Origin of the sequence: Pseudomonas sp. B21-017 (genome assembly GCF_024749245.1) — a bacterium.
Taxonomy (GTDB): Bacteria; Pseudomonadota; Gammaproteobacteria; order Pseudomonadales; family Pseudomonadaceae; genus Aquipseudomonas.
On the sequence record NZ_CP087194.1, the window covers coordinates 4841773 to 5070286 of the forward strand.

Genomic DNA, 228514 nt, shown 5'->3' on the forward strand with positions numbered 1-228514 from the left:
TCATCAGCAACGGGATGTCTTCGACGCGCTCACGCAGTGGCGCCATCTCGATCGGGAACACGTTCAGGCGATAGTAGAGGTCTTCGCGGAACGTGCCGATCTCGATCATGCTTTCGAGATTCTTGTGGGTTGCCGCGATGATCCGCACATCGACGCTTTGGGTCTTGTTGCTGCCCACGCGCTCGAACGTGCGCTCCTGCAAGACGCGCAAGAGCTTGACCTGCATCGGCAACGGCATGTCGCCGATTTCGTCGAGGAACAGCGTACCGCCGTTGGCCAGCTCGAAACGCCCGGCACGGCTGGTGATCGCCCCGGTGAAGGCACCCTTCTCGTGACCGAACAATTCGCTTTCCAGCAACTCGGCCGGAATCGCCCCGCAGTTGACCGGAACGAACGGCGCTTCACGACGCTTGGAGTGGTAGTGCAGATTGCGCGCGACCACTTCCTTGCCAGTGCCGGACTCACCGAGGATCAGCACGCTGGCGTCGGTGTCGGCGACTTGCTGCATCATCTGACGGACGTGTTGAATCGCCCGACTGGTGCCGACAAGGCTGCGGAAAAGATTCGGTTCACGGTGACGACCGCGCTCACGGGCCTGGTCATACATCTCGCGATAGACCTGGGCACGGTGCAACGAATCGAGCAGTTTGCTGTAGCTGGGCGGCATTTCGAGCGTCGAAAGCACTCGGCGACGCTGGTCTTCCGGCAAGTCAATGGAAGAATTATCGCCCATTAACAAAACTGGAAGGAACTCATCCCAGGTTGAGAGTGTCTTTAACAGGCCCAAAAGTGCACCAGGAGCATTTACCGTCCCGATTAGGACACAGATTACTTCACGACTTGATGACAGAGAGCCGACCGCCTGCTGCCAGTCATGGCTGCCACAGGGTAAATTTTCTTCGCCGAGAAAATTTAAAATCACCGCCAAATCGCGGCGGCGGACGCTATCGTCATCAATCAGCAGAATTTTGGTTTCACGCCACATGCAATAGCAACTTCCCTAGTCAACTCAATGCCCAAAATGAGGGGCAAGCTAGACGCTTGCAGACACGTTGTGCCTGTAGACGCCTGAAATCTGGAACCAGCCACTAGTTAAGTCAAAAAACCGTGCACAGTCAAATTTATGGCGCACTATGTTTGGATTAACTGAGGGTTAATTAACCAAACAGATGGTAAACCTTTGCCGCGTTCTGTGCTTGGTGGATCTGCGACATCTCGTCGACTATCGCTTGTCGCTCCCCCGTCGCCGCTTCCAGGAGCTGTTTATACACCCCCAGCAACTCCTCCAGGTTTTCGCGCAACGCGGTCTCGTCCACCGTAGCTTCACTCAAGACGTCTTCCATGCAGGAACGGCAAGCCAGGTCCAATTCACCGATGGCTTCCCAGTTACGCTCGGCCAATGCCTCGACCAGGGCGTCCCGGGTATGCTCGATTCGCTGCAATACAAGACTCATGGTGATCTCCTTAAAACTGGGGAGCAGGTGCGCCAATGGCATCCCAACCGTCTTTGACCGTACGAAGCAGGTCGGCGACTTCGTCGAGGATTTTTGGATCGGTCCTGAGGTTGGCTTCCGCCAGACGCTTCATCATGTAAGCGTAGAGACTATCCAGCTCACTGACGGACTCCGCCTGTTTCTCCAGGTCCAGCCCCTCTCGCAAACCACCGATAATGCCGATGGCCTTGCCGATAAAAACACCCTTATTGGCGACATCCTTGCGCTCCATGGCACCTTTGGCCTGAGCGATGCGATCCAGACCGCCTTCCATGAGCATTTGCACCAGACGATGAGGACTGGCCTCGGAAGTCTGGGCTTGCGCGCCAATCTTCTGGTACTGCCGAAGGGCTAACATCGGGTTCATGTTTACCTCATCCAAAACTCTGTGATTCGTATAATCAAGCTATCGACATAGCGTCAAAAATCTTTAATCCGAAACTAAAAAAGCCCGACAAGCGGAATCCGCTGCCGGGCTTTTGGCGTTTAGGCGCTATGAAGCGTTCTTCTGTGCGTTCATCGCATCGAACATCGAAGTAATATTGCTCGCCGTTGCCTTCAGCTTGCCGACAAGGGAATCCATATCGTTGTACTTCTTGGTCAACACCGCCGTCAGCGTCTCGACCCGACGATCCAGGGCTGCCTGCTGGCTGGCCAGATTCGTCTTGGCCTTGGCCAGGTTGGTCGAACGGGTGTCCAGGATCCCATCACTGCCAGTGACCGTGTAAGGCGTGATTGCATCGTTCATGCGCGTCAACAGCCCCATGGAGGCATCGCCAGTCGCCGTCGGATCGCCCAGGAACAGCTTCTGAACTTCACCACCGAGCTTCTGGGTATCCATCGCGGTCGAGAACTTGGTGCTATCGAAATCCAGCGCACCGGTTTTCTGATTGGTGGTGATACCCAATTGCGACAGAACAGTGAGTTTGTCACCCGCCCCCGTTGTGACCAACGGCGTACGAATCGATGCCAGAACGCTGCGCGCCAACGGGTCACCGGTCAGTGCTGCAGCAACGGTCGGCTTGCCATTGCTATCCAGGGAAGGCTTGGTCAGCGTATTGACATTGGTCACAACCTGGTTATAAGCATCAACGAAAGCTTGGATGGATTTTTTCAGGCCATCACTGTTCGGGCCAACCGTCACCGTCGTGGTACCACCGGCGACCAAATTCAGGGTCAAGCCGGAAATAGCCGAGTCAACCTTGTTGCTTTTGCTAGTCAGCGCGAGCCCGTCCACGGTGAAACTGGCGTCCACCGCGAAATCGCCGATGGCACCCGCCGAAGTCGCTGTCGGTGCTGCACCCATTTGCTGGCCGGCATTGATCTCCAGACCCGCGATACCGCTGAGGGTGATGTCGGAGCCCGCACCGGTCGCCGTGGACCCCATCACCAGACGTGAGCCAAACGAGTCGGTCACGATGTTGGCGCTGAAACCGTTCGCGCCCTGCTGGGTGTTGATCGCATCGCGAACCGACTGCAACGTCGCGCCGGCCGGAATGGTGACAGAACTGGATACGCCATTTTGCGTGATATTGAGCGTGCCGCTCGCAACGGCGCTGCTGGCACCGCCGGCAAAGGCCGCGGTGGCCACTTTGGACGAGGTCGCAAGGTTATTGACCTTGACCACGTAGGAACCGTTGACAGCCGTGTTGCTCGCCACAGCGGTCAATACTTTCGCGTCGGCGGACGTGGCGTTGTAACCCAGGAACTGCGGAGCTTGCGTATCTTGCAGCTTCTTGATTGCAGCCTGGAAGTTCGCCAGGACACTTTTGAGAGTACCAATACCGGAAATCTGCGCAGTATTGGTGGTCGTCTGACGATCGATCTGATTCTGCTTGGCCGCCTTGTCGGCGTTGACCAGAGCCTTGACGATATCACCGGTATTAATACCGGAGCCTAAGCCCGTGCCCGGTAGAATTGGACTTGCCATGTGGAACTCCCTTCAGTGTGTCGCCGGCCTTTTGACCACTACAACGCCCAAAAGAACATAGCAACAAAATTCGTGCCAGTTGTCAGACTTTTGCGCTGAACAACAGACTGCTTGCATCATTCAAACTGTTCGCCAGCTTAAGGACTTCTTCGTTGGGGATTTGACGAATCACCTCACCGGAGTCACTGGCAATCACTTTGACCACAACTTTGCCTGAAGGCTCGTCAATCGAGAACTCCAGGTTACGCTTGACCGACTGAACGAACTTTTCGATTTCCTGAACGGCCATCTTCAGTTTTTCCTGCTCGGTCTGGTCTTTTTTACCTTCTTCCTTGACGGCAACCACTGGCGCAGTTTCCGCTCGAGGCTTTTCCGCAGGCTTATCGGCAACAGTCGTCGCCTGCTGGGCCGCAGGATAAGACAAGTTCAGCTTGACGCTCATATCCATGTCCATCACCTCTTAAAGTAAAAAGCGAGAGAGCGCGACAAGCGCACTCCCCCGCTAAAACTCATCAGCTATTACTGAAGCAGTTTCAGTACAGCGGATGGCAGTTGGTTGGCCTGAGCCAGAACTGCGGTGGAAGCTTGTTGCAGAGTTTGTTGCTTGGTCAGCTGTGCAGTTTCAGCAGCGAAGTCGGTATCTTGTACGCGGCTCAGTGCAGCACTGGCGTTTTCGTTGATGTTTTGCAGGTTGGAGATGGTGCTGGAGAAACGGTTTTGTGCAGCACCCAGGTCAGCACGAGTGCTGTTGATTCGCGACAGAGCGGCGTCGATAGCCGAGATAGCCGACGCTACAGCAGAGTGGTTGGCTGCGTTGGAGGTACCGGAAATGGTAGTACCGGTCATGCCCAGGGCGCTGGAGTCGAAGCTCGAAGCCAGGGTCAGAGTGATCTGGTTGTCGGAGGTGGTGTTGGAACCAACCTGGAACTCCATCGCACCAGCGGTACCGTCCAGCAGCGCCTTGCCGTTCAGGTTAGTCGACTGAGCGATACGAGTCAGTTCAGCAACCGACTGTTGGTATTCTTTGTCCAGAGCGGTACGGTCAGCAGTGCCGTTGGAGTCGTTACGCGACTGAACTGCGATTTCACGCATACGCTGCAGGATGTTGGTCGATTCTTGCAGAGCGCCTTCAGCGGTCTGAGCGATCGAAACACCGTCGTTGGCGTTTTTGATAGCCATGGTCTGACCACGGATCTGCGAGGTCATACGGGTAGCGATCTGCAGGCCGGCGGCGTCGTCTTTGGCGCTGTTGATTTTCAGGCCGGAAGACAAGCGAGTCATCGAAGTCGACAGTGCGTCGGAAGCACGGTTCAGGTTCTTCTGAACACCCAGAGATGTAGTGTTGGTGTTTACTGTTAAAGCCATGACGAATTCCTCGTTGGTTGGGTACTACGGCTTCCGGCCCTGGCAACCGCCCGGTATGGCCTAGAGAACCTTCGTAATAGTTATCGTCGCGAATGCAGGTTGCTTGAGGGGATTTTTGAAATTTTTTGCCATCACACTGCCACCCCCTGTAAAACCAAGCCATAGCGACGATCCAGCCACCAAAAAATGACGCCAGAGAACTGCCACAACCCTTCCTTACGCCCCGCTTGCGTTGACCTGCCACGGCATTACGCGGAATTGACAGCCATCAGTAAATCAACCAGTTCGTATTCAAGGTAATCCGCGAGCGCCAGCCAGTCCTGTCGCTCCTGGCTATCCAGCATACCTGTCAGCAATGCCATCCACCGGGCCGCGATCTGGCTGTCTGCTCCGCCGACCCGCGACTGCACCTGCTCCGCTACCTCGACCATGACCAGCGCCGCCTCGACATCCCTTCCCAGACGAAACAACGCTGAACATTGCCGGACCTGATCAACGAGTAGCTCTTCGCTCATCGACTGAACTCCGGATGAAATGTCGTGCCGACAATCATGGCCCCAGCTCGACTGCTGTTGTAGAAGACGACGTGTGGATGCGCAGCGATATAGCGCTCCAGCTCACACAGGTAACTACGGAAATTGAGCTGGGTCTTGACCCGCTGCCCATGCCCATCCAACACCCAATGACGAGCCGCGACCAATTGCGGGCCAAGGTCGCCGTCATCCCAACCGGCATGGGTTTTGTTGTTGGGGAACGCGAAGTCCGCCCCGAACAGCGTGATCTGACTGGCACCCATTTTCACCGCCAGGTCCACCGCCGGATGAATCACGCTGCCGCCTGCAAACAACCCTGCCCGTGGGAGCTGCTTGCGCAGATCGCGAAAGACCGGGCTTGCCGAGTAGGCGACATAGCGTTTGCCTTGCCAGGCCTGCAAGACCGCAGGAGCCACCAGCGGCATGTAGACCAGCGTAATGTCTGCGCTGTCCTCGGGCGGCAGATGGCGCTGCGAGATACGCTGGTCGATCGTGACGACGACATCCGGTTTGATACCGTTCTCGATGAGCGGCCGGTAAGCGGTATCGACACAAACGAACAGCGGTCGCTGGGTCTGGCCGCGAATTGATCGCAAGGTTACGAAATGCTGTTCCAGGCTCGGCCCGGTGGCGATGACGAACATCGGCTGGCCAGCGTGTGTGGCGAACAATTGTGCGGCGTCGCTATCGACGCGGATCTGTTCGACACTTTCCAGCAAGCGCGCGGCGATTTCCGGATTGTCCGGATCAAACTCACAGTTGTTGAACGTCAGATGGGTTTCGCTGACCAAGCGGTCGCGAATCTTCGCGTTGAAGTCATCGGCCAGCACCAGCTCCGAAGGCAGGGCAAAGAACGGCAGACAAATTTCAGCCAAGTCACCGGCGTAGTGCAGCTCGACCCGCGAATCGCTGAGCCACGGCTGCTGATCGAGTAATTGCAACACCAGAGCAAACACTGCGCCGTTAAGGATATGTACATGCAGCTGAATCAGCTCCGAACGCTGCAGCAGTTCCAGTTGCAGATCACCCAGCCCCGTGCCGTAAACGTGCAACACCGGACTGTCGACCGGCAGGCTTGCGGCTTGAAGCTGCGCTTCGCGGGTACGGTCATGGCGACTGGTCAGCTGAATGCCGTTGATGCTCAGGGTCGAGCCGAGCCCTTCCACCAGATCGGCCTGCAACGGACCCGGATCTTCAGACAGCAGACGCTCAGCCACGGCCGGCCAGCGACGCTGAATGAGTTCGGCGTTGGGTTGAAAAAACTCGCTCATGGCGCCTCGCTGTGATTCGGGCAAAAAAATAGCGCTCAAGGTTACACCTTGAGCGCTTTTTTTGTGTCCGGCTTTTAGAAGATCAAGGGCGATAGATGATCGCCGAACCCCAGGACAAACCAACACCAAAACCGCTGAGTGCCACACGCTTCCACTTGGAGTCGAGCACGTGCTTTTCCAGCAGCAATGGAATGCTCGACGACACGGTGTTACCGGTCTCGACCATGTCCTTGAGGAACTTCTCGGGCTCGCCCTCGAAGCGTCGCGCCACGGCATCGACAATCGCCGCGCTGCCCTGGTGAATGCAGAAAGCATCGATATCGTCGGCCGTCAGGCCCGAGTCGCCCAGCAGCTCGTGCAAATGCGCAGGGACTTTGAGCAGCGCGAAGTTGAAGACCTGACGGCCATTCATGAAGAACACGCCATCGGTGACCTTCAGGTGCGGCGCGCCGGAACCGTCGGTGCCGAACTTGGCCTTGCCCAACTGCCATGGCGCCTCTTCGCCCATCCAGGTGGCGGTGGCGGCATCGCCGAACAACATGGTGGTGTTGCGATCTTCCGGGTCGACGATCTTCGAATACGGATCGGCGGTCACCAGCAAGCCATTCTTCAGGCCTGCGGCTTCCATGAAGCCCTTGATGGCGTAGATGCCGTAGACGTAACCGGAGCAGCCCAGGGAGATATCGAACGCGGCCACGGTCGTCGGCAGGCCCAGCTTGTCCTGAACGATGGCGGCGGTGTGCGGCAGGCCTTCTTCGTCGCCGTTCTGGGTCACGACGATCAGCACGTCGATGGCTTCACGCTTCAATTCAGGGTTGTTGGCGAACAGCGCGTTGACTGCTTCGACACACAGGTCCGAAGTTTCTTGCCCGGCGTCTTTGCGCGGCAGGAAGGCCGAACCGATCTTGCCCAGGATGAACTCTTCATCCTTCTCGAATTTTGCACCTTGTGCGTAATTGTCCACGCCGGCTACAGGAACGTAGCTCGCAATGCTCTTTATGCCAATCATTACGGCTTCCCAATAATAAACAGCCCAATACCACCGCTCGCAAGGAATCGAGGGGCGCCGACAAACAACGAATAACGTCGCCCTCAACGAGGTGACAGCGGGAAGAGTAAAAGGCCATCACTGAGCCAAAAGCAGGCCAGGCGCCCTCTTCCCTATTTATACAATACAGTGAAGATGCGCGTAATGACTCGCAGGTCACGCTAATTTGCCGAATCAGCCCCACAAGCGGTTATTCGACCAGCGACCAGTCCAGCGGCGTTCCTCGCTTGATGGCCTGGCGGGCACGGCGGCCCAGAAGGGTTTCAGCGTGTTTCGGGGCCAGCCCCAGGCCTGGACGGATGGCCCGCAGATTGGCGGCGGTAAAAGGCTCACCGGCGGTCATGTCCCGGGTGACATACAGCGACCGGCGGTACACCAGGGACTTGCGCTCGGCGTCAGTCACCCCGTAATGCACCTGGCCCATGGCCTGCCAGGCGCGCTCGGTTTCGATCACCAGGCTGGCGAGTTCGGCCGGTTCCAGGGAGAAACTGGCGTCCACCCCGCCTGCGGCACGGTCTAGGGTGAAGTGTTTTTCCACCACCGTTGCCCCCAGCGCTACGGCGGCGACAGACACCCCGACGCCCATCGAATGGTCGGACAAACCGACTTCACAGCCAAACAACTCGCGCAGATGAGGAATCGTGCGCACGTTGCTGTTGGCGGGCGTCGCCGGGTATGTGCTGGTGCACTTGAGCAACACCAGGTCCTTGCAACCGGCCTCACGGGCGGCACGCACGGTTTCGTCGAGCTCGGCGATGCTGGCCATGCCGGTGGAAATGATCAGCGGCTTGCCGGTGGCCGCAACCCGACGAATCAACGGCAGATCAGTGTTCTCGAAGCTGGCGATCTTGTAGGCCGGCACATCGAGGCTTTCGAGGAAGTCCACCGCGGTGTCATCGAACGGTGTGGAAAACGCCAGCATGCCCAGCTCTTTGGCCCGGGCGAAAATCGGCGCGTGCCATTCCCAAGGCGTGTGGGCCTTTTCGTACAGCGCATACAGCGAAGAACCGGCCCACAGGCTGTTGGGGTCCTTGATGAAGAACTCGCCTTCGGACAAGTCCAGGGTCATGGTCTCGGCGGTGTAGGTTTGCAGCTTCAAGGCATGGGCGCCGGCCTTGGCCGCGGCTTCGACGATTTTTATCGCCATGTCCAGCGACTGGTTATGGTTGCCGCTCATCTCGGCAATGATGAACGGTGGCGCATCGGCACCGATCGAGCGATTACCGATCTTGAAACTGGTCATTGTTCTGGATCCTTCAACACGCGCGTGAACGCGCAAGCACTCTGAGTAAAACCACCCTCGCGGAAAACCTTCAGCGATGGCTGATTGGCCGGCAGCACCTGAGCGGTGATGGCCTCAAGTTGTGGCCAATGCACCGTGACGAACGCTTCGCCCCGCGCCAGCAGCGCCCTGCCCCAGCCCAGGCCGAATCGGCCTTCGAACAGATAGATCGAGACTTCGGCCCGAGTACCGTCAAGGTCATAGCGCAGCATACCGACCGGGCCGTCATCCGCCTCGGCAATCAACAGCAGTCGCTGAGGGTTGTTCAGGCTCGCGGCCAACCAGACCTGATGCCGCTGCCAATCGATGGCGTGGGTGTCCAGCGACCAGCGCCGTACCGCCTCGGCATTACGTCCCTCGAACAACAATTGCGCATCGTCCGGATCGGCTCGACGCACCTGCAGTACCGCTCCCGCCAGTGCTGCCGCCACCCGCTGCGCGCCACGGCCATCGACCAACTGCCGTGAGCGTTCGGCCATACTTTGACGAAAACCTTGATTGCCTACGACAAAACCAATGGCCTGACGCAATTGTTCGACGCTGACATGCTCGCGGTTGCCCAGGAACACATGAGCCCCCGAGGTTGCCATCACCTCACCGTTGGCCTGCTGATTATTCGAGACCGCAATGCAAATCGTCGGCAGCCCCATGGCCGCCCGCTCCCAACTGGTGCCGCCACCAGCGCCGACAAACAGGTCAGCCTCGGTCATCAGCCGGTAGAAGTCGCTGACAAAACTGTGCAGGCGCCAGTTCGGACGATACGCCGCCAGCGCCTGCATCTGCTCCCAGGCCGGGTTGTCGGCACCCGCCACGAAATCGACCTCCAGCTCATGAAGGTCCGCCAGCGCCAACATTGCGTGGTGGGTCTGCATGGCCGCATCGAAGCCGCCGAAGTTCACCAACACTCGCCTGGCCCGAGGCTTGATCTCGACCGCCGGGCAGCAGAACTCATCGCGCAACATCGCAAAACGTGGACCGAGCAAGGTTTGGCAGTCGGGCGTCAGCAGCGAGGCATAAGCCTCTGGGGTGCCCGACAGATTTTGATTGAGCAGCAGATCGACGCGGTACTGCCGAGTGGCCAGGTCATCCACCGCCGCGATCCTCGGTGCCCAGCGACGGGCCGCGGTCTGCCAGTGATGATCGAGGCCATAGTGGTCGACGATTATCCAGTCGAAAGCCGGATGGCTTTCCAGGGCTTGCGCCAGCGCGGCGATGTCCGCCTGCCACGGCAGCATCGACTCGATGGCCTGCTGCGGATCTTCATCGGGGTAGCGCGCCGGCAGCGCGAAGGTCTCGAAGCCCTCGCTGGCCAGGCTGTCCAGTCGATGCCCCGGCAGCAGGCGACAGGCGAAGGCAACGTGCGTGCCCTGCTTGCGCAACACCCTGGCCAGGGTCAGGCAGCGGGCGATATGGCCGCTGCCAATGGTTGGCGACGCGTCAGCGCGGATCAGTATCCTCATTGCAACTCACCACCAGCCTTCAATGCGGCGTAAAGGTATTCGGCGCGTTTCCAGTCTTCAAGGGTGTCGATGTCCTGTACCAGGTAGCGCGGCAGAATCACCGGCAGGCTCGCTGGCGAGAACAGTGCATCACCACGCAACCAGGCCTCGCTGCGCCCCCAGTAGAACTGGCCGGCGTCTTGAAAGGCTTCGGGCAAGTCCTGGGAGCGGGTGTCACGAAACTCCGGATAGAGCGAGGTCAGGGCGCCCTGCGCGTCGAGCGTCAAGGCCCGCTGCACCGGAAAACCAAAACCGGTGACTGAAAACGCAAAAGATTTGTCCGGGTGCTGCACCAGCAATTCAAGCCCCTGACGCAGATAACGCACCTGCAACAATGGCGCCGTTGCGTAGACGCAGCAGGCATGGTCGAACGGTGGCAATTGATTCAAGGCATGCACGATCACCGACGCAGTCCCGGTGAAATCGTCAGCCAGTGCCCCTGGCCGCATGAACGGCACCTGAGCGCCATTGGCTCGTGCGACGTCGGCGATTTCCTCATCGTCGGTACTGACGATCACCTGGTCGAACAGGCGCGACTCCAACGCGGTGCGAATCGAACGGACGATCATCGGCACGCCGTCGAACGGCTTGAGGTTCTTGCGCGGGATTCGCTTGCTGCCACCACGGGCCGGAATGATCGCAACACAGCTCAAGAGTCACTACTCCTCAAGGATCAGTCGTCGCAATTGCTCGACCACATAGTCCTGTTGTTCATCGCTCAGCAGAGGAAACAGCGGCAGGCTGATGGCCTCGGCGTAATAACGTTCGGCCTGGGGGAAATCACCCTCGGCAAAACCCAGGTCGCGATAGTACGGCTGCAAGTGCACGGGAATATAGTGCAGATTCACCCCGACACCGGCCGCTCGCAAGCCTTCGAACACCTGTCGATGACTGAGGCTGATCCGCTCCGTCTGCAAGCGCACCACGTACAGATGCCACGCCGATTCGGCTTCAGGCTGCGTGCTGGGCAAGGTCAGCGGCAAGTACGCCAGCAACCGGTCGTAACGCGCCGCCAGTTCGCGTCGACGCTCGATAAAGCCATCGAGCTTGTTCAGCTGTGACAGACCGAGTGCCGCTTGCAGATCGGTGATCCGGTAATTGAAGCCCAGCTCCACTTGCTGGTAGTACCAGGGGCCGTGGCTGGGTTCGGTCATCTGCTCGGGGTCACGGGTCATGCCGTGGCTGCGCAGACGTTGCAAGCGTTCGGCCAGTTCCGGGCGATTGGTCAGCACCATGCCGCCTTCGGCACTGGTGATGATCTTCACCGGGTGGAAACTGAACACGGTCATTGCCGCGAATTCACCGCAACCCACCGGGCGCCCGGCATAGGACGCGCCGACCGCGTGGGAGGCATCCTCGATCACCGTGAAACCGTAACGCTCGGCCAGTTCGGCGATCATGCGCATATCGCAGCTCTGCCCGGAGAACGCTACCGCCACCAGCACTTTCGGCAGCTTGCCGTCGCGCTCGGCGATTTCCAACTTCGACGCCAAGGCGTAGGCATCGAGGTTCCAGGTCAGCGGGTCAATGTCGACAAAATCGACGTCGGCGCCGCAGTAGCGACCGCAGTTGGCCGAGGCCAGAAAGGTATTCGGCGTGGTCCATAACCGATCGCCCGGCCCCAGGCCCGCGGCGAGACAGGCAATGTGCAACGCCGCCGTGGCATTGCACACCGCCACCGCGAAATCGGCCTGGCACCGCTCGGCCATCGCCTGTTCGAAACGCTCGATGGTCGGCCCTTGGGTCAGCCAGTCAGACTGCAACACGGCGACCACCGCATCGATGTCGGCCTGATCGAGGCTTTGCCGACCGTAGGGAATCATGCCGACAGTTCCGCGTGCAGGTCGGCGATCTGGCCGACCGACAGGAAGTGCGGGTTGGTATCGGAACGGTACTCGAAATCTTCGCCCACCGGCCGGCCCTGCTCGCCCAGTTTGTCCACGGCAAAATCCACGTCGACGCTGGTGAAACGGATCGACGGCTGAATGGTGTAGTGATCGTCGAACTCCAGGGTCATGCGCGCGTCGTCCAACGGCACCATCAGCTCATGGAGTTTTTCCCCCGGACGAATGCCGACGTGTTTGTGCGGCAAATGTTCAGCCATGCCCTGCGCCAGGTCGACGATGCGAATCGACGGGATCTTCGGCACAAATACTTCACCACCGTGCATGCGGGCGAAGCTGTCGAGCACAAACTTCACGCCGTGATCGAGGGTGATCCAGAACCGCGTCATGCGCTCATCGGTGATCGGCAGCTCTTTGGCGCCCTCGGCGATCAGTTTGCTGAAGAACGGCACCACCGAACCCCGTGAGCCAGCGACGTTGCCATAGCGCACCACGGCAAACCGGGTTTGTTGCTCGCCGGCAATGTTGTTGGCAGCCACGAACAATTTGTCCGACAGCAGCTTGGTCGCGCCGTACAAGTTGATCGGGCTGGCAGCCTTGTCGGTGGACAGCGCGACAACTTTTTTCACGCCGTTGTCGATGGCCGCGGCAATGATGTTTTCCGCGCCGTTGACGTTGGTGCGGATGCATTCGGTGGGGTTGTATTCCGCCGCCGGCACTTGCTTCAGCGCCGCGGCGTGCACCACGTAATCGATACCGCGCATGGCCTGACGCAAACGGTCGGCGTCACGCACATCACCGATGAAGTAACGCATGCACGGCGCGTTGAACGTCTGCTGCATCTCGTACTGTTTGAGCTCATCGCGGGAAAACACCACCACCCGCTTGGGCTGGTATTGCTCCAGCAAGCGACGGATGAAGTTGCGCCCGAACGAACCAGTGCCGCCAGAGATGAAAATCGATTTACCGTTGAACATGCCTTGAGTCCTTTTACCTGTCAGCCAGGCTTATGCGAGCAACTGCGCCCAGTTCACACTGGTCGGTTCGCCGAGAGTAAAGCCCTTGCCGGTCAAGGCCAGGTTCTGGTTGTAGGCTGAGTCCTGTTCGAAGCGGGCGGGCCACTTGTCGCGCAGGGCAGCTGCCGCCTGCGGATTGTCCGGCAAAGTCCCGGGGTGCGTAATCTGCACTTGTGGTGTCCAGACCGTCAGCAAACCTGCGTCGGCAACTTTCAGGCACAGATCGACATCGGCGTAAGCCTCGTCGAAATGCTCTTGGTCCAATCCACCGACGTCATCAAACACTTGCTTGCGAATCATCAGACAAGCACCAGAGACAGCCTGATAGTTCTGTTCGACGACCAAGCGACGCATGTAGCCCTGGGCATCTTTTTTCTCGCCTGCGAAAGGTGAAGCGACCCCGTCATTGAGGCCCAGAATCAAACCGGCCCCCGTCACATTGCCATTGGCATCCACCAGTTTGGCCCCGACCACTCCTACCTCAGGACGCTGCGCCTGGTTAAGCAGTGCCTCGATCCAGTTGGCGTTAACGACCTCGGCGTCCGCCGCCAGCAGCACCAGGTATTCGCCCTGAGCCTGTTCTACAGCCAGGTTAAGTAGTGCCGAAGTGCTCAGACGCTGCTCTGCCCTGACCAGACGAACCCGGCCACGACCGTTCTGCTCCAGGCTTTCCAGCCAGGCGAGCAGTTCGGCGGACTGGCTGTGATTGTCGACGATCACGATCTCATTGTTCTGATAGCGCGTGCGTTGCAACACGCTGACCAGGCAGCGCTGCAAACACTCCAGGTTGTCCTGGCTGTGAACGATGATCGAAACCTTCGGACGATCGGCGTGACGGTAGTCGATACGGTAGCCTCCCGACGCTTCGGCACTGACCTGGGCCTGATATCCGCGGGTCGCCAGATGACGAACCAGAGTCTGGCGTTCGTGTTCAATAGGCCCCGGCAGCGGTGCCTGGGTGATCAGCAAAGGCTCTGCCAGATGCGCGAGCCCGGCCAGGCCGCCGGCTTCGATCAGGCGCAGCAACAGGTCGAACTCGAGCGCCGAAGTGAACTCACGAGCAAAACCGCCGACCTCCACCAACACCTCACGCCGGATCAGCCAATGCCGCGCAGTCAGCGCCGGCAGGCTCTGCAACAAATCGAGGTTGAAGGCGGGACGGAAGACATCGACCAGCGTGCCATTGGCCTGACGATGAATCTCGTCCACCGCCACCGCACGGCAACCCTCGGCGTTCTGCAACTCCAGGCTGGCACGCAACAGACCCGCCGCGGTGAACTCGTCGCCCGCCTCGGCCAGCAGCAACCAGTCCGAGGTCGACTGGCGAGCAATCTGGTTCAGCTTATCGACATAGTTGCTCGTGGTGACCTTGACGAAATGCAGGGTGTTTTGTTCGGTGGTGACTGCCGGCAGATCGCCGGTGGTGAAGACCACCACTTTGAAGGCCCGGAACGCGCTCTCCATCAGACTATCGAAGCTGGCCTGAAGCTTGTCCATGTCTGCGTCCAGGTCCAGCAACAAAATGCCGAACTGGGGTCCACCGTCATTGGCTGCCAGATGCTGGTTGATTTTCCTCACCGCAGTCTCATTTGGCTCCCGTGCCTGCAACCAGTTGAGCAGACGTCCCGACGGCATCGTGTCGAGCAACTGACGACTATCGTGGGTCGGCACACTGTCCAGGCGCTGCACCCAATCGGCCAACACTTGGGCATCAGCCGTTTCCCCCATGTCCACCAGTTGCTGAGCGAGCTTTTGCACGACTCGACGGTTGAAGGCGCCGAGTTCCACGGCTTGAAGCAGGCGCGTCTGGATCGTCGCCGGACTGTCATTGGAGTAAGTACGCTGCAGTGTCTGCTGCTTGAGCAATGTCCCTTCCATTTCCTCAAGTTGCAAACGGCCGGCCGGCATTGCATGGAGCAGAAACTCGCACTCCGCCAGTTGCTCGAAGAAGGCGCTGTTGTAGAACGGCATCTCGACGTATTGCTCCGGGCCGAAGACACGCTTCGGGCCGACCGTCGGATCGGTCCAGTAAGACTCGAATATCGGTTCGATGGTCAGCGCGTTGCGGGCAGTCAGGCTGTCGGCCAAAGCGGCGAAGCTTTGCAGGGCCAACTGGGCGGTCTGCTGTTGGTCGAGACCGGTGATACCCGTCGGCAGCGATGACAGGAACCCGGCAAAGCGCTCGCGCTCGGCGACAGAGCGGGCGTCCTTGAAACTCAAGGTCGTCATGATTTCGGTGTTGTGATCCGAACGCCCGTAATTGACTTCACGTACCACATAGGGTGCCGGGAGAATTCGCGCCTTGGCCCGTGCCAGCATGTAGTACACGTGGCCGATTTCCTGCCACTGGAAGATCGTGCCTTCCGGCATCGCTTCGTACCAGTCACGCAACAACGAGGTCCGATGCACGGCATAGAACGGCGGAATGTACTGCCCCATGTAATCGAGTACACGGTCCTGGCCTTGTTCGGCGTTGTAATCCTCCTGCACCTTCTTGTCGCGACGGTAGTACTGCACATAATTGGCGTGGGTCAGGTACATCAGGCAATAGCCGTGGCACAAACCGTAGTCGGGGTTGGCTTCGAGGAAGTTCACCGATTCGGTGAGAGCACCGTGCAACAGGAAATCATCGTCGGAGGCGAACACCATGTACGGCGTGGTGACCTGTTCGACACCGTATACCAGCTTGGCCTGGATGCCCCAATAGCCGAACTGCGGCAAATGCCGATAGTCGATGGTGTCTGCAACCGTCGCCGCGCCATCCAGAGCAACGGCTGACGAATCAAGGACCAGGATCCTGCAAGGCAGCGTGCTGTAGAACTGCAACGCCCTGCGCAAAAACGCCGGACGATTGTGCGTAATCAGCACCAGAGTGAACAGCTCACTCAGGGGCAACGTGTTTTCAGAACCGTAAATGCCTTGCATATCCTTCCCCGCCACAGACCTATTGCCTGATGAACACTTGAATGAAGTTGTCGTTTAACGCACCCGGCGCAGGTAGCCATCCGGCGCGACGGTGATCAGCAGTTTGCTGTGAATCGCCTGATCGATCTCGAAATCCCGGTTTTCTTCCAGGTACGCCCAAACGGCGGTTTTAGGGTTATCACCCTTGCCCCATGGACGGTCCGGAAAGGCGTCTTCCGGCATGTCTTCGACGACCGTGTCCATGACCACGCAGTAGCTGCCGACCGAGACCATCGGTGCATACAGGCGCAACTCTTCCAGCACGTGCTGATGGGTGTGATTGGAGTCCAGCACCACCAGCACTTTCTTGCCCTGAATGCGCTCGCGCACCTGATCGACGATCGCGGTGTCGATGCTCGAACCCTGAATCATCTGGATTCGTTTGCTCATCGGATGGGCTTCGATCGCGTCGCGGTTGTGCTGGCGAATATCGATGTCGACACCCAGTACTTCACCATGGCCGATCAGCTCCAGCATCGAGGCGTAAAACACCAACGACCCGCCGTGGGCGATCCCGGTTTCCACGATCACATCCGGGCGCAAGTTCCAGATGATTTCCTGCATGGCCACCATGTCCTGGGGGAACTGAATGATCGGGCGGCCCATCCAGCTGAAGTTGTAGGTGTACTTGTGTTTGGCCGTGGTGCCGACCCAGTCCAGGGACTCGGCCTGCAGCGCTTTGTCTTTCTTCAAACCTTCGATGTTGCCTTTTACTTCTTCACGAAACTGCTCATGGGGATTCATCGCAACTCTCCAAAAAAAAAGGGAAACGGCTTACTTGAATACCTTACCGTCGGGGTAAGGCACCGCGTTGGTCTTGATGATCCTGGCGGGATTGCCCGCCACGACCGAATAATCCGGAACATCTTTGGTGACAACGGCGCCGGCGCCGATGGTGACCCAGCGACCGATGCGCAGGCGCGGCAGGATGGTGGCGTTGGTACCGATAAATGTCCCGTCGCCGATTTCCACGCAACCGGCGATACACACCCCTGGTGCCATGAAAACCGAGTGGCCGATCCGTCCTTCATGCCCCACCACGCTGCCGGCACTGATACTGGTGTTGTCGCCCAGCGTTACTTCGGCCTGCATGAGCACGCCTTCCTGTAGATAACTGCCCTGCCCCATGCGAATCATGGTCAGGTCGATACCCGGGTGAACGAATTGGCCCAGGGTGGCGCCGGCCTCGACCAGTTGGCGGGTGGTCTCGTAGCGCAGCCGGGTACTGCCGGTGATCAGGTTCACGAAGCGCGCCTGAGGCCCTTTGAGTTCGCTCACCCGATCCGAGCCGCCGATCACCGGTACCCCATAAAACAGCGTGCCCTGCTTACTCGGGTCGTTATCCAGAAAGGCGAATTCGACGTTGGGGGTGCTGCGCTTCACCGCGTGAAGCATGCGCACCGCTTCGGGGTTGGCCGCGCCCAGCAAATAAATCTTCACGACAGCTGCCTTTTTGCGAGCAGGGCACGCACGACATCCACCACTCGTTGCTGATCGGCGTCGGTCATATCGTGATAACTCGGCAGGTTGAATGCGCGCTCCGGCAAGGCGAAAGCCACCGGTGTGTCGACAGAGTGTTCGCTGAACATCGGCAACGACGACAACGGCCAGAAGAACACCCTGGCATCGATATCGGCAGCCTGGAAAGCGGCGATCAACTCATCCCGGCGAATCCCGGTCTCCGCATCGAACACCACTGTCGGCATCCAGTAGCCGTTACGCGAGTGCTCAGGCTCAGGGTTCAGGGAAACACCCGGCAGTAATGTCAGGGCGCGGGCGTAATTGGCGAAAATCTCACGCTTGCGACTGATCAGCTCATCGATACGCTCGACCTGAGCGCAACCGACGGCGGCCTGCAGGTTGCTCATCTTGTATTTGAAGCCGATGAACTCCGGCCAGAACTGTTTGGTGCTGCCAGCGACCCGGCCATGGTTGGATAAGGTCAGGACGCGCTCGTACAAGGCTTTGTCCGAGGTGACGAAAATCCCGCCCTCGCCGGTGGTCATGGTCTTGGTGCCATGAAACGAGAACGCACCGAATGCGCCTAGAGAACCGGCCGCCCGACCACGCCATTGCGAGCCAATGGCCTCAGCGGCGTCTTCGATCACCGGAATATTGTGTTCCCGACCGATCGCCAGCAAGGCGTCCATATCACACAGGTTACCGTAGAGGTGCACTGCGAGAATGGCTTTGGTTCGCGGGGTAATTGCACGCCTGACCTGCTCCGGGTCCAGGCACCAGCTATCCGCCAGAACATCGACGAATACCGGCGTGGCACCCAGGTAGGTAATGGGCGCCGCCGACGCGATCCAGTTAGTGTTGCCCAGGATCACCTCATCGCCAGCACCAATGTCCAACGCCGCCATCCCCATGTGCAAGGCGCCAGTACAGCTGGAGGTCGCGATGGCGTAGGTGGCGCCAAGATGCTCGGCAAAACCATGCTCGAAACGCGTCAGATATTCGTAGCAACGTGCGCCCCAACCGTTCTGAACGGCGTCCAGGGCATACCGGGCTTCCAACTCGCCCACGCTCGGCTTGGTGTAATGAATTCTGCTCATTGAATGCTCAACTCCGGAACGGCGACAACAAACCGCGCGCCCCACACTTTGACCGAGGCGAATTGTTGGGTGATCTCAGTCAACAGGTTCCAGGGCAAAACCAGGATGTAGTCGGGTTTTTCAAGATCGATGCGGTCGGGCGAAACCACCGGGATTCGACTGCCCGGCAAGTACTTGCCCTGCTTGTGCGGGTTGGCATCGGCCACCCAGGCCAACAGGTCCGGTTTGACCCCGGCGTAGTTGAGCAAGGTGTTGCCCTTGGCTGCCGCACCATAACCGACCACGCGCTTGCCGTCGGCCTTGGCTTGCAGCAGGAAACGCAGCAGTTCGTGCTTGATGCCCTCGGCCGCTGGCGCCAGGGTCGCGTAGTACTCGGGGGTTTTCACTCCCGCTGCCAGCTCGGCCTGCAACTGCTGTTGAACGGCTGGCTGCACCTCACGGCGAACACCGTCGGCCCGCTGGACGAACACCCGCAACGAACCGCCATGGGTCGACAACTGGCTGACATCGAACACTTCCAGGCCATTGCGCTCGCACAAGGTCTGCACGGCGGTCAGGGACAGGTAGGAATAGTGCTCGTGATACAGCGTGTCGAATTGCTGCCCGGCCATCAGCGTCAGCAGTTGCGGAAATTCGAACGTCGCCACACCGGTCGGCTTGAGCAAGGTGGAGAACCCACCGAGAAAATCATTAATGTCCGGCACATGCGCCAACACGTTGTTGGCGGCCATCAGGTCGGCGGCCCAGCCTTCGCTTTTCAGCTGCGCGGCGGTGTCGCGACCGAAGAACAGTTCGCGAATCTCCAGGCCTTTTTCCCGCGCCGCTTGCGCGGTGCTGCGGGTTGGTTCAACGCCCAGGCAGGGGATGCCGCGCCCGGCAACGTACTGCAACAGGTAACCGTCGTTGGCGGCGATTTCCACCACGCGACTGTCGGCAGTCAGGCCGAAGCGTTCGACCATCTCGGCGACATAGCGCTCGGCATGGGCCAGCCAGGTGCTGGAGAACGAACTGAAATACGCATACTCGGCGTCGAACAGACTGTCGGCGCTGGTGTAATCCTCGGTCTGCACCAGCCAGCACTGCTGACACACCGCGACCTTCAATGGCACCCATTGCTCGGCTTGTTCCAGGCGATCGGCGTGCACATAGGCGTTGGATGGCGGCGAGGTGCCGAGATCGATCAGCGGCAAGGCCAGAGGAGTACCGCAACCACGGCAGTTCATAGACGCACTCCAGCGAAGTGTTCATCGAGCAAGGGATGGCTGGAATCCCTGGCCGACAGATTATTGACAGGCAACGGCCAGGCAATCGCCAGCCGTGGATCGTTCACCGACAACCCGCCCTCGTACGCAGGCGTGTAATCAGCGCTGTGCAGGTAGAGCAATTCGGCGTCATCGGTCAGCGTCTGGAAGCCGTGGGCGAACCCGGACGGGATCAGCAAGCTGCGACCGTCACCGGCCTTCAGGTGCTCGGCGTGCCAGTGCAGAAAGGTTTCGGAATCGGGGCGCAAGTCCACCGCCACATCCCAGACTTCGCCGCGCAGGCAGGTAATCAACTTGGCTTCCGGCGCATTGGAATTTTGATAATGCAGACCGCGCACACTGCCCCGCGCACGGGTGCAGGAGTGGTTGATCTGGCGGATATGAAACGGCTGGCCGAAAGCGCTCAGGCTGCCTTCGCAAAACAGCCGGGCGAAATGCCCACGATCATCTTCGAAGCGTTTGTGCTGCACGCTGAACAGACCGGCCAGCGGCAAGGCTTTCAACAGAAACTCGCTCACAACGCGCCTCGGTACAGGTTCAACTGGTTCAGGGTGACTTCACGCATGTCATCACCGTTCTGCCACGCCAGATGCCAATCGAGGGTCTGGGTCAGGCACTGCTGCAACGACCAGCGCGGTTGCCAGGCCAACCGTTGACGGGCGCGACTGCTGTCCAGGCGCAACAGGCCGGCTTCGTGCAAATCACTCGGCTCGATGCGCAATCCGCGTGCTTGCGGCCAGCGGCTGGCAAGCAACTCGACCACTTCGCCGACGCTGCACATGTCCGCTTCGCTCGGACCGAAGTTCCACGCGCCGGCAAACTGTGGGCCTTGTTCGTAGAGACCGGCAGCCAATTGCAGGTAACCTGCCAAAGGCTCAAGAGCGTGCTGCCATGGGCGCACGGCCTGCGGGTAGCGCAGGGTCACTGGCTGGTCGGCCGACCAGGCCTTGAGCACATCGGGAATCAGGCGTTCCGGCGCAAAGTCACCGCCGCCCAGCACATTGCCAGCACGGGCGGTGGCCAACGCCAAGCCATGCTCGGCGTACTTGTCGGCCGGGAAAAACGATGCGGCATAAGACTGCGCCAACAATTCGCAGCAAGCCTTGCTGCTGCTGTAAGGATCGTGACCGCCCAGGGCTTCGTCTTCGCGGTACGGCCACAGCCATTCCTTGTTGGCGTAGACCTTGTCGGTGGTCACTAACACACAGGCACGCACGCCGCCGACCTGGCGGATCGCTTCGAGCAGATTGAGCGTGCCCATGACGTTACTGGAATAGGTGCCGAGCGGATCGCGATAGCCTTCGCGCACCAGCGGTTGGGCCGCCAGGTGCAGGACGATTTGCGGCTGGGTTTCGACGATCAGTTCCAGCAAGGCGCCCAGATCACGCAGATCACCACGCTGATCGTTGATGCCCTCGTGTACCCGCGCCAGTTCGAACAGGCTCGGCTCGGTGGACGGATCGAGCGAAAACCCGCTGACCTCGGCCCCGAGGCTTTGCAGCCACAACGTCAACCAGCTGCCCTTGAAACCGGTGTGGCCGGTCAGCAGCACCCGTTTGCCACGCCAGAACTCCGGACTCAGGCCCATTGCTTCCATGGGGCCTCCCCGCTCTGCCACAGCGCTTCGAGGTGGTTCTTGTCGCGCAGGGTGTCCATCGGATGCCAAAAGCCGTCGTGCTGGAAAGCAGCAAGCTGGCCATCGCTGGCCAGGCCGGTCAAAGGTTCGGACTCCCAAACCGTCTCATCCGCGGTAATCAGCGGCAGCACCTTAGGCGACAGCACAAAGAAACCACCATTGATCCAGCCACCGTCCCCACGAGGTTTTTCAGTGAAACCGCGAACCAGATAACCTTCGCGCTCCAGGGCGCCATAACGACCGGGCGGCTGGACCGCCGTGACCGTGGCAAGCTTGCCGTGGGAAAGGTGAAAGTCCACCAGGGCGCTGATGTTCAAGTCAGACACGCCGTCGCCGTAGGTAAAGCAGAACGCTTCTTCGTTTTCCAGATAGCGGCCGGCCCGTCGCAAACGGCCACCAGTCATGGTTTCCTCACCGGTGTCGATCAGCGTGACGCGCCACGGCTCACTGTAATTCTGGTGAACGTCCATACGGTTGTTGCACATGTCGAAAGTGACGTCGGAGGTGTGCAGAAAGTAGTTGGCGAAGAAGTCCTTGATCGCATAGCCCTTGTAGCCAAGGCAGATCACGAAGTCATGAATCCCGTGGGCGGAGTACTGTTTCATGATGTGCCAAAGAATTGGCTTGCCACCGATCTCGATCATCGGCTTGGGCTTCAGGTGCGATTCTTCGCTGATGCGCGTGCCCAGGCCACCCGCCAGAATTACTGCCTTCATCGTCTCCCCTCTTGTTCTTCACAGAGCTCGGCCAAGCTATTTCAAGCTTTTGCGGGCTGTCTGGCTAAAACGTTCTGCCATGTCAGACGCTGGCGTACCGGCCGCAAGCGCTCGTTTTATGGCGATATCAGGGGGACTTGCAGGAAACGCGCCAGCTCATGAATCCAGATAGAAAGCACAAAAAAGGGACGAATCCGGATCACGCAGACCCGGTTCGTCCCCAAGTGTAAAGCGGGCACCTTCATCCCGTTGCAGGAGAGAAGGCGCCTGATTCAGGTCTCAGCCAAACATGGCAAACGCATCACTATTGGCCGGCATGTTGAAGAGCTGTCCGTCCGCCGTCTGGATTTGCTCGATGGTATCGGAGCCGGCGAACCAGTCCTTGAGCTGTACACCTTCCTGCGGAACCTGTCCTGGACTAACACTCGATCGGTGCAGGTAGAGGTCATCACCGACACGATCAACCAGCAGCTCGGCACTGCTGATGTACGACAGCACTATTTTGTCGGAGCGGCTGGTACCGTCATCCTGGATCGTCACCAATGCCGAGGTGTTGACGTTGTAGGTATCGTCATCCTCGCCACCAAAGGCCGACCCGCTGGCTTGCAGCACCAGATTGTCATCTCCAGCACCGCCAAACAGCGAGAAACCGAAGCCCGTGCCGGTCAGCAGGTCGCCACCGCCCCCACCATCGGCCATGCCATGAATCACCGTGATGACGTCGCCCCCCCGCTTCACCATAGGCCCGGCTACCCTCATCGCTGGCAGCGGTGACGATGGTGTCGTTGCCATTGCCGCCATACAAGGTGTCAGCCTGCGGCCCATTGATCACACCATCAAGGGTGAATGGCCCGATCTGGGACACCAGCCCGCCGTAGAGGTAATCGTTGCCGTCGCCACCGTAGACGACGTCATTACCCAACCCGCCTTCAAGGTAGTTGACGTTGGCATCACCGGTCAGGGTGTCATTGAAGTGGCTGCCCACTACGCGCTCGATGTTGCGCAGCACATCGCCCTGGGCATCCCCGCCCTGGTTGACGTTGGTCTGCAAGTTGATGTCCACAGCGGTGGTATTGGTGATGTACAAGACGCTGTCCTGCCCCTCGCGGCCGTCAATCACATCCGCACCTGCACCACCGATAAAGACGTCACCGAACCGCGAACCCGACAACGTGTCATCAAAGTTGCTGCCCTGGAAGAACTCAATGTTGGTGTAGGTGTCACCCGCGGCATCTCCGGCGTTGGCATTGGTGGTCAGGTCGATGGTCACCGCAGAGTCCGAAAGCTCGTAACTGACCAGGTCCTGCCCAACGGCACCGTCCAGGCCCATGGCAGTGGTACCGCCATAGAAAATGTCGTTGTAGCTCGACCCCTTGATCGCTTCGATGCCGGTGAAGGTATCGCCTGCCCCGATCCCGGAGTACACACCGGCCTTCAGGTTGATGATCATCGCCACGGTGCTGTCGCTATAGCCTGCCGTGTCATAACCGGCACCACCGATGAACTGGTCGGCGCCCGCGCCACCGTACAGCGTGTCGGCACCCGAACCGCCGGTGATGATGTTGTCGCTGGCATTGCCCCAACCGGTGTACGCACCACTGCCGGTGAAGGTCAGGCGCTCGATGTTAGCGGCCATGAAGGTGTGGCTGGGGTTGACCACCGACACGCGCATTTCATCGTTGCCGCCATCGGCCAGCTCGACGATGCTCGGCGTGGCACTGGTGTTGATGTAGTAGATATCGTCCCCGGCACCGCCTTCGAACGCTATCCCGCCCAGTGCAACGGTGAAGCTGTCGTTGAACGCCGAACCGATGACTCTTTCGATGTTGGTCAGGGTGCTGCCCTCGGCGTCGCCGCCGGTGCCCGCCAGGCCCGTACCCAGACGAATATCAACGTTCACCGCAGCGGTCGACGTCGAGTAATCGACCGTATCGGTACCGACTCCGCCGTCGAAGTCCGTGCCTCGACCGTCGCCGACAAAGGTGTCGTTGTAGTTCGAACCCTTGATCGCTTCGATGTCGGTGAAGGTATCGCCTGCCCCGATTCCGGAATGCACACCGGTCTTCAGATTGATGTTCATCGCCACGGTGCTGTCGGTATAGCCTGCCGTGTCATAACCGGCACCACCGATGAACTGGTCGGCGCCCGCGCCACCGTACAGCGTGTCGGCACCCGAACCGCCGGTGATGATGTTGTCGCTGGCATTGCCCCAACCGGTGTACGCGCCACTGCCGGTGAAGGTCAGGCGCTCGATGTTAGCGGCCATGAAGGTGTGGCTGGGGTTGACCACCGACACGCGCATTTCATCGTTGCCGCCATCGGCCAGCTCGACGATGCTCGGCGTGGCACTGGTGTTGATGTAGTAGATATCGTCCCCGGCACCGCCTTCGAACGCTATCCCGCCCAGTGCAACGGTGAAGCTGTCGTTGAACGCCGAACCGATGACTCTTTCGATGTTGGTCAGGGTGCTGCCCTCGGCGTCGCCGCCGGTGCCCGCCAGGCCCGTACCCAGACGAATATCAACGTTCACCGCAGCGGTCGACGTCGAGTAATCGACCGTATCGGTACCGACTCCGCCGTCGAAGTCCGTGCCTCGACCGTCGCCGACAAAGGTGTCGTTGTAGTTCGAACCCTTGATCGCTTCGATGTCGGTGAAGGTATCGCCTGCCCCGATTCCGGAATGCACACCGGTCTTCAGATTGATGTTCATCGCCACGGTGCTGTCGGTATAGCCTGCCGTGTCATAACCGGCACCACCGATGAACTGGTCGGCGCCCGCGCCACCGTACAGCGTGTCGGCACCCGAACCGCCGGTGATGATGTTGTCGCTGGCATTGCCCCAACCGGTGTACGCACCACTGCCGGTGAAGGTCAGGCGCTCGATGTTAGCGGCCATGAAGGTGTGGCTGGGGTTGACCACCGACACGCGCATTTCATCGTTGCCGCCATCGGCCAGCTCGACGATGCTCGGCGTGGCACTGGTGTTGATGTAGTAGATATCGTCCCCGGCACCGCCTTCGAACGCTATCCCGCCCAGTGCAACGGTGAAGCTGTCGTTGAACGCCGAACCGATGACTCTTTCGATGTTGGTCAGGGTGCTGCCCTCGGCGTCGCCGCCGGTGCCCGCCAGGCCCGTACCCAGACGAATATCAACGTTCACCGCAGCGGTCGACGTCGAGTAATCGACCGTATCGGTACCGACTCCGCCGTCGAAGTCCGTGCCTCGACCGTCGCCGACAAAGGTGTCGTTGTAGTTCGAACCCTTGATCGCTTCGATGTCGGTGAAGGTATCGCCCGCTCCGATTCCGGAATGCACACCGGTCTTCAGATTGATGTTCATCGCCACGGTGCTGTCGGTATAGCCGACAGTGTCAAAACCGGCACCACCGATGAACTGGTCGGCGCCCGCGCCACCGTACAGCGTGTCGGCACCCGAACCGCCGGTGATGATGTTGTCGCTGGCATTGCCCCAACCGGTGTACGCGCCACTGCCGGTGAAGGTCAGGCGCTCGATGTTAGCGGCCATGAAGGTGTGGCTGGGGTTGACCACCGACACGCGCATTTCATCGTTGCCGCCATCGGCCAGCTCGACGATGCTCGGCGTGGCACTGGTGTTGATGTAGTAGATATCGTCCCCGGCACCGCCTTCGAACGCTATCCCGCCCAGTGCAACGGTGAAGCTGTCGTTGAACGCCGAACCGATGACTCTTTCGATGTTGGTCAGGGTGCTGCCCTCGGCGTCGCCGCCGGTGCCCGCCAGGCCCGTACCCAGACGAATATCAACGTTCACCGCAGCGGTCGACGTCGAGTAATCGACCGTATCGGTACCGACTCCGCCGTCGAAGTCCGTGCCTCGACCGTCGCCGACAAAGGTGTCGTTGTAGTTCGAACCCTTGATCGCTTCGATGTCGGTGAAGGTATCGCCTGCCCCGATTCCGGAATGCACACCGGTCTTCAGATTGATGTTCATCGCCACGGTGCTGTCGGTATAGCCTGCCGTGTCATAACCGGCACCACCGATGAACTGGTCGGCGCCCGCGCCACCGTACAGCGTGTCGGCACCCGAACCGCCGGTGATGATGTTGTCGCTGGCATTGCCCCAACCGGTGTACGCACCACTGCCGGTGAAGGTCAGGCGCTCGATGTTAGCGGCCATGAAGGTGTGGCTGGGGTTGACCACCGACACGCGCATTTCATCGTTGCCGCCATCGGCCAGCTCGACGATGCTCGGCGTGGCACTGGTGTTGATGTAGTAGATATCGTCCCCGGCACCGCCTTCGAACGCTATCCCGCCCAGTGCAACGGTGAAGCTGTCGTTGAACGCCGAACCGATGACTCTTTCGATGTTGGTCAGGGTGCTGCCCTCGGCGTCGCCGCCGGTGCCCGCCAGGCCCGTACCCAGACGAATATCAACGTTCACCGCAGCGGCCGACGTCGAATAGTCCACGGTATCAGTACCGGTGCCGCCATCCAGCTTGTCCGCACCGGCACTCCCTTTGATCACATCATTGCCACCCAAGGCATAGATCTCATCATCCCCACTGGTACCTGTCAGCGTATCCACGCCATTTGTCCCGTTTATCACTGCCATTGCGACTTCTTCCTTGCCATATTGTTGAACCAGATACCTGCCGCCACGACGACCTGCAAACGCAGGTCGCTGACGAGTCTTTCAATAAACAAAGCTGTGGCGATTTATCGACATAAACGACACAAAGCTTGAGCCGCCGCCGCAAATTTGTAGCGCACCCGGCACAAACAAAACAGGCGGCCCAAGGCCGCCTGCAGGTGTACATCCATGCTAGATCAGTTTGGCAGCCAACCCTCGGCCCAGTAGTTGAGGTTGTTGCCCTTGAGCATGTAATCGCGCAGCACTTCCTCACGCAGCGCATCGCCCATGCGATAGCTCGCATCAGGCTCGGACAGGTGCATGCGGATTGCCTCGAGCCATTCCTCGGTGCTGTTGCTCACGACCTTGGTGCAGGGCAGATAGCCGCGATAGGCTTCTGTGTCGGTGCAAATCACCGGGTAACCGCAGGCGCCGTACTCCAGCAGACGCAAGTTGCTCTTACAGTCGTTGAAGATGTGGAACTCCAGAGGAGCCAGTGCCAGGTCGAGGTTCAGGCTGGCCAGTTTGGCGGGGTAAGCCTCAAGAGCGACGCCCGTGTGAAACTCATGCACAAATGGCCGTAGAGCCTCGGGGCACATTCCGAAAAATACCCATTCGACTTCATCGGCAAGCAGGCGCACCACATCCGCAATAATTGCCAGGTCACCATCATGACTGGTGCCACCGCCCCAGCCTACGCGGGGTTTGCGCGAAGTACGACGATGACTGGTGAGCCCCGTCCACAGATGCGGTGCAAGCATGTTCGGCACCACCCGAATATCGTGATGCATGTCACGCAATGCATCCGCCAGCGGCTGAGTCGATACCACGACCCGATCACACAATCCGACACCACGCCGCACCAGTTTGTCGACACCCACTTCGGCCTTGCGGATGTGTGCGTTCTTTTTCGGCACATCGATCACGTAATCGTCGAGCTCAAAAATCCGGAAGGCTTGCGAACAGTTTTTGATTCGCTCGACCTCATCGACAGCCCCTTGGCTGTAGCGCCCCTGCAGGATGATCACGTCGGGCGAGCACCGCTCAAGTTCAATGTCCGTCGGCGTATGGTAGGTCATATGCCCTACCACTCGCCCCGCCGCCTCCAGCTCGAGGAACGGCTGGCTGACCCGATAATGCCCCACCGCCGTGGCGTTGATCGGAATCGCCAGGATCTTGGGCAGGGGCTGACGGGTGAAGGGATCCCACCCGTCCTTGAACCCAGGCTCCAGACTGAAATTGCTGGTGCCCAGACTCAGGTTCCGGTTATACGCCGGATCCCTGGCAACCAGGGGCAACCAGTTCCGGTAGAAGTGTTTCTGCTCAGCCTGCAGCACTTTGGGTGCGGGCCCGACAGTGGAAGCCGGGATCGCCTGCACCAGCTCGGCGTATGGCGTCCATACCACCAGGTAGCCGGCCTGCCGCACACGCAGACAAAAATCAGGACCATTAAGCGCCTGGGCCAAATGTTGTTCGTCCAACCCCTGCAACTCGTCGAAAACCTGCTTGCGTACCAGGAGACAATCGACGCCGACCGCACTGAAGTTCTGTACAGTTTGCTGACGCTGCATGTAGCCAGGGGCGTTGAGCAACTCTCCGCGATTGGGGACACCAATGGCCCCCCGCAACCCCAGAACCAGTGCCGAACCCTCGATCCGGCCCTGCGGACTCAGCATCCGCCCGCCAACTACACCGACCTCAGGGCGCAGGCCGTGATTCAGCAACTCGTCCAGCCAATCGGCATTGACGATGATGTTATGGGGGCTGAGCAACAGCAGATAGTCGCCCCGCGCCTGGGCCGCGGCGAAGTTATGCACCGCTGCCTGGTTGTCGCCATAGTCACAGCGCAGCACTCGCAGTTTGTCGCTGCCCATTTGCTCCATGGCCGCCAGCCAGCTACAGGCATCTGCGGCAATGCTGGCGTTATCGGCAATCAAAATCTCGTAACGCGAATAGGCCGTTTTTTCCAACAGACTTTCAACACAGCGCTGCAAAGAACCGATCTGGTCCCTGGTGGAGATGATGATCGATACAAGAGGCTGCTGGTCATGGAGGTAGTCAACACGATTGATCAGCGCCAGACTGCCGCTACGGACGCGGTGTGGCGCCTCAATACGCTGTAGATGCGCGGCAAGTACCCGAGGATTCTGCTCGATGACCTGGGGTTGCGAGAGCCACTGAGACAGGCGCAAGGCAGACTCCACGAGCACTTCGCTCACATGGCCGATGGCGTGCGGGCCATTGCTCTCCACCAGACGCCAGACCAGATCGTGAACACCGAGCTCATCGTAGCCCGCAACAATGCCGCCAAGCTCGAGAACCCGCTGACGCTGTAAAGCGAGGACCCGGCCGATGTAAGGGTAACTACGCATCAAGTCAAGATTGAAGTCCGGCTTGAACACGGGCTCGATCGACACCTCATCGCGCAGCCCTCCCTCATCGCTATAGAGACAGCGCACGTCCGGCATTTCGACCATGCGCTCGGCCAGCAGCAACAAGGCCAGCTCGTTCAAACGATCGCCCGCCCGGACCAGATAGATCCAGTCTGCCTCATCCAGTTGCCTCAGCAGTCGATTGAACTGAGCGACCGGTTCTTCATGCAAACGTACATGACGCACACCTTCGCAGGGCGCATGCTCCGAACGGGAAATCACCACCACCTGCTCGGCGGCATAAACCTGCTGACGAATACTCTTGAGCGTATCTTCCAGCGCTACGCTATTACCTTCGCTATCAATGACAATCGGCACAATCCGCGGACGCCAGGCCCACCCCTGCAGGCGGGCAGGCAAAAGACGCTGTTGAGCGGGGTTCAATGTGCGGCAAGACAACCATTCACGATACAGGTCGACAAAACTGTCGCAGTCGTCACCCACCCGGGAAAGCACCAGGGTGTGTATGAAACTCAGGGATCGGCCCAACCCCGACTCTTCCCAGGCATAGGGCTGACCATCGACTGCATCGGCCAGAGCCATATAGCGCACCCAGCCTGGTGCAGGTGCCGGCTCGCCACTGCGCAATGCAAGCATCTGTTTGAGCCAGTCGAGCTCTGTCGCCAGCGCATTCCTGACGTGTGGCTGATTACTCAATCGCGCCGGGTGCAGGCGCTCGAGACTCAGAACCTGACTGACGACAACCAGATTGCCGCGACGCAACAAACAGGCAAACAAGGCGAAGTCCAGGCGAGCCACGAAACCTTCACCGACCTGGGTCAACGCCGGCAAATACTCCAGCGCATGACGGGTACGCAGCAGCGCCCCGCTCAAACCGCTGAGGAAGTTGACCAGGGTGCTTTCCAGAATCCCCAACAGATCCTCACCCTTGAACAGCGTGATGCCAGTAGAAAAACAGCAGTTTTCCAGCCGCTCGGACAACAGGATGTAATCGCCGTCGCAAAACTGTCGCTGGGCGATGACCAGATTCACGTCATCACGATCGATAAAACCTTCGATCTGCTGCTTGATGCACTCAGGCAACAGTTGATCGTCGTCGCACAGCAGCTTCAGATAATCGCCGCTGGCCTCTTGTGCGCAAGCCATGAGGTTACCCTGAAATCCCAAGCGTCGATCATTGCGTACATAACGTAACCGGATCGACTGCGGCACCTCACAATCCTCGACGATCCGGCGGATTTCGTCGCCGACACTGTCGTCGCAGACAATCACTTCGAGGTTGCTGTAGGTTTGATTCAGCGCGCTTTGCAACGCCGCCTGAAAGAACAGCGGATTGAAGGCGGGGATGGCGATGCTGACAAGAGGGACTGGTTTCACGGCAGGGGAACTCTCGAGCGGCGGAAGCTCACTCTAAAAAGAGTGGAGCCTCCCGGAACCGCTGAAAAAAGACGGTTTGCACTCGGCAATCTGCAACCCTCGCGATAAATCGCGAAGGCCTGGATTCAGACTTTGTTGAACAGCCCCAACTGAGCGATCTTGCTGAACGCCAATTGCGAGGCCTGCAACATGGTTTGCTGCAGGGTCAGGCGGGTCATCACTTCGGCCGGATCGGAATCGCGAATCGACGACTGGGTCTGGGTATTGGCCAGCGCCAGACTCTGGTTGATCTCAGTCTGAGTGGTCAATGACGAACCGCGCCCCCCCACGGAACTGATGCCGGCCGCCAACTGGTCGATGCCACTGGACAGATTGCCAATGCCTGAACCGATCGCCGCGTTTAATTGCTGGATGGCGATCGGGTTGTTGTTGGTCGGTGTCGCCAGTGCGGTCTTCAGTTGGCTGACGGTATCCAGAACGTTCTGTGTCTGGTGTGTGTTGACTGCAACGGAGAACTGGTCACCCGCAGCCGGTGTACCGGCCAACGTAAAGGTAACGCCGGACGCGGTTGCCGTGGCACCGGCCATGGTGCCGCTGGACACCGGTTTGCTGCTGGCGGTCAGTGGCGCGGCGTACAAATCGTAGTTCGTGGCGCTGGTGAACTTGAGGATCGCACTACCGTTCGGGAAACTGGCGTGGTAGTTGGCGCTGTTGGTGACCGCGGTACCGGTGACCAGTGCCGCCGAAGGATTCCCCGGGCTGCGAGACGTAGTGAAGCTGTCCGGCTTGGCCGCCAGGGTGAAACTGTGCCCGGTGATCACTGTACCCGGGACGTCACCCGCTTGCAGGTTGATGTTCAACTTCAGATCAACGCCACGGAAATTGACAGTCTGTGTGGCCGCACCGTTGGTGGAGCTGAACACACCATTCTGACTGGCCTCGGCGGTGACGTCGTTACCTAGGGAATCGGTAATTTTCAACTGCGTGCCGCTGACGAAATCCACGGTGTAAGGCTCACCGCTGCGGAACTTGGCGTTGTAGGTGACATCGGAGCCGACCTGACCGTTGGACAACACCACACGACCGTCATCGACCGCAGGCGCGGTGAGCGTGGTCTGAGTACGGCTGGTGTTGATCGCCTGCTGGAACACATCCCAACCGGTGCTGTTGGTGGCCATCGACTGGGTATCGCCAATCGGCAGATCCAGCGTGACCTGATCACCGTTGTAGGCGTAGCTGCCATCGGTGTTGCGGGTGAACGGCACCACATCACCCTTGGACCCGGAGAAGATGTACTTGCCGTTTTCATCCTTGGTGTTCATCAGGCTGAGCAGTTGCTCTTCAATCTGCCCCAGTTCGGAAGCGTTCGCCTGACGGTCGGCATCGGTATAGCCAGCGTTGCCTGCGCCGAGCGCCAGCTCTTTGGCGCGCTGCAGCACGTTGCCAATACTGGTCATCACCGACTCGGTCTGGCCTAGGGTGCCTTTGATGGTGGTCATGTTGGCCGAGTACTGGTCAAGCATCGAAGCCTGCTGACCCAATTGCAGCAAACGAGAAGCGCCGACCGGATCGTCGGCCGCGGTATTCACGCGAACCAGGCTGCTGGCCTCTTCGCTGCTCTTGACCACGTTGGAAAAGTTCTTCTGATAGTTGGCAGCAGAGGACTCGTAAAACTGGGCGGTAGAAATGCGCATGGGCTACGACTCCTTAAAGACTGTTGATCAGTGTGCTGAAGATTTCCTGCGCAGCCTTGATGATCTGCGAAGACGCGGTGTAGTACTGCTGATACTTGACCAGGTTGCCGGTTTCCTCATCGAGGTCGACACCGGACAACGAGTCGCGAGCGCCCTTGGCGTTGGCCAAAATCGCGGTGGTCGCAGCACTGTCGAGCTTGCCTTGCGCGGCCTTGGCACCGACGCCCGAGACCAGTTTGCCGTAGGCATCGTTCAGGGAAATACCGTTGCTGGCCGAACCGGTGTCCACGGTCTGCTTGGTCTGCAAGGCAGCCAGCGTGGTGCCGTTACGGTTATCCAGCGAACCCGGCTGGCTGAGCGATACGTTGATCGCAGTGCCGTTACCTGGCGAACCGGCCACGGTCATGTCGAACGACACAGTGCGCTGCACGATGGGCGGTCCCGGATCATTGATCGCGGCGCCGGTGCCGTCGACCAGCGGAATGGTCAGGCTCAGCGTATTGTTCTGGCCCGGCACGATGGTGCCGCTGCTGAGCGCGTTGCCTTGGGCATCGAGCATTTGGTAAGTCTGAGTCGTACCACCGGCCGCACCAAATACGATCTTGACCGGCGTCGACGTCTTCAGGCCGTTCTGGATCGTGGTGGTGGTCGCCGTGTCGTAGATATCGAACTTGGTGGTCAGGGTCGGCTGACCGCTGGCCGGAATCGTCAGTGTGCCGCTGCCGCCCGCAGCAATGGCCGCGCCCAACGGTGCCGCGATGGCCAGACGCTTGGAGTCGGTCATCTCGGTCTTGATGTTGGTCGCCGCGTTGCGGGTCGGGGTGATCTTGAACGTGTCGCCGGCGGCTGCGGTGCCACCGGAAAGTGTCATGGAGAAACCATCGATCACCGGCGGTGGCGTGGTCAGCGTGCTGAACGCGCCCATGGCGGTGCCTTCTGGCAGACGCTGCACGGTGTAGTTGGTGGCGCTGGTGAAGGTGACCTTGTAATCGTTGATGGTCAGCTTGCCGCTGTCCTCGATGCTCACATCGAAGTTGCCTGAGCCGGCGCTGTTACCGACCGTGGCAACGCTGCGCTGAGCCATTTGCGCTGCGGTGTTGATGCTATTGAACAGGTTCGAACCGAAGTCACCGTTCTTGTCGATGCCCTGGGCCTGGACGGTGTTCATCTGATCGGCGACGACCAGCGCCACACGCCCCAGTTCATTCATGGCCGGGTCCAGCACGGTGCTGCGATAACGCAGCAAGCCGCCCATCTCGCCACCGGTCATCACCGAGGTGATATCGATGGTGCTCGAACCGCGATTGAGCTGAATGGCCGAACGCGACGGATCGTCTTTGCTCGGCACCACTTCCAGCTTGCTGGCAGTGCTGCCCATGACCAGCGGTTGACCGCTGCCCAGGTAAATGTCGAGGTTGCCGTCACGCTCGATCACCTGCGCACCGGTGAAGGTGGACAACTGGCGCACGGTCTCGTTGCGCGCGTCGAGCAAGTCGTTAGGCTGGCCGCCGGCGTTGGAAACTTCCGAGATCTTCTGGTTCAACTGGGCCACGGTGGCCGCCAGTTTGTTGACCTGATCGGCCATGTCCGCCAGGTTGCCGTTGATGTCCGCGTTCTGCGCGGTCAACTGGCTGGAGATCGAGTTGAAACGGTTACTCAGGGCTTGCGCATCGCTGAGCAGCAGTTGGCGGGAAGCGTCGTCGCCCGGTTTGGCGTTGACGTTCTGTACCGAGGCGAAGAACTTGGTCAGGGCGCCGTTGAGGCCGGTGCCGCTGTCTGACAGCAACTTATCGAGCGGGCTGATCTGCCCGGCATAGGCAGCCGAGTCGCTGTTGAGCGAGGTGGTGGTTTGCAGTTGCGCATCGAGGTAGCTGTTGTACACCCGACGCACATCGGCCAGGGTCGTACCCGTGCCGATGTAGACATTGCCGAACTGATTCGAGGCCTTGCTGCCCTGCACGGTTTGCTGACGCGAGTAGCCTGCGGTGTCGGCGTTGGCAATGTTGTTACCGGTCACCATCAACGCGCTTTGGCCAGCGGATAAACCCGACATCCCGATGTTGAGCAAACTCATGATTCAAACCTTATGCCTTGTGCCTATAAAGGCGTAGTGGAAGCGCCCGCTGCAGCGTAGTTTTGGTAACTCGTCATCTGCTTGGCTATCTGCGAAATCTTGCTTGCGTAATCCGGGTCGGTTGCATACCCGGCTTTTTGCAACTCGCGTACAAACTGTTCTGGGTTATCGGCCGACTTCAGCACATCTTGATAGCGATTGTTGCTTTGCAGCAGCGTCACAAGGTCATGGAAACTGTCCTTGTAAGAGGCGTAGGAACGGAACTCAGCCGTCTCCTTGACCATCTGGCCATTTCTGAATTCGCTGGTGATCGCCCGCGCCGAATCACCCTTCCAGTTACCACTGGCCTTGATCCCGAACAGGTTGTGGCTACTGCTGCCATCCTGGGCGCGCATGACCGATTTGCCCCAACCGGTTTCCAGGGCGGCCTGAGCCACCAGGTAACGCGGATCGACACCGATACGGTCGGCGGCTTCTTTGGCCATTGGCAGCATGGTGTTGACGAATTCGTCGGCGGAGCTGAAGGCTTTCTTCGCCGGTGCCAGGGGGATTTGAGCCATGGCACGACCATAAATCTGCAGGCGCCCGCTGGAGGTCGTATCCGTTTGCGAAGCCAGCCAATCGCCGTTGTACAGCGGGCCGGAACCGGTCGCGGTGCTCGGCGGCACCTGGATTCTGTTTTGCGTTGCGGAGGCGGTCGTTGCCGTGGTCGATGCCGATGGCACCAGCCCGGCGAGCAAACGGTCGGCCAGTTTCGGTGGCAGCGCCAGACGCCGCTGATTGATCAGCGCCATGTCGTTGCGGTGTGCGCCCTCGCCCGCACCTGCCGGCGCCCTCACCGCGCGTGAAGCCCACAACGGGCGCTCGCCGTTGAGGCGCGACAGCGGCCCATTGGTGGCGACCGTACCGGCGGCAATCGGTGTTTCCACGGCGGCCTTCGCGGCGGCTTGCTTGGCGGCAGACGCTGCAGCAGCCTCACCCGGTGCCAACGGTTTGTTCTTCGACATCTGGCGCATCAGCACGTCAGCCAGGCCGATACCGCCGCCTTCGCGAGACAGGGAAACGGCCAACTGCTGGTCGTACATTTCCTGGTATTGCTTGGCTGCCGGCGTGTTGAGCGGATTATCCTTGCCCAGCGCTTCGGTGGCCGAGCGCATGGACTTGAGCATTTCGCCGAGGAACAGCGACTCGAATTCCTGCGCCACTTTGCGCATGTTCGCATCGCTGTTCTTGTCGCCGACCTTGAGCTGATTCAAACGATTCAGGTCCGAGTAGGAACCCGAATCGCTACTGCTGACCAGACCGCTTTTGCGCATATCCATGATCGCCGCCCTCAGATCACGATCAGGTCGGCTTGCAACGCGCCGGCCTGTTTCAACGCTTCGAGGATCGCCATCAAGTCACCCGGTGCTGCGCCGACCTGGTTCACCGCACGAACGATCTCGTCGAGGGTGGTGCCCGGGCCGAACTTGAACATCGGCTTGGCTTCTTGCTGAGCGTTGACCCGCGAACGCGGCACGACCGCCGTCTGCCCGTTGGACAGAGGGCCGGGCTGGCTGACGATCGGGTCTTCGGTGATGGTCACGGTCAGGCTGCCGTGGGTCACGGCGGCCGGGGAAACCTTGACGTTCTGGCCGATCACGATGGTGCCGGTGCGCGAGTTGATGATGACTTTCGCCACCGCCTGACCCGGATCGACTTCGAGGTTTTCCAGGATCGACAAATAGTCGACCCGCTGGCTTGGATCGAGTGGCGCAGTCACGCGGATCGAGCCGCCATCGATGGCCTGAGCGACGCCAGGGCCAAGCATGTCGTTGATCTTGTCGACGATGCGCTTGGCCGTGGTGAAGTCCGAACGGTTGAGGTTCAGGGTCAGGCTGTTGCCCTGATTGAAGCCGCTCGGCACTGCCCGCTCGACCGACGCACCGCCGGGGATGCGACCGGCCGACGGAACGTTGACGGTGATCTTGGAACCGTCACGACCTTCGGCATCGAAGCCGCCGACCACCAGGTTGCCCTGAGCCACGGCATAGACGTTGCCATCGATACCTTTGAGCGGCGTCAACAGCAAGGTGCCGCCGCGCAGGCTCTTGGAGTTACCGATGGACGCTACGGTGATGTCTATCTGCTGACCCGGCTTGGCGAACGCTGGCAAATCGGCGCTGATCGACACGGCCGCGACGTTCTTCAATTGCACGTTGCCGGAACCTGGCGGCACCTTGATGCCGAACTGCGAGAGCATGTTGTTGAAGGTCTGCAGGGTGAACGGGGTCTGGGTCGTCTGGTCACCGGTGCCGTTAAGCCCTACCACCAGGCCATAGCCGATCAATTGGTTGGAACGCACGCCGGAAATACTGGCGATGTCCTTCAGCCGTTCGGCTTGAGCATCGAAGGCTGCGCACAGCAAAAGAGCGCCCACCATCAGGTGTTTAAGATTCAACATAGCCACCTAGAAAGGGAACAGCGGGCTGAGGAAGAAACGGTCGAACCAGCCTGGCTGACTCGCATCGGCAAACGCACCGGTGCCCGAATAGGTGATGCGTGCATCGGCGACACGGGTCGACGACACGGTGTTATCGGTGGCGATGTCATCGGCACGAACGAGGCCGGCAATCCGTACCAATTCGTCACCGGTGTTGAGAGTCAGCCACTTCTCGCCGCGCACAGCGATGATGCCGTTGGGCAACACGTCAGCAACGGTCACAGTGATCGAGCCGGTCAAGCTGTTGCTTTGGCCAGTCTTGCTGTCGCCTTTGCTTGCGCGATCAGCCTTGTAGCCGGCGTTCAGGCTCAAGTCGTTGCCACCGATCGGGTTGTTGGTGGTCAGGCTGGAGCCAAACAACGAGGTCAGGCCGACGCTGGTGTCGCTGGTCTTGTCGATCTGCGAGTTGGCGTTCTTGCTCGCCTGGGTGCGCTCGTTCAGGGTGATGGTGATGATGTCACCGACCCGGAATGCCTTGCGGTCGCTGTACAGGTTCTGTTCGAAACCGGCCTGGTAGATCGAGCCGTTATTGGCGGCAGCCGGCAGCGGCGTGCGCGGCAACACCGGGGCGTAGTAAGGGTCATTGGGCTTTGGCGTCGGACCGACGCACCCCGCCAGCGCGGCGACCCCACTCAGTGCCAGAACAGATACGAAGCGATTCATGACCCTACCTCACGGTGTTGCAGGCGACCTCATGGCCGCCTCATAGACTTGATTACAGATTCTGCGTTACGAACGAGAGCATCTGGTCGGCGGTGGAGATCACTTTGGAGTTCATCTCGTAGGCGCGCTGAGTGGTGATCATGTTGACCATCTCTTCAACGGTGCTGACGTTGGACGTTTCCAGAGTGTTCTGCAGCGTGGTGCCAAAACCGGCCAGGCCCGGGGTGCCGACTTGCGGCGCGCCACTGGCAGCGGTTTCCAGGAACAGGTTGTTACCCACCGCTTGCAGACCGGCCGGGTTGATGAAGTCGGCGGTTTGCAGGTTGCCGATCACTTGGGAGGCGGGGTTGCCGGCAACGGTGATGGACACGGTGCCGTCACGACCAACGGTGAACGTCTGGGCGTTGTTCGGAATGACAATGGCCGGCTCCAGGGCAAAGCCGCTGGCGTTGACGATCTGACCGTTGGAATCCAGGTGGAAGGTACCGTCACGGGTGTAGGACGTGGTGCCATCGGGCTGCAGGATCTGGAAGAAACCGCGACCGTCGATGGCCATATCCAATGGCTGCTCGGTGGTTTGCAGGCTGCCGGCGGTGAAGTTTTTCTGGGTGCCGACGATGCGCACACCGGTACCCACTTGCAGACCCGACGGCAGTTCGCTGTCCTGGGTCGACTGGGCGCCTGGCTGGCGTTTGATCTGATACAGCAAGTCCTGGAACTCGGCGCGGTCACGTTTGAAACCCGTGGTCGATACGTTCGCCAGGTTGTTGGAAATGGTGGTGAGGTTGGTGTCCTGGGCGGACAGACCTGTTTTGGCAACCCATAGAGCCGGAAGCATTCGTTTCTCCTCGTGCGCCTGTTTTACGGCGCGACGTTCTGATAATTAGCTGATCTGCAAGACCCGAGCCATGGCCTGGTCATCGTCTTTGGCGGTGTTCATCATCTTGATGTGCAGCTCGAACTGCTTGGCCAGCGCCAGTACCGAAGTCATTTCTTCCACGGCATTGACGTTGCTCGACTCGAGGAACCCAGACACCAGTTTGACGCCGGCATCGGCTTGCGCCGGCTTGCCGTCCTTGGTGTGGATCGAACCGTCCAGGCCTTTGGTCATGTTCTTGAAGTCCGGGTTGACCAGTTTGATGCGGTCGACTTCAGCCATCACACGCGGGCCTTCGCCCATCGCACGGATGCTGACGGTGCCGTCTTCGCCGACTTCGATCTGCTGCTCGGGCGGCACGGCAATCGGCCCGCCATTGCCCATCACCGGCATGCCGTTGCCGGCGCGCAGCACGCCCAGCGCATCAACGTTCAGGCTGCCGGTGCGCACGTAGCTCTCACCGCCATCGGGGTTCTGCACGGCGATCCAGCCGTTGCCTTGCACCGCGACATCGAGGTCACGGCCGGTTTCCACCAGGGCGCCCGGGGAGAAGTCGGTGGCCGGACGTTCGCTCATGGCAAACGCACGCGCCGGAAAGCTGTCACCAAACACCGGCATCGAACGGGCCTGCTCCAGGTCCTTCTGAAAACCATTGGTAGAGATGTTCGCCAGGTTGTTGGCATGAGCCTTCTGCGCCAGTGCATTCTGGCTGGCGCCGGTCATTGCCACATAAAGGTACTTGTCCACACTCTTTCCTCTGCATGCCGGACGTTTGCCGCCCACCGCGGTACTGCTGAGCCACAAGCAATTTACAGACCAACTTTTTTCTGGCGGCGCCGGGCCCGGCAAACAAAGGACTTGAGGGATTTAGAGGGGATTGAGGGAATGTATCGAAGACGAAAAACCGGCGGTGTCATGCCGCCAAGAGGCAAGGATCAGCCTGGACGCTGATCGTTCCCCTGTGGCGAGGGAGCTTGCTCCCGCTGGGCTGCGCAGCAGCCCCAAAAATGACAACCGAATTATTGCAGGCAGATCGCGCAGGTAGGTTTTGCGGCCGCTTCGCGCCCGAGCGGGAGCAAGCTCCCTCGCCACAGAAGCCGCTTAGCCCGGCTCCTTGCCCACCTCATACTCGCGCAACTTATTGGCAATGGTGGTATGGGAAACCCCCAGTCGCTTGCCCAGTTGCCGACTGCTCGGATACTCGGAATACAAGCGCTCCAGCACGGCTTTCTCGAAGCGCCCGACAATCTCGTCCAGCCCACCCTCGAGGGAGAAATCGCCAAGCGGCTGACGCACGCCGTAGTCCGGCAGACGAATGTGCTCGGCTTTGACGGTGCCGCCTTCGCACAGGGAAACCGCCTGAAACAGCACGTTCTCCAACTGCCGCACGTTACCCGGCCAGTGATAGTGACTGAGTCGTTCCATCGCCGCCGGCGCCAGCTTCGGCAGTGGGCAACCGATCTGTCGGCTGGCCTGATCGAGGAAGTGCTCCACCAGCGGCGCCAGTCCGTCGAGGCATTCGCGCAGTGGCGGGATGTGCAACGAGAGCACGTTCAAGCGGTGGTACAAGTCCTGGCGAAATTCACCGCGAGCACACAGCTCGGACAAGTCCACCTGAGTCGCGCAGATCACCCGCACATCCAGATAGACCTCTTCATCGCTGCCGACACGACGGAAGCAACCGTCCTGCAGAAAGCGCAGTAATTTCACCTGCAAGCGCGGGCTCATTTCGCCGACGCCATCGAGAAACAACGTACCGCCCGCCGTCAGCTCCAGGAGCCCGAGCTTGCCTTCGGCCCGCGCCCCTTCGAAGGCGCCGGGGCCGTAGCCGAACAATTCGGTCTCGGCCATGGACTCTGGCAGGCCGGCGCAGTTGAGCGCCATCAGCGGTGATTGCCCGCGCGGGCTCGCCAGGTGACAGGCCCGCGCCAACAACTCTTTGCCGGTGCCGGTTTCGCCTTCGATCAATAGCGGCGCATCCAGCGGTGCCATGCGCCGCGCTTCGCGAACCACCGCCGCCATCACTTTCGAGCTTTGGAAAATGCTGTCGAAGCCGCGCAACTCTTGTTTGCGCACGTTATAGATGCGCTCGCCCACCCGGTCCGCCCGGTGCAGCGTCAACACCGCACCGGCCATGGCCTCGCTTTCGTCATGCTCCGATTGCAGCGGCGCGATGTCGGCGAGAAACACGTCACCCTTGACCTTCACCCGCAAGCCGTTGATCCGCGACTTGTTGGCGCGCACCAGTTCCGGCAAATCGAAGTCTTCGGCGTACCGAGACAGCGGAATCCCCGGCACCTCATCCACCCGCACCCCGAGCAATTGCGCCGCCGCACGGTTGGCCGCGACAATGGAACCGCCCATGTCGATCGACAGCACCGGAAACTCCAGGGCACCGAGCAAGGCATTGAGCTCCATGTGCCGACGCTCGCTGGGCATCAGCCCTACACGCTTGACGCCGAATACCCCACCAATCGCCTCGAACTTCGGCCGCAACGCCTGGAACTGAATGTTGATCAGATTCGGACAGTGCAGATAGATCGCATTGCCATGCTCACCACCCACCTCGCCGCGAGCGACGTTGATCCCGTACTCGACCAACAGGTTGAGAATGTCGCGCAAGATACCGATGCGGTTCTGGCAGTGGACTTTGATACGCATATGAAGGCCCGTAACAGCGGTGATCGAGGCCCGGCGCAAGGAATTTTCTGCGCGAGCACCAAGTTAGTCGTCAAGATTATGTGACACCTGTAGGCCATTTCAAACCCGTAAATATCAATACTTGCGCCACAGCAGACAATACGTAACGAAAACTTTACGAAGAGCGCGGATTTTTCCTACGCAAGACGCGGATCACCTGCTGCAACACCGAACACCTTGGGGTATTTCTAGGTCCATAGCTGTACACACAACAAGAACGATTCCCCTAGCAGGAGAGCAGCATGAAGCAGACGCAATACGTGGCTCGCGAGCCCGATGCGCAAGGTTTTATCGACTACCCCGCTGAAGAACACGCGGTGTGGAATACGCTGATCACTCGCCAACTGAAAGTGGTCGAGGGTCGTGCATGCCAGGAATACCTGGACGGTATCGAAAAACTCGGTCTGCCCCACGACCGCATTCCGCAACTCGGCGAAATCAACAAAGTCCTCGGTGAAACCACCGGCTGGCAAGTTGCCCGGGTGCCCGCGCTGATTCCCTTCCAGACCTTTTTCGAATTGCTGGCGAACAAGCAGTTTCCGGTGGCGACCTTTATTCGTACCCGCGAAGAACTGGATTACCTGCAAGAGCCGGACATTTTCCACGAGATCTTCGGCCACTGCCCGTTGCTGACCAACCCCTGGTTCGCCGAATTCACCCACACCTACGGCAAACTCGGCCTACAGGCCTCCAAGGAAGAGCGCGTGTACCTGGCGCGTCTGTACTGGATGACCATCGAGTTCGGCCTGGTCGACACGCCGCAAGGCCTGCGCATCTATGGCGGCGGCATCCTGTCCTCGCCGAAAGAAACTGTTTACGCCCTGTCGGACGCACCTGAGCATCAGGCCTTCGACCCACTGGAATGCATGCGTACGCCGTATCGCATCGACATTCTGCAGCCGCTGTACTTTGTCCTGCCGAACCTCAAGCGCCTGTTCGATCTGGCCCACGAAGACATCATGGGCATGGTCAAACAAGGCATGCAGCTTGGGTTGCACGCACCGAAATTTCCGCCAAAAGCTGCGTGACCCGCGACTTTTGGCATCAAGTGAGTCTGTTACGGATCGCCGCTTTGCTTTAGCGTGGTCCCACTGACGACCGTTTTTCAAAACACTCGATTTCAGGAACACATCATGTCCACATTGAACCAAGCCCATTGCGAAGCCTGCCGCGCCGACGCCCCTCAGGTCAGCGACGAAGAACTGCCGATCCTGATCAAGCAGATCCCTGACTGGAACATCGAAGTGCGCGACGGTGTGATGCAGTTGGAAAAAGTTTTCCTGTTCAAGAACTTCAAGCACGCGCTGGCGTTCACCAACGCCGTTGGCGAAATCTCCGAGGCCGAAGGTCACCACCCGGGCCTGCTGACCGAGTGGGGCAAAGTCACCGTGACCTGGTGGAGCCACTCCATCAAGGGCCTGCACCGCAACGACTTCATCATGGCCGCGCGCACTGACGAAGTGGCCAAAGACGCCGAGGGCCGCAAATAATGCATTTCGACGCCATCGGCCGAGTACCCGGCGACCCGATTCTCGGCCTGATGGAGGCCTATGCGCAGGACCCTAACCCGCGCAAGTTCGACCTTGGCGTGGGTGTCTACAAAGACGCCCAGGGCCTGACGCCGATCCTTGAAGCGGTGAAGCTTGCCGAGCAGCGCCTGGTGGATCGCCAGGCCACCAAGACTTACATCGGCGGCCACGGCGATGCGGCGTTCGGCAAAGTCATCAACGAGCTTGTGCTGGGTGCTGATTCGGCGCTGATCGCCGAGCAACGGGCCGGCGTCACGCAAACGCCGGGCGGCACCGGTGCGCTGCGCTTGAGCGCCGACTTCATCGCCCAATGCCTGCCGGGCCGTGGCGTGTGGCTGAGCAGCCCGACCTGGCCGATCCACGAAACGATTTTCGCAACGGCCGGGGTCAAGGTCAGTCACTACCCGTACGTGGGCAGCGATAACCGTCTCGATGTCGAAGCGATGCTCGAAGTGCTCAATCAAGCACCGAAGGGCGATGTGGTGCTGCTGCACGCCTGCTGCCACAACCCGACCGGTTTCGACCTGTCCCATGACGATTGGCGCCGGGTGCTGGACGTGGTGCGCAGTCGCGACTTGCTGCCTCTGATCGACTTCGCCTATCAGGGCTTCGGCGACGGCCTGGAGCAAGATGCCTGGTCGACCCGGCTGTTCGCCGCCGAGTTGCCGGAAGTGCTGATCACCAGTTCCTGCTCGAAAAACTTCGGCCTGTACCGCGACCGCACCGGCGCGCTGATTGTCTGCGCGCAAACCGCCGGCAAGCTGGTGGACATCCGCAGCCAACTGGCCAACATCGCCCGCAACCTGTGGTCGACACCGCCGGATCACGGCGCCGCCGTCGTCGCGACCATCCTTGGCGATCCAGAGCTGAAAAGCCGCTGGGCCGACGAAGTGGAAGCCATGCGTTTGCGCATCGCCCAGCTGCGCAGTGGCCTGGTCGAAGCGCTTGAACCCCACGGCTTGCGCGAGCGGTTTGCGCACATTGGCGTGCAACGCGGGATGTTTTCCTACACCGGTTTGTCGCCGGAGCAGGTCAAGCAACTGCGCGAACATCACAGTGTGTACATGGTCAGCTCGGGCCGGGCGAACGTGGCGGGGATCGATGCGACACGCCTGGACCTGCTGGCCGAGGCCATCGCTGACGTCTGCAAGTAACACGATGCAATGGCGAGCTCCCTGTGGCGAGGGAGCTTGCTCCCTCGCCACAGTGGGTCTTCGCCTCCTGCTGACCTGTCTAGACAATCCCATCCGTCGTAACAATTGGATATAAAGTCTATTTGTCATTTTTCCTGCTGTATCCTGCCCAGGCTTTTTTAAAAGCGCGGATCTACCAGATCTATCAACAGACTTAGCGAGGAGCGCGAAACATGCACGAGATCCCTAATCTCCCCTTCCCAAGCCTGCACGAAACTGAGCAGACAACCACGCAACAAGCCGGTGCCCAACAGCCCGAGCCGAAAGAAGCACCTGAACGCCGCCAGGCCGACAGAGAAGACTGATACCCCTGCAATGCCAGACCGTGTGGAAAGCGCTAACATGCGCTTTCCACACTGCCTGAACCGCGAGCCCGCACCATGAGCGATGATTTCACTGAAGCCCAGGCCAGCGTCCTGATCGGCACCGCCGAGAAGATGATCGAGATCTGGAATCGCCTTTCCCCCGAGAAACAAGCCGCCCTACTGGCCCGCTTCGGCAGCGAAGAAAATGCCCTGGCCGCCCTGGTCACGACGCAACTGGTCGCCCCCGCAAAATCCTGATTCATCCCGTTCGGCAATTAGTTTTACTTTTTCACGCCCTGCGACCGTCCACGCCGCTATCATAAGCAGCCTATCTATCCTGCTGCCCCGTGGACCTTTTACCCATGTCTGAAACCCAGCGCCCCCTGGCGGTCACGCTGCAAGTCGTTTCCATCGTCCTGTTCACTTTCATCGGTTACCTCAATATCGGTATTCCCCTGGCCGTATTGCCGGGCTACGTCCACAGCGACCTCGGCTTCGGCGCGGTGATCGCCGGGCTGGTGATCAGCGTGCAATACCTGGCCACCCTGCTCAGCCGGCCTTATGCCGGGCGCATCATCGATAACAAGGGCAGCAAACTGGCGGTGATGTATGGCCTCGCCGGCTGTGGTTTGAGCGGCGTGTTCATGCTGATTTCAGCCTGGACGCAAAGCCTGCCGATGCTGAGTTTGATCAGCCTGTTGATTGGCCGCCTGATACTCGGCAGCGCGGAAAGCCTCGTCGGCTCCGGGTCGATCGGCTGGGGCATCGGCCGGGTCGGCGCGGCGAACACCGCCAAGGTCATCTCCTGGAACGGCATCGCCAGTTACGGCGCGTTGGCGGTCGGCGCACCACTGGGGGTGCTGCTGGTGAGTCAATTGGGTTTGTGGAGCATGGGCGTGAGCATCATGCTGCTGGCGGTGCTGGGCGTGGCGCTGGCCTGGCCGAAAACCGCGGCGCCGATTGTCGCCGGCGAACGTTTGCCGTTCATGCATGTGCTGGGACGGGTGTTCCCTCATGGCTGCGGCCTGGCACTGGGCTCCATCGGCTTTGGCACCATCGCGACCTTCATCACCCTGTATTACGCCACTCAGCATTGGTCCAACGCGGTGCTGTCCCTGAGTTTGTTCGGCGCCAGTTTCATTGGCGCGCGACTACTGTTCGGCAACCTGATCAACCGCCTCGGCGGCTTTCGCGTGGCGATTGCCTGCCTCTCGGTGGAAACCCTCGGGCTGTTGCTGCTGTGGCTGGCGCCGGATGCCCATTGGGCACTGGCCGGTGCAGCGCTGAGCGGTTTCGGTTTTTCGCTGGTGTTCCCGGCCCTGGGCGTGGAAGCGGTCAACCTGGTGCCGGCCTCCAGCCGTGGCGCAGCAGTTGGGGCCTATTCGCTGTTTATCGATTTGTCACTGGGGATTACCGGACCGCTGGCGGGTGCGATTGCTGCAGGATTCGGGTTTGCCTCGATCTTCCTGTTCGCCGCCCTCGCCGCCTTGAGCGGATTGATGTTGAGCGTTTACTTGTACCGACAGGCGCCCAAGTATCGGGAAGAGCGTGAAGCACGCTAAAAATCGACCTTGCCCCGCCCGGCCTTGATGCTGCCGCGCTTGGTCTTTGATTCGAGCCGACGCTTTTTCGAGCCCAGCGTCGGCTTGGTCGGACGGCGTTTCTTTTCCACTTTGGTAGCGCTGAGGATCAACTCGGTCAGACGCTCCAGCGCATCGGCGCGGTTCTGCTCCTGCGTGCGGTATTGCTGGGCCTTGATGATCAACACCCCTTCGCTGGTGATGCGACTGTCGCGCAACGCCAGCAGCCGTTCCTTGTAGAACTCGGGCAGGGACGAGGCCGGAATGTCGAAGCGCAGGTGCACCGCACTGGAGACCTTGTTGACGTTCTGCCCACCGGCGCCCTGGGCGCGAATGGCCGTCAACTCGATCTCGGCATCCGGCAGATGCACGTTGTTGGAAATCACCAGCATGGAAAAAGGTCCGGTATCAGGACCGCCAGAATACCCCGGCTTTCGCATCCTCCACAAAAAACCCGGCACATTGGCCGGGTTTGTTGTTTCTGCGCGTTGCGTTATTTCACCGCGACCTGCAACGCCTGCTGGGCGCTGCGCTTGTTCTTGATGCCGTAGCAGATCCACATGAACGCGACCCACACCGGAATCGCATACACCGAGACCTGGATGCCCGGGATCAGCAACATCACGCCCAGGATGAACACCACGAACGCCAGGCAGATGTAGTTGCCGTACGGGTACCACAGGGCCTTGAACAGCGGCGTCTGCCGGGTCTTGTTCATGTGCTGGCGGAACTTGAAGTGCGAGAAGCTGATCATCGCCCAGTTGATCACCAGGGTCGCAACCACCAACGACATCAACAGTTCCAGCGCGTTTTGCGGGATCAGGTAGTTCAGCAACACCGCGATCAACGTCACAGCGGCCGACGCCAGGATCGAACGTACCGGCACGCCACGCTTGTCGATCTTCGACAAGGCTTTCGGCGCATCGCCCTGCTCGGCCATGCCCAGCAGCATGCGGCTGTTGCAGTAAGTACCGCTGTTGTACACCGACAGCGCCGCGGTCAGGACCACGAAGTTGAGGATGTGCGCGGCGGTGTTGCTGCCGAGCATCGAGAACACCTGCACGAACGGGCTGCCGCTATAGGCATCGCCGGAAGCATTCAGGGTTGTCAGCAGGCTGTCCCAAGGGGTCAGCGACAACAGGACCACCAGCGCACCGATGTAGAAAATCAGGATCCGGTAGATCACCTGGTTGATGGCTTTCGGGATCACGGTTTTCGGCTTGTCAGCTTCAGCGGCGGTGAAACCGAGCATTTCCAGGCCACCGAAGGAGAACATGATGATCGCCATGGCCATCACCAGACCGCTGACACCGTTCGGGAAGAAGCCGCCGTGGGACCACAGGTTGGTTACCGAGGCTTGCGGGCCGCCGTTACCGCTGACCAGCAAATAGCTGCCCAGGGCAATCATACCGACGATCGCCACGACCTTGATGATCGCGAACCAGAACTCGGCCTCACCGAAGACTTTGACGTTGGCCAGGTTGATCGCGTTGATCAGCACGAAGAACGCGGCGGCGGAGACCCAGGTCGGGATATCCGGCGCCCAATAGTGGATGTATTTGCCGACCGCGGTCAGCTCCGACATGCCCACCAGGATGTACAGAATCCAGCAGTTCCAGCCCGACAGGAAACCGGCAAAACCACCCCAGTATTTATGCGCGAAGTGGCTGAAGGAACCGGCCACCGGCTCTTCGACGATCATTTCGCCCAGCTGGCGCATGATCATGAAGGCGATGAAGCCGCAAATGGCGTAGCCGAGAATCATCGACGGGCCGGCGGATTTGAGCACGCCGGCCGAGCCGAGGAACAACCCGGTACCGATCGCGCCGCCGAGGGCGATCAGTTGAATATGGCGATTTTTCAGGCCGCGTTTAAGCTCGCCTGAATGCGAGTTTTGTCCACTCATGAAAAGGGTCTCACGCAAGGTTTGATGATGTTCGGTAGACGTTGCTGCAAGGTTGCGATTTCAAGCAGCGCCGATCAAACCCCAGCGCAGGCACCAGGAGTTCAGCGTTTTTACGACAGTCATGCGTCACCTGTTTGTTTTTATCTGTGACGAAATCGAACCCGACACGCTCGTGACGCGGCGGAGTGAACAAGGCGGATAGCCTTGAGGTTTGCGCTGTTGCGCAGAGGGTCACAGTTAAAACGCGGCGCATTGTACACCGCTAACCCCCTGCTGCCAGACACCGCTGGATCAGCGCGTCGGTTGCCGGGATTGCCTGTGTCCGCCTCGAAGGTCTCGGGCGGCTGCAAAAATTGAGTCAGACCTTTGCAGGTCTTCGACGGGGGCAGCGGAAAAATCGCCCCACGGAGAGAGATGGAGATGAGTCACGGCGTTCATTGCGCCTCCTTCTTGTTATGCACCTGCACGACAGGCATGGGGCGCATCTCACCTTTCAATCGAGGCCGAGACAAGCGCGCCAGAGCCCTTGAACAGCATCATCGTGGCGGCGGACGGCAGGTTTTCCTTACAGCCCTTTCCACAGCGGCATTCCATGGGGTTTGAGCACGCTTTTCGTAAGGATTTATTTACAGCGCGTAACGCATGCTTTCCAAATCAGATCCAGAGAGCCGTCGACTGTAAATTGACGATAGGAAGCTTCCTAAGGAGTTTTCCGACTTAGTTTTCTGTTTTTTATTAGGAAATTTACTTTTTTTAAAATGGAATAATTAGTTCAAATGAAAATTGTTTAATTATTTTTTTGCAATTCAAAAACCTGTGAACTAGGTTTTCAGCGACTTGCCGAGCCGCATCGACCGGCAAGTCGACGCGCTCTTCAATGAATGAAAAACGCGCCACTGTTTTTACCGAAGCTGTTCTTACCGTAAAAGTCATCTAGGAGATTCACCATGCAAGCACTGGACAAAGACTTGGACACTGAACTGCAACTCGACGATTGGTTTGAAGCACCGACCCATGAAGCCGCCGTTGAAATGATGCAAGCCGACGCGGTTGTTCCGTTCGGCACGGCGATGTGGCCTCTGTAAGACATCCCGGCGGGCATGATCCGGCCGGTCGTGCCCGCCACTTACCAGGTTTGTCAGGGAGGACTCCATGGATAAGCAGCGTGCCATCTCGCATTTCCTTTACTACCTCGAACATCACCCAGCCGTTGCCGGCATCAAACCGGCGAAGGTCTTGCTCGGCCATACCGCTGATTACGAGGCGCTGACCGGCGCCATCGTCGAACAGGCCGGCAACAGCCCAAGGTTCGCCTTCAGCGCGATGCGTCTGGACCTCGAACCCACCGAATTGCTGGCCAAGGCGATTGTCGACAGCGATCTGTACATCTTCTTCTACGACTCTTCCACCCTGCCCAACCCGCGTCCCGACGGCCCGGACTTTGTCCGCGCGCTGCAAGGCGTGATGGCGGAAAACTGGAAGAAGTCGCTGCTGTTCAAGGATTACGGCGATTACTTCTACGACACGTTCAGTGTCACCCCGCAGCGGATTGCCGGGTTGAACAGCCACTTGATCCAGCGCATGTCCCAGGCCACCACTTTAAGTTTCAAAGATGAGCATGGCTCGTGGTTCGAAACACCGTTGAGCAGTATCAAGAAGTGGACCGACATCAACGGTGTCGGCAACTTCGACCTGGCGCCCGGCGAGATTGCCACCCATAGCGAGTCGATTAATGGCCGAGTGAAGTTCATGGGGACGTTCCTCAGCACGATTCCGTTTGCCCGCAAGTACGGCGTACTCGCGTCACCACTGGAGTTGTGGATCGAGAACTCGACCATCAGCAAAATCGCCACCGATGTGCCGGGACTGGAACATGACTTCAACAAGTACCTGGACGCCAATCCGTCCAATCGACGCATCGAGGAGCTGGGGATCGGTACCAACGAAGGTGTGAAAGAGTTGTATGCGCGCAATGCCGGGTTCGAAGAGCGCCATTGCGGTTTGCACTTGGGGTTGGGCGGAGGCGCCAAGGGCAGCCATCATCTGGACCTGATCTTCTCTGGCGGCGTGTTGGCGCTGGATGATGAGCCGGTGTTTGATAGGCGGTTTGTCTTCTGAACAACACCGCCCCCTGTGGCGAGGGAGCAAGCTCCCTCGCCACAACGCCACCTGCATATTGAAAACCGGTTCTGCCAGACACAAAAAAACGCCATCCCGAGGGATGGCGTTTTTTATGCTGCGCTTACCGATTACTCAGGCTTGCGACGACCGAAGCCCGGACGCTGGCCGGAGCCGGCTGGCGCACCGCGGCGCTTGCCCGATGGCGCGTCCTTGTCGACCAGCACGATGCCTGGGCGTTTCTTCGGCGCCGGTTTGGCCGGGCGCTTGGTGTCGGCCGGGCGGTCTGCCACCGGCGTACCACGGCCGGCAGGCGCACCGCGATCGCTACGACCACCGGACGGAGCGCCACGGCCTTCGCCACGCTCAGTACGACCGTTGGCCGGACGCGGCGTGCGTGGACCGCGCTCGCCGTCCTGGCGTGGCGCTGGCTTGCGGGCCGGGCGCTCGCCTTCGATCTGCGGCTCGCGAGATGGACGCGGGCCGGCAGCTGGAGCGCCAGCGGCTGGACGCAGGGTCCGTACGCGTTCGGTCTTGCCCACCGGGCGGGACGATTTGCGCTGCATACGCTCGAGCTTGTCTTTGCTCTTGGCGTTCATTTGCGGCATCGCCACCGGCGTCAGGCCGACTTCAGCACTCAGAATGTCGACTTCCTGCTGGCTCATTTCGCGCCAGCGACCCATCGGCAGGTCGGAGTTGAGGAACACCGGACCGAAACGCACGCGCTTCAGACGGCTGACCACCAGGCCCTGGGATTCCCACAGACGACGAACTTCGCGGTTACGACCTTCCATCACCACGCAGTGGTACCAGTGGTTGAAACCTTCGCCACCTGGTGCCTGCTTGATGTCGGTGAATTTGGCCGGGCCGTCTTCGAGCACCACGCCTGCCTTCAGACGCTCGATCATCTCGTCGTCGACTTCACCACGTACACGGACGGCGTATTCACGGTCCATTTCGTAGGACGGGTGCATCAGGCGGTTGGCCAGCTCACCGTCGGTGGTGAACATCAGCAGACCTGTGGTGTTGATGTCCAGGCGACCGATGTTGATCCAGCGACCTTCTTTCGGGCGCGGCATCTTGTCGAACACGGTCGGACGGCCTTCCGGGTCGTCACGGGTGCAGATTTCACCGTCGGGTTTGTTGTACATGATCACGCGGCGTACCGACTCGGCAGCTTCTTCGCGCTTGATCACCTTGCCATCGATGGTGATGGCGTCATGCAGGTCGACGCGCAGGCCGAGGGTGGCGTCTTTGCCATTGACCTTGATGCGGCCGTGGCTGATCCAGGCTTCTACGTCACGGCGCGAGCCGACGCCGATACGGGCGAGGACTTTCTGCAGTTTTTCGCCTGCTGGGCCGATTTCCTGGTCGTCTTTCTGGTCGTTGATACTCATCTGGGCACCTCCCGGTGTGATCAAGTTCAGGCCTTGGCCTGAAGATGTGAAATCTGGTCGTTTGACGAAGGGATCGTCAAAGGGTCGCGAATCATACGCTCATGGAAGCGTTCGCGCATCAGAGACTAGCTGATCGACCGTCGGTTATTAGTTTTTCCGCCGGCCGGTGGTGGCTGCGATCTTCTGACGGAGTTCAATCCTCGAACTGGCGGCGTTCGGCCTCGATCGCTTCGGCCAGGGCCCGGGCTTCGGCTTCTTCATCGCTCAGTTCAGGTTCGGGCTTGGGTTGTTCAAGCGCGGCAACCGCGGCCAGCAGTTTCTCGCGAGCCTCGGCAACGCCAAGAATGTCATCCTCAGGTTCTGGTTCCTGCTCTTCTTCGTCAGCAACTGATGCCTCAACCTGAAGCTCTACCTCGACTTCCGGCTCCGCCTCCGGCTCCGGCTGCTCCGATACCTCTTCAGTCTCGGTCAACTCGCCATCGCGCAACAAATCGTCGAAATCGGTCTTGAGCCCCTCCTCCATCGTGTCCAGCTCCAGCAACAGCGTGTGGAAGCTGGTTTCTTCCTTGGGCTCTTCCGGCTCGGCGCTGGCATCTGCCAATTCTTGCAACCCGGCCGGCACCGGTGCGTCGTCGAACTCGAGCATCGGCTCGGGTTCCAGCTCGCGCAGCTCGGCCAGCGGCGGCAGGTCGTCGAGGTTCTTCAGGTTGAAGTGATCGAGAAACGCCTTGGTGGTGGCGAACATTGCCGGTTTGCCGGGCACATCACGGTAACCGACGATGCGGATCCACTCTCGCTCCAGCAGGGTTTTGACGATGTGGCTGTTGACCGCCACGCCGCGCACGTCTTCGATCTCGCCCCGGGTGATCGGTTGGCGATAGGCAATCAGGGCCATGGTTTCGAGCATGGCGCGCGAGTAACGCTGCGGCCGTTCTTCCCACAGGCGCCCGACCCACGGCGCGAACTTTTCGCGGATCTGCAGGCGATACCCGGAGGCGACTTCCTTCAGTTCGAAGGCTCGGCCGTCGCAGGATTTGCCCAGAATCGTCAGCGCTTTCTTGAAAACCGCTGGTTCGGGCCGCTCGCCTTCTTCGAAGAGTTCGAACAGGCGCTCAAGCGATTGCGGTTTTCCCGAGGCCAACAGAAAGGCTTCAAGCAGTGGCGCCAGCTCGCGGGGTTCAGTCAGGTTCATGATTCAACTCGTTATTCGGCTCGGGCTCGCACATGTATCGCCGCGAACGGCTCATTCTGCACCAGCTCGACCAAGGATTCCTTGACCAGTTCGAGGATCGCCATAAAGGTCACCACTACCCCCAGACGTCCTTCTTCAGCGGTGAACAGCTCGACAAAGGGCACGAAACCGCCACCCTTGAGCCGCTCCAGTACATCGCTCATGCGTTCGCGGGTAGACAGTGCCTCGCGGCTGACCTGGTGGCTTTCGAACATGTCGCCCCGGCGCAAGACCTCGGCCATGGACATCAGCAACTCTTCCAGACTCACGTCCGGCAGCAGCTTGCGCGCCCGGGCTTCCGGCGCGTCGAGCTTGGGCACCACGACATCGCGGCCGACGCGGCTCAGCCCATCGATGCCTTCGGCGGCGGCCTTGAAGCGTTCGTATTCCTGCAAGCGGCGGATCAGTTCGGCGCGAGGGTCGTCTTCCTCGTCTTCAATGGTTTCGGCTCGCGGCAGCAGCATCCGCGACTTGATCTCGGCGAGCATCGCGGCCATCACCAGGTACTCGGCGGCCAGTTCCAGGCGCACCGACTGCATCAACTCGACATAGCCCATGTACTGGCGGGTGATTTCCGCCACCGGGATGTCGAGAATATTGATGTTCTGTTTGCGGATCAGGTACAGGAGCAGGTCGAGCGGGCCTTCGAAGGCTTCCAGAAAGACCTCGAGCGCATCCGGCGGGATGTACAGGTCCAGCGGCATTTCCATGACCGCCTGGCCATAGACCATGGCGAAGGGCAGTTCTTGCTGGGCGCCGGCCTGGCTGTCGACGGGTTCTGGTTCTACTGCAGACATCTACGCCTCGGCCATGAATGGCGTAGGGTCGCCGCAACCGACACGGATGACTTCCGGCTCGCCGTCGGCGAGGTTGATCACGGTGGACGCCTTGATCCCGCCGAAACCGCCGTCGATGATCAGGTCCACCTGATGCTCCAGCAACTGGCGCATTTCGTAGGGATCGGTCAGCGGGTCAGTGTCGCCGGGCATGATCAGGGTCACACTCATCAGCGGTTCGCCGAGTTCTTCCAGCAGCGCCAACGCAATCGGATGGCTCGGCACGCGCAGGCCGATGGTGCGTTTTTTCGGGTGCAGCAACAGCCGCGGAACTTCGCGGGTGGCGTTGAGAATGAAGGTGTAAGGCCCCGGCAAGTGGGCCTTGAGCAGACGGAAAGTACCGGTGTCGATCTTGGCGAACAGCCCCAGCTGCGACAGGTCGCTGCAGATCAGCGCGAAGTTGTGCTTCTCATCCAGTTGACGCAACCGACGCACACGCTCCACGGCGGTCTTGTCACCGATCTGGCAACCAATGGCGTAGGAAGAGTCTGTGGGATAAATCACCACCCCGCCGTTGCGGATGATCTCGACAGCCTGTTTGATCAGGCGCGCTTGCGGGTTTTCCGGATGAATCTGGAAAAATTGACTCACATTCTCTACCTGTTCAGACGGCGGCAATAATTGGGTCATGTTTGAATCGACACCACAGTGGTGGCAGATCCTCCGGGAGCGGGCGGTATTCACCGATCTCGGACCAGCCTCCAGGGCCATGAAAATCACTGCCGGCACTGACCAGCAGACCAAACTCACGGGCAAGAATCGCCAGGCTGCCCACTTGCTCGGCGGGCTGATGGCCATTGACCACTTCAATCGCGTGGCCCCCGGCTTGAATATAGTCAGAAATCAGGCGGCGACGCTTGCTACGAGTGAAATCGTAGTGCCAGGGGTGCGCCAGGCTGACCCAGGCACCCGCGGCGCGCAGGGTCTCGACGGTGTCTTCGAGGGTCGGCCAGTGCAGCTTGACGTCTCCCAGCTTGCCGGCGCCCAGCCATTTGCGGAACGCTTCGGCGCGATCCTTGACGAAACCTTCGCGCACCATCCAGTCGGCGAAGTGCGGACGGGCCGGCGCGTTGCCGCTGTCGCCCAGTTCCTGCTGAATGGCGCGGGCGCCGTCAAGCGCCCCCGGCATGCCTTTCAACGCCAACTTGCGGCTTATTTCTTCGGACCGTAGCCAGCGGCCATCGTGCAATTTGGCGATGGCCTCGACCAATGGCGCGGCATTGACGTCGAAACCATAGCCCAGCACATGAATGGTCGCCCCGCCCCAGGTGCAGGACAATTCGACGCCGTTGACCAGTTGCATCCCCAGCGCCGTCGCGGCGCTACGGGCCTCGTCGAGGCCTTCAAGGGTGTCGTGATCAGTCAAGGCCAGGACTCGCACGCCTTTCTCGAACGCACGCGCAACCAGTGCCGCAGGCGCCAGGGCGCCATCGGAGGCCGTGCTATGGCAGTGCAAATCAACATTCACAGGACTATGTAACCTCAAATCAGCTGACGCTATCGCGCGTCAATATGTTTGTTATTATGCCGCCACATCCTGCTTCTGGCTGCCACTGTGAAACAATTCATCGACTTCATCCCGCTTCTGCTGTTTTTCATCGTCTTCAAAATCGACCCGCGGGTCGTCGACATTGGCGGTCATCAACTGTCTGTCGGTGGTATTTACAGCGCCACCGCGATGCTGATCATCAGCTCCCTGGTGGTCTACGGCACGCTGTACATCAAGCAGCGCAAGCTGGAGAAGAGCCAGTGGCTGACCCTCATTGCCTGCCTGGTCTTCGGCAGCCTGACCCTGGCGTTCCACAGCGAAACCTTCCTGAAATGGAAAGCCCCGGTGGTCAACTGGCTGTTCGCCCTCGCGTTCATCGGCAGCCATTTCGTCGGTGACCAACTGCTGATCAAACGCATCATGGGCCACGCGCTGACTCTACCGGAGCCAATCTGGACCCGTCTGAACATCGCCTGGATCGGTTTTTTCCTGTTTTGCGGTGCCGCCAACCTGTTCGTCGCGTTCACGTTCCAGAGCTACTGGGTAGACTTCAAGGTCTTCGGCAGCCTGGGCATGACTTTGCTATTCCTGGTCGGCCAGGGCATCTACCTGTCCCGCCACCTGCACGACGCCGACACCACAACGCCAAAAACCGAGGACTGACATGCTTTACGCAATCATTGCCACAGACGTCGCCAACTCCCTGGAAGCCCGACTGGCCGCACGGCCTGCGCACCTTGAGCGTCTGCAAGTGCTCAAGGGCGAAGGTCGTATCGTATTGGCCGGTCCACACCCGGCGGTCGACAGCAATGATCCGGGCGCAGCCGGTTTCACTGGCAGCCTGATCGTCGCCGAATTCGAGTCCCTGAGCGCCGCCAAGGCCTGGGCCGACGCCGATCCGTACGTTGCCGCAGGCGTCTACGCCAATGTTCTGGTCAAGCCGTTCAAGCAAGTCCTGCCGTAAAGTTCTCGCGTGCGGTGAATCTTATCGATTCATCGCACGTTCAATCGCTCATTATTCTCGTTTACCGGCCGACAACCTGCCCAATACTCGTATTGGAATCAGGAGTTGCGATGCGCAAAGGTCCGTTGTGTCTGATGTTGGTGACGTTGTCGATCATGGCGCCAGCCCATGGTGAAGAAAGCGCCAATGGCGGTAATTCGACGCCGCTGTCCTTGAGCGCCGGTAGCCAGATCACCGAGTTGCAGCAGCGCTTGAAAGAAAGCGAGCAGCAACGAGAAACACTGAGCAAACAATTGCAAACCACCGATGGCGAGCGCGAAAGCGCCCAGCTGAGCCGGTTGCGCCAGGAGAATCAGCGCCTGAAGCTGCAACTCAAGGAAACCCTGGCCAGCAGCCCGCTACCGCGCCTGCTGACCGATCAGCAGCAGTGGTTCGTTATTGGGGCGGCAGTAGCGCTATTGGCCCTGCTCTGCGGTATCTTCGCCAGTGGTGCCACCAGAAAACGTAGGCAATGGCTAAATTGAGTGAGTCATGAGCGAGCTGTTACTAATTGATGATGACCAGGAGCTGTGTGAGCTCCTGAGCAGTTGGCTGAGCCAGGAAGGCTTTCAGGTTCGCGCCTGCCACGATGGCCAGAGCGCCCGTCGCGCGTTGGCCGAAACGTCTCCGGCGGCCGTGGTGCTGGACGTGATGCTGCCGGACGGCAGCGGCCTGGAACTGCTAAAGCAACTGCGCAGCGACCATCCGGATTTGCCGGTGCTGATGTTGTCGGCCCGTGGCGAACCGCTGGACCGCATCCTCGGCCTGGAACTGGGCGCCGACGATTACCTGGCCAAGCCGTGCGACCCACGGGAACTGACCGCCCGCCTACGCGCGGTGTTGCGCCGCAGTCATCCGACGGCGGTCTCCAGCCAGCTCGAGCTGGGCGACCTATGCTTCAGCCCGGTGCGCGGGGTGGTCAGCATCGATGAACAGGAATTCACCCTCACCGTTTCCGAAAGCCGCCTGCTCGAAGCCCTGCTCAAGCAGCCCGGCGAACCGCTGGATAAACAGGAATTGGCGCAAATCGCCCTCGGTCGCAAACTGACCCTGTACGACCGCAGCCTGGACATGCACGTCAGCAACCTGCGCAAAAAAATCGGCCCACACCCCGACGGCCGCCCACGCATCATGGCCCTGCGCAGTCGCGGTTACTACTACAGCCTGTAAGAACCGAGAAAGAACCGAATAACAGCAACCTGTGGCGAGGGAGCTTGCTCCCGCTGGGCTGCGAAGCGGCCCCACTCTTTACCTAAAAAGAAGGGGACTGCTGTGCAGTCCAGCGGGAGCAAGCTCCCTCGCCGCAGTCTGGTGCCTGCATCTGGAATTTTGTCAGGAAGGCAGAAAACCGTCTTTACCCAAGCTTTACGCTCCGCTGACCGCCGTTGACCTTGATCTGCGTAATCTGCACACATCCGGAACGTACCGGGAACGAGACAAGGAGATACACCATGCGCAAGACTCTTATCGCTCTGATGTTTGCTGCCGCCCTGCCGACCGTTGCCATGGCCATGCCTGAAGGTACGGGCCCGATGGGTGATCACATGGACGGCTCACGCCACAGCGGTCAGATGCACGGCATGCACGGTAAAGGCCCTTACAGCCAACTGGACCTGAGCCGCGAACAGCGCGAGCAGATCCGCAAAATCATGGGCGAGCAGATGCACGAGCGTCAGCAACTGGTCGACAAGTACCTGGAAAAACTCTCGCCAGCCGACCAGAAAGCCCTGAAAGACGAGATGGAGGCCAAGCACAAGAAAGCCGAAGCCGACGTTCGCGCCCTGCTGAAACCGGATCAACAGAAGCAATTCGACGAGATCCAGAAGAAACAAGCTGAGCGTCGCGCCGAATGGGCCGAGTTCAAGGCCTGGAAAGCGCAGCAAGCGCAAAAGGCGCAATAATGCGTTAACCCCGGACCCAACGGCTAATCACCGTTGGGTCTGATGCCTCTCAGTTCGTTGTGGGAGCGAGCCTTTGTGGCGAGGGAGCTTGCTCCCGTTGGGGCGCGAAGCGGCCCCGGTATTTCAAAGTTAAACCGTATGTAACGGGTTTACGACTGCTTCGCAGCCGAACGGGGCGATGCGGCGTTCCGACAAGCCCCCTCGCCACACATTGATTTGAGCTTGTTCGAGGATTTTCTGTGCGCTCATTGTTCTGGCGTATCCTGGCCAGCTTCTGGCTGGCCATCGCTCTGGTTGCAGGGCTTTCCATTTTGCTGGGGCACATGCTCAACCAGGACGCGTGGATTCTCAGTCGCCACCCGGGCCTCAATACCCTGGCCGAACAGTGGACGCAAACTTACGAAAGCCAGGGCGAAGAAGCCGCCCAGGACATCCTGGAGCAGCGCAAGCGCCAATATCACATCGACGTTCAGGTGCTCAACGAGGCAGGAGACCCGGTGGTACGCGGCACCTTCCCTCGGCGTGCAGCCGCCTTCGAAGCACGGCAGCAAAACGATGATCGGCGCCTGCCGTGGCGACGCCTGACCGATGAATACACCAGTGCCAAGACGGGCGACACCTACCTGCTGATCTACCGCATTCCACACCCGGAACTGGACGCCTGGCACCGTGAAAGCCTGCTCTGGCCGTTGAGCGCGCTGGGTATCGCCCTGGTGGTACTGACCCTGTTCAGCCTGTTGGTGACCTTTTCCATCACCCGACCGCTGAGCCGTTTACGTGGCGCAGTGCATGAGTTGGGGCAGACGACGTATCAGCAAAACAGCCTGGCGCAACTGGCTAACCGCCGCGATGAATTCGGTGTGCTGGCCAACGACTTCAATCGCATGGGCGCGCGTCTGCAAAGCCTGATCGGCAGTCAGCGGCAATTGCTGCGCGATGTGTCCCACGAGTTGCGTTCGCCCTTGGCCCGACTGCGCATTGCGCTGGCACTGGCCGAGCGGGCCAATCCCCAGGAGCGGGAAAAACTCTGGCCGCGCCTGACCCGTGAATGTGATCGACTGGAAGCACTGATCAGCGAAATCCTGGTGTTGGCGCGGGTCGATGCCGACAACGCCAGTGCCGAAGAGGTGGATCTCAATGCACTGCTCAATACCCTGCAAAAGGATGCTCAGCTAAGTTCGCCGGAGCAGAACGTGCGCCTTGAGGCCGAGCCGCAACTGAACCTCAGAGGTTGGCCGACCATGATCGAGCGGGCCGTGGACAACCTGCTGCGCAATGCCCAACGCTTTAACCCGGTCGGGCAACCGATCGAAATGCAGGCGGCGCGTCAGGGCGACAGGATTGTGGTCAGCGTGCGCGATCATGGCCCTGGCGTAGAGGCCGAACATTTGAATCAGCTGGGTGAACCGTTCTATCGGGCACCGGGGCAGACAACGGCCGGGCATGGCTTGGGGCTGGCTATCGCACGCCGTGCGGCGGAACGCCATGGCGGCAGTCTGGTGCTGGCCAATCATCCTGGAGGCGGGTTTATTGCCAGCCTGGAATTGCCGTTGGTGCCGGGGGCTGTCGTCCAACCCTGAACTCTGCGGGAGCGGGCAAGCCCGCTCCCACATGGACCTATATCTTCAGGCCTTACCGGACCAGGCGCTGACAAACTCGGCCAGATCAACCTTCTCCGCCACACGCGGTTCTTTCTGCGGCGTACCGAGATAAAGGAACGCAATCACCTCTTCCCCTTCGGCCAAACCCAACCCCTTGGCTACATGCGGCGAATAGGCCAGCTCACCGGTGCGCCATACCGCGCCAATGCCTTGCGCGTAAGCGGCCAGCAAAATCCCGTGAGCCGCGCAGCCTGCCGCCAACAATTGTTCGGATTTCGGGTATTTGACGTGATCCTGCAAACGCGCGACCACCACAACCACCAGCGGTGCACGCAGCGGACCGTTACGGGCCTTGTCCAGCGCGGCTTCTGACACCTCGCTGTCTTGCAGTTTCGCCGCTTCGGCCAGCAACTCGCCCATTTGCTCGCGCGCCGCGCCTTCGACTGTCAGGAAGCGCCAAGGCTGCAAATGGCCGTGGTCTGGCGCACGCATCGCGGCGGCAAACAGCACTTCGCGTTGCTCGGCAGTGGGCGCCGGATCGAGCAGTCGTGGAACAGAAACACGGTTGAGCAAAGCGTCGAGAGCCTGCATCGGCCACCTCCTGAAAAAAATGTCTGCCTATTCTAGCGGTATCCGGCACAGGGCTGTCGGTTTACATGCCCTGCCCCGCAGGTAGAATGGCGCCCTCCCTACTTCAGCCCGAGCGGACTTCATGGCGTTGCCGACCTTACGGATCATTGGTTTCATCATCGGCATCTTCCTGATCACGCTGGCCATTTCCATGGCCGTGCCCATGGCTACCCTGGTGATCTTCGAGCGCACCAGCGACCTGCCGTCATTCCTCTGGGCCAGCATGATTACCTTTGTCGCCGGCCTGGCCCTGGTCATTCCAGGGCGTCCCGAACACATCCATCTGCGCCCGCGAGACATGTACCTGCTGACCGTCAGCAGCTGGCTGGTGGTGTGCATCTTCGCCGCCCTGCCGTTCCTGCTGACCCAGAACATCAGCTACACCGACTCATTCTTCGAAAGCATGTCCGGCATCACCGCCACCGGCTCGACGGTGCTCACGGGCCTGGACACCATGTCCCCCGGCATCCTGATATGGCGCTCCTTGCTGCACTGGATCGGCGGGATCGGCTTTATCGGCATGGCGGTCGCGATTCTGCCATTGCTGCGCATCGGTGGCATGCGGCTGTTTCAGACCGAGTCGTCAGACCGTTCCGAAAAGGTCATGCCCCGTTCGCACATGGTGGCGCGCTTGATCGTTGCGACCTACGTCGGCATCACCATTTTCGGCAGCCTGGCGTTTTGGTGGGCCGGGATGAGCCCGTTCGATGCGATCAACCACGCGATGTCGGCGATTTCCACCGGCGGGTTTTCCACCTCCGACCAGTCTTTGGCCAAATGGCCGGAGCCTGCGGTGCATTGGGTCGCGATCGTGATCATGATTCTCGGCGCCTTGCCGTTCACCTTGTATGTCGCCACGTTACGCGGTAACCGTCGGGCGCTGATCAAGGATGAACAGGTGCAAGGCTTGCTCGGCATGTTGCTGGTGACCTGGCTGGTGCTCGGCACCTGGTACTGGTGGACCACCCAGTTGCACTGGCTGGACGCCTTGCGGCATGTGGCGCTGAACGTCACTTCGGTGGTGACGACGACAGGTTTTGCACTGGGGGACTACAGCCTCTGGGGCAACTTCTCGCTGATGCTGTTCTTTTACCTGGGGTTTGTTGGCGGCTGCTCGGGTTCGACCGCTGGCGGGATCAAGATTTTCCGCTTCCAGGTGGCCTACATTCTGCTCAAGGCCAACCTTAACCAGTTGATTCACCCGCGCGCGGTGATCAAGCAGAAGTACAACGGCCACCGTCTCGACGAAGAAATCGTACGTTCGATCCTGACCTTTTCGTTCTTTTTCGCCATCACCATTTGCGTGATCGCTCTACTGCTGTCGCTGCTCGGCGTGGACTGGATGACCGCCCTTACCGGTGCAGCCAGCACGGTGTCCGGCGTCGGCCCGGGGTTGGGCGAAACCATTGGCCCGGCGGGTAACTTCGCCAGCCTGCCGGATGCCGCGAAGTGGATTCTCTCGTTCGGCATGCTGTTGGGTCGGCTGGAGATCATTACGGTGTTTGTTCTGTGTATCCCTGCGTTCTGGCGTCACTGACCGGCTTGAGCGCTTCCGTCAGCCGCGCCCGGTATTCGCCGGGGGTGGTGTCGAACCAGCGTCGGAAAGCGCGGAAGAAGTTGCTCGGATCGGCAAACCCCAGCAGGTAGGCAATTTCCAGCAGCGTCATGCTCGGTCGCGCCAAGTATTGCTCGGCCAGTTCACGCCGCGTGTCATCCAGCAACGTCTGAAAACTCGTGCCCTCTTCCTGCAAGCGTCGCTGCAAGGTGCGTTGCGACAGGTGCAGCGCCTGCGCTACCGCATCGCGCTTGGGTTCGCCCTGGGGCAGCAAGCGGCACAACACCTGCCGCGCATTGTGGGTCACGCGGCTCTCGGCAAACCGCGCCAGGTATTCACCGGCAAAGCGATCGTGCAGCAACGCCATGGCCTCGTTGGCGGTGGGCAACGGTGCCTCCAGGTCAGCGCGCTCGAAAATCAAGGCGTCATAGGGCGCATTGAACATCATCGGCGCGTGGAAGGCTTGCTTATACGGTTCGAGGTCGGCGGGTTGATCGCCCTGCAGCAGCACTTTGCGCGGATGCAGCGCGCTCCCGGTCAGCCACCCGCAAAACGCCAGGGCACAGGCCATCGATGCTTCAGCGCTTTGTCGGGTCGGCGGCAAGTGGTCGCCATGCACCGTCAGAATCAGCGCATAACCCTCGTCCAGTATGCGAAAACTCAGATCGGCACTTTCGGCGATGATTCGCTGATAACGCACCAGACGTTGAAAGCCTTCGGCCAGGGTTCGACTGGACATCAAGGCATAACCGGCAACGTGCAGGGACGCCGGTCGCACCACCTTGCCCATGTTCAGGCCGATCGCCGGGTTGCCGGACAACTCGACCGCGCGCTGCCAGAGCCGCGTCATGGAATCTTGCGGGAAGCGCGCATCCGGATCATCCAGTGCCGCATAGTCGAGCCCTAGCTGCTTGAACAAAACCCGGCAATCCAGGCCGTCCATTTCCAGTGCTTTGACAATCCCCATCGCCCAGCTTGCAGAAGTCGTTCGTTCGCTCATGGCGTTTACTACGTGATGGCCGCATGCCACGACCCAATGCCCAAGGATACTAAAGTGGCGCCTATTGTCACTGGCTGATGCCTATGATCACTCTAGACTTAAATAGGCTACCCGCAGCGCAACTTGTTGCCTGCACACACCACAGAGATCGCAGTCGTGGAAAACATCAAACGTTTCAACAGCTTCGCTGCGTTTTACCCGTATTACCTCAGCGAACACCGCAATAGCACTTGTCGACGACTGCACTTTGTCGGCACCACGCTGGTTATTGTCATTCTGGCGCTGACCATCGCCAAAGGCGCATGGTGGCTGTTGCTGGCCCTGCCGCTGGCCGGTTACAGCTTCGCCTGGGTCGGGCATTTCTTCTTCGAGAAGAATCGTCCTGCAACCTTTCAGCATCCTCTTTACAGCCTGCTCGGCGATTTCGTCATGTACCGCGACATGATTGCAGGTCGCGTGCCGTTCTAGGCTCCTTTGGCCACAAAAGCGTCCTGTGCAGCCAGTGCAGCGCTCTGGATCCAAGCCCTACACTCCAAACATCCCTTTCGATAAGAACAAGAGGATAGCCGATGAATGCCCGCGCACGTTTTACCCACATGCAGGACGGCACGCAGGAAGACTGGGCGATCATCGCCACAGACTTCAGCGCCCATGCCCGGCAATTGCCTACAAGGATCGTGGCGCATTTGAAGTTACTGGAAGGTGATTTCGGCGGATTCCCGGTGGATCGCCTGACCCACTCGCTGCAAACCGCCAGCCGCGCCTGGCGCGATGGCCGCGACGAAGAGTACGTGGTCTGCGCTTTGCTCCATGACATCGGCGACACACTGGGGTCCTACAACCACCCGGACATCGCCGCGGCGATTCTCAAGCCGTTCGTCAGTGCCGAGAACCTGTGGATGGTGGAGAAACACGGGATTTTCCAGGGCTATTACTTCTTCCATCACCTGGGCATGGACCGGCATTTGCGCGAGCAATTCAGCGCTCATCCGCAGTATCAGGCGACCATCGAATTTTGCGCCCGGTACGACGCGGCGGCGTTTGACCCGGCATACGACACGCTGCCGCTGAGCTTTTTCGAACCGATGATGGAGCGGTTGTTTGCGCAGCCGAAGCATTCGATCTACAAAGCGGCGATGGAGGAACAAGCGCCGGCCTGAAGATCTTTTGACTTTGCTTTTATGCCGGCTCAGCGACTTTAATTGCCTTCAATTCCGCCTCCCGCGCTTGGGCATCGGCCAACCGGTACAACTCGATCGAGCCGTCCCAATGCTCGATCAGCGCCGTGCACGACTCCACCCAATCCCCGCAATTGAGGTAGTCCACCTCGCCAACCTTGCGAATTTCGGCATGGTGAATGTGCCCACACACCACGCCATGCAACTCGCGTTTGACGCATTCGTGGGCAATGGCTTCCTCAAAATCGCTGATGAAACTGACGGCGGTCTTGACCTTGTGCTTGAGGTACGCCGACAACGACCAATAGCCGTAGCCATAACGGGCCCGCCAATGGTTGAGCCAGCGGTTGAGGGTCAGGGTAAATTCGTAGGCCGAGTCGCCGAGGAACGCCAGCCAGCGGTGATAGCGAGTAATCACGTCGAACTGATCGCCATGAATCACCAGCAGATGACGACCATCGGCGGTCACGTGCACGGCTTCGTCCACCAGCTGGATATTGCCCAGCATCAGTTTCGAATAACGGCGCAGGAATTCGTCATGGTTGCCGGTGACGTAGATCACTTCTGTGCCGCGCTTGCTCATGGTCAACAGGCGACGAATCACATTGGTGTGCGCCTGGGGCCAATACATGCCGCTGCGCAGCTTCCAGCCGTCGATGATGTCACCGACCAGGTAAATCCTGTCGGCATGGTAGCCCTTGAGAAACTGCGACAGGTGTTCGGCCTGGCAGTCCCGTGTGCCCAAATGCACGTCGGAAATCCATAAGGTCCGCACACGTTGCTTACGGCTGGGTTTGGCGAGCTCGGCGCTGGTCATGGGCAACCCTCTGGACAAGTTTTGGCAAGCTTGCGCCGGTCGGGTTAATTGCCCATGACAATCGCAAGTCAGTCCTGTGACAACGCGCGAACGCAGGGCCTCGGTGTAGACTGGCGGCTTCACTCATCAATATCGCCACGAGACCTGCGATGAGACCGATCCTCACCCTGCGCCAATACACCCATGACCTGATCGTCCACAGCCACGACCACGCGCAACTGGTATTCGGGCTGTCGGGTGCACTGGATTTCGAGGTCGAGGGGCTTGGCAGTCAGGTGGTTCAGCAGAGTTTCGTGGTGGTGCCGTCCGGGGCGCATCATGCCTGCGACAGTGCCCATGGCAGCCGTTGCCTGGTGCTGGATGTGCCGAGCGATCAGTGGGTGTCTCAGTCGCTGGGGGACCACGCCGAGGCCAGCCGCCGCTTGCTCGACAATGCCGGGCGCCTGTCGCTGGACGCCGGACAAAGCCAATTGGTGAGCTGGCTGGCCGGCAGCCCGATCAGCGATCCGCTGATCGCCCAGCAAGGCGCGGTGTTGCTGCTGGCCAGCCTCAACAACGCCAAGCCCGACACGGTCGGCGGTCGGCGTCTACCGTATGCGGCGCTCAATGCTCACATCGATCAATACGCGGCCTATCCACTGCAAGTCGCCGACCTGGCGCGCATTGCCGGCCTGTCCAGCGCTCGCTTGCACGCGCGGTTCGTGGCGGAATGCGGGCAAACGCCGATGGACTACATCCGCAGTCGCCGGCTGCACATCGCCGTGCGCTTGTTGCGCGATTCGGCGCTGCCCATTGGCGAGATCGCCTGTCGGGTCGGCTACAGCTCCCAGAGCGCATTCGCCGCAGCAGTGCTGCGTGAATTCGGCGCCTCACCCGGTAAATTGCGCCGCGAGGCTGGCGACAAATAACGCGAGTCTGGCGACAGACACCCGCAAGCACATCGTTCATTGTGTAGGAGTTGCCGAAGGCTGCTCCTACACAGGTCGACGGTGTCGTCGGCCAAATTCGATACGTTATTCAAGGATTGCAATGACTCCCCGTACTGCCCTTGGCGCTCTGCATATCGGTGCACTGATGTTCGGCTTGACCGGCGTGTTCGGCAAACTTGCCGCCGCCTCACCGGCGATCATCGTGTTCGGTCGTGCCGCGTTTGCCGTCCTCGCCCTGGCGTTTTTCGCCCGGTTCGCCAGTAATACCCGTTGGCAGACACTCGACGCCGTGGACTGGCGCCGCCTGTTGCTCAGCGGCTTGCTGCTGACCGGGCACTGGGTGAGTTTCTTCATTGCGGTGAAGGTGGCCGGGGTGGCGATCGCGACCCTGGGCTTTGCCAGTTTCCCGGCGTTTACCGTGATCCTCGAAGGGCTGATTTTCCGCGAGCGCATCCGCGCCAATGAAATCTTGCTGGTGGTGCTGGTCAGCATCGGTTTGGTACTGGTCACACCGGACTTCGATCTGGCCAGCGGAGCCACCACCGGCCTGTTGTGGGCAGTGGCCTCCGGCCTGCTGTTCTCCCTGCTGTCCCTGACCAACCGCGCCAGCTCCGGGCGAATCCCGCCGGTGCAGGCGGCGCTGTGTCAGAACGTAGTGGTTGCGATCTGCCTGCTGCCGGTGGCGATGCCGCAGTTGAGCGAAGTACGCGCCATCGACTGGCTGTGGATTGGCCTGCTCGGGGTGTTCTGCACCGGCGTCGCTCACAGCCTGTTCGTCGCCAGCCTGGCGGTGATCAAGGCCCGGACCGCGTCAGTGGTGTTTGCCCTGGAGCCGGTTTACGGCATCACCCTGGCCTGGTTGTTGTTCGATGAAAACCCGACGCTGCGCATGCTGATCGGCGGCGCGTTGATCATCGTGGCCATCGTGGTCTCCAGCCGGTTGTCCGGCGGTTCAAGCCACAAGACCGTTGCCGCGCAAGCGCCGTCTCACTGAGTGCGGTCGTTGTGGCCCAGGTCGCGGTCCGGATCGATCTGATCGCGGACCCGCTGCTTGAGCACCTTGGCCTCGGGGAAACCGCCGTCGGCCTTGCGTTCCCAGAGCTGCACATCGTCGCAGAAAATGTGGAACACCCCGCCGGTGCCGGGCACCAGGGATACTTTGCCCAGGTCGTCGCCGAAGGTGCTGAGCAGTTCCTGGGCCAGCCAGGCGGCGCGCAACAGCCACTGGCATTGCGTGCAGTAGGTGATGACGATTTCCGGTTTACGTGCGGTCATGATTGGCAAAACTCCTCTGCCTGAGGGGTTGCCATAATAACCGCAAAGGCTGCGATCTTTTGATCTTCAGCGAATACCCGCCAACAGCGTTCGGGCCGTCTCCTTCAGTGGTTCGTCGCCTTCCTTGAGCAACTCGTTCAGCAGCTCGATGGCGCTGTCCAGGTCGCCGTCGTCAATGCAGGTCTGGGCCTGTTCGAGTTTGCCGGCGCTGCTCGGCTCGACCGGTTCAAGATCCATCAACTCAGCATTCAGCGGTTCAAGCTCCAGCGGCTGGCCGGGATCGCTGAATTCGTTGAGAAAGGTCTCGTCCAGAGATTGCGAGTCAGGTTCGGCGACCCATTCAAGCTCGGGCTCATCCAGCGTCGGCTCGTCGGGTATTTCGAAGACATCGGGCAACACATGCAGATTCGAAGTGAACCCGGGCTCGTCTGCCGGTGATGGCTCATTCGATGGTTTGGCGCTGGGCGGTGAGTTGTCGAAAGGGCTGATCAGGTCCCAGTTCGCATCCATCGACAGGTCGTCGAGGTTCAGCTGAAACTCATCGCTCGGTGCCGCTGGGATTGCAGGCGTGGACGGAGCCACTGCCACCGCGGTGGCCACCGGCACGGCATCGATCAGTTTCGGATGGCGGCTGCGGATGTCCTGAAGTTGCTGTGTGTCAAACCCGGCGTCACGCAGGCTACTTTCCTGCGCGTCATACGCTTGCACGTCACCCTGCTTACCAAGAACCTCCAGCAGCTGCACGGCCAGGTCGGTGCGTTGGGGCTCCTTGACCAACGCCTCTCGCAACAATCCGGCTGCCTCGGACAATCGGCCATAGGCGAGGTAGATACTAACCCCCTCCAGCACGTCGCCTGCGACAGTCTCATCCGCCGAGCCGGCCACCGATCGCGCCTGGGTGGCTGGCCTGGCCGGTTCTGCCGTGCGGCTGAGCACCGGTTCATGACGCGACGGCTGCACGGGTAGCAGCTCGGGTAAGGCCTGAACCTGCTGTCGTTGACGGCGAATGAACACTGCGAGCGACACCAGGGCCACCAACAACAGCAACCCGATGATCAGCGGCCAATGGGATGCTTCGGACGTCTCGACAACCACCGGAACCGGCGCCGGCACCTCGGGTGCGGCAGGCGCCGCCGACGCCTGTTTGACTTCCGTCAGTTGGGTTTGCAGCTCAGACACCTGTTTTTTCTGAACGGCGATCTGCTCGTCCTGCGCCTGCAGCTTCGCATTGAGTTCATCGATGGTCTTTTGCAGCTGCTGGTTTTGCAGCACGCTGGTGGCCAGTTGTTCGGCAATAGGATCACTCGCCGGCGTAGCGGCTGATTTATCGACATCAGGCTTGGGTGCCGAACTATTCACCGCAGGTGGCGGTGCAACAGCCGGTTCAACAGACGGGAACGCGGAATCCTGAGGGCTCGGCGCGGGGTCGTCGTTGACGGGAACAATCCCAGGTGAACCCGGCGGATCGATCAGCACGGTGTACTCGCGCAGCAAACGCCCATTGGGCTGATTGAGCTGCACCAGAAAATTCAGAAAGGGTTCCTTGACCGGCTTACTGGACGTCACCCGGATCAGGTTGCGGTTGCCCCGCAGGATCGGCGTGAACTTCAGGTTATTGAGGAAGAACACCCGCTCGACACCGGCGCGGCTGAATTCTTCCGCCGTCGCCAGGCTGACCGACAGCTCGCCCTCTTCCAGACCACCGACATCCAGCAGGGCGATATCGGCGCTGAATGGCTGATTCAACGCCGAATGCTGGGTGATCTCACCCAAGCCTAGCGCGGGGGCCAATGCCGAGTAAGTGACGGCACCACCGACCAGCAGCAGCCGGGTGCAACACCGCAATACAACGTGCCAACTCTCGAGCATGAGCATCCCTTAGATAACCAGAACCAACCTGTATGCATTCGCACATCCGGTACGAACACGATATTGCCTAGTAGTTCTTTATAGTCTGCCCAACGGGGTATCTCAAAAGTCCGACGCGTGGTTGTGCCTCAAGATTTTTCCAGGTTGCCCAGGATGTGCGCGTGGACACGCATGCAGACCTTCAAATCCGCCTCATCAACGCCTTCGAACAATTCGTGGCGCAGTTGCGTGGCAATGGTTTCAATTTGTTCGATCAAGGGGCGGGCCGGGGCACAGAGGACGATTTTTTTCGCCCGACGGTCTTCCAGCACCGATTGGCGTTGCACCAGGCCCTGACTTTCCAGGCTATCGAGCAGTCGAGCCAGGGTAGGCCCTTCGACGCCGACGCTTTGCGCCAGTTCACGCTGGGTGGGAGCATCATCGAAACGCGCCAGGTGCAGCAGCACCAGCCAGCGCGCCTGGGACAGGCCCAGGCCAGCCAGTCGGCGGTCCAGTTCGGCACGCCAGCCCCGAGACATCTGGGCCAGTTGCATGCCAAAGCGGTGTTGATCGGTTAACGGCATAAAACACTCATGGTTAGACTGAAATAGAGAAAAACTAATTATTAGTCAGCTAAGCATGACCTTTGGCTATAGGCAAGGTTTGCTCTGTACTGAATCGTTACATCTGCGCGACAGGTCATTCAAATTTCGAATTCCGATTGCAGCGCGGCACGTACGCAATACAAAACGCCTTCCGGCACCCGCCCTGCGAACAACGCGGCGATCTCCGCCACCGGCGGCAACTCGCCTTCGCCGTCGAGGAAGGCGTCCTGAACTTCGCCCATCAACTCTTCAGGCAGGTCCAGCGCCTGTTCCAGTGACAGCTGCTGCTTGCCGATGGCCTCGGCGAGCATCGTGTAGACGTTCTTTTCCGAGCATTGCAGCTGCCCGGCGATCTGCAGCGGTGTCATGCCGGCCCGGGCCAGCGTGATCAACTCGTGGCGCACATCGGCCACCACTTTCGGCGCCTCGACCTGACCGCCGAGCACTTCGAGGAAAGCCTCGCCGTAACGTTCCAGTTTGCGCGCGCCGACACCGCTGACCGTGGCCATTTCCGCCAGCGAGGTCGGCTGGCTGCGGAGCATTTCCAGCAACGTCGAATCGGGGAAGATGACATACGGCGGCACGCCATGTTCTTCGGCCAGTTTGCGGCGCAAGGCACGCAGGGCTTCCCACTGTTCGCGCTCCTCGAAGCGGACCAGTTGGCTCGCCTGGCTCTTACTGCTTTTGGCGGTGGTTTGCGGCTTGAGGTCGCGGCGCAGTTCCAGGGTCACTTCGCCCTTGAGCAGCGGCCGGCAGGTATCGCTCAGGCGCAGCCCGCCGTAGCCTTCGAGGTCGATGTCCGCCAGACCGCGAGCAACAAGTTGTCGGAACAAGGAGCGCCATTCACTTTCGCCCAGCGCTTTGCCTACGCCGTATACCGACAAATGCTGATGACCGAAACTGCGGACCTTTTCGTTGTCCTTGCCCAGCAACACGTCCACCAGATGGCCGACGCCATAACGCTGACCGGTGCGGTAGATCGCCGACAGCGCCTGGCGGGCCGGCTCGGTGGCGTCCCAGGTCTGCACGCCGTCGACACAGTTGTCGCAGTGGCCGCAGGGCTCGGGCATGTCTTCGTCGAAGTACGCCAGCAGGGTCTGGCGGCGGCAGCGGGTTTCCTCACAGAGCGAGAGCATGGCGTCGAGTTTGTGCTGCTCCAGACGCTTGTGGCGTTCGTCGCCTTCGGAGTTTTGCAGCATCTGCTTGAGCATCACCACGTCTTGCAGGCCGTACGCCATCCAGGCATCCGCCGGCAGACCATCACGACCGCCGCGACCGGTTTCCTGGTAATACGCTTCAAGGGACTTCGGCAAGTCGAGGTGAGCCACAAAACGCACGTTGGGCTTGTCGATGCCCATGCCGAACGCCACGGTGGCGACCATGATCAGGCCTTCCTCGTTGAGGAAGCGTTTTTGGTGATGCGCCCGGGTTTCGTTGGCCAGACCGGCGTGGTACGGCAGCGCCGGGAAGCCTTGTTCACTGAGGAACACCGCCACTTCGTCGACCTTTTTGCGCGACAGGCAGTAGACGATACCGGCATCGCTGCGCCGCTCGGCGAGGAACGCCAGCAACTGCTTGCGCGGCTGTTCCTTGGGCACGATGCGATAAAAAATGTTGGGACGGTCGAAACTCGACAGGAAACGCTCGGCATCCTGCAAATGCAGGCGATCGACGATTTCTTCCCGGGTACGCTTGTCGGCGGTGGCGGTCAGGGCAATGCGCGGGACGTTGGGGAACAATTCCGCCAACTGGCCCAGTTGCAGGTATTCGCGACGGAAGTCGTGGCCCCATTGGGACACGCAATGCGCTTCGTCGATGGCGAACAGGGCGATTTCGAGGCTTTGCAGGAAGGCCAGCATCCGTGGCTGCACCAGGCGTTCGGGCGCCAGGTAGAGCATTTTCACCTCGCCGCGCTTGATCCGTGCAGCAAGATCACGCTGCTGCTCGGCGCTCAGGGTGGAGTTCAACGACGCCGCGGCGACGCCCAGCTCTTCGAGGGTGGCGACCTGATCGTCCATCAGCGCGATCAGCGGCGACACCACCACCGCCAGGCCTTCGCGCAGCAGCGCCGGCACCTGGAAGCACAAGGACTTGCCGCCCCCGGTAGGCATCAGCACCAGGGCGTCGCCGCCACTGGCCACGCGCTCAATGATTGCACCCTGACGGCCACGGAAACTGTCGTAGCCGAAGATGTCCTTGAGGACGCGTTGAGCCTGTTCGAGCATAAAAACTCCAAAAATCACCGAAACATCCCTGCAAGGCTGGTTCAGAACCACGAAAGCTGCACAAACAAATCGTAAGTGCGCATTGCATGACGCTGCATATTTCAGCCGTGACGCCAGCAGGGCATCACAAAACGCGCGAGTATACCCGAGCCCTCCCTTGCAAAGGGCGCCGCTGATAAGACGCACACAAGCCAACCGCGGGAGCAAATATGCCGCGCGGCTGGCCTGAGCGCTCAAGAAGGCCTAGAATTCCCGCATCGTATATTCCCCAAGGTAGCCCTTTAATGTCCTTCGCTGAGCAACTAACCCGCCTGCAAGTCTTCCTCGACGCCGACGAGCTGCATGACGAGGCGCTGGACTACGTGGCCGCCCACGGCTACCTCACTGCGCTGTCGATCTGCTCCGAAAGCGTTCCCGACCGTGAGTGGATCGACGCGCTGTTCGCCGAAGAGCCGCATTACGCCGACGACACCGAGCGTGAAGCGATCGAATCCACCCTGGTGCTGCTCAAGGCTCACATCGCCCGCCAACTGGCGTCCGACGAAGAGTTCGAGCTGCCATGCGACCTCGACCTGGGCGATGACCCGGACGATTCCGACCTGCGTGGCTGGTGCATCGGTTTCATGGAAGGCGTGTTCCTGCGCGAAGCCGCCTGGTTCGAAACTGCCGAAGACGAAGTCAGTGAAATGCTGCTGCCGATCATGGTCGGTTCGGGTCTGTTCGACGAACAGCCTGAGTTCTCCGACATCGCGGCCGACGCCAACCTGATGGACGACATGATCGTGCAAATCCCGGAAGCCCTGACCGCGCTGTACTTGCTGTGCAACGCGCCAGACGAAAAACCGGCGATCCTCAAGCCACGTCACCACTAAGGTTTTGCCTATGGACAACCCCATAGGCAACCGCCCCCTGATGTTGCGCTACGTGCTGCTGGCCATCGGCTGGCTGAGCGTAGCGCTGGGGGTGATCGGGATTTTCCTGCCGGTGCTGCCCACCACACCGTTCCTGCTGTTGGCGGCAGCCTGCTTCGCCCGCAGTTCGCCGCGTTTCTATCACTGGCTGGTTGAACATCCACGGCTTGGACCCTGGATTCGCGACTATCTGGACGGCAACGGCATTCCGCTCAAGGGCAAGGTCTACACCATCGGGTTGATGTGGACGAGCATCCTGTTCTCCTGCTACCTGGTGCCCCTGCCGTGGGCGCGCGGGTTCATGCTGACCAGTGCGGTGCTGGTGACGGTTTATATCCTCAAGCAGAAAACCCTGCATAAACCCTGATTCCTATCTATGGCTCGAGGCTTTTGTGGCGAGGGAGCTTGCTCCCGCTGGGTTGCGAAGCAGCCCCAAAACCTGCAACCCGCCTTCTCCTGACACACCTCATTGATCGGTTTGGCGACTGCTGCGCAGCCGAACGGGAGCAAGCTCCCTCGCCACAGGAAACAACCCGCCGACATCCTTTCGTCCGACGACCTACCCGACCGCCCCGTAAACACCGCCTAGACTTCAGACATCTGCACCCGAGCAGCCAGACATGCCCCGCAGTCCGCGTAGTCCAGGATGGTCAACGCTCCGACTTCGGTTCGGCGGATGGCTGCTGCTGGCGAGTTTTCTACTGGCCGGGTTGGGCAGTGCCTGGGCCGACTGGGATTTTGCGCAGGTTCTGCAAACGGCCGAAAAACGCTACGGCCCCCTTGGCGAGGCACAGGGACGGATCGAGGCCTGGAGCCAAATGCTGCAAAGCGAACGCAACCAGCCTGAGCGCGAACAACTGAACGCGGTCAATCACTTCTTCAATCAGCAACTGAGTTTTCAGGATGACACGCGCATCTGGCATCAGACCGATTACTGGGCCACGCCCGTGGAGTCCTTGATCAAAGCCGCAGGCGACTGCGAAGACTTCGCCCTGGCGAAATACTTCAGCCTGCGTCACCTCGGGATTCCCAGCGAAAAACTACGCATCACCTACGTCAAGGCCCTGACCCAGAACCAGGCGCACATGGTGTTGACCTTCTACAGCAGCCCCACGGCCGATCCGCTGGTGCTGGACAACCTGATCGACGAGATCCGCCCCGCCTCCCAACGCAAAGACTTGCTGCCGGTGTACGCCTTCAACGCCGAAGGCCTGTATTTGCCGGGAGCCAATGGTGGTAAACGCAGCAGCGACTCGAAAAAACTGTCGCGCTGGCAAGACGTATTGAAAAAGATGCAAATCGAAGGGTTCGCCGTGGGCGAAGGCTAGCCGCCACTGCAAGGAGTGTTTTCATGTCACTGCGCAAACAGTTGTTCCTCGCCATTTGCCTGTTCTTGCTGGTGGCCTTCAGCGGCAGTTTTTTTGTCAGCCTGGAAAGCTCCCGTGAACAGATGCTCAGTCAGTTGCGCTCCCACGCCCAGGACGCCGCCACGGCGCTGGGCCTGTCGTTGACCGCGCAGATCGACGACCCGGCGATGATCGAATTGATGGTCAGCTCGATTTTCGACAGTGGCTATTTCAGCAGCATCCGGGTCATCAGCATCGAGAATGAACAAGTGCTGGTGGAGCGCAGCGTACCAGCGCAAATCGAGGGTGTACCCGGCTGGTTCGTCAGTCTGGTGAACCTGCGCCCACAAGGTGGCGATGCACTGGTCACGCGTGGCTGGGACCAGGCAGCCCGGGTCGAAGTGCTGAGCAACCCGCAGTTCGCCCTGGCCAAACTCTGGGACAGCTCCCTCGGCAGCCTGATCTGGCTGCTGATTTGCGGATTACTCAGCGCCGTGTTCGGAGGCTGGCTATTACGCCGGCAATTGCGCCCGCTCGACAACATGGTCAAACAGGCTGAAGCCATCAGTAAACGCGAGTTCCGCAGCTTGCCAAAATTGCCGCGCACGCCGGAGCTCAAACGCGTGGTGCTGGCCATGAACCAGATGGTCGAAAAACTCAAAGCGCTGTTCGCCGAAGAGGCCGCGCGCAGCGAAAAACTGCGCTCCGAATCCTATCAGGACAACCTTACGGGCCTGGCCAACCGGCGCTTGCTGGATGAACAACTGGCCGACCAATTACTGGATTCCGAGCAAAGCCGCGACGGTCATTTGCTGATGCTGCGGATCAACGACCTGATCGGCCTCAATCAACGCCTGGGTGGCCAGCGCACCGATGCCCTGATCAGCGCCGTCGGCGAGTTGCTCAAGCGCCTGACGCAACCTGCAGAACGTCGTACCTGGCTCGCGGCGCGCAATCGTGGTGGCGAATTCAGCTTGCTGACGCCGGGTCTGGACAGTAGGGGGGCCGCGCGCCTGGCCTCCGAAATCAGCGCCACCCTGGAAAACCTGCGCCTGACCGGCGCCAGCGACTGCATGCCCGTGGCGCACCTGGGCATCGTCGCCTACCACCCGGGCGAACCGGCAAATGATGTGCTGCTGCGCCTCGACCAAGCGCTGACCCAGGCCCGGCAACATCCCGAGCGGCCATGGATATACCAGGCCCAGGTCGATACTGCGCCGAATCATTCTCAGCATGATTGGCGCAACTGGATCGACGATGCGCTGACCGAAGGCAAGATGCAGTTGTATTTCCAACCGGTGGTGCAATGCGCCGACACCAGTCAGGTGCTGCACCACAAAGTCCTCGCGCGCTTGCTCGACCCGCAAGGCGAGGCCGTTGCCGCCGGGCATTTCCTGCCGTGGATCGAACGCCTCGGCTGGTCGGCGCGGTTCGATCTGGCGATGCTCGAAACCACCCTCGAATACCTCGCCGCCAACCGCTGGCCGCTCGCACTGAGCCTGTCCGGCAGCACCCTGCGCGACCAGACCCAGCTGAAACTGATCTGCGACATACTCGAATCATTGCCGGAACTGGCGCCTCTGCTGACCCTGGAAATCGACGAACGCCAACTGCCGCCCCCCGAAGAACTGCAACGCCTGAGCCACAGCCTGCTCAACACCGGTTACCGCATCGGTTTGCAGCATTTCGGCGGCAGCTTCAGCCAGATCGGCAACCTGACGCAGCTGGGGTTGGCGTACTTGAAAATCGATGGCGCGTACATTCGGGGTATCGATCAGCAGAGTGACAAGCGGTTGTTTATCGATGCGATATACCGGGCGACCAACAGCATTGATCTGCCGTTGATTGCGGAAATGGTCGAGACCAAAGGGGAGCTGGAGGTGATCCGGGAGTTGGGGCTATTTGGGGTGATGGGGCGGTTGATCGGGCCACCGGAGCCGATGTGAGGGGTATGACCACTCGTCTAAAACCTGTGCGCACCTGTCAGATCTGACAGTAGGCAAACACTCACGCCGATTATCTAATCCTTCCGTATCGGTGCCGCCCAATCGGGAAGCCGGGCGCCTCTAAGGAAGGTACGCATTCATGAACAGCCCCCTGACAAACGCTGACCTCGCCTCCAATGGACAAGTCGTTGTATTCCCGCCCGATCGCGGCATCGGCGTGCTGGCCGTAGACCCGCCCTACCCGCCGGGCTACAAACCGCAGAGCGACGGTGCGTTGGGGATCAACATCAACATGGTGCACGGCGACCGAGACGGTTTGCTGGTTTACATCCTGGCCTATCTGAACATGGCCATCGGCGACTACATCAAGGTTTACATCGAAACAAAAAACGCGTCCGTCGCTGAATTTTCCGTCACCGAAGCCCACTTCGATGCCGAAGGCAACGCGAAAAACATTCCTTTCTATATTTCCGCCAAAGACATGGAAGCCAGGTTTGCGCCGCTGCTATCGGAGAACAAGCAATTCTGGTTCGACGTTGAGCGCGTGAGCGGAAACGGCCTCGAACAATCGACACCTGTGCCACTGTTTTATAAACACCCGGCGCCGGGTGAACCGGACACAGACGGCGGAAAACCCTTCAACCAGGGCCTCAAGCTGCCCGTCGCTTCGGAATCCGTCATTGATAAAACCGTGGTCAATGAAGGTATGTTCGTGACCGTTCTGGCGTATTACAACCAGAAAATCGGTGATGTGGTCGTCCTTGCCTTTGGAACGCTGCTCCTCGAGTCCACCGTCACTGCGTTGGGTGACGTGGTCTTTGAATTGACACCTGAAATGCTCGCCAAACTGCCGCTCACCTCTACGGTGATCGTACGCTGGGAGGTGTTCGATGTCGTGGAGAATTCGAGCGGCTGGTCGGACTCGCTGATCCTGGTTTTCAAGCCAGGGATAGTGCTGCTGACCGCACCGATTTTCGAACAGGCCGATCCCGACGATGTGGTTCATCACGATTGGCTCGTGGGCGGTACCCTGCGGATACTGGTCACCGGTGTGTTTGCAAAAGATGAACTGCTCGAACTGACATTTGAAGGGATCACGAATGGTGGCGACCTGGCCACCCACACCTTCAGCAGGACGCTGACTGCCGCGACCAGAACCGTGGTCTTCGAGGTTCCCAATGAGTGGGTTCGCAACCTGATCCGAGGCTCGGCGCAGGCGTTCTATCAAGTGGTCAGAACAGGCAACCCTCAACCATCGAAACACGCGGGTATCACCATCACCGGTACGTCCCTGCCATTGGGCCTGCCGATGGTCGAGCCGCTGGAGAGCAACGATACCCTGCCAGCGGATACGACCTTGGCGAAGGTGGAGTTCGCCACGTATTGGCCCATGAAAGCGGGCGCGAAGGCCGAATTATGTTGGCAAACCATTGACTCGGACGGTATTGCGATCCTGTTTATTTTCCAACTGATCGTCACCGACCCGACGCTGCCGCTCATCTTCCAGGTGCCAACCAAATACATAGCCCCTTACGCCGGTGCCCCATTGACGCTGCAATGCAAAATCACCAACCCGGGTAAAGTCGAGGTGGTTTCCGATCTGCTGGGTTTAAAGATTGGGGATGAGAAAGACATCGTCCTCGAGCTGCCGTTTCTGGTAGGAGTCCCCCAGCCGATTCACCCCTTGGACGGGGAGCGGACGATAAGGGCCGAATTCCTCGCGGCGATAAAGGAAGACCGGGCGAGACTGATACACATCAAGGCGCCAAACGACTCGCCACTGTTCTCGCTTATTCCTTTGAACCAAAACAAACGCGCCAACTGGGTGCTCGACCCTCGGTTTCTTGTTGCCAACCAGGGAAAGACGATACAACTGCGCTGGAACTTGAGGCGCAACGGGAAAAAAGCCGCTTCATCCCCGGCTGTGGAAATTGTGATCGCCCCGATCGCCCCCGAAGACAGTCGGCTTCCGACGCCCCGGATCAGCGGAGTATCCGGGATTGTGGAAGTAAAAAAACTGACGGCTGCCAATGAACTGGTAGTGGATGAGTGGCCGGGGCAACGTTCAGGACAACCTCAATACCTGATGTTTGAAGGAACCAACACCCAAGGTGAAGTGGTTCGGCATGAAGCCCTTAAAGGCGAACTGACGGGTACCGAGAGGGGCCTGAGACTGGCATTGCCGCTCGACTGGCTTCGCAATCTGAAAGATGAAACCACCTTACACATCTTCTTCCAGGTGAATGTGAACCGAGAGCCTGACAGGGAAACGGCCGTAGCATTTCCCGGGCAAGCGTATATCGTCGATTCGCTGATTGAACTACAGCCGCATATCGATGCGCTGAAAGACCCGCAGGGTCGTGATATTCCACAAGGCGACACTACGATTGCCACCACTATCACCGTACACGGGCATGCAAGCATCCAGGAGCAAGTCGAGATTCTGGTGAATGGCGTGGTGGAGGCGACGGTAACGACAGACGCTAACGGCGATTTTTCGGAGCCCGTGAAGGTTGCCAAGTATGACGCGCTGAACACAATCCGGTTACGAGCGAAGTACGGCGATAACCTGACATCACACGAACGATCTTTCACCCTGCGCCGACCGCTGCAAGTTAACCAAACCACTATGAACCTGCACGGACTCAGGATTGAGATGGGGTGGCAGAAAGTGGGGCCTGATTTCCCGGGCAATACCGAAAATCGTCCCGCATCCTATGGAGTCCCCCCGATCCGCTACACCTCCAGCAATCCGGCTCAGGTCTCGGTCGATGCAAATGGAAAGGTCACCGGTCTTCGTAACGGCGGCGCGTACATCACCGCACAGGATCGATTTAGCACCCTTACCTACTATGTGGACGTGAAGAACGTTTTTGTCGCGGCATCCGCTGGAGTGGCCATGACGTTGACCAACTCTGTCAACTGGATGATCTCTGTTCCGGGCTCCATGCCACTGTCTGATCTGTGGTCACTTATAGTGCTGGTCTATGGACCTTCACACACCTGGATTCTGGGCAATTCAGTTAACTGGATGCTCGACTCCAGAGGGTGCCCCCCGGGCTATTCGCTCATCTACCAACATGGCAATGGCAACGGTCCCGGAATAGTTCCCGGGAATGCGCCCCCGCATGTGGTCTGGAACCCGTGGTGCGCCAGACCTTATTGAGAGAGAAACGAGGAAAAGGGGACATTTGTTCATCTGCCCTGCCTCTACTCCAACACCTGAGTGAGAAATAAACAGCGATGTTTAAAAGACATCTCCAGACACTCACTCAGGCTACACATCCTTGCGCCGTTGCCTACGACTGCGCCAGAATCCGCCGGCTTGTGCGCTTTGGGGGCGGGTTCTATCGTTTCGCGGTCGCTGACGAATCAGCGATCGGGTTTCGCAGCCCGGGTCAATCAAGGCGCACTGCGCCACCGTTCCCTTTCAGTTGGCGCTTCTTTTCGTCAACTGGATTGCGTTATGGCGGCTGTGCGCGGGAGATCTTCGGGTCTGCCGGGTTCCTTGATTCCCGGTCTGCGAACCTGCGTACAGCTGCCACCTCCCTCGTTTCGCAGCGAGCAGTGACAGCTCCATTAATCAAGGAGCTTCAACATGTTCAAAATCACACCCAACCCACCCGAAACCGACGACGTTTCCCCCTACGAAACCCCGGACTCCAAAAAACTCAACGAAGCCGCCGAGCGCGCCCTCGATTACTACCTCAAACCGTCCGCCCCCAAGCCCCCACGCAAGCCGAGCACGATTTACACCGTTGCCCCGGACATCGACATCGAAGAGCTACTGGCCAATGCCTGCGAGTCCTTTGCCTCGGCCAAGGTGATCGCCAGTGACTGTGCCGGTTTTCTGGAGGGGCCGCAGCGCAATACGATATTGGGCGTCGCGCAGCTCATCATGTTTGGTGAACTGGCGGTGAGTCGGGCGCTGGACAGTCTGGAACTGAAGGCTGACCCGGCCCTGTAACCTGAGGTCAAACGCTGCCCCCTGTGGCGAGGGAGCTTGCTCCCGCTCGGCTGCGCAGCAGTCGTAAACCCTGTACATGCGGTCTACCTGATGCAATTGGGTCGAATGGTTTTGGGGCCGCTTCGCAGCCCAGCGGGAGCAAGCTCCCTCGCCACAAAAGCCCTTCAGGCTGCAAGTTTTATGGTGGTCTTTCGGGCCTCTTCGCAAGCAAACTCGTTCCCACAGTCGCTCCGGGTTGTTCGCCTGTTTTGTGTTCACTGAAGATCGAATGTGTGAGAGCGAGCCTGCTCGCGAAAACGATCTCACCGGCAAAAAAACCGCCATTCCTTCAACAGGGATGGCAGGTTTTGTCGTTTCAGCTCACGCATGCCGTTGATGATGGTCGCTGTATCGTGCCCCCCCACAACCACCCGCCCGTAAACGGTTGGTCAGGCAGCCGATGCCGATGTGACTGATATGACCGTTCGTCTTAAATCCACATATACCTGTCAGATCTGATAGTAGCCAATCTGTTTTCCCTACGGTGTGATGAGTACTCGTCCCGAGTGGACTTGAAACTTGTCGCCTCCCCCGGAGAATTTGATGGATATCCAGTCCGCCGAGCTAACGAAGCTGTTTACGCTGTTTCCCATAATCATCCCGGGCTGGGTATCCCCGATAAGACCCGCCGGCATCGCTGACGGCGGTATTCCCAAAGCCCTTTATGACGGCCAGGCCCAAGGCCTTGAATGCCTGGTTGATTACTGGGAGGAGTTGCAGCTGCGCTCCTGGATCATGGCGGTCGATGATCGCGTGGATTTGTATTGCAACGGCAATCTCGTCCCAGGAGCAGGCCAGACCGTCAAACCCGGAGAGGAACAACTGCGCCAGCGTCTTTACCTGCCGCACGGGTACCTGATCCAGGGCGTCAATCGGTTGCATTACGTGGTCACCCGTGTCAGCGGGAACAGTGAACCCTCTCGGGATCTGCTGGTGCTGTACCACCTGCGGTCTGCGGACAACCTGAATCTGGTGATCCCGGCCGACGTGCTCAAGGACGGCGTCAGCGCCGCACGGGCAGCGCAAGGGGTGGAGTTCGGGTTCACCTATGCCAATCGGCGCAACTATGACCGCATCGAATTTCTGTTGGGCGACACCCAGGACCGGTTCGACGTCCCCGACGGCACGGCGCCGATCACCCATACACTGTTCACCGACATGTTCCAGAAGGCGGGCGACAACCCGAGTACTGTGGCCGAGTTCTATGTCGTCGACCAGTTGGGCAACCGGGTCAAATCCCCGGAGAAGCGCCTGGACATACATCTCGGCCGTCTCGATCTGAACCCACCAACTTTGGTAGCCCCGGCGAAGAGCCCCATTGATGTGTTGACTCACTCAAATGGAGCAACGGTTCGAATTGAATTCCTGACAGCGGGGTTGAATGATCGAGCGCGTCTAATGATCAAGAATCCGATCGCAGGCGACAAAACGTTTCCTGCGCAGCTATTCAATCAAAACAAAAGGGCAAACTTCAGATTAACTTTCGAGCTTCTATTGGAGTGGATGGGGCGCGATGTCGAATTGTATTGGGAGTTGATTCGCGATGGGAAGCCGGTAGGGACATCGTCGCCGTTGGCACTGACGATTGAACGGATCGTCGACGGTGATGTTCGATTGGGAGCTCCCATCATCGATCAGGCTGATAGTGCACGGGCCTTGGATATCAATGAATTCGACGGTGATGCCACCATCACTAAAACTCCATGGCCGCTTCAGGGTGGAAATTATCTTATTGACATAACGGTCATCGGAACCGAAAACAATGGAACCCCCCTTGTTATTCCCGTAGTGACAGGAGGTTCCTTGACACCTGAGGAAGAGACAAATGGATTCACCAGAACACTGTCACGTGCGCAACTGTTACTGCTGCAGGATGGTTCAACCCTCCATGTAGAAGTCAAAGCCAACTTCAAGGGGCAAAAGCCCATAACGATTATCTTCCCGCGTTCTTTAATCTATACAGTCAAGAACATCCAGCCTATTTTGTCGGAAAATTTCGATAGCCACTACTCACGCTTTATATCACTTGGCCAGACCATATCACTGCCTAGCATGACCATTCGCTTTCTCGGAGGAAATGGCATTATGGGTATAAACTCAATAAACACCATTCTCACTGGCCCTTACCCTCCCGTGCATAACCAAAGCGCTGCGCAAGTTCTAGAGATGCATACAAACGCCAGTGGCACGAGCCAATACATGCAACTCGAGTTTAACTGGGGCTACTCCTCTGTCGAGTTTTACTACAGATTCGTCCAAAGCAACGGAATACTGGTTAATTTCTTAAGAAAGGACAAAACAAGACTATCTTATCAGTACCTTGCCAATAGTCCCGGCCCCCACCGTGTATTCTTCTCTACTTCAGACAATGACATTTGGTATGTAGAGATCATTACAAGCGTCTGGGATTTAATTACCTTTGATCACTTCACCATGGGTCGCAAATAAATATCAAAAACTCGCGACCACTGGTACGCACAATATAAACAGAGGACGAAAAATGAGGGACTCGGAGAAAGGGCACGCCATTATTTATCAGCCCTGCCTCTCCTAAGCCTGAATGAGAAATAAACAACGATGTTTAAAAGACATCTCCAGACACTCACTCAGGCTACACATCCTTGCGTCGTTGCCTACGACTGCGCCAGAATCCGCCGGCTTGTGCGCCTAAGGGTCGGGTTCTATTGTTTCCCGGTCGCTGACAAATCAGCGATCGGGTTTAGCGACCCGAACCTTTGTAGGCGCAACAGCGCTCCAAACTCTCTTGCAGATTGTTCATGTCTGCGATTGATGTCATGGCGGCTGTGCGCGGGAGACCTTCGGGTCTGCCGGGCGCCTACACCCGGTTCGCTAACCTGCGTGCAGCCGCCACCCTTACCTGTTTAGCGACAGGTCTTGGTGGCTCCATTTCCTGTAGGAGTTTCACCATGTTCAAAATCACACCCAACCCACCCGAAACCGACGACGTTTCCCCTTACGAAACCCCGGACTCCAAAAAACTCAACGAAGCCGCCGAGCGCCCTCGATTACTACCTCAAACCGTCCGACCCCAAGCCCCCTCGCCACATGAGGTGTATCCGGGCACAGGGCCGGTAGATAAATCCGCAACCAACAAAAAACCCGCCATCCCCTTTCACCGGGAATGGCGGGTTTTGTCGTTTCAGATCACACGGTATCCACCTTCAACGAATGGTCGTTCAACATGCCGTTGATAATGGTCGCGGTATCGTGACCGCCGGCAATCACACCATTCGCTCCGGGGGTGACGCCGTAGTGGCTGGCCAGGTTCACACCGGCCAGGTCGATGGTCTGGCTCGGCGTGGCGCCGGCCATGGCGCTGATGTCGATGCTGGTGACCAGGGTCGAGCCGCTGCCGGTGACTTTGAAGTGCAGGTAGTCATCCAGCGATGCCGCGGTGCCGTTCTCGCCTTGCAGCAGTTGCGACAGGTCGAGTTTGTCGGTGCCCGGGGTGAAGTCGGTGATGACGTCGTGGCCGCTGTTGCCTTTAAGCCACTGGAAGGTGTCGGCGCCGCTGCCGCCGGTGAGGGTGTTGTCGCCCAGGCCGCCGATCAGGAAGTCGTCGCCGCCCCCGCCGTTGAGCACATCGTTACCCAGACCGCCGTTGATGATGTTGCCGTTGTTGTCGCCCGTGAGGCTGTCGTTGAAGTTCGAGCCCGTGAGGTTTTCGATGCCGGTCAGGGTGTCGGTGCCTGCGCCAACGGTGTTTTGCGCGGTGAGCAGGCTGAGGTCGACAGTGACGCCGGCGGTGGCATGGGCGTAGCTCGCGGTGTCGTTGCCGGTGCCGCCGTCGAGCCAATCGTTGCCCGGCCCGCTGAACAGCAGATCGTTGCCGGCGCCGCCATGCATCTCGTTATTGCCTGAACCTGCGGTGAGCACGTCGTTGCCGTCACCCGCATTGATAATGTTGTTGCCGGTGCCCGCGATCAACACGTCATCGCCCGAGGTGCCGGTCAGTGTATGGCCGGCCTGATAGGTGATGTCGACTGCCGCGCTGTCGCTGCCGCCGTGGTTGTCGCTGGCGGTGTAGGTGCCGTGGAAGTCTGGCGTGGAGTCCTGGGCTCCGGCGTAGTTGACGGTCATGGTCAGTTGATAGTTTTCCGCCCCCTTCCCGCTGTTGCCAGGTCCCCCGTCGTCAATGTTGGTGATGTGGATCTGGTACGTGCCGTCCGCCGTGGCGGTGATGGTCTGGCCATCGGCGAGAGCCATGTAAGCGCCGCCATTGACCGAGTACTCCATGGTGATGTGGCCGGCCGTCAGGTTGTGATCCAGGTTGAGGGTCTCGCCCTGTTTGAGGTTGACGGTGATGCGGTCCTCATCGTTGGTATTGTTGGTGCTGACCGCCCCCAAGGCCCCGCTGACCACCAGCATGGCGGTCATGGCGGCAGCGTTGGCGACGAATGCACTGCGGGCGATAGTCACGGCCTGGACGTTATTGCCGGTGAAACTGAAGCTCGAGTTGGTGCCGGTAAAGTCCGCCCCCTTGGCCGTCCAACCCGTGTTGAAGGTAGTCGGCGATGCCGTGAGCGCATCACCGTTGGGGTCGGTGTCGTTGGCCAATAGCAGCTCGCCCGGCACCACGATACCGCCCGACAGCACGTTGGTGATGATGTGATCATCGACTGCCACCGGTGGCGAATTCGGAATCACGTTGACTGTCAGGGTCGAACTGGTGAGGTCGCCGTCGTTGTCGCTGGCGGTGAAGCCGATGTTTTCGGTGATCTGCACGGCCGTGGTTTTCTGCGAGGTGTAGGTGTACTCGCCGGTGTCGAGGTTCACCAGCAGCGTGCCGCTGTTGTTGGTGGCGATGCTCAGGGTGTTGTCGACGGTGTTGAAGGTGCCGTGGTTGGCGCCGCCGCTGAAGTTCAGCGAACCCTGATTGCTGTTGGCTTTCGGGTCGTAGGTATAGGTGGTGCCGTCGACCGTGAGGGTTTTGATGAAACCGCCATCGGCGCCAAATGTACCGCCCTCGCCCAGCAACGAACCGGTGACCGGCGCACCTTGCACGGTGCCCGAAAGTACCGAGTTGAGTTGGTTGAGGTCGGTCACCACCACAGCGTTGGTGTCGGTGTGCGTGCTGCCGTCATAGGCCACGGGATCGAGGCTGGCGTTATTGACGCCGCTGCCCAGGCCGATGGCGTAGTTCTTGATGCCATTGGCGTCGAGGAAGGCTTTGAGCGCGATCTCGTCCGCAGTGCCGATGTCGCCTTCGTTGGGTTTGCCATCGGAGAAGAAGTAGCCGACGTTCTGCGCCCCGATGAGTTTGCCCGAGGTGTCGAATGCGGTTTCCATGGTTGCCACGGCCGCGTCGTAGTTGGTGCCGCCACCTGCCGTCAGCGTAGCGATGATCGACTTGGCCGTCGCCACATCGACCCAGATCGACGTCTGGTCGGTGGCGCTGCTGCTGAAGGTGACGATCTGTACCTTCACGTCACCCAGATTGTCGTACTTGTCGAGCAGCGCGCTGATCGCCTGCTTGGCCAGGTCCAGCCGCGACAGGCCCGATACGCCGGAGGGGTCGTCCATGCTCCCGGATACATCGATCACCAGCATCAGGTTGGAGTCGATCTGCACCGCCGGCACCGAACGGTCCGAGGCGACGGCGTGAGGCACGTCATCGACGATGCTGACCACAAGGGTGCCGGTGGTGCTGTTGCCGATGGCATCGGTGGCTTGGTAGGTGAAGCTTTCGTTCAGGGTGTTCGCGCCGTCGTTGGCGTTGGGCGAAGTTTTCGGCGCCGAGGTCAAAGTGTACGTGTAGGAACCGTCGGGATTGAGCAGGATCTGCCCGTAGGTGCCGGTGGCGCTGCCGACCAGGGTGTAGGTGATCGCACCCGTGGCGCCAGAGACCGAGCCTGCCAACGTACCTGAGCCGGTTTCACCGGTGTTGCCGGGCTCGCTGCCGGTGACGCTGCCCGCCGCCAGGTCCTGGCCGTCCTTGGTCAGATCCAACGCTTTTTCGTAGACGGTCACATCGGTATCGGTGGCGGCTACGAGGCAGTTGTTGGAGACGTCAACAGTGATCGTGGCGGTGCTTTCATCGCCGTCGGCATCGCGCACGGTGTAGGTGAAGGTGTCCGTGGCGCCCGCTTCGCCGACCGAATTCGGGTTGCTGTGGTACACCGCATTGCCGCTGGCATCCAGGGTCAAGTAGCCGTAAGTGCCGTTGATTTGCGTGTTCAAGCCGCCGATGGCCGAAGTCGAGGTGTCGCTGCCGGCACGCACGCCGACCACTGCCCCACCCAAGGCCGGGCCATCAGCGCCGAGCACATCGTTGTCCAGCACATTGCCGCTGACCGTGCCGCCCTCCACCACCGAAACCGAATCGCAATGGGCCGTCGGCACGTCATCGACGATGTTGATCACGATGGTACTGGTGACGCTGTTGCCCACAGAGTCGGTGGCCTGGTAGGTGAAGCTCTCGCTCAGGGTGTTCGGTCCGTCGTTGGCGTGCGGCGTGGAGGTGGGTGCCGAGGTCAGGGTGTAGGTGTAGGAGCCGTCCGGGTTGAGCAGGATTTGCCCATAGGTGCCGGTGGCGCTGCCGACCAGGGCGTAAGTGATTGCACCCGTGGCGCCAGTGATTGAACCGACTAATGTGCCGGAGGCGGTTTCACCGGTGTTGTCAGGCTCGCTGCCGATGACAGTGCCCGCCGCCAGGTCCTGGCCGTCCTTGGTCAGATCCAACGCCTTTTCGTAAACGGTCACGTCGTTATCGGGGGCCACCACGAGGGAACAGTTGGAGATGTCGATGGTGATGGTCGTGGTGCTTTCATCGCCGTCGCCATCGCGCACGGTGTAGGTGAACACGTCCGTGGCGCCCGGTTCACCGACCGAGTTCGGATTGCTGTGGTACACGGCGTTGCCGTTGGCATCCAGGGTGAGATAGCCGTAGGTGCCGTTGATGTGCGTATTCAAACCACCGATAGCCGAAGTCGAGGTATCGCCGCCGGCGCGCACGCCAACCACCGCGCCACCCAAGGCCGGGCCGTCAGCACCGAGCACATCATTGCCCAACACATTGCCGCTGACCGTGCCGCCTTCCGCCACTGAGACGACATCGGCATGAGCGGTTGGCACGTCATCGACGATGTTGATCACGATGCTGCCGGTGACGCTGTTGCCCAGAGAATCGGTGGCCTGATAGGTGAAGCTTTCGCTCAGGGTGTTCGGCCCGTCGTTGGCGTGAGGTGTAGTCGCGGGAGGCGAGGTCAGAGTGTAAGTGTAGCTGCCGTCCGGATTGAGCAGGATTTGCCCGTAGGTTCCGTTGGCGCTGCCGACCAGGCTGTACGTGATGGTGTCGCTGGTGCCGGTGACTGAACCCACCAGCGTGCCGGAGGCGGTTTCGCCGGTGTTGCCAGGCTCGCTGCCGATGACCGTGCCCGCCGCCAGGTCCTGCCCGTCCTTGGTCAGGTCCAGCGCTTTTTCATTAACCGTCACGTCGGTGTCGGTGGCAGCTACGAGAGTGCAGTTGGCCACGTCGATGGTAATGGTGGTGGTGCTTTCATCACCGTCGGCATCGCGCACGGTGTAAGTGAACACGTCGGTCGCACCAGGGCCGTTCACGGCATTTGGATTGCTGTGATAGACCGCATCGCCGTTGGCATCCAGGGTCAGGTAGCCATAGGTGCCGTTGATTTGACTGTTCAAGCCACCGATGGCTGAAGTCGAGGTGTCGCTGCCGGCGCGCACGCCGACCACCGCGCCGCCGAGGGCCGGTCCGTCGGCGCCGCCGATGTCGTTGCCCAGCACGTTGCCCGAGACCGTCGCACCTTCGGCCACTGAGGCGTGATCCGGGTTGGCGGTGGGCAAGTCATCGACGATGTTGACGTTGATCTGGCCCAACGCCGTGCTGCCGTCGACGTCAGTGGCGACGACGTTGAGGTTCTCGGTGATGCTGTTGGTGCCGTTGGCGTTCGGGTGGGTTTCGTTATCCACCAGGGTATAGCTGTAGCTGACCACGCCGGTCGCGCTGTCGTAACCGGTGACGGTCAGCGTGCTGCCAAGCGGAGTGACGATCGACTGCGGGACGCCTGCGGCCACGCCACCGGTGACCACCGCGATGCCGCCCACCGTCAGGGTTTGCAAACCGTCGAGCGCGGTGACGGTGAAGGTGCCGCTCTGGGTCAGCGCCGGTGTGTTGGGGCTGCTGCCGTCGCTGAGGTTTTTTTCGTAGACGGTCAGTTCGCCGCCGTTGACGTTCAGGCCATCGAGCGTCACCAGGTCGTCGTTGTTATGGATGTTCAGCACCAGCGTCGCGGTGCTGGTATCGCCATCGGCATCGGTAAGGGTGTAGACGAAATTTTCGGTGCCGTTGCCACCGCCGTGCAAGGCTTTGAAATCGGCATCGTTGGTGTTCAGGGTGTAGGTGTACGTGCCGTTGGCATTGAGTACCAAGGTGCCGAACGTCCCGGTGAAGGTGCCGCCGATGATCGGCCCGCTGTCAGGGCCGATGGCAATACGGTCGGCGCCCTGGACGTCGTTGGGCAGCACGCTGCCGGTGAGGGTCAGCAGGGTTTCCGATGCCGTATTGGCGTTGCTGTCATCTACGGCATGAGGCAGGTCATCGACGATATTCACATCAAGACTGCCAGTCGCGGTGGTGCCGTTGTCGTCCACCACGGTGACCGCAAACTGCTCGGAGAGACTGTTGGCGCCGTTGGCATTCGGATGCATTTCGTTGTCGACGAGGGTGTAGCTGTAGCTGACCACGCCGGTCGCATTGTCGTACCCGGTGATGGTCAGCGTGTTGCCGAGTGGCGTGACAATGGCATGCGGGAAGCCTGTGATCAGGTCACCGGAAACCACCACGATGCCGCCCACCGTCAGGGTTTGCACACCGTCCAGCGCAGTAATGGTGAATGTGCCGCTCTGGGTCAGCGCCGATGCATCAGGGTTGCTGCCGTCGCTGAGGTTTTTCTCGTTGACGGTCAGCTCGCCACCTTCGGCATTCAGGCCATTGAGCGTCACCAGGTCGTCGTTGTTATGGATGTTCAGCACCAGCGTCGCGGTGCTGGTATCGCCATCGGAATCGGTAAGGGTGTAGACGAAATTTTCGGTGCCGTTGCCACCGCCGTGCAGGGCTTTGAAATCGGCGTCGCTGGTGTTCAGGGTGTAGGTGTACGTGCCGTTGGCGTTCAACACCAGGGTACCGAACGTCCCGGTGAAAGTACCGCCGATGATCGGCCCGCTGTCGGGGCCGGTGGCAATGCGGTCGGCGCCCTGGACGTCGTTGGGCAGCACGCTGCCGGTCAGGGTCAGCAGGGTTTCCGACGCGGTATGGGCGTTGCTGTCGTCGATGGCCTTGGGCACATCGTCGGTGATATTGACGTCCAGCGAACCGGTGGCGGTATCGCCGTTGCTGTCGTTCGCAACCACAGTGAATTGTTCACTGAGATTGTTGGTGCCATCACCGGCGGAATGGGTTTCGTTGCCGACCAGGGTGTAGCTGTAACTGACCACGCCGGTGGCCGGGTTGTAGCCGGTGATCGTCAGGGTGTTGCCCAGTTGAGTGGTGATCGACTGCGGAAAACCGATGGGCACCCCGCCACTGATCACGCTGATCCCGCCGATGCTCAGGCTGCTCAGCCCGTCGGGCGCAGACACGGTGAACGTGCTGTGCTGAGTCAGCGCCCCCGGGTTGCTGGCCGACCCGTCCGCCAGGTTGGCTTCATTAAGGGTCAGTTCACCGCCCGCCACCGACAGGCCGGTGAGGGTGACCGGGTGATTCGGCACGTTCGCGGCAAACGGCGTAACGATGCCTTTATCGCCGTTGTCCGGCGCAGCGTCCCGGCGTTCCAGGGGGAATTCGGGAATACCGTTGAAGCCGGCGGTGGGGAAACCAATCGTGGGATCGACCCGCCCGCCCACTTCCTCCAACAGCACAAAACTGTGGCCACCACCCAGCGCACCACCGGGCGCGCCCGTTGCGCCCGGTCCGGCGGCGGTGGCCTCAGCGGTCTGGGTCGGGTCGGCACCGGCGGCAATGGCTTTTTGCAGTTGCTCGACATCGGTCAGTTGCGCCTGGCTCGGCGTTACCGCATCAGTGGTCTCCACATGCGGCACCTGGTGCGCCAGTAACTGGGCATTCATTTGCAGGCTGCTGTCACGCCCCAGCGTCAGCTCCTGGCCATTTTGCATATGCACCGCCACCGCCCCTTCAGCCCCGGTGACCAGCTGCTCGCCGGCAAACAGCCGATCGCCCTCGATCAGTGCCCGTCGAGTGCCATCACCCGCCACTGCATACACCTGACCGATGACCTTACTGACGATACCGATGAGCGTTGCCATGTGCATTCCTCCGCTGCCAACTGCTGTCGGCATCCTGTTTGCGCGAAGAAACGTGCTCATGGTTCAAGCAGGTTGCCCGAGACCCGCGTGCCGGAAAGCGTTTACCTGAAGTAAACCGCTGCCTCCCGACACTCTCGCCAGGCGTGTCGCTCGCGAGGGGGGTGTCTTGGGATCGGGATAAAACCCTCTGCAATCAATGGCATCGGGACCCACTTCCAAAACGACCGGCCTGCAAACGCATGCGTAACGGTTCTGAATCACTCGAGTGACAAAAAAATGTCGCCTCTAAACCGTCTCGCTCTCCTCCCCTCCAGCACTTCTTCGCCCTGTGTCGAAAAGTGAATGGAACTTTCCAAAACCCTGTTGATGTTCCAGAAAGCCAATAAAACAAAGGCTTTCGCATTGAACAATGTGCTGGATTTTTCAGGCCGCATAAGTTTTTTTTGGCATAGCCCTTATGAAAAATTTTTCTTAGCTACGCTTCAGGATGTTCTTAGCTCTGTTGTTACAGGCATGAAACGGTTTCATCTAAAAATATCGTCAAAAAAATGGCGACCGCTAAGCACCATCAGGAATCAGGGAGATGCACCCATGCGCGTTTTAACCCCCCTTTGCAGTGCGATTCTGCTGGCCATGGCCTGCGCTTCTCAGGCTCAGGCGATGTCATTGACCGAGGCGATCCAGAGCACCATTGCGACCCACCCGGAACTGGCGTCTCGGGTCGATGCCCGGCTCTCGGCCGACGAGCAGATTAAAGTCGCTAAAGGGGGCTTTTATCCATCGGTGGATTTGAACGCCGCCTATGGGCGCGGCTACAGCGATAACACCACCACCCGGTCGCGGGGCAATCACAACACCGAAATCCTCACCTACACCCAGTCGGAACTGCGCCTGCGGCAAATGCTGTTTGATGGTTTCAACACCGCCAACGAGGTCGCGCGCACCAAGGGCGTGTCCAACTCGCGGGCCTATTACGCTCAAGGCACCGCCCAGGACCTGGCCCTGCGCACCATCGAGGTGTACCTCGAAGTGCTCAAGCGCCGCGAACTGGTGACCCTGGCCAAGAACAATCTGCAAGCGCACATGCGGGTCAACGATCAGATCGGCCTGCGTACCCAGCGTGGGATCGGCAGCAACGCCGACGCCGACCAGTCCACCGCTCGCCGGGCACTGGCGCAAAACAACCTCGACACCGCCGAAGTCGATCTGGCCGATGCCGAAGCGAATTTCTACAGCGTCGTGGGGCGCATGCCCGATGAACTCGAAGCGCCGCCGTCGACCCGTGGCGAACTGCCCGCCACCCTGCCCGAAGCCCAGCAGAGCATGGTGGAAAACAACCCGTACCTGAAATCCGCCCAGGCTGACGTGCAATCGGCCGAGAGCCAGTACGAAGTCGCCAAGTCGCCGTTCTACCCACGCTTCGACGCCGAAGCGGCAGTGGGCGCCAACAACAATGTGCAGGGCGATCAAGGCCACGACAACGAATGGCGAGTGGGCGTGGTGATGAACTACAACCTGTTCCGTGGCGGCAGCGACAAGGCCCGGCTGGCCTCCGATGCGCATCAGATCAACCAGGCGATGGACATCCGCAACAACGCATTGCGCCAGCTCAACGAGAACATCCACCTGGCCTGGAACGCCATGCAGAACGCCAAGAAACAAACCCCGACCGCCCGTGAATACGCCGAAACCACCACCCGTGTACGGGCGGCGTATCAGGATCAGTTCGGTCTCGGCCAACGGACTCTGCTCGACTTGCTCGACAGTGAAAACGAGCTCTACAACGCCAACCGCCGCTACACCGAAGTGCGCTACACCGAGGAGTTCTCGATGTACCGCGTGCTGGCGAACATGGGCCAGTTGTTGAGCAAGCAACGGGTGGTGCTGCCCGCCGATGCGATCGCCGCCACCGAAGTGAAAAACGAAGCGCGCTTGCCTGAACTCAGATGAAGTAACGCCGTGTAGGAGCGATCAATGTGACCAGCATGGAAACCGGCAACACGGGTGTCGATCCGCGTCTTAGTTTCGATGATCCGCTTCTGGACGGCCTGTTGATTCTCTGCAAACTCCACGGCGCGACGGTCAGTCGTGCCAGCCTGAGTGCCGGGCTGCCAATGGCACACCAACGCTTGAGCCTGGACCTGCTGCCGCGCGCAGCGGCCCGGGCCAGTTTGCAGGCGCGGGTGCTGCGCCGTGAACTGGCGGATATTTCTGCGCTCAACCTGCCGGTGATGCTGATCCTCAACCATGGCCGCTGCGCGGTCTTGCGCCGTTGGGGCGACAATGGTCAGGCGCTGATTCTGCCCAGCGAAGCCGACGGCGGAGAACAGTGGGTCAGTACGGACGAGCTGGCCGCCAACTACAGCGGCCAGGCCTTGTTCGCCCGGCCACGGCATGAACTCGAAGACTTGCGCGCGCCGCTGGTGCCGCGGGTCGAGGCGTGGTTTCGCGACACGCTGAAGCTGTCGAAATGGCTGTACAGCGATGCGATTCTGGCAAGTTTCCTGATCAACCTGCTGGGCCTGATGGTGCCGCTGTTCGTGATGCAGACCTACGACCGGGTGGTGCCGAACCAGGCCACTTCAACCTTGTGGGTGCTGTCGATCGGCCTGCTGATCGGCACCGGTTTTGAGTTGGTGCTGCGGGTGGTTCGTGCGCACTTGCTGGACACTGCCGGGAAGAAAACCGACGTGATTCTTTCAGCGACCCTGTTCGAACGCATCACCGGCATGGCGATGAAAGCGCGACCCGCGACCATCGGTGGTTTCGCCCAGAGCATTCATGACTTCCAGGGCCTGCGGGAGTTTCTCACCGCCGTCACGCTGACCAGCCTGATCGACATGCCCTTCGCTGTGCTGATGCTGGTAGTCATCGGCCTGCTCGGCGGCTGGCTGGTGGTGATTCCACTGCTGGCCTTCCCCATCACGATCCTCTTCGCCATGGTGATTCAGGCGCGCCTGCGCGACACCGTGCAGAAGAGTCTGAGCCTCGGTGCCGAACGCCAGGCTCTGCTGATCGAAACCCTCGGTGGCCTGGAAACCCTCAAGGCCTGCAGCGCTGAAAGCGAGCGCCAGCACAAATGGGAAAGCACCCACGGCGCCCTCACCCGCCTCGACAGCCATGCGCGCAACCTCTCCGCGCTGGCCACCAACGGCACGCTGTTCATTCAGCAGTTTTCCGGCATGGCGACCATCGTCGCCGGGGTCTATAGCATCATCGCCGGCAACCTCAGCGTCGGTGCGCTGGTGGCAAGCTACATGCTCGGCAGCCGCGTGCTCGCGCCGCTGGGGCAGATCGCCGGGTTGATTACCCGTTACCAGCAAGCGCAACTGACCATGAAAAGCACCGATTCGCTGATGTCGTTGCCGCAAGAGCGCGACGCCAGGCAGCGGCCACTGGAGCGCACGCAACTGCAAGGCGCCCTGGACGTCTGCGGCGTAACGTTCCACTACAACGGCCAGAACGCGCCGGCCCTGGCCAACGTCAGCTTCAGCATGAAACCGGGCGAGCGGATCGGCATCATCGGCCGTAGCGGCTCGGGCAAAAGCACCTTGGCGCGGCTGGTGATGGGTTTCTACGCGCCGGAAGAAGGCCAGTTGCTGCTCGATGGCCTGGACCTGCGGCAACTGGACGTCGCCGACCTGCGTCAACAGATCGGCTACGTCGCCCACGACCTGCCCTTGTTGGCCGGCAGCCTGCGCGACAACCTGACCCTCGGCGCCCGTTATGTCAGCGATGCCCGGATGCTTGAAGTCGCTGAGCTGACCGGCGTGACTGAACTGGCGCGTCAGCATCCACAAGGGTTTGATCGGCCAGTGGGCGAGCGCGGTCAATTGCTGTCGGGTGGGCAACGGCAAGCGGTGTTGCTGGCGCGGGCCTTGTTGCTCGATCCGCCAATCATGCTGCTCGACGAACCGACCAGCGCCATGGACAACAGCAGCGAAGACCTTCTGCGGCAGAAACTCCACGGCTGGGTCCAGGGCAAAACAGTGCTGTTGGTCACCCACCGCAGTTCGATGCTCAGCCTGGTGGATCGGCTGGTGGTGCTGGACAACGGGCGGATCGTCGCCGACGGCCCGAAAGAAGCGGTGATCGATGCATTGCGCAAGGGCCGTGTCGGCTCTGCGACGGTTTAGGAGCGCCCCATGGCCCGTTCATCATCCGACACAGCGCAAGACCGAAGCTACTTCGGCAGTTTCAGCAAAAGTGCCGAGAGCGAGTTCATGCCGGAAACCGCCGGCGCCTCGTTGCAGGATTCACCGCGCTGGTCGCGGATCACCGTGTGGCTGGCGGCGGCGCTGCTGATCAGCGCGCTGGTCTGGGCCAAATTCGCCGTGTTGCAGGAAGTCACCATGGGCGAAGGCAAGGCGATTCCGTCGAGCAAGATACAGGTGATCCAGAACCTGGAAGGCGGCATCGTCACCGAGATTTTCGTTCGCGAAGGGCAAATGGTGAACAAGGGCGACACCTTGCTGCGCCTGGATGACACGCGATTCCTGTCGAATAAGGGCGAAAGCGAAGCGGACCGCTATGCCTTGATCGCGCAGGTCGAACGATTGTCTGCCGAAGCGGAAAGCCGGCCGTTCAAGCTGTCCCCGGAAGTCATCGCCAAGGCGCCGCAAGTGGCCGAGGACGAACGCTCGCTGTATGAACAACGCCAGCGCCGACTGGCCAGCGAACAACGCACGCTGACTGAACAACTTCGGCAAAAAACCCAGGAGCTGGCGGAGTTCCGTTCCAAACAGGGGCAGTTCAGTTCCAGCCTGGCGCTGCTGCAACAAGAGATGAACATGTCGGCGCCGCTGGTGGGCACCGGGGCGGTGTCGCCGGTGGAAATCCTGCGGCTCAAACGCAGCGCGGTGGAAATCCGCGGCTCGTTGAACGCCACGACCCTGGCAATTCCCCGGGCGGAATCGGCGATCAACGAGATCAAAAGCAAGATCGACGAGTCCGAACAATCCTTCCGCTCGGACGCGGCGAAGGAGCTGAATGAAAAACGCACCGACCTGTCGAAAATCACCGCCACGAGCATTGCCATCGACGACCGTGTAACGCGCACCACCGTGGTGTCACCGGTTCACGGCATCATCAAAGTGCTGAAGGTTAATACCATCGGCGGCGTGGTCCAGCCGGGCAGCGACATGGTGGAAATCGTGCCCGTGGAGGACAACCTGCTGATCGAAGCCAAGGTCCGCCCTCAAGACGTGGCGTTCCTGCACCCGGGCCAAAAAGCCATGGTCAAGTTCAGCGCTTATGACTACACGATTTATGGTGGGTTGAGTGCCAGGCTTGAGTTGATCGGGGCGGACACCATCACCGATGACAAGGGCAACAGTTTCTATCTGATTCAGGTCAGGACCGACAAAAATCACTTGGGCGGGGATGTGAAACCGCTGCTGATCATTCCGGGGATGGTGGCGACGGTGGACATTATTACCGGTGAGAAAAGCGTGCTGGATTACCTGCTTAAACCGGTGTTGAAGGCACGGACCGAGGCGATGCGCGAACGCTAAGTCTCACGCTGTCCCTGTGGCGAGGGGGCTTGCCCCCGTTGGGTCGCGAAGCGGCCCCAAAACCATTCAACCCGGTTGTAACAGGTAAACCACGTTAGTCGGTTTTACGACTGCTTCGCAGCCGAACGGGGGCAAGCCCCCTCGCCACAGGGAATCATTGGCCGTGATTCTTCTGATAGGTCTCCTCCCCCATCGCCGCAATCTGCCCCTCGATCAACGCCTCGAACGGTTTTAATAACAGCTCGAAACTGCTCGGTGATTCGAGGGTCTGCAACGCCTGCACAATCGCCTCCACCGTCGACAACGCCCCAGGCCCAGGTGCCTTGCGCAAGCGATAACGCGACACCCCGCCCTCGGCCAGGGTCACTCTGGGCAACGCCGCCAGCAATGGATTGAGGTGCAGCATCTTGCGCGCCTTGCGCCACGTGCCGTCCGGAACCACCAGCAGCAGCGGCTTATCACTCGCGGTGTACGCCTGCATCGGCTGAGCATCTTCACCGGGAAACAACAGCCGCGCCTGATAACCCGGCTGATTCAACAACGCCGGCAAATCCTCGAACACCTCGCCCACGATCAACTCGGCATTCTTCAGTCCCAACGCAGCCAATCGTGCAGTGTTCAATGCATGGTTCACTTCACTCGGATGCTGCAACAGCAACACCCGCGTGCGGCTATCCAGGCTTGGGATCAGTGGGCACAGACAATGGGTTTGCGGACGCAGGCAGCGCGGGCACTGGATTCTGGACATTTTCTTAAGCCTGATTGAGCTGTGCTTTGAGCAAATCACGGAAGGTCTGGATCAGCGGCTCGCGGCTACGGCCACGGCGCACGATCATCGAGAATGGTGCCTGATAACCGAACGTCGCCGGCAGCAGCACGCGCAAATCCCCCTTGTCGGCCCAGGCCTGGGCGTAGTGCTCCGGCAGGTAACCGATGTAGGCGCCGGACAGCACCAGAATCAATTGGGCCTCCATACTTTCCACGGTCGCCGCGCTGTGCTTGAAACCATGACGCGCCAGTTCGGCCTGGCTCCAATAGCCTCGACCGACCATGCGTTGCTGGGTGATGACCTGCTCGGGGATGCGCCGCTCGTTGAACAGCGGATGACGACTGCTGCAATACAACCAGTGCTGCTCGCGGTAGAGCGGCATGTAGACCAGACCGCTCATGCGCGTGGAAAAGGCACCGATGGCCAGGTCGAGGCGGTTGTCCTGCACGCCGAGTTGCAGTTCGTAAGGGCTCATGACCGAGAGATGCAAATGCACCGCCGGGTGTTCCTGGCTGTAGGCACCGATGGCTTCGGCGAATGGCAAGGCCTTGTCGCTGACGGTGGAATCGATCACCCCCAGGTTCAACGTGCCGCGCAATTCGCCTTTGAGGGCGGCGGCGTATTGTTCGAAACCTTCGAGTTCGGCCAACAGACGCAGGGTTTCCTGATGAAACAGCTCGCCCTTGCTGGTCAGGCTGAAACCGCCGCGACCGCGATGGCACAGCACCAGGCCGAGGGCCGCTTCGAGCTGGCTCATATAAGTGCTGATGGCCGACGTCGAGAGATTGAGCTCGTGCTGGGCGTTGGCGAACCCCTGATGGCGGACCACGCTGACGAAGATGCGCAATAGTTTCAGGTCGGGTAAAGCGTTGGCCATGGGGGGCTCCATTGCAAGGTAGTGCATGTTGCTTTTGTGGCGAGGGAGCTTTTGTGGCGAGGGGGCTTGCCCCCGTTGGGTTGCGCAGCAGCCCCAAAACCATTCACCCCGGTGCAATCAGACAGACCGAGTTGGCAGGTTTACGACTGCTGCGCAGCCGAACGGGGGCAAGCCCCCTCGCCACAGTGATCTCCCTCGCCACAAGGGTTCGGTGCATGGTGGGGAGTCTATCTTCCCGCCCGCCATTAGTTTAGAAAAATCTGAACTAAGTATTTGCCTGTAGCGATTCTTCCCGGCCACTGCATTTCGCAGAATCGGCCCACAGCGGAACCCGTCTCTCCCCGAGCGGCTTACCTGCATAAATAAAACAACGACGATGAGGCCTTACCCGTGGACAAGATTCTTCACCAACCACTGGGCGGCAATGAAATGCCGCGTTTCGGCGGCATCGCCACCATGCTGCGACTCCCCCATTTGCCATCCGCTGCCGGCCTGGACGCTGCCTTTATCGGCATCCCGCTGGACATCGGCACATCCCTGCGCCCCGGCACCCGCTTCGGGCCGCGTGAAATCCGCGCTGAATCGGTGATGATCCGTCCGTACAACATGGCCACCGGCGCTGCGCCGTTCGACTCGCTGTCGGTTGCCGACATCGGTGACGTGGCGATCAACACCTTCAACCTGCTGGACGCCGTGCGGATCATCGAAGAGGCCTACGACAATATCCTCGAACACGATGTGATCCCCCTGACGCTGGGCGGCGACCACACCATCACCCTGCCAATCCTGCGTGCCATCCATAAAAAGCACGGCAAGGTCGGCCTGGTGCACATCGACGCTCACGCCGACGTGAACGATCACATGTTCGGCGAGAAAATCGCCCACGGCACCACCTTCCGTCGCGCAGTAGAAGAAGGCCTTCTGGATTGCGACCGCGTAGTGCAAATTGGCCTGCGGGCTCAGGGCTACACCGCTGATGACTTCAACTGGAGCCGCAATCAAGGCTTCCGTGTGGTTCAGGCCGAAGAGTGCTGGCACAAATCCCTGGCGCCGCTGATGGCTGAAGTTCGCGAGAAAGTCGGCGACGGTCCGGTGTACCTGAGTTTCGATATCGACGGCATCGATCCGGCTTGGGCACCTGGCACCGGCACCCCGGAAATCGGCGGTCTGACGACCATTCAGGCGATTGAAATCGTGCGCGGCTGCCAAGGCCTCGACCTGGTCGGCTGCGATTTGGTAGAAGTCTCGCCTGCGTACGACACCACCGGCAACACCTCGCTGCTGGGCGCCAACCTGTTGTACGAAATGCTCTGCGTACTGCCAGGCGTGGTCCATCGCTGAGGATCGGTCATGAACGAACGTGATCAGGTACTCAATGCCGCCGCCGAACTGGTGTCGGCCTTTGCCCGAAACGATCGCGAAGCCTACTTCGGCGCATTCAGCATCGACGCCAGCTTCGTGTTCTACACCCTCGAGCAGCCCCTGCTGTCGCGCGATGCCTACCAGGCGTTGTGGGACAGCTGGCGTGCCGAGGACGGCTTCGAGGTGCTGTCGTGCACCTCGAGCAACGCCTTCGTCAGCCTGCAGGGTGACGTGGCGATTTTCATCCATGACGTAGCCACCGAGCTGCGCATGCAAGGGGAGCAACACTTCAGCCAGGAACGCGAGACGATTGTTTTCAAGAAACAGGCGTCTGGCCAAGAACAACAAGGCCTATGGCTGGCCTGCCACGAACATTTGTCCGCAATGCCGGAAGGGCTGCCAACCCCTTAGCCAAACAGGTGACGCTCACGCACGATGAGCGCGCCTTTATGATCGGAGCAGATCATGAATAACAACAACAAAGACCAAAGCCTTACGCACATTGAAACCTACGGGGTCGAGCAGATCCCGGACAACGAACGCACCGCAGGCCCGACGGACTTGTTCCGGATGATCTTCGGCGGTTCCAACACCTTCGCCACCGCCGTGCTCGGCAGTTTCCCGGTACTGTTCGGCCTGTCTTTTCAGGCGGGCGTCTGGGCGATTGTGCTGGGCGTGTTGCTGGGCTCGCTGATCCTCGCGCCGATGGGCCTGTTCGGCCCACTCAATGGCACCAACAACGCCGTGTCGTCCGGTGCGCACTTCGGCGTGCACGGGCGGATCGTCGGTTCGTTCCTGTCGCTGTTGACCGCTATCGCCTTCTTCTCGCTCTCGGTATGGAGTTCGGGTGATGCGTTGATCGGTGGTGCGAAACGCCTGATCGGCCTGCCGGAAACCGACCTGACCCTGGGCCTGGCCTACGGTCTGTTCGCGATCCTGGTGCTGACAGTGTGCATCTACGGCTTCCGCTTCCTGCTGTGGGTCAACAAGATCGCCGTGTGGAGCGCCAGCCTGCTGTTCCTGCTGGGCGTCTTCGCCTTCGCCGGTCCTTTCGATGTGAACTACGCCGGCAGCGTCAGCCTCGGTCAACCGGGTTTCTGGGCGGCTTTCATCGGCGCTGCGCTGGTGGCGATGAGTAACCCGATTTCCTTTGGGGCGTTCCTCGGTGACTGGTCGCGCTACATCCCGCGTGACACCTCCAAGCGCCGGATCATGGCTGCCGTGGTGATCTCGCAGATCGCGACCTTCATCCCGTTCCTGTTCGGCCTCGCCACCGCCACCATCGTGGCGATCAAGGCACCGGACTACATCGCGGCCAACAACTACGTCGGCGGCCTGCTGGCGGTATCGCCGAGCTGGTTCTTCCTGCCGGTGTGCCTGATTGCGGTGATCGGCGGCATGTCCACCGGCACCACGTCGCTGTATGGCACCGGGCTGGACATGTCCAGCGTCTTTCCACGGGTCCTGTCGCGGGTTAAAGCGACGCTGCTGATCGGTGTGATGTCGATTGCCTTCATCTTCATCGGGCGCTTTGCGGCGAACCTGGTGCAGAGCGTGTCGACCTTCGCCGTGCTGATCATCACCTGCACCACTCCATGGATGGTGATCATGATCATCGGCCTGCTGGTACGTCGCGGCTTCTACTGCCCGGATGACCTGCAAGTGTTCACCCGTGGCGAAAAAGGTGGCCGCTACTGGTTCACCCATGGCTGGAACTGGCGTGGCCTGGGCGCCTGGATCCCGAGTGCCGCGGTCGGTTTGTGCTTCGTGAACCTGCCGGGGCAGTTTGTCGGGCCGCTCGGAGATCTGGCTGGCGGGATCGACATCAGCCTGCCGGTAACCCTCGGCCTGGCCTCGCTGGTGTACCTGACGCTGCTGAGCCTGTTCCCGGAATCGGCTGCGGTGTTCGGCCCCAACGATGCACGCAGCAAGGGCACGGATTCGCTCGGTAAACCGGCGATGCGACAAGCCGCCTGATTCAACTCGCAGAAATTGTGTCGAGGAGCTTTTGTGGCGAGGGGGCTTGCCCCCGTTCGACTGCGCAGCAGTCGCAATACAAACAACCGGTTCTGACTGAAGAACCGCGCTATCAGGTTTTGGGGCCGCTTCGCGACCCAACGGGGGCAAGCCCCCTCGCCACAATTAAGTGTTCCATCGCATCACTGCTATTCAGCCTCACCATAAAAAAGACAATCGGAGACACGCCATCATGGCTTTGGATTTATTCGTCGTACTCATCTACGCCGCCGCGATGCTGATGCTCGGCTATTACGGCATGCGCAAGGCCAAGACCAACGAAGACTTTTTGGTCGCCGGTCGCAACCTCGGCCCGAGCATGTACATGGGCACCATGGCCGCCACCGTTCTGGGCGGCGCGTCCACCGTCGGCACCGTGCGCCTGGGCTACGTCCATGGCATCTCCGGTTTCTGGCTGTGCGCGGCACTCGGCTGCGGGATCGTGGCGCTGAACCTGTTCCTCGCCAAACCGCTGCTGAAACTGAAAATCTATACCGTTACCCAAGTGCTGGAAAAACGCTACAACCCGATGGCCCGCTCCGCGAGCGCGGTGATCATGCTGGCGTATGCGCTGATGATCGGCGTAGTTTCGATCCTGGCAATCGGCACCGTGCTGCAAGTGCTGTTCGGCCTGCCGTTCTGGGTCTCGGTATTGCTCGGCGGTGGCGTGGTTGTGATCTACTCTGCGATCGGCGGCATGTGGTCCCTGACCTTGACCGACATCGTCCAGTTCGTGATCAAGACCGTCGGCCTGATGTTCATCCTGTTGCCGATCTGCCTGTACCGCGTTGGCGGCTGGGATGAATTGGTGTTGAAACTGCCGGCCACTGCCTTCAGCTTCACCACGATTGGCTGGGACACCATCATCACCTACTTCATGATCTACTTCTTCGGGATCCTGATCGGCCAAGACATCTGGCAGCGTGTGTTCACCGTCAAGAGCGCCAAAGTGGCTCAGGTCGCCGGTACCTTCGCAGGCTTCTACTGCATCCTTTACGGCCTGGCCTGCGCCCTGATCGGCATGGCCGCTCACGTGCTGATCCCGGACCTGGACAACGTCAACAACGCTTTCGCCGCCATCGTCAAACTGTCCCTGCCGGACGGTATCCGTGGTCTGGTGATCGCCGCGGCCCTGGCGGCCATGATGTCCACCGCCAGCGCCGGCCTGCTCGCCGCTGCCACCACACTGACCGAAGACCTGCTGCCGAAACTGCGTGGAGGCAAACAGTCGAGCCTGGGCATGAACCGCCTGTTCACCCTGTTGACCGGCATCGTCGTACTCGGCATCGCTCTGGTCGTACATGACGTGATCAGCGCGCTGACCCTGGCTTACAACCTGTTGGTGGGCGGCATGCTGATCCCGCTGATCGGCGCGATCTTCTGGAAACGCGCAACCACCGCCGGCGCCATCGCCAGCATGGGCCTGGGCTTTGCCACTGCGCTGTTGTTCATGATCAAGGACGGTATGGACGCCAATACTCCGATCTACTACAGCCTCGGCGTGGGCCTGGTGAGTTTCGTGGTGGTCAGCCTTCTGTCCCGTCGCCCGGTCGTAGTGGCGAGCGCTGCCTAAGATTTCTATAACGACCTGATGCTTTCTTCGGCGGGTGTGGCGTCGGTTGCCACACCCGTTTTTTTTCGCCTGAAGGAATTTGCCCATGAAGATCGTCAGCCGCGATCAGTGGTTCAAGATCGAACGCATTTCGGTAGCCTTCCGGAGAGTATCTGCGCTCATGATTGACGAGTGGCAGCGCCGACACGCCTGAAGCCTGCTGTACTCAGCGTCAGGGACCTCATAACGTTCTCGAAGAAGGACCTCATGACAAGAGCCGCCGTTCGTGCCGCCGTGCATCGTCGCATCCGCCGCCTGCTGGAAAACCAGGATGACTTCGACGACAACACCAACCTGATGCAGTTGGGCTTGGACAAAGAGGATATTGAAGAGCTGATCTTCCGCCTGGAGGATCAGTTGGGGTTGACGGCGTTTACCGCCGAAGAAGACCGGATTCTCAAGACTGCCAGGACGGCGAATGACTTGACCCGGTTTTTGATTGAGATTGGGCGGTATTGAAACGGATTGCTAAATACATCCGATGGGCCGAACGAACCTCTGTGGCGAGGGAGCTTGCTCCCGCTCGATTGCGCAGCGATCGCAAGCTGCACTCGCGCTCAAGCTGACCCACCTGAGTGGCGATGAATGGGGCCGCTGCGCGCCCCAGCGGGAGCAAGCTCCCTCGCCACAGGTGATTTGCCAGACTTACCGACGGCGCTGCTGGCGGCGACGTTGTTCGTCATCAGTGCGAATTGGCACCGGTTGCAGAGGCGGTTCAATCAAACCGAGTGCGACACCCAGGTCATGCAGCCAGTTTTGGATTTTCTCTTTCATGATGCCCCCCTTCAGGGTCGTGCCGAGCGGCCGAAGTTCTGTAGCCCCTTCGCACTGATAATAGTCCGAAGTCCTACGCAATGCTCGCTCAAGATCGCAATGATCTGTTACTGAATTGATCCAAATCCTTGGACGTTAGTTCAAGAAATTGACTGGGCCTGGACCATGGTCGACGGATACACCGCCTGCTGCTGCTCGATCCATGCATTCAGGTTGGCCCCGACCATGCCTTTGCGCCACATCAGCCAGGTGGTCGCGCTGGCAAACGGCTCGGCCAACGGGTGCACCGCCACGCTTTCACGCCCCGGCAGACTGGCGAGCATCGACTCCGACATCAGCGCCACGCCAGAGCCGGCAATCACGCAGGCCAGCATTCCCGGATAAGACTCGATCTCCATGGCTCGGCCCATGGCCGCATGGTGATGGGCAAACCAGGCTTCCAGGCGCATCCGGTAGGAGCAGCCCTGGCGAAACGTGAACACCGAACGCCCTTCGACATCCAGCGCACTGCGCACCGGCGGATGATCGGCCTCGCTGATCAACACCAGCCGTTCGTCGCACAACGGCACGCCGTCGAGCCCGGCCAGTTCCAGCGGGCCGTCCACCAGCGCCGCATCGAGGCGCCCGGTGAGCAACCCTTCGAGCAGTTCACCGCTGGGGCCCGACTGCACTTGCAGGTTCACCGCCGGGTAGCGGCGGTGATAACGCGCCAACAGCTCTGGCAAGTGAATCGCGGCGGTGCTGTACATGGTGCCCAGTACGAAATCCCCGGCCGGTTGCCCGCCCTGCACCGCCGCGTGAGCTTCGTCATGCAAGGCGAACAGCTTGGTGGTGTAGTCCAGCAGGACTTTTCCCGCAGGTGATAACTGCAAACGCTGACGCTCGCGTACGAACAGTTCGACACCCAGTTGCTCTTCGAGCTGTTTAAGCCGGGTCGACAGGTTGGAGGGCACGCGATGCAGGCGTTCGGCGGCTCGCGTAATGGAGCCCTCTTCCGCCACCGCTTGGAAGATCCGCAATTGGCTGAATTCCACGCCATTCTCCAAATCAGAACAAGTTTCTCACTATTATTCATTTTTAAAGAAAGTCAATCAGTCCTAGCCTGACGGTCATTGATCCTCGAAACGGAACTCAGACCATGTCCCCGCTGATTCGCTTAACCGCCAGCTTTGTCGCCCTGATGATGGCCATGGGCATCGGGCGTTTCGCCCTCACCCCACAACTGCCGCACTTGCTCAGCGAAGGTCAGATCGACCTGACTGCCGCTGGTCTGATTGCTGCCGCCAACTACCTTGGTTACTTCGCCGGCGCGGTGGATGCGATGTTCGCCCGTCGCCCCGATCAGGTTCGCAGGCGCCTGCTCGGCGGTTTGTGGTTGTGTGTATTGCTGACCCTGGCCTCGTTCTGGGCCAACGGGTTCTGGGCGCATCTGGCGCTGCGTTTCGGCACGGGCGTGGCCAGTGCCTGGGTGCTGGTGATGATTACCGCGTTGAGCCAACCGCTGGCAGCGGCGGCCGGTCGTCCGCGACTCGGCGCCTTGGTGTTTGCCGGACCGGGTCTGGGGATTTTTCTGACAGGGTTGTTGGCCTTGGGCTCGAACCTGCTGGGGCAAACGTCCGCGACATTGTGGTTGGTGTATGCCGCTGTCGGGCTGGTGATGCTGCTGGCGATTCTGCCGTTCCTGCCGCAGCCGGCCGCCACTTCAACGGAGACACCGCTTGCCACCAAGTCGGCCGCCCAAGGCGTCGGACGCTTACCGGTAATCTATGGGTTGTACGGTCTGGGCTACATCATCCCGGCCACTTTCCTCTCACAAATGGCCAGCGCGCAGTTCCATGGGCAATGGCAAGCCGATCTGTTCTGGCCGTGCTTTGGTCTGGCGGCGGCGGTCGGGGTCGTGTTGGTGAGCCTGCGTCGGCACAACCCGAACGCAACTCGTCATTGGCTGATGGCGACGCTATGGCTACAGGCCGCCGGGGTGTTTGCTTGCCTGTTGGGCAGCGGTGCCGGACTGGCGCTGGGGGTGATCCTGTGTGGCGGGCCATTCCTGGCCTGCATGCAACTGGTGATGCAGCGCTCCCGGGAACTGGCGCCCCACGCCACCCAGCGCAATGCCGGGCTGCTGACCGCGTGCTTCGCCGTGGGTCAGCTCAGCGGGCCGTTGCTAGCCGCGTTGAGCAGCCATTTCAGCGGTGGCTTGCAACCCGCGCTGGTGATCGCCGGCGGCGGTTTTATCATTGCCGCAGGCTTGTTGCTGCGCCCGATCAGGGTTGCCCAAGTGCTTTGCGCAAACGACGGCGCACCCACTGCTCTGCGCTCACAAAAGTGATCCCGAGCAAAACCAGTACCGCGCCGATCACAAAGTTCAGGCTCAGCTCTTCACCCAGCAGCACCACGCCGAACGTGACGCCGAACAGCGGCGTCATGAACGAAAACACCGCGAGGTTCGCCGCCAGGTAACGGCGCAGTAGCCAGAACCACGTCAGATAACTGAAGAACGACACCACCAATCCCTGAAACAGCACGCTGGCCACCGCCACCGTGGTCAGGCTGACATGGGTGACCTGACCACTGAGGATCGCGATCAGCAGCAGGCCGACGAAGCCGACGATCAGTTGATAAAACAGCGTCAGGGTCACCGGCGCTTCCGACAGACGCGAGGCGCGCACCACTACAGTGGTCGCGCCCCACGACGCGCCGGCCAGCACACCCAGGGCATCGCCCATCAACATGCGGTGGTCAAGATTGTCCCAGGACACACCACCGGCAAACGCAATGGCAATGCCAATGAACGCCAGAAAAATCCCCAGCCACTGCACCGGTCTTAAACGCTCACTCGGCAGCAACCAATGCACGCCCAACGCGGTAAAGATCGGCGCGGTGTAGAGAAATACCGACATATGCGCCGCCGTGGTCAGTTGCAGACCTTCGGCAATGAAGAAGAACTCCAGGCCAAACAACGCGCCGGCCAGCAAGCCGCCGCGCCAGGTAGTCCCGACCTGATCCCAACCGCCCTTCCAGCAGATCAATAATCCTACAAGCAACGCGGAAATACCCGACCGCCCCGCCGCCTGCATGACCGGCGCGATGTCGGGCGCCGCCCATTTGATCATCACCTGTTGCACACCCCAGATCAGGCACAGCCCGACCATCACTTGCAGGGCAAACCCGTCGGCGCTACGCCGGGTGGCGCTCACCGGAACACCTCGACAACACAATCCATGGCAGTGACTCGACAGTAAAAGCAAAGCCCCGGCCTTCCTGCTGAACAGAGGGTGCCGGGGCGAAAAATTATGCTGTCGATTATTAACCAGATGGACAGAAAAAGGTGTCTGCAAAAGACCTTTAAATCGCCACGTACGTCATCCAGCGATGACCAGCGCCGCCGATTGCTGTGCCTGCTTGCGCCTGGCCAGTGCGAAGTACAGGACGCCTCCGAGGAAGCAACCAGTGAACCAGGCGAAATTGGCCATCGGCTGCAACACCGGGATGAAAGTGATCGCAACGCCCATCAGGGTGGCAGGAATCAACGCCTTGACCGCCGTCCAGTTGATCCCGCCGCTGTAGTAATAACGCCCGCTCGGGCCGTCATTGAACAGCGCATCGACGTCGATCTGCTGCTTTTTGATCAGGTAGTAATCCACCAGCAGAATCCCGAACAGCGGGCCGATGAACGCCGCCAGCACGTCGAGGGTGTAGTGAATCACTTCGGGGTTGTTGAATAGGTTCCACGGGGTGATGAAGATCGACGCCATGGCGGCGATCATGCCACCCGCACGCCAACTGATTTTGCTTGGGGCGACGTTGGCGAAGTCGAATGCCGGGGACACGAAGTTGGCGACGATGTTGATGCCGATGGTCGCGGTGACGAAGGCAAAGGCGCCGAGCAGCACCGCCACGCTGTTGTCGATGCGCGCCACGGTGGCGATCGGGTCGTGAAGCATTTCACCGAACACTGGCAAGGTGCCGGAAACGATCACCACGGTCACCAGCGAGAACGCCAGAAAGTTTACCGGCAGCCCCCAGAAATTGCCGCGACGCACGTCATTCATGCTGCGGCAGTAGCGACTAAAATCGCCGAAGTTCAGGGTCGGACCGGAAAAGTACGACACCACCAACGCCGTTGCCACGATCACCTGGCCGAAGGCTTCCCAGCCAGACAGGGATTTCTCCGCCAGGGTGAAGCTGATGTTGCTCCAGCCGGCCTGCCAGACGATCCAGCCGGCGAGCAGGAACATCACGCCGTACACCACGGGGCCGGCCCAGTCGATGAAGCGGCGGATCGACTCCATGCCGGTCCAGAACACCAGCGCCTGGACGAACCACAGGCTGAGGAAACCGAACCAGCCGAGATAGGACAAACCGGCAAAGTGCGGTTCGGCGTAGGTCGCCATCGAAGGAAAAAACCGCAGCACGACGATGATGAGTGCACTGGACGCCAGGTACGTTTGAATCCCGTACCAGGCCACCGCAATCAGGCCGCGAATAACCGCAGGAATATTCGCCCCGAACACCCCGAACGCCAGTCGGCAGATCACCGGGTAAGGCACTGCGGCTTGCTGACTCGGCTTGGCCACCAGGTTGGCGATCAACTGCACGATGCAAATCCCGCCGAGCAAGGCAATCAACACCTGCCAACTGGCCAGCCCAAGCGCAAACAGGCTGGCGGCGAACACATAGCCGCCGACGCTGTGCACGTCGCTCATCCAGAAGGCAAAGATGTTGTACCAATTCCATGTCTGCGGCAGTGGCCCCAGGTCCTGGTTATACAGGCGCGGGCTGTAGCCATTGGGCAATTGTTCGGTCATCGCGGGGCTCCTCGAAAGTACAGGCGCGGCCCCCGAGATTGATGCGGCGACCACACTGCGTACGGGAGCCGGCATGGTTTGTATACGAGTTACTACGCAGAATGCGTGCCATACGATCTAAAGGTGTGACAAATCTGGCTTTCGACCCTGTTCAGAGCACAGCCTTCAAGACGTAGAGGGGGTTATAACGCCCACGAACAGGGCGTCCACGCCTACAAACGGTGCAGGGTGTTATGTATACAAAGAGATGGGTGACTGCTGCGCAGAAGGCTACCGTAGGCTGGATCCTTTTTTGATCACAACCTGCGGTAGCGCCTACCGGGGCCGGTGCAGGTCAGCTGAGTTCGATACGATCAGCGTGAATGACGATCTGGCCGTTCTTGTACAACGCACCGATGGCCTTTTTGAAGTTGCCCTTGCTGACGCCGAACATACTGCTGATCAGTGTCGGGTCGCTCTTGTCGCTGACTGGCAGGGTGCCGTTGTTGTCGCGCAACTTGGCGAGAATCTTCGAGTTCAGACTGGTGGCAGCGGCTTCGCCCACCGGCTGCAGGCTCAAGCTGATCTTGCCGTCGGCACGGACTTCTTTGATAAAGCCCTTCTCTTCTTTACCGGCGCGCATGAACTTGAAGATTTCGTTCTTGTGGATCAAGCCCCAGTGCTTGTTGTTGATGATTGCCTTGAAGCCCATATCGGTCGCTTCGGCTACCAGCAAATCAACTTCCTGGCCCGGGGTGTAGTTGGCCGGGGTCTTGTCCAGATAACGGTCCAGACGTGCCGTCGCGGTGATGCGCCGGGTGTGTTTGTCGAGGTAGACGTGCACCACGACATACTCGCCGGCAGTCATCTGGCGCTTTTCTTCGGAATACGGCAGCAGCAGATCCTTCGGCAACCCCCAATCCAGGAACACGCCGATGCTGTTGACTTCAACGACTTTCAAACTGGCGAATTCACCGACCTGAACTTTCGGCTTTTCGGTGGTGGCGATAAGTTTGTCATCGCTGTCCAGATAAATAAAAACGTTGAGCCAATCTTCATCTTCGCTGGGAATATCTTTGGGAATATAACGATTAGGCAGAAGGATTTCGCCATCCGCGCCACCGTCCAGATATAAACCGAAGTTAGTGTGTTTAACCACTTGCAAACTGTTGTAACGCCCGACTAAAGCCATGTCCAATACCCTCATTGCGTGGGCGGCATTCTACCCGGTTTTGCGGGCTGCGTTCGGCGGGCCGGCTCGGTGGCGCGAGAAAATCCGCGCAAGGCCCTAATTTCCCTGGGTTTGGCGGGCGTGTTTGGCCGCTCGTCAGGCCGCTCGTCAGGCCGTTCGGGTGGTCTGGACGGTGGCCAGCCGATCCGAAAAGCACTATTTTTCCACTGAGGTTTTTAGTTAAAACAGCAGCTTAGGGGACTATTCCAAATAATAACTTGCGATTATTCGGGCACCTGCCGTGTGTATTTCGGGAGGATATTTACCAAGCAATTGTCAAGTATTTCCTGTACGATGCCTGGCCAAGTTAATTTCTACAGGTTAATGGCCGCCATGCGTGTAAAAGCATCCAACAGCAAAGCAAAGCCAGCTCCAGCCGTTGAAACCAGTGAATCGATCAACAATCAGATCGCTGCGTTCCTCAAGTCCGGTGGCGAGATCCAGCAAATTGCCAAAGGCGTCAGCGGCCAGACGTTCGGCCCGTCCAAGCAGATCACGCTGGGCAAAAAGTAATTCCCCCGCTTTAACTGGTCCCTAAGCGCTTTGAGCTTCGAAGCGCTTGGACTGGAACCCTCCAGCAACACCCCATAAAACAAATCAATATTTCAACAATCGACGAACGGCCCTCGATGCCGAACATTCGCCGGTATGCTTGCACGTGTCTGGATCAAGCGTTTCAGCAGGCTTTCACCACCTGCTCCTCGCAGCTCATGGAGTGACGCATGCTCAAGCCCTCTCTTTTCCTGCTCGCCAGCCTGTTGTGGTGTTCCGTTGCCCATGCGCAAGTCTTCCAGCGCGAATTGGGCGATTTCGATCTCAAACTCGCCACCACCCCCAGCCGCAGCATGGCCCAAGGGCTGGTCAAACCCTCGACGACCGGCTCGTTCCACGGTGGCCTCGACCTGAGCCACGACAGCGGCTTCTACGTGGGCCAATGGTCCCCCAGCATGGGGCTTAGTCCTTCGAGCAACCTTGAAGTCGACTCCTACATGGGCTTTAAACAGCCCTTCGATCACTCCCTCGGCTACGAAGTGGGCATGATCCATTACAGCTATCCCAAAGTGGATACCCTCGACAGCCAGGAGTTGTTCGGCGGCCTGACCCTGCTGGGCAGCCGCTTCGGCGCTGCCTTCAGCAACGACCCGGACAAACAGAACAGCACCCTGTTCGCCGACCTAAGTGGCAATCAGCCGTTCGGCATCGGGGTCAGCCTGAAATACACCACTCACCAGCTCAATACGCCGGTGTCCGTTGACGGTGGATATGTAGGCAGTTTTACCGACTGGTCGGTGAAATTGTCCCGGCCGTTCATGGGTATCGACCTGGACTTGATCTACAGTGACTCAAGCCTGAGCGGCAGCGATTGCTCCGCCTATTCCGGCCACAATAGCGAGTGTGACGGCCTGGTCACCCTCAAGGCCGCACGCGCCTTCTATTAATCGGCTGAACTGCCGGGCTCGTCCTGCGTTCACATTAAAGAACCCAATAAAAAACCAGGTCTTCGCAAGGGCTTGCCATGTCGCATTGGTTGAAACAGATCACCGTCATCCTCACGCTCAGCCTCACCGTCGCCGCATGCACCCGCGTGGGCCTGGCTTACCGCAACCTCGATGTGATCATTCCCTGGACGCTCAGCGACTACCTGGACATGAACCACCAGCAAAAAGACTGGTTGAACGAGCGGCTCAAAGAACACCTGCGCTGGCACTGCACCACGCAACTACCCGGCTACCTCGACTGGCTGAATCGTTTACAGACCATGATCGAGACCAACCAGATCACCGACGCCGCGCTGCAAGCCCGTACCCAGGAAGCCAAACAAGCCATCGCCGAAACCGCCCGGGAAATCACCCCATCGGCCATCGAACTGTTGCAAGGGCTGGATGACAAGCAAGTCGCGGAAATGAACGACGCTTTCGCCAAGGACCAACGCAAACGCCAGGAGGACTACCTCAAGCCACCGCTCGAGCAACAGATCAAAGAGCGAAGCAAGCGCATGGAAAAACGCCTGAATGCCTGGCTCGGACCGCTCAGCCCAACCCAACAGCAACGGGTGATGGCCTGGTCGAACGCCCTGGGGGATCAGAACACACAATGGATTGCCAACCGCGTTCATTGGCAACAGCAATTCAGCGCGGCGGTCGCGCAACGTCAGAGTCCGCAATTCCCACAGCAAATCGAGACACTTCTGGTTGATCGCGAGAGTTTATGGACCCCCGCTTACCGTGTGGCCTATGCCAACACCGAAGCCCAGGCTCGGGCATTGCTGGTGGACTTGATGGCCGAGAGCACGCCGTTTCAGCGTCAACGGTTGCTGCATAAGATTGAAGACATGCGCAAGGACTTCACTGATTTGAAATGCCTGAAAGCGGCGCAACGAGGATAGGTTCTAAAGCTGCAAGCTTCACGCAATCTGAGCCTTCGACGCCACTTCATCAAACGTCAATTCATCCAGCGCATCTTCCTGCTCATCCAGCACCTGGCGCGGATGCTCATTTCCCGGGATGCTGCTGTCGATCAGGCTCAACAAACTCGAGCCCCGGGGTGTCAATATGTAATTCTCGCCATTGCCACCCTGATCCTCCGGCCGAGGCTCGATATACCCCCGCAACAGCAGTATTTTTTCGTACTCACCGGCCATCGTTTTCAGGCGATCCAGATTCTCGAACGGCTCGCCCGCGGAGGCTTTCGCCGCCGCATACTGCTCGGCATAAGGCCGTGGGGTGAAACTGCGGCCAGCACTGTTCTGCACTTCGTGCAGTAAATGCTCGATCAAATCCCAGTTATAAGTCGTCATCCTGATCAACCTCCAGTGCCCACGAGTGAAATGGCCTTCATAGGTTGTGACCGACAGGGAGTGCAGCCGTTCAGCCGAGTTCTTTCCCCCAACCGACCGGCGGCCTGTCGATTTGAGCGCAGGCCAAACGACTAGGCTGTGTAAGACGGTTTACCCCTCTGCGCGGATCGACTTTCGCCACAGCAAGCAGGAGAAATCAGCATGAACATACAGAATCATCCGGTCGTGTCCCGGGAAGAATGGGTCGCGGCCCGCAAACAACACTTGGCCCACGAAAAAGCCTTCACCAAAGAACGAGACAAACTCAGCGCCGAACGCCGCGCCCTGCCCTGGGTAAAAATCGACAAACCCTACCGCTTTCAGGGCACCAACGGCGAACTGAGCCTGACCGACCTGTTCGGCGGCCGCAGCCAGTTGATCGTCTACCACTTCATGTTCGCCGCTGGCTGGGACGAAGGCTGCCCAGGCTGCTCGTTCCTCTCCGACCACATCGACGGCGCCAACCAACACCTGGCCCACCACGACGTCGCCGTGGTCGCGGTTTCCCACGCACCGTTCGCCGAATTCCAACCGTTCAAACAGCGCATGGGCTGGAAATTCGATTGGGTCTCATCTGAAGGCTGCGACTTCAACTACGACTTCGGCGTCTGCGCCCGGGCCGAAGACGTCGCCGCCGGAAAAGCTACCTACAACTACGAAAAAACTGACGGCGTTGAGGAAGAACTCCCAGGGCTGAGCGTGTTTTATCGCAACAAAGCGGGGGAGATTTTCCATACCTATTCGACTTATGCACGAGGCCTGGATCTGCTGGTCGGTGCCTACAACTACCTCGACCTAACGCCCAAGGGCCGTAATGAAGAGGAAATCATGGAATGGGTGAGGCATCACGATCGGTATGAAGACAAGGTGTCAGCTAGTTGCTGCCATGGTGGGTAGACCGCAACCTTGTGGGAGCGAGCCTGCTCGCGATGACTGACTAACATTCAACATGGACGACTGATACACCGCTATCGCGAGTAAGATCCCACAGGAGGTAAGTGGCGTTGTGTAAATTGCATTCAGACGTCCGACTTCAACAAAACGGGCGACCTATGAGTCGCCCGTTTTTAATGTCTGCCCAACGTTTGGAATACACAACTCAAAGGACGAATAAAGGCTTTTGCCATACTCCACCCCAAACAAATACATCCACCTCCTTCATATCCCGACCCAAGCTAATCATATTTAAATTCAACCGCCAGCTTACTGACAGCAACATCCAATGTAATTACGCAGCCACTCCAGATCGGACACCCACCCGTTATTCCGTTCTGAATATAGATTTTTCGAAGTTCAACAAGACAGTCAAACAATTCCGAATCCACTTGAGCGCTGACGGGGCTAAACCAGTCCTGTTTACCATCCTCATCCACATAATCAAATAGAAACTGGCAATGATCGTTCTCTGGAGATAGCTCCGCCTCGACTATGACCTTCATAGCGGTCGCGGGGGATGTGTCCAGCAAAATATGTCCGAGCTGCAGATAAATATCGTCTTCGCTCATTATTCACACCACCACTTTACATTGAAGGCACGCTCGCCACGGGAATGCGTTCCTGAGCCTGAGTTATATCGTAAACATGCTGCTCACAGCGGCTATCAACAAACTGGAACTCCACCAAATAGACCTTGCTTCTTTCTGGTGTGAAAGTGGTTTTGAGCGGACCGCAACTATAGATATTCCCAACACCCGCGCTATTCGAATAACCCGATACTTGGAATGGCTGATCGGCATCGGCCTGCGCTTCCAGCTGCGGGAAGCGTTTAAGCGTGGCGCTGTTGGCCGCTTCGTTGAGTTTGGCGATCCAGCCGAAGACCTTGCCCTGGCCTGAATCCACCACGGTTCCAAGCACCTCCATACGCTGGTCAGGATCCGCTGCGCGACGGATCGAGAACTCTACTGGGGAAGTGTTGCCTGATGCTTTCATGATGACCTTGGCGTGTTGCGCATCGACTGTCACCTTGTTCTGACGCAGCTGGACGCCGTCCTTCAACAGGCTAGGGGAAGAGTCACGGACGTTGGAATGGCAGCCTGGTAATGCCAGAATCAGGGTCAGTGTTAGTAGTGTGGTTCTTTTCACGTCTGAATGTCCTTGAAAGCGTATGTTTGGCTGCGCCGCACAAAGTATTTTCGCCAAAGTTTTCCAACCTGGTATAACTGCCTTCCAAAAAACGGACACCCATTAGCCTTGACTCGAGACCGGCTAATGGGCGTCCCTTTTCTGGTCGTATCGAGCCGCGAGCCATAAAACGAAGACCTCAAGCCTACCCCTTGCTGACCAAATCACGTCGGTCAGCAAGGGCAGATGTCAGGAAAAATGAGCACGCTAAATATGTTAAGTAAGTGCCATTCAAATCCGCCCCCTTATCCTTTTCCAAGCAAACACCCTCCATCTTGCTCTACACCACCACTTCAAAAGCCACTAAATTTTAACCAACAAAAACTCTAGTAAAGTTCCCAAATCATCTATTTCTTTTATAATTCGCTTACTCGCCTCCAGTGACTTACCAACAAACCCATCCTCATTTATCGATGCAGAAAAATCCACAATACAATCCATATCTGGAACTCTCTTATCGCCTTTAATTCTAAACCCCTCTATGCCGAGAACTGCAATATCGTTACCCTCACAATACTCAATTAGCCTAATCGCATCTGAAATATCAAATAAAGGGACCCCCTCCCACATCAATGTAGGGCTAACAGGCAGAGCTCCCGCGAAAATCTCGTTCATAACTAATCCCAAGGTGCAACCCAATTAGGGTCTTTTTTATTAGAAACCTGAACAATCGCTCCCGTACGATCGTTCCTCACGACATAAGAACCGTCTTTGGCAAGGAGAAACGGGGACAGACCACGTTTTCCATCTAAAAAATCGAATGCTTTTTCGGTCTGCCCGGGCATCACCGCCGAGCTCGTCGCCCAATCATAGCTTCAATTTCGGCTGCAAATCGCGAACCACCAAGTACACAGTCGCCATTGGTGGCAGCCCGAATCTGCTCAACCAATCCTGTCTCCAACTCGCTTCTAAAAAGCTCGCGATAGACTTCAGCAGTCGATACATCTGTGTCCCCAAGCGATAGGTACTGAGCATGCGGAGTAATGAGATGCGAAAATTCTGATTGGGCGTTAGCACGATAACTCGACCAACGATATTCCGCAGGATGCGTCACCATTTTGGCTCTGACAGGATTCATCTCAATGTAGCGATAACAGGCCAATACATAACTATCACTTTGAACAAGGCACGAACGGAAGCGTCCCTCCCATAAAGTCCCACTACGTCCATATGTACGATTTATGTATTGCACATATCGCTGCCCTATCCCCTTCATAAGCAAACTTGCACTGCCGTATTCATGAGGGCTAATCAACAAATGGACATGATTAGTCATAAGACACCACGCGTGAACTCCACACGCATATTTGTAGGCCTGCTCAGCAAGCAGTTCTAAATAAAAAAGGTAATCATCCTCTGAGAAAAAACAAACTGATCTATTATTTCCTCGTTGAATCAGATGCAAGGGGATACCTGGTATCAAGACACGTGCTCTGCGTGGCATATGGTGAGTCCATTCACAATTAATGATGCCGAAAGCTTAGTCAATCCTACGAAAAACAATCTCCCTATCTATTCCACACTATTTCAGATCGTTAAAGTGCGACACAGAGAAACGGTCTGTCCCCGTTTATCCTCTGATGAAACACCCGTGCAGATGCTCGTGCCGGGCTCAAAGAAAACCCTCCGCTCTTATGTTTGGGCATACGCCACTAGCCAATTCTCGGATTTGGCGACGTTTACGATTTCAGCCCTAACCGCGCCGGCGAGCACGCTCGCAACTTCCTGCAAGACTGGAAGGGCAAGCTGGTGTGTGATGATTTTGGTGGCTACAAAGCCAGTTTCGAACTCGGCGTGACCGAGATCGGTTGCATGGCCCATGCGCGGCGCAAGTTCTTCGAACTGCACACGACCAACAAGAGCATGCTCGTTGATGCAAGAACGCCCTCTTCGACTAATGCGATGGCCTCCAGCAATCGGTCACAATTCTGCGGAATCTGCGCGATTGCACCTAGGACGCTGCAGACGTACAGGGTATAGCGCTGCGCATCGTCCTGCTCAGAAAACACCTCGGCCATAGCATGAAAACTTGTCGTGCATTGAGGTAGGTTCCCCCGGCGACGTGATAAAACTTAAGTTCCATGGGCATCCTTAAAATTTGGGCCCCCCTCAGGTTCCGTCCCCTGTTTGCGTTGCTCGTTTTTCTTATGGCAGTTTAAATGTAACTACTGACTCTTCCGACTCGGGCAATCCCAGAAAATACCTCCACTGCTCTAGAACAATTCGCCACTCCTCTAGGGTAAATTTGCCCTCGGGCTGTCCATTCCAATCGTCGTTGACGCGGATGTCGACTTGCACACCTGAAGCGTCCATTGTCAGTGCAACATCGTTCCCGCCAGTTTCGACAGACTGTTCCGAACCGTTTTCGATAGATGCAATATAACCAAGTAATCGATCGCAATCTTGTGGAATCTGGGCAATAGCGTCTAGCACAGAGCATATATAGAGCTCATAGCGCGGGGCATTTTCTCCCGAAGAAACCGTCGCACCCCGGCAAAACAAATGCCCTAAAACAGCGTCATACCCCGCGTAAATATGGCAAAATTTCAGTTCCATTTCTCTCTCCTGCTTTAAGGTTTGTAGAGTGGGTAAACGGTTGCTCTTGGGGACGTGTACCCGGTTACTTTAACACCGGAAGGCGTCCAGGAAGTCCAGCGGCTCCCATTTACTACTTTCCTAGGACTATTCCAAGCGCCATCAATTTCATCTATCAATTGTGCTTTAGTCCAAGAGGCAGGGAACATCGTATTTATCGAATTGTTAGTCGTTTTGGTCAGCCACTGACCTGGGTTTTTTGGGTCCGGCACCTGAACAGTGGCCCGATAGACACCAGATGGCCATTCGGGACGGATTTATTTAAGCCACTTTCTAACCCTTTCGCTCATCCGTGGGCACTCTCACTCAAAAGCCTGATTGGCAATCTCGGCCTTCAGAAACACGCGGGCACGTTCAGCTACTTCCGTCCACTGAGAGAAACTCAGTAGTTTTTTCTGTCCAGGATAAAAAATGAATTCGATGGCCTGCGCTCGCGAGATGCCAATTTCCATGAACGGATCATTTTCTCCCTTGAGGTAAACGCATAGATAAGGGAAGTCGCTATTAATATCTCCTACCTTTTCGAACTCAAGCTGTTTTTTCACGTCTGGTTTCTCGATGAAGGGAACTGCTGCTCGGCCTTGCAAACATACCCTGTGGCCCTCGGAAGCTGAACTTTTCACACCCTTCGCCCCTCAACCGGAAAACCCGCCTTAACCGGAATCTGAGGCTCAATCTATGAAAACCCTGCTGAAACTCACCCTCGCCGCCACCCTCACCTGTACCCTACCCGTATGGGCGTGCCCTCCCGAGGAAGCCACCGCCAAGCGTGAACAACTGGCCAAGGAAGTCGCCAAGATCACTGAGCAGAACCCGGCCAAGGCCAAGGAGATCAATGACGAGTTGCAGAAGATGGACCTGGAGACGGCCAGCAAGGATTTGCCGGACAAGTGCCAGGTGATCGATCAGCGTTTGAAGGAGTTGGAATCGGCGAAGAACAAAGCCGGGGGTTAGATGGCAAGATCTTTTGACGTAAAAAAACCCGGACACTGTCCGGGTTTTTATTGGATCGCTACGACGCTTTATTCAGCCGCCGGCGCTTCCGGCTTACGGCGTTTCAATGGCGCCATGCCGTCCTTGCTGACCAGCGACAGGGCGTCGGTCTTCGGGCGGTTGGCGATTTTGCGCTTGGTCGGGGCCTTGGCGCCGGTTTTCTTCTTGTCGCCCTTGGCGTCGACCTTTTTCTTCTTCACGCCAACGGCTTTGCCCGAGGCCTTGACCTTTTTCGGTCCGCCGTAGGTGCCTTTGACTTCCTTGATGGTGCGGCGCTCGAAGCTCTGCTTGAGGTAGCGTTCGATGCTCGACATCAGGTTCCAGTCGCCGTGGCAGATCAGCGAGATGGCCAGGCCATCGTTGCCGGCGCGGCCGGTGCGACCGATGCGGTGAACGTATTCGTCGCCGCTGCGCGGCATGTCGAAGTTGATCACCAGGTCCAGGCCGTCCACGTCCAGGCCACGGGCAGCGACGTCGGTGGCGACGAGGATTTTCACCCCGCCCTGCTTCAGGCGGTCGATGGCCAGTTTGCGGTCTTTCTGGTCCTTCTCGCCGTGCAGGACGAACGCTTTGTATTCCTGCGCCACCAGGCGGCCGTAGATACGGTCGGCCATGGCCCGGGTGTTGGTGAACACGATGGCCTTCTGGTAGGTCTCGTTGGCCAGCAGCCAGTTGACGATCTGTTCTTTGTGCTGGTTGTGGTCAGCGGTGATGATTTGCTGACGGGTGGTTTCGTTCAACTGGCTGACTGCGTTGAGCTGCAAGTGCTCAGGGTTGTTCAGGACCTTGGCGATCATCTCGCGCAGGCCCGAACCGCCGGTGGTGGCGGAGAACAGCATGGTCTGCTGGCGGTTGGTGCACTCATCCACCAGACGCTGCACATCTTCGGCAAAACCCATGTCGAGCATGCGGTCGGCTTCGTCGAGCACCAGCACTTCGACTTCCTTGAGGTCGAGGTTGCCGGCGTTCAGTTGCTCGATCATCCGGCCCGGCGTACCGATCAGGATGTCCGGCACCTTGCGCAGCATGGCGGCCTGGACCTTGAAGTCTTCACCGCCGGTGATCAAACCGGACTTGATGAAAGTGAACTGAGCGAAGCGCTCGACTTCCTTGATGGTCTGCTGGGCCAGCTCGCGGGTCGGCAGCAGGATCAGGGTCTTGATGCTGACGCGGACTTTGGCCGGGCCGATCAAGCGGTTGAGGATCGGCAAAACGAAGGCTGCGGTTTTGCCGCTGCCGGTTTGCGCTGTCACCCGCAGATCACGCCCTTGGAGCGCCAGCGGAATAGCCGCTGCTTGCACAGGCGTTGGCTCGACAAATTTAAGCTCGGCCACGGCTTTGAGCAGACGTTCGTGCAGGGCGAATTGGGAAAACACGGGTGCTACCTCGAAGAAATACAAAAAAACAGCTGCATAGGGTAACGGTTTCGAGCGCTAAGGCCGAGTTTCTTTATACAAACGGCTGCAAACAGTGGCTTTTTTGTTGCCTGATTTGTCTCAAAACGTCATCCGCAACCTCTTAAATGCTCTAATCGCCCCGTCGCGCCCTACAGAAGAAGCGTTTTCAACCATGGATATCAAACAGCTCTGGCTCAACGCCCAAGACCTCTGGGGTGCCCTTGATCAGCACCCGCTCCTGCATTCCACACTCGCGCTGATGTTGCTGCTGGTGGTGGCGCTGGTGCTCGGACGAGTGGCGCGTTACCTCATTCTTCATGCGACCAAAATGCTCGGCCGCCAGCCGGCGTTGCACTGGGTCAACGATTTTCGCCACAACAAAGTGTTTCATCGCCTGGCGCAAATGACGCCATCGCTGGTCATCCAGTTCGGCCTGCACCTGGTGCCGGAGTTGGGCAAGACCAGCATGAACTTCCTCGGCAACGTGGCGCTGGCGTTCACCATCCTGTTCCTGGTGCTGTCCATCAGCGCGTTGCTCAATGCCCTGCTGGACATCTATGCCCGCACCGAACACGCCCGCACCCGCTCGATCAAAGGCTATGTGCAACTGGCGAAAATGGTGTTGTTCGTGTTTGGCGCGATCATCATCGTCGCCACGTTGATCGACCGTTCGCCACTGTTGCTGCTGTCGGGTCTGGGCGCCATGTCGGCGGTGATTCTGTTGGTCTACAAGGACACCCTGTTGTCATTCGTCGCCAGCGTACAACTGACCAGCAACGACATGCTGCGGGTCGGCGACTGGATCGAGATGCCGCAAGTCGGTGCCGACGGTGACGTGGTGGACATCACTTTGCACACGGTCAAGGTGCAGAATTTCGACAAGACGATTGTGTCGATCCCGACCTGGCGCCTGATGTCCGAGTCGTTCAAGAACTGGCGCGGCATGCAGCAGTCCGGCGGGCGCCGGATCAAGCGCAGCCTGTTCATCGACGCCAGCGGCGTACGGTTCATTCGCGATGATGAAGAGCAGAAACTGTCCCAGGTGCATTTGCTGACCGACTACATGAGCCGCAAGACAGCCGAGCTCAAGGCCTGGAACGAAGCCCAGGGCAACGTCGCGGCGATGGCGGCCAACCGTCGGCGGATGACCAACATCGGCACCTTCCGCGCCTATGCGCTGGCGTATCTGAAAAGTCACCCGGAGGTTCAGCAGAACATGACCTGCATGGTTCGTCAGATGCAGACGACGGCGCAGGGGATTCCGCTGGAAATCTATTGTTTCACCCGCACCACGGCATGGGCGGATTACGAGCGGATTCAGGGGGATATTTTCGATTATCTGCTGGCGGTACTGCCGGAGTTCGGATTGAGTCTTTATCAGCAGCCGAGTGGCGGGGATTTAAGGGCCGGATTGCTTCCGGCCATGTTAGGCGCGAGCCACATTCCGGAGCCGGAAAAACACATCATGTAAACACCGCCCCTGAGCGAGCGGTGCGGCGATCCGACTGGCCCGCGAAGGCGGAGTGTCAGTCAACATAGTTATCGACTGATACTCCGCCTTCGCGGGCAAGCCATGCGCCTACAAGGGTAACGGTGTTATTTGACCTGACGCTGCGGCGCCTTGTGCACCATGGTGTAGGCGTAATCCACGCCCATGCCATACGCGCCGCTGTGCTCCAGCACCAGTTCCATCACCGCCTCGTAAGTGTCTTTGTGTGCCCAGTCACGCTGGTATTCCAGCAGCACTTGTTGCCAGGTGACCGGCACCGCGCCTGCCTGAATCATCCGCTGCACCGACATGTCGTGAGCTTCTTTGGTGGTGCCGCCAGACGCGTCGGTCACGATGTACACCTCGTAGCCTTCAGCCAGGGCTTCCAGCGCCGGGAAGGTCAGGCAGACTTCAGTCCAGAGCGCGGCAATGATCAGCTTCTTGCGGCCGGTGGCTTTCACCGCGTCAACCAGCGCCTTGTCTTCCCAGGAGTTCATCGAGGTGCGCTCGATCGGCTTCTGCTCTGGGTGAACAGCCAGCAACTCCGGCCAGATGAAGCCGCTGAAGCTTTCGGTTTCAACTGAGGTGTAGATCGTCGGCACGTTGAAAATCTTCGCGGCCTTCGCCAGACCCACGGTGTTGTTCTTCAGGGTCTGACGGTCGATCGACTGCACGCCGAACGCCATTTGCGGCTGGTGGTCGATCAGGATCAGGGCGGAGTTGGTTGGGTTGAGCAATTCACGGTTAGACATGGCGCGTTCCTTTTGATGTCGATTTGTTTAATGAGTATTGGGTGAGTCACTTGCCTCAAGCTGTTTGCTTGCTGGCTTGGAAGTAACTTTACGGGCTAGATAAAAAAGGGACAATTCCCTAAAATCGAGAATAATTGATTCTAAAAAAGGGACAATCGTGGATCGGATCGAATGCATGCGCGCCTTTGTCGTGACGGTTGGCGAGAACGGCTTCGCAGCTGCCGCTCGCGCGATGGACGTGCCGCGATCAAAGGTGAGTAAACAGATTCAGGCGTTGGAGGAAGCAATCGGCGTGCAATTACTGCAGCGCACTACGCGCAGCCTGCACTTGACCGAGGCTGGCGCCGAGTATTTCGAGGCGGCGCGGGAGGTGTTGTCCGCGCTGGACGAGGCCGAGCAGCGCGCTCGAGACGGCATCGGCGAGCTACGTGGGGTGTTGCGGGTGAATGCGCCGATGTCGTTCGGCCTGCATCGCCTTGGACGGTTGATTCCGCTGTTCCATGAGCAGCATCCGAACATCGAGCTTCAACTGGTGCTCAGCGATCAACAGGTCGATCCAGTGCGTGGCGGCTTCGATGTGACGATTCGCATCGCCAGCATGCCAGACTCGACCATGATCGCCCGGCAACTGGCACCGGCACCGCGGATCATGGTGGCCTCCCCCGCCTATCTGGCGCGTGCAGGCATACCGCGGACCCCGCAAGACTTGCGCGCGCATCAATGCCTGAATTACGGGTATCTGCAAAGCGGCGTGAGCCTGCAGTTGTGCAATGGCAAGGAGACGCAACGGGTCAACGTTTCCGGCCCGTTGCACGCCAACAACGGCGACTTGCTCGCTCAGGCCGCCGAAGCCGGGATGGGCATCGCCCTGCTGCCTGATTTCATTGTGGAAGACGCGTTGGCGGCAGGCCGCCTGGTGCCGGTGCTGTGCGAGTGGCAGGCACCAGCGATTACCATCAACGCGGTTTACCCTTCCTCGCGTCGCGTACCACAAAAGACCCGGGCGTTTATTGAGTTTCTGGTGGCGCAGTTGGCGCCGAATTAACCCGGTTAGTGTGCAATGACGGGTTGGCGTACACCCAACCGGCTGATCCACACCGCCGCCAGAATGACCGATCCACCCAACAACAACCGCCCCAACTCTTCATGCTGATTCCAGATCAGCAAATTGATCAGCAACCCCACCGGCACATGCAGATTATTCATCACCGCCAGCGTCCCGCCATTCACCAGGCACGCGCCCTTGTTCCACCAGTACAAGCCCAGCGCGGTCGAGACCAGTCCGAGGAACAGCAGCACGCCCCATTGCAGCGGCGCTTCGGGCAGGAAGTTCTGTTTGCCGAACAGCAGAAATGCCGGCAACGCCACCGCCAATGCGCCCAGATAGAAGTAGCCGAATCGCCGGTAATGCGGCAGATCGCTCGGATGGCGGGCCACCAGATGTTTATAGAGCACCTGCCCGGCGGCGTAGGTGAAGTTGGCCAGTTGCAGCAACAAAAAGCCCATGAAGAAGTCCGGATTGATCCGGTCGTAGCGAATCACTGCCGCACCCGCCACGGCCACCAATGCCGCGATCAAGGCCCACGGATTGAAGCGCCGGTTCAGCGCGTCTTCGATCAGGGTCACGTGCAGCGGCGTGAGGATGGTGAACAGCAGCACTTCCGGCACCGTCAGCACGCGGAAGCTCAAATACAAACAGACATAGGTCACACCGAACTGCAGCGCGCCGATCAACAACATCCCGCGCATGAATGCAGGCTCGACCGAACGCCAGCGTGTCAGCGGAATGAACACCAGCCCCGCCAGCAGCACTCGCACCAGCACCGCGAAGTAGCTGTCGACATGACCGGCCAGGTACTCGCCGATCAAACTGAAGGAAAACGCCTGGATCAGCGTGACAAAAAGTAGATAGCCCATGCTCGCCTCGTTTTGAATGGCGGCGACGATAGCGGTTTTTGCCCGTTATCGCGAACGCTCAGCCAACAACAAGCCCGGTCCCACAGAATCATCAGCGCCCACTAAATCCCAGGCAAAAAAAAGCCCGATCTCGCTAAAGCGTTCAATCGGGCTAGAGCACTCAGGAGCAATAAGTGCAAAGGGAGGTTCGATGCGCGTGCAGGCTTGAAGGGTTGCGCCAGGTCACTAGACCATCCAGTGATTATCTGGCGATTAACGGCTTAGGCGACCTGGGCCAGTTTGGCGTTGGCCTGGTTCAGGCCTTTCTCCTGGAAGTCGCCGCCCAGGTTCATGCCTTCGGCGTGAATGAACGTGACGTCGTGGATGCCGATGAAGCCCATGACCTGACGCAGGTAAGGTTCCTGATGATCCGCGGTGCTGCCGGCGTAGATCCCGCCGCGAGCGGTCAGCACGTAGGCGCGCTTGCCGCTGAGCAAACCTTGCGGACCGGTCTCGGTGTATTTGAAAGTCACGCCGGCACGCAGCACGTGGTCAAGCCAGGCTTTCAGGGTGCTCGGAATCGCGAAGTTGTACATGGGCGCTGCCATCACCAGCACGTCGGCGGCCAGCAGTTCGTCGGTCAATTGGTTGGAGCGTTCCAGCGAGGCCTGTTCGATCTCGTTGCGTTGATCGACAGGTTTCATCCAGCCGCCCAGCAGGTTGATGTCCAGGTGCGGCACCGGGTTGACGGCCAGGTCACGGACGGTGATCTGGTCGGCCGGGTGTGCGGCTTTCCACTGACTGATGAAGGTCTGGGTCAGCTGGCGGGAAACCGAGTCTTGCTGACGGGCGCTGCTTTCGATGATCAGAACGCGGGACATGGGATGTAGCCTCCATCTGAGAATGCTGTAGGTCGATGGAGTGAAGGTTAAACAGAGTCATATCGATGAAAAAGCGCAAATAACTGCTATAAAGCATCGATAAATTCGTTTATAAGCGAAGCATGCCCAGGCGACATGCTCCGCTTGAGGTCATTTCGGGGTGCAAGTCAGGTCGATACGCAGCTTGATGATGGTGCGGGTGAACTTGGCCGTGGCGTTTTTGTGTTTGCCGGCGGGTACGTCGATCTTGCGGGTGCGTGGCGCTTCCGGGCCGTTATTGAAAACCACTTTGCAAGTGACGTCGGTGTCGCCGTAGTTGTTGACCTGAATGGAGCCGATGTCGGCGTCCGTGTCGTAGGCGTTGTAGTCGACCTTCAAACCGTTGAGCTGTTTATTGACATCGATCGGATAGGCAAACGCAGTCAGAGGCAACATCGCCAACACCGCACACCCCGCCACCACACAACAGATTTTTTTCATTCGGCAGTCTCCAGTAAGAACTGCCAGCTTAGGACAAGAGGAGCTCAACATGAAAGCGCCCCGCGTGACCCTTGATCAATGGCGAACGTTGCAGGCCGTGGTCGATCACGGCGGTTTCGCCCAGGCCGCCGAAGTGCTGCACCGTTCGCAATCGTCGGTCAGCTACACCGTAGCGCGCATGCAGGACCAACTCGGCGTACCGCTGTTGCGCATCGATGGCCGCAAAGCGGTGCTCACCGAGGCCGGCGGCGTGCTGCTGCGCCGCTCCCGGCAACTGGTGAAACAGGCCAGCCAACTTGAAGACCTGGCCCACCACATGGAACAAGGCTGGGAAGCGGAAGTACGGCTGGTGGTCGACGCCGCGTACCCGAGCGCCCGCCTCGTCCGCGCCTTGACCGCGTTCATGCCGCAAAGTCGCGGTTGCCGGGTGCGGCTGCGTGAAGAAGTGTTATCGGGGGTGGAAGAAGTATTGCTCGAAGGCGTTGCCGATCTGGCCATTACCAGTTTCAGTATTCCCGGCTACCTGGGCGCGGAGCTGAGCGATGTCGAATTCATCGCGGTCGCCCACCCCGAACATGCCCTGCATCGTCTGAATCGCGAGCTGAGCTTCCAGGACCTGGAAAGCCAGATGCAAGTGGTGATCCGCGACTCCGGCCGTCAGCAACCGCGAGATGTCGGCTGGCTCGGTGCCGAACAGCGCTGGACCGTCGGCAGCCTGGCCACTGCCGCGACCTTCGTCAGCAGCGGTCTGGGCTTCGCCTGGCTACCCCGGCACATGATCGAGCGCGAACTCAAGGAAGGCACGCTCAAAGTGCTACCGTTGGATCAGGGCGGAAGCCGCAACCCGAGTTTCTATCTGTATTCGAACAAGGACAAACCCTTGGGCCCGGCCACGCAGATTCTCATCGAACTGCTGCGCACCTTTGACACCGCGCCGCTGGATGCGCCCTTCGCCGCGCCCGAACAAGCCTGACACGGAGTGTACCCATGGCCTATTTCGAACATGAAGGTTGCAACCTGCACTATGAGGAATATGGCCACGGCACTCCGTTGCTGCTGGTTCACGGGTTGGGCTCCAGCACCCAGGACTGGGAAATGCAGATCCCGGCGCTCGCCGCCCACCATCGGGTGATCGTGCCGGATGTGCGCGGCCACGGGCGCTCCGACAAACCCCGCGAGCGCTACAGCATCGCCGGGTTCAGCGCCGACCTGATCGCGCTGATCGAACACTTGAACCTTGGCCCTGCACATCTTGTGGGGCTTTCGATGGGTGGCATGATCGCTTTTCAACTGGCGGTGGACCAGCCGCAACTGCTCAAGAGCCTGTGCATCGTCAACAGCGCGCCCGAGGTCAAACGGCGCAGCCGCAACGATTATTGGCAGTGGTTCAAACGCTGGAGCCTGATGCGCGTACTGAGCATGGGCACCATCGGCAAGGCTCTGGGCGCCAAACTGTTTCCCAAGCCGGAACAAGCTTCGTTACGACAAAAAATAGCGGCGCGCTGGGCAAAAAACGACAAACATGCTTATCTCGCCAGCTTCGATGCCATCGTTGGCTGGGGGGTTCAGGAACGACTTTCCAGGGTTTCCTGTCCAACCCTCGTCGTCAGCGCCGACCGTGACTACACCCCGGTCGCGCTGAAAGAAACCTATGTAAAACTGCTGCCCGATGCGCGGCTGGTGGTGATCGCCGATTCGCGCCACGCCACCCCGCTGGATCAACCCGAACGCTTCAACCAAACGCTGCTCGAGTTTCTCACCGCAGTCGACACCACCACTCAGGATCACTGACCCATGCTGAAAAAAATCGCCCTCGTCGCCGGCTCCGTTCTGTTTGCCGCCAACCTGATGGCCGCTACGCCGGCCAAGGCACCCCACGTGCTGCTGGAGACCACCAACGGCCAGATCGAAATCGAACTGGACCCGGTCAAGGCGCCGATCAGTACCAAGAACTTCCTTGAGTACGTCGACAGTGGCTTCTACAACAACACGATTTTTCACCGTGTGATTCCAGGTTTCATGGCTCAGGGCGGTGGTTTCACTGCACAGATGCAACAGAAGGAAACCAAGGCACCGATCAAAAACGAAGCCAGCAACGGCCTGCATAACGTGCGTGGCACGCTGTCGATGGCGCGTACTTCAAACCCGGATTCGGCCACCAGCCAGTTCTTCATCAACGTGGCCGACAACGCCTTCCTCGATCCGGGTCGCGACGCCGGTTACGCCGTCTTCGCCAAAGTGGTCAAGGGCATGGACGTGGTGGACATCATCGTCAACTCTCAGACCACCACCAAACAAGGCATGCAGAACGTGCCTGTCGACCCGGTGCTGATCAAGTCGGCCAAGCGCATCGACTGAGTACACCGGCAGTCTTGAGCGGTGGCCGGTCGATATCCGGCGCCGCTCATATCGTTTAAAGGAGAGCCCGTACACGGGCGGAGAACCGATGCTTTATCGCCGTTTCGAAAAACTGATCGACATTTTCCGCGACGCCCCGACGGCGGCTCCACCGAGTCGGGTTCTCTCCTTCTATACCTACTACCTCAAGCAGGTCTGGCCAATCTTCGCCGTTTTGTTGGTCGTCGGCCTGTTCGGCGCGCTGATCGAAGTGGCGCTGTTCAGCTACCTGAGTCGCATCATCGACCTGACCCAGAGCACATCCAACGTCGACTTCTTCAAGGTCCACGGCGTGGAATTGGCCTGGATGGCGGCGGTGGCGCTGATCCTGCGCCCCTTGTTCCTCGCCCTGCATGACATGCTGGTGCACCAGACCTTGAGTCCGGGCATGACCAGCCTGATCCGCTGGCAGAACCACAGTTACGTGCTCAAACAGAGCCTGAATTTCTTCCAGAACGACTTCGCCGGGCGCATCGCCCAACGCATCATGCAAACCGGCAACTCCCTGCGCGATTCTGCCGTGCAAGCGGTGGATGCGCTGTGGCACGTGCTGATCTATGCGATCAGCTCGCTGGTGCTGTTCGCCGAAGCCGACTGGCGACTGATGATCCCGCTGCTGATCTGGATCGCCGCCTACATCGGCGCGCTCTACTACTTCGTGCCGCGGGTGAAAGAGCGTTCGGTGGTGTCCTCCGATGCGCGCTCCAAACTCATGGGGCGGATCGTCGACGGCTACACCAACATCACTACCCTCAAGCTGTTCGCCCACACCAACTTCGAACAGCAGTACGCCCGCGAAGCCATTGCGGAACAGACCGAAAAAGCCCAACTGGCCGGCCGTGTGGTCACCAGCATGGACGTGGTCATCACCAGCATGAACGGCCTCTTGATCGTCGGCACCACCGGGCTGGCCCTGTGGCTGTGGACGCAGTCACTGATCAGCGTGGGCGCGATTGCCTTGGCCACCGGGCTGGTGATCCGCATCGTCAACATGTCCGGCTGGATCATGTGGGTGGTCAACGGCATTTTCGAAAACATCGGCATGGTCCAGGACGGTTTGCAGACCATCGCCCAACCGGTCAGCGTCACCGACCGCGAACAGGCAAAACCCTTGGCAGTGGCCCGTGGCGAGGTGCGTTTCGAACACGTCGATTTCCACTACGGCAAGAAGAGCGGGATCATCGGCGGCCTCAACCTGACCATTAAGCCCGGCGAAAAAATCGGCCTGATCGGCCCCTCCGGCGCCGGCAAATCGACGTTGGTCAACCTGCTGCTGCGCCTGTATGACGTGCAGGGCGGGCGGATCCTCATCGACGGCCAGAACATCGCCGAAGTCGGGCAGGAAAGCCTGCGCGAACGCATCGGCATGATCACCCAGGACACCTCACTGCTGCACCGCTCGATCCGCGACAATCTGCTGTATGGCAAACCCGACGCCACCGACGCCGAACTCTGGGAAGCGGTGCGCAAGGCCCGTGCCGACGAGTTCATCCCGCTGCTGTCGGACTCCGAAGGCCGCACCGGTTTCGATGCCCATGTCGGTGAGCGCGGGGTGAAACTCTCCGGTGGCCAGCGTCAGCGGATTGCCATCGCCCGGGTGCTGCTCAAGGACGCGCCGATCCTGATCATGGACGAAGCGACCTCGGCACTGGACTCGGAAGTCGAAGCAGCAATCCAGGAAAGCCTCGAAACCCTGATGCAGGGCAAAACCGTGATCGCCATCGCTCACCGTCTCTCGACCATTGCCCGGATGGACCGGTTGGTGGTGCTGGAAAACGGCAAGATCGCCGAAACCGGCAGCCACGCCGAACTGCTGGCCCATGGCGGTTTGTATGCACGGTTATGGCAACACCAGACCGGCGGGTTTGTCGGGATCGATTGAGCCGCGATCTTGGCGCCATCAGCCACACAGAAGAACACCAGAAACCGCCAGAGCCCGCTAACCACGGGCTCTGGCGGTTTTTTATGGTCACTGGAATTCCGTAAAAATCCTGCTGTACTCAGCCAAGGTACTGGAGGTTCCGTAGTCCATCTGCTGGATGCACAACGACAGTGTTATCTCGATAGGGAAACTCGCTATGTCTTTGTTCAAACGTTCGGCTACAGAATTGGTAGGTACGTTCTGGCTGGTATTGGGAGGGTGCGGCAGTGCGGTCCTGGCGGCAGCGTTTCCAAACGTGGGGATCGGTTTACTGGGGGTGTCCCTGGCATTCGGTTTGACGGTACTGACGATGGCCTTCGCCATCGGCCACATCTCGGGTTGTCATCTCAACCCTGCGGTTTCAGTCGGACTGGTCGTCGGCGGACGCTTCCCTGCCAAAGAACTGCCCGCCTACATCATCGCCCAGGTGATTGGCGGGATCATCGCAGCGGCCTTGCTGTACTTCATCGCCAGTGGCAAACCCGGCTTCGAACTGGCCAGCGGCCTGGCGTCCAATGGCTATGGCGAACACTCGCCAGGCGGCTACTCGATGGCGGCGGGGTTTGTCAGTGAACTGGTGATGACCGCCATGTTCATCCTGATCATTCTCGGCGCCACCGATAAACGCGCCCCGGCCGGGCTGGCGCCCATCGCCATCGGCCTGGCGCTGACCCTGATCCATCTGATCTCGATTCCGGTCACCAACACCTCGGTCAACCCGGCCCGCAGTACCGGACCGGCGCTTATTGTCGGGGGCTGGGCGATTCAACAACTGTGGCTGTTCTGGCTGGCGCCGATTCTGGGGGCGGTCATCGGTGGTGTGATGTATCGCTGGCTGGGCAAAGAAGACAGTTAATCTGCGCGACTGAGCCTGCAATCAACGGCGAAGATCAACCTTGTCGGTAAGGCAAGGCGGTCTTCGCCTCTTCTGCATACCCCAGCACCCCGACGCGTTCGCGCTCGAGGAAGTCTTTCACCGCCGACTTCAAGCCCGGATGGCGCAGGTAATGCCAGGAATGGGTGATCACCGGTTCAAAGCCGCGAATCAGTTTGTGTTCGCCCTGAGCGCCGGCGTCGAAACGCTGAAAGCCGTTGGCAATGGCGTAATCCATACCCTGATAGAAACAGGTCTCGAAGTGCAGGCGATCAAACTCCGCCAGGCAACCCCAGTAACGGCCATAAAAGCTGTCGCCGCCGACCAGGCTGAAGGCCATGGCCACCGGCCGTGAACCTTGTTTGGCCAGCACCACGCGAATCGACTCCGGCATGCGCTCGGCCAGCAGACTGAAAAATTCCCGCGTCAGGTAAGGCGTCTGCCGACGCACCGCGTAGGTATTGGCGTAGCAGGCGTACACAAAGTCCCACTGCGCCTGGGTCAGCTGCCGGCCTTCCAGCCATTCGAAGTCGATGCCCTGCCCTGCCACCTGCTCACGCTCCTTGCGCATTTGCTTGCGCTTACGCGAACTGAGGGCGTCGAGGAAGTCCTGAAAATCCCGGTAATCACGATTCTGCCAGTGGTACTGACAGCCAATGCGCTGCAACCAGCCTGGCTGTTCGGCCAATGCAGCGTCGGTGAACGGATCGGTGAAATTGATGTGGGCACTGGAAAGTTTTTCTATCTCCAGATAACCCGGCAGGCTCTGCAAGAGTTCGAAACCGTCCTCGATCGTCGCCGCCAGCAATCGCGGCCCGCTGACCGGACTGAACGGCACCGCCGTCAACAGTTTGGGGTAGTAGTCGATGCCCGCACGCTCACAGGCATCGGCCCAGGCATGGTCGAACACGTATTCGCCGTAGGAGTGCCATTTGCGGTAACTGGGCAGCGCGGCGATCAGGCGCTCGCCTTCGACATGCAGCAGATGCTCGGGCTGCCAGCCGGAATGCGGGCCCAGGCTGCCGCTGTCTTCCAGTGAACCGAGGAACGCGTGGCGCAGAAACGGCTGATTCTCCGGCACCAGGGCATCCCAGGTACGGGCTGCGATTTGCGACAGTGTATGCAGACGTTGCAGCGGCATTTTCCTCTCCACATCTTGGCGTGACAGCTCCGCGAGTATCGCCGATCGCAGGGCGATCCACACGCGTCAATCCGATACAAGGCTCTGAATCGGGCATTTCGGAAACGTTTGTATCGTCATCGACCTGCCATCACTTCGCCACTGACCTGTCATAAACCATCGCGATACTGGCGCCTGTTTTTAGAGCGTCGGGTTCTACCCGGCCACTGTTTTCCGACCTTCAACTGTCGGTTGTGTCCAGGATGGTTCAGCCATCCCTCTCATCTTCGGAGATTGCTATGCGTCTTGCTTCCACGAAAACTGCGGCGGCCTTGTGTGGTGGCCTGCTGCTGGCCATGAGTGTTCCAGCCAGTGCCGCAGTCGACGCCAAACTGCTCGACATGCTCAAGGCTAACGGTTCTATTTCCCAGGCGCAGTACGTTGAACTGCAAGCCGAACTGGCCAAGGATCAGAAGGCCCAGCAAATCGCGCAGCAGGCGCAGCAAGAGACCAACGAACAAATAGCGGTCGCCGCGAAGAAAGCCAACGAGTTGAGCGCCTTCGACCAGAAGCTGGCCTGGGCCGCCAAGACCCAGTTCAAGGGCGACGTTCGCGTACGCCAGGAAACGGTCAAGATCGACGGCGAACCCAACAACGGTGGCCGTGACAAGGATCGTCAACGCATCCGCGCCCGTCTGGGTGCCTACAGCGAAATCAACCCGCAAGTGGACACCGGCATCCGCATTGCCACCGGCGGCGGTGACGATGCTCGCTCGACCAACCAGGACATGGACAACTACTTCGACAAGAAGCAGATCTGGCTGGATCTGGGCTACATCGACTACCACCCGGACGCCATCAAAAACCTGCATGTGATCGGCGGCAAGATGCTGCAACCGTGGGTCAGCATGGGTGATGTGATCTGGGACAGTGATATCAATCCGGAAGGTCTGGCAGTGACCTACAAATACCCGCTGGGCAGCAGTGCCGAACTGTTCGGTAGCCTGGGCAACTACAACCTCAAGGACAACGTCGACGGCGAAGGCGTGCAATTTCGTCACGACCTGCGTCTGACCGCCGGCCAGTTGGGCAGCCGTTTCGCCATCACCGACAACCTGAAACTGACCGTCGGTGGCAGCGTCTATGCCTACCAGAACGACGAAGACAGCCGTTGCACCGGCACCTCCACACCGTGCGCCCTGGCCGTCAACGGCAACTCGGCCAACAACGAGTTCCGCCTGTACGAAGGCTTCAGCCAGATCGATATCGGCGGCCTGCCGATGCCGCTGTCGTTCTACGGCCAATACGTGAAGAACAACGATGCCGTGACCGATCAGGACACTGCCTGGCTAGTCGGTGCCAAATCGAAAGTCTTCGGTTTCAACCTCGACTACAACTACCGCGACGTGCAGCGTAACGCCGTGGTCGGCGCCTTCACCGACTCGGACTTCGCCAACGGCACCACCGGTTCTCGCGGTCACAAGTTCAAAGTCGGTTACGACATCGACAAGAACTTCGCCCTCGGTGCCACTTACTTCCTGACTAAAGCCGACTTCTCCAGCCGTACCCAGCGTGATGCCAACACCAACACGCTGCAACTGGACGCGGAAGCGAAGTTCTAAGCTGCGAAGCCACACACTTCAAACGATGCGGTTTACATACGGTCGTGTCGTTTGAAGAGGTTCAACAGTCTGGCGCGGGGCAACGATCCCCATCATCCGTTCGTTTCACCCGCGCCGGCCTGTGCTTTCCTTCAGGAACGATCTTTACGCCGCTGCGCCGCCAGCCGCTCGGCCAGCGCCTCCACATCCTCGACCGGCTTCTGCGGCATCACCCGCAAGGTCGCCTGCATCAACCGCATCTGCCGAATGAATCGCCGACAATTGGGGCAAAACATCAAGTGATGCCGCATCATCAGACGCTCGCGAAAACTCAACTGGCCATCGAGATAATCACTGGAGCGCGCCACTTGTTCCTTACAGGTCAGCATTCGCCGGTTTCCTCAAAATGTTCTACGGTCGCAAAGACCTTCAACCGTGCCCGATGCAGCAGCACACGAACATTGGAGAGCGAGATTTCCAGAAGATTACAGATCTCCTCCAACTCCAGCCCCTGTCGCTCGCGCAACAGTAAAACACTGCTTTGCAGTTCCGACAGGCTGAGCAGCGTGTGCTCCAGGCATTCGCGCAGTTCGTTTTCAGTCAACAGCGCCTCTGGCGTGTCCTGATGCCAGGCAAACGGCGCCACCAGCCAATGACCATCGCTCGATGAAAAACGATCATCATCGATCGTGCCATGGGGCGACGGCAGGTCATCGAGCAACACTTCCCGGCGGTTTTGCTTGTAGCGGCTCTTGGCCGAGTTGGCGGTGATAGTCAGCAGCCAGGTCTTGAGGCTCGAACGTCCCTCGAATCCGCTCAGGTTACGCACAACCGATAGCCAGGCATCCTGAACAATTTCGTCGGCATGCCGGTTGCCCACAATAGCGTAGGCCACCGCACGCATGGCGCTCTGATAAGTGCTGACCAACTCTTTGAAAGCCTTTTGTTCACCTGCCAGCAAGCGCTCAAGCAGTTGCGCGTCGTCAGCCGCCATTAACAACCCCCTTGTTCTGACCTCGAAAATGAAAACAGCAGGACTTCGCCTGTAGGCATCGTCCTGCTGGAATTTCCGAAAATTACAGCCTTCCGACTATTTCGAATGTAGGAAAAGTCATCACAAGCCAGAGGAAAGAACAACAACCCCTTCGATCAACGTTTGCGCAATATCACGCTGCCAATCGAATAACCGGCGCCGAACGAACTGAGCACAGCCAGCGAACCGCTGACCAGATCGTCCTGATTCTTGTGGAACGAAATCACCGAACCGGCGGAGCTGGTGTTGGCGTAGGTGTCGAGAATCACCGGGGCTTCTGCTTCAGTGGCTTCGCGGCCCAGCAGCTTCTTGACGATCAGGTGGTTCATGCTGAGGTTGGCCTGGTGCAGCCAGAAACGCTTCACGTCACTGACGTTGAGCTGGTTTTCTTCCAGGTGCGTGGCGATCAGCTCGGCGACCATCGGGCAGACATCGCGGAACACCTTGCGGCCTTCCTGGACGAACAGTTTGTCGGGGGCACCGATGCCCTCTTCCGCGGCGCGGTTGAGGAAGCCGAAGTTGTTGCGGATGTTGTTGGAGAACTTGGTCAGCAGTTTGGTGCTGACCACGTCGAACTGGTACTTGGAGGTCGCCAGATCGGCGCGCTCGATGATCACCGCAGTGGCGGCGTCGCCGAAGATGAAGTGGCTGTCGCGGTCACGGAAATTCAGGTGACCGGTGCAGACTTCCGGGTTGACCATCAGGATCGCCCGGGCCTGGCCCAGTTGCACACTGTTGGCGGCGGCCTGGATACCGAAGGTTGCCGAGGAGCACGCCACGTTCATGTCGTAACCGAAACCCTGGATACCCAGCGCTTCCTGAACTTCGATGGCGATGGCCGGGTAGGCGCGTTGCAGGTTGGAGCAGGCGACGATTACACCGTCGATGTCAGCGGCGGTCTTGCCGGCACGCTGCAAGGCTTGCTCGGCCGCGCCAATGGCCATCTGGCACAGCACCGACCACTCGTCGTTGGAGCGCTCGGGCAAGCGTGGCGCCATGCGTTGCGGGTCGAGGATGCCCTCTTTGTCCATGACAAAGCGGCTTTTGATGCCGGAGGCTTTTTCGATAAACGCTGCGCTGGATTCGGTCAATGCCTGGATTTCGCCGCGCTCAATGGCCTCGGCGTTGTCGGCGTTGAACTGCGCGACGTAAGCGTTGAAAGACTGCACCAGCTCTTCGTTGGAGATGCTGTTGGCCGGGGTGTACAAGCCGGTGCCGCTGATGACGACGTTATGCATGGTCGTTTCTCTAATCCGTTCAGGCAGAAAGCGCTGGCACCGACGTACCAACACACAAAGGGTCTATTCCAGGTTCCGGACGCAAACCTGGCATCGCTTTATTCCGATCCGCCTGGGCCCGTGGAGGCTGAAAACCGCGGGGCCGGCGTTTATAGGCGCGAAGTTTGCCATAAACGCTGGCTTTTGGCGCCTTTTGCTGAGTCGAACTCATACCCGCTCCCACAGGGTTCAGGGCTCGACTTGTGTCCATTGCTTGCTCAAGCGCTTGTCGGAGATCGGCACCTTGGTTCCCAGTTGCTGTGCGAACAGCGAAACCCGGTATTCCTCCAGCCACCAGCGATAAAGCTCCAGCTGCGGATCGCGCTTGCCTTCCTGGGCGTGTTTGTTGGCGCGGGTCTGGTATTGGGTCCAGAGGCCAGACAATTCTCCGCTCCAGACCCGGTCCTTCTGCACCTGGGCGCCGAGTTTCTCGAAACGCTGCTCGACTGCTTTCAGGTAACGCGGCAGTTCCTTGAGCCACGGCATCGGCGTTTCCCGCACGAACCCCGGGTACACCAGATGGCTGAGCTGCTGCTTGATGTCGTTCAAGGCCACGGCTTGCGCCAGGTCGATCTTGCCCTTGAAGCGTTTTTGCAGGCCGTGCCAGTGCTTGAGAATCTCCAGGGTCAGCCTGGCCAGACGCTCGGCGTGCTCGGTCCAGGCACCGCGTTTACGTTCGGCCAGGGACGCCAGTGCGGCACCATCGCGTGGCAACGGGTCTTCGCCGTCGAGGATGCAACTGTCCAGACTGGCCAGCAGAATGTCTTCCACCAGGCTGTCGATGCGCCCCAGCTCGCGGTACATCAGGCCCAACTCGGTCAGCCCCGGCAACTTGCCGCGCAAGAACTTCGCCGGCTCCGCCAGTTGTTGCATCAGCAAGCGCTGCAAGGCCCGGCGATGCTGGAACTCGGCTTCGGCCGGGGTCGAGAAACGTCCTTCCTTGACCGTCCCGGCCTCTTCCACCAGCGCCGGATACACCGTCATCGACAGTCCGGCGATCTTCTGCTGGGTTTTCTCGGCGACGGCGGCAAAGACTTTCGCCTCCACCGGTTGCTGGCTTTTCGCGGTTTGCGGCACGGCCAAGGCGGCCTGGCTGGCCTCGGCAAAGCGTGCGGTCAACTCCGCCAGATCACGCCCTTCGCCAAGGAACTTGCCCTGGCCGTCGACGATTTCCAGGTTCATCCGCAAATGGCTTTCGACCTGCTGCGACGCTTCGGCCCAGGCCTCATCGCTGACCCGTGCGCCGGTCATGCGCAATAACTCGCGGCCCAGCGCCAGAGGCAATGAGCCCTCGCCGAAAGTCATGCGCTGCATCGCGGCTTTGACGAAATCCGGCACCGGCACGAAATTCTTGCGCAGGGCCTTGGGCAGGTTGCGCACCAGCGCAATGCACTTGGCCTCGATCACGCCTGGCACCAGCCATTCCAGGCGTTCCGGCGGCAGCATCGGCAACAGCGGTGCGGGCACGCGCAAGGTCACGCCGTCACGCGGATGGTTGGGCTCGAAGTGATAACTCAGAGCCAGTTCCAGGTCGCCGATGTGCAGGGTGTCGGGGTAATGCGCGGCGGTGACTTCACTGGCTTCGCGGGCCAGCACGTCTTCTTCGCGCATGATCAGCAGCTGCGGGTCTTTCTGGCTGTTGATCCGGTACCAACTGTCGAAGGTCGCGGTCTGGTGGATCTCCGCCGGCAAGCGCGCATCGTAGAAGGCGAACAGGGTTTCTTCGTCGGCCAGAATGTCTCGGCGACGCGCCTTGGCTTCCAGTTCGTCGAGCTGTTCCAGCAGTTGCTTGTTGGCCGTCAGGCACTTGGCTTTGGATTGAATCTCGCCACGCACCAAGGCTTCGCGAATAAACAATTCGCGGGACACCACCGGGTCGACCGGCCCGTAATGCACCGGCCGGCGTCCGACTACGATCAGCCCGAACAGGGTGATTTGCTCGAAGGCCACGACCTGCCCACGCCTCTTCTCCCAATGAGGTTCGAAGTGGTTTTTCTTGATCAGGTGCCCGGCCAGCGGCTCGATCCAGTCGGCGTCGATCTTGGCGACCATCCGCGCGTACAGCTTGGTGGTTTCCACCAGTTCGGCGGTCATCAGCCATTGCGGGCGTTTCTTGCCCAGGCCCGACGACGGGTGAATCCAGAAGCGTCGCTGACGGGCGCCGAGGTAATCGCCGTCTTCGGTTTTCTGGCCGATCTGGCTGAGCAACCCCGACAGCACGGCTTTGTGCAGCTTCGGGTAATCCGCCGGCTCTTTGTTGAGGCTCAGCTGCATGTCGCGGCAGATCAGGCTCAACTGGCGATGGGAATCGCGCCACTCGCGCAGGCGCAGGTAATTGAGGAAGTTCTTGCGGCACCAGTTACGCAGCGGACTGGCCGTCAGTGCCTGGCGCTGTTCTTCAAAACCCCGCCACAGATTGACCAGCCCGGCGAAGTCCGAGTCCACGTCTTTCCACTGGGCGTGGGCCTGATCGGCGGCTTGCTGACGCTCCGGCGGACGCTCGCGCGGGTCCTGGATCGACATGGCGCTGGCGACAATCAGCACTTCCTGCAAGCTGCCGAGTTTGGCCGCTTCCAGCAGCATTCGGCCCATGCGCGGGTCCACCGGCAGCCGCGCCAGTTGCCGGCCGAGCGGGGTCAGCTGGCTGTTGCGGTCCACCGCCGAGAGTTCTTGCAGCAGGTTGAAACCGTCGCTGATGGCCTTGCCGTCCGGCGGTTCGATAAACGGGAAATCAGTGATCTCGCCGAGGCGCAGATGGAGCATCTGCAGAATCACCGCCGCGAGGTTGGTCCGCAGGATTTCCGGGTCGGTGAATTCCGGCCGACCGATGAAATCTTCTTCGCTGTACAAGCGCACGCAAATACCCGGCTCGACCCGCCCGCAGCGACCTTTACGCTGGTTGGCACTGGCCTGGGAAATCGCTTCGATCGGCAAACGCTGGACCTTGGCGCGGTAGCTGTAACGACTGATGCGCGCGGTGCCGCTGTCGATCACGTAACGAATGCCCGGCACCGTCAGAGAGGTTTCCGCAACGTTGGTCGCCAGAACCACTCGACGCCCCGGATGCGACTGGAAAATCCGCTGCTGCTCGGCCGGCGACAACCGCGCATACAACGGCAGAATCTCGGTGTGCTTGAGCTGTGCCTTGCGCAGCATGTCCGCCGCGTCGCGAATCTCGCGCTCGCCGGGCAGGAACACCAGCACGTCGCCGGGGCTCTTGCGTTCACTGCGTTCGAACGCGGCGATTTCGTCGAGGGTGGCGAGGATCGCCTGATCCACGGTCAGGTCATCCTCGACACGGTTGCCCTCCTCGTCCTGCTCCAGGGTCAGCGGGCGATACCAGGTTTCCACCGGGAAGGTGCGACCGGAGACTTCGACAATCGGCGCATCGTCGAAGTGCTTGGAGAAGCGCTCCAGGTCGATGGTGGCCGAGGTGATGATGACTTTCAGGTCCGGACGACGGGGCAGCAGGGTTTTCAGGTAACCGAGCAGGAAGTCGATGTTCAGGCTGCGTTCGTGGGCTTCGTCGACGATGATCGTGTCGTAGCGTTCGAGGTAGCGGTCGTTCTGGGTTTCCGCCAGCAGGATGCCGTCGGTCATCAGTTTGATCAGGGTGTTGGCATCGCTCTGGTCCTCGAACCGCACCTGATAGCCCACCAGCGCACCCAACGGTGTCGCCAACTCTTCAGCGACCCGGCTCGCCACGCTGCGGGCGGCGATTCGACGCGGCTGGGTATGGCCGATCAGGCCGTGCTGGCCGCGGCCGATTTCCAGGCAGATCTTCGGCAACTGGGTGGTTTTACCCGAACCGGTTTCACCGGCAATGATCAGCACCTGATGTTTGAGCAACGCCGCTTTGATTTCGTCGCGCTTAGCGGCGATCGGCAGGCTGTCGTCGTAGCGAATCACCGGCAGGCTGGCGCGCCGCGCCAACACCTGATCACAGGACGCCTGTGTGCGCGTCACCCACTGGGCCAGCTTGGCCTCGTCAGGTTTCTTGCGCAGCTCAAGCAACTGCCGCCGCAGCCGGTGGCGGTCGGCGAGCATGGCGTGATCGAGGTTTTTCAGCAGTTTGTCGATGGAAGGCGATTCGTCAGTCATCAGGTACGCAAAAGTCGTCTAGTGGCGCAGGAGGCGGATTGTCGCAGATTTGGGCTGCTGAGTGACGCGCTTTTGTGGCGAGGGAGCTTGCTCCCGTTCGGCTGCGAAGCAGTCGTAAACCTGTCATCGCGGCTGTCTGAATCTGCGCGATGAATGGTTTTGGGGTCGCTTCGCAACCCAGCGGGAGCAAGCTCCCTCGCCACAGTGTGTTCGCTCAGACGAGCTATTCGTTATCCAGCCCCTTGCGCCGATACGGAAACACATCAATCACCTTCCCCGCCCGAATCGCTTCCTGCAGCCCCTTCCAGTAATCGGCGTTGTACAGCTCGCCGTGCAACTGATCGAACAACTTTCGCTGCCCGGAATCGGCAAACAGGAACGGTGGAAACTCCTCGGGGAACACGTCCAGTGGCCCGATCGAGTACCACGGTTCGGAGGCCATTTCGTCTTCCGGCGTGCGCGGTTGCGGGATGTGGCGGAAGTTGGCTTCGGTCAGGAAGCAAATTTCGTCGTAGTCATAGAACACCACGCGACCGTGACGGGTGACGCCAAAGTTTTTCAACAGCATGTCGCCGGGGAAAATGTTCGCCGCCGCCAGTTGCTTGATCGCCAGGCCATAATCTTCCAGCGCCTCGCGCACCTGCGCTTCGTTGGCGTGTTCCAGATAAAGGTTCAACGGCGTCATCCGGCGTTCGGTCCAGCAGTGACGAATCAGCACCGTATCGCCTTCCACCGACACCGTGGACGGCGCCACTTCAAGCAACTCCTCCAGGCATGCCGGCTCGAACTTGCTCAACGGGAAACGGAAGTCGGCGAACTCCTGCGTGTCGGCCATGCGCCCGACCCGGTCGACGCTTTTTACCAGGCGATACTTTTCGATCACCGTGGCACGGTCGACGTTTTTCGACGGTGAGAAGCGGTCCTTGATGATTTTGAATACGGTGTTGAAGCCCGGCAGCGTAAACACGCTCATGACCATCCCGCGCACGCCGGGGGCCATGATGAACTGGTCGTCGGTGTTGGCCAGGTGATTGATCAGCGCCCGGTAGAACTCGGACTTGCCATGCTTGTAGAAGCCGATCGAGGTGTACAGCTCGGCGATGTGTTTGCCTGGCAGGATGCGTTTGAGAAAGCCGATGAACTCCGCCGGTACCGGCACATCGACCATGAAGTACGAACGGGTGAAGGAGAAGATGATCGACACCTCCGCCTCGTCGGTGATCAGTGCATCGATCTGGATGCCCCGCCCTTCGCGGTGCAGCAGCGGAATCACCAGTGGCCATTGATCGTCCTGGGTGAAGATGCGCCCCACCAGATAGGCACCTTTGTTGCGGTAAAGCACCGAGGAAAACAGCTCGACACTCAGCTCCGGGTCCTTGCAGACCCAGTCCGGCAGGTTCTCGCGCAATTGCACTTCGAGACGGCGCAGGTCGCCGGGCAAATCGGCGTAGTCCTCGCTGAAGCGATAGTCGGTAAAAATACTCGCGAGCATGCCGGACAACTGGCCATGGGGCTTGTAGGTGCGGGTTTGCGCCGCCCGGGCGCGGCGCAAGCTTGGCCGTGTAGTGTGGATGAACATGCAGCCGTCGCTGATCAGGTCGTGGCTGAACAGCCCGCAGAAAATCGAGTTGTACCAGGTCTCGGACAGTTCATCGTCGAAGCGCAGGTCGATCAGGCTGATATAGGCGCTTTTGACCAACGGCCAGCTGCTGACGTCCATCAGCACATCGGCGGCGAACGACTGATGCAGGCGCCCGACCGTTTCGCCGACTTTCTCTTCGTAGAGGTTGATCCGCGCCGCCGACGCGACTTGTGTCGCCTGCCACTGGGCTTGCTCGAAGCGGCCTCGGGCACCGTCGGTGATCTGACGGAAATGCTCGCGGTAATCGTCAAAGCCATCGAGGATCATTCGGGCGATGTCGGCGGCTGGCCATTGCTGCGGCATGGTGAAACCTCTGCGGCTGTTCTTATCGTTGGAGCTTGAGCTTAGTGGCCCCGTGTGACGCAACGCAACCATTGCCTTGTACCCCGACTGGCGCGACACTTGCGCGCCAATCAAGGAAGGAAAGTGCTGTGAACCCCGTCGATATCCTGCGTTTGTTGTCACTTGCCGCCATTTGGGGGGCGAGCTTTCTGTTCATGCGCATTATCGCCCCAGTGATTGGCACAATCCCCACTGCCTTTTTCCGTGTATCGATTGCCGCTGTCGGGCTGCTGGTGATCGTCGGGCTGCTGCGTATCAGCTGGGATTTCAAAGGCAAACTCAAGACGGTGATGCTGCTCGGAGTGATCAACTCCGGGGTTCCGGCGACGCTCTATTCCGTGGCCGCGCAAGTGCTGCCGGCCGGCTATTCGGCGATTTTCAACGCCACCACACCGTTGATGGGCGTGTTGATCGGCGGGTTGTTCTTCAGTGAAAAACTCACCGGAGCGAAGGTCTGCGGGGTGTTTCTCGGACTGTTTGGCGTCGGCATCCTCACCCGTGCAGGTCCGGTGGCGTTCGATATGCAACTGCTGATGGGCGCACTGGCGTGCCTGATGGCTACCACCTGTTATGGCTTTGCCGGCTTCCTCGCCCGCCGCTGGCTCGACCAGGCCGGCGGCCTCGACAGTCGCCTGTCGGCCCTGGGCAGCATGCTCGGCGCCACCTTGTTTTTGCTGCCGCTGTTCGGCTACAGCGTGATCAGCCAGCCACCGGCGAGCTGGGGCGGCTGGAGTGTCTGGTTGTCGTTGCTGGGATTGGGCTTGGGCTGCACCGCGTTTGCCTACATCGTTTACTTCCGTTTGCTCAGCTCGATCGGCCCGGTGAAGTCGATGACCGTGACCTTCATGATTCCACCGTTCGGGGTGTTGTGGGGCGCGCTGTTGCTGGATGAGCCGCTGTCGATGGCGCACCTCTATGGCGGAGTGTTGATTGCGGCGGCGTTGTGGCTGGTGTTGAAGCCGGCAGTGGTGAAGCCGGTTGAGGTGGTTGCCCGATAAAACGCCTTCGCAGGCAAGTCGGATCACTTACAAGGCCCGGAGCTCATGAGCAAGCGCGCATAAAAAAACCGCTCCCAAGGAGCGGTTTTTTCATTCCATGGTCGGCCTCAACCGAACAACCAATACCCCAACAACGTCAACACCACCACCGCCAGCACCGGTCGCAGCACGCGATAGGCCTTGGGGTTGCGGCGCTTCCACTGCTTGACCATACCGCTGAATTTGTCGCTGAAAGTCTTGCTCCAGGCATAAGCCTGGTTGATCCCGCCAACGCGCTCATCGTCAAGGTTCTGCGGCGCAGTAGCACGCCCCAGCCAGCCGCTGATCCAGCGGTTGATGCGGGTCATCAGGCGGTTGCTCAAGGGACGTTCGATGTCGCAGAACAGGATGACGCGGGTTTGCTCGGTTTCGTTCTTGACCCAGTGCACGTAGGTTTCATCGAACATCACGTCTTCGCCATCACGCCAGGCGTAGACCTGACCGTCGACGAAGATGCGGCAATCATCGGAGTTCGGCGTCGACAACCCCAGGTGATAACGCAGGGAACCGGCGAACGGGTCACGGTGCGGGTTGAGGTGGCTACCGCCCGGCAACAGGGCAAACATCGCGCCTTTCACATTGGGGATGCGGCTGACCAGCTCGACGGTTTTCGGGCAGAGCAATTCAGCCGATGGCAGCGGTTTGTCGTACCACTTGAGGTAGAAACGCTTCCAGCCCTTCTTGAAGAACGAACCGAAACCGGCGTCGTTGTTCTTTTCGGCGGCGCGAATGTAACCCTCGTCGAACAGGTGCATGGCTTCGTCGCGGATAACTTCCCAGTTGTCCCTGAGCACGTCGAGCTCCGGGAACTTGCTGCGGTCCAGATAGGGCTTGGACGGCACACCGGAGAACAGGTACATCAAGGCGTTATAGGGCGCGAACAGGGCCGAGTGATTGACGAACTGACGCAGGACCGGCAAACGCGCCTTGCCACGCAAATGCACATAGAGCGTGCTGCCGAGGAACAGCAGCAACACCGACGCCTTCGCGACAAAGGAAAAGCTCATCTACGACTCCTTGAGAATAGGAAACTCCGCACAACGCCTTTTACCCGACGTGGCAGTCGGCCATGATAAACACTACCGGCCTCGGGAAAAACCCGTATTACTCAACATTCAGTGTTAAGGATTGTGCAATAAAGCACTTCTTAACATAGGGTTCCTGAACGGGGGCTGACCTGAATCAACCCCCTGATCGGCTTCAAAACAGCCATAAAATCTTATTGCTGATTTTCCTGTTCGGTAAACAAGTCACTGAACAGCATGCTCGACAGGTAGCGTTCGCCAGAGTCGGGCAGGATCACCACGATGGTCTTGCCCTGCATTTCCGGGGTTTCGGCCAGGCGTACAGCCACCGCCATGGCGGCGCCGCAAGAGATGCCACTCAAAATCCCTTCTTCTTGCATCAGGCGCAGGGCCATCGCCTTGGATTCGTCGTCGCTGACCAATTCCACTCGGTCGACCATCGACAGGTCCAGGTTCTTGGGCACAAAACCAGCGCCGATGCCCTGGATCTTGTGGGGGCTCGGTTTGATCTCTTCCCCGGCGATCGCCTGGGTGATCACCGGGGACACCATTGGCTCCACCGCCACCGAGAGAATCGGTTTGCCCTGGGTATTCTTGATATACCGCGAAACCCCGGTAATGGTTCCACCCGTTCCGACGCCCGCTACCAGCACGTCGACCGCACCGTCGGTGTCGTTCCAGATTTCCGGGCCGGTGGTTTTTTCGTGGATTGCCGGGTTGGCCGGGTTTTCGAACTGCCCCGGCATGAAGTAGGTGGACGGATCACTGGCGAGGATTTCGGCAGCTTTCTCGATCGCGCCTTTCATGCCCTTGGCCGGCTCCGTCAACACCAGTTCGGCGCCAAGGGCCTTGAGCACCTTGCGTCGTTCGATGCTCATGGACGCGGGCATGGTCAACATCAACCGATAACCACGGGCGGCGGCAACGAATGCCAGGCCGATACCGGTATTGCCCGAGGTCGGTTCGATGATGGTCATGCCGGGCTTGAGTTTACCGCTGCTTTCAGCATCCCAGATCATGTTCGCGCCGATTCGGCACTTGACCGAATATCCAGGGTTGCGCCCTTCGATCTTGGCCAGAATGGTGACACCGCGCGGGGCGATACGGTTGATCTGCACCAGCGGCGTATTGCCGATGGAGTGGGCGTTGTCAGCATAGATACGGCTCATGGCTGGGTCCTTATACCGCGTTGAATTAGCCCTCCAAGGTATGCCTGTTGCTCGTGGTCGTCCAGTCAGTCGAACGTCCGGCTGCCATAGCAGTCAACCGCTTTACACCGCCAGAGATTTGCCGCCATGAAGCGTCGATACAGTTGGCCCCTGTTGACCCTCGCCGGCCTCCTCATGTTGCTGGTTGCCGTGCATATCGCCCTGCCCTACATCGTGCGTGACTACCTGAACGAGCGATTGGCCAACATGGGCGACTATCGCGGGCAGGTTACCGACGTGGACCTGGCCTTGTGGCGTGGCGCCTACAAAATCAACGGGCTGAAAATCGTCAAGGTCGAGGGCAAGGTCCCGGTGCCGTTCGTCAACGCGCCATTGATCGACCTCTCCGTCAGCTGGCACTCGCTCTGGTACGACCACGCCGTGGTGGCCAAGGCGCAGTTCGACAAACCCGAGGTGAACTTCGTCGATGGCGGCGCCAACAAGAAAAACTCCCAGACCGGTCAGGGCACCGACTGGCGGGCACAGTTGGAAAAATTGCTGCCGATTACCCTGAACGAAGTGCGGATCAACGATGGCCGGGTCACCTTTCACAACTTCAATTCAAAACCACCCGTGAACCTGAGCGCTACTCAGGTCAATGCCAACATTTACAACCTGACCAACGTAGTCGACACCAAAGGCAAACGCGATGCCCGTTTCGATGGCAAGGCGCTGTTACCGGGGAATGCACCGCTGGAAACAACGGCAACCTTCGATCCGCTGAGCAATTTCGAAGACTTCGAGTTCCGCCTGCGCGCCAGGGACCTTGAACTCAAACGCCTGAACGACTTCGCGTCGGCCTACGGCAAGTTCGACTTCAATGCCGGCCACGGCGACGTGGTCATCGAGGCCAAAGCCAATAAGGGTCAACTCACCGGCTATATCAAGCCACTGTTGCGGGACGTCGAAGTGTTCAACTGGCAACAGGATGTGGAGAACAAGGACAAAGGGATTTTCCGCTCCATCTGGGAAGCGCTCGTCGGCGGCACCGAGAACGTGCTGAAGAACCAGGCGAAAAACCAGTTCGCCACGCGCGTCGAGCTCAGGGGCAGCGTGCACCAGCGAGATATCAGCGCATTTGAAGCGTTTTTGCAGATTTTGCGTAATGGCTTCATTGAGGCGTTCAATGCCCAGTACGAACGACCCAAACCGGATGCGGGATGAGTCACGAAGTGACGCCCCATTCAGAGACTGAATAACCCGTCTGCGTTCACAGTCGACCGGGCTGCGCGTTATAGTCGGACACTACAACTATTGCGCCCCGCCCTGTTCCGTTCAGGTCGGCGTTACCGTTTGAGGATTAGCAGATGAAGTTCGAAGGCACCCAGGCCTACGTCGCCACCGATGACCTGAAGCTGGCGGTCAACGCCGCTATCACCCTGGAGCGGCCACTGCTGGTCAAGGGTGAGCCAGGCACCGGCAAGACCATGCTCGCAGAGCAACTGGCCGAGTCCTTCGGCGCCAAGTTGATTACCTGGCACATCAAGTCCACCACCAAGGCGCATCAAGGCCTGTATGAATACGACGCGGTCAGCCGCCTGCGGGATTCGCAACTGGGCGTGGACAAGGTCCACGACGTTCGCAACTACCTGAAAAAGGGCAAGCTCTGGGAGGCGTTCGAGTCCGAAGAGCGGGTGATTCTGCTGATCGACGAAATCGACAAGGCCGACATCGAGTTCCCCAACGACTTGCTGCAAGAACTCGACAGGATGGAGTTCTACGTTTACGAGATCGACGAGACCATCAAGGCCAAGAAACGTCCGATCATCATCATTACCTCCAACAACGAAAAAGAACTGCCGGACGCCTTCCTGCGCCGCTGCTTCTTCCATTACATCGCGTTCCCCGATCGCGTGACGCTGCAGAAGATCGTCGACGTGCACTACCCGGACATCAAGAAAGACCTGGTCAGCGAAGCGCTGGACGTGTTCTTCGACGTGCGCAAGGTGCCGGGCCTGAAGAAGAAGCCCTCGACCTCCGAACTGGTGGACTGGCTGAAACTGCTGATGGCCGACAACATCGGCGAAGCGGTGTTGCGCGAACGCGATCCGACCAAGGCCATTCCGCCGCTGGCAGGCGCCCTGGTGAAGAACGAACAGGACGTGCAATTGCTTGAACGTCTGGCGTTCATGAGCCGTCGCGGCACTCGCTAAGTACCAATAAGGGCGATCGCCATGCTGCTCAATCTGTTCAACGAAATGCGCGCAGCCAAGGTGCCGGTCTCGGTGCGTGAGCTGCTGGACCTGATCAACGCGCTGAAACAGCGCGTGACCTTCGCCGACATGGACGAGTTCTATTACTTGTCGCGGGCGATCCTGGTGAAGGACGAACGGCATTTCGACAAGTTCGACCGGGCGTTCGGTGCCTACTTCAATGGCCTGGAAAAACTCGACGATCACCTTCAGGCGTTGATCCCCGAAGACTGGCTGCGCAAGGAATTCGAACGCTCCCTGACCGACGAAGAGCGGGCCGCGATCCAGTCCCTCGGCGGCCTGGACAAGCTGATCGAAGAGTTCAAGAAACGCCTGGAAGAACAGAAAGAACGCCATGCCGGCGGCAACAAATGGATCGGCACCGGCGGCACCAGCCCGTTCGGTTCCGGCGGTTTCAACCCGGAAGGCATTCGGGTCGGCGATGCCGGTAAGCGTCAGGGCAAAGCGGTGAAAGTCTGGGATCAGCGCGAGTACAAGAACCTCGACGATTCGGTGGAACTGGGCACGCGCAACATCAAGGTCGCCCTGCGTCGCTTGCGTAAATTCGCCCGTCAGGGCGCGGCGGAAGAACTGGACATCGACGGCACCATCGACCACACCGCGCGCGATGCCGGGTTGTTGAACATCCAGATGCGTCCGGAGCGGCGCAACACCGTCAAGTTGCTGCTGCTGTTCGACATCGGCGGCTCGATGGATGCCCACGTGAAGATCTGCGAAGAGCTGTTCTCGGCCTGCAAGACCGAGTTCAAGCATCTGGAGTACTTCTACTTCCACAACTTCATTTATGAATCGGTGTGGAAGAACAACATGCGCCGCACCTCCGAGCGCACCGCCACCCAGGACTTGCTGCACAAATACGGCGCCGACTACAAAGTGATCTTCATCGGCGACGCCGCCATGGCGCCCTATGAAATCACCCAGGCCGGCGGCAGCGTCGAGCACTGGAACGAAGAAGCCGGTTACGTGTGGATGCAGCGCTTCAAGGAAAAGTACAAGAAGCTCATCTGGATCAACCCGTACCCGAAAGACACCTGGGGCTACACCTCGTCGACCAACATCGTGCGGGATTTGATCGATGATCAAATGTATCCGCTGACGTTGCGGGGGTTGGAGGAAGGGATGCGGTTTCTTTCCAAATAAAGATTGTTGTTGTCTGTGATGCCGCCTTCGCGGGCAAGCCTCGCTCCTACAGGTTTCGGTGTTCGTGCGTCATGCATTGAACCTGTAGGAGCGAGGCTTGCCCGCGAAGCTTTTAACGGTTAACAAACCGGCGCAAATACTCGACTTGTTCGCGATGCGCGACGTCCTGCACCACCGGTTTCAACCGCACCTTCGCCCCCGGCAAACACTGCGCCAGCCGCGCCAATGCCAACGGTGTCAACGCCCCCAACCGCGGATAACCGCCAATGGTCTGCCGGTCATTGAGCAGCACAATCGGCTGCCCATCCGGCGGCACCTGGACCGCCCCCAGCGGGATGCCTTCGGAAATCATCGGCTGGCCCTGATACTGCAATGCCGTTCCCAACAGACGAATACCCATGCGATCGGCGCGACTGTCGAGGGTCCAGGCGCTGTTGAACGCGTCAAACAGACTCTGCCCGCTGAATTCACCGATTTGCGCACCAAGCACCAGGTCCAGCGGCGTATCGAGGTTGAAATCCGGAACGTGCTCGCGAGGCAGTTCCCGTACCAGCAGCGGCGCCTCGGTGGAGTACTTCAAAGACGATCCCTTGGCCAACGCCCGGCCCATGCCGTCGAGGCCGCCGAGTTCCTCACGCACCACAGTCGCAGTGCTGCCCAGCACCTTCGGCGCATCAAACCCGCCTGGTGCCGCGAGGTACGCCCGAGCGCCAAGCAACGGTTGCGTGAATTGCAATCGTTGACCTTTGCCCAGTTTGAAACTGCGCCACGGCGCCAGGGGCTGGCCATCAATCTGCGCCCCAAGATCGGCACCAGCCAATGCCAGCAAGCAATCGTCCTCGGCCACCACACTGAACCCGCCGAGGGTGATTTCGATCACCGATGCATCCAGCCCATTGCCCAGCAACCAGTTGGCCCACGACATCGACCGCCAATCCAGCCCGCCGCCCTGGGTCACGCCCAGATGCCGCACACCAAATCGCCCGGCGTCCTGCAACAGGCAAAGCGGTGTACTTGCTTCAATCGTCAGTCGGCTCATGCCAAGGTCTCCAACGGCGTGTCGTCACCGCCCAGGTTGATGAACTCGGCATGACTGACCGCCTCGAAGCGCACCGTGTCGCCCGGTTGCATCAAGCTGTAGCCGTCGCGTTCACGGTCGAACAATTTGGCCGGTGTGCGACCGATCAGGTTCCAGCCGCCGGGAGACACTACCGGATAAGCCGCCGTCTGGCGTTCGGCAATGCCGACACTGCCGGCGGCGACTTTTTTGCGCGGGGTACTCAGACGCGGTGCGGCCAACACTTCTTCCACCAACCCCATGAACGCGAACCCCGGCGCGAAGCCCAACGCGAACACTTGATACTCGTGTTCGCTATGGCGGCGGATCACCTCTTGCACCGTTAGTCCGCTGCGTTGAGATAACAAGCCAAGTTCCGGACCGACACTCGGGTCATACCAGACCGGCAGCACATGGCATTTACCCTTGGCCCGAGCGTTGGGCGTCAGATCGATCAGGGCTTGAGCGATCAACTCCCGGGCCTGGGCCGGGTTCAATGCCATCAGATCGTAATGCACCATCAACGTTGTGTAGGACGGCACCAGATCGATCAAATGGCTGGCGAATGCTTCTCGCAAACGCTCACTGGCAGCCAGCATCCACGGCATATTGGCCTCGGCAATTTCATCGAACAGGCGCACCATCAGGCAATCGAGCGCCACCACTTCCACCCGTGGTTTCATGATGCGCTCTGCTGATTCAAGGCCTCGCGAATGCGCCGCACGGCGGCCACCGAACTGGCGTTGTCACCGTGTACGCACAAGGTATTGGCCTGCAAGCGCAAGGCGCTGCCATCGCTGGCCGTGAGGTTGTCACCGCGGGCAATGATCAGCGCCTGTTCGATGATTTTCTCGGGATCGTGATGCACGGCACCCGGCAGTTGCCGCGAGACCAGCATTCCGGCGCTGTCGTAAGCGCGATCGGCGAAGGCTTCAAACCACAGGGTCACGCCGTATTCGTCGCCCAACTGCTGGGCGGAGCTGTTGTCGCGGGTGGCCATCAGCATCAGCGGCAGCGTCCGGTCATAGGCCGCCACGGCCTGGATCACCGCGCGCAATTGCGCCGGGTTGGCCATCATGTCGTTGTACATCGCGCCGTGAGGTTTGACGTAACTCACCCGCCCGCCCTGAGCCCGGCAAATGCCGTCGAGGGCACCGATCTGGTAGTGCAACAGGTCCTGCAGTTCCTGGGCGGTATACGCCATGGAGCGGCGGCCGAAACCGACCAGATCCTGATAGGCCGGATGCGCGCCGATCTGCACGCCGTTGCTCAGGGCCAGGCTGACGGTCTTGCGCATGATGCTCGGGTCGCCGGCATGGAAACCGCAGGCGATGTTGGCGCAGTCGATGAAGGGCATGACCTCGGCGTCCAGACCCATGGTCCAGTTGCCGAAACTCTCGCCGATGTCGCAGTTCAATAGCAGGCGGTTCACGGTGAACACTCCTGTAGGCTTTTGTCTTTTTAGCTGAAGGGCATCTGCCCCTCAGATTATCAGTTACCGGACATTCGGTTATTCGGCGTCGAGTTGTTTGCCACGGGTTTCCGGCAAGCTGAGCGCCGCCAGGATCACCACCCCGTAGGACACCGCCGCGAAAGCCCCGATTCCCACGCTCAATGGCACCTTCTGACTGAGCAAGCCGATCAGCAGCGGAAACAACGCTGCCAACGCCCGACCGATGTTGTAGCAAAAACCCTGGCCCGAGCCGCGAATCCGCGTTGGAAATAACTCGGTCAGAAACGAACCCATGCCGCTGAAAATCCCCGAAGCGAAGAAGCCCAAGGGGAAGCCCAGCCAGAGCATCACGCCGTTGCTGACCGGCAATTGGGTGTACAGCAAAACAATGGTGAACGAGCCGACGGCAAACAGAATGAAGTTCTTTTTACGACCAAGGATGTCAGTCAGATACGCGCTGATTACATAACCGATGTAGGACCCGATGATCACCATCGCCAGATAACCACCCGTGCCGAGTACACTCAAGCCCCGTTCGTTTTTCAGAAACGTCGGCAGCCAGGAGGTGATCGCGTAGTAACCGCCGAGGGCGCCGGTGGTCAATATCGAAGCGCGAATCGTGGTGAAGAGGATGCCAGGGGAGAAAATCTCGTAGAACTTCGCCGGGTTGCTTGGCTCTTGCCTGGCCTTGGCTTCGCGGTAGATTTCTGGGTCCTTGACCAGGCGACGGACGAAGATCACGAAAATCGCCGGCACGATGCCGAGGATGAACAGTGCCCGCCAGGCGTCTTCGGGCGGCAACAGCGAGAACAGCAGCGCATACAGAATCGCTGTCAGCCCCCACCCCAACGCCCAACCCGACTGCACCATGCCGACGGCTTTGCCACGGTCCTTGGCGCGGATCACTTCGCCCATCAGCACCGCGCCGGCGGTCCATTCACCACCGAAACCGAAGCCCATCAACGTGCGGCTAATCAACAGTTGCTCGTAGTTCTGGGCGAAGCCGCAGAGGAAAGTGAAGAACGCAAACCACAGCACCGTCAGTTGCAAGGTACGCACCCGACCGATGCGGTCGGAGAGAATCCCCGCCACCCAACCACCGATGGCCGAGGCGATCAGGGTGCTGGTGTGGATCAGCCCGGCCTGGCCGGTGGTGATGCCCCACATGGCAATCAGGGTCGGTACCACGAAGCTGAGCATCTGGGTGTCCATGCCATCCAGGCCATAGCCGATCTTGCAGCTCCAGAACGTGCGACGCTCCTGCTTGTTGATGTTGCGGTACCAGTCAAAAGGTCCCGGGCGAGCCGTGGTTTTGGGGATGTCGAGGGTGTCGGGCGCACTCATGGCAAAATCTCCGTGCATATTTTATTGGTATTGTTCTGAGCCCCGACGACGCCTATCGTGGGAACCGGATGGCCTGATTTTTGGGCGGTTGGCCCTGCTGCGTCCAACTAATAAAAACCCGCCCTAGACATAAGAAAAACTTTATCCACGAGCTGACCCCATGAACCTGAAGTTTCTCGAGACGTTTGTCTGGGTTGCCCGACTCAAGAGTTTTCGCCTGACGGCAGACAAGCTCTTCACCACCCAAGCGTCGATTTCCAGCCGCATCGCCGTGCTCGAAAGCGAGCTTGGGGTGAAGCTGTTTCTGCGCGACTCCCGCGGTGTGAGCCTGACCCCCGAAGGCCTGAAAGTGCTCGAATATGCCGAGCAGATGATGGACACGATGCAGTCGCTCAAGCAGTCGATCGAAACGCGTTCGAGCAAGGCCGGGCGGGTGCGGATCGGCGTCATGGACACGGTGATCCACACCTGGCTCAGCCCGTTGGTGGCACAGATGATGGATCACTATCCGCTGGTGGAAATCGAGCTGGTGGCCGATACCGCGCTCAACCTCTGCGATCAGCTGCAAAAAGGCTTTCTCGATCTGATCCTGCAAACCGACCTGCTGCGCCAGGAAAGCGTGCGCAGCCTGGAGCTGGCCAGTCATCCGATGGGCTGGATCGTGGCCAGCAATTCCATCTACAACCGTGAGTATTCAGGTGTCGCCGACCTGGCACGGGAGCGGATCATCACCTATTCGAAAAACTCCCGTCCGCACCAGGACATCTTGAGCCTGATGCAGGCCAACGGGGTCATGGCGCCACGGCTGAACTGCGTGAACTCGGTGTCGGCGATTACCCGATTGCTGCGGGACGGTTTCGGTATAGGCGCACTGTCGCCCGTGCTGGTGGCCGAGGAATTGGCCCGGGGAGAGTTGACCTTGCTGGCCATCGATCAGCGACCAGCGAATTTGCCGGTGGTGGTGTCGTGGCGGGTGGGTGTGGAGTGGGTCGAAGAAATCGTGGCGCTGTGTCAGCAAGTCGTGGAGTGCTATGCGCAGAAAGTGGGCGAGCACTACATCGTCTTGAGCAAACCGCAGGCCAGAGCCTGAAAGGCATTTTCCGAAGTGTAAATATGAACCACTATCATTTGCATTAATTTTTCAAAACGGTATTCTTTGCGCGCTTTCAGAATCAATTGTCCAGAAGGAGTCGGACCTGATGCGCGATTACACGCAACAACAGCAGCAATTGCTCGCTCACTGGAGCGAAGCTCTCGGTACTCAGGCTTTCCAGTCCCACCGCATCACGCTCGATCATTTGAGCAATGCCCTGGAGCCCGCCGCCCAGCGCTGTTTCCAACGCCTGATCCAGGCGCTGTTCCGTGAAGAGCTGATTGATCCCGACACCTGCGAATACGACGACACCAGCCGCTGCTGGCTGCCGCTTGGCGATGGCGCGCATCTTTGCTTCGAGCATTTGTCCAGCAGCAGAATGAACAGCTGGGACGTACGCGGCAGCATCGTCCTGCACACCCCCGACAAACTGCCGCACAAAATCCAGTTGCCCAGCGAACTGCTCGCTCACCTCAGCACTCAGCTCAATCCGCCAGCCTCCCCGCAGGTACTGGAACGTCTGGCCCGGGAGCTGGATGACAGCTTCAGCAACGACACCCTGTGCCTGGCGTTTCACCACGGATGGACCGAGCGCCTGAGAGAGCAGATCGACACCGGATACGATGACAATCTGCTCGCCTGGCTCAAAGCCAGCCCCTGCCACCAGAACCCTACATCGCTGCTCGAACAGTGGGGGACTCTCGGCCATCCGTGGCACCCGAACTACAAGACCAAACTGGGCTTGAGCGCCGCTCAGGTCATCGCTTTCTCGCCAGAATTCGAAGCGAGTTTTCCGATCGTGCTGTGCGCCCTGCACCGCCAGTACGCACATGTTGAAGCGCTGGCTGGCACCACGGACTACTGGGATTGGTGGCAAGGTCACTTCCCACAAGCCGCCGAGCAATTGCAACGCCATTTGCAGCAGCTGGGCCTGGACGCAAAGGACTACCTCCCGCTGCCGTCGCACCCATGGCAAGCCCATGAAGAGCTGCCACATTCATTCGCCAACGAGATCGCCGACAACCTGCTGATCGTCACTGACATCGTGGCGTTTACCGGCCACCCGACCATGTCCTTCCGCACGGTCCTGCCGCAGGCCAGTCGCACGGCACCGATGGTCAAACTGCCGGTGGCTTTGCGCCTGACCAGCGTGCAGCGCACCGTGTCGCCGCGCTCGGCCCGGATGGGTCCGCGCATCAGCCAACTGGTATTGGATATCCTCGATCAGGAACCGCAGATTCAACGCCTGCTGAACATCGTTCCAGAGCGCATCGGTGTGCATTACTCACCACTGCCGGCCGATGACGAACGCTCCCGGCATGCTGGCGTGCTGTATCGCGACAACCCGCTGACCCTGCTGCAAGCAGGCGAGTTGGCGGTGCCGGTCGGCAGCCTGTTCGCCGTCAACGAATTCGAACAACCGTTGCTGCGTGATTGGGTAAAGCTGGCTCAGGGCGGTGACGACAGCGCGGCCATGTTGGCGTTCTTCGATGATTACCTGGCGATTGCCGTACCGAGTCTGCTGGGCATCTATCTGATGTACGGCGTGGCGTTCGAAGCGCACCAGCAAAACAGCTTCATGGTGATGGGCGCTGACGGGCAGTTGAATCGGCTGCTGTTGCGTGATTTCGGCGACGTTCGTATCGATCGCAAAACCCTGCACGTCAAGGGTCTGGATCTCCAGTTGCACGATCCGAAAATGACCCTGTATGACGACTCAGGTTTTGTCCGCGACAAACTCCTGCACACCACCTTCATGTGCCACCTCGGTGAGCTGACGTTGCTCTGTGCCCGCCACTGGAATGTGCCGGAAAATATCCTGTGGGAGCGATTGGCAGCGCGCGTTGCACAGTGCTTCGAGACCTTGCGCGAGCGCGTTGAACCGGCACGCTGGGAAAGCGAGCGCCAGGCCTTGCTGGAACAGGATTGGCCCGCCAAATCATTCATGCGCATGCGCTTGCTCGACAGTCATGCCGACATCGTCGGACGCCTGAGTAACCCGCTGCGACCCAACACCCATGCTCGCTGACGGTCGCGCCCTGCGACTGCTGATCGTCATCCAGTTTGTCTCCATGGGCGCCATGGAGATGAGCGGCCCGTTCTGGCCCTTGCAGATCCAGCATCTGCTCGGGCCCGAAGGCGCCGGCTACACCGCGCTGTTATCGGCGATGGTCTATGCCGGCCCGATGCTGGCGGCCATGTTGCTGACCCCCCTGTGGGGTCGGCTGGGGGATCGCACCGGGCACAAACCGATGATTGTTCGGGCGTTGCTGGCCCTCGCGCTGTGCCAAGGCTTGGCGGCCATCACTCTCGACCCGTGGCTGCTGGTGGGTATTCGCGTGATGCAAGGCGCGTTGGCCGGTTTTCTCGCGGCCGCGCAAGCCTATGCCCTGGCCTGCTGCGACGGTGCCAGACGGGGTCACACCCTGGCCCGCCTGCAATCGGCAACCGCCGTCGGCTCGTTGATCGGCCCGGTGCTGGGTGGCTGGCTGATGGACGTCTCGGGGTTTGCCTTGCTGTGTTATGGCGCGACGGCGATTTGCCTGCTGTGCGCACTGGGGAGTTTTTTCCTGCCGGCCGACAAGGCGCGAGCCGCGAAGAAAAAACCTGTTGAGCCGGTGGCCCTGCCCAAAGGCTGGCTCAGTGGAATCCTGTTGGTGATCGTGTTGATTCAGGCGGCGAAGATGATGCCGCAGTCGTTCTACGCCCTATATGTCGCGAACATTCTGCATGCCCCAAGCTGGCTGATCGGCGCCACCTACGCGGCGAGCGCCGCGACCCTGGCCATTTCCGCCCCGCTGTGGGGACGCCTGTTCGACCGCTGGCAGCCGGCCTACACCCTGCGCGTCATCGAAGGCGTGGCCTGGTTATGTGCCCTGACGCTGGCGGCCACGGCATTGGCCAATGAATGGCTGGGCTTTCTCGTCAGCCGACTCGTCTGGGGCATCTGGCAAGGCGCCCTGCTGCCCGTCGCCTATGCCCTGATCGCCAACACCGTTTCCATCACACAGCAGGGCTTCGCGCTCGGCCTCGGTAACAGTGCGGCAAAGGCTGGTGCTCTGCTCGGTGTCGTCCTTGGCGGCATCGGCATGGGCCTGGTGGGCCTGGCCCACAGTTTCTGGCTGGTGGCACTGACCTACGCCATAGCCGCCATCGGCATCCGCTGGGTGCGGTCGTTCAACGCTACGCCTGACCGCTCGACCTTATCGCCCCACACTTATCACAACTAAAAAAGACCACGTCATGACCCGAACCAAACTCTCCCTGCTGATCCCGCTACTTGGCACCTTCAGCGCCCAGGCCTGGGCCGAGGACACCGAACAGCAGCCCGGCACCTTGAACATGCAAGCCACCGTCGTGTCCGCGACTCGCAGCGAAGCGAGCATCGCTTCGATTCCGGGCTCGGTCCAGGTGATCGACGAGCAGCAAGTCCGTGAGCAGAGCGGCGCGGGTCGCCGGGTCTCCGACATCCTCGGGCAATTGGTCCCGGGTATTGCGCCATCCAGCGGCGGGATGAGCAACTTCGGCCAGACCCTGCGCGGGCGCAACATGCTGGTGTTGATCGACGGCGTATCGCAGAACGCCACGCGTGACAACTTCCGCCAGCTCAACAGCATCGCCCCGGCCAGCATCGAACGCATCGAAGTGATCTCCGGCGCCAGCAGCATTTACGGGGCCGGTGCTTCAGGCGGCATCATCAACATCATCACCAAGCGCAATCAGGGCCAGGACATTGCCTACAGCAGCAAACTGGGCCTGACCAGCGGTAACAACCTCAATAGAAAAGGCTTCGCCTACGAAGCTTTCCAGAGTGCCACCGGGCGCAAGGATGCGTTGGACTGGTATGTGTCCGCCGACCTGACCCAGCGCAACGATCAGTTCGACGGCAATGGCAACCGCATCCCCCAGGACACCTCCCAGGGCAGCAACATGGACACCGAAACCTATGACCTGCAAGGTCGTTTCGGTTACGAACTGGATGCCGACAAGAAAATCAGCCTGTCGCTGCAGGACTACAAGGACCAGCAGGACACCGGCTACACCAAAGACCCGAAAAACTCGCAGCAAGCGGTGGCCGTCAAAGGGCTGAAACTCGACGACCAACCCTATACCCATAACCAGGCGGTCAATCTCAACTACACCGACAAGGACTTCTACGGTCAGGGCCTGCAACTGGAAAGCTACTGGCGCCGCGCCGATGCACTGTTCTTTCCAGACCTGTCGCGAGGCAGAGCCGGGATCTCCAACAACAACAGTGTGCAGGACGTCTACGGCCTGCGCGCGGCCATCGACACGCCGCTGCCGGCGATCGGAAGCGCCACGGGCAATCTGGTCTGGGGCGCCGACTATGACAATGAGCGCTCCCGTCAACGAGGTGATCAATACACGCTCAATGGCCTGAACTACACCAAGACCGGCACCACCTACGAGCTGGGCCCGGACATCGAAACCACCACCAAATCGCTGTTCGGGCAGATGTCCTGGGACATCGGAGACTGGACCTTGCGTGGCGGAGTGCGCCGTGAATGGATCGAAAGCGACGTCTCCGACAGCATCGCCTACGGTCAGATCGTCCAGACCGGCATACGCGCAACGCTGCCCGGTGACACCCTCAAATACGACGCCACGCTGTACAACCTGGGGGCGGTCTACCACCTGAGTGAAAACCAGGACGTCTTCGCCAATTACAGCCAGGGGTTTTCGCTGCCGGATATCCAGCGCTTCATGCGTGACGTCAGCAGCACCTTCGACATCCAGAGTCTTAACGCCCAGGCCATCAAGGTCGACAGTTACGAGTTGGGCTGGCGTGGCAATTGGGACCAGTGGCAAGCCGACGTCACCGTGTACGAAAACACCTCGGACGTGACCCAGTTCTACGATGCCAATGATCGCGTATTGCGCCTGATCAACCAGAAAGAGCGAGTTCGCGGCATCGAAAACAGCCTGACCTACCGCGCGACCGATCACTGGTCGGTGGGTGGCACTTATGCCTGGGCCAAAGGCGAGACCGAGCAGAACGGCAAATGGATCGATCTGCCGGCCACGCGCATCTCACCCGCCAAGACCACCCTGTTCGTCGGCTACACCGAAGACGACTACACGCTTCGCCTGCAAGGCATGCGTTTGGCCAATTACGATGCCGCCGCCAAGGACGACAATGGACGCGACATCGAAGGTTATACGCTGGTGGACCTGCTCGGCTCCGTGCAACTGCCGGTCGGTCGTCTTGAAGGCGGCGTGTACAACCTGACCAATCGCACGTACCAGAACCTGTTCACCCAAGCCAACGCCAGAGCGCCGTACGCCAATGCCGAAGGCCGCACGCTGAGCATGAGTTACTCGGTCGATTGGTAAAAACAGGAGCCGGCTTGCCAGCGATGCGATCTCGCGGCAATCGCCGGCAAGTCGGCTCCAGTGTTACAACCCGCGCAAATCCCGCTCTTCGATCGGCCGGCTCTGGCGCAGGCGCTTGCCGCCCAGCACCACCCAGTCGATCAGTCGGAACAGGCATTCAATGCCGAACGACAGCAGCAACGCGCCGCTCATGCCCCAGATCATCGCTTCCGGCGTCAGCAGGATCTGGTAGCTGTAGCCGTTCCAGGTTTCCTTGCGAATATCCGGGTCGGCCGCCAGCACCACTTGCAGGAAGCGGATGTACCACGGGCCCTGCATGGCCTGGAATTGCTTGTCGAGGGCCAGTTGACGGGTGAGCAAGGCGCTCAGGCTGTCGGCATCGCTGCGAAAGATCGGGTCTTCGCTGGCACGGTAATGGGCCACCAACGCCTGCATGTCGCCCTTGAAAAACTGATTGGCAGTGCCCTGAAAACCGCTCAAACCGCTCTGCGCCTCGATCAGATGCGCCTCGACCCGCTTGGCATAGTCACTGATGAACCCAGGCACCTGGACGCCGATCAACAGGCCTGCCGCAAACAACACCAGCCGTAGATAACTGAGCAACATGGGGGGAGAGATCCTTATTCGGTATTGCCCTGGCTGACGCATTCACCGCGTCGCCAGAGGCTCCATTGGCCCGGTTCGTAGCGGGTCCAGGTTTCGTTTTCGGTCAAGGGTTCGGTGGCGATCACCGTAACCACGTCGTTGGGCGTGGTTTCGGCCTGGAAGTCGACGATCACATCGACGTCCTTCAAGCGTGCCGGGCCGAACGGGGCACGGCGAGTGATTTGCGCCAGTTTGGTCGAGCAGTAGCAGAACAGCCAGTCGCCGTCGCTGAGCAAGCAGTTGAACACGCCTTTGCTGCGGTACTCGGCACAAGCGGCCACCAGGTCCGGCAGCAGTTCTTCGATCTCTACCGGCTCAGGGAACGCAGCACGCACCCGGTTGAGCAAATCGCAGAATGCCGCTTCGCTGTCGGTATCGCCGACGGGGCGGTAGAAACTGGCGGTCGGGTTGAAGTCGGCCAACTGGCCGTTGTGGGCGAAACACCAGTTGCGACCCCACAACTCGCGCACAAACGGATGGGTGTTGGACAGGCAGACCTTGCCGACATTGGCCTGGCGGATGTGGCCGATCACCACTTCGCTCTTGATCGGATAGCGCTGCACCAGGTTCGCCACTTCCGACTCGCTGCTCGCCGCCGGGTCCTGAAACAGGCGCAGGCCACGGCCTTCATAGAAAGCGATGCCCCAACCGTCACGGTGCGGTCCGGTGCGGCCGCCGCGCTGCATCAGCCCGGTGAAGCTGAACACGATATCGGTCGGGACATTGGCGCTCATGCCCAATAACTCACACATGCTCGGACTCTCGATTCAATGCAGGGGCACAGTTACAGACGCGGCTCGACCCGCAGTCGCTGCGGGTTGCTCGGCACCGGTGGCCGACCGTAACGATCATCGCCGGCACCGCCGAACGGTTGATCGCCTTCGGGTTCGTCGGTGCGCGCCGCAGCCTTGGCCGCCTCTGCCCGCTCCTTGCGAGCCTTGGATGCGCGCTCGATCGGGAAACGGATCGCCACGAGAACCAGGTAAAGGCCGAAGGCAATCATGCTGTACATGAACAGGTCGGAAATCGCCCGCCAGGCGTTGTTGCCGACCTTGAACAGCAGATCCAGCACAGTAATGGCAATGGCCGGGGCGACCTTTTCCTTCACCGGGTCAATGATGGTCGGGCTGAACAGCAACACTGCCATCAGCAGCCGCAGCGGCTCACGCAGCCAACGCCACATCCAGCGGGTGATGCGCATCCACACCAACAGGCAGCCTAAAGCGGCAAAGGCGTAGAGGCCCCAAGCGATCAGATAGTCGTTCTCGGTCATGGTGTCCATGGCAAGGCAGGCAAAGAGGCGCTTATAGTAACGACTTTTCGCACTTCAGGCTGCCCCGCCGTCTGCGATCCCCCAATTTCGTACAACGTTCGAGAGTCCTTCATGCCCCTATCCGCCAACGTTTCCGACGCGCCCATTGCCCACAAGGCCGACGGCGATGACCCGTATGCCTGGCTGCAGGAGCGCGACACCGACGCAGTGCTTGATTACTTGAAAGCTGAAAACCGCTATCAGGAGGCGCAAACCGCCGATCAGGCCGGGCTGCGCGAAATCCTGTTCGAAGAGATCAAGGGGCGGATTCTCGAAACCGATCTGTCGCTGCCCTCGCCCTGGGGCCCGTACCTGTATTACACCCGCACCACGGCCGGCGACGAATACGCCCGTCATTACCGCTGCCCACTTCCGACCGATGGCAGCCTGCACATCGACGAAAGCCAGGAACTCCTGCTACTCGATCCGAACGTGCTGGCCAAGGGCGGTTTCTTTTCCCTGGGCGCGTTCAGCGTCAGCCCGGACCACCAGCGCCTGGCCTACAGCATCGATTCCAGTGGCGAGGAGGTTTACACGCTGTTCGTGAAGGAGTTGTCCAGCGGCCGCGTCAGCGAACTGGAATTCCAGGACTGCGACGGCAGCATGACCTGGGCCAATGACAGCCTGACGCTGTTCTTCGGTGAACTCGACGACACCCATCGCCCGCACAAACTGTTCCGCTATCGGCTGGACGGCACCGCCGCCGAAGAAGTGTTCCATGAACCGGACGGCCGATTCTTCCTGCATTGCTACCGCTCAAGTTCCGAACGGCAATTGCTGCTGTCGCTGGGCAGCAAGACCACCAGCGAAGTCTGGGTGCTCGACGCCTCGCTGCCCCATCAGGCCTTTACCTGCCTGGCACCACGGGTCGAAGACCATGAGTACGATGTCGACCACGGCAAACTCGATGGCGAGTGGACGTGGTTGATCCGCACCAACCGCGACGGCATCAACTTCGCCCTGTACCAGGCCGCCGACACCGGCGTCGCGCCGACCGAAGCCGACTGGCAGAACCTGATCCCCCACAGCGACGCGGTGATGATCGATGGCATGAGCCTGAACGCCGAGGCCATGACCTTGAGCCTGCGTGAAGGCGGCCTGCCGATCATTGAAGTCCGCCCACAAGGCCTGGCGCCGTATCGCGTGCAATTACCGGACGCGGCCTACAGCCTGCATGTGCAGAACAGCCTGGAATTTGTCAGCGACAGAATCCGTCTGCGCTACGAGGCCTTGAACCGTCCGGCGCAAATCCGTCAACTGATCCTGGCCACCGGCGAGCAGAAAGTCCTCAAGGAAACCCCGGTGCTCGGCCCGTTCGACGCCGACGCGTACGTCAGCCAGCGGCTTTGGGCGACGGCGCCGGACGGTACACAAGTGCCGATCAGCCTGGTGGTCAAACGCGAGTTCCTCGGTAAACCGACGCCACTTTATCTGTACGGATATGGCGCTTACGGCGAAAGCCTCGACCCGTGGTTCTCCCACGCCCGCCTGAGCCTGCTGGATCGCGGCATGGCGTTTGCCATCGCGCATGTTCGCGGCGGCGGTGAATTGGGTGAAGCCTGGTATCGCGCCGGCAAGCAGGAACACAAGCACAACACTTTCAGCGACTTCATCGCCTGCGCCGAACACCTGATCGCCAACGGTTTCACCACCTCATCGCAGCTGGCAATCAGTGGCGGCAGCGCCGGTGGCCTGCTGATCGGCGCGGTGCTCAATCAGCGGCCGGAGCTGTTCGGTGCGGCAATAGCCGAAGTGCCGTTCGTCGACGTGCTCAACACCATGCTCGACCCGGAGTTGCCGCTGACCGTCACCGAATACGACGAATGGGGCAACCCGCAAGAGCCAGACGTCTATGATCGGATCAAGGCCTACGCCCCGTATGAAAACGTCACCGCGCAAGCCTATCCGGCAACGCTGGTGATCGCCGGCTACAACGACAGTCGCGTGCAGTACTGGGAAGCGGCCAAGTGGGTGGCGAAATTGCGCGCGACCAAAACCGACACCAATCCCCTGCTGCTCAAGACTGAATTGGGCGCCGGGCATGGTGGGATGAGCGGTCGCTACCAGGGATTACGTGACGTAGCCCTCGAATACGCATTTGTTTTGAAGGTTTTGGGCATTGCCTGAGGAACTTGGCCCGGCGTCCCGGTCTTAACACCAGACGCCGGGCGCGCCTGGAACAGCAACAGACACAAGAAAAAGACCGTGACGACATGTCAGAACCGACCTTACTGAACAAAGAAATTCGCGACTGGCTGATGGACTGCGGCCTGTTCGATCAACTGCTGCCGGCCGACTTCGTGGCGGCTTCAGGTTACTTCAGCATCAGCACCATCGCCGAAGGCGAAGAGATCTTCCATGAGGGCGATGCCGGCAGTTTCATGTGCATCATCCACACCGGCCAAGTTGCGGTGCAGAAGACCAACAGCGAAGGGCAACCGGTGACCATGGCCACCTTGCGCAGCGGTCGGGCGTTCGGCGAAATGGCCGTGCTCGACGGCGAACGGCGCTCAGCCAGTTGTGTGGCCGCGAGCAACTGCCAGTTGCTCAACCTGGGCAAGGACTCCCTGGAAAAGATGCTCAACGAAGCGCCGAAAATCGCCGCCAAGATCATCCGCGCCCTCGCCGTCTCCCTCTCCAAACGCTTGCGCATGGCCGACGGGCAACTGCTCTCGCAGCAGATTTAGACACTATCCGCCCGGCGTTTTGATTTTCGTCGTGCTCGGCTCAAGGCCCGGCAAGGTCTGGTCCTTGGGCGGGTTGGGCATTTCGATCGGCGGCAACAACGGTGGCCCACCGTTGCCGGTCTTGGGCACTGTGGTCGGGGTAATCTGCGGGTACGGCGTCGGCGTGGCAGTGCCGGGCGAACCGGGTATCGGCGTGGGGCCGGTAGGGATGGTTTGCTGCTCCTGGGCCTGCACTGCAGTTATCGAGAGCGCGGCCAAGGCAATGGCCGTTAGAATGATGCGCTTCATCAATGGCTCCGTTGGCCTTGTGGTCTATTGCAGGCTACTCCCAACTGCGCTCGTTTGCCTTCTTCCGCCTGTCATTTTCTCCTCAAGAGAGCCCCATGAAACGTTTCGTTCTGCTCGACACCACCCCCATTCCTGAAAACGGCGGTGCCCTGTGCCTGTTCGAATACGGCGAGGACTTCGTCATCAAGATTCAGGGCGGCGATGGCGGGCAGTTGATGAACACCCGCATGCACGGCTCCGAAGATGCCCTGGCGCAAATCCCCTGCCGCAAGGTCGCCGGCCGGCCGAATTCGCGGGTATTGATCGGCGGCCTGGGCATGGGCTTCACCCTCGCCTCGGCGCTCAAGCATTTGGGCAAGACCGCTGAAGTGGTGGTCGCCGAACTGGTGCCCGGCGTGGTGGAGTGGAACCGTGGGCCGTTGGGGGAAAAAGCCGGCAACCCATTGCTCGACCCGCGTACGGTGATCCGCATGGAAGACGTGGCCAAGGTGCTGCAAGCCGAGCCGCAGGGTTTCGACGCAATCATGCTCGACGTCGACAACGGTCCCGAAGGCCTGACCCAGAAAGCCAATAGCTGGCTCTACTCCGCCGGTGGCCTGAGCGCCTGCGCCAAGGCCCTGCGACCCAAGGGCGTGCTGGCGGTATGGTCGGCCAGCGCTGACCGGCAGTTTTCCGACAAGCTGAAAAAGGCCGGCTTCAAGGCCGAAGAAGTGCAGGTCTTCGCCCACGGCAACAAAGGCACCCGCCACACCATCTGGATTGCCGAGAAGCTCAAGGGCTAGGCTAAACTTCAACACATAACCGTCATTAGTCTTTTACAAAGGTGAACCCATGAGTTCGTCAACGCCTCCAACCAACACCTCAAAGTTGGACCGCATCCTCGCCGACAACCAGCGCGACAAGGAAATGGGTTACCGCGACAAGGCCCTGAAGATGTACCCGCACGTGTGCGGCCGCTGCGCCCGTGAGTTCTCCGGCAAACGCCTGAGCGAACTGACCGTGCACCACCGCGACCACAACCACGACAACAACCCGCAGGACGGCTCGAACTGGGAGCTGTTGTGCCTGTATTGCCATGACAACGAGCATTCGCGTTACACCGATCAGCAGTATTTCGACGAAGGCTCGCTGAGTACGCCAAAGATTGCCAAGGCGACGCATAACCCGTTTGCGGCGTTGGCCGGACTGATGAAGAAAGAAGACTGAAGGTCTGCTGATCGTTCCCACGCTCCGTGGGTACGATCATCTCCAAACTGAACACCCCTCCCCCAATCCCCGTATAATCGCGCTTTTTTCCCGAAGGCACCCCGCTCGTGGCAGACAAACGGTACAGCTGCATTGGTTTGTATAACCCCAAATCACCGGAGAACGTCGGTTCGGTGATGCGCGCCGCCGGTTGCTATGGCGTGGCGTCGGTGTTTTACACCGGCAAGCGCTATGAGCGCGCCGCCGACTTCGTCACCGACACCAAGAAAGTCCACTACGACATTCCGCTGATCGGCATCGATGACCTGAAGAAAATCCTGCCGCTGGGCTGTGTACCGGTCGCGGTAGAACTGGTCGACGGCGCCCGCTCGCTGCCGGAATACACGCACCCGGATCGCGCCCTCTACATCTTCGGCCCCGAAGACGGTTCACTGGATAAAGAGATCCGCGACTGGTGCGAAGACGTGGTCTATATCCCGACCACCGGCTGCATGAACCTGGCGGCCACGGTCAACGTGGTGCTGTACGACCGCATGGCCAAGGGCAACAACACCCGCTCAGGCCCGAAATTCCGCTGAATCACCGCACATCCGATGGAACGAGCCGACCGCCTCGGCAGTCAGCTTAATTATCCATTCTTGAAGCCTGGAGACAGATCATGAGCGACCTCAAACGCGTAGAGCGCATCGAATCCACCCCGTTCCAGACTCAGCCCGCGCAGAACGTCCAGGGTTGGGAGCGCATCGGTTCCCTGGCCGGCGGCGTGGTGATGGTCGGCAAAGGCCTGCGGCGCGGTGGTGTGTTCGGGTTGATTCAAGTGGCCATTGGCGGCGTAGCGATGGCGCGGGGTATTACCGGGCACAGTTCGGCGAAAAGCTTTCTGGAAAAGAGCCGTCAGGACATGGTAAACGCTCGGGCCAGGATTGAGCGTGCCGGGGAAGAGTTGAGTCGGTTGAAGGCCAATGCCGAGGCGGCGACCAAAACCGCCACCGTGACCGGGAATGATTCTTTGAAGTCGCCGAAAGCCGGGGTTTGATCCGGCATTTGCGGTGAGGCTCAGGGCCTCTTCGCGACCCGACTTGCCCGCGAAGGCGGTATTACTGAAGCAACCCGGTATCAAGCACCTTGGAAGACTCGCCAATAACGCTCTCACTGAGCTGAACGAATTCCTTGGTATCGACACTCTCCAAACGCATCGCCCCACGCAATACATCATCCAGCGAACGCTTGTTGCGGGTCTTCAGGCGAATCTCGCGATCCAGTTCCTGCAGCAACACCACCGCTTTGGCCACCTGCGCCGGGTTGATCTGCTCCCCGCGCAAGGTGGTGACCTTCTGGCTGGCCTTGGCCAACTTGCTCTGCAGGCTCTCATACCGCTCATCACTCATGCCGCCCGCACGGCGCACCAGTTCGATGGCGTAATACTCGGCAAACCCTTCGCTGATCCAGCCGCTGCGCTGGCTGTCGTTGATCCGCCCGAACACCTGAGCCAATTCACGCATCAAGGTACTGGTGCCGCTTTCGCTGACCAGCGGCAGGCGGCTATTGAGATAGATCGATTCCCGCGCGGCCAGGCTGCCACGCCACATCGGGTCATTGGCGCCGACGATCAGCAATTTGCTGGGGTGACGCGGAAAAACTTCCTGCACTTGCGGCCACACGAACGTCAGCAGCGTCAGCACATCCATGCGGCGCATCCCCTGGCCTTGGGGCGAGGCCACGGTGACTTCGGTTTCCCCCAACCGCGTGCGACGGCTGCCGAGGTTACCGGCGAGCATCCAGCCAGTGGGACGGTCGAACAGGCGCGAGACGTTATCGATGCGGAACTTGTTTTTGCCGATCCGCGGCCAGGCGGTTTCGACGCTTTTCCAACCGGTGGGCAATTCGAATTCCAGGCGTGACACCAACTCGATACCGTCCTGCTGATCGAGTTTCGCTGCGGGCACCAGGTCATCGCCACGCATCAGCGCCCACGTTGGCGTCATGCGTGTATCGAAGCTGCCGCTCTTGCGCCCGTGGCTGATGCGCACGCGGTAGGTCAGGCTGGCCTTGTCGGCGGCCGGGCGCCAGACACCACGGACCTGCGTGCCCGGTGTGAGCTGCCATTGGCCGTCGGCCTTGAAATCACTGTAGTGACTGCCGTCGCCCAAGTCGAAATCCAGACTGCGCACTGCCGAGCCTTGGGCCAGGGTCAGGCGCACTTCGGCCTGATCGCTTTGCGGCAACAGGCGCACGTGATAATCCAGATCGACTTTCTTCGCCGCCCACACGGGCGAACTCAGGGCCAGCAGCCCGACAGCCAACGCCCGGAGCACTCCCACCGCCATACACACTCCTATTGTGGCGAGCGAGCTTGCTCGCGCCGGGCTGCGTAGCGGCCCAAAATTCTTGTGATCACCACCGATTTTGTGAGTGCTGCGCACTGGAGCGCCAGCCCGGTCAAGCGGGAGCAAGCTCCCTCGCCACAGACTAAATGGCATCGGGAATTAACCCGCGCGAAAAATCAGATGATCTTCCCAATCGTCTTCGGCCACGCTGCCTTCGGCGAGCATGCGCCCGGACTGGGAAATACGTTCGTGATGCACCGCATCACGATCACCGCACACCAGGTGATGCCAGAGCGGCAGGTCCTTGCCTTCGCTGACCAGTCGATAACCACAGGTCGGCGGCAACCATTTGAACTCATCGGCCTTGCCCGGCGTGAGCTGGATGCAGTCGGGCACAAAGTCGCGACGGTTGGGGTAATCGGTGCACTGACAGGTTTTGAGGTCCAGCAGTTTGCAGGCGATACGCGTGTAGTAGACGGCGTTGTCGTCTTCATCCTCGAGCTTTTGCAGGCAGCACAGGCCACAGCCGTCGCACAGCGATTCCCATTCCTCTTGATCGAGTTGATCGAGGGTTTTGCGTATCCAGAACGGTTCGACTTTGGCGGCCATGGCTCAAGCATCAACATCAGGTGGTGAAAAGGCCGCCAGTCTAGTGCCAAGGCATCGGCGGGCCAAGCATTGGCGACTGCCGGTACGACGGCACTTGTCAGTTTTTGCGCCACCCAGTAGCTTTGCCAGTCGCAAGGAGCCCTCCCCAAGTGCCATTAACGCTCAACCGCGTTGCATTCAGGTGAACTGCTGGCTCAAAAAAAACTGGCGCTCAGCTCAAATGTACCCGCCGGTTTTTCGACGACCCCCACTTTCAAACGTAAAGGAATCTCTTGATGAGTGCTAATCCACGCGTTGCCGATTACGCCATTCACCCTCAGTTCACCGATCGCTGGTCGCCCCGCGCCTTCACCGGTGAAACCATTCCCGAAGAGACCCTGCTGAGCTTCTTCGAAGCCGCCCGCTGGGCACCATCGGCGTACAACTCGCAGCCTTGGCGGTTTCTCTATGCGCGTCGCGACACGCCGAACTGGGAGCGTTACCTGGGCCTGCTGAACGAGTTCAACCGCAGCTGGGCGCAGCACGCCTCGGCACTGGTGATCGTGATCTCGAAAACCACCTTCGTGGCACCTGGCGCCAGCGAAGAAACCCCGGCGCTGTGGCACACCTTCGACACAGGTTCCGCCTGGGGCCACCTGGCGTTGCAAGCGAGCATCAGCGGCTGGCACACCCACGGCATGGCCGGTTTCGATCAGGAGCTGACCCGCAAGGAGCTGAACATTCCTGAAGGCTACGCGCTGCACGCCGCCGTGGCGATCGGCAAGCTGGGCGACAAGGCGACACTGGCCGAGTACCTGCAAGCACGTGAAGAGCCAAGCCCGCGTCGTCCGCTGAGCGAGTTGGCGGCTGAAGGTAATTTCACCCTGTAAAAACAAAAGATCGCAGCCTGCGGCAGCTCCCTACAGGTGTTCACAAAGCCCTGTAGGAGCTGCCGCAGGCTGCGACCTTTTCAGCTGCGCCTCAATACCCGCGCGCGAAATCCACTTCCCCACGCAACGCTTCACCCGCCTGATACGCCCGCAGGTTCTCGACAAACAGCTTCACCATCGCCGGTGGCGAGGTCGGTGCCGAGCTGTGGCCGGTCAGCAGCAGGCCCCACGCGGTCCAGAACGGATGACGTTGCGGCAGTGGTTCCTGACGGCAGACGTCGATCACAGCCCCGGCCAGATGCCCTTCCTTCAAGGCTTCCACCAGATCCGCATCGACCACCGCAACGCCGCGTCCGACGTTGATGAACAACCCCGTCGCCTTGAACTGCTTGAACAGGGCAGCGTCATACAGGTCGTGCGTATTGGGGGTATTCGGCAGCAGATTGATCACGTAATCCACCTCACCGACCAGGCGCGGCAAATCGCTCAGCGCGCCGACTTCGACAAAGGGCGCCTGCTCCCGGGCAGTGCTGGCGATGCCGTATAACTCGACGCCAAACGGCAGCAGAAACTGCGCCACTGTCTGACCGATATCACCGGTGCCGACAATCAGCACCTTTCGTCCAGCCAGGCTTTGACCCTGGCGATTGTCCCATTTGCGCTCGACCTGGCTGACCAGCCGCGCCAACACTTCGCGCTCGTGGCCGAGCATGTAAGTCAGCACGTATTCAGCCATGACCTGACCAAAAATCCCTACCGCGCGAGTCAGCCGATAGTGCCGTGGCAAGCCATCGGCCAGCAGCGGCGTGATACCGGCCCAGGTCGACTGCAACCATGCAGGCGTGTGGCCCTGACGCAACAGCGTCGCCAGCAGGTCCGGCTGACCGAGCCAAACCTGACAGTCGGCGGCCTGACGGGCCAGTTCGGCGGAGTCGCCGCTGGTCAATACTTCCAGATCAGGCGCTGCCTGACGCAACAGTTGGGCATACACAGGGTGGTCGTGTTCAGCAATCAGAACGCGCATGTTTCAAACCTTTCAAAAGCAGTGCAGACGACCGCCGACAGAGGATCACTCCATCGTCACGGCCATCGCCAAAATCATTCCAGTGTTTCATAAGGCTCTGAATAGAGCCTGTCTGCCGATTACATCGGGTCGTTGCGGCGCAGCAATTCTTCCGGCAAGTGTTCGATGTATTCATCCTCGGCCGGTGGCATTTGCAGGTGGTAGCCCTGCTTGTCGAGGTTCTCCAGTACTACAGCAATATCTTCGCGCGACAGCTTGCGCTCGGGGGTCAACACCAGGTCGAAAGCGTGGATGGCTTTGCCGAAAGCCGCCATCAGGGGTTCAGGCACGCGCTCCAGTGCATCACTTTTGAGCACATAGAGGTACATCCCGCTTTTCTTCGAGCTTCGATAAATCGAGCAAATACGTTTCAAGGCTGTTCTCCGGCGGTGGCCAGGCTGTCGAGCAGCGCCTGGCCCATCAATTCGCGGCGCCAGCCACGCAGCGAATCAGGCAATTGGTAAGGACCATTGGGGAAGCCGCTCTTGAGCAGCGCTTCCAGGGTTTTCTTGCGCAGCATCAGCTCCGGCGCGATGTTCAGGCGCTCGGCTTCGGCCTGGCCGATGGCACGCAGCTGTTTGACCAGCGCGGCGGCTTCTACCGGCAATGGCTCCGGCACCGCTGGCGGCCACTGATCAGGCGACACACTGCCAGAGCGCTTGATCAGATCAAGCAGAAATTCGCCGTCCTGACGCACGGTGCGCGGGTGCATGTCTTCGATTTTCGCCAGTGCGCCGAGGTTGTCCGGTTGGGTGCGTGCCAACGGCCACAGTGAATGTTCACGGATAATGCGGTTGCGCGGCAGATCACGGGCGCGGGCTTCACGCTCGCGCCAGGCGCAGAGTTCACGCAACACGGCGAGCTGGGCGCGGGACAGCTTCCAGGCCAGTTTGGCGTCGCGATAGACCTCGTACGGGTCGACCTCGCGCCGCAGATTGGCGACCAGCTCGGCACCATCTTCCAGGACCCACGCGTATTTTTCGTCAGAAAGCTTCGGACGCAGCTGTACAAAAACCTCCGCCAGATGCACGGCATCTTCGGCGGCGTAGCTGATCTGAGTCTCGGACAGTGGACGTTGCAGCCAGTCGGAACGGGTCTCGCCCTTGGGCAGGTCGATGCCGAGCACGTCCTGCACCAGCCGCGAATAGCCCATGGAGAAACCCAGGTTCAGGTAAGCAGCGGCCAGTTGGGTGTCGAACAGCGGCGCCGGCAGACTGCCGGTCAGACGCAGCAGGACTTCGAGGTCTTCGCTGCACGCATGCACGACCTTGACCACGGCCGGGTTTTCCAGCAACGCGGCCAGGGGCTGCCAGTTGTCGATGGTCAGTGGGTCAATCAGGTAAGCACGTACGCCATCGCCGATCTGCAGCAGACCTGCGATCGGGTAAAAGGTGTCGACCCGCATGAATTCGGTGTCGAGGGCAACGAATGGCAGCTGCTGCCACTCGGTGCAAAATTGACCGAGGCTATCGTTGTCGCGAATCCAGTGAATATCGATGGCCACACGGCTCTCCCTTGAAGAATGGCGCGCAGTATATATCGCCCCCGGCGATTTCCGCGCATCCACTGAACAAGAGCTTTAGCGAAAATACCTGCCGGACAGCAAGAATTGTCTGAAAGGCTAGCTGTCCTTACGCAACACGTAGACCCGCATCCGCGTGCAACCCGGTACCAAGTCCTGATGACTGAGCAAGCAGAAACCCGCTTGCCTGAACTCGGCCTCAAGCTCGGCCTTGCTGGCCTGTGGCTGGGCCTGTGCGCCCTCCACGTCCGAACGCTCGAGCTTGAAACGCCCATCAACCCGCACCGCCACAATCACGGTATCGCGACTGACCCGGTGGAACTCGCCCAGCATGGCCAATCGATGCTCGGGACAGGCGATGCGTTGAAACAGTTGCAGGCAAAAAATGCAGTCAACCGCATTCGCCGACAAGCCGATGGTGAAGGCAGAACTCTGAAAGGTCTTGATCCGTTTCAGCAGGTTCTGCGGATGGTGGGTGCTGGCGTGATCGAGCATGTCCTGAGACGGATCGGTCGCGAGAATCACCCGGTTCGCATGCTCGGCCAGAACTGGCCAGAAACGCCCGACCCCGCAGGCCACATCAAGAATCAATCCCGGTTCGCCAGCGACCTGAAGCGCGTTACGCACCAATTGCTCTTCGCGCCAGAACGTCAAACGCCCCGCCAGGCCGCGCGGTCGCGGCTGTTTACAGACGCGGGCGTGTTCCTGATCGTAGCGCCGGGCGAACTCAAGCTCGAAGGCGGATGGGGGCTGCGCGGACATGTGTAATGGCTCTTGTTGGATGTTCCAGGCGCCGCAGATTAGCGGTCGTTACGTAAAAAAAAGCTCGATTCGCTCATTTTTTGGCCAGCACACCGTCGCCCATTGCGCCGCGGCATCCGGCGAACATATCCAGACCCGGGTTGTAGACCGTGCTGTTGACCTCCAACAGACCGAGCATCGAATGGAACAGGTTGTCCTGGCTCAAGGGTTTTTCACGACTCAGTTGCAGGCAATGGGTGTCCACCGAGAACGACTTTTGATAGCTGTCGGAGAACCACGCCAGCATCGCTACATGTTTCTGTTGTTCCGGTGCGAGCATGTAAGGCGTGCCATGCAGGAACAGGTTGTATTCGCCCAGCGACTCGCCGTGGTCCGACAGATACAGCATCGCGGTATCGACTTTGCCCTGGTTGCTGCGCAACAGATCGATCAGGGTCGACAGCACGTGGTCGGTATACACCAGCGTATTGTCGTAGCCATTGACGATGCTTTCGCGGCTGCAATTGTTCAGCGCATTGCTTTCACACACAGGTGTGAAGTGTTCGTATTCTTTCGGGTAGCGCTTGAAGTATTCCGGACCGTGACTGCCCATTTGGTGCAGGACCAGCACGGTGTCTTTATTCAGCGTGTCGATGAAGTGCTGCATGCCTTGCAGGAGAATTTCATCGCGGCACTCGCTGTTGGCGCACAGCACAGGGTCTTTCAGGTCACTCACGTCATCGACAGTGACCCGATCGCAGGTGCCTTTGCAGCCCGACTGGTTATCGCGCCAGATCACCTCGAGACCGGCACGCTTGAGCACGTCCAGCAGGCCTTCCTGGTTCTTCGCCTTGCTGGCGTCGTAATCCTTGCGCCCCATGTTGGAGAACATGCAGGGCACCGACACCGCCGTTTCCGTCCCGCACGAATGCACATCGGTGAAGGCAATCAGGCCGGATTCCTTACTCAGTTTCGGCGTGGTGTCGCGGTCATAACCCAGGATGCCGAAGTTCTCGGCCCGGGCACTTTCGCCCACCACCAGTACCGTCAGGGATTTACGGTCGTGGGCCTGCCAGGCCGGTTTTTTCTGGGCATCTTCACCCAGTTTGGCGAAAGGTTGCCGTGCAGACACCACTTGCTCACGCAGATAACCGAACGAGGCACCGATGTAGTTGCTCGGCACCACCATCAGACGCAATTCATGGTGATTGCGAAACAACGACGACAGGCCTTGATAGTTGACCAATGCGACACCGCCGATCACCGCAACCGACGCGACACTCACCAGCACTTTACTTAATAACTCACGGTGCCAGCGACGATAATTAACCGGGATTTTCCACAACAACCACGACGGCAAGACGCCGAGCAGCACGATATAAACAAACAGTTTTAGCGAGAGTAAGTCGCGTACTTCCGTGGCATTGGTTTCGGCGAAGTTACGCAACATACCGGCGTCGATCAGCACGCCATATTGGCTCATGAAGTACGCCACACCGGCACTGATCAGAAAGATCAGCGTCAACACGGGTTTCATCACGGGTCGGAATGCCAGCAAGGTCAGCACAATGTTGAAGGCCGCCAGGATCATCAGCCCGAACGCGACACGCATGACGATGCCTTGACCGTCTGCTGCGGTGATATCGAAGAGGTGTTGCCAGAGAACTAAATTGAACCCTGCCAATAGAAAGGCACTGGAAACCAACGTCACCCATTCGGGGCGCACGGCTTTGAACTTCAACATGTGATCGGCTGTTCCTGAAAAGAAGTGCCCGCGGCAAATGTGAAAATTTCATTGACCGAGACGCCACAAATCTTAATCAGTCAACCATCAATATTTCGTGAAAAAGAAGCCAACGAATAGTTGGCTTCTGGTATTAGGCCAAAACTTCCAACACTGGCGACCCGTTTCAAGCCTGATGCAGATACCAGCGCCAGTCCTGCTCACCGACTTCGCCCATGAATTGCCGGTATTCGGCGCGTTTCACTGCCAGATAGACACCTAGAAACTCACTGCCGAATGCTTCCCCGGCCCAATTCGAACCTTCCAGCGCTCGCAACGTGGTCAACCAGTCGGTCGGCAACAATTGCGCGGCCTGGGCGTAACCGTTGCCCTCCACCGGCGCCCCGGGGTCAAGTTGCTCGCGGATGCCGCGATGAATACCGGCCAGGATCGCCGCCGCCGCCAGATACGGGTTGGCGTCGGCACCACAAATACGGTGCTCGATATGCCGGGAGAATGCCGGCCCGCCGGGCACTCGCAAACTCACGGTGCGGTTGTCCACGCCCCAGGTAGCCGCCAGAGGGGCGTAGCTGTTGGTCTGGAAACGGCGGTACGAGTTGGCGTTCGGACAGAACAACAGCAATGCATCGAGCAATGTGGCGAGCATTCCGCCGACCGCGTGTTTGAGCAGCGGCGTGCCGTCCGGGGCCTCGCTGGCGAACAGGTTATTGCCGTCCTTGTCCGCCAGGCTGACATGCATGTGCATGCCGGTGCCGGCCAGGTCATCGAACGGCTTGGCCATGAAACAAGCCGTCATCCCGTGCTTTTGCGCCACGCCCTTGACCAGCCGCTTGTAGCGCACGGCTTCGTCCATCGCCTGCAAAGCGTCGGTGCGGTGTTCGAGGGTGATTTCCACTTGCCCCGGCGCGTATTCGGAAATCGCCGTGCGCGCCGGAATGCCCTGGAGCTTGCAGGCGCTGTAGAGGTCGGCCAGAAATGGCTCGATCTGTTCCAGTTCACGCAAGCCGTAGACCTGAGTCCCGCGTGGCCGCCCGCCATCGACATCCCGCGCCGGTTGCGGCCGACCGTTGCCGTCGCGCTGCTGATCCAGCAGATAGAACTCCAGCTCCGCCGCCATCACCGGGTAATAACCGTCGGCCTGCAAGCCTTCGACGACCTTGGCCAGCAGGTGCCGTGGGTCGGCGATGGTCGCGGGCATGCCCTCTTGCGGATGCATGCTGACCTGCACCGCCGCCGTGGGAATCAATCGCCACGGCATGCGCTGCAAACTGCCGCTGACGGGATAAGCGCGGCAATCGATATCACCGACGTCCCAGACCAGACCGGAGTTTTCCACGTCATCGCCATTGATGGTCAGTCCCAGGATGGTACTCGGTAGTGGCCGACCGCTTTCATACACCGCCAGCAACTCATCGCGATGCAGTAATTTGCCGCGTGGCACTCCGTTATTGTCGAGGATGAACAGCTCGAACATCTCGATATCCGGGTTCTGTTCAAGAAAGGTCAGGGCTTGCTCTTTGGTAGCGAAGGATGTCTTGGCACAGCTCATCGGAATTCTCGTCTATCCGCGTCAGGCAAACGCACAGGCGCCGCCGGTTTGATCCCGGCGCATGGCGCGGGACCTGTCAGAACAATCAACGGGAGATGCAGGAATCCGGCGGGCGCGCGTGACGGCAGTGCCACAAGGCCCAGAAGGCGAGTTCGGAAGGGAGTGCGACTGGACAACCGTCCATAGAGAAGACCGCGATAAACAGATGAGCAGCAGCGTCACACGGGCGGTTAAGCCGTTAAATCGGGATTTGAAGAACCTTGGGTGTGGATTGGCTAAACAATCGATTATTCGCTAAAGGGGATTAGCCGAGCGGTACAGTTATTTAATTTCTAAATACTGCTCCAGACTTTCTGATTTGCCGCCTCCAGGGCTCGCGCGCCTAATCGGCTCCTTGTTCCTGAAGGTCCGATTATGGAAAACGTTCGCGCAACCTCCCGCCCTGCCCCCTGGCTGATGTTCAGCATCATTCTTGTCGCCCTGAATCTGCGTCCTTCCATGGCCGCTGTCGGCCCGTTGCTGTCAGCCATTCGCGGTGATATCCCGCTGAGTTTCAGCCTGGCCTCGCTGTTGACCATGCTGCCAGTCATGGCCATGGGACTGGCGATGTTCTTTGGTATCGGCATCAGTCAGCGCTTGGGCGAGCAGCGCACCGTAGTGCTGTCGCTGCTGATCATCGGCCTGGCCACGGTGTCGCGGTTGTTCCTCGATTCGGCGACGGAACTGATCCTGAGCGCCGTGCTGGCCGGCGTCGGCATTGCGCTGATTCAGGCGCTGATGCCGGCCCTGATCAAGTCCCGTTTCAGCGACAACGTTTCCGTGTACATGGGTCTCTACGTGACGTCGATCATGGCCGGCGCGGCAATTGCGGCGTCATTCGCGCCGTTGGTGATGACCCGCACCGGCAGTTGGCGAGTGGGGTTGGCGATCTGGGCGGCACTGGCGCTGGCGGCGTTGCTGTTCTGGTGCGCTCAACGCACGGGAATGCCGACATTGGGGGAAAAGTCGTCCCGCAAAGAATCCTTTTTCCGCAATTCCCGCGCCTGGTTACTCGCAATCTTCTTCGGCCTGGGCACGGCGTCCTACACCTGTGTCCTGGCCTGGCTGGCACCGTACTACGTGGAAAAAGGCTGGAGCGAACAACAGGCCGGCTTGTTACTGGGCTTTTTGACGGCCATGGAAGTGTTGTCGGGGCTACTGACGCCCGCCATCGCCAACCGCAGCCGTGACCGGCGCCTGGTGCTGGTGGTGTTACTGGCACTGATCATGGCCGGTTTTTGCGGTCTGATTCTGAGCCCGCAACACCTGAGCCTGCTGTGGCCGTGCCTGCTGGGACTGGGCATCGGCGGGCTGTTCCCGATGAGCCTGATCGTGTCGCTGGATCATCTGGACAATCCCCAACGCGCGGGTGGGTTGACCGCCTTCGTGCAAGGCATCGGTTACCTGATCGCCGGCCTCTCGCCGCTGATCGCCGGGATGATTCGCGATCAACTGGGCAGTTTCGAATGGGCCTGGTGGTCACTGATGGGCGTCATGGCACTGATGATTCTGATGGTCCTGCGCTTCGATCCGCGGCATTACGCCAAACACATTCATTAACCCGGAACCCCCACCATGAAACGCACAGGTTTTGCTGCCGCTCACGTTGGCATGTTGCTCTGGGCACTATTGATTGCCGTCTCGTTTTCCGCGGCAGCCCAGGTCAGCCAGGCCATCGACCCGATTCTGCTGACCGGGTTGCGCTTGTTGTGTTGCGCCCTGGTGTTTTTACCCCTGCTGCTGTTCAAGGGCGATACCGCCATGACCGCCCGCGGCCTGCTCGGTCATGCCGTGCTCGGCATGCTGCTGGCGCTGTACTTCGGCTCGTTGTTCGAAGCACTGCGTTACACTTCGGCGGTGAACACCGGGACGATGTTCACTCTGGTGCCGTTGCTGACACTGCTGTTCGAAGCCATCCTGACACCCGACAGCCGCCTGAAACAGCGCGTGTTGCCCATGCTGGTTGCCGCGGCCGGCGCCATGCTGCTGGTATTGAAAGGCGCAGGCCCCGGCGAACTGCCGTCGCTGTATGCGGTATCGGTGTATGCGGTCGGTTGCCTGGCAATGGCGCTCTACTCGCCCCTGAGTCAACGGCTCAAGGCCAACAGCCTCAAGGGGCGCGGCCCGGTGGGCATGACTTTCTGGAACATGCTGTTCGGCGCACTGTTTCTATTGGCGTTTTGTGGATTCAGCGGCGGCTGGCGTTCGGCGTCGTTGCTGAGCGCGAGCGATCTCTGGTGGTTGATCTACCTGGCCCTGTTTGCCACCCTGGCGACTTTCTGGCTGCTGCATCGAGCCATTGGCGTGATCGCCCCTTCCTCAGTCATTTCCTACATCTACCTGAGCACCCTGTTCATCACACTGTTCCACTGGTTGTGGTTACGCCAGTCGCCACGCGCCCTGGAAATCATAGGCGCGTCTCTGGTGGGCGTCGGCATGTTGGCGCTGTTAATATCCAGTCGCGATGCGATGCCTGCACAGCAATCAGCGCTGAAGGCCTCTGGCCATGTTTCGGGCGATTGAATTCACAGGTCGTGTTCATAACACTATCTGTCCCACAACTGACCATGAAACATCCTACAAGGCATTCTCTTGGTACTATCGTTCCGCTAAGATCATTCGCACACGTTTGCGCACGGTCAGCGCAAGGAGCACAGCGAGACAGAACGGATGCTGAACAGTAACTTGCTTAGAAAGCTCGATATGCAAGACCTCATGGTGTTTGTTGCCGTGTATGAGCAAAGCAGCGTCACCGGTGTGTCGGAGGCACTTTGCGTCAGCCAGTCCACCGTGAGTTACTGCCTGAAAAAACTGCGCACCAGTTTCGAAGACGAGTTATTCATCAATACCCGCACGGGTATGCGCCCCACCTACAAAGCCAGCACCATGTATGCCCATGTGCTGAAGATTCTCGAAAGCATCAACCTGTGTCACGCCGGGACACCAACGTTCGATCCGACCTTGCAACCAGTCACCTTCAATATCTGTGCGCCGGAATACTTCGAGCAACTGATCCTGCCGCGCCTGTTGAAGAGCTTCGATTTCGCCGACCTGCCGGTGATGGTCAACATGCACAAGTTCGAAACCGACATCCCGGCCGAAGAACTGCGCGACGGCAGCCTCGACCTGGTGGTCTGTTTCGGCCCGAACTTTCATCGAAGCCACACCGACTTCAACTCCAGACGACTACTGGAGGACGATCTGGTCTGCGTCTTCGACAAACGCGCCACGCCGCTGGAGCCGCGCTTGAGCCTGCAAGCGTTCACGGAACGTCGGCATGTGTTCCCGACGCCCTGGACGTCCACCACCAACATGGTTGACGGCTGGCTGGCTCAACAGGCCCACAAACGCCAGATTGTCGCGCGCTCCAACAGCTACAGCGCGGCACTGAAGATGATCACCGGCACCGACTTCATCCTGACCTTGCCCCGGCGCATCCAGCAATTGCTGGCCAATGAGGCGATCTTCAATCACTGCGAAGCGCCCAATGGTTTACCGGGCTTCACCCTGGACATGCAGTGGAGTCAAAGCGTCGACCAGGACAGCGCCAACACCTGGCTGCGCGAGCAAGTGATCAAGGCCTGCGCCGAGCAGGAAATGGCCTGAAACTCAGAGGCCGATGGCAGTCTTGGTGTAGGACTCTCGATCGATGTCGATGATTTCCACACAGAGTTGAACCTCAACCCCGACCGGCCATTCGCACACATCCTGCACCACGGCCAGCAGGCTTTCGGACAACTGCTTCTTGATCTGCGGCGAGCGACCGCTCAATAACGACAGCTTTACATGCATGAACGCCCGCTCGCCCGGTGCGGTACCCACCCTGAAAGTCTCGACCTTCACCGCACGGGCCTTGATGTCGAACTCTTCAAACTGCCCCGAAGCGACCAGCGCGTTGTTGAGTCGCATCAATGCCACATCGGCATTCAGTTCGGACAGGTTGGCGGTGTATTCCATGTGCAGGTGGGGCATGACGGGGTTCCTGAGGATTGGCAGAAAGGTCGTAGATATAACACCGCCCTGCTCACTCTGTCAGCGGAAGGATCGGACGTTCACTCATGAACGCCTCCAGGCGCGAGCGCAGCCAGCGTTCAGCCGGGTCGCTGTCGACATGGCTGAGCCAGACCATGGACAGGTCCAGGGTCGGCGTCTTGAACGGAAACGGCTCCTTGAACAGTTGGCCTGACGCAGCCATCGCCTCCGCCGTGTAGTCAGGCAGGCTGGCGATCAGATCGGTGCCGGCGAGCAACGCCGGCAATGAGCTGTATTGCGGAACGGACAGCACGACGTGGCGTGTTCGGCCAATCTCCGCCAGCCATTCATCGGCGTAGCCACTGACATTGGCGGTGTGGGACACCAGCACGTGCGGCCGCGCGCAATATTCATCGAGGGTCAACGGCGTGTCCGACGCATCTGCACGCAAGATACTGGGCTGGATATGTCGCAACAACTTGCGTTTGGCGTTGGCCGGCAGGCCGCGGGTCTGGCTGATACCAACGGTGATATCGCCAGACGCCAGCAAGTCGGGAATGCGCCAGTAGTCGACATGCTGGACCACGAACACCACCTTCGGCGCTTCCTGGCGCAAAGAACGCAGCAGTGGCGGTAACAGACCGAACTCGACATCGTCCGACAGACCGATGCGAAACGTCATGGTGCTGCTGAGCGGATCGAAATCGTGGGTCAGGCTCAAGGCCACCGACAGCGAATCCAGTGCCGGCGACAGGTGCTGAATAATCTCCTCGGCCCGCGCTGTCGGCTCCATGCGATGGCCGACCCGAATGAACAGCGGATCGTTGAACATCGTCCGCAAGCGGTTCAGCGCCGCACTGATGGTCGGCTGACCAAGGAACAGCTTCTCCGCCACCCGCGTGACGTTGCGTTCGAGCATCAATGTCTCGAACACCACCATCAGGTTGATGTCGGCCTTGCGTAGTTCGTTGCGATTCATCCGTTGCACCCCGGTCCCCAAGACTGGATGACAGTTTAGGGAGGTGTCGCGATCGGCGTCTATGCAGGTTGGCAAACGACCCGATCCATAAAATCCGGGGGCACTCACCACTCAGGAGCGCCCGACTGAAACGAAGCTGCTCTGATTGAGCAGCTTCACCGCCTGGAACCTATATCTCCTTGACCGGTGTCTGCTCTTGAGTCCCTTTGATCAAATCGATGGCATGCACGCAATCAGACTTGTTGACGTAAGCCTCCCCACTGGCAATCGTTTCATGATTCCCCGCTCGCAAACGCCAGCGCCATTGGCCCTTGCCGGTCTGTGAGGTGCCACGGGTTTGCCTGTAAATCTCAAAGTACATTGATCGCTCCTTGCGATGGCTGATTACGACAGATCAGAGACCTGCGAAACCAGAGTAGATGAGGAATTTTTGCGGCAACGTCTTTCAATGTCAGGGGATATTTCGAAGGAAAAACCTTGATTGCCGAAACGATCAATGAATACGGGGGACGGTAATTAGAACGACTTGGCGAAGTAACTTTTCCTGTGGATGGACATATCTTTCTTACTCTGTCGTGCTGATTTTTCCGACACCAAAAGCTTGGGGAAAAAGCGGGACGGATGCGAAAGTGACCCGATGGAAAAAGCTGCGCAAACGAAAAAGCCCCGTAGATTCTCATCTACGGGGCTTTTCTATGTATGGCGGAGAGATAGGGATTCGAACCCTAGGTACCGGTGAAGGTACAACGGATTTCGAATCCGTCCCATTCGGCCACTCTGGCATCTCTCCAACGGCGCGCATCATAACAGCACAATCGCTGGAAGCGAACCCCCTTTAGCGATTTTTTTCCGTGCTATCAGATGCTTGCGTCGATTAAAGCGGTACGCCCAGACGGTTGGCGACTTCTTCGTAGGCTTCGATGACGTCACCGAGGCCCTGACGGAAGCGGTCCTTGTCCATTTTCTTCTTGGTGGCCTTGTCCCACAGACGGCAGCCGTCCGGGCTGAATTCGTCGCCCAGAACGATGGAGCCGTCGGAGAACACGCCAAATTCGAGTTTGAAGTCGACCAGCAGCAGGCCGGCGTCGTCGAACAGTTTGCTCAGTACTTCGTTGACCTTGAGCGACAGTTCTTTCATGCGAACCAGTTGCTCGGCGGTGCCCCAACCGAATGCCACTACGTGGGATTCGTTGATGAACGGGTCGCCCTTGGCGTCGTCCTTCAGGAACAGTTCGAAGGTGTAAGGGTTGAGCTTCATACCCTCTTCAACACCCAGGCGCTTGACCAGGCTGCCGGCGGCGTAGTTACGCACGACGCACTCGACCGGAATCATGTCGAGTTTTTTCACCAGGCATTCGTTGTCACCCAGCAGTTTGTCGAATTGAGTCGGCACGCCGGCTGCTTCGAGTTTCTGCATGATGAAAGCGTTGAACTTGTTGTTCACCATGCCTTTGCGGTCGAGCTGCTCGATACGCTTGCCGTCGAACGCCGAGGTGTCGTTGCGAAACAGCAGGATCAAGCGGTCAGCGTCGTCGGTCTTGTAAACCGATTTGGCTTTGCCGCGGTAGAGTTCTTCACGTTTTTCCATGATGGGCTCCGCTTGCTAAGTAGGTGGGCTAGGCGATGTGTCGCCAGTCGAGCCCTGAATCTTGATCGGCCAGTTGCAGCCAGTCCGGGTCGCACCCGAGGGTGTCGACAAAACATTGCCGGGCCAGCTGCGGCAGGTTGTTCTTGCTGCTCAGATGGGCCAGGACCAGGTGTTGCAGGCCTTGCCAGCCCAACTCGGCCACCAGGAATGCCGCCTGATGGTTGTTCAAATGTCCCAATTCACCGCCCACCCGTTGCTTGAGAAAGTACGGGTAGTGACCGCGAGCCAGCATGTCACGGCAATGGTTGGCCTCGATCATCAACGCATCGAGGTCCCGATAGCCGTCCAGCACCTTGTTGCAGTATGAGCCCAGGTCGGTCAACAGGCCGAAACGCCGCTGACCGTCGCTGAAAACATACTGCGTCGGCTCCTGTGCATCATGGGCCACGGCAATGACGCCGATGCTCAGAGGGCCGATTTGCAGTTGCTCGCCGCCAGCCAGAAAGCCCGCGGGTTCAATCGGTTTGCGCATCCCGCGCAGGGTCCCGCGACTGAGGTAGACAGGCAGATTGTAACGCCGAGACAGCAAACCCACGCCATGCACGTGATCGGCATGTTCGTGGGTCACAAGTATCGCGCTCAACTGCGCAGGGTTTACCCCAAGGCGCAGCAGGCGTTTTTCGGTTTCCCGCAAGGAGAAACCACAATCCACCAGCACATACGTGTCATCGCTGGCTACCAGCGTGCCGTTCCCTTGGCTACCGCTGCCGAGAACGGCAAAACGCATGCGATCAGCCCAGGTTGTCCTGAATCACGGTCAACACTTTGCGCGCCACGTCTGCTGGCGCCACGGTGTTGATGTTTTTCTCGACGGTAACTTGTACGTTCTCGCCGACCTTGCTCAGGCGAACCTGATAACGCTCGGCACGGGCTTCAACTTCTTCCTTGTTCGGCTTGCTGCCGAACAGGCTGCCGAAGAAACCTGGCTGCTCATCCTTCTTCTCGGCCTTTTCGGCGAGGTTGATGTAGTACAGGCCCAGGCTGCGGTTGATGTCCTCAACACGCCATTCGCCCTGTTCCAGCGCACGACCGACGCTCGACCAGGCACGATCCAGGTCGGTACCGACGTTGAGCACCGGGTTGCCACTGCCATCCTCGGTCAGGCTGACACGGCTTGGCGTATCGAAATCACGCGAGGCCAGCATGGAGACCGAACCGCCCTTCTCCGAAGTACGGCTCATGCTCGCGAGCATGTCGTCGACCAATGCTGCGTCCAGGCCGGTATTGACCGAACGATTGGTGAAGTCGACGTTGGCGGTGCTGCCGGCAGGACGCTCGGCGCTGACCACATAGACTTCACTGGTGTTGCGCTGCACGCCTGGCTCGATACGCACCCGTACGCGGGTTTCGCTGTCGGCGCCGACACCGGCCGCGCTCAGGCGCTTGGCCATGGCTGCGGACAGTTCGTCGGAATGCTGCCAAGTGGTAGTGAATTCACCGGTTTGCGGGCGCTGTTCGTCCAGACGGAAACCGTTGTCCTGGAAGAACTGCACGGCCACTGGCCAGACTTCGGCCGGTGGGTTCTGCGCCATGATCCAACGCGAATCGCCGCTCTTCTGCAACGAGTAGGCGCTGATATCAGCCGCCGCCGACAGCGGCTGCGGACGAGGCACGACATATTCGCCCTTGGCGGTATCGTCGGCCACATTGCGCGGGATCGGCAACAGTGGATCCAGACGCTTGGAGGTGCTGACGTTCGGTGGCAGTTGCATCGGTGCAGTCTGTTGCGCTTCCAGGTAATCGCTACCACGGTCACGGAAGTAACCTTCCGGGCCCCAGATCCATCCGCAGCCACTGGTGCTGGAGATAATCAAGGCAAGTGCGGAAAGTCCGGCCATTCGCTTCATGCGTAGTACTTCCTCAATTAAACCAGGACGCCGGACTGGCGCATGGCCTGCCGCAGCGGTTCGTGACAGGCAGCACTGAGCCAGGTGAGCGGCAGACGGATACCGTCCGGCATCAGGCCCATTTCATGCAGCGCCCATTTCACGGGGATAGGGTTGGATTCGATAAACAGGGTTTTATTGAGTGGCATCAGCTTTTCGTGGATCGCCCGGGCTTTGACGGCATCACCGGCCATCGCAGCGGCGCACAGCTCGCTCATGGCGCGCGGCGCAACGTTGGCGGTCACCGAAATGTTGCCCTTGCCACCGAGCAGCATCAGCTCGACCGCGGTCGCATCGTCACCGGAATAGACCAGGAAGTCGCTGCTCACGCCGGCCAGGATGTCCTTGGCGCGCTGCAGGTCGCCCGTGGCTTCCTTGATGCCGATGATGTTCTTCACGGTCGACAGGCGGATTACCGTCTCGGCCTGCATGTCGCACGCGGTACGACCCGGCACATTGTAAAGAATCTGCGGGATATCGACCGCTTCGGCGATGGCGCGGAAGTGCAGGTACAGGCCTTCTTGCGTCGGCTTGTTGTAATAAGGGGTTACCAGCAGGCACGCATCGGCGCCAGCGTTCTTCGCGTTGGTCGTCAGTTCGATCGCTTCACGCGTCGAATTGGCGCCCGTACCGGCGATCACCGGAATACGCCCTGCAACCTGGGCAACCACGCGACGAATCACTTCGATGTGCTCGTTCACGTCAAGCGTGGCCGACTCACCCGTAGTGCCGACCGCCACGATGGCGTTGGTGCCCTCTTGCAGGTGGAAGTCCACCAGTTTGCTCAGGCTGTCCCAGTCGAGACGACCCTGTGCATCCATGGGTGTGACCAGTGCCACCATACTGCCCGCAATCATGCAACCGCTCCTGCCGGAAAAAGAGAGCGGTAATGGTACTGGCGCCAAGATGCTTGTACAAGCGAAGTACTGCGCTGCCGCCATTCCCCTTGGCGCTGCTTTTCGCTACCCTTCAGACTTTGATCGGTACTGATAAGCTCGTACGCCGGTTTCCAGCCTCCATTTTCGGCATCACAAGCCCCGATCCAGCGTTGCCACCCCTCGCTCTTGCCATACTGGAGCACGTTGCAACCTTCGGCTGGGGGTTTGTGAATTCGCATCCGCAGGCTCGTCCCGGCAAAAAGCCCATAAACAGTATCGACCGCTCATCGCTTTAGGAATGCTGCATGTCCACCCCCACAGTTCGCGAACAATTCCTTGTCATCAGTGCCCTCGGCGCCAACCCCATGGAGCTGACTAACGTCCTGTGCCGCGCCAGCCATGAAAACCGCTGCGCCGTGGTCACCTCTCGCCTGACGCGTCATGGCGAATGCAGCGCGCTGATCCTTGAGATCTCCGGCAGCTGGGACGCCCTGGCGCGCCTCGAAGGCAGTCTGCCAGTACTGGCCAAACGACACGCTTTCACTGTCAACGTGGTGCGCAGCGCAGCCCTGGAGAACCGCCCCCAGGCCCTGCCGTACGTCGCCTACGTCAGCTCGGCCTACCGCCCGGACATCATCAACGAGCTGTGCCAGTTCTTCATGGACCACAACGTCGAGCTGGAGAATCTGACCTGCGACACCTATCAGGCTCCGCAGACCGGCGGCACCATGCTCAACGCCACGTTTACCGTGACCTTGCCGGCCGGCACCCAGATCAGCTGGCTGCGCGACCAGTTCCTGGATTTCGCCGACGCCATGAACCTGGACGCACTGATTGAACCGTGGCGCCCACAAAACCCAATGTAAGGAAGCTTTCATGGCCGTAGCCATCGACCAACCGGTTGCCGACTTCGAAGCACCCGCCACCAGCGGGCAGACCGTCAGCCTCGCGGCCCTCAAAGGCAAGCAAGTGGTGATTTATTTCTACCCGAAGGACAGCACGCCGGGCTGCACCACCGAAGGCCAGGGTTTTCGCGACCAGTACGCGGCGTTCAAGGCGGCCAACACCGAGGTGTTCGGCCTATCTCGCGACAGCCTGAAGTCTCACGAAAACTTCAAGTGCAAGCAGGAGTTCCCCTTCGAGCTGATCAGCGACAAGGACGAAGCCATCTGTCAGCTGTTCGACGTGATCAAGCTTAAAAAGCTCTACGGCAAGGAATATATGGGTGTTGATCGCAGCACGTTCCTGATCGACAAGGATGGCGTGCTGCGTCAGGAATGGCGCGGCGTGAAGGTGCCGGGGCATGTGGATGCGGTTTTGGCGGCTGCTCAGGCGCTGAACAAGGCCTGATTTTTTGGGCGTCTATTCGGACGCCTTCGCGGGCAAGCCCGCTCCCATAGGGATGGTATGAACCCTGTGGGAGCGGGCTTGCCCGCAAAGAGGCCCTCAAATCGACGATCAAAGCAGCGGCGACACCTCCGGCTCCTTGCGCGGCCAGGCATCCAGCACGGCTTTGAACAACGTCGCCAGGGGAATCGCAAAGAACACGCCCCAAAAGCCCCACAACCCGCCAAACAGCAGCACCGCGCAGATGATCGCCACCGGGTGCAGGTTGACCGCCTCCGAGAACAGCAGCGGCACCAGCACGTTACCGTCCAGCGTCTGGATGATCCCGTAGACCGCCATCAAATAGATGAACTGATCGCTCCACCCCCATTGGAACAGCGCAATCAGCAGCACCGGCACGGTCACCACCACCGCCCCGACATAGGGCACCACTACCGACACACCCACCAACAACGCCAGCAGCGCCGCATAGTTGAGCCCCAGCGCCACGAAAGCGATGTAGGTCACGCCCCCACAAATGAAGATTTCGATGACCTTGCCACGAATGTAATTGGCAATCTGCCGGTTCATTTCCTGGGCGACTCGAGTGATCAGCGCTCGCTCCCGCGGCAGGTAACCACGCACCCACTGGCCGATCATCTCCCGGTCCTTGAGGAAGAAGAACACCAGGATCGGCACTAGCACCAGGTAGATCATGATGTTCACCAGCAGCGGCAAGCTCGACAACGAGAACGTCAGCGCCCACTGGCCGAATTTGCCGATCTCGCCCCGCGCCACTTCGATTGCCTGTAGCACTTGCTCATCCGACACCAGATGCGGATAACGCTCGGGCAGCAGCAATAGCAGTGATTGCCACTTGGCGAGCATGCCGGGCAATTCGTTGAACAGCGTGATCAACTGATGCCAAAGCAATGGCACCACGACGAGGATGAATACCAGCAGCCCCCCCATGAACAACGCGAAGACCAGCCCCACCGCCGCGGCCCCCGGCAGACGCAGGCGCTCGAGGATCACCACCAACCCCTGCATCAGATACGCCAGCACCATCCCGGCCAGCACTGGCGCAAGCATTCCACCCAGGGTGAGTACGGCGGTAAATGCCAGAAACAGCAGCACCGCCAGCACCACGGCCTCTTCATCCGAGAAATAGCGCTGAATCCAGTCGCGTAACACTTTGAACATCAATAATCCTTAGGAACGAACGCCGCAGGTTTCAGGCTTTTTTCAACCAATAGCGGTAAACGCCCGCCTCATCTTCTTCACGAAGCAGCGTATGACCGGCCAATCGGGCAAAGGTGCGAAAATCGCGCTGAGAGCCCGCATCGGTGGCAATCACCTTGAGCACCGCCCCGCTGGCCAGTCGGTTGAGTTCCATCTTGGCCTTGAGCAACGGCAGCGGACAATTCAGACCGCTGGCGTCCAGCTCGGCGTCGTGGGTTACAGCGTCAGTCATCGAATCACTCCGGGGCAGGGGTTGAGTCGCTTAGAATATCTGGTCCCAAGCGTAGTGTCCGGCTACAGTAACGTCTTTGTCGACTAAGGCTTTGTGCATGACTTTTTTGCGCCCTACCCTGCTGACGCTCGCTTGCCTGCTCGCCTCACCGGGCTTCGCCGACGACTTGCCGTCACTCGGTGACGCCAGTTCTGCCATCGTCTCGCCGCAACAGGAATACCAACTGGGCCGTGCGTGGCTGGCGATGCTGCGCAGCCAGGTGTCGCAACTCAACGATCCGCAACTCAAGGATTACGTCGAGTCGAGCATCTACCGACTGGTGGAGACCAGCCAGGTCAATGACCGACGCCTGGAGTTCATCCTGATCAACAGCCCACAGCTCAACGCTTTCGCTGCGCCGGGCGGGATCGTCGGCGTCAACGGGGGCTTGTTCCTCAACGCCCAGACCGAAGGCGAATATGCCTCGGTCCTGGCCCACGAACTGGCCCACTTGTCGCAGCGTCACTTCGCCCGTGGTGTCGAAGCCTCGCAACGCATGCAAGTTCCTATGATGGCTGCATTGCTGGCCGGGATCGTGATTGCCGCTGCCGGCGCAGGCGATGCCGGGATCGCAACCATTGCCGGCACCCAGGCGGCGGCGATGCAGGAACAACGACGGTTCTCGCGCCAGAACGAACAGGAAGCCGACCGTATCGGCATCATGAATCTGGAGAAGGCCGGTTACGATCCGCGCTCGATGCCGACCATGTTCGAACGGCTGATGCGCCAGTACCGCTACGATGCCAAGCCGCCGGAATTCCTGCTGACTCACCCGGTGACCGAATCGCGTATCGCCGACACCCGCAACCGTGCCGAACAGGCCAAACCGGGCGGTATCGAAGACAGCATGCGTTATCAGCTGATTCGTGCACGCGTGCAGCTGATCTATGAAGAAACCCCAGGCTTGGGTGCCAAGCGCTTCCGCGCCCAACTCGATGAAAACCCGAAAAACGACGTCGCGCGCTATGGCCTGGCAATCGCCCAGATCAAGGGCGGCCAGCTGAATGAAGCTCGCGAGAACCTCAAGCAGCTGCTGACCAAGTCGCCGAACGAGATCATCTACAACCTGGCGCAGGTCGATCTGGACATCACCAATAATCGTCTGCCCGATGCTCAGTCACGGGTTGACCGGATGCTGACTCAGTATCCGGGCAACTACCCACTGAATCAGGTGCGTGTCGATCTGCTGCTCAAGCAGAATCGAGCAGCCGATGCGGAAAAAGCGCTGGAGAACCTGCTCAAGACCCGCCCCGAAGATCCGGACGTCTGGTACCTGGTGGCCGAGACTCGCGGCCTGTCGGGCAACATCATCGGCCTGCATCAAGCTCGTGCAGAGTACTTCGCACTGATCGGCGATTATCGCCAGGCGATCCAGCAACTGGACTTCGCCAAACGCAAGGCGGGCAGCAACTTCCCGCTGTCATCGCGGATCGACGCACGGCAACGCGAGCTGATGGAGCAGGAACGCATGGTCAAGGACATGATGGGCTGACCGCTTCGAGGTCAAAATTCAGGTACAAAAAAACCGCCTCTTTCGAGGCGGTTTTTTATTCAGCCGACAACCGGTTTATTCAGCCAGCTTGAAGGTGATGAAGCTGGCGCGACCCTGGCGCAGAACCCGCATCGACACCGAGCGGTTCTTCGGCAACGCCTTGGCAATCTCGGTGAACTCCTTGGTGGAGCCGATCGCCTGGTTGTTCAGGTGAGTGATCACATCACCAGGCTGCAAGCCGATCAGGGCAGCAGGACCGTCCTGCACGTCCTTGATTACCACACCACCTTTAAGGTCGTAGGCTTTCTTCTGCTCATCGGTCAATTCGGCCACGGAAACACCCAGGCGATTGCTGCTGCGCTCCGCGCCAGATTTAGGCTGGGCGTCCAGCTCTTTGCCTTCTTCAGGGATAGCGCCGACGGTCAGCTCGACATTCTTGCGTTTGCCTTCGCGGATCACCTCAAGATTGGCTTTCGAGCCGGCCTTCAGCGCACCCACCAAGTGCGGCAGATCGGCGGACATGACGATCGGTTGACCGTTCATGCTCAGGATCACGTCGCCCACTTGCAGGCCACCCTTGGCAGCCGGACCGTCATCCTGGATCTGAGCCACCAGCGCACCGGCCGGTTTCTCAAGACCGAACGACTCGGCCAGATCTTTGCTCACTTCCTGGATCACCACACCCAACCAGCCACGGCTGACTTTACCGCCGCTTTTCAGCTGATTGGAAACGTCCATCGCCACATCGATAGGGATCGCGAACGACACGCCCATGAAGCCGCCGGAACGGGTGTAGATCTGCGAGTTGATGCCGACCACTTCACCGGCCAGGTTGAACAGCGGACCACCGGAGTTACCCGGGTTGATCGGCACGTCGGTCTGGATGAACGGAACATAGTTTTCGTTCGGCAGGCTGCGACCGATGGCACTGACGATGCCTTGGGTCACTGTGTGATCAAAGCCGAACGGCGAGCCGATGGCCACGACCCACTGACCGGCCTTCAGGTCCTGCGATTTGCCGAGCTTCAGAACCGGCAGGTTCTTGCCTTCGATTTTCAGCAAGGCGACGTCGGAACGCGGATCGGTACCGATCAGCTTGGCTTTCAACTCACTGCGATCGGCGAGGCGCACGAGAATCTCGTCGGCATCGGCGATCACATGGTTGTTTGTCAGGATGTAGCCGTCAGGCGAAATGATGAAACCCGATCCCAGGGACTGCGCTTCGCGCTGGCGATCGCCACGAGGTGAGCGTGGCTGCTGCGGCATACCACGTTCAAAGAACTCGCGCAGCATCGGCGGCAAGCCTTCAAGATCAGGCATTTGCTCGCTGGACACTTTGCGTTCCGGCAACTTCTGGGTAGTACTGATATTCACCACCGCGGGCGAGGCCTGCTCGACCAGTTGCGTGAAGTCAGGCAAGTCGGCCGCTTGCGCAGTGACCGCCTGACCGAGCACCAGCACGGTGGCAAAAATGGAGAGATAAGACTTCAAGCGTGGTATCGACATACGGCTCCCGTTACGACGAGCATGGTTAAGCGATATGGAGCAAGGAACACCGGAAACGATACGCCGGTATTTTTGTTCCGGGAACAACAAACAAGGCCAGAGCCGAGGGGCTCTGACCTATAAAAAATTTTCGGGATATTTGCAAATGAAAATGCTCGGCAAAACATTTCGAGGCCTCAACGACGGGGTAGCTATTGCCAACCTCCCGCACCCTACAGCCCCGATTGATGAGCATGACTGATCAGCTCACTGCTTGTTGGTAGCCGCGGCATCGTTGCGCATGGACAGCGCAATCCGTTCGGCGGTACCAATCGGTATTTCACCGACCACGGTCACCATTATTTCGCCTTGCGGAGTGGTCAAGCGACGGGACACAGCGACTGTTGGCCCCAGCTGGGTACGGGTGTCGGTGACTGTTGCCCCATTCAATGGCTCAAGGAACACCGAGAATCGGGCCAGACCGTCGTCGAACATCAGACTGTTGACCTGGACTTTGGTATCCGGATCCTTGTGAGAGTTACTGCTGGTCAGTTCGAAACCTGGCGGCAACCAGTCAGAATGCCAGACCTGCGCAGTCTTGACGGCGGACGCCTTGTCGCTGTCCAGGTTAATGGGCTTGCACTCGGAACCTGCCTGCAAATCGCTGTCGGAAGGCACCTCGGCAGTATCCAGCCGGGTGAACTGGAACCGTTCCAGCAGTTGCCCTTTGTCATTGAGCAACAATGACTTCAACGGCAAGCCTGTTTCCTTGTCCAGATGCAGTTCAAAACCATAGCGGTGCTGATCGCGAGGTGTCAACGAGACGATCACCGCCGAACGCCCGGCCACGCGCGACTTGCCGATGACGGCAAGGTCATACCAATTCTTTAGCTTTTGTGGATCGAGTGCACGAGCAGCGGAGTTGGGTGAGTCCCCCAGCCCTGCCATCAGGGTGCCGCTGACGCATTGAGTATGCCCATCAATGCGCACGACTTCCTGGGCCGAACCGTCGAGCTGAAGTAAACGCTCTTGGACTTTGCCATCCTGGACGCGATGCCAGATGTTATGGGTAGAAAAACTACCGTTACGCTCGTAGACGAAAGTACCGTGAAAGCTCTGCGTTTGCTCCGCCTGTCCCAGACGCTTCAGCCAGTCCTGGGCTTCATCGGCATGGGCTGGAACAATAAACCAGCCACTGAGCAGAAGCGTAAGTAGAGGTATGGCGCGCATGATCCTCCTTAACGGTTTTCCAGGCTTGCTGCACGAGCGTAAGGCAGAGCGCTCTCAGTACCTTTCAGTGCAGCCTGTTGAGCATGTTGGCGCAAGTAACCTGGCAGACGCTGATCGTGCCAGCCTGGCTGACCTTGCAATACACCGTTGGCCATAGGGCCAGTGGCGTCCGAACTCTCATTGTAGCCTGCCAATACAGCGGGACCCTTGACCTGAGGAGTGGTCAGACTTGGCTGATTAGAATGCTGAGCCAGTTCGACACCTGCGATCTCGTCCTGGTTGTACAGACGTACACCTGCCAGCACGGCAATGGTCACCGAAGCAGCGACTGCCAGACGACCCAGGCTGCGCCATGGACCACGAGAGGCTTTTGCCGGTACGGCTTCGTCAGCCAGCGCAGCAGAAACTGCCGCAGCGATGTCCAGACGAGGGAGCAGCAGGTCCTTGTGCATGACTGCCCGAGCGATCTGGTAACGAGCCCAGGTTTCGCGGGTTTCAACATCGTCGAAGGCATTCAACACCCGACGCAATTCCAGTTCGTCCGCTTCGTTATCCATCACTGCGGACAGCGATTCCTGCAGGGCTTCACGACTCATGGCGTTCCTCTCTTGGCTGTCGCCGCTGTCTCAGTTTTCCTGCAACAACGGCTGCAGGGCTTTATCGATGGCCTCCCGGGCGCGGAAGATCCGGGAGCGCACGGTACCCACCGGACACTGCATGACGCTGGCAATGTCCTCGTAACTCAGACCATCGAATTCACGTAAAGTTAAAGCCGTACGCAAATCTTCTGGCAGTTGCTGAATGGTTCGATGGACGGTGCCTTCGATCTCATCCCGCAGCAATGCACGTTCTGGCGACTCGAGATCCTTGAGGCCATGATCGCCATCATAGAACTCTGCATCCTCGGAACTGACATCGCTATCCGGCGGCCGACGGCCGCGTGAAACCAGATAGTTTTTCGCCGTGTTGATGGCGATACGGTAAAGCCACGTATAAAACGCGCTGTCTCCGCGAAAATTACCAAGTGCACGGTACGCCTTGATAAAGGCTTCCTGTGCGACATCCTGGGCTTCATGGGTGTCGTGCACGAAACGCACGATCAACCCGAGAATTTTGTGCTGGTATTTCAGCACTAGCAGATCGAAAGCTCGCTTGTCGCCGCGTTGAACGCGCTCGACCAGCTGCTGATCCTCTTCCTGGGTTAGCATGAACACTCCTCGATAAGCTCGAAGGAGGCTTGCATTACTGAACGACCAGACTTGCAAACATAGACTCGGGCTTTTCGCAAAAGTTCTCCCCCTCCAAGCAAGTTTCCTGCGGGCTCTGATTTGGCACGCACGAAAAGCGCAGCGCGGGAAACCCAGGCTGCGCGAATAATCTTGTCATCGGATTCGTCAGCAGGGACCTAACCGCAAGTCCCGCACCGAAACCGACACTGTCCTTTGTTCCAGGCAACCGTCTATTGATCTTGAGCCTTTGGCAAAAGTTCCATATTTATAGCCGCCTGAAACCGACATTGTGCAACCGTGAAACGAAAAAGACTGTTAAATCCACGATACAGTCGCCTTATCGCCAACACAGTCAAAAAAACTTCCGACGAAGAGTCCAGTCTTTTCCGTCACAGTAGTTTCACAATGCCATGTGGGCCCGGCTATTGTGCCGCTCCCCCCCTCTATATACTAGTGGGCTGTGTGGCTGTCCTGACTCGCCGATCCAGCTGTCTTGCGCCACCCCCGACCCGGGTCGCTTTGAGCGGAATCCTGAAATGAGCCAACAGTTTCAACACGATGTTCTGGTAATTGGCAGCGGTGCTGCCGGCTTGAGTCTTGCGCTGACCTTGCCCGGTCATTTGCGCATCGCCGTATTGAGCAAAGGCGACCTCGCCAATGGCTCGACCTTCTGGGCCCAGGGCGGTGTCGCCGCCGTCCTGGATGACACCGATACTGTCGAGTCCCACGTCGACGATACCCTCAACGCCGGGGGTGGCCTGTGCCATGAAGACGCCGTGCGCTTTACCGTCGAGCACAGCAGAGAAGCGATTCAATGGCTGATCGACCAAGGCGTACCCTTTACCCGTGACGAACAGTCCGGCACCGAAGACGGCGGTTTCGAGTTTCACCTGACCCGCGAAGGCGGTCACAGCCATCGACGCATCATCCACGCCGCCGATGCGACGGGTGCGGCGATCTTCAGAACCCTGCTCGACCAGGCCATACAGCGGCCCAACATCGAGCTGCTGGAACAGCGGGTCGCAATCGATCTGATCACCGAAAAGCGCCTGGGCCTTGAAGGCGACCGCTGCCTCGGTGCCTACGTCCTCAACCGCAGCACGGGTGAAGTCGACACTTACGGTGCGCGCTTCGTGATCCTTGCGTCGGGCGGCGCAGCGAAGGTCTACCTCTATACCAGCAACCCTGATGGCGCCTGCGGTGATGGCATCGCCATGGCCTGGCGTTCGGGCTGCCGGGTGGCGAACCTGGAGTTCAACCAGTTCCACCCGACCTGCCTTTATCACCCGCAAGCCAAGAGTTTCCTGATAACCGAAGCCCTGCGCGGCGAAGGCGGACACTTGAAGCTGCCTAACGGCGAACGCTTCATGCAGCGCTTCGATCCACGGGCCGAACTGGCACCACGGGACATCGTCGCCCGCGCCATCGACCATGAGATGAAGCGCCTGGGTATCGACTGCGTTTACCTGGACATCAGCCACAAGCCTGAAGACTTCATCAAGACGCACTTCCCGACGGTCTATGAACGCTGCCTGGAATTCTCGATCGACATCACCAAACAACCGATTCCGGTGGTGCCGGCGGCGCACTACACCTGCGGCGGCGTGATGGTCGATCAGCGGGGCCGCACCGACGTGCCGGGCCTGTATGCGATTGGTGAAACCAGCTTCACCGGCCTGCATGGCGCCAACCGCATGGCCAGCAACTCGCTGCTGGAATGTTTCGTTTATGCCCGTTCGGCGGCGACGGACATTCTTGAGCAGTTGCCAGAGGTGTCGATTCCGACCGCCCTGCCCGTCTGGGATGCCAGCCAGGTCACCGACTCCGACGAAGACGTGATCATCGCGCACAACTGGGACGAACTGCGGCGATTCATGTGGGACTATGTGGGCATCGTACGCACCAACAAGCGCCTGCAACGAGCCCAGCACCGAGTGCAATTATTGCTGGACGAAATCGACGAGTTCTACAGCAACTATAAAGTGAGCCGAGACCTGATCGAGCTGAGGAACCTGGCTCAGGTAGCAGACCTGATGATCCGGTCGGCCATGGAACGCAAGGAAAGTCGCGGCCTGCATTACACCCTCGACTACCCGAACCTGCTGCCGGTCGCCCTGGACACTATTCTGGTGCCGCCCACCTACGCCGACTGAACTTGAGCCGAACCCGCAGGCGTCGGTGCACATCCGCCGCCTGCGAATCCCGCGGCACGCATATCGCCCTGACACCTCGCTCGCCCCGCAGACGAAAGCGCAGCACCACAACCAACGGCAGCGCCAAGCTATCCGGTTTTAGCTGCACCGGTTGCCAGCCCTCTGCCTGATTCCACAACTGCCAGCCATCGGCATCGCGACGCAAGCCGCGAAAAGCCTGTGGGTGTGTCAGCAGAATCTGTCGCGGCAATACCCAAATGCTGTGAGCCACGCACAACGCTACGCCGAGCAGGTCGGCCCAGAGCGGTATCGAGAGAAGAAACAGCGAACCCAACGCGAACAGCTGGGCGAGAAGATAGGCCGCCAGCAACTGCCGTGAGGCATGCCAGCGGCATTCGAACGCGTTACTTGGGCTGGACACGATCCAGGATCATGCGAACCATGCGCTGCAGCTCCGGATCTTCCGATTCGGCGCGTTCCATGAACCAGCCGAACATGTCCTGATCCTCGCACTCCAGCAGGCGGACATACAGCGCGCGATCTACCTCGTTCAGATTCGCGTAAACCTCTTTCACGAACGGCACCAGAAGCACGTCAAGTTCCAGCATGCCGCGACGGCTGTGCCAAAAGAGGCGGTTCAGTTCAACGTTATCGACCATGGAGCGCTCCTCAAATAGGCCGCAAGTATACAGCCCCGAGGCGAGCCGAACAGTCGGCTTTGGTCGGCACTGACGATCCTTTGTGAACTACCCATTTCAAGGGCGCCCCCTTATGATGTCCCTCAGACTCTTTACCCTGCGATGACCCATGGCCGATTCTGCTTTTTTCTGCACCCTGTCTCACGAAGGCGTTCTCGCGGTACGCGGCTCGGATGCCAGCAAATTCCTGCAAGGCCAATTGACTTGCAACCTCAATTACCTGAGCGAAACCCAGGCCAGCCTTGGCGCGCGTTGCACGCAGAAAGGCCGGATGCAGTCGAGTTTCCGCATTCTGCTGGAAGGCGACGGAGTGCTCATGGCGATGGCCAGCGAGCTGCTGGAGCCGCAATTGGCGGACCTGAAAAAGTACGCGGTGTTCTCCAAATCGAAACTGACCGACGAAAGTGCCGGCTGGGTTCGTTTTGGCCTTGAGCATGGCGATGCGGCACTGGCCAGCCTGGGCCTGGCGCTACCGGTCGACACCGACAGCGTCGTGCGTAATGACGGCCTGATCGCCCTTCGCGTCTCGCCTGAGCGCGCTGAACTCTGGGTGAACGCCGATCAAGCCGACACCATCAAGGGCAAGCTGTCCGCCCTGCTGGCCGAAGGCGAACTGAATCAATGGCTGCTGGGCCAGATCCGCGCTGGGATCGGCCAGGTCATGCCCAGCACCCGCGAGCTGTTCATCCCGCAGATGCTCAATCTGCAAGCCGTCGGCGGCGTGAGCTTCAAGAAGGGTTGCTACACTGGCCAGGAAATCGTTGCGCGCATGCAATACCTGGGCAAACTCAAGCGTCGTCTGTATCGCTTGCAACTGGAAGGTAGTGAACTGCCTGAACCCGGCACGCCACTGTTCTCCCCGACTCACGGCAGTTCGATCGGTGAAGTGGTGATCGCTGCTCGCACCGAGCAAAACATTGAACTCCTGGCCGTGCTGCAAGCCGAAGCTGCAGAAGATGGCAACCTGCACCTTGGCGCACTCGAAGGTCCGGGCCTGCATTTGCTCGACCTGCCTTACCAACTGGATCGTGATCGCGAAATCCAGCGTTAACAGCAGCACTTGTCGCAATACCCTAGAGAAAAGAAATGAGTGAGCTGGCGGATAAGGTCCAACAGGATTTGGTTGAGGCCATCGATAATGATGACCTGGTTCTGCCAACATTACCGGAAGTGGCCCTGCAGATTCGCAAGGCCGCCGAAGACCCGGAAATCAGTGTCAGCACCCTGAGCAAAGTGATCGGCCGTGACACCGCGCTGTCGGCGCGACTGATCAAAGTGGTCAATAGCCCGTTGCTGCGCGCGACCCAGGAAGTGACTGACTTGCACACGGCCATCACCCGGCTGGGCGTCAATTACAGCAGCAACCTGGCCATCGGCCTGGTGATGGAACAGATTTTCAATGCCCGTTCCGAAGTGGTGGAACAGAAAATGCGCGAGGTCTGGCGCAAAAGCCTGGAAATCGCCGGCGTCAGCTATGCGTTGTGCCGCAGCTACACACAACTCAAGCCTGATCAAGCGGCGCTCGGCGGGCTGGTGCATCAGATTGGCGTGTTGCCGATCCTGACCTACGCCGAAGATCACTATGAATTGCTGTCAGACCCGGTCAGCCTCAACCATGTGATCGAACGCATCCATCCGCTGCTCGGCGATAAATTGCTCAGGGTCTGGGATTTTCCGGAAATGCTGGTGCAATTGCCGGGGCTGTATCTGGATTTCAAGCGGCAATCGGCGCGGGTCGACTATGTCGATCTGGTGCAAGTGGCCAGCCTGTATTGCCACAAGGACACCGACCATCCTCTGGCTCGCATCGACCCGGTCAGTGTGCCTGCCTTCGAGAAGCTGGGGATCGATCCGGAGAACGAAGCGATGTGCAAGGATCTGGAAGAGTCGCGGTCGATGTTTTACTGATTTCTGTGGCGAGGGAGCTTGCTCCCTCGCCACAACAAGCCTCTCTGCGCAGGTATGAGTGTGTTCACTCCCCCGCAATAAAACTTACCCGCACTTTCAGCCCCGCCAACTCGCCATCGTGCAGGCTGATCTGCGCCAGATGGGCGCGGCAGATCTCGCCGACAATCGCCAGCCCCAATCCCGATCCCGCCACCTGCTGGTTGCGCCGGTAAAAACGCTCGAACACCCGCTCCCGCTCTTCAAGGGGAATTCCCGGACCATCGTCCTCGACCTCCAGCACCGCCGGCGCCGTGACCCGCAGAATCACATTGCCGCCCGGTGGCGTGTGGGCCAGTGCGTTGTCCACCAGATTGCTCAACAGCTCGTTCAGCAGCGTTGGCTCACCACGCATCCACACCGGCTCGTCAGCTTCCAGCGCCAGTGCCACGCCACGTGCATGGGCCAGCGGCGCCATGGCCATGCCCAGTTCACGGGCCAATTGACTGAGATCGAGCAACTGCGCACCGCCCTCGGCGATGGCCCGGGCGCCATTCTCGACCCGTGCCAGCGAGAGCAATTGATTGGCCAGATGGGTCAGGCGATCCGTACCCTGGGCGGCCGTTTCCAGGGTGCTGCGCCAGATTTCGGGTTCGTTCGAGCGCAAGCCCAGTTCGAGGCGAGCCTTGAGCGCCGCCAGCGGCGTGCGCAGTTCATGGGCGGCATCGGCGATGAATTGCGCCTGGCGCTCGAACTGCCCGCGCAACCGCTCGGTAAAGTGATTGAGCGCACGTACCAGCGGCCCCAGCTCGTGCTGCACTTCCACCAGCGGCAAGGGGCGCAAGTCATCGGGTTGACGCTCTTCCACCGCGGTACGCAAGCGCTCCAGTGGACGCAACGCCGCACTGACCGCAAACCACACCAGCAACAACGCACCGATCGCCAGCATGCCCAGCCGCAACAAGGTGTCAGCCATCAGGCTGCGCGCCATGCGGACCCGCGCCTCATCGGTTTCCGCCACGCGGATCTCCGCCATGCCGTTCATGTTCGGTTCGCTGACCGCTTTGAGCAGGCTGACCACCCGCACGTTCTGCCCTTGATAAGTGGCATTGTAGAAACGCGCCAGCGCCGGATAGTCATCGGTGCGCGGCGTTCCCGGTGGAGGTGGCGGCAGGTTTTCGTAGCCCGAAATCAGCTTCTGATTGATGTCGTTGACCAGGTAAAAAATCCGCCCGGCGCTGTCGTAGGCGAACGTGTCGAGGGCCACGTAAGGCACGTTGGCGCTGAGGCTGCCGTCGCGCTGGGACAGGCCGGCGGCGATGGTCCGCGCCGAGGCCAGCAAGGTCCGGTCATACGCGGTGTCGGCGGCTTCGCGACCGTTCCAATACGCACTCAAACCACTGGCGAGCATCAACACCACCAGCAGCAGCGCGAGGTTCCACAGCAACCGCCAACGCAGGCTGCTGAGCTTATGCATCGCGGCTTTCCAGCAAATAGCCAAGGCCACGGAAGGTCACGATGGCCACCGGTTGGCCGTCGAGTTTTTTGCGCAAGCGGTGGACGTAGATCTCGATGGCATCGGGACTGGCCTCCTCATCCAGGCCGAAGACCTGAGCCGCCAATTGCTCCTTGCTCATCACCCGGCCGGGACGGGCGATCAGGGCTTCGAGCACTGCCTGCTCGCGGGAGGTCAGGGTCAGCAATTCTTCGCCGAGGGTGAAGCGCCGGGTGTCCAGATCGTAAGCCAGCACGCCACAGCGTTGCTGGCGTTCACCGCCGAGCACACTGCGGCGCAGCAAGGCTTTGACCCGGGCTTCGAGTTCGGTCAGTTCGAAAGGTTTGGCCAGGTAATCGTCAGCCCCCAGGTTCAGGCCATGGACCCGGTCCTTGACGTCGCTGCGGGCGGTCAGCATCAGCACCGGCAGGTTCTTGCCCCGGGCCCGCAAGCGCGCCAGCACTTCGAAACCGTCCATGCGCGGCAAGCCGACATCAAGGATCGCCATGGCGTATTCCTCGCTGCTCAAGGCCAGGTCGGCCGCCACACCGTCGTGCAGCACATCCACGGTCAGCCCGGTGCTCTTGAGCGCCTGGGCGACACTTTCGGCAAGCTGCAGATGGTCTTCGACGAGCAGAACACGCATGGATCTTTACCTCATTCAGGGATGGTCGACGCCATTCTTTGGCGCGGAGTTTACAGCCGCATCCGTCGCTGTGAAGCCCGAAAACCGTGAAAGTCAGCTGAAAGGTTAGCGAAAGGTTAGCCGGTTAGAGTCCCGCTACGGACAGCTTTCACTGCCGTAGTCAGAGCACATAGCGATACGAAAAACGCCCCGAAGCGTTTTCGCCAATAAGAATAATAAACGGAGTATGTCACCATGCTGTCCATGCAGCTTCAGGCTCGCCCGCCTGTTCGTTTTTCCCGCCTCAACCACACCGCCCTTGTCAGCGCCGCCGCCCTCGCCGGCTTTTCGCCGTTGAGCCAGGCTGCCTTCTTCGAAGACAGTAAGGCAACCTTCGAAACCCGCAACATGTATTTCAACCGCGACTTTCGCGATGGCACCAGCGCCCAGCAATCCAAGCGGGACGAATGGGCCCAGGGGTTCATGCTCAATCTGCAATCGGGTTACACCGACGGCACCGTGGGGTTTGGTGTCGATGCGCTGGGCATGCTGGGGGTAAAACTCGATTCGAGTCCGGACCGCACCGGTACCGGCCTGCTGCCAACCCATGACGACGGGCGCGCGGCGAACGAGTATTCCAAGCTCGGCCTGACCGGCAAAGTGAAGATCTCCGCCACGGAGCTGAAAATCGGCAGCCTGATTCCGGAACTGCCGATCCTCAAGCCCAACGACGGTCGCATTCTGCCGCAGACCTTTGAAGGCGGGATGCTGACCTCCAAAGAGATCAAGAACCTGACCTTCACCGGCGGGCGTCTGGAGAAAGCCAAGGACCGCGACAGCACCGACTTCGAAGACATCGCCCTCAACAACAAGAACAGCCGCTTCGCCGGCACCGTGGCAGGCAAGCATTTTGACTTTGGCGGCGTGGACTACAAGTTCACCGACAAGATCACCGGCAGCTACCACTTCGCTCAACTCGACGAAGTCTACAACCAGCACTTCCTCGGCGTTGTCGCTTCGCAACCGTTCGGCCCCGGCACTTTCGGTACCGACCTGCGGTTTGCCATCAGTGACGATGAGGGCGCGGCCCGTGGCGGCAAGATCGACAACAAATCCCTGAACGGGCTGGTGAGCTACGCCTTGAGCGGGCATAAACTCAGCGCCGGCTATCAGCGCATGTCCGGTGACAGCGCCTTCCCCTACGTCGATGGCAGCGATCCGTACCTGGTCAACTTCGTGCAGATCAATGACTTTGCCGGCGCCGAAGAACACTCCTGGCAGGCACGTTACGACTATGATTTCGCCAAACTCGGCGTTCCCGGCCTGAGCTTCATGAGCCGTTACGTGAGCGGCGACAACATCAAGCTCAAGAACGGTGATGAAGGCAAAGAGTGGGAACGCAACACCGAGATCAAATACGTCGTACAAAGCGGCGCCCTCAAGGACGTTGCCGTACGCCTGCGCAATGCCACCTACCGTTCCAACTACTCCGCTCGCGATGCCGATGAAGTGCGTCTGCTGGTGAGCTATAGCGTTGCCCTTTGGTAATTCAGTACGTCCATAACAAAAACTCTTAAGGAGACTTGAATGAACCTATCACTGCGAAAAGTTGCTCTGGCCACCGGCATCATGCTGTTCGCCGGCCAATTGCTGGCCGAACCCAAACGCCCGGAATGCATCGCCCCGGCTTCGCCGGGCGGCGGTTTCGACCTCACCTGCAAACTGGCGCAAAGCGCGCTGGTCAACGAAAAACTGCTGACCAAACCGATGCGCGTGACCTACATGCCCGGCGGTGTCGGCGCGGTGGCGTACAACGCTGTGGTCGCTCAGCGCCCGGCCGATGCCGGTACGCTGGTGGCCTGGTCCAGCGGTTCGCTGCTGAACCTGGCGCAAGGCAAATTCGGGCGTTTCGATGAAAGCGCCGTGCGCTGGTTGGCGGCGGTTGGCACCAGTTATGGCGCCATCGCGGTGAAAAGCGATTCGCCCTACAAGACCCTGGACGATCTGGTCAAAGCCCTGAAAAAAGACCCAAGCTCGGTGGTGATCGGTTCCGGCGGCACCGTCGGCAGCCAGGACTGGATGCAAACCGCCCTGATCGCCAAAGCGGCCGGGATCAACCCGCGCGACCTGCGTTACGTCGCCCTCGAAGGCGGCGGTGAAATCGCCACCGCCCTGCTCGGCGGCCACATCCAGGTTGGCAGCACCGACATCTCCGACTCCATGCCACACATCCTGAGCGGTGACATGCGTCTGCTGGCGGTGTTCTCCGAGAAGCGTCTGGACGAGCCGGAAATGAAAGACATTCCGACCGCTAAAGAGCAGGGCTACAACATCGTCTGGCCGGTGGTTCGCGGCTTCTACCTCGGGCCAAAAGTCAGCGACGAAGACTACGCCTGGTGGAAAAACGCCTTCGACAAACTGCTGGCCTCCGAGGATTTCGCCAAGCTGCGCGATCAGCGTGAACTGTTCCCGTTCGCCATGACCGGCCCGGAGCTCGACACCTACGTGAAGAAGCAGGTCGCGGACTACAAAGTGCTGGCCAAAGAGTTCGGCCTGATCCAGTGATCGCCTCTGTCTAGCGGCTGCGGCCCCGGTTCTCGGGGTCGTGGCCCAGGAGTTCCCCATGCTCATACAACGCATTTTTGCTTCGGTGCTGTTGCTGGCCTGTGTCGGCCTGGCGCTGATGGCGTGGCCGTATCAAGCGGCTTTTTCCTACGAACCGGTCGGGCCTCGCGCCTTCCCCCTGCTGATGCTCGGCCTGATGGGCCTGGCTTTGCTGTACATGGTGTTTCGGCCGGCGCCGATCGTGCACAGCGATGACGACCCGAAACTGGACCGCGAAACCCTGATCAAGATCGGCATCTGCGTGGCGCTGTTGCTGGTGTTCGCCGGGGCCTTCGAACCCCTTGGTTTCATCGTCGCCAGCATTCTGATCGGGGTCCCGATGGCACGCCTGTATGGCGGCCGCTGGCTGCCCAGCGCGGTGATCATCAGCCTGATGGCCATCGGTCTTTATCTGCTGTTCGACAAGTTGATGGACGTGCCACTGCCGTTGGGCGTGCTCGACGTTCTGGAGAACTGATATGGATACTCTTGGCTATTTGGGTCAGGGCTTCGGCGTTGCGCTGAGCCCGTACAACCTGGTGACCGCACTGTGCGGCACCTTGATCGGGACCGTCGTCGGGCTGCTGCCGGGGCTGGGGCCGATCAACGGCGTGGCGTTGCTGATTCCGATCGCGTTCGCCCTCGGCCTGCCACCGGAGTCGGCGTTGATCCTGCTGGCGGCGGTGTACCTGGGTTGCGAATACGGCGGCCGGATCAGCTCCATCCTGCTGAACATTCCGGGCGAAGCCTCCACCGTCATGACCACCCTCGACGGTTACCCGATGGCCCGCAAGGGTCTGGCCGGTGTAGCGCTGTCGCTGTCGGCGTGGAGTTCGTTCATCGGTGCCTTCATCGCGACTTGCGGCATGGTGCTGTTCGCCCCGCTGCTGGCGAAATGGGCGATTGCCTTCGGACCGGCGGAGTATTTCGTACTGATGGTGTTTGCGATTGTCTGTCTCGGCGGCATGGCCGGCGACCGACCGCTGAAGACCTTCATTGCAGCGCTGATCGGTCTGTTTCTGTCGAGCGTCGGCATCGATGCCAACAGCGGCGTATACCGCTTCACCGGGGATAACATTCATCTGACAGACGGCATTCAGTTCGTCGTGCTGGTATTGGGCCTGTTCTCCATCAGCGAAATCCTCTTGCTGCTGGAAAAAACCCACCGTGGCCAGGAAGCGGTGAAAGCCACCGGGCGCATGATGTTCAACTTCAAGGAAGCCTCGGCGGTGTTCGTGGTAAACGTCCGTTGCGGTTTGCTGGGCTTCATCATGGGCGTATTGCCGGGTGCCGGCGCGACGCTGGCCAGCGCGGTGGCCTACATGACCGAGAAACGTATCGCCGGCGCCAAGGGCACTTTCGGCCAAGGCGACATGCGTGGCCTCGCGGCTCCGGAAACCGCCATCGGTGGCGCAGCCTGCGGTGCCCTGGTGCCGATGCTGACCCTCGGTGTTCCGGGCTCGGGGACCACGGCGGTGATGATCGGCGCACTGTCGCTGTACAACATCACCCCGGGCCCGCTGTTATTCCAGCAGCAGCCAGACATCGTCTGGGGCCTGATCGCGTCGTTGTTCGTCGCCAACGTGATGCTGGTGATCCTCAACATCCCGATGATCCGCATCTTCACCCGCATCCTCGCCGTGCCGAACTGGGCACTGGTGCCGGTGATCGCGATCATCACCGGGATCGGCGTCTACGCCGTACACGCCACCACCTTCGACCTGTTCCTGATGATCGGCATCGGCATCTTCGGCTACATCCTGCGCAAGCTGGACTTCCCGTTGTCGCCGGTACTGCTGGGCTTCATCCTCGGTGGTCTGATGGAACAGAACCTACGTCGCGCGCTGTCGATTTCCAACGGTGCACTGGAAATCCTCTGGTCGAGCCCGATCACGTTCGGTTGCTGGGTGCTGACTGCCATCATGTTGCTGATGCCGCTGCTGCGCATCTGGCGCAAACGTTCGGTCGCCCGGCGCGCTATCGCCGATGCCTGATCGAACACCCTTCAAAGCCTGGTGGGGTACACCGCTGGTCGGTCTGCTGGGCGGTTACCTCGCCAGCCAGATCGGCTGGCCTCTACCGTGGATGGTCGGCTCGTTACTGGCGATCATCCTCGTGCGCTGCCTGACACCCTGGCAACTGGCGGAAATCCCTGGCGGGCGCAAGTGCGGCCAGTGGGTTGTCGGCATCGGCATCGGCCTGCACTTCACCCCGGTGGTGATGGAGCAGGTGCTGAGCCACTTCGGTCTGATCTTCTTCGGTGCGTTGGTCACCAGCCTGTCCGCGGTGGTCGGGGTCTGGTTGATGCGGCGTACCGGCGAAGATCGCGCCACGGCGTTCTTTTCCAGCATGCCCGGTGGCTCCGGGGAGATGGTCAACCTCGGCGCCCGCAATGGCGCGGTGCTCAGCCGTGTCGCGGCGGGACAAAGCCTGCGGGTGCTGGTGGTGGTGCTGTGTGTGCCGGCGGCGTTCAAGTATCTGTTGGGCGACGGTGCGCCGGCCTTGCATGCTGCGACCGTCAACTGGTGGTGGCTGGCCCTTCTGTTCCCGGCGGGCGCCCTGGCCGCCTGGATCTGGGAGCGCCTGCGGCAACCCAACCCCTGGCTGTTCGGGCCGTTACTGGTGAGTGCGGCAGTGAGCATTGGTTGGGACCTGCACATCGGCTTGCCCAACGGCGGCAGTCAGATCGGCCAGTGGCTGATCGGCAGCGGGTTGGGCTGCCACTTCAATCGACAGTTCTTCCGACGGGCACCGTCCTTCATGGGCCGGACCCTAATCGGCACGGTGTTGACCATGTTGATCGCCACGCTGGCGGCACTGGGGTTGAGTGTATTGACCCATCTGGATCTGCGTTCGCTGACGCTGGGCATGATGCCCGGCGGGATTGCCGAGATGAGTTTGACGGCTGAAACCCTGCAACTATCGGTACCGCTGGTGACGGCGATGCAGGTGATGCGGCTGTTGTTCGTGTTGTTTTTGGCGGAGCCGTTGTTCAGGTATTGGAACCGGGAGCCGGATTCTCCCTGATATGAGTCCTGTGGCGAGGGGGCCTGTCGGAACGCCGCATCGCCCCGTTCGGCTGCGAAGCTGTCGTAAAATCTGAGGACTTCGGTGTGGTTGGTTTTGGGGCCGCTGCGCGACCCAACGGGGGCAAGCCCCCTCGCCACAATCTTCACACCGGCGGCAACCGCCACTCGATCGGCGTCTCGCCATTCTGTTCCAGAAACTTGTTCGCCCGACTGAAATGCCCGCACCCGAGGAAGCCGCGATAAGCCGACAGCGGCGACGGGTGAACCGACGTCAATACCAAATGCTTGGTGGCGTCGATGAGTTTCTGCTTGCTCTGGGCATGCGCACCCCACAGCAGGAACACCAGATGCGGCTGGTGCTCGCTGACCACTTCGATAATCCGGTCGGTAAAGTGCTGCCAGCCCTTGCCCGCGTGGGCGTTGGCATTCGCCCGCTCCACGGTCATGGTGGTATTGAGCATCAACACGCCCTGCTCCGCCCAACTCTGCAGGTAGCCATGGTTGGGGATGTCGATGTTCAGGTCGCGTTTCAACTCTTTATAGATGTTCATCAGCGACGGCGGCGCCGGTACACCCGGCTGCACCGAGAAGCACAGCCCATGGGCCTGACCTGGGCCGTGGTATGGATCCTGCCCGAGGATGACCACCTTGACCTTGTCCAGCGGCGTGGAATTGAGCGCATTGAAAATCAACGGTCCCGGCGGATAGATCTCCTTGCCCGCCGCGCGTTCCTGTTGCAGGAAAGTGCGCAACTCTGCCATGTAAGGCTGGTCGAATTCGGCACGCAGGGCCTCCTTCCAGCTCGGTTCGAGTTTGATACGGTCGTCAGCAGTCATGGTTACATCCGGCAAAAACAATGGGGCGAACCCTAGGAAAGCCCATCACGCTTGTCAATTGATCTGACGCAGATCCGGCATTTTCCTATAGAGCGATCATACTGAACGCTCAAATTCCCGATCGAGGTCATGATGAATCTGCACTTCGAAGAACTCACCGGCACCGACGGCGCACGCATCGGCATCGCCAGCCTGGATGCCGAAAAGTCCCTCAACGCCCTCTCCTTGCCGATGATCAACGCCTTGCGCGATCAACTGGACGCCTGGGCCAAGGAACCACAGATCGTTTGTGTACTGCTGCGCGGCAATGGCGACAAGGCCTTTTGCGCCGGCGGTGAAGTGCGCAGTCTGGTGGAAGCGTGTCGCGCCCATCCCGGGGAAGTACCGCCCTTGGCTGCGCACTTCTTCGCGGCAGAATATCGCCTCGACTTCAAGTTGCACACCTACCCGAAACCGTTGATCTGCTGGGGTCATGGTTACGTGCTGGGCGGCGGCATGGGGCTGCTGCAAGGGGCGGGCATTCGGGTTGTCACGCCGAGCAGCCGATTGGCGATGCCGGAGATCAGTATCGGTTTGTACCCGGACGTCGGCGCCAGCTGGTTTCTGTCGCGGCTGCCCGGCAAGCTCGGATTGTTTCTCGGCTTGACCGGCGCCCGGATGAACGGTCGCGATGCAATCGATCTGGACCTCGCGGACCGCTTTTTGCTCGATCAACAACAGCCGGAGCTGATCGAAGGTTTGCTGCAATTGAACTGGCAGGAACAGACCGCCATGCAGCTCAACAGCCTGCTCAAGGCCTTGCAACAAGAAGCGCTCGTAAAAATGCCCGAAGCGCAGTGGCTGCCGCGACGCCAGCAGATCGACGAGTTGCTGGATGTCAGCGACGTTCGTTGTGCCTGGAAGGCCATCAGTGCGCTACGCGTTCATAAAGACCCGCTGCTCAGTCGTGCGGCCTGCACCATGATTGAAGGCTCGCCCCTGACCGCTCATCTGGTGTGGGAACAGATCGCCCGCGCCCGGCACCTGTCGCTGGCTCAAGTCTTTCAGATGGAATACACCATGAGCCTCAATTGCTGCCGTCATCCGGAACTCAGCGAGGGCGTGCGCGCGCGGTTGATCGACAAGGACCAGAAACCTCACTGGCACTGGCCGGATATCAACACGGTGCCGGAGGCGGCGGTGGAAGCGCATTTTCACAAGGTCTGGGAAGGTCGGCATCCGTTGGCCGATCTGTCGGAATACTGAAATCCAGGCAAAAAAAAGCGGCGCTTCATGCGCCGCTTTTGATTGAGGAGTTAGCGACGGCCGCCTCGGCCATCGTTGTCGCCATGATCGCCTCTTCCGCCATGGTGATCCCGTCCACTGTGGCCCCGGGAATCGTCGTTCCAGTTGCCGCGACTACGACCATCCCAACCGTCGCGACGACCATCCCAACCACCGCGGTCATGACGGTCCCATCCGCGATTCTGGCTGCCGCGGTAGTCGTAATAGCGCGGTGCCGGTTGATAAACCCGCGGCTGGTAGTAATAACGTGGCGATGGCTGGTAATACCGTGCAGGCGGCGAGTAATACCTGCGCGGAGCTGTGTAGTAACCACCATCGGAGTAATACGGCGCTGGGGACGTGTAGACATCCGAGCGGTAGTAGCTGTCGCCATCGGAATAGGGCACGCACGCACCAAGAAACAATCCCGATAGAACGATCAGCAGAATATGGCGGAGCTGTTTTCGACAGAGCATGGCGGCCTCCTGGACCGCGAGTGAGCCACGCCAGCGACGCTGGCAGGCGACAGTCAATTGTTCGGCGACTGTCGAAAGATCAGACAGTGAAATCGGGATCTGGTGCGTTTCTGTAACACGCCGAAACAAGTAGCCGATGAAAGGTTTTTCATCCTGCGCAAAAGAAAACGGCGCCTGCGTAAGCCGCAGGCGCCGTTGTGCTCATGAGCCGTTTAGCGATGCCCGCGATCGTGATCACCATGGTAATAGCGAGGCCCACTGAAATAGTAGTAACGATAACCCCCGTAAAAGCGTGGGCCACCGTAGTAGTAAGGTGAGTAGTAATAGCCGGGGTAGTAATAAGGTGCCGGATAAACATCGGCGCCCCCTACATAGTAGTAACACCCGGACAGACCCAAACCAAAAAACACACTGAGCAGTATTTGGCGGAGCTTTTTCTGACAGAACATGGAGGCCTCCTGAAAGACCTGCAACGGCAGTCGAGTCACACCTGTTTTGACTTTAAAACAGGCACCGAGTGCCTGATCGCATCGACCTTCAGATCAGCGGCTAGCTGTCCTTCTACGGTGCATACCCATGCGCTGCGCACCATGACAAGGCAAAGCGCCCCTCCCCTGTTTGTCTCGCCCTCCCTTCCATGCCCCCAGCCAGAGCGCTCAAGCCGACTTGGCACGGCTCTCGCTTAACCAAAGACGTGCAGGAGTCATCACAGGTTCGCGGCACCACAATATGCAATGGCTGACTAGGGTTCCGGCTCGCAATCGCGAGTGACTGGTCCGAGAGTTGGCGACCTCCAGTTGAGGTTACACGGCGGGACAAAAGCCCGGGAGACAAGCCACCGTTCGCGGTGCCGCTGCCTTCCTGTCCGCCCTTGATCAACTGGAGAACCATCCCATGTCCCGACTTCGTTTACCCGCCCTGCTCGCCGCTGCTTTTGCAGCCCTCGTGAGCGTCTCGTCCCACGCCGCACAGAAAGACCATTTCAGCGTCTGCTGGACTATCTACGCCGGCTGGATGCCCTGGGAATATGCCGGCAGCCAGGGCATCGTCGACAAATGGGCGAAAAAGTACGGCATCAAGATCGATGTGGTGCAGCTCAACGACTACGTCGAATCCATCAACCAATACACCGCCGGCCAGTTCGACGGCTGCACCATGACCAACATGGACGCGCTGACCATTCCGGCTGCCGGTGGCGTCGACAGCACAGCGCTGATCGTCAGCGACTTCTCCAACGGCAACGACGGCATCGTGCTCAAAGGCGAAGGCAAGAAAGTCACCGACCTCAAGGGCATGGACGTCAATCTGGTGGAGCTGTCCGTCTCCCATTATCTGTTGGCCCGTGCTCTGGACTCGGTAGACCTTACCGAGAAAGACCTGAAAGTAATCAACACCTCCGATGCCGATATCTCGGCTGCCTTCAACACCGAACAGGTTCACGCCGTCACCACCTGGAACCCGATGCTCTCGGACATCAAGGCCAAGCCTGCGGTGACCGAAGTGTTCAATTCCAGCCAGATCCCCGGCGAAATCATGGACATGATGGTGGTCAACAGCGCCACCCTCAAAGACAACCCGGCCCTGGGCAAAGCCCTGACCGGCGCCTGGTTCGAAGTGGTCGCGTTGATGAACGCGAAAAACGCCACCAGCCAGGCCGCCCTCGAACACATGGCCAAAGCCTCGGGCACCGACCTGGCCGGTTTCCAGGCGCAACTCGACACCACCAAACTGTTCGCCACGCCCAAAGAAGCCCTGGCGTTCTCCACCAGCAAGCAACTGCCCGACACCATGCGCAAGGTCGCCGAGTTCTCGTTCCAGCACGGCTTGTTGGGTGAAGGCGCCAAGGACACCAGCGCCATCGGCATGGCCTTCGCCAATGGCGTGACCAGCGGCGATAAAGGCAACCTCAAGCTGCGCTTCGACCCGACTTACGTGCAGATGGCCGCCGACGCCAAGCTGTAAGACAGGAGGAGCTGGCCATGCGCCTGATCAATCGCCACCCGGATCGCCCGAGTCGCCTGCTGTTGGTGATCCTGCCGTTCGCCCTGGTGCTGTTCGCCTACTTCATGGGCTCGGCCGAACGGCTGATGGACAACCCCAACGACAAACTGCTGCCCAGTGCCGTGCAGATGACCGACGCGGTGAAACGCCTGGCCTTCACCGCCGACGCCCGCACTGGTGAATACCTGCTCTGGCAAGACACCGCCTCCAGCCTGCGGCGGTTGACCATCGGCCTCGGCATCAGTGCTTTGGCCGGGCTGTGCCTGGGCATCGTCGCCGGTACGCTACCGCTGTTTGGCACACCGTTATCGCCCGTGCTGACAGTGCTGTCGATGGTGCCGCCGCTGGCGATCCTGCCGATTCTGTTCATCGTGTTCGGGTTGGGGGAGTTGTCGAAAGTGATGCTGATCGTGATCGGCATCACCCCATGCCTGGCCCGTGATCTGGAACAGCGCGCCCGGGAAATTCCGCTGGAATTGCTGATCAAGGCGCAGACCCTCGGTGCTTCAACCTGGACTCTGATGCTGCGTGTGGTGCTGCCGCAATTGCTGCCGCGCCTGCTGATCTCGTTGCGACTGATGCTCGGCTCGGCGTGGTTGTTTTTGATCGCCGCCGAAGCCATCGCCTCCACGGACGGTTTGGGTTACCGGATCTTCCTGGTGCGCCGCTACCTGGCGATGGACGTGATTCTGCCCTACGTGGCGTGGATCACCCTGCTCGCCTGGCTGATGGACTGGGGCCTCAAGCGCCTGACCCAACGGGCCTTTCCCTGGCACCAAGGTGCCTCCAAATGAGTTATAAAGGGGCGCGGGCATGAGCTTCATCACAGTGAAAAACGTCTGGCAGCAATACGCCGATCAGGTGGTGCTTGAAGGGCTGAACCTGAGCGTCAACGAAGGTGAGTTCTGCACCTTGGTCGGCGCGTCGGGTTGCGGCAAATCGACCTTCCTGCGGCTATTGCTCGGCCAAGAACGCGCCAGTCGTGGCGAGATTCTGTTGGACGGTCAGGCATTGGCTGGCGAACCGGATTCGAGCCGTGGCGTGGTGTTCCAGCGCTATTCGGTGTTCCCGCACCTGACCGTGCTGGACAACGTCGCCCTCGGCCTCGAACTGCCGCGCTCGCCTTTACTGGGGCGGTTGTTCGGCAGCGCTAAAAAAGAGGCACACGAACACGCCTCAGTGTTGCTGCACAAAGTCGGCCTCGGCCATTCGCTGGACAAGTATCCGGCGCAACTCTCCGGTGGCATGCAGCAACGGCTGGCGATTGCCCAGGCATTGATCATGAAGCCGCGGGTCTTGCTCCTCGACGAACCGTTCGGCGCCCTCGATCCGGGCATCCGCAAAGACATGCACAGCCTGCTGCTGGAGCTGTGGCGCGAGACGCAACTGACGGTGTTCATGGTCACCCACGACCTGTCCGAAGGTTTCAGTCTCGGCACCCGCTTGCTGGTGTTCGACAAGGTCCGTGTCGACCCGCACGCCCCCGGCGCCTATGGCGCACGCATCACCTACGACATCCCTTTGAACAGCGACCGCCGCGCCAACCGCGCCGCCGTCGACGCCCTGCCGGCAACACTGGCAGGCACGCTTCGTATCGCTTAGAGGAATCTGCACATGACCGATTCGACCCAACTGTTCCCGCCGTTCGCCGAAGAAATGCTCCCCGGCGGCGGCCATCGTTCATTCGTCCTCAGACGCGGCCAATTGCTGCGCCTGACCGACCTGCGCGGCGGTGCCAACGTCAGCCTGACGTTGCTCAACGCCAACGAAAAAACCGAACGCCTGAATCTGCCCGACAGCCTCAAATGCCAACACACCGCCAAGCTCACCACCGGCCATTGCCTGTACTCGGACATGGGCCGCGTGCTGGCGGCCATCACCGCCGACACCTGTGGCTGGAGCGACAGCCTCGGCGGCGTGCTCTGCGCTGAAGAAGTCGCACAAAAATATGGCCAGGGCCGCTATCAGGAACTGCGCAACGGTTTCTTCCGCAACGGCACCGACAACTTGTTGGTGGAGCTGGGCAAGTGGGGACTGGGCCTGTCCGACCTGCTGATGACGCTCAATCTATTCAGCCGTGTGAACGTCGATGAGGCTGGCCGTTTCCACTTCGTCGAAGGCAATTCCAAGGCTGGCGATTACATCGAACTGTACGCACCGATGGACACTCTGGTGGTGCTCACTGCCCTGCAACACCCGATGGATCCGTCGCCGGAATACGCACCGAAACCGCTGAAGCTGAGCTGGATGAACGCCGATGCCAGCGTCGCCGAACACTGCCGCACCTCGCGCCCGGAAAACGAGCGCGGCTTCATCAACACCGACCGTCTGTTCGCCTGAGGATCGCTGCCATGTCACTCGCTATCGCCACCGCCCACAAGCAACCGGAAACAGCGGTCTACCGCGCCACCATCGCCGCCGGTGAACCCTGGCTGATGGAGGTCAAGGCCGGCCAGACCCTGCGTATCCTCGACCTGGAAGGCAATCAGGCGGTCGACACTCTGTTCTACAGCCTTGCCAATCCCAAGGAACGCTATGACGTGCAACGCACGTTGCGTCGGCAGAACAGCGTCTACCTGAGCACCGGCAGCGTGCTCTATTCCAACCTCGGCAAGCCAATGCTGACCATCGTCGAAGACACCTGCGGGCGTCACGACACCCTCGGCGGTGCCTGCGCGCAAGAGAGCAACACCGTGCGTTACGCCCTGGAAAAACGCTACATGCACAGCTGCCGCGACAACTACCTGCGCGCCTGCGCCCACGACGGGCGCCTGGGCAAGGGCGACATCGGGCCGAACATCAATTTTTTCATGAATGTGCCGGTGACGGCCGATGGCGGGCTGACGTTTGAAGACGGGATTTCAGCGCCCGGCAAATACGTCGACTTGCGCGCCGAGATGGACGTGATCGTGCTGATCTCCAACTGCCCGCAACTGAACAACCCGTGCAACGCCTACAGCCCCACGCCTGCGGAGCTTTTGGTATGGAACTGAAACTTGCGCGTTTGCGGCGGTGGTTGTTTGCCCTGTGTCAGGCCCGCTCCGGCCAGTGCCTCAAACAACGCTGATCCCTGTGGCGAGGGAGCTTGCTCCCGCTGGGTCGCGAAGCGGCCCCAAACCCTGCTATCGCGCTATGTCTGACGGACCACAGCAGCAGGTTTTGCGACTGCTGCGCAGCCGAGCGGGAGCAAGCTCCCTCGCCACAAAAAAGCGTGAATTTTGTTCATCCGGGACGGCCCGGGTGCATCTCGAAAAACTGCGGGACGGCCCGCATCCCAGGTCGAGGCTGATGCGCTATCGCCTCCAGGGGTTATGCCATGTTCGAAAAAGTCCTCATCGCCAACCGTGGCGCCATTGCCTGCCGCATTCTGCGGACCCTGCGAGAGTTGCAGGTCAAGGGCGTCGCCGTTTACTCCGAAGCCGACGCCGCCAGCCTGCATATCCTGCAAGCCGATGAAGCTCACAGGCTGGGTGAAGGCGCCGCGGTCGGCACTTACCTTGCCGTGGACAAAATCCTCGCCATCGCCAAATCTACCGGCGCTACGGCGATCCATCCCGGCTACGGATTCCTCTCGGAAAACGCCGCGTTCGCCGAGGCCTGCGAAGCAGCCGATATCGCCTTCATCGGCCCCACGCCTGAGCAACTGCGCGTGTTTGGCCTCAAACACACCGCCCGCGCCCTGGCCAAACAACACGGTGTGCCGATGCTCGAAGGCACCGAACTGCTCGACAGCCTTGACGCGGCATTGATCGCCGGCGAACAGGTCGGCTACCCGGTGATGCTCAAAAGCACCGCCGGCGGTGGCGGCATCGGTATGCGCGTGTGCCGCAGCGCCGCCGAATTGGGCGAATCCTTCGAAGCGGTCAAACGCCTCGGGCAGAACAACTTCAGCGACGCCGGTGTGTTCATCGAAAAGTACATCCAGCGCGCGCGACATCTGGAAGTGCAGGTGTTCGGCGACGGCCAGGGCGAGGTGATTGCCCTCGGCGTGCGCGACTGTTCGGTGCAGCGGCGCAACCAGAAAGTCCTTGAAGAAACCCCGGCACCCAACCTGCCCGACGGCATGGCCGAAGCGCTCTGCCTTGCCGCGATCAAACTCGCCAAGGCAGTGAATTACCGCAGCGCCGGCACCGTGGAGTTCGTCTTCGACAGTGACGCCCAGCGTTTCTATTTTCTTGAAGTGAACACCCGTTTGCAGGTGGAGCACGGTGTCACCGAGCAAGTGTGGGGCGTGGATCTGGTGCGCTGGATGGTGGAACTGGCGGCCGGAGATTTACCGCCATTGAACGCATTGAGCCAAGGCTTGAAAGCTAACGGCCACGCGATCCAGGCAAGGCTCTACGCCGAAGATCCGGGGCGCGATTTTCAACCGAGCCCCGGCCTGCTGACGGCGGTAAGTTTCCCCGTCGCCGATGGCAAACACCTGCGCATCGACACGTGGGTCGAGGCCGGTTGCGAGATCCCGCCGTACTTCGACCCGATGATTGCCAAGGTCATCCGCTGGGCGCCGACTCGCGAAGAAGCCCGCGCTGACCTGCTCCAAACCTTGGGCGACAGCCTGTTGTACGGCGTGGAAACCAACCGCGATTACCTGCGACAGATTCTGCTCGATGCGCCCTTTGCCAGCGGCCAGCCATGGACCCGTTGTCTGGAAGCGCTGGTCTACCAGGCCAACACCTTCGAGGTGATCAGCGCCGGCACCCAGACCAGCGTTCAGGACTATCCGGGGCGTCTTGGTTACTGGGCGGTGGGCGTGCCGCCGTCGGGGCCGATGGACAGTCGTGCATTGCGTTTGGGTAATCTTTTACTGGGTAACGATGAAGGCGCAGCGGCCCTGGAAATCACCATGAGCGGGCCGATGCTGCGCTTCAATTGTGATGCGGTTGTGGCAGTGACCGGTGCGCAGATTCCATTGACGCTGAACGGTGAAGCGGCACCGATGAACACCGCGCTGCTGATTCCGGCCGGGGCCACAGTGCATCTCGGCACAATCGCCGGTGCAGGCGCTCGCAGCTATCTGTGCCTGCGCGGCGGCCTGCAAGTACCGGATTACCTGGGCAGCAAAAGTACCTTCACCCTCGGTCAGTTCGGTGGCCATGGCGGTCGTGCGTTGCGTGCCGGGGACGTGTTGCATGTGCCAGCCTTGATCGACCGTAGCGCGGGTGTTCAATTGCCTGATGAGCAGGTCACCGAGTTGCCGGCCGTGCGGCAAATTCGGGTGATCTACGGCCCCCATGGCGCGCCGGAATACTTCACCGAACACTACATCGGCACCTTCTTCGCCACTCAATGGGAAGTGCATTTCAACTCCAGCCGCACCGGTGTGCGGCTGATCGGGCCGAAGCCGGAATGGGTACGGGCCGACGGTGGCGAAGCCGGGTTGCATCCCTCGAATATTCACGACAATCCGTACGCCATTGGCGCGGTGGATTTCACCGGTGATATGCCGGTAATCCTCGGTCCCGATGGTCCGAGCCTCGGTGGGTTTGTCTGCCCGGTGACGGTGATCGAAGCGGATCTTTGGCAGCTCGGGCAGCTCAAGGCTGGGGACAAGGTGCAGTTCCAACCGGTCGATCTCGAGACCGCCCGTAACCTCGCCTTGAAATGGGATTCCTGTGGGAGCTGGCTTGCCTGCGATGAGGCCCGATCAGACACCGCATCAACTTCATCGCAGGCAAGCCAGCTCCCACAGGGGGTTGTGTCGCCTGTGATGCTGGATATCGGCCAGGGAGATACACGGTTGGTCGCCCGGTTGTCGGGGGATACTCACCTGTTACTGGAAATCGGCGCACCGGAACTGGACCTGGTCCTGCGCTTCCGCGCCCACGCGCTGATGCAGGCATTGGAAAGCAAACAGCTGCACGGGGTGATCGACCTGACGCCGGGCATCCGTTCGCTGCAGGTGCATTACCAACCGGAGCAACTGCCGCTTGCCGATCTGCTGGGCATCGTCGCCGGTGAGTGGGACGCCGTGTGCGCCGCCAAAGACTTGCAGGTTCCCTCACGCATCGTGCACCTGCCGCTGTCGTGGGATGACCCGGCTTGCCAGTTGGCCATCGAGAAATACATGACCACCGTGCGCAAGGACGCCCCATGGTGCCCGAGCAATCTGGAGTTCATCCGGCGCATCAACGATCTGCCGAACCTCGACGAAGTGCAGCGCACGGTGTTCGACGCCAGCTATCTGGTGATGGGGTTGGGCGATGTCTACCTCGGCGCTCCGGTCGCCACCCCGCTCGACCCACGGCATCGTCTGGTCACCACCAAATACAACCCGGCCCGCACCTGGACCGCTGAAAACTCGGTGGGCATCGGTGGCGCCTATATGTGCGTATACGGCATGGAAGGCCCCGGTGGTTATCAATTCGTCGGCCGGACCTTGCAGATGTGGAATCGCTACCGCGAGGTCGCCGCGTTCGATGGCAAACCGTGGCTGCTGCGGTTCTTCGATCAAATCCGCTTCTACCCGGTAAGCGCCGATGAACTGCTGCGCATTCGACGGGATTTCCCGCTCGGGCGCTTCGCTCTGAACATCGAGCACAGTCAGTTGAACCTGGCGGATTACCAGGCGTTTCTGGCGAAGGAAGCCAACAGCATTGCGGCGTTTCGAGATCAGCAAAAAGGTGCGTTCAACGCCGAGCGCGAGCGCTGGATCGCCAGCGGTCAGGCGCATTTCGACAGTGAAGAACCGACGCCGCAAGTGACCGAAGAGGCGCTGTTGGCCGACGGTCAGCAGAGCATCGACAGCCACATCGCCGGCAACCTCTGGCAGGTTCAGGTGGAGGTCGGCAGCCAAGTGGTCGCCGGTGATGTGCTGGTGATTCTGGAGTCGATGAAGATGGAAATCCCGCTGCTCGCGCCCATGGCCGGTGTGGTGCGCGAGATTCGTGTGCAACCGGGTTCGCCAGTGCGCGCCGGACAGCGCGTCGTGGTGCTGGAACTCGACTGAAGCCATTTCAACAAGGATCTGAACCATGAACATCAATCTGCAACTCGACGCCCTGCGCAACGCTTACCGTGATGGCCACATCACGCCTCGGCAATTGCTGCCGAGCCTGCGGGAAAAAGCCGCGGCGCTGAACCCGGACTATCACTTGTTCATCCATTTACTCAGCGCCGAGGAACTGGAACCGTACCTCGCCGCCCTCGATGGTCGTGACCCAGGCAGCCTGCCGCTGTACGGCGTGCCGTTCGCGATCAAGGACAATATCGATCTGGCGGGCATTCCGACCACGGCGGCGTGCCCGGCGTTTGCCTACGTGCCGGAACGTTCGGCGACCATCGTCGAGCAACTGCTGGCGCTGGGCGCGATCCCGCTGGGCAAGACCAATCTCGACCAGTTCGCCACCGGCCTCAACGGCAGCCGCTCGCCGTATGGCGCTTGCCCGAACAGCGTGTTGCCGGAATATCCGTCGGGCGGTTCCAGCGCCGGCTCTTCACTGGCGGTGGCGCTCGGCGTGGCGAGTTTTGCCCTGGGCACCGACACCGCAGGTTCCGGGCGCGTACCGGCGGCGCTGAACAATCTGGTCGGTTTGAAAGCCACCAAAGGGCTGATCTCAACGGCCGGGGTGGTTCCGGCCTGTCGCACGCTCGATTGCGTCACGACCTTTACGACCACAGCCCGGGAAGCCAGTCAGTTGTTGGCACTGACCGCTCATCTCGACCCACGGGATGAATACAGTCGCAGCAATCCGCTGTGGAATGACGGCTCGGCCTTCGGCACGCCGCGCGCGTTTCGTTTCGGTGTGCCCCGTGCGCAGGACCTGGCGTTCTTCGGCTGCCCTGAAGGCCCGTTGTTGTTTGGCGACGCCATCGACCAGCTTAAAGCCCTGGGCGGTGAAGCGGTCGAACTGGATCTGTCGCCCTTCCTTGAAGCGGCGCGGTTGCTCTACGAAGGGCCATGGGTGGCCGAGCGTTACAGCGTGGCCGGCAAATTGATGGAGCAAAATCCTCAAGCCGTATTGCCAGTGATTCGTGCCGTGCTGGCCAAGGCCCCGGCAGTGACCGGCGTGCAAACCTTCCGCGCCCACTACCGACTGCAAGCCTTGAAGGCGCTGTGCGACAGAGTATTGGAGGGCCTCGACTGCGTGCTGACGCCAACCATTGGCCGTCCGGTGACATTGGCGGAACTTGCCGCCGAACCGGTACTGCGCAACTCGGAACTGGGCTACTACACCAACTTCATGAACCTGCTCGATTACGCTGCCGTCGCCGTGCCCAGCGGATTGATGGGCAATGGTTTGCCATGGGGCGTGACCTTGTTTGGTCGCGCGTTTACCGATCAGTATCTGTTGAGCGTGGCAGATGCCCTGCAACGTCAGCAGGGCCTGGCGTCACCCGCACCGGCCGCCATCGCGCACAATGACCGGGCACGACTGGTGGTCTGCGGCGCGCACCTGGAGGGGCTGGCGCTGAACTGGCAACTCAAACAGCGTGGAGCGCGGCTGGTAGAAACAACTCAGAGTTCTCCCGATTATCAGCTGTATGCCTTGGCCGGCGGCCCACCGTATCGCCCCGGCATGGTCCGCGTTAAAGAGGGCGGCGTGGCGATTGCGGTGGAAGTATGGGAATTGCCGAGCAGTGAGCTGGGGTCGTTCCTCACCGGGATTCCTGCTCCACTGGGACTGGGCAAGGTGCAACTGGCGGATGGGCGTTGGGAGAGCGGGTTTATCTGTGAGCCGTATGGGCTGGACGGGGCGGTGGAAATCAGTCATTTGGGCGGGTGGCGGGCGTATTTGAAAAGCCTGGGTTGATCGCCTGATCACCGGCAAGGCTCCTTCAGGAATGTGCGAGCGTTAGCTTGCACATGGCAGCTTGCGGGACGATCATGCGCAGCTCGGGCCAAGCAAACCGGCCATTACCGAATGACCCTTTCATGAATAAGCCAGACCTCTGCCCGGCCTGCGGCGCTTCCAACGACTGCAGCCTGGCCGATCCACGAACCGTCGATCGTGCCTGCTGGTGCTACGGCGTCAGCATCGACCCGGCGGTGTTCGAAACGCTGCCGGCCGAGCTGCGTGACAAGTCCTGCCTGTGCCCGGCCTGCGCCCGGGTCGAGGCGCAGTTGCAAGCAACCGCCTGGCCGATCACGTAACATACGCAGCCCTTTTCCCACCGATCCCTGGCCATGCGCGTTGACCGTTTCCTCAGCAACCTGCCCCGCTTCAACCGCAAGCAGGTACGCCTGTTGCTGGTGGAAAAGCGCGTCAGAGTCGACGGAACTATCGTCAGCGACCCTCACGCCGAGGTTCTCGAGTTCAGCCGCGTGGAAGTCGACGACGAAGTGCTGCAGGTCGGTAAACCGGCCCGCTACTTCATGCTGCACAAACCGCCCGGCTGCGTCAGTGCGACCCGCGACCCGCAACACCCGACGGTGCTCGACCTGATCCATGAAGCGGACAAGGATGACCTGCACATCGCCGGTCGCCTGGACTTCAACACCACCGGCCTGATGCTGATCACCAACGACGGCACCTGGTCGCGACGCCTGACCCAGCCACAGACCAAACTGCCCAAGGTGTACTACGTCGAGACGGAGCAGGAGATCACTGCCGACTACGCGATCACGTTCGCCAAAGGCCTGTACTTCGCCTTCGAAGACCTCACAACCCAGCCTGCCGAACTGGTCTTGCTCGGGGCAAAATCGGCGCGCCTGAGCATCGTCGAGGGCCGTTATCATCAGGTAAAACGGATGTTCGGCCACTTCGACAACAAGGTATTGCGCCTGCACCGCGAACGCATGGGGCCGCTGCTGCTCGACGACGCGCTGAAGCCCGGCGAATACCGGCCGTTGAGCATCGAAGAGATCCGATTGATCTAAGCCGACGACCGCTCAGCAGAAGTTGTCGAACATTTTTCGAAAGATACTTGCGCGATGACGTGACCCCTGCTTGAATCAGGACGTCGGCGCGAAATGTGACCGACGAGTCACCAAAACTACTCTAAGAAACTTTTTGCCGGCAGAGAACCCTCAGGTTCCGCCTTCCCCCGGCAAACTGCCCGCTTATAACAATACCCGTCGACCGGCGTGCAATGGATCGACATGGGCCTTCAAAAATTCCAGGCGTATGCCTACCTGTCACAAAGCTCGTGCAATCTGATTTGCGCGCATACCCGCTTGCCAGGAGTCTTATGTCATGAGGCCAGAAATCGCTGTGCTGGATATACAGGGTCAGTATCGGGTTTACACGGAGTTCTATCGCGCAGACGCCGCAGAAAAGACCATCATTCTGGTCAACGGCTCGATGTCCACGACTGCGTCGTTTGCCCAAACCGTGAAAAACCTTTATCCGCAGTTCAATGTGGTGTGCTACGACCAGCCCTACGCGGGCAAGTCCAAGGCTCACAACCTGCATGAGAAAATGCTGACCAAGGAAATCGAAGGGCAGATCCTCCTGGAGCTGATCGACCACTTCGCCGCCGAACACGTGCTGTCGTTCTCCTTTGGTGGCGCCGCCACGCTCGTCGCCCTAGCCCACCGGCCACGGCGCATCGAAAAGGCTGTGATCAGTTCGTTCTCGCCGGTGGTCAACGAGCACATGCTCGACTACCTTCAGCGCGGTGTCGATTACCTCGGCAACCGGGACGGTGACCGCGTCGGCCATCTGGTGAACAGCACCATCGGCAAACACCTGCCTTCGCTGTTCAAGCGCTTCAACCACCGTCACGTCAGTTCGTTGGCCGAACACGAATACGGGCAGATGCACTTCCACATCAGCGACGTGCTCAACAGCGACCGCAACTGCTACCTGAACGCGGCAAAGAAAATCAATGTGCCAGTGCTGTTCATGAACGGCGAATGGGACGAGTACACCGCCCCCGCCGATGCCAGGCTGTTCGCCGGCCATGTGCAACACAGCACCTTCAGCACCCTTCAGGCCACCGGCCACTTCCTCGACATGGAACACAAAACCGCTTGCCAAGACAGCCGTAACGCACTGCTGGGCTTCCTGAAACCGACGCAACTCGAAAGCCGACCGCGTTACCAGTACGTCCAGGACCACCATGCATTTGCAATCTGAAACAGAGTCATCGCGAGCAAGTCCCGCCCTACTGTGTTGAACGCACTCCCGTAGGCGCGAGGCTTGCCCGCGAATGACCACCAAGCGGTCCCTGTTTGTGTTTCACCCGGCGCTAAAGCCATCGCGCATAAAGAAAAACTTCAAATCCGCGCTCACATCTGGTACAAAGTCAGCCGCTCTGAGCGGGTGTCGTATAATGGCATTACTCCAGCTTCCCAAGCTGATAACGAGGGTTCGATTCCCTTCACCCGCTCCAATCAGATTTCAGTCTCACGTCGTTTTTTGACGGGGGATGCAGGTAAAGAAAAAACCGGCCTTGATGGCCGGTTTTTTTGTGCCTGGGATTTGGGGGCCCTCCAGTCCTTGACGCCTCCGGCCCCGCATACTAGCGAATGCTATACTTCCTACGGATTGCATGAAGTGTGCAACGTTCCCCACGGGCGCAGATACCGACTGCAAATCTCAGTTTACGGCTGCGGGACAGAGGAGGCCTACGGCCAACACGAGATGGGAGGTGTGGCATGAACCGACACTATTACATCAGTGACAATCTCGACGATCTCGAAGCCCTTGAAACCGAACTGGAAGCCAACGGCATCAATACCGAACAAATTCATGTGCTCAGCGAACAAGTGGCTGATGTTGAAGAACATCATCTCCACGAGGTCAACTCGTTGATGAAACAGGATGTTGTTCACTCTGGCGAGATTGGTGCAGTGGTTGGAGTGCCACTCGCAGCGCTGATCCTTGGCGGTGCCTATTGGCTGGGCTGGACCGAAACCGCCGCTGGCTGGGTACCTTTTATCTTCCTTGCCATTGTTATATTTGGCTTCTGCATCTGGGAAGGCGGCTTTTTTGGTATTCAGGTACCTAACGCGCACTTCCGCAACTTTAAACAGATGGTGGAAGACGGCAAACATATCTTCTTCGTGGATGTTGATCCGAATCAGGAGCCGGTATTGGATCGGGTCATTGAACATCATCCAAAACTGAAGATCGCCGGCACGGGTACGGCATCCCCTCACTGGACAGTCGCCTGGCTGCACAAATGGCATCAGTTCAAGCGAACGATATAACGCCATTTACTGCGGGTTGACCCCGGAGGCTCAAGGCCCTCCGTAAGCTGTTTATTGACCGAAGAAAATGACCCGGCTGAGGAAAACATAATCCGCCTCGGTGGCCATCAGCCCGACGAGTACCAGCAAACACAACGGTGGCACCAATATGGCGTAGACCATGGCCAACCGTTCCCAAGCCATGTGCATGAAGATGGAGACAATTAAACCTGCCTTCAACAACATGAAAGTGATAATCAGGGCCCACCGAAGGTAGCCATGGAAGTGAAAGTAGTCGACCAGATACGACATCGTGCTGAGGACGAATAACAGCCCCCAGATTTTGAGGTACAGACTAATCGGATGTTGTTGACCCTGAGCATGCGCCATCACCCGTGCTCCTCTACCATAAATAGAAGAAAGCAAAAATAAACACCCACACCAAGTCCACGAAGTGCCAGTAAAGCCCGGCTATTTCGACGTTCTGATAGTTTCCGGAGCGCTCATAATCTCCTCGCATGACTTTCATCGCCACAATGCTGAGATAGATGGCGCCGATTGACACATGCAGTCCGTGAAAACCGGTAATCATGAAGAAGCTGGCCCCAAATTGAGCCGCGCCCATGGGGTTCCCCCAGGGACGCACGCCTTCGGCGATAAGCTTGCTCCATTCAAATGCCTGCATGCTGACGAAGGTCACGCCCAAGGCAGCGGTCGCCAGCATCAGGGCTGTGGTTTTCGCGCGATCACGGCGATAGGCGAAGTTAACGGCCATGGCCATGGTGCCGCTGCTGCTGATCAGTACAAAGGTCATGATGGCGATCAGAATAAGCGGGATTTCTCTGCCGCCAATCGTCAATGCGAACACTTCACTGGGGTTCGGCCAAGGGGCGGTGATGGTCATGCGGACCGACATGTAGCCGGTTAAAAAACAGGTGAATATAAACGTATCGCTGAGCAGGAATATCCACATCATCGCCTTGCCCCAGGGGACCTGCCTGAAAGCCTCCCTATCCGAGGCCCAGTCGCTGGCGATGCCCTGCCATCCCGGGGCAGGCGGCGGGCTTGGTGGATTGGATGAACTTGACTCGGCCGGTGCTAATGGGTGCGATGCCATGGCTTTTCACCTCAGGCCGCAGAATCTGGCGATGGCTTCATAGGTTTGCGGCGTGCTGGTCAGCAGCGCGAAGAGCACGAACCAAAGACCCAATAAGTAGTGCCAATAGGTGGTACAGAGCTCTACGCTGACGCGCAGTTGCGGCAACGGCACGTGACGCAGGAATTTAGCGACGGTTATGCCCCAGGCAATCAGCCCGCCCAGCAGGTGAAGGCCATGCACACCGGTTAACAGGTAGAAGAAACTGTTGGCCGGATTACTGGCGACAAAGTAGCCCCAGGCGACAAACTGCTGCCAGACCCAGAGTTGCCCCACCAGAAAGGCAATTGCAAATACACCGCCCACTACAAAACCCATGGCCGTTGCGTCCAGTCGAGCCTGTCGGGCGGCCATGCGCGACCACTGCAGTGCGATGCAACTCAGTACCAAAAAAGCCGAATTCACCCACAACGGCCATGGATTGGCTAACGGCGCCAAGGGGTCTGTCAGGGGTAGCCAGTCGGCCATTTGTGAGCGGGCAATGAAGGCGAGCAGGAAGAGAAAGAATAACGAACTCACCACCGCCAGAAACAAGCGCAGGCCTACCCTTGCGGTTCGGCTTCTATCGGCGTCGGCCTGAACACCTTCAGGATCGCGATTCCAACTGCCGCCGGGGTCAGCGTCGTCGGCGTTTCTCAATAGCAGTCTGTTCATGTTTTAACGTCCGCTATCTTGGTTCCGGCACTGAGTTGCCGCATTTGCTCCAGCTCCTCGGCAGAGACCGTTTGCGGCACGAAATCCTGCTCTATCCCCGGCACGCTGTAGTCATAAGCCCAGCGATGCACGACCGGCAGTTTCGCTCCCCAGTTACCGTGTACCGGTGGGGTGTTCGGCGTTTGCCATTCCAGGCTGGCCGCGCCCCAGGGATTACTGCCTGCGGGCTTACCTTTAAATACACTCCAGGCCAGGTTGAACACGAACAGCAACTGGGAAACGCCGACGATCAATGCGACTACCGTAATGAAGGCATTCAACTCTTGCGCCGACTGCGGGATGAACGCGTAGTTTTCATAGGCGTAGTAACGGCGCGGCATGCCCTGGAAACCCAGGTAGTGCATGGGGAAGAAAATGGCGTAGGTACCCAGAAAGGTAATCCAGAAATGCAGCTTGCCCAGGGTGTCGTTAAACATGCGCCCGGTGACTTTCGGAAACCAATGATAGATGCCGCCGAACACCACCAGTACCGGTGCGACTCCCATGACCATATGGAAATGGGCGACGACGAAATAGGTGTCCGAGAGCGGAATGTCCACGATCACATTGCCGAGAAACAACCCGGTCAGACCACCCACCAGGAAGGTGACGATAAAGGCCAGGGCAAACAGCATCGGCACGGTCAGATGAATGTCGCCCCGCCACAGGGTCAACACCCAGTTATAGACTTTCAGTGCAGTCGGCACTGCGATGATCAAGGTGGTGACGGCGAAGAAAAAGCCAAAGTACGGGTTCATCCCGCTGACATACATATGGTGCGCCCAGACCACAAAGCTGAGCACGCCAATCGCAATAATCGCCCACACCATCATTCGGTAGCCGAAGATATTTTTACGCGCATGGGTGCTGATCAAGTCGGAGACCAGACCAAATGCAGGAAGAGCCACGATGTAGACTTCCGGGTGGCCGAAGAACCAGAACAGGTGCTGGAATAATATCGGGCTGCCGCCCTGATGATTGAGCTGCTGCCCCAGCGAGATGATCGCCGGCATAAAGAAGCTGGTACCCAATAGTTTGTCGAACAGCATCATGACCGCGCTGACAAACAACGCAGGGAAGGCCAGCAAGGCCATGATCGAGGCCATGAAGATTCCCCATACGGAGAGCGGCATGCGAAACAATGTCATGCCGTGCGTGCGTGCCTGCAATACCGTGGTGACGTAGTTCAGCCCGCCCATGGTGGCGGCGACAATAAAAATCGCCAGAGAGACGAGCATCAGGACAATGCCCCATTCGACCCCGGGTGTCCCCTTGGTGATGGACTGCGGCGGATAGAGCGTCCAGCCCGAACCGGTGGGACCGCCCGGCACAAAGAAACCGGCGAGCAATACCAGTACCGCCACCAGGTAGAACCAGTAGCTCAGCATGTTGACGTAGGGGAAGACCATGTCGCGGGCGCCCACCATCAGCGGGATCAGATAGTTACCGAAGCCGCCCAGAAACAGAGCCGTCAGCAAATAAATGACCATGATCATGCCGTGCATGGTCATCGCCTGATAGTAAGTATTGGCGTCCATGAACGCCAAACTGCCGGGGAAGCCTATCTGTAAGCGCATCAAGTCGGACAACACCACGGCGATAAGCCCCACGAACAGAGCCGTCAAGGAGTATTGAATGGCTATGACCTTGTGGTCCTGACTCCAGATATATTTGGTCAGGAAACTTTTAGGCTCGTGCAGTGCTTCTGTTTCGGCTTGCTCCGCATAGGCCATCACGTCATCCTCCTGTCGAAGTTTCGGTGTACTGCTGGCTGCTTACGGCTATTTCCCTGGCTGCGCCTTGCTCGTATCAGCGTCGGCATTCGCTTTGGATTTGATAAAAGCGATCAGTGCATTCAACTCCTTATCGCTGGGAGCAAAGACCGGCATGACGGGTGCATACCCCTTGACGATTTTGGCAGCGGGATTAAGAACCGAGTCTTTTATATAGCCCTCATCGACCTTGATGCTCGTACCGTCGGCAAGGGTTTCGGTCTTACCGTACAGACCCTGCCAGCTGGGACCGATGCCCTTGCTGCCATCGACACTGTGGCAGGCCAGGCAGCCGAGCGATTCAGCCAACTGCTGTCCCTGCGCCGCCAGGTCCTCACCTGGGCCCGGCGCTTGGCCGGCAGCAGATTCGTCGCCTTGTCGCGCAGCACCCAGTGATTTGATCAGGGCGATGAGTGCACCCAGTTCATCGTCATTGAGAGTATAGGTCACCATGACCGGCGGGTAGCCTTGTACCAGACGGGCCTTCGGATCGAGGATCGACTCTTTCAGGTAAGCCTCATCGACCTGCACACTGCTGCCATCGGCAAGCTGTTCAGTGCGGCCATACAAGCCCTTCCATCCCGGGCCGAGACTGGCACTGCCATCCTGGCTATGGCAGGCCCCGCAACCGTATTTTTCGACCAACTGGCGGCCTTTTTCCAGCACGCTGTCCTGACTGGGCTTGGCAGCCGTGGCTAATGTCTGTGCAAACGTCGGTTGGCTTTTCAGCCATTGATCGAAGGCGCCCTGCTCTTCCACGATCATCTGGCCGCGCATGTTGTAATGACCGACACCACAATATTCAGCGCAAAGAATTTCATACTTTCCGGTTTTGGTCGGAGTAAACCAAAAGTACGACACCATCCCCGGCACCATGTCCATCTTGCTGCGGATTTGCGGAACATAGAAATCGTGCAGCACATCTTTGGATCGCAGTAAAACTTTCACCGGCTTATCGAGCGGAAGACGAACTTCATTGCTTTTTATCAGTACATCGTCCTGCCCGGCAGGATCATTGGGATCAAGGCCGAGGGGGTTGGTGGAATCAACAAATTTGATATCTGACTTACCCAACTTCCCGTCTTGGCCAGGGAAGCGAAAGGCCCACTGCCACTGCTGGGCGATCACTTCAAGCTCATAGGCATTTTTCGGTACCCGGATAAAATCATCGTAAACAACCAGGCCTGGCGCCAGCATGGCGACAATACCTACCGAAGTAACGATAATTAACCATAGTTCCAGTTTTTTACTTTCTGGTTGGTAGTGCGCCCTGGATCCCTCCTTGTGACGATAACGCATCACCGCCACCGCCATAAAAACCGTGATGGCGATGAAGAATATTCCGCTAATGATCAGGGTGATAAACAGGGTGGTGTCTATGGATCCCCAGTTGGAAGCTGCCGGTGTTGCATGCCAAGGCGCGAGTATATGGAAGAGTACTGATGCAATAACGATTAGTATCAAGATAATTGCTATTGCCATGTTCTCTTCATCCTGTTCCTGTTGCTCATTGGTTATGCCAAAGCATCGCCACTGACGTCCAAGCAGGGCAGACAACTGCCACCCATCCCGGTGGCAAAGTCAGTAAGAAGTATAGAGCCATCGGGCTGTACCGTGAGGCGGGCAAGCGAGGCCCGGTTGCCAGCTATACTCAATTTCAGATTACGGACGGCAGGGATCGGCCAGAAGCGGCCCAAAAGACGAACCCTGCCTGTGCGTAGCAGTCAGATAAGTGATGGTATTGAGAACAACAGCCACAAAATCCAGCAGTCCACGACGGAGGTTTCGTCATGAGTGCCCTGACGATCGAAGGCTGGTGCAAGCCCAGCCCCGACCAGAAGTCCATCCCGATCGGTGAGATCCATTTTGACGTCGATGACCCCCTTCATCTGCGTCTGGAGCAAGCTGAAGAACGTCTACAAGAGACCCATGAGCCCGAAGCCATGGTCGATGTCGACATGAGCACAATGGATTTGGTCTTGCCAGAGGGATATGGCCCCTTGTCCGACTGCCAGATGCGCGTCTATCTGCATTACGAGCGCGGTCAGTTCCATTTGGTCGGGCATCGAGCGAGCGATGGAAGCTTGATCTACACCAATGCGGTTTTGATTGATCAGTTGCTTTAAAAACGCCGCATGATGCGCGGGAACGCAAAAACCGGTCCGCAGCGGCCGGTTTTTTATGCCTGAAATTTGAGCATTCCTGGCGCTTCGGCGCTGCGGCAAAACCCTGCAATACAGAAAACGGGGTCTACCCAAACCATCGCGACATGCCCTCCTAGACTCGTTTCATGCAGCTCTTCCATCCGTATCCAGGGTGCGTTGGTGGTTATAGTGTTGATTAGTGATTTTCAGTAGGTATAGTAACCATAAGCACACCACAGGGAGGTGATGTGAATAGCCGTTTTTTGATAAGCCAAATCGTTGCGGACGGCTGGTATCTGGTACGAATCAGGGGGAGTCATCACCACTTCAAGCATCCAACCAAGCCTGGACTGGTGACGGTTCCTCACCCGAAAAAGGACCTGCTCAAGAAAACGGCCATTAGTATTTTGCAACAGGCGCTGCTCTGACGAACCGATGGACTGCGCCCTCGGAGGATAACGAACATGCTTTACCCCATCGCGATTTCCATGGGTGATGACGAACACGCCTGGGGCGTAGAAGTTCCGGATATCCCGGGTTGCTTCTCCGCCGGGGAAGATCTGGATGACGCCATGGCCATGGCTCGCGAAGCCATCGAAGGTCATTTCGAGATTCTGGCCGAAGACGGATCACCAATTCCGCCCGCCAACAAAGTGACCCTGCATGCGGCCAATCCACAGTACGCAGGGTGCACGTGGGCCGTGGTGGATATCGATATCACCAAATACCTGGGCAAGGCGCAGAAACTCAACATCACCCTGCCCGGCTATCTGCTCAACCGCATCGATGAGTACGTATTGCACCATCCCGAAGAGAAAAGTCGCTCCGGGTTTCTGGCCTCGGCGGCGCTCAAGGTCTTGCAGCAAAGTTGATAGCCTGAAAATCGGGTCAATCAAGGGGACGAATGTGTCCCCTTTGATTCGTCAGCGCGTTGCCACCATGAACAACCGCGGAAACGGCAGCAGCACCGAACCATCGCTCAGCGCCGGATAGGCCCGCTCGATTGCCGCCTGATACTGCTTGAGATAGTGCGCCCGTTCCACGTCATCCAATGGTTCGAGAAAAGGCCGCAAACCGGAACCTTTGAACCACTCGACCACGCCCGATGCGCCGTCCGCGAGCGGATGATAGTAAGTGGTGCGCCATACATCGACGCGAGTGCAGTGGCCACGCAGCATTGAGTAGTAGCCGCTTGCACCCTCCATTTCCGTTCGCAGGCCGGCAGCCCTTGCCAGCTTGTCAGCCCAAGGGCCGTTCGCTGCGACCTCGCGCATCAACCGGTGCGACGGTTCGTTGAGGTTATCGGGCATCTGGATCGCCAGGCTGCCGCCGGGTGTGAGCCTGTTTACCAGCGACGGCAGCAGCCTGGCGTGATCCGGCACCCACTGCAGCACCGCATTGGCGAAAATCACATCGAACGGGCCGGTCTCGTTCCAGGTATCAATGTCAGCGGTGTCAAAACGTACCTGAGGCAGGCGCTTGCGGGCGGCCTCGATCATATCGGTCGAACTGTCCAACCCACGCACCGCGGCATCGGGAAAACGCTGCACCAGCAACTCGGTCGAATTGCCGGGGCCGCAACCGATGTCGATGGCCGAACGGACGTCCACCGCTGGGATGGCGGCCAGCAAGTCACGCGCCGGGCGCGTGCGCTCATCTTCGAAAGCTACGTATTGTTTGGCGGACCAACTCATATCGCTCTCCTGTCGGGTGCATTGTTGTCGCCAGGGGCAGACAACCGGTTGGCTACGATACATCGTCCGCGTCAGTTAACCCACGCCCCCACCCGCCAATGCCAGCCATCG

At 59.5% G+C, this 228514-nt stretch carries 212 protein-coding genes, 2 tRNA genes, 1 pseudogene and 1 riboswitch (2 of these 216 running past the window's edge); of the genes and pseudogenes, 94 read left to right on the forward strand and 121 right to left on the reverse strand.

Annotation, left to right across the window (positions count from 1 at the left end; all coding sequences use genetic code 11):
* The 33 genes from LOY28_RS21820 to LOY28_RS21980 all read right to left on the reverse strand — a co-directional run.
* Nucleotides 1-985, reverse strand: partial view of a sigma-54 dependent transcriptional regulator gene (locus tag LOY28_RS21820; RefSeq protein ID WP_026345697.1) — the 5' portion only. Its footprint begins 491 nt before the window's first position; 985 of the gene's 1476 nt are visible here — the first part of the coding sequence; its start codon is at nucleotides 983-985; its stop codon lies off the left edge, out of view.
* Nucleotides 986-1157: 172 nt separating this feature from the next.
* Nucleotides 1158-1454 carry a hypothetical protein gene (locus LOY28_RS21825; protein ID WP_018925038.1) on the reverse strand — a complete coding sequence of 99 codons (297 nt, stop codon included), beginning with the start codon at nucleotides 1452-1454 and terminating at the stop codon, nucleotides 1158-1160.
* A gap of 10 nt (nucleotides 1455-1464) precedes the next feature.
* Complete coding sequence (fliS, locus tag LOY28_RS21830) at nucleotides 1465-1860, reverse strand: flagellar export chaperone FliS (RefSeq protein WP_018925037.1); 396 nt, start codon at nucleotides 1858-1860, stop codon at nucleotides 1465-1467.
* Between the two features lie 126 nt (nucleotides 1861-1986).
* Entirely contained in the window at nucleotides 1987-3423 is a 1437-nt protein-coding gene (gene fliD / locus LOY28_RS21835; RefSeq protein ID WP_018925036.1) for a flagellar filament capping protein FliD, read from the reverse strand.
* A gap of 82 nt (nucleotides 3424-3505) precedes the next feature.
* A complete protein-coding gene (locus tag LOY28_RS21840; protein WP_026286326.1) occupies nucleotides 3506-3871 on the reverse strand; it encodes a flagellar protein FlaG in 366 nt (121 codons plus the stop codon).
* Between the two features lie 71 nt (nucleotides 3872-3942).
* Nucleotides 3943-4788 (reverse strand): flagellin domain-containing protein, encoded by an 846-nt coding sequence (locus LOY28_RS21845; protein WP_018925034.1) that lies wholly within the window; start codon nucleotides 4786-4788, stop codon nucleotides 3943-3945.
* A gap of 248 nt (nucleotides 4789-5036) precedes the next feature.
* Nucleotides 5037-5303, reverse strand: a complete 267-nt coding sequence (locus LOY28_RS21850; protein ID WP_018925033.1) for a hypothetical protein — start codon at nucleotides 5301-5303, stop codon at nucleotides 5037-5039.
* Nucleotides 5300-6592 (reverse strand): motility associated factor glycosyltransferase family protein, encoded by a 1293-nt coding sequence (locus LOY28_RS21855; RefSeq protein ID WP_258612529.1) that lies wholly within the window; start codon nucleotides 6590-6592, stop codon nucleotides 5300-5302. The genes LOY28_RS21850 and LOY28_RS21855 overlap by 4 nt, the downstream gene beginning before the upstream one ends.
* Nucleotides 6593-6674: 82 nt before the next feature.
* Nucleotides 6675-7601 carry a ketoacyl-ACP synthase III gene (locus LOY28_RS21860; RefSeq protein ID WP_258612530.1) on the reverse strand — a complete coding sequence of 309 codons (927 nt, stop codon included), beginning with the start codon at nucleotides 7599-7601 and terminating at the stop codon, nucleotides 6675-6677.
* 229 nt (nucleotides 7602-7830) lie between these two features.
* The gene (gene pseI, locus LOY28_RS21865; RefSeq protein WP_258612531.1) at nucleotides 7831-8883 is read right to left on the reverse strand and encodes a pseudaminic acid synthase; all 1053 of its coding nucleotides are present in this window, start codon (nucleotides 8881-8883) and stop codon (nucleotides 7831-7833) included.
* A complete protein-coding gene (pseG, locus tag LOY28_RS21870) occupies nucleotides 8880-10382 on the reverse strand; it encodes a UDP-2,4-diacetamido-2,4,6-trideoxy-beta-L-altropyranose hydrolase (RefSeq protein WP_258612532.1) in 1503 nt (500 codons plus the stop codon). Before pseG ends, pseI begins: the two co-directional genes overlap by 4 nt.
* Nucleotides 10379-11074: a pseudaminic acid cytidylyltransferase gene (pseF, locus tag LOY28_RS21875; RefSeq protein WP_258612533.1), complete on the reverse strand. Its 696-nt coding sequence runs from the start codon at nucleotides 11072-11074 to the stop codon at nucleotides 10379-10381. The genes pseG and pseF overlap by 4 nt, the downstream gene beginning before the upstream one ends.
* Before the next feature lie 6 nt (nucleotides 11075-11080).
* Nucleotides 11081-12244 (reverse strand): UDP-4-amino-4,6-dideoxy-N-acetyl-beta-L-altrosamine transaminase, encoded by a 1164-nt coding sequence (gene pseC / locus LOY28_RS21880; protein WP_064619517.1) that lies wholly within the window; start codon nucleotides 12242-12244, stop codon nucleotides 11081-11083.
* On the reverse strand, nucleotides 12241-13242 hold the full coding sequence (gene pseB / locus LOY28_RS21885) for a UDP-N-acetylglucosamine 4,6-dehydratase (inverting) (protein WP_019579558.1): 1002 nt from the start codon (nucleotides 13240-13242) through the stop codon (nucleotides 12241-12243). The genes pseC and pseB overlap by 4 nt, the downstream gene beginning before the upstream one ends.
* 30 nt (nucleotides 13243-13272) lie before the next feature.
* The gene (locus LOY28_RS21890; protein ID WP_258612534.1) at nucleotides 13273-16206 is read right to left on the reverse strand and encodes a TIGR00180 family glycosyltransferase; all 2934 of its coding nucleotides are present in this window, start codon (nucleotides 16204-16206) and stop codon (nucleotides 13273-13275) included.
* 54 nt (nucleotides 16207-16260) lie between these two features.
* A complete protein-coding gene (locus tag LOY28_RS21895) occupies nucleotides 16261-16989 on the reverse strand; it encodes a cephalosporin hydroxylase family protein (protein WP_258612535.1) in 729 nt (242 codons plus the stop codon).
* Nucleotides 16990-17019: 30 nt separating this feature from the next.
* Nucleotides 17020-17685, reverse strand: coding sequence for an acetyltransferase (locus LOY28_RS21900; RefSeq protein ID WP_018925023.1), 666 nt, complete (start codon nucleotides 17683-17685; stop codon nucleotides 17020-17022).
* The gene (locus LOY28_RS21905; protein ID WP_018925022.1) at nucleotides 17682-18803 is read right to left on the reverse strand and encodes a DegT/DnrJ/EryC1/StrS aminotransferase family protein; all 1122 of its coding nucleotides are present in this window, start codon (nucleotides 18801-18803) and stop codon (nucleotides 17682-17684) included. Before LOY28_RS21905 ends, LOY28_RS21900 begins: the two co-directional genes overlap by 4 nt.
* Nucleotides 18800-20026, reverse strand: a complete 1227-nt coding sequence (locus tag LOY28_RS21910; protein WP_018925021.1) for a class I SAM-dependent methyltransferase — start codon at nucleotides 20024-20026, stop codon at nucleotides 18800-18802. Before LOY28_RS21910 ends, LOY28_RS21905 begins: the two co-directional genes overlap by 4 nt.
* Nucleotides 20023-20583: a dTDP-4-dehydrorhamnose 3,5-epimerase family protein gene (locus LOY28_RS21915; RefSeq protein WP_018925020.1), complete on the reverse strand. Its 561-nt coding sequence runs from the start codon at nucleotides 20581-20583 to the stop codon at nucleotides 20023-20025. The genes LOY28_RS21910 and LOY28_RS21915 overlap by 4 nt, the downstream gene beginning before the upstream one ends.
* Nucleotides 20580-21662: a CDP-glucose 4,6-dehydratase gene (gene rfbG, locus LOY28_RS21920; protein ID WP_026286325.1), complete on the reverse strand. Its 1083-nt coding sequence runs from the start codon at nucleotides 21660-21662 to the stop codon at nucleotides 20580-20582. Before rfbG ends, LOY28_RS21915 begins: the two co-directional genes overlap by 4 nt.
* Entirely contained in the window at nucleotides 21644-22417 is a 774-nt protein-coding gene (rfbF, locus tag LOY28_RS21925) for a glucose-1-phosphate cytidylyltransferase (protein ID WP_018925018.1), read from the reverse strand. The genes rfbG and rfbF overlap by 19 nt, the downstream gene beginning before the upstream one ends.
* 279 nt (nucleotides 22418-22696) lie before the next feature.
* Nucleotides 22697-23116 (reverse strand): hypothetical protein, encoded by a 420-nt coding sequence (locus tag LOY28_RS21930; protein ID WP_258612536.1) that lies wholly within the window; start codon nucleotides 23114-23116, stop codon nucleotides 22697-22699.
* Nucleotides 23037-27008 (reverse strand): S-layer family protein, encoded by a 3972-nt coding sequence (locus LOY28_RS21935; protein ID WP_258612537.1) that lies wholly within the window; start codon nucleotides 27006-27008, stop codon nucleotides 23037-23039. The genes LOY28_RS21930 and LOY28_RS21935 overlap by 80 nt, the downstream gene beginning before the upstream one ends.
* 215 nt (nucleotides 27009-27223) lie before the next feature.
* The gene (locus LOY28_RS21940; RefSeq protein ID WP_258612538.1) at nucleotides 27224-30796 is read right to left on the reverse strand and encodes a glycosyltransferase; all 3573 of its coding nucleotides are present in this window, start codon (nucleotides 30794-30796) and stop codon (nucleotides 27224-27226) included.
* Between the two features lie 125 nt (nucleotides 30797-30921).
* Nucleotides 30922-32490, reverse strand: coding sequence for a flagellar hook-associated protein 3 (locus LOY28_RS21945; protein WP_018929951.1), 1569 nt, complete (start codon nucleotides 32488-32490; stop codon nucleotides 30922-30924).
* A 13-nt stretch (nucleotides 32491-32503) separates the two neighbouring features.
* A complete protein-coding gene (gene flgK / locus LOY28_RS21950) occupies nucleotides 32504-34564 on the reverse strand; it encodes a flagellar hook-associated protein FlgK (RefSeq protein ID WP_258612539.1) in 2061 nt (686 codons plus the stop codon).
* A gap of 23 nt (nucleotides 34565-34587) precedes the next feature.
* A complete protein-coding gene (flgJ, locus tag LOY28_RS21955; RefSeq protein WP_258612540.1) occupies nucleotides 34588-35886 on the reverse strand; it encodes a flagellar assembly peptidoglycan hydrolase FlgJ in 1299 nt (432 codons plus the stop codon).
* An 11-nt stretch (nucleotides 35887-35897) separates the two neighbouring features.
* The gene (locus tag LOY28_RS21960) at nucleotides 35898-37007 is read right to left on the reverse strand and encodes a flagellar basal body P-ring protein FlgI (protein ID WP_018929948.1); all 1110 of its coding nucleotides are present in this window, start codon (nucleotides 37005-37007) and stop codon (nucleotides 35898-35900) included.
* A gap of 6 nt (nucleotides 37008-37013) precedes the next feature.
* The gene (gene flgH / locus LOY28_RS21965; RefSeq protein ID WP_007938561.1) at nucleotides 37014-37709 is read right to left on the reverse strand and encodes a flagellar basal body L-ring protein FlgH; all 696 of its coding nucleotides are present in this window, start codon (nucleotides 37707-37709) and stop codon (nucleotides 37014-37016) included.
* Nucleotides 37710-37761: 52 nt separating this feature from the next.
* Nucleotides 37762-38547, reverse strand: coding sequence for a flagellar basal-body rod protein FlgG (flgG, locus tag LOY28_RS21970; protein WP_018929947.1), 786 nt, complete (start codon nucleotides 38545-38547; stop codon nucleotides 37762-37764).
* A 45-nt stretch (nucleotides 38548-38592) separates the two neighbouring features.
* Nucleotides 38593-39333, reverse strand: a complete 741-nt coding sequence (locus tag LOY28_RS21975) for a flagellar basal body rod protein FlgF (protein ID WP_026286705.1) — start codon at nucleotides 39331-39333, stop codon at nucleotides 38593-38595.
* 354 nt (nucleotides 39334-39687) lie between these two features.
* The gene (locus LOY28_RS21980) at nucleotides 39688-41247 is read right to left on the reverse strand and encodes a sigma-54-dependent phenylalanine hydroxylase transcriptional regulator PhhR (protein WP_007938551.1); all 1560 of its coding nucleotides are present in this window, start codon (nucleotides 41245-41247) and stop codon (nucleotides 39688-39690) included.
* 281 nt (nucleotides 41248-41528) lie between these two features.
* On the opposite strand from LOY28_RS21980, the gene phhA reads away from it, so the two are divergent.
* The 6 genes from phhA to LOY28_RS22010 all read left to right on the forward strand — a co-directional run bounded on the left by phhA (nucleotide 41529) and on the right by LOY28_RS22010 (nucleotide 45875).
* Nucleotides 41529-42314, forward strand: a complete 786-nt coding sequence (gene phhA, locus LOY28_RS21985) for a phenylalanine 4-monooxygenase (RefSeq protein ID WP_018929945.1) — start codon at nucleotides 41529-41531, stop codon at nucleotides 42312-42314.
* Between the two features lie 105 nt (nucleotides 42315-42419).
* Nucleotides 42420-42776 (forward strand): 4a-hydroxytetrahydrobiopterin dehydratase, encoded by a 357-nt coding sequence (locus LOY28_RS21990; protein ID WP_018929944.1) that lies wholly within the window; start codon nucleotides 42420-42422, stop codon nucleotides 42774-42776.
* Nucleotides 42776-43969: an amino acid aminotransferase gene (locus LOY28_RS21995; protein ID WP_018929943.1), complete on the forward strand. Its 1194-nt coding sequence runs from the start codon at nucleotides 42776-42778 to the stop codon at nucleotides 43967-43969. Before LOY28_RS21990 ends, LOY28_RS21995 begins: the two co-directional genes overlap by 1 nt.
* Nucleotides 43970-44181: 212 nt before the next feature.
* Nucleotides 44182-44313 carry a hypothetical protein gene (locus tag LOY28_RS22000; RefSeq protein ID WP_007938543.1) on the forward strand — a complete coding sequence of 44 codons (132 nt, stop codon included), beginning with the start codon at nucleotides 44182-44184 and terminating at the stop codon, nucleotides 44311-44313.
* 75 nt (nucleotides 44314-44388) lie between these two features.
* Complete coding sequence (locus LOY28_RS22005) at nucleotides 44389-44571, forward strand: hypothetical protein (protein ID WP_007938541.1); 183 nt, start codon at nucleotides 44389-44391, stop codon at nucleotides 44569-44571.
* A gap of 104 nt (nucleotides 44572-44675) precedes the next feature.
* Nucleotides 44676-45875, forward strand: coding sequence for an MFS transporter (locus LOY28_RS22010; protein ID WP_018929942.1), 1200 nt, complete (start codon nucleotides 44676-44678; stop codon nucleotides 45873-45875).
* Here the strand turns inward: LOY28_RS22010 and arfB are convergent.
* Together arfB and LOY28_RS22020 are read right to left on the reverse strand one after the other, a co-directional pair.
* Nucleotides 45872-46285: an alternative ribosome rescue aminoacyl-tRNA hydrolase ArfB gene (gene arfB, locus LOY28_RS22015; protein ID WP_007938537.1), complete on the reverse strand. Its 414-nt coding sequence runs from the start codon at nucleotides 46283-46285 to the stop codon at nucleotides 45872-45874. The two genes, LOY28_RS22010 and arfB, sit on opposite strands and share 4 nt — an antisense overlap.
* Before the next feature lie 101 nt (nucleotides 46286-46386).
* Nucleotides 46387-47799 (reverse strand): amino acid permease, encoded by a 1413-nt coding sequence (locus LOY28_RS22020; RefSeq protein ID WP_064619561.1) that lies wholly within the window; start codon nucleotides 47797-47799, stop codon nucleotides 46387-46389.
* A gap of 947 nt (nucleotides 47800-48746) precedes the next feature.
* On the opposite strand from LOY28_RS22020, the gene LOY28_RS22025 reads away from it, so the two are divergent.
* Complete coding sequence (locus tag LOY28_RS22025; protein WP_007938535.1) at nucleotides 48747-48884, forward strand: hypothetical protein; 138 nt, start codon at nucleotides 48747-48749, stop codon at nucleotides 48882-48884.
* A gap of 67 nt (nucleotides 48885-48951) precedes the next feature.
* Nucleotides 48952-49917: a leucyl aminopeptidase gene (locus LOY28_RS22030; protein WP_258612541.1), complete on the forward strand. Its 966-nt coding sequence runs from the start codon at nucleotides 48952-48954 to the stop codon at nucleotides 49915-49917.
* Between the two features lie 131 nt (nucleotides 49918-50048).
* Here the strand turns inward: LOY28_RS22030 and rluB are convergent, their stop codons facing one another.
* From rluB to LOY28_RS22055, 5 genes are all read right to left on the reverse strand, one after another.
* Nucleotides 50049-51314, reverse strand: coding sequence for a 23S rRNA pseudouridine(2605) synthase RluB (gene rluB / locus LOY28_RS22035; RefSeq protein WP_018929938.1), 1266 nt, complete (start codon nucleotides 51312-51314; stop codon nucleotides 50049-50051).
* Nucleotides 51315-51507: 193 nt separating this feature from the next.
* The gene (gene scpB / locus LOY28_RS22040) at nucleotides 51508-52506 is read right to left on the reverse strand and encodes an SMC-Scp complex subunit ScpB (protein WP_258612542.1); all 999 of its coding nucleotides are present in this window, start codon (nucleotides 52504-52506) and stop codon (nucleotides 51508-51510) included.
* Between the two features lie 11 nt (nucleotides 52507-52517).
* Nucleotides 52518-53276 carry a ScpA family protein gene (locus tag LOY28_RS22045; protein ID WP_253548957.1) on the reverse strand — a complete coding sequence of 253 codons (759 nt, stop codon included), beginning with the start codon at nucleotides 53274-53276 and terminating at the stop codon, nucleotides 52518-52520.
* Between the two features lie 66 nt (nucleotides 53277-53342).
* Nucleotides 53343-53972: an L-threonylcarbamoyladenylate synthase gene (locus LOY28_RS22050; RefSeq protein ID WP_007938530.1), complete on the reverse strand. Its 630-nt coding sequence runs from the start codon at nucleotides 53970-53972 to the stop codon at nucleotides 53343-53345.
* Nucleotides 53973-53985: 13 nt separating this feature from the next.
* Nucleotides 53986-54849: a PHP domain-containing protein gene (locus LOY28_RS22055; RefSeq protein WP_018929935.1), complete on the reverse strand. Its 864-nt coding sequence runs from the start codon at nucleotides 54847-54849 to the stop codon at nucleotides 53986-53988.
* A gap of 87 nt (nucleotides 54850-54936) precedes the next feature.
* Here LOY28_RS22055 and LOY28_RS22060 point away from each other — a divergent pair, with 87 nt between their 5' ends.
* The 6 genes from LOY28_RS22060 to LOY28_RS22085 all read left to right on the forward strand — a co-directional run bounded on the left by LOY28_RS22060 (nucleotide 54937) and on the right by LOY28_RS22085 (nucleotide 59354).
* Nucleotides 54937-55533, forward strand: a complete 597-nt coding sequence (locus LOY28_RS22060; RefSeq protein ID WP_064619571.1) for a septation protein A — start codon at nucleotides 54937-54939, stop codon at nucleotides 55531-55533.
* Nucleotide 55534: 1 nt separating this feature from the next.
* Entirely contained in the window at nucleotides 55535-55834 is a 300-nt protein-coding gene (locus LOY28_RS22065) for a YciI family protein (protein ID WP_019579534.1), read from the forward strand.
* A gap of 110 nt (nucleotides 55835-55944) precedes the next feature.
* Nucleotides 55945-56358: a hypothetical protein gene (locus LOY28_RS22070; RefSeq protein WP_064619574.1), complete on the forward strand. Its 414-nt coding sequence runs from the start codon at nucleotides 55945-55947 to the stop codon at nucleotides 56356-56358.
* Nucleotides 56359-56365: 7 nt separating this feature from the next.
* A complete protein-coding gene (locus LOY28_RS22075; RefSeq protein WP_258612543.1) occupies nucleotides 56366-57043 on the forward strand; it encodes a response regulator transcription factor in 678 nt (225 codons plus the stop codon).
* Between the two features lie 281 nt (nucleotides 57044-57324).
* Complete coding sequence (locus tag LOY28_RS22080; protein WP_018929931.1) at nucleotides 57325-57774, forward strand: LTXXQ domain-containing protein; 450 nt, start codon at nucleotides 57325-57327, stop codon at nucleotides 57772-57774.
* Between the two features lie 239 nt (nucleotides 57775-58013).
* Nucleotides 58014-59354, forward strand: coding sequence for a cell wall metabolism sensor histidine kinase WalK (locus LOY28_RS22085; RefSeq protein WP_258612544.1), 1341 nt, complete (start codon nucleotides 58014-58016; stop codon nucleotides 59352-59354).
* Between the two features lie 45 nt (nucleotides 59355-59399).
* Here the strand turns inward: LOY28_RS22085 and LOY28_RS22090 are convergent, their stop codons facing one another.
* Entirely contained in the window at nucleotides 59400-59966 is a 567-nt protein-coding gene (locus tag LOY28_RS22090) for an NAD(P)H nitroreductase (protein ID WP_258612545.1), read from the reverse strand.
* Between the two features lie 121 nt (nucleotides 59967-60087).
* On the opposite strand from LOY28_RS22090, the gene LOY28_RS22095 reads away from it, so the two are divergent.
* Complete coding sequence (locus tag LOY28_RS22095; protein WP_018929928.1) at nucleotides 60088-61542, forward strand: TrkH family potassium uptake protein; 1455 nt, start codon at nucleotides 60088-60090, stop codon at nucleotides 61540-61542.
* Here LOY28_RS22095 and LOY28_RS22100 read toward each other — a convergent pair.
* Nucleotides 61499-62560: an AraC family transcriptional regulator gene (locus LOY28_RS22100; RefSeq protein ID WP_207238835.1), complete on the reverse strand. Its 1062-nt coding sequence runs from the start codon at nucleotides 62558-62560 to the stop codon at nucleotides 61499-61501. The two genes, LOY28_RS22095 and LOY28_RS22100, sit on opposite strands and share 44 nt — an antisense overlap.
* 156 nt (nucleotides 62561-62716) lie before the next feature.
* On the opposite strand from LOY28_RS22100, the gene LOY28_RS22105 reads away from it, so the two are divergent.
* Both LOY28_RS22105 and LOY28_RS22110 read left to right on the forward strand, forming a co-directional pair.
* The gene (locus tag LOY28_RS22105) at nucleotides 62717-63028 is read left to right on the forward strand and encodes an Mpo1-like protein (RefSeq protein ID WP_018929926.1); all 312 of its coding nucleotides are present in this window, start codon (nucleotides 62717-62719) and stop codon (nucleotides 63026-63028) included.
* Nucleotides 63029-63129: 101 nt separating this feature from the next.
* Nucleotides 63130-63720 (forward strand): HD domain-containing protein, encoded by a 591-nt coding sequence (locus LOY28_RS22110; protein WP_258612546.1) that lies wholly within the window; start codon nucleotides 63130-63132, stop codon nucleotides 63718-63720.
* 19 nt (nucleotides 63721-63739) lie between these two features.
* Here LOY28_RS22110 and LOY28_RS22115 read toward each other — a convergent pair whose 3' ends face one another.
* Entirely contained in the window at nucleotides 63740-64555 is an 816-nt protein-coding gene (locus tag LOY28_RS22115) for a UDP-2,3-diacylglucosamine diphosphatase (protein WP_018929924.1), read from the reverse strand.
* A gap of 149 nt (nucleotides 64556-64704) precedes the next feature.
* Between LOY28_RS22115 and LOY28_RS22120 the strand changes: the two genes are divergently transcribed.
* Together LOY28_RS22120 and LOY28_RS22125 are read left to right on the forward strand one after the other, a co-directional pair.
* The gene (locus tag LOY28_RS22120) at nucleotides 64705-65463 is read left to right on the forward strand and encodes an AraC family transcriptional regulator (protein ID WP_018929923.1); all 759 of its coding nucleotides are present in this window, start codon (nucleotides 64705-64707) and stop codon (nucleotides 65461-65463) included.
* Nucleotides 65464-65584: 121 nt separating this feature from the next.
* Nucleotides 65585-66478 (forward strand): DMT family transporter, encoded by an 894-nt coding sequence (locus tag LOY28_RS22125; protein ID WP_064619586.1) that lies wholly within the window; start codon nucleotides 65585-65587, stop codon nucleotides 66476-66478.
* Here LOY28_RS22125 and LOY28_RS22130 read toward each other — a convergent pair.
* From LOY28_RS22130 to recQ, 4 genes are all read right to left on the reverse strand, one after another.
* Complete coding sequence (locus LOY28_RS22130) at nucleotides 66472-66759, reverse strand: SelT/SelW/SelH family protein (RefSeq protein WP_007895010.1); 288 nt, start codon at nucleotides 66757-66759, stop codon at nucleotides 66472-66474. The genes LOY28_RS22125 and LOY28_RS22130 overlap by 7 nt on opposite strands.
* Nucleotides 66760-66825: 66 nt before the next feature.
* Complete coding sequence (locus LOY28_RS22135; protein WP_258612547.1) at nucleotides 66826-68628, reverse strand: FimV/HubP family polar landmark protein; 1803 nt, start codon at nucleotides 68626-68628, stop codon at nucleotides 66826-66828.
* Nucleotides 68629-68756: 128 nt separating this feature from the next.
* Nucleotides 68757-69191 (reverse strand): MarR family transcriptional regulator, encoded by a 435-nt coding sequence (locus tag LOY28_RS22140; protein WP_018929920.1) that lies wholly within the window; start codon nucleotides 69189-69191, stop codon nucleotides 68757-68759.
* A gap of 119 nt (nucleotides 69192-69310) precedes the next feature.
* The gene (gene recQ / locus LOY28_RS22145; RefSeq protein WP_028939960.1) at nucleotides 69311-71437 is read right to left on the reverse strand and encodes a DNA helicase RecQ; all 2127 of its coding nucleotides are present in this window, start codon (nucleotides 71435-71437) and stop codon (nucleotides 69311-69313) included.
* A 284-nt stretch (nucleotides 71438-71721) separates the two neighbouring features.
* Here recQ and LOY28_RS22150 point away from each other — a divergent pair, with 284 nt between their 5' ends.
* From LOY28_RS22150 to LOY28_RS22180, 7 genes are all read left to right on the forward strand, one after another.
* The gene (locus tag LOY28_RS22150; RefSeq protein ID WP_007938492.1) at nucleotides 71722-72309 is read left to right on the forward strand and encodes a YecA family protein; all 588 of its coding nucleotides are present in this window, start codon (nucleotides 71722-71724) and stop codon (nucleotides 72307-72309) included.
* A 10-nt stretch (nucleotides 72310-72319) separates the two neighbouring features.
* The gene (locus tag LOY28_RS22155) at nucleotides 72320-72715 is read left to right on the forward strand and encodes a YbaN family protein (RefSeq protein ID WP_018929918.1); all 396 of its coding nucleotides are present in this window, start codon (nucleotides 72320-72322) and stop codon (nucleotides 72713-72715) included.
* A 253-nt stretch (nucleotides 72716-72968) separates the two neighbouring features.
* The gene (gene lapG, locus LOY28_RS22160; protein WP_026286704.1) at nucleotides 72969-73676 is read left to right on the forward strand and encodes a cysteine protease LapG; all 708 of its coding nucleotides are present in this window, start codon (nucleotides 72969-72971) and stop codon (nucleotides 73674-73676) included.
* Between the two features lie 23 nt (nucleotides 73677-73699).
* Nucleotides 73700-75640 carry a cyclic di-GMP receptor LapD gene (gene lapD / locus LOY28_RS22165; RefSeq protein ID WP_018929916.1) on the forward strand — a complete coding sequence of 647 codons (1941 nt, stop codon included), beginning with the start codon at nucleotides 73700-73702 and terminating at the stop codon, nucleotides 75638-75640.
* 139 nt (nucleotides 75641-75779) lie between these two features.
* Nucleotides 75780-78806, forward strand: a complete 3027-nt coding sequence (locus LOY28_RS22170; protein ID WP_018929915.1) for a hypothetical protein — start codon at nucleotides 75780-75782, stop codon at nucleotides 78804-78806.
* Nucleotides 78807-79238: 432 nt separating this feature from the next.
* On the forward strand, nucleotides 79239-79607 hold the full coding sequence (locus tag LOY28_RS22175; protein ID WP_018929914.1) for a DUF6124 family protein: 369 nt from the start codon (nucleotides 79239-79241) through the stop codon (nucleotides 79605-79607).
* 582 nt (nucleotides 79608-80189) lie between these two features.
* Entirely contained in the window at nucleotides 80190-82094 is a 1905-nt protein-coding gene (locus LOY28_RS22180) for a hypothetical protein (RefSeq protein ID WP_018929913.1), read from the forward strand.
* A gap of 717 nt (nucleotides 82095-82811) precedes the next feature.
* On the opposite strand, the gene LOY28_RS22185 is transcribed toward LOY28_RS22180, so the two are convergent.
* Nucleotides 82812-89951, reverse strand: a complete 7140-nt coding sequence (locus LOY28_RS22185) for a retention module-containing protein (RefSeq protein WP_258612548.1) — start codon at nucleotides 89949-89951, stop codon at nucleotides 82812-82814.
* Nucleotides 89952-90542: 591 nt separating this feature from the next.
* Between LOY28_RS22185 and LOY28_RS22190 the strand changes: the two genes are divergently transcribed.
* The 3 genes from LOY28_RS22190 to LOY28_RS22200 are packed head-to-tail and all read left to right on the forward strand — an operon-like array spanning nucleotide 90543 to nucleotide 95464.
* Complete coding sequence (locus tag LOY28_RS22190) at nucleotides 90543-91901, forward strand: TolC family outer membrane protein (protein ID WP_258612549.1); 1359 nt, start codon at nucleotides 90543-90545, stop codon at nucleotides 91899-91901.
* Nucleotides 91902-91927: 26 nt separating this feature from the next.
* Nucleotides 91928-94087 (forward strand): type I secretion system permease/ATPase, encoded by a 2160-nt coding sequence (locus tag LOY28_RS22195; RefSeq protein ID WP_258612550.1) that lies wholly within the window; start codon nucleotides 91928-91930, stop codon nucleotides 94085-94087.
* A 9-nt stretch (nucleotides 94088-94096) separates the two neighbouring features.
* Nucleotides 94097-95464, forward strand: a complete 1368-nt coding sequence (locus LOY28_RS22200) for an HlyD family type I secretion periplasmic adaptor subunit (protein WP_258612551.1) — start codon at nucleotides 94097-94099, stop codon at nucleotides 95462-95464.
* A 154-nt stretch (nucleotides 95465-95618) separates the two neighbouring features.
* On the opposite strand, the gene LOY28_RS22205 is transcribed toward LOY28_RS22200, so the two are convergent.
* Both LOY28_RS22205 and LOY28_RS22210 read right to left on the reverse strand, forming a co-directional pair.
* Nucleotides 95619-96212 (reverse strand): tRNA-uridine aminocarboxypropyltransferase, encoded by a 594-nt coding sequence (locus LOY28_RS22205; RefSeq protein WP_258612552.1) that lies wholly within the window; start codon nucleotides 96210-96212, stop codon nucleotides 95619-95621.
* A gap of 4 nt (nucleotides 96213-96216) precedes the next feature.
* Nucleotides 96217-97110, reverse strand: a complete 894-nt coding sequence (locus tag LOY28_RS22210; protein ID WP_007938472.1) for a LysR family transcriptional regulator — start codon at nucleotides 97108-97110, stop codon at nucleotides 96217-96219.
* 390 nt (nucleotides 97111-97500) lie between these two features.
* Between LOY28_RS22210 and speB the strand changes: the two genes are divergently transcribed.
* The 5 genes from speB (at nucleotide 97501) to LOY28_RS22235 (ending at nucleotide 102559) form a co-directional block, all read left to right on the forward strand.
* Nucleotides 97501-98451 carry an agmatinase gene (gene speB, locus LOY28_RS22215; RefSeq protein ID WP_007942156.1) on the forward strand — a complete coding sequence of 317 codons (951 nt, stop codon included), beginning with the start codon at nucleotides 97501-97503 and terminating at the stop codon, nucleotides 98449-98451.
* 9 nt (nucleotides 98452-98460) lie between these two features.
* Nucleotides 98461-98883 carry a nuclear transport factor 2 family protein gene (locus LOY28_RS22220; protein WP_019580765.1) on the forward strand — a complete coding sequence of 141 codons (423 nt, stop codon included), beginning with the start codon at nucleotides 98461-98463 and terminating at the stop codon, nucleotides 98881-98883.
* 54 nt (nucleotides 98884-98937) lie between these two features.
* Complete coding sequence (locus LOY28_RS22225) at nucleotides 98938-100449, forward strand: cytosine permease (protein WP_096479691.1); 1512 nt, start codon at nucleotides 98938-98940, stop codon at nucleotides 100447-100449.
* A gap of 232 nt (nucleotides 100450-100681) precedes the next feature.
* Nucleotides 100682-102061 carry a sodium:solute symporter gene (locus tag LOY28_RS22230; protein WP_258612553.1) on the forward strand — a complete coding sequence of 460 codons (1380 nt, stop codon included), beginning with the start codon at nucleotides 100682-100684 and terminating at the stop codon, nucleotides 102059-102061.
* 246 nt (nucleotides 102062-102307) lie between these two features.
* Nucleotides 102308-102559: a phosphopantetheine-containing protein gene (locus LOY28_RS22235; RefSeq protein ID WP_026345692.1), complete on the forward strand. Its 252-nt coding sequence runs from the start codon at nucleotides 102308-102310 to the stop codon at nucleotides 102557-102559.
* Between the two features lie 186 nt (nucleotides 102560-102745).
* Here the strand turns inward: LOY28_RS22235 and LOY28_RS22240 are convergent, their stop codons facing one another.
* Nucleotides 102746-102874 (reverse strand): PA1414 family protein, encoded by a 129-nt coding sequence (locus tag LOY28_RS22240; protein ID WP_007914492.1) that lies wholly within the window; start codon nucleotides 102872-102874, stop codon nucleotides 102746-102748.
* A gap of 140 nt (nucleotides 102875-103014) precedes the next feature.
* Nucleotides 103015-103908, reverse strand: a complete 894-nt coding sequence (gene ptrR, locus LOY28_RS22245) for a putrescine utilization regulator PtrR (protein WP_258612554.1) — start codon at nucleotides 103906-103908, stop codon at nucleotides 103015-103017.
* A gap of 104 nt (nucleotides 103909-104012) precedes the next feature.
* Between ptrR and LOY28_RS22250 the strand changes: the two genes are divergently transcribed.
* Nucleotides 104013-105203 carry an MFS transporter gene (locus LOY28_RS22250; protein ID WP_258612555.1) on the forward strand — a complete coding sequence of 397 codons (1191 nt, stop codon included), beginning with the start codon at nucleotides 104013-104015 and terminating at the stop codon, nucleotides 105201-105203.
* Here LOY28_RS22250 and LOY28_RS22255 read toward each other — a convergent pair.
* From LOY28_RS22255 to LOY28_RS22265, 3 genes are all read right to left on the reverse strand, one after another.
* On the reverse strand, nucleotides 105139-106071 hold the full coding sequence (locus tag LOY28_RS22255) for a DMT family transporter (RefSeq protein ID WP_028939950.1): 933 nt from the start codon (nucleotides 106069-106071) through the stop codon (nucleotides 105139-105141). The genes LOY28_RS22250 and LOY28_RS22255 overlap by 65 nt on opposite strands.
* 165 nt (nucleotides 106072-106236) lie before the next feature.
* The gene (locus LOY28_RS22260) at nucleotides 106237-107682 is read right to left on the reverse strand and encodes an NCS1 family nucleobase:cation symporter-1 (protein WP_258612556.1); all 1446 of its coding nucleotides are present in this window, start codon (nucleotides 107680-107682) and stop codon (nucleotides 106237-106239) included.
* A gap of 334 nt (nucleotides 107683-108016) precedes the next feature.
* Nucleotides 108017-108853, reverse strand: coding sequence for a S1 RNA-binding domain-containing protein (locus tag LOY28_RS22265; RefSeq protein ID WP_007942143.1), 837 nt, complete (start codon nucleotides 108851-108853; stop codon nucleotides 108017-108019).
* A gap of 363 nt (nucleotides 108854-109216) precedes the next feature.
* Here LOY28_RS22265 and LOY28_RS22270 point away from each other — a divergent pair, with 363 nt between their 5' ends.
* The 3 genes from LOY28_RS22270 (at nucleotide 109217) to LOY28_RS22280 (ending at nucleotide 111278) form a co-directional block, all read left to right on the forward strand.
* Nucleotides 109217-109405, forward strand: coding sequence for a hypothetical protein (locus LOY28_RS22270; protein ID WP_017337097.1), 189 nt, complete (start codon nucleotides 109217-109219; stop codon nucleotides 109403-109405).
* Nucleotides 109406-109614: 209 nt separating this feature from the next.
* Complete coding sequence (locus LOY28_RS22275) at nucleotides 109615-110331, forward strand: TorF family putative porin (RefSeq protein WP_258612557.1); 717 nt, start codon at nucleotides 109615-109617, stop codon at nucleotides 110329-110331.
* A gap of 77 nt (nucleotides 110332-110408) precedes the next feature.
* Nucleotides 110409-111278, forward strand: coding sequence for a DUF6279 family lipoprotein (locus LOY28_RS22280; protein WP_258612558.1), 870 nt, complete (start codon nucleotides 110409-110411; stop codon nucleotides 111276-111278).
* Between the two features lie 18 nt (nucleotides 111279-111296).
* Here the strand turns inward: LOY28_RS22280 and LOY28_RS22285 are convergent, their stop codons facing one another.
* Nucleotides 111297-111689 carry a hypothetical protein gene (locus tag LOY28_RS22285; RefSeq protein WP_018929896.1) on the reverse strand — a complete coding sequence of 131 codons (393 nt, stop codon included), beginning with the start codon at nucleotides 111687-111689 and terminating at the stop codon, nucleotides 111297-111299.
* Between the two features lie 201 nt (nucleotides 111690-111890).
* Between LOY28_RS22285 and LOY28_RS22290 the strand changes: the two genes are divergently transcribed.
* A complete protein-coding gene (locus LOY28_RS22290; protein ID WP_258612559.1) occupies nucleotides 111891-112625 on the forward strand; it encodes a thioredoxin family protein in 735 nt (244 codons plus the stop codon).
* A 278-nt stretch (nucleotides 112626-112903) separates the two neighbouring features.
* On the opposite strand, the gene LOY28_RS22295 is transcribed toward LOY28_RS22290, so the two are convergent.
* From LOY28_RS22295 to LOY28_RS22310, 5 genes are all read right to left on the reverse strand, one after another.
* Complete coding sequence (locus LOY28_RS22295; RefSeq protein WP_258612560.1) at nucleotides 112904-113233, reverse strand: hypothetical protein; 330 nt, start codon at nucleotides 113231-113233, stop codon at nucleotides 112904-112906.
* 16 nt (nucleotides 113234-113249) lie between these two features.
* Nucleotides 113250-113810 (reverse strand): hypothetical protein, encoded by a 561-nt coding sequence (locus LOY28_RS22300; protein ID WP_258612561.1) that lies wholly within the window; start codon nucleotides 113808-113810, stop codon nucleotides 113250-113252.
* 342 nt (nucleotides 113811-114152) lie between these two features.
* The gene (locus tag LOY28_RS22305) at nucleotides 114153-114464 is read right to left on the reverse strand and encodes a hypothetical protein (protein ID WP_258612562.1); all 312 of its coding nucleotides are present in this window, start codon (nucleotides 114462-114464) and stop codon (nucleotides 114153-114155) included.
* A gap of 2 nt (nucleotides 114465-114466) precedes the next feature.
* Nucleotides 114467-114634 (reverse strand): colicin E5-related ribonuclease, encoded by a 168-nt coding sequence (locus LOY28_RS30185; RefSeq protein WP_408981024.1) that lies wholly within the window; start codon nucleotides 114632-114634, stop codon nucleotides 114467-114469.
* Complete coding sequence (locus LOY28_RS22310; protein WP_244914180.1) at nucleotides 114634-115254, reverse strand: transposase; 621 nt, start codon at nucleotides 115252-115254, stop codon at nucleotides 114634-114636. The genes LOY28_RS30185 and LOY28_RS22310 overlap by 1 nt, the downstream gene beginning before the upstream one ends.
* Before the next feature lie 165 nt (nucleotides 115255-115419).
* On the opposite strand from LOY28_RS22310, the pseudogene LOY28_RS22315 reads away from it, so the two are divergent.
* Nucleotides 115420-115724, forward strand: a pseudogene (locus tag LOY28_RS22315) (transposase); the annotation flags it as partial.
* 270 nt (nucleotides 115725-115994) lie between these two features.
* Here LOY28_RS22315 and LOY28_RS22320 read toward each other — a convergent pair.
* The 3 genes from LOY28_RS22320 to LOY28_RS22325 are packed head-to-tail and all read right to left on the reverse strand — an operon-like array spanning nucleotide 115995 to nucleotide 117067.
* A complete protein-coding gene (locus tag LOY28_RS22320; protein ID WP_019580780.1) occupies nucleotides 115995-116405 on the reverse strand; it encodes a hypothetical protein in 411 nt (136 codons plus the stop codon).
* A 14-nt stretch (nucleotides 116406-116419) separates the two neighbouring features.
* The gene (locus LOY28_RS30190) at nucleotides 116420-116701 is read right to left on the reverse strand and encodes an EndoU domain-containing protein (RefSeq protein WP_081625756.1); all 282 of its coding nucleotides are present in this window, start codon (nucleotides 116699-116701) and stop codon (nucleotides 116420-116422) included.
* A 45-nt stretch (nucleotides 116702-116746) separates the two neighbouring features.
* A complete protein-coding gene (locus tag LOY28_RS22325) occupies nucleotides 116747-117067 on the reverse strand; it encodes a hypothetical protein (protein ID WP_258612563.1) in 321 nt (106 codons plus the stop codon).
* Between the two features lie 55 nt (nucleotides 117068-117122).
* Here LOY28_RS22325 and LOY28_RS22330 point away from each other — a divergent pair, with 55 nt between their 5' ends.
* The gene (locus LOY28_RS22330) at nucleotides 117123-117398 is read left to right on the forward strand and encodes a hypothetical protein (protein WP_258612564.1); all 276 of its coding nucleotides are present in this window, start codon (nucleotides 117123-117125) and stop codon (nucleotides 117396-117398) included.
* 68 nt (nucleotides 117399-117466) lie between these two features.
* On the opposite strand, the gene LOY28_RS22335 is transcribed toward LOY28_RS22330, so the two are convergent.
* Nucleotides 117467-118813: a DEAD/DEAH box helicase gene (locus LOY28_RS22335; protein ID WP_019580783.1), complete on the reverse strand. Its 1347-nt coding sequence runs from the start codon at nucleotides 118811-118813 to the stop codon at nucleotides 117467-117469.
* A 193-nt stretch (nucleotides 118814-119006) separates the two neighbouring features.
* On the opposite strand from LOY28_RS22335, the gene LOY28_RS22340 reads away from it, so the two are divergent.
* Nucleotides 119007-120305 (forward strand): mechanosensitive ion channel family protein, encoded by a 1299-nt coding sequence (locus LOY28_RS22340; RefSeq protein WP_018926727.1) that lies wholly within the window; start codon nucleotides 119007-119009, stop codon nucleotides 120303-120305.
* 125 nt (nucleotides 120306-120430) lie between these two features.
* Here LOY28_RS22340 and LOY28_RS22345 read toward each other — a convergent pair whose 3' ends face one another.
* Nucleotides 120431-121075: a hydrolase gene (locus LOY28_RS22345; RefSeq protein WP_007934054.1), complete on the reverse strand. Its 645-nt coding sequence runs from the start codon at nucleotides 121073-121075 to the stop codon at nucleotides 120431-120433.
* Between the two features lie 157 nt (nucleotides 121076-121232).
* Between LOY28_RS22345 and LOY28_RS22350 the strand changes: the two genes are divergently transcribed.
* Complete coding sequence (locus tag LOY28_RS22350) at nucleotides 121233-122120, forward strand: LysR family transcriptional regulator (protein ID WP_026331831.1); 888 nt, start codon at nucleotides 121233-121235, stop codon at nucleotides 122118-122120.
* A 5-nt stretch (nucleotides 122121-122125) separates the two neighbouring features.
* Here the strand turns inward: LOY28_RS22350 and LOY28_RS22355 are convergent, their stop codons facing one another.
* The 3 genes from LOY28_RS22355 to LOY28_RS22365 form a co-directional block, all read right to left on the reverse strand.
* The gene (locus LOY28_RS22355) at nucleotides 122126-122992 is read right to left on the reverse strand and encodes a carboxylate/amino acid/amine transporter (protein ID WP_019580786.1); all 867 of its coding nucleotides are present in this window, start codon (nucleotides 122990-122992) and stop codon (nucleotides 122126-122128) included.
* Nucleotides 122993-123252: 260 nt separating this feature from the next.
* Nucleotides 123253-123852, reverse strand: coding sequence for an FMN-dependent NADH-azoreductase (locus tag LOY28_RS22360; protein ID WP_018926730.1), 600 nt, complete (start codon nucleotides 123850-123852; stop codon nucleotides 123253-123255).
* Between the two features lie 150 nt (nucleotides 123853-124002).
* Nucleotides 124003-124332 (reverse strand): 3-phosphoglycerate kinase, encoded by a 330-nt coding sequence (locus LOY28_RS22365; RefSeq protein WP_258612565.1) that lies wholly within the window; start codon nucleotides 124330-124332, stop codon nucleotides 124003-124005.
* Nucleotides 124333-124381: 49 nt separating this feature from the next.
* Here LOY28_RS22365 and LOY28_RS22370 point away from each other — a divergent pair, with 49 nt between their 5' ends.
* From LOY28_RS22370 to aqpZ, 5 genes are all read left to right on the forward strand, one after another.
* On the forward strand, nucleotides 124382-125305 hold the full coding sequence (locus LOY28_RS22370; protein ID WP_018926731.1) for a LysR family transcriptional regulator: 924 nt from the start codon (nucleotides 124382-124384) through the stop codon (nucleotides 125303-125305).
* 14 nt (nucleotides 125306-125319) lie between these two features.
* Nucleotides 125320-126123: an alpha/beta fold hydrolase gene (locus LOY28_RS22375; RefSeq protein WP_064619649.1), complete on the forward strand. Its 804-nt coding sequence runs from the start codon at nucleotides 125320-125322 to the stop codon at nucleotides 126121-126123.
* 3 nt (nucleotides 126124-126126) lie between these two features.
* Nucleotides 126127-126690 carry a peptidylprolyl isomerase A gene (locus LOY28_RS22380; RefSeq protein WP_007934039.1) on the forward strand — a complete coding sequence of 188 codons (564 nt, stop codon included), beginning with the start codon at nucleotides 126127-126129 and terminating at the stop codon, nucleotides 126688-126690.
* 88 nt (nucleotides 126691-126778) lie between these two features.
* Nucleotides 126779-128611: an ABC transporter ATP-binding protein gene (locus LOY28_RS22385; protein WP_018926733.1), complete on the forward strand. Its 1833-nt coding sequence runs from the start codon at nucleotides 126779-126781 to the stop codon at nucleotides 128609-128611.
* A 196-nt stretch (nucleotides 128612-128807) separates the two neighbouring features.
* The gene (gene aqpZ, locus LOY28_RS22390; RefSeq protein WP_018926734.1) at nucleotides 128808-129506 is read left to right on the forward strand and encodes an aquaporin Z; all 699 of its coding nucleotides are present in this window, start codon (nucleotides 128808-128810) and stop codon (nucleotides 129504-129506) included.
* Between the two features lie 34 nt (nucleotides 129507-129540).
* Here the strand turns inward: aqpZ and LOY28_RS22395 are convergent, their stop codons facing one another.
* Nucleotides 129541-130665 carry a GNAT family N-acetyltransferase gene (locus LOY28_RS22395; protein ID WP_018926735.1) on the reverse strand — a complete coding sequence of 375 codons (1125 nt, stop codon included), beginning with the start codon at nucleotides 130663-130665 and terminating at the stop codon, nucleotides 129541-129543.
* A gap of 278 nt (nucleotides 130666-130943) precedes the next feature.
* Between LOY28_RS22395 and LOY28_RS22400 the strand changes: the two genes are divergently transcribed.
* A complete protein-coding gene (locus tag LOY28_RS22400; protein ID WP_018926736.1) occupies nucleotides 130944-132266 on the forward strand; it encodes a putative porin in 1323 nt (440 codons plus the stop codon).
* Nucleotides 132267-132397: 131 nt separating this feature from the next.
* Here the strand turns inward: LOY28_RS22400 and LOY28_RS22405 are convergent, their stop codons facing one another.
* The 5 genes from LOY28_RS22405 to aceK form a co-directional block, all read right to left on the reverse strand.
* Nucleotides 132398-132634, reverse strand: a complete 237-nt coding sequence (locus tag LOY28_RS22405) for an anti-sigma factor (RefSeq protein WP_007934080.1) — start codon at nucleotides 132632-132634, stop codon at nucleotides 132398-132400.
* On the reverse strand, nucleotides 132628-133239 hold the full coding sequence (locus LOY28_RS22410; RefSeq protein WP_018926737.1) for an RNA polymerase sigma factor: 612 nt from the start codon (nucleotides 133237-133239) through the stop codon (nucleotides 132628-132630). Before LOY28_RS22410 ends, LOY28_RS22405 begins: the two co-directional genes overlap by 7 nt.
* Before the next feature lie 155 nt (nucleotides 133240-133394).
* Entirely contained in the window at nucleotides 133395-134516 is a 1122-nt protein-coding gene (locus LOY28_RS22415) for a beta-ketoacyl-ACP synthase III (RefSeq protein ID WP_019648021.1), read from the reverse strand.
* Nucleotides 134517-134744: 228 nt separating this feature from the next.
* Complete coding sequence (hrpA, locus tag LOY28_RS22420; RefSeq protein ID WP_018926739.1) at nucleotides 134745-138656, reverse strand: ATP-dependent RNA helicase HrpA; 3912 nt, start codon at nucleotides 138654-138656, stop codon at nucleotides 134745-134747.
* Between the two features lie 223 nt (nucleotides 138657-138879).
* Nucleotides 138880-140601 carry a bifunctional isocitrate dehydrogenase kinase/phosphatase gene (aceK, locus tag LOY28_RS22425; protein WP_018926740.1) on the reverse strand — a complete coding sequence of 574 codons (1722 nt, stop codon included), beginning with the start codon at nucleotides 140599-140601 and terminating at the stop codon, nucleotides 138880-138882.
* 128 nt (nucleotides 140602-140729) lie between these two features.
* On the opposite strand from aceK, the gene LOY28_RS22430 reads away from it, so the two are divergent.
* On the forward strand, nucleotides 140730-141638 hold the full coding sequence (locus LOY28_RS22430) for a DMT family transporter (RefSeq protein ID WP_018926741.1): 909 nt from the start codon (nucleotides 140730-140732) through the stop codon (nucleotides 141636-141638).
* 107 nt (nucleotides 141639-141745) lie between these two features.
* On the opposite strand, the gene LOY28_RS22435 is transcribed toward LOY28_RS22430, so the two are convergent.
* Nucleotides 141746-142684 (reverse strand): aspartyl/asparaginyl beta-hydroxylase domain-containing protein, encoded by a 939-nt coding sequence (locus LOY28_RS22435; RefSeq protein ID WP_018926742.1) that lies wholly within the window; start codon nucleotides 142682-142684, stop codon nucleotides 141746-141748.
* A 212-nt stretch (nucleotides 142685-142896) separates the two neighbouring features.
* A complete protein-coding gene (cysK, locus tag LOY28_RS22440) occupies nucleotides 142897-143871 on the reverse strand; it encodes a cysteine synthase A (protein ID WP_018926743.1) in 975 nt (324 codons plus the stop codon).
* Between the two features lie 126 nt (nucleotides 143872-143997).
* On the opposite strand from cysK, the gene LOY28_RS22445 reads away from it, so the two are divergent.
* From LOY28_RS22445 to LOY28_RS22455, 3 genes are all read left to right on the forward strand, one after another.
* Complete coding sequence (locus LOY28_RS22445) at nucleotides 143998-145074, forward strand: DUF748 domain-containing protein (protein WP_018926744.1); 1077 nt, start codon at nucleotides 143998-144000, stop codon at nucleotides 145072-145074.
* A 143-nt stretch (nucleotides 145075-145217) separates the two neighbouring features.
* Nucleotides 145218-146063 carry a MoxR family ATPase gene (locus tag LOY28_RS22450; RefSeq protein WP_018926745.1) on the forward strand — a complete coding sequence of 282 codons (846 nt, stop codon included), beginning with the start codon at nucleotides 145218-145220 and terminating at the stop codon, nucleotides 146061-146063.
* Between the two features lie 21 nt (nucleotides 146064-146084).
* Nucleotides 146085-147263 carry a VWA domain-containing protein gene (locus LOY28_RS22455; protein WP_007934103.1) on the forward strand — a complete coding sequence of 393 codons (1179 nt, stop codon included), beginning with the start codon at nucleotides 146085-146087 and terminating at the stop codon, nucleotides 147261-147263.
* Nucleotides 147264-147375: 112 nt separating this feature from the next.
* Here the strand turns inward: LOY28_RS22455 and LOY28_RS22460 are convergent, their stop codons facing one another.
* The 4 genes from LOY28_RS22460 to LOY28_RS22475 form a co-directional block, all read right to left on the reverse strand.
* Nucleotides 147376-148302 (reverse strand): biotin-dependent carboxyltransferase family protein, encoded by a 927-nt coding sequence (locus LOY28_RS22460; protein WP_258612566.1) that lies wholly within the window; start codon nucleotides 148300-148302, stop codon nucleotides 147376-147378.
* Nucleotides 148299-149003 carry a 5-oxoprolinase subunit PxpB gene (gene pxpB, locus LOY28_RS22465; protein ID WP_028939352.1) on the reverse strand — a complete coding sequence of 235 codons (705 nt, stop codon included), beginning with the start codon at nucleotides 149001-149003 and terminating at the stop codon, nucleotides 148299-148301. Before pxpB ends, LOY28_RS22460 begins: the two co-directional genes overlap by 4 nt.
* Entirely contained in the window at nucleotides 149000-149752 is a 753-nt protein-coding gene (locus LOY28_RS22470; RefSeq protein ID WP_258612567.1) for a 5-oxoprolinase subunit PxpA, read from the reverse strand. The genes pxpB and LOY28_RS22470 overlap by 4 nt, the downstream gene beginning before the upstream one ends.
* A gap of 78 nt (nucleotides 149753-149830) precedes the next feature.
* A complete protein-coding gene (locus LOY28_RS22475; RefSeq protein WP_258612568.1) occupies nucleotides 149831-151117 on the reverse strand; it encodes an MFS transporter in 1287 nt (428 codons plus the stop codon).
* A 160-nt stretch (nucleotides 151118-151277) separates the two neighbouring features.
* On the opposite strand from LOY28_RS22475, the gene LOY28_RS22480 reads away from it, so the two are divergent.
* The 4 genes from LOY28_RS22480 (at nucleotide 151278) to LOY28_RS22495 (ending at nucleotide 157565) form a co-directional block, all read left to right on the forward strand.
* Entirely contained in the window at nucleotides 151278-152207 is a 930-nt protein-coding gene (locus LOY28_RS22480; protein ID WP_086944846.1) for a LysR family transcriptional regulator, read from the forward strand.
* Nucleotides 152208-152316: 109 nt separating this feature from the next.
* On the forward strand, nucleotides 152317-154239 hold the full coding sequence (locus tag LOY28_RS22485; RefSeq protein WP_258612569.1) for an IucA/IucC family siderophore biosynthesis protein: 1923 nt from the start codon (nucleotides 152317-152319) through the stop codon (nucleotides 154237-154239).
* A complete protein-coding gene (locus LOY28_RS22490) occupies nucleotides 154229-155440 on the forward strand; it encodes an MFS transporter (protein ID WP_258612570.1) in 1212 nt (403 codons plus the stop codon). Before LOY28_RS22485 ends, LOY28_RS22490 begins: the two co-directional genes overlap by 11 nt.
* 13 nt (nucleotides 155441-155453) lie before the next feature.
* Nucleotides 155454-157565: a TonB-dependent receptor gene (locus tag LOY28_RS22495; RefSeq protein WP_258612571.1), complete on the forward strand. Its 2112-nt coding sequence runs from the start codon at nucleotides 155454-155456 to the stop codon at nucleotides 157563-157565.
* Between the two features lie 63 nt (nucleotides 157566-157628).
* Here the strand turns inward: LOY28_RS22495 and LOY28_RS22500 are convergent, their stop codons facing one another.
* The 3 genes from LOY28_RS22500 to LOY28_RS22510 are packed head-to-tail and all read right to left on the reverse strand — an operon-like array spanning nucleotide 157629 to nucleotide 159492.
* On the reverse strand, nucleotides 157629-158171 hold the full coding sequence (locus LOY28_RS22500) for a DUF2937 family protein (protein WP_018926754.1): 543 nt from the start codon (nucleotides 158169-158171) through the stop codon (nucleotides 157629-157631).
* A 14-nt stretch (nucleotides 158172-158185) separates the two neighbouring features.
* The gene (locus LOY28_RS22505; RefSeq protein ID WP_018926755.1) at nucleotides 158186-158962 is read right to left on the reverse strand and encodes a class II glutamine amidotransferase; all 777 of its coding nucleotides are present in this window, start codon (nucleotides 158960-158962) and stop codon (nucleotides 158186-158188) included.
* 32 nt (nucleotides 158963-158994) lie between these two features.
* Nucleotides 158995-159492 (reverse strand): hypothetical protein, encoded by a 498-nt coding sequence (locus tag LOY28_RS22510; RefSeq protein ID WP_026286473.1) that lies wholly within the window; start codon nucleotides 159490-159492, stop codon nucleotides 158995-158997.
* Between the two features lie 102 nt (nucleotides 159493-159594).
* On the opposite strand from LOY28_RS22510, the gene LOY28_RS22515 reads away from it, so the two are divergent.
* Both LOY28_RS22515 and LOY28_RS22520 read left to right on the forward strand, forming a co-directional pair.
* Complete coding sequence (locus LOY28_RS22515) at nucleotides 159595-161649, forward strand: S9 family peptidase (protein ID WP_064619681.1); 2055 nt, start codon at nucleotides 159595-159597, stop codon at nucleotides 161647-161649.
* A gap of 86 nt (nucleotides 161650-161735) precedes the next feature.
* The gene (locus LOY28_RS22520) at nucleotides 161736-162209 is read left to right on the forward strand and encodes a cyclic nucleotide-binding domain-containing protein (RefSeq protein WP_018926758.1); all 474 of its coding nucleotides are present in this window, start codon (nucleotides 161736-161738) and stop codon (nucleotides 162207-162209) included.
* A gap of 3 nt (nucleotides 162210-162212) precedes the next feature.
* On the opposite strand, the gene LOY28_RS22525 is transcribed toward LOY28_RS22520, so the two are convergent.
* Nucleotides 162213-162497 (reverse strand): hypothetical protein, encoded by a 285-nt coding sequence (locus LOY28_RS22525; RefSeq protein ID WP_018926759.1) that lies wholly within the window; start codon nucleotides 162495-162497, stop codon nucleotides 162213-162215.
* 95 nt (nucleotides 162498-162592) lie between these two features.
* On the opposite strand from LOY28_RS22525, the gene LOY28_RS22530 reads away from it, so the two are divergent.
* The 4 genes from LOY28_RS22530 to LOY28_RS22545 all read left to right on the forward strand — a co-directional run bounded on the left by LOY28_RS22530 (nucleotide 162593) and on the right by LOY28_RS22545 (nucleotide 164739).
* Nucleotides 162593-163279 carry a spermidine synthase gene (locus tag LOY28_RS22530; protein ID WP_018926760.1) on the forward strand — a complete coding sequence of 229 codons (687 nt, stop codon included), beginning with the start codon at nucleotides 162593-162595 and terminating at the stop codon, nucleotides 163277-163279.
* 49 nt (nucleotides 163280-163328) lie between these two features.
* A complete protein-coding gene (locus LOY28_RS22535; protein WP_007942195.1) occupies nucleotides 163329-163703 on the forward strand; it encodes a YajD family HNH nuclease in 375 nt (124 codons plus the stop codon).
* A gap of 107 nt (nucleotides 163704-163810) precedes the next feature.
* Entirely contained in the window at nucleotides 163811-164281 is a 471-nt protein-coding gene (locus LOY28_RS22540) for an RNA methyltransferase (protein WP_007942196.1), read from the forward strand.
* Nucleotides 164282-164361: 80 nt separating this feature from the next.
* The gene (locus tag LOY28_RS22545; RefSeq protein ID WP_018926761.1) at nucleotides 164362-164739 is read left to right on the forward strand and encodes a DUF2892 domain-containing protein; all 378 of its coding nucleotides are present in this window, start codon (nucleotides 164362-164364) and stop codon (nucleotides 164737-164739) included.
* Nucleotides 164740-164800: 61 nt separating this feature from the next.
* On the opposite strand, the gene LOY28_RS22550 is transcribed toward LOY28_RS22545, so the two are convergent.
* Nucleotides 164801-166030, reverse strand: coding sequence for a hypothetical protein (locus tag LOY28_RS22550; protein ID WP_086944844.1), 1230 nt, complete (start codon nucleotides 166028-166030; stop codon nucleotides 164801-164803).
* Nucleotides 166031-166189: 159 nt separating this feature from the next.
* Nucleotides 166190-166639: a YcgN family cysteine cluster protein gene (locus tag LOY28_RS22555; protein WP_007942199.1), complete on the reverse strand. Its 450-nt coding sequence runs from the start codon at nucleotides 166637-166639 to the stop codon at nucleotides 166190-166192.
* 275 nt (nucleotides 166640-166914) lie between these two features.
* Between LOY28_RS22555 and LOY28_RS22560 the strand changes: the two genes are divergently transcribed.
* Complete coding sequence (locus LOY28_RS22560) at nucleotides 166915-167508, forward strand: nitroreductase family protein (protein WP_007942200.1); 594 nt, start codon at nucleotides 166915-166917, stop codon at nucleotides 167506-167508.
* A 91-nt stretch (nucleotides 167509-167599) separates the two neighbouring features.
* Here LOY28_RS22560 and LOY28_RS22565 read toward each other — a convergent pair whose 3' ends face one another.
* The 6 genes from LOY28_RS22565 to LOY28_RS22590 all read right to left on the reverse strand — a co-directional run bounded on the left by LOY28_RS22565 (nucleotide 167600) and on the right by LOY28_RS22590 (nucleotide 174127).
* Nucleotides 167600-168532 carry a D-2-hydroxyacid dehydrogenase gene (locus LOY28_RS22565; protein ID WP_018926763.1) on the reverse strand — a complete coding sequence of 311 codons (933 nt, stop codon included), beginning with the start codon at nucleotides 168530-168532 and terminating at the stop codon, nucleotides 167600-167602.
* A 119-nt stretch (nucleotides 168533-168651) separates the two neighbouring features.
* Nucleotides 168652-168945: a YcgL domain-containing protein gene (locus LOY28_RS22570; protein ID WP_019580824.1), complete on the reverse strand. Its 294-nt coding sequence runs from the start codon at nucleotides 168943-168945 to the stop codon at nucleotides 168652-168654.
* The gene (gene rnd, locus LOY28_RS22575) at nucleotides 168942-170075 is read right to left on the reverse strand and encodes a ribonuclease D (protein WP_064619698.1); all 1134 of its coding nucleotides are present in this window, start codon (nucleotides 170073-170075) and stop codon (nucleotides 168942-168944) included. Before rnd ends, LOY28_RS22570 begins: the two co-directional genes overlap by 4 nt.
* A gap of 117 nt (nucleotides 170076-170192) precedes the next feature.
* Entirely contained in the window at nucleotides 170193-170855 is a 663-nt protein-coding gene (locus LOY28_RS22580; RefSeq protein ID WP_086944842.1) for a class I SAM-dependent methyltransferase, read from the reverse strand.
* A gap of 73 nt (nucleotides 170856-170928) precedes the next feature.
* The gene (locus LOY28_RS22585) at nucleotides 170929-172578 is read right to left on the reverse strand and encodes a phosphoethanolamine transferase (RefSeq protein ID WP_258612572.1); all 1650 of its coding nucleotides are present in this window, start codon (nucleotides 172576-172578) and stop codon (nucleotides 170929-170931) included.
* A gap of 166 nt (nucleotides 172579-172744) precedes the next feature.
* Entirely contained in the window at nucleotides 172745-174127 is a 1383-nt protein-coding gene (locus tag LOY28_RS22590) for a glutamine synthetase family protein (protein WP_258612573.1), read from the reverse strand.
* Nucleotides 174128-174541: 414 nt separating this feature from the next.
* On the opposite strand from LOY28_RS22590, the gene LOY28_RS22595 reads away from it, so the two are divergent.
* From LOY28_RS22595 to LOY28_RS22605, 3 genes are all read left to right on the forward strand, one after another.
* Entirely contained in the window at nucleotides 174542-175726 is a 1185-nt protein-coding gene (locus LOY28_RS22595) for a cyanate transporter (RefSeq protein ID WP_258612574.1), read from the forward strand.
* A 15-nt stretch (nucleotides 175727-175741) separates the two neighbouring features.
* On the forward strand, nucleotides 175742-176689 hold the full coding sequence (locus tag LOY28_RS22600; protein ID WP_018926770.1) for a DMT family transporter: 948 nt from the start codon (nucleotides 175742-175744) through the stop codon (nucleotides 176687-176689).
* Nucleotides 176690-176836: 147 nt separating this feature from the next.
* Nucleotides 176837-177772, forward strand: a complete 936-nt coding sequence (locus LOY28_RS22605) for a LysR family transcriptional regulator (protein WP_019020897.1) — start codon at nucleotides 176837-176839, stop codon at nucleotides 177770-177772.
* A gap of 3 nt (nucleotides 177773-177775) precedes the next feature.
* Here LOY28_RS22605 and LOY28_RS22610 read toward each other — a convergent pair whose 3' ends face one another.
* The 8 genes from LOY28_RS22610 to dapA all read right to left on the reverse strand — a co-directional run bounded on the left by LOY28_RS22610 (nucleotide 177776) and on the right by dapA (nucleotide 183508).
* The gene (locus LOY28_RS22610; protein ID WP_258612575.1) at nucleotides 177776-178138 is read right to left on the reverse strand and encodes a 5-carboxymethyl-2-hydroxymuconate Delta-isomerase; all 363 of its coding nucleotides are present in this window, start codon (nucleotides 178136-178138) and stop codon (nucleotides 177776-177778) included.
* Nucleotides 178139-178190: 52 nt separating this feature from the next.
* On the reverse strand, nucleotides 178191-179117 hold the full coding sequence (locus tag LOY28_RS22615) for a LysR substrate-binding domain-containing protein (protein ID WP_018926773.1): 927 nt from the start codon (nucleotides 179115-179117) through the stop codon (nucleotides 178191-178193).
* A gap of 169 nt (nucleotides 179118-179286) precedes the next feature.
* Nucleotides 179287-179478 (reverse strand): DUF1508 domain-containing protein, encoded by a 192-nt coding sequence (locus LOY28_RS22620; protein ID WP_018926774.1) that lies wholly within the window; start codon nucleotides 179476-179478, stop codon nucleotides 179287-179289.
* Nucleotides 179479-179817: 339 nt separating this feature from the next.
* Nucleotides 179818-179907 (reverse strand) — tRNA-Ser (locus LOY28_RS22625).
* A gap of 84 nt (nucleotides 179908-179991) precedes the next feature.
* Nucleotides 179992-180705 (reverse strand): phosphoribosylaminoimidazolesuccinocarboxamide synthase, encoded by a 714-nt coding sequence (gene purC, locus LOY28_RS22630; RefSeq protein ID WP_018926775.1) that lies wholly within the window; start codon nucleotides 180703-180705, stop codon nucleotides 179992-179994.
* Between the two features lie 28 nt (nucleotides 180706-180733).
* A complete protein-coding gene (locus LOY28_RS22635) occupies nucleotides 180734-181492 on the reverse strand; it encodes an MBL fold metallo-hydrolase (protein ID WP_019580834.1) in 759 nt (252 codons plus the stop codon).
* 4 nt (nucleotides 181493-181496) lie between these two features.
* Nucleotides 181497-182612 (reverse strand): outer membrane protein assembly factor BamC, encoded by a 1116-nt coding sequence (gene bamC, locus LOY28_RS22640; RefSeq protein ID WP_018926776.1) that lies wholly within the window; start codon nucleotides 182610-182612, stop codon nucleotides 181497-181499.
* A gap of 17 nt (nucleotides 182613-182629) precedes the next feature.
* A complete protein-coding gene (gene dapA / locus LOY28_RS22645; RefSeq protein WP_007941448.1) occupies nucleotides 182630-183508 on the reverse strand; it encodes a 4-hydroxy-tetrahydrodipicolinate synthase in 879 nt (292 codons plus the stop codon).
* 326 nt (nucleotides 183509-183834) lie between these two features.
* Here dapA and LOY28_RS22650 point away from each other — a divergent pair, with 326 nt between their 5' ends.
* Complete coding sequence (locus LOY28_RS22650; RefSeq protein ID WP_007898662.1) at nucleotides 183835-184395, forward strand: glycine cleavage system protein R; 561 nt, start codon at nucleotides 183835-183837, stop codon at nucleotides 184393-184395.
* 10 nt (nucleotides 184396-184405) lie between these two features.
* A complete protein-coding gene (locus tag LOY28_RS22655) occupies nucleotides 184406-184879 on the forward strand; it encodes a peroxiredoxin (RefSeq protein WP_018926778.1) in 474 nt (157 codons plus the stop codon).
* Between the two features lie 108 nt (nucleotides 184880-184987).
* On the opposite strand, the gene LOY28_RS22660 is transcribed toward LOY28_RS22655, so the two are convergent.
* Entirely contained in the window at nucleotides 184988-186058 is a 1071-nt protein-coding gene (locus tag LOY28_RS22660; RefSeq protein ID WP_018926779.1) for an AI-2E family transporter, read from the reverse strand.
* A gap of 31 nt (nucleotides 186059-186089) precedes the next feature.
* Nucleotides 186090-186329, reverse strand: a complete 240-nt coding sequence (locus tag LOY28_RS22665) for a sulfurtransferase TusA family protein (protein WP_007941445.1) — start codon at nucleotides 186327-186329, stop codon at nucleotides 186090-186092.
* 97 nt (nucleotides 186330-186426) lie between these two features.
* Between LOY28_RS22665 and LOY28_RS22670 the strand changes: the two genes are divergently transcribed.
* A complete protein-coding gene (locus tag LOY28_RS22670) occupies nucleotides 186427-187860 on the forward strand; it encodes a M48 family metalloprotease (protein ID WP_258612576.1) in 1434 nt (477 codons plus the stop codon).
* A gap of 75 nt (nucleotides 187861-187935) precedes the next feature.
* Here the strand turns inward: LOY28_RS22670 and LOY28_RS22675 are convergent, their stop codons facing one another.
* The 4 genes from LOY28_RS22675 to rpoE form a co-directional block, all read right to left on the reverse strand.
* Complete coding sequence (locus LOY28_RS22675; protein WP_019647985.1) at nucleotides 187936-189366, reverse strand: DegQ family serine endoprotease; 1431 nt, start codon at nucleotides 189364-189366, stop codon at nucleotides 187936-187938.
* A 246-nt stretch (nucleotides 189367-189612) separates the two neighbouring features.
* Nucleotides 189613-190575: a MucB/RseB C-terminal domain-containing protein gene (locus tag LOY28_RS22680; protein ID WP_064619726.1), complete on the reverse strand. Its 963-nt coding sequence runs from the start codon at nucleotides 190573-190575 to the stop codon at nucleotides 189613-189615.
* Between the two features lie 8 nt (nucleotides 190576-190583).
* Nucleotides 190584-191171 carry a sigma-E factor negative regulatory protein gene (locus tag LOY28_RS22685; protein WP_064619730.1) on the reverse strand — a complete coding sequence of 196 codons (588 nt, stop codon included), beginning with the start codon at nucleotides 191169-191171 and terminating at the stop codon, nucleotides 190584-190586.
* 30 nt (nucleotides 191172-191201) lie between these two features.
* Nucleotides 191202-191783, reverse strand: a complete 582-nt coding sequence (rpoE, locus tag LOY28_RS22690; protein ID WP_003172477.1) for an RNA polymerase sigma factor RpoE — start codon at nucleotides 191781-191783, stop codon at nucleotides 191202-191204.
* A 557-nt stretch (nucleotides 191784-192340) separates the two neighbouring features.
* On the opposite strand from rpoE, the gene nadB reads away from it, so the two are divergent.
* Nucleotides 192341-193957, forward strand: a complete 1617-nt coding sequence (gene nadB, locus LOY28_RS22695) for an L-aspartate oxidase (protein ID WP_018926784.1) — start codon at nucleotides 192341-192343, stop codon at nucleotides 193955-193957.
* Here the strand turns inward: nadB and LOY28_RS22700 are convergent.
* Together LOY28_RS22700 and LOY28_RS22705 are read right to left on the reverse strand one after the other, a co-directional pair.
* Nucleotides 193926-194378: a protein YgfX gene (locus tag LOY28_RS22700; RefSeq protein WP_258612577.1), complete on the reverse strand. Its 453-nt coding sequence runs from the start codon at nucleotides 194376-194378 to the stop codon at nucleotides 193926-193928. The two genes, nadB and LOY28_RS22700, sit on opposite strands and share 32 nt — an antisense overlap.
* Nucleotides 194362-194616 carry a succinate dehydrogenase assembly factor 2 gene (locus tag LOY28_RS22705; RefSeq protein WP_007941436.1) on the reverse strand — a complete coding sequence of 85 codons (255 nt, stop codon included), beginning with the start codon at nucleotides 194614-194616 and terminating at the stop codon, nucleotides 194362-194364. The genes LOY28_RS22700 and LOY28_RS22705 overlap by 17 nt, the downstream gene beginning before the upstream one ends.
* A 148-nt stretch (nucleotides 194617-194764) precedes the next feature.
* On the opposite strand from LOY28_RS22705, the gene LOY28_RS22710 reads away from it, so the two are divergent.
* Nucleotides 194765-195706, forward strand: coding sequence for a folate-binding protein YgfZ (locus tag LOY28_RS22710; protein ID WP_064619736.1), 942 nt, complete (start codon nucleotides 194765-194767; stop codon nucleotides 195704-195706).
* Nucleotides 195707-195741: 35 nt separating this feature from the next.
* Nucleotides 195742-196563: an HDOD domain-containing protein gene (locus tag LOY28_RS22715; protein ID WP_086944831.1), complete on the forward strand. Its 822-nt coding sequence runs from the start codon at nucleotides 195742-195744 to the stop codon at nucleotides 196561-196563.
* A gap of 64 nt (nucleotides 196564-196627) precedes the next feature.
* Here LOY28_RS22715 and LOY28_RS22720 read toward each other — a convergent pair whose 3' ends face one another.
* Nucleotides 196628-198016, reverse strand: a complete 1389-nt coding sequence (locus LOY28_RS22720; protein ID WP_086944830.1) for a sensor histidine kinase — start codon at nucleotides 198014-198016, stop codon at nucleotides 196628-196630.
* Nucleotides 198009-198680, reverse strand: coding sequence for a response regulator (locus tag LOY28_RS22725; protein ID WP_007941432.1), 672 nt, complete (start codon nucleotides 198678-198680; stop codon nucleotides 198009-198011). The genes LOY28_RS22720 and LOY28_RS22725 overlap by 8 nt, the downstream gene beginning before the upstream one ends.
* Before the next feature lie 234 nt (nucleotides 198681-198914).
* Here LOY28_RS22725 and LOY28_RS22730 point away from each other — a divergent pair, with 234 nt between their 5' ends.
* Genes LOY28_RS22730 through LOY28_RS22750 form a run of 5 tightly spaced genes read left to right on the forward strand, consistent with a single transcriptional unit; the run spans nucleotide 198915 to nucleotide 204290 of the window.
* On the forward strand, nucleotides 198915-200207 hold the full coding sequence (locus LOY28_RS22730) for an OprD family porin (RefSeq protein ID WP_086944829.1): 1293 nt from the start codon (nucleotides 198915-198917) through the stop codon (nucleotides 200205-200207).
* Nucleotides 200208-200246: 39 nt separating this feature from the next.
* The gene (locus LOY28_RS22735) at nucleotides 200247-201224 is read left to right on the forward strand and encodes a tripartite tricarboxylate transporter substrate binding protein (protein WP_018926791.1); all 978 of its coding nucleotides are present in this window, start codon (nucleotides 200247-200249) and stop codon (nucleotides 201222-201224) included.
* 58 nt (nucleotides 201225-201282) lie between these two features.
* Complete coding sequence (locus LOY28_RS22740) at nucleotides 201283-201741, forward strand: tripartite tricarboxylate transporter TctB family protein (RefSeq protein ID WP_018926792.1); 459 nt, start codon at nucleotides 201283-201285, stop codon at nucleotides 201739-201741.
* 1 nt (nucleotide 201742) lies between these two features.
* The gene (locus LOY28_RS22745) at nucleotides 201743-203257 is read left to right on the forward strand and encodes a tripartite tricarboxylate transporter permease (protein WP_064619745.1); all 1515 of its coding nucleotides are present in this window, start codon (nucleotides 201743-201745) and stop codon (nucleotides 203255-203257) included.
* Complete coding sequence (locus LOY28_RS22750) at nucleotides 203250-204290, forward strand: AbrB family transcriptional regulator (protein WP_258612578.1); 1041 nt, start codon at nucleotides 203250-203252, stop codon at nucleotides 204288-204290. The genes LOY28_RS22745 and LOY28_RS22750 overlap by 8 nt, the downstream gene beginning before the upstream one ends.
* A 145-nt stretch (nucleotides 204291-204435) precedes the next feature.
* On the opposite strand, the gene ung is transcribed toward LOY28_RS22750, so the two are convergent.
* Nucleotides 204436-205128 (reverse strand): uracil-DNA glycosylase, encoded by a 693-nt coding sequence (gene ung / locus LOY28_RS22755; protein ID WP_258612579.1) that lies wholly within the window; start codon nucleotides 205126-205128, stop codon nucleotides 204436-204438.
* Nucleotides 205129-205260: 132 nt separating this feature from the next.
* Between ung and LOY28_RS22760 the strand changes: the two genes are divergently transcribed.
* A complete protein-coding gene (locus tag LOY28_RS22760) occupies nucleotides 205261-206373 on the forward strand; it encodes an enoyl-CoA hydratase/isomerase family protein (RefSeq protein ID WP_018926796.1) in 1113 nt (370 codons plus the stop codon).
* 50 nt (nucleotides 206374-206423) lie between these two features.
* On the opposite strand, the gene LOY28_RS22765 is transcribed toward LOY28_RS22760, so the two are convergent.
* Together LOY28_RS22765 and LOY28_RS22770 are read right to left on the reverse strand one after the other, a co-directional pair.
* Nucleotides 206424-206867 carry a hypothetical protein gene (locus LOY28_RS22765; RefSeq protein WP_258612580.1) on the reverse strand — a complete coding sequence of 148 codons (444 nt, stop codon included), beginning with the start codon at nucleotides 206865-206867 and terminating at the stop codon, nucleotides 206424-206426.
* 212 nt (nucleotides 206868-207079) lie between these two features.
* Complete coding sequence (locus LOY28_RS22770; RefSeq protein ID WP_018926798.1) at nucleotides 207080-207316, reverse strand: hypothetical protein; 237 nt, start codon at nucleotides 207314-207316, stop codon at nucleotides 207080-207082.
* A 282-nt stretch (nucleotides 207317-207598) separates the two neighbouring features.
* Nucleotides 207599-207699, forward strand: a riboswitch (guanidine-I (ykkC/yxkD leader).
* 62 nt (nucleotides 207700-207761) lie between these two features.
* On the opposite strand from LOY28_RS22770, the gene LOY28_RS22775 reads away from it, so the two are divergent.
* The 12 genes from LOY28_RS22775 (at nucleotide 207762) to LOY28_RS22830 (ending at nucleotide 220965) form a co-directional block, all read left to right on the forward strand.
* Nucleotides 207762-208829 (forward strand): putative urea ABC transporter substrate-binding protein, encoded by a 1068-nt coding sequence (locus LOY28_RS22775; RefSeq protein ID WP_018926799.1) that lies wholly within the window; start codon nucleotides 207762-207764, stop codon nucleotides 208827-208829.
* Between the two features lie 17 nt (nucleotides 208830-208846).
* Nucleotides 208847-209662 carry an ABC transporter permease gene (locus tag LOY28_RS22780; protein WP_258612581.1) on the forward strand — a complete coding sequence of 272 codons (816 nt, stop codon included), beginning with the start codon at nucleotides 208847-208849 and terminating at the stop codon, nucleotides 209660-209662.
* 19 nt (nucleotides 209663-209681) lie between these two features.
* Nucleotides 209682-210470 (forward strand): ABC transporter ATP-binding protein, encoded by a 789-nt coding sequence (locus LOY28_RS22785; RefSeq protein WP_258612582.1) that lies wholly within the window; start codon nucleotides 209682-209684, stop codon nucleotides 210468-210470.
* Nucleotides 210471-210482: 12 nt separating this feature from the next.
* Entirely contained in the window at nucleotides 210483-211208 is a 726-nt protein-coding gene (locus tag LOY28_RS22790; RefSeq protein ID WP_064619763.1) for an urea amidolyase associated protein UAAP1, read from the forward strand.
* A gap of 11 nt (nucleotides 211209-211219) precedes the next feature.
* A complete protein-coding gene (locus tag LOY28_RS22795; protein ID WP_258612583.1) occupies nucleotides 211220-211861 on the forward strand; it encodes an urea amidolyase associated protein UAAP2 in 642 nt (213 codons plus the stop codon).
* 323 nt (nucleotides 211862-212184) lie between these two features.
* Complete coding sequence (gene uca, locus LOY28_RS22800; RefSeq protein ID WP_258612584.1) at nucleotides 212185-215817, forward strand: urea carboxylase; 3633 nt, start codon at nucleotides 212185-212187, stop codon at nucleotides 215815-215817.
* A 25-nt stretch (nucleotides 215818-215842) separates the two neighbouring features.
* A complete protein-coding gene (gene atzF, locus LOY28_RS22805) occupies nucleotides 215843-217621 on the forward strand; it encodes an allophanate hydrolase (protein ID WP_258612585.1) in 1779 nt (592 codons plus the stop codon).
* A 122-nt stretch (nucleotides 217622-217743) separates the two neighbouring features.
* Nucleotides 217744-217962, forward strand: a complete 219-nt coding sequence (locus LOY28_RS22810) for a cysteine-rich CWC family protein (protein WP_018926806.1) — start codon at nucleotides 217744-217746, stop codon at nucleotides 217960-217962.
* A gap of 33 nt (nucleotides 217963-217995) precedes the next feature.
* The gene (locus LOY28_RS22815; RefSeq protein ID WP_018926807.1) at nucleotides 217996-218688 is read left to right on the forward strand and encodes a pseudouridine synthase; all 693 of its coding nucleotides are present in this window, start codon (nucleotides 217996-217998) and stop codon (nucleotides 218686-218688) included.
* A gap of 316 nt (nucleotides 218689-219004) precedes the next feature.
* On the forward strand, nucleotides 219005-219889 hold the full coding sequence (locus LOY28_RS22820; protein WP_018926808.1) for an alpha/beta fold hydrolase: 885 nt from the start codon (nucleotides 219005-219007) through the stop codon (nucleotides 219887-219889).
* Nucleotides 219890-220071: 182 nt separating this feature from the next.
* Nucleotides 220072-220145: transfer RNA gene (locus tag LOY28_RS22825), tRNA-Gly, on the forward strand.
* Between the two features lie 265 nt (nucleotides 220146-220410).
* Nucleotides 220411-220965 carry a hypothetical protein gene (locus LOY28_RS22830; RefSeq protein WP_018926809.1) on the forward strand — a complete coding sequence of 185 codons (555 nt, stop codon included), beginning with the start codon at nucleotides 220411-220413 and terminating at the stop codon, nucleotides 220963-220965.
* A 51-nt stretch (nucleotides 220966-221016) separates the two neighbouring features.
* Here the strand turns inward: LOY28_RS22830 and LOY28_RS22835 are convergent, their stop codons facing one another.
* Genes LOY28_RS22835 through LOY28_RS22855 form a run of 5 tightly spaced genes read right to left on the reverse strand, consistent with a single transcriptional unit; the run spans nucleotide 221017 to nucleotide 226047 of the window.
* Nucleotides 221017-221334 (reverse strand): cytochrome C oxidase subunit IV family protein, encoded by a 318-nt coding sequence (locus LOY28_RS22835; protein WP_007935708.1) that lies wholly within the window; start codon nucleotides 221332-221334, stop codon nucleotides 221017-221019.
* A gap of 13 nt (nucleotides 221335-221347) precedes the next feature.
* Complete coding sequence (locus LOY28_RS22840) at nucleotides 221348-222061, reverse strand: heme-copper oxidase subunit III family protein (RefSeq protein ID WP_026286474.1); 714 nt, start codon at nucleotides 222059-222061, stop codon at nucleotides 221348-221350.
* A gap of 6 nt (nucleotides 222062-222067) precedes the next feature.
* Nucleotides 222068-222754: a cytochrome c oxidase subunit 3 gene (locus LOY28_RS22845; RefSeq protein ID WP_258612586.1), complete on the reverse strand. Its 687-nt coding sequence runs from the start codon at nucleotides 222752-222754 to the stop codon at nucleotides 222068-222070.
* Nucleotides 222751-224526 (reverse strand): cytochrome c oxidase subunit I, encoded by a 1776-nt coding sequence (ctaD, locus tag LOY28_RS22850; RefSeq protein ID WP_204124984.1) that lies wholly within the window; start codon nucleotides 224524-224526, stop codon nucleotides 222751-222753. The genes LOY28_RS22845 and ctaD overlap by 4 nt, the downstream gene beginning before the upstream one ends.
* A 48-nt stretch (nucleotides 224527-224574) precedes the next feature.
* A complete protein-coding gene (locus LOY28_RS22855) occupies nucleotides 224575-226047 on the reverse strand; it encodes a cytochrome c oxidase subunit II (protein WP_026286475.1) in 1473 nt (490 codons plus the stop codon).
* Between the two features lie 308 nt (nucleotides 226048-226355).
* On the opposite strand from LOY28_RS22855, the gene LOY28_RS22860 reads away from it, so the two are divergent.
* From LOY28_RS22860 to LOY28_RS22870, 3 genes are all read left to right on the forward strand, one after another.
* The gene (locus tag LOY28_RS22860; RefSeq protein WP_018926814.1) at nucleotides 226356-226691 is read left to right on the forward strand and encodes a hypothetical protein; all 336 of its coding nucleotides are present in this window, start codon (nucleotides 226356-226358) and stop codon (nucleotides 226689-226691) included.
* Nucleotides 226692-226957: 266 nt separating this feature from the next.
* Complete coding sequence (locus LOY28_RS22865) at nucleotides 226958-227137, forward strand: type II toxin-antitoxin system HicA family toxin (protein WP_007984690.1); 180 nt, start codon at nucleotides 226958-226960, stop codon at nucleotides 227135-227137.
* A gap of 36 nt (nucleotides 227138-227173) precedes the next feature.
* Complete coding sequence (locus tag LOY28_RS22870) at nucleotides 227174-227581, forward strand: type II toxin-antitoxin system HicB family antitoxin (protein ID WP_064619786.1); 408 nt, start codon at nucleotides 227174-227176, stop codon at nucleotides 227579-227581.
* 51 nt (nucleotides 227582-227632) lie between these two features.
* Here the strand turns inward: LOY28_RS22870 and tam are convergent, their stop codons facing one another.
* Together tam and LOY28_RS22880 are read right to left on the reverse strand one after the other, a co-directional pair.
* A complete protein-coding gene (gene tam, locus LOY28_RS22875) occupies nucleotides 227633-228403 on the reverse strand; it encodes a trans-aconitate 2-methyltransferase (RefSeq protein WP_258612587.1) in 771 nt (256 codons plus the stop codon).
* A gap of 71 nt (nucleotides 228404-228474) precedes the next feature.
* On the reverse strand, nucleotides 228475-228514 hold the 3' portion of the coding sequence (locus tag LOY28_RS22880; RefSeq protein ID WP_018926816.1) for a YXWGXW repeat-containing protein. 290 nt of this gene lie beyond the right edge of the window; 40 of the gene's 330 nt are visible here — the last part of the coding sequence; its start codon lies beyond the right edge, outside the window; the stop codon is at nucleotides 228475-228477.

What these genes read in the sequence shown, in the direction of transcription:
- LOY28_RS21825 (WP_018925038.1), bottom strand. Translation starts at nt 1,454, where the DNA reads ATGAGTCTTGTATTGCAGCGAATCGAGCATACCCGGGACGCCCTGGTC.
- fliS (WP_018925037.1), bottom strand. Translation starts at nt 1,860, where the DNA reads ATGAACCCGATGTTAGCCCTTCGGCAGTACCAGAAGATTGGCGCGCAA.
- fliD (WP_018925036.1), bottom strand. Translation starts at nt 3,423, where the DNA reads ATGGCAAGTCCAATTCTACCGGGCACGGGCTTAGGCTCCGGTATTAAT.
- LOY28_RS21840 (WP_026286326.1), bottom strand. Translation starts at nt 3,871, where the DNA reads ATGGATATGAGCGTCAAGCTGAACTTGTCTTATCCTGCGGCCCAGCAG.
- LOY28_RS21845 (WP_018925034.1), bottom strand. Translation starts at nt 4,788, where the DNA reads ATGGCTTTAACAGTAAACACCAACACTACATCTCTGGGTGTTCAGAAG.
- LOY28_RS21850 (WP_018925033.1), bottom strand. Translation starts at nt 5,303, where the DNA reads ATGAGCGAAGAGCTACTCGTTGATCAGGTCCGGCAATGTTCAGCGTTG.
- LOY28_RS21855 (WP_258612529.1), bottom strand. Translation starts at nt 6,592, where the DNA reads ATGAGCGAGTTTTTTCAACCCAACGCCGAACTCATTCAGCGTCGCTGG.
- LOY28_RS21860 (WP_258612530.1), bottom strand. Translation starts at nt 7,601, where the DNA reads ATGATTGGCATAAAGAGCATTGCGAGCTACGTTCCTGTAGCCGGCGTG.
- pseI (WP_258612531.1), bottom strand. Translation starts at nt 8,883, where the DNA reads ATGACCAGTTTCAAGATCGGTAATCGCTCGATCGGTGCCGATGCGCCA.
- pseG (WP_258612532.1), bottom strand. Translation starts at nt 10,382, where the DNA reads ATGAGGATACTGATCCGCGCTGACGCGTCGCCAACCATTGGCAGCGGC.
- pseC (WP_064619517.1), bottom strand. Translation starts at nt 12,244, where the DNA reads ATGATTCCCTACGGTCGGCAAAGCCTCGATCAGGCCGACATCGATGCG.
- pseB (WP_019579558.1), bottom strand. Translation starts at nt 13,242, where the DNA reads ATGTTCAACGGTAAATCGATTTTCATCTCTGGCGGCACTGGTTCGTTC.
- LOY28_RS21890 (WP_258612534.1), bottom strand. Translation starts at nt 16,206, where the DNA reads ATGCAAGGCATTTACGGTTCTGAAAACACGTTGCCCCTGAGTGAGCTG.
- LOY28_RS21895 (WP_258612535.1), bottom strand. Translation starts at nt 16,989, where the DNA reads ATGAATCCCCATGAGCAGTTTCGTGAAGAAGTAAAAGGCAACATCGAA.
- LOY28_RS21905 (WP_018925022.1), bottom strand. Translation starts at nt 18,803, where the DNA reads ATGAGCAGAATTCATTACACCAAGCCGAGCGTGGGCGAGTTGGAAGCC.
- LOY28_RS21910 (WP_018925021.1), bottom strand. Translation starts at nt 20,026, where the DNA reads ATGAACTGCCGTGGTTGCGGTACTCCTCTGGCCTTGCCGCTGATCGAT.
- rfbG (WP_026286325.1), bottom strand. Translation starts at nt 21,662, where the DNA reads ATGGAAGCAATGGGCCTGAGTCCGGAGTTCTGGCGTGGCAAACGGGTG.
- rfbF (WP_018925018.1), bottom strand. Translation starts at nt 22,417, where the DNA reads ATGAAGGCAGTAATTCTGGCGGGTGGCCTGGGCACGCGCATCAGCGAA.
- LOY28_RS21930 (WP_258612536.1), bottom strand. Translation starts at nt 23,116, where the DNA reads ATGGCCGATGGTGGGGGCGGTGGCGACCTGCTGACCGGCACGGGCTTC.
- LOY28_RS21935 (WP_258612537.1), bottom strand. Translation starts at nt 27,008, where the DNA reads ATGGCAGTGATAAACGGGACAAATGGCGTGGATACGCTGACAGGTACC.
- LOY28_RS21945 (WP_018929951.1), bottom strand. Translation starts at nt 32,490, where the DNA reads ATGCGCATTTCTACCGCCCAGTTTTACGAGTCCTCTGCTGCCAACTAT.
- flgK (WP_258612539.1), bottom strand. Translation starts at nt 34,564, where the DNA reads ATGAGTTTGCTCAACATCGGGATGTCGGGTTTATCCGCTGGCCAAAGC.
- flgJ (WP_258612540.1), bottom strand. Translation starts at nt 35,886, where the DNA reads ATGGATATGCGCAAAAGCGGTCTGGTCAGCAGTAGCGATTCGGGTTCC.
- LOY28_RS21960 (WP_018929948.1), bottom strand. Translation starts at nt 37,007, where the DNA reads ATGTTGAATCTTAAACACCTGATGGTGGGCGCTCTTTTGCTGTGCGCA.
- flgH (WP_007938561.1), bottom strand. Translation starts at nt 37,709, where the DNA reads ATGAATCGCTTCGTATCTGTTCTGGCACTGAGTGGGGTCGCCGCGCTG.
- flgG (WP_018929947.1), bottom strand. Translation starts at nt 38,547, where the DNA reads ATGCTTCCGGCTCTATGGGTTGCCAAAACAGGTCTGTCCGCCCAGGAC.
- LOY28_RS21980 (WP_007938551.1), bottom strand. Translation starts at nt 41,247, where the DNA reads ATGCGTATCAAAGTCCACTGCCAGAACCGCATCGGTATCTTGCGCGAC.
- phhA (WP_018929945.1), top strand. Translation starts at nt 41,529, where the DNA reads ATGAAGCAGACGCAATACGTGGCTCGCGAGCCCGATGCGCAAGGTTTT.
- LOY28_RS21990 (WP_018929944.1), top strand. Translation starts at nt 42,420, where the DNA reads ATGTCCACATTGAACCAAGCCCATTGCGAAGCCTGCCGCGCCGACGCC.
- LOY28_RS21995 (WP_018929943.1), top strand. Translation starts at nt 42,776, where the DNA reads ATGCATTTCGACGCCATCGGCCGAGTACCCGGCGACCCGATTCTCGGC.
- LOY28_RS22000 (WP_007938543.1), top strand. Translation starts at nt 44,182, where the DNA reads ATGCACGAGATCCCTAATCTCCCCTTCCCAAGCCTGCACGAAACTGAG.
- LOY28_RS22005 (WP_007938541.1), top strand. Translation starts at nt 44,389, where the DNA reads ATGAGCGATGATTTCACTGAAGCCCAGGCCAGCGTCCTGATCGGCACC.
- LOY28_RS22010 (WP_018929942.1), top strand. Translation starts at nt 44,676, where the DNA reads ATGTCTGAAACCCAGCGCCCCCTGGCGGTCACGCTGCAAGTCGTTTCC.
- arfB (WP_007938537.1), bottom strand. Translation starts at nt 46,285, where the DNA reads ATGCTGGTGATTTCCAACAACGTGCATCTGCCGGATGCCGAGATCGAG.
- LOY28_RS22020 (WP_064619561.1), bottom strand. Translation starts at nt 47,799, where the DNA reads ATGAGTGGACAAAACTCGCATTCAGGCGAGCTTAAACGCGGCCTGAAA.
- LOY28_RS22025 (WP_007938535.1), top strand. Translation starts at nt 48,747, where the DNA reads ATGCAAGCACTGGACAAAGACTTGGACACTGAACTGCAACTCGACGAT.
- LOY28_RS22030 (WP_258612541.1), top strand. Translation starts at nt 48,952, where the DNA reads ATGGATAAGCAGCGTGCCATCTCGCATTTCCTTTACTACCTCGAACAT.
- rluB (WP_018929938.1), bottom strand. Translation starts at nt 51,314, where the DNA reads ATGAGTATCAACGACCAGAAAGACGACCAGGAAATCGGCCCAGCAGGC.
- scpB (WP_258612542.1), bottom strand. Translation starts at nt 52,506, where the DNA reads ATGAACCTGACTGAACCCCGCGAGCTGGCGCCACTGCTTGAAGCCTTT.
- LOY28_RS22045 (WP_253548957.1), bottom strand. Translation starts at nt 53,276, where the DNA reads ATGGTCTATGGCCAGGCGGTCATGGAAATGCCGCTGGACCTGTACATC.
- LOY28_RS22065 (WP_019579534.1), top strand. Translation starts at nt 55,535, where the DNA reads ATGCTTTACGCAATCATTGCCACAGACGTCGCCAACTCCCTGGAAGCC.
- LOY28_RS22070 (WP_064619574.1), top strand. Translation starts at nt 55,945, where the DNA reads ATGCGCAAAGGTCCGTTGTGTCTGATGTTGGTGACGTTGTCGATCATG.
- LOY28_RS22075 (WP_258612543.1), top strand. Translation starts at nt 56,366, where the DNA reads ATGAGCGAGCTGTTACTAATTGATGATGACCAGGAGCTGTGTGAGCTC.
- LOY28_RS22080 (WP_018929931.1), top strand. Translation starts at nt 57,325, where the DNA reads ATGCGCAAGACTCTTATCGCTCTGATGTTTGCTGCCGCCCTGCCGACC.
- LOY28_RS22090 (WP_258612545.1), bottom strand. Translation starts at nt 59,966, where the DNA reads ATGCAGGCTCTCGACGCTTTGCTCAACCGTGTTTCTGTTCCACGACTG.
- LOY28_RS22095 (WP_018929928.1), top strand. Translation starts at nt 60,088, where the DNA reads ATGGCGTTGCCGACCTTACGGATCATTGGTTTCATCATCGGCATCTTC.
- LOY28_RS22100 (WP_207238835.1), bottom strand. Translation starts at nt 62,560, where the DNA reads ATGAGCGAACGAACGACTTCTGCAAGCTGGGCGATGGGGATTGTCAAA.
- LOY28_RS22110 (WP_258612546.1), top strand. Translation starts at nt 63,130, where the DNA reads ATGAATGCCCGCGCACGTTTTACCCACATGCAGGACGGCACGCAGGAA.
- LOY28_RS22115 (WP_018929924.1), bottom strand. Translation starts at nt 64,555, where the DNA reads ATGACCAGCGCCGAGCTCGCCAAACCCAGCCGTAAGCAACGTGTGCGG.
- LOY28_RS22120 (WP_018929923.1), top strand. Translation starts at nt 64,705, where the DNA reads ATGAGACCGATCCTCACCCTGCGCCAATACACCCATGACCTGATCGTC.
- LOY28_RS22125 (WP_064619586.1), top strand. Translation starts at nt 65,585, where the DNA reads ATGACTCCCCGTACTGCCCTTGGCGCTCTGCATATCGGTGCACTGATG.
- LOY28_RS22130 (WP_007895010.1), bottom strand. Translation starts at nt 66,759, where the DNA reads ATGACCGCACGTAAACCGGAAATCGTCATCACCTACTGCACGCAATGC.
- LOY28_RS22135 (WP_258612547.1), bottom strand. Translation starts at nt 68,628, where the DNA reads ATGCTCGAGAGTTGGCACGTTGTATTGCGGTGTTGCACCCGGCTGCTG.
- LOY28_RS22140 (WP_018929920.1), bottom strand. Translation starts at nt 69,191, where the DNA reads ATGCCGTTAACCGATCAACACCGCTTTGGCATGCAACTGGCCCAGATG.
- recQ (WP_028939960.1), bottom strand. Translation starts at nt 71,437, where the DNA reads ATGCTCGAACAGGCTCAACGCGTCCTCAAGGACATCTTCGGCTACGAC.
- LOY28_RS22150 (WP_007938492.1), top strand. Translation starts at nt 71,722, where the DNA reads ATGTCCTTCGCTGAGCAACTAACCCGCCTGCAAGTCTTCCTCGACGCC.
- LOY28_RS22155 (WP_018929918.1), top strand. Translation starts at nt 72,320, where the DNA reads ATGGACAACCCCATAGGCAACCGCCCCCTGATGTTGCGCTACGTGCTG.
- lapG (WP_026286704.1), top strand. Translation starts at nt 72,969, where the DNA reads ATGCCCCGCAGTCCGCGTAGTCCAGGATGGTCAACGCTCCGACTTCGG.
- lapD (WP_018929916.1), top strand. Translation starts at nt 73,700, where the DNA reads ATGTCACTGCGCAAACAGTTGTTCCTCGCCATTTGCCTGTTCTTGCTG.
- LOY28_RS22170 (WP_018929915.1), top strand. Translation starts at nt 75,780, where the DNA reads ATGAACAGCCCCCTGACAAACGCTGACCTCGCCTCCAATGGACAAGTC.
- LOY28_RS22175 (WP_018929914.1), top strand. Translation starts at nt 79,239, where the DNA reads ATGTTCAAAATCACACCCAACCCACCCGAAACCGACGACGTTTCCCCC.
- LOY28_RS22180 (WP_018929913.1), top strand. Translation starts at nt 80,190, where the DNA reads ATGGATATCCAGTCCGCCGAGCTAACGAAGCTGTTTACGCTGTTTCCC.
- LOY28_RS22185 (WP_258612548.1), bottom strand. Translation starts at nt 89,951, where the DNA reads ATGGCAACGCTCATCGGTATCGTCAGTAAGGTCATCGGTCAGGTGTAT.
- LOY28_RS22190 (WP_258612549.1), top strand. Translation starts at nt 90,543, where the DNA reads ATGCGCGTTTTAACCCCCCTTTGCAGTGCGATTCTGCTGGCCATGGCC.
- LOY28_RS22200 (WP_258612551.1), top strand. Translation starts at nt 94,097, where the DNA reads ATGGCCCGTTCATCATCCGACACAGCGCAAGACCGAAGCTACTTCGGC.
- LOY28_RS22205 (WP_258612552.1), bottom strand. Translation starts at nt 96,212, where the DNA reads ATGTCCAGAATCCAGTGCCCGCGCTGCCTGCGTCCGCAAACCCATTGT.
- LOY28_RS22210 (WP_007938472.1), bottom strand. Translation starts at nt 97,110, where the DNA reads ATGGCCAACGCTTTACCCGACCTGAAACTATTGCGCATCTTCGTCAGC.
- LOY28_RS22220 (WP_019580765.1), top strand. Translation starts at nt 98,461, where the DNA reads ATGAACGAACGTGATCAGGTACTCAATGCCGCCGCCGAACTGGTGTCG.
- LOY28_RS22225 (WP_096479691.1), top strand. Translation starts at nt 98,938, where the DNA reads ATGAATAACAACAACAAAGACCAAAGCCTTACGCACATTGAAACCTAC.
- LOY28_RS22230 (WP_258612553.1), top strand. Translation starts at nt 100,682, where the DNA reads ATGGCTTTGGATTTATTCGTCGTACTCATCTACGCCGCCGCGATGCTG.
- LOY28_RS22235 (WP_026345692.1), top strand. Translation starts at nt 102,308, where the DNA reads ATGACAAGAGCCGCCGTTCGTGCCGCCGTGCATCGTCGCATCCGCCGC.
- LOY28_RS22240 (WP_007914492.1), bottom strand. Translation starts at nt 102,874, where the DNA reads ATGAAAGAGAAAATCCAAAACTGGCTGCATGACCTGGGTGTCGCACTC.
- LOY28_RS22250 (WP_258612555.1), top strand. Translation starts at nt 104,013, where the DNA reads ATGTCCCCGCTGATTCGCTTAACCGCCAGCTTTGTCGCCCTGATGATG.
- LOY28_RS22260 (WP_258612556.1), bottom strand. Translation starts at nt 107,682, where the DNA reads ATGACCGAACAATTGCCCAATGGCTACAGCCCGCGCCTGTATAACCAG.
- LOY28_RS22265 (WP_007942143.1), bottom strand. Translation starts at nt 108,853, where the DNA reads ATGGCTTTAGTCGGGCGTTACAACAGTTTGCAAGTGGTTAAACACACT.
- LOY28_RS22270 (WP_017337097.1), top strand. Translation starts at nt 109,217, where the DNA reads ATGGCCGCCATGCGTGTAAAAGCATCCAACAGCAAAGCAAAGCCAGCT.
- LOY28_RS22275 (WP_258612557.1), top strand. Translation starts at nt 109,615, where the DNA reads ATGCTCAAGCCCTCTCTTTTCCTGCTCGCCAGCCTGTTGTGGTGTTCC.
- LOY28_RS22280 (WP_258612558.1), top strand. Translation starts at nt 110,409, where the DNA reads ATGTCGCATTGGTTGAAACAGATCACCGTCATCCTCACGCTCAGCCTC.
- LOY28_RS22285 (WP_018929896.1), bottom strand. Translation starts at nt 111,689, where the DNA reads ATGACGACTTATAACTGGGATTTGATCGAGCATTTACTGCACGAAGTG.
- LOY28_RS22290 (WP_258612559.1), top strand. Translation starts at nt 111,891, where the DNA reads ATGAACATACAGAATCATCCGGTCGTGTCCCGGGAAGAATGGGTCGCG.
- LOY28_RS22295 (WP_258612560.1), bottom strand. Translation starts at nt 113,233, where the DNA reads ATGAGCGAAGACGATATTTATCTGCAGCTCGGACATATTTTGCTGGAC.
- LOY28_RS22305 (WP_258612562.1), bottom strand. Translation starts at nt 114,464, where the DNA reads ATGAACGAGATTTTCGCGGGAGCTCTGCCTGTTAGCCCTACATTGATG.
- LOY28_RS30185 (WP_408981024.1), bottom strand. Translation starts at nt 114,634, where the DNA reads ATGCCCGGGCAGACCGAAAAAGCATTCGATTTTTTAGATGGAAAACGT.
- LOY28_RS22320 (WP_019580780.1), bottom strand. Translation starts at nt 116,405, where the DNA reads ATGGAACTGAAATTTTGCCATATTTACGCGGGGTATGACGCTGTTTTA.
- LOY28_RS22330 (WP_258612564.1), top strand. Translation starts at nt 117,123, where the DNA reads ATGAAAACCCTGCTGAAACTCACCCTCGCCGCCACCCTCACCTGTACC.
- LOY28_RS22340 (WP_018926727.1), top strand. Translation starts at nt 119,007, where the DNA reads ATGGATATCAAACAGCTCTGGCTCAACGCCCAAGACCTCTGGGGTGCC.
- LOY28_RS22345 (WP_007934054.1), bottom strand. Translation starts at nt 121,075, where the DNA reads ATGTCTAACCGTGAATTGCTCAACCCAACCAACTCCGCCCTGATCCTG.
- LOY28_RS22355 (WP_019580786.1), bottom strand. Translation starts at nt 122,992, where the DNA reads ATGGGCTATCTACTTTTTGTCACGCTGATCCAGGCGTTTTCCTTCAGT.
- LOY28_RS22360 (WP_018926730.1), bottom strand. Translation starts at nt 123,852, where the DNA reads ATGTCCCGCGTTCTGATCATCGAAAGCAGCGCCCGTCAGCAAGACTCG.
- LOY28_RS22365 (WP_258612565.1), bottom strand. Translation starts at nt 124,332, where the DNA reads ATGAAAAAAATCTGTTGTGTGGTGGCGGGGTGTGCGGTGTTGGCGATG.
- LOY28_RS22370 (WP_018926731.1), top strand. Translation starts at nt 124,382, where the DNA reads ATGAAAGCGCCCCGCGTGACCCTTGATCAATGGCGAACGTTGCAGGCC.
- LOY28_RS22375 (WP_064619649.1), top strand. Translation starts at nt 125,320, where the DNA reads ATGGCCTATTTCGAACATGAAGGTTGCAACCTGCACTATGAGGAATAT.
- LOY28_RS22380 (WP_007934039.1), top strand. Translation starts at nt 126,127, where the DNA reads ATGCTGAAAAAAATCGCCCTCGTCGCCGGCTCCGTTCTGTTTGCCGCC.
- LOY28_RS22385 (WP_018926733.1), top strand. Translation starts at nt 126,779, where the DNA reads ATGCTTTATCGCCGTTTCGAAAAACTGATCGACATTTTCCGCGACGCC.
- aqpZ (WP_018926734.1), top strand. Translation starts at nt 128,808, where the DNA reads ATGTCTTTGTTCAAACGTTCGGCTACAGAATTGGTAGGTACGTTCTGG.
- LOY28_RS22395 (WP_018926735.1), bottom strand. Translation starts at nt 130,665, where the DNA reads ATGCCGCTGCAACGTCTGCATACACTGTCGCAAATCGCAGCCCGTACC.
- LOY28_RS22400 (WP_018926736.1), top strand. Translation starts at nt 130,944, where the DNA reads ATGCGTCTTGCTTCCACGAAAACTGCGGCGGCCTTGTGTGGTGGCCTG.
- LOY28_RS22405 (WP_007934080.1), bottom strand. Translation starts at nt 132,634, where the DNA reads ATGCTGACCTGTAAGGAACAAGTGGCGCGCTCCAGTGATTATCTCGAT.
- LOY28_RS22410 (WP_018926737.1), bottom strand. Translation starts at nt 133,239, where the DNA reads ATGGCGGCTGACGACGCGCAACTGCTTGAGCGCTTGCTGGCAGGTGAA.
- LOY28_RS22415 (WP_019648021.1), bottom strand. Translation starts at nt 134,516, where the DNA reads ATGCATAACGTCGTCATCAGCGGCACCGGCTTGTACACCCCGGCCAAC.
- hrpA (WP_018926739.1), bottom strand. Translation starts at nt 138,656, where the DNA reads ATGACTGACGAATCGCCTTCCATCGACAAACTGCTGAAAAACCTCGAT.
- aceK (WP_018926740.1), bottom strand. Translation starts at nt 140,601, where the DNA reads ATGCCGCAGCAATGGCCAGCCGCCGACATCGCCCGAATGATCCTCGAT.
- LOY28_RS22435 (WP_018926742.1), bottom strand. Translation starts at nt 142,684, where the DNA reads ATGAGCTTTTCCTTTGTCGCGAAGGCGTCGGTGTTGCTGCTGTTCCTC.
- cysK (WP_018926743.1), bottom strand. Translation starts at nt 143,871, where the DNA reads ATGAGCCGTATCTATGCTGACAACGCCCACTCCATCGGCAATACGCCG.
- LOY28_RS22445 (WP_018926744.1), top strand. Translation starts at nt 143,998, where the DNA reads ATGAAGCGTCGATACAGTTGGCCCCTGTTGACCCTCGCCGGCCTCCTC.
- LOY28_RS22450 (WP_018926745.1), top strand. Translation starts at nt 145,218, where the DNA reads ATGAAGTTCGAAGGCACCCAGGCCTACGTCGCCACCGATGACCTGAAG.
- LOY28_RS22455 (WP_007934103.1), top strand. Translation starts at nt 146,085, where the DNA reads ATGCTGCTCAATCTGTTCAACGAAATGCGCGCAGCCAAGGTGCCGGTC.
- LOY28_RS22460 (WP_258612566.1), bottom strand. Translation starts at nt 148,302, where the DNA reads ATGAGCCGACTGACGATTGAAGCAAGTACACCGCTTTGCCTGTTGCAG.
- pxpB (WP_028939352.1), bottom strand. Translation starts at nt 149,003, where the DNA reads ATGAAACCACGGGTGGAAGTGGTGGCGCTCGATTGCCTGATGGTGCGC.
- LOY28_RS22475 (WP_258612568.1), bottom strand. Translation starts at nt 151,117, where the DNA reads ATGAGTGCGCCCGACACCCTCGACATCCCCAAAACCACGGCTCGCCCG.
- LOY28_RS22480 (WP_086944846.1), top strand. Translation starts at nt 151,278, where the DNA reads ATGAACCTGAAGTTTCTCGAGACGTTTGTCTGGGTTGCCCGACTCAAG.
- LOY28_RS22485 (WP_258612569.1), top strand. Translation starts at nt 152,317, where the DNA reads ATGCGCGATTACACGCAACAACAGCAGCAATTGCTCGCTCACTGGAGC.
- LOY28_RS22490 (WP_258612570.1), top strand. Translation starts at nt 154,229, where the DNA reads ATGCTCGCTGACGGTCGCGCCCTGCGACTGCTGATCGTCATCCAGTTT.
- LOY28_RS22495 (WP_258612571.1), top strand. Translation starts at nt 155,454, where the DNA reads ATGACCCGAACCAAACTCTCCCTGCTGATCCCGCTACTTGGCACCTTC.
- LOY28_RS22500 (WP_018926754.1), bottom strand. Translation starts at nt 158,171, where the DNA reads ATGTTGCTCAGTTATCTACGGCTGGTGTTGTTTGCGGCAGGCCTGTTG.
- LOY28_RS22505 (WP_018926755.1), bottom strand. Translation starts at nt 158,962, where the DNA reads ATGTGTGAGTTATTGGGCATGAGCGCCAATGTCCCGACCGATATCGTG.
- LOY28_RS22510 (WP_026286473.1), bottom strand. Translation starts at nt 159,492, where the DNA reads ATGGACACCATGACCGAGAACGACTATCTGATCGCTTGGGGCCTCTAC.
- LOY28_RS22515 (WP_064619681.1), top strand. Translation starts at nt 159,595, where the DNA reads ATGCCCCTATCCGCCAACGTTTCCGACGCGCCCATTGCCCACAAGGCC.
- LOY28_RS22520 (WP_018926758.1), top strand. Translation starts at nt 161,736, where the DNA reads ATGTCAGAACCGACCTTACTGAACAAAGAAATTCGCGACTGGCTGATG.
- LOY28_RS22525 (WP_018926759.1), bottom strand. Translation starts at nt 162,497, where the DNA reads ATGAAGCGCATCATTCTAACGGCCATTGCCTTGGCCGCGCTCTCGATA.
- LOY28_RS22530 (WP_018926760.1), top strand. Translation starts at nt 162,593, where the DNA reads ATGAAACGTTTCGTTCTGCTCGACACCACCCCCATTCCTGAAAACGGC.
- LOY28_RS22535 (WP_007942195.1), top strand. Translation starts at nt 163,329, where the DNA reads ATGAGTTCGTCAACGCCTCCAACCAACACCTCAAAGTTGGACCGCATC.
- LOY28_RS22545 (WP_018926761.1), top strand. Translation starts at nt 164,362, where the DNA reads ATGAGCGACCTCAAACGCGTAGAGCGCATCGAATCCACCCCGTTCCAG.
- LOY28_RS22550 (WP_086944844.1), bottom strand. Translation starts at nt 166,030, where the DNA reads ATGGCGGTGGGAGTGCTCCGGGCGTTGGCTGTCGGGCTGCTGGCCCTG.
- LOY28_RS22555 (WP_007942199.1), bottom strand. Translation starts at nt 166,639, where the DNA reads ATGGCCGCCAAAGTCGAACCGTTCTGGATACGCAAAACCCTCGATCAA.
- LOY28_RS22560 (WP_007942200.1), top strand. Translation starts at nt 166,915, where the DNA reads ATGAGTGCTAATCCACGCGTTGCCGATTACGCCATTCACCCTCAGTTC.
- LOY28_RS22565 (WP_018926763.1), bottom strand. Translation starts at nt 168,532, where the DNA reads ATGCGCGTTCTGATTGCTGAACACGACCACCCTGTGTATGCCCAACTG.
- LOY28_RS22580 (WP_086944842.1), bottom strand. Translation starts at nt 170,855, where the DNA reads ATGTCCGCGCAGCCCCCATCCGCCTTCGAGCTTGAGTTCGCCCGGCGC.
- LOY28_RS22585 (WP_258612572.1), bottom strand. Translation starts at nt 172,578, where the DNA reads ATGTTGAAGTTCAAAGCCGTGCGCCCCGAATGGGTGACGTTGGTTTCC.
- LOY28_RS22590 (WP_258612573.1), bottom strand. Translation starts at nt 174,127, where the DNA reads ATGAGCTGTGCCAAGACATCCTTCGCTACCAAAGAGCAAGCCCTGACC.
- LOY28_RS22595 (WP_258612574.1), top strand. Translation starts at nt 174,542, where the DNA reads ATGGAAAACGTTCGCGCAACCTCCCGCCCTGCCCCCTGGCTGATGTTC.
- LOY28_RS22600 (WP_018926770.1), top strand. Translation starts at nt 175,742, where the DNA reads ATGAAACGCACAGGTTTTGCTGCCGCTCACGTTGGCATGTTGCTCTGG.
- LOY28_RS22605 (WP_019020897.1), top strand. Translation starts at nt 176,837, where the DNA reads ATGCTGAACAGTAACTTGCTTAGAAAGCTCGATATGCAAGACCTCATG.
- LOY28_RS22610 (WP_258612575.1), bottom strand. Translation starts at nt 178,138, where the DNA reads ATGCCCCACCTGCACATGGAATACACCGCCAACCTGTCCGAACTGAAT.
- LOY28_RS22615 (WP_018926773.1), bottom strand. Translation starts at nt 179,117, where the DNA reads ATGAATCGCAACGAACTACGCAAGGCCGACATCAACCTGATGGTGGTG.
- LOY28_RS22620 (WP_018926774.1), bottom strand. Translation starts at nt 179,478, where the DNA reads ATGTACTTTGAGATTTACAGGCAAACCCGTGGCACCTCACAGACCGGC.
- purC (WP_018926775.1), bottom strand. Translation starts at nt 180,705, where the DNA reads ATGGAAAAACGTGAAGAACTCTACCGCGGCAAAGCCAAATCGGTTTAC.
- LOY28_RS22635 (WP_019580834.1), bottom strand. Translation starts at nt 181,492, where the DNA reads ATGCGTTTTGCCGTTCTCGGCAGCGGTAGCCAAGGGAACGGCACGCTG.
- bamC (WP_018926776.1), bottom strand. Translation starts at nt 182,612, where the DNA reads ATGAAGCGAATGGCCGGACTTTCCGCACTTGCCTTGATTATCTCCAGC.
- dapA (WP_007941448.1), bottom strand. Translation starts at nt 183,508, where the DNA reads ATGATTGCGGGCAGTATGGTGGCACTGGTCACACCCATGGATGCACAG.
- LOY28_RS22650 (WP_007898662.1), top strand. Translation starts at nt 183,835, where the DNA reads ATGTCCACCCCCACAGTTCGCGAACAATTCCTTGTCATCAGTGCCCTC.
- LOY28_RS22655 (WP_018926778.1), top strand. Translation starts at nt 184,406, where the DNA reads ATGGCCGTAGCCATCGACCAACCGGTTGCCGACTTCGAAGCACCCGCC.
- LOY28_RS22660 (WP_018926779.1), bottom strand. Translation starts at nt 186,058, where the DNA reads ATGTTCAAAGTGTTACGCGACTGGATTCAGCGCTATTTCTCGGATGAA.
- LOY28_RS22665 (WP_007941445.1), bottom strand. Translation starts at nt 186,329, where the DNA reads ATGACTGACGCTGTAACCCACGACGCCGAGCTGGACGCCAGCGGTCTG.
- LOY28_RS22670 (WP_258612576.1), top strand. Translation starts at nt 186,427, where the DNA reads ATGACTTTTTTGCGCCCTACCCTGCTGACGCTCGCTTGCCTGCTCGCC.
- LOY28_RS22675 (WP_019647985.1), bottom strand. Translation starts at nt 189,366, where the DNA reads ATGTCGATACCACGCTTGAAGTCTTATCTCTCCATTTTTGCCACCGTG.
- LOY28_RS22680 (WP_064619726.1), bottom strand. Translation starts at nt 190,575, where the DNA reads ATGCGCGCCATACCTCTACTTACGCTTCTGCTCAGTGGCTGGTTTATT.
- LOY28_RS22685 (WP_064619730.1), bottom strand. Translation starts at nt 191,171, where the DNA reads ATGAGTCGTGAAGCCCTGCAGGAATCGCTGTCCGCAGTGATGGATAAC.
- rpoE (WP_003172477.1), bottom strand. Translation starts at nt 191,783, where the DNA reads ATGCTAACCCAGGAAGAGGATCAGCAGCTGGTCGAGCGCGTTCAACGC.
- nadB (WP_018926784.1), top strand. Translation starts at nt 192,341, where the DNA reads ATGAGCCAACAGTTTCAACACGATGTTCTGGTAATTGGCAGCGGTGCT.
- LOY28_RS22705 (WP_007941436.1), bottom strand. Translation starts at nt 194,616, where the DNA reads ATGGTCGATAACGTTGAACTGAACCGCCTCTTTTGGCACAGCCGTCGC.
- LOY28_RS22710 (WP_064619736.1), top strand. Translation starts at nt 194,765, where the DNA reads ATGGCCGATTCTGCTTTTTTCTGCACCCTGTCTCACGAAGGCGTTCTC.
- LOY28_RS22715 (WP_086944831.1), top strand. Translation starts at nt 195,742, where the DNA reads ATGAGTGAGCTGGCGGATAAGGTCCAACAGGATTTGGTTGAGGCCATC.
- LOY28_RS22720 (WP_086944830.1), bottom strand. Translation starts at nt 198,016, where the DNA reads ATGCATAAGCTCAGCAGCCTGCGTTGGCGGTTGCTGTGGAACCTCGCG.
- LOY28_RS22725 (WP_007941432.1), bottom strand. Translation starts at nt 198,680, where the DNA reads ATGCGTGTTCTGCTCGTCGAAGACCATCTGCAGCTTGCCGAAAGTGTC.
- LOY28_RS22730 (WP_086944829.1), top strand. Translation starts at nt 198,915, where the DNA reads ATGCTGTCCATGCAGCTTCAGGCTCGCCCGCCTGTTCGTTTTTCCCGC.
- LOY28_RS22735 (WP_018926791.1), top strand. Translation starts at nt 200,247, where the DNA reads ATGAACCTATCACTGCGAAAAGTTGCTCTGGCCACCGGCATCATGCTG.
- LOY28_RS22740 (WP_018926792.1), top strand. Translation starts at nt 201,283, where the DNA reads ATGCTCATACAACGCATTTTTGCTTCGGTGCTGTTGCTGGCCTGTGTC.
- LOY28_RS22745 (WP_064619745.1), top strand. Translation starts at nt 201,743, where the DNA reads ATGGATACTCTTGGCTATTTGGGTCAGGGCTTCGGCGTTGCGCTGAGC.
- LOY28_RS22750 (WP_258612578.1), top strand. Translation starts at nt 203,250, where the DNA reads ATGCCTGATCGAACACCCTTCAAAGCCTGGTGGGGTACACCGCTGGTC.
- ung (WP_258612579.1), bottom strand. Translation starts at nt 205,128, where the DNA reads ATGACTGCTGACGACCGTATCAAACTCGAACCGAGCTGGAAGGAGGCC.
- LOY28_RS22760 (WP_018926796.1), top strand. Translation starts at nt 205,261, where the DNA reads ATGAATCTGCACTTCGAAGAACTCACCGGCACCGACGGCGCACGCATC.
- LOY28_RS22765 (WP_258612580.1), bottom strand. Translation starts at nt 206,867, where the DNA reads ATGCTCTGTCGAAAACAGCTCCGCCATATTCTGCTGATCGTTCTATCG.
- LOY28_RS22770 (WP_018926798.1), bottom strand. Translation starts at nt 207,316, where the DNA reads ATGTTCTGTCAGAAAAAGCTCCGCCAAATACTGCTCAGTGTGTTTTTT.
- LOY28_RS22775 (WP_018926799.1), top strand. Translation starts at nt 207,762, where the DNA reads ATGTCCCGACTTCGTTTACCCGCCCTGCTCGCCGCTGCTTTTGCAGCC.
- LOY28_RS22780 (WP_258612581.1), top strand. Translation starts at nt 208,847, where the DNA reads ATGCGCCTGATCAATCGCCACCCGGATCGCCCGAGTCGCCTGCTGTTG.
- LOY28_RS22785 (WP_258612582.1), top strand. Translation starts at nt 209,682, where the DNA reads ATGAGCTTCATCACAGTGAAAAACGTCTGGCAGCAATACGCCGATCAG.
- LOY28_RS22790 (WP_064619763.1), top strand. Translation starts at nt 210,483, where the DNA reads ATGACCGATTCGACCCAACTGTTCCCGCCGTTCGCCGAAGAAATGCTC.
- LOY28_RS22795 (WP_258612583.1), top strand. Translation starts at nt 211,220, where the DNA reads ATGTCACTCGCTATCGCCACCGCCCACAAGCAACCGGAAACAGCGGTC.
- uca (WP_258612584.1), top strand. Translation starts at nt 212,185, where the DNA reads ATGTTCGAAAAAGTCCTCATCGCCAACCGTGGCGCCATTGCCTGCCGC.
- atzF (WP_258612585.1), top strand. Translation starts at nt 215,843, where the DNA reads ATGAACATCAATCTGCAACTCGACGCCCTGCGCAACGCTTACCGTGAT.
- LOY28_RS22810 (WP_018926806.1), top strand. Translation starts at nt 217,744, where the DNA reads ATGAATAAGCCAGACCTCTGCCCGGCCTGCGGCGCTTCCAACGACTGC.
- LOY28_RS22815 (WP_018926807.1), top strand. Translation starts at nt 217,996, where the DNA reads ATGCGCGTTGACCGTTTCCTCAGCAACCTGCCCCGCTTCAACCGCAAG.
- LOY28_RS22820 (WP_018926808.1), top strand. Translation starts at nt 219,005, where the DNA reads ATGAGGCCAGAAATCGCTGTGCTGGATATACAGGGTCAGTATCGGGTT.
- LOY28_RS22830 (WP_018926809.1), top strand. Translation starts at nt 220,411, where the DNA reads ATGAACCGACACTATTACATCAGTGACAATCTCGACGATCTCGAAGCC.
- LOY28_RS22835 (WP_007935708.1), bottom strand. Translation starts at nt 221,334, where the DNA reads ATGGCGCATGCTCAGGGTCAACAACATCCGATTAGTCTGTACCTCAAA.
- LOY28_RS22840 (WP_026286474.1), bottom strand. Translation starts at nt 222,061, where the DNA reads ATGGCATCGCACCCATTAGCACCGGCCGAGTCAAGTTCATCCAATCCA.
- LOY28_RS22845 (WP_258612586.1), bottom strand. Translation starts at nt 222,754, where the DNA reads ATGAACAGACTGCTATTGAGAAACGCCGACGACGCTGACCCCGGCGGC.
- ctaD (WP_204124984.1), bottom strand. Translation starts at nt 224,526, where the DNA reads ATGGCCTATGCGGAGCAAGCCGAAACAGAAGCACTGCACGAGCCTAAA.
- LOY28_RS22855 (WP_026286475.1), bottom strand. Translation starts at nt 226,047, where the DNA reads ATGGCAATAGCAATTATCTTGATACTAATCGTTATTGCATCAGTACTC.
- LOY28_RS22860 (WP_018926814.1), top strand. Translation starts at nt 226,356, where the DNA reads ATGAGTGCCCTGACGATCGAAGGCTGGTGCAAGCCCAGCCCCGACCAG.
- LOY28_RS22870 (WP_064619786.1), top strand. Translation starts at nt 227,174, where the DNA reads ATGCTTTACCCCATCGCGATTTCCATGGGTGATGACGAACACGCCTGG.
- tam (WP_258612587.1), bottom strand. Translation starts at nt 228,403, where the DNA reads ATGAGTTGGTCCGCCAAACAATACGTAGCTTTCGAAGATGAGCGCACG.